The 224,596-nt window shown below is 70.6% G+C and carries 210 protein-coding genes, 1 tRNA gene and 3 pseudogenes (1 of these 214 running past the window's edge); 147 read left to right on the plus strand and 67 right to left on the minus strand.

Annotation, left to right across the window (positions count from 1 at the left end; translation table 11 throughout):
- A protein-coding gene (locus tag D3P35_RS04140; protein ID WP_232830374.1) for a mechanosensitive ion channel family protein crosses the window boundary here: on the minus strand, positions 1–264 show its beginning. The gene continues 2,184 nt to the left of window position 1, outside the view; 264 of the gene's 2,448 nt are visible here — the first part of the coding sequence; it begins with the start codon at positions 262–264; its stop codon lies beyond the left edge, outside the window.
- A 231-nt stretch (positions 265–495) separates the two neighbouring features.
- On the opposite strand from D3P35_RS04140, the gene D3P35_RS04145 reads away from it, so the two are divergent.
- Genes D3P35_RS04145 through D3P35_RS04165 form a run of 5 tightly spaced genes read left to right on the plus strand, consistent with a single transcriptional unit; the run spans position 496 to position 5,771 of the window.
- Positions 496–1,731, plus strand: coding sequence for a glycosyltransferase family protein (locus D3P35_RS04145; protein ID WP_198670455.1), 1,236 nt, complete (start codon positions 496–498; stop codon positions 1,729–1,731).
- An 8-nt stretch (positions 1,732–1,739) separates the two neighbouring features.
- Entirely contained in the window at positions 1,740–3,014 is a 1,275-nt protein-coding gene (locus D3P35_RS04150; RefSeq protein ID WP_118133207.1) for a glycosyltransferase, read from the plus strand.
- Entirely contained in the window at positions 3,011–4,078 is a 1,068-nt protein-coding gene (locus D3P35_RS04155) for a glycosyltransferase family 4 protein (protein ID WP_118133208.1), read from the plus strand. Before D3P35_RS04150 ends, D3P35_RS04155 begins: the two co-directional genes overlap by 4 nt.
- Positions 4,075–4,674: a histidine phosphatase family protein gene (locus D3P35_RS04160; RefSeq protein ID WP_118133209.1), complete on the plus strand. Its 600-nt coding sequence runs from the start codon at positions 4,075–4,077 to the stop codon at positions 4,672–4,674. The genes D3P35_RS04155 and D3P35_RS04160 overlap by 4 nt, the downstream gene beginning before the upstream one ends.
- Positions 4,671–5,771: a glycosyltransferase family protein gene (locus D3P35_RS04165; protein ID WP_118133210.1), complete on the plus strand. Its 1,101-nt coding sequence runs from the start codon at positions 4,671–4,673 to the stop codon at positions 5,769–5,771. Before D3P35_RS04160 ends, D3P35_RS04165 begins: the two co-directional genes overlap by 4 nt.
- Positions 5,772–6,168: 397 nt before the next feature.
- On the opposite strand, the gene aspS is transcribed toward D3P35_RS04165, so the two are convergent.
- The 3 genes from aspS to D3P35_RS04180 all read right to left on the minus strand — a co-directional run bounded on the left by aspS (position 6,169) and on the right by D3P35_RS04180 (position 9,630).
- Positions 6,169–7,947 carry an aspartate--tRNA ligase gene (aspS, locus tag D3P35_RS04170; protein WP_118133211.1) on the minus strand — a complete coding sequence of 593 codons (1,779 nt, stop codon included), beginning with the start codon at positions 7,945–7,947 and terminating at the stop codon, positions 6,169–6,171.
- Positions 7,948–8,069: 122 nt separating this feature from the next.
- The gene (locus D3P35_RS04175) at positions 8,070–8,852 is read right to left on the minus strand and encodes a class III extradiol ring-cleavage dioxygenase (RefSeq protein ID WP_118133212.1); all 783 of its coding nucleotides are present in this window, start codon (positions 8,850–8,852) and stop codon (positions 8,070–8,072) included.
- A gap of 118 nt (positions 8,853–8,970) precedes the next feature.
- Positions 8,971–9,630 carry a CPBP family intramembrane glutamic endopeptidase gene (locus D3P35_RS04180; RefSeq protein WP_118133213.1) on the minus strand — a complete coding sequence of 220 codons (660 nt, stop codon included), beginning with the start codon at positions 9,628–9,630 and terminating at the stop codon, positions 8,971–8,973.
- Positions 9,631–9,955: 325 nt separating this feature from the next.
- On the opposite strand from D3P35_RS04180, the gene D3P35_RS04185 reads away from it, so the two are divergent.
- The 3 genes from D3P35_RS04185 to D3P35_RS04195 all read left to right on the plus strand — a co-directional run bounded on the left by D3P35_RS04185 (position 9,956) and on the right by D3P35_RS04195 (position 12,855).
- On the plus strand, positions 9,956–11,317 hold the full coding sequence (locus D3P35_RS04185) for a triacylglycerol lipase (protein ID WP_118133214.1): 1,362 nt from the start codon (positions 9,956–9,958) through the stop codon (positions 11,315–11,317).
- Positions 11,318–11,412: 95 nt separating this feature from the next.
- A complete protein-coding gene (locus D3P35_RS04190) occupies positions 11,413–12,108 on the plus strand; it encodes a CoA transferase subunit A (RefSeq protein WP_118133215.1) in 696 nt (231 codons plus the stop codon).
- A 117-nt stretch (positions 12,109–12,225) separates the two neighbouring features.
- Entirely contained in the window at positions 12,226–12,855 is a 630-nt protein-coding gene (locus tag D3P35_RS04195) for a CoA transferase subunit B (RefSeq protein WP_118133216.1), read from the plus strand.
- 62 nt (positions 12,856–12,917) lie between these two features.
- Here the strand turns inward: D3P35_RS04195 and D3P35_RS04200 are convergent, their stop codons facing one another.
- The 6 genes from D3P35_RS04200 to D3P35_RS04225 form a co-directional block, all read right to left on the minus strand.
- Positions 12,918–13,724, minus strand: coding sequence for a cysteine hydrolase family protein (locus D3P35_RS04200; RefSeq protein WP_118133217.1), 807 nt, complete (start codon positions 13,722–13,724; stop codon positions 12,918–12,920).
- 236 nt (positions 13,725–13,960) lie between these two features.
- A complete protein-coding gene (locus tag D3P35_RS04205) occupies positions 13,961–15,076 on the minus strand; it encodes a DUF305 domain-containing protein (protein ID WP_198670456.1) in 1,116 nt (371 codons plus the stop codon).
- A 240-nt stretch (positions 15,077–15,316) separates the two neighbouring features.
- Positions 15,317–16,126, minus strand: a complete 810-nt coding sequence (locus D3P35_RS04210) for an ABC transporter ATP-binding protein (RefSeq protein ID WP_198670457.1) — start codon at positions 16,124–16,126, stop codon at positions 15,317–15,319.
- Positions 16,123–17,166 carry an iron ABC transporter permease gene (locus D3P35_RS04215; RefSeq protein WP_198670458.1) on the minus strand — a complete coding sequence of 348 codons (1,044 nt, stop codon included), beginning with the start codon at positions 17,164–17,166 and terminating at the stop codon, positions 16,123–16,125. The genes D3P35_RS04210 and D3P35_RS04215 overlap by 4 nt, the downstream gene beginning before the upstream one ends.
- Entirely contained in the window at positions 17,163–18,167 is a 1,005-nt protein-coding gene (locus tag D3P35_RS04220) for an iron ABC transporter permease (RefSeq protein ID WP_118133218.1), read from the minus strand. Before D3P35_RS04220 ends, D3P35_RS04215 begins: the two co-directional genes overlap by 4 nt.
- Positions 18,164–19,147, minus strand: coding sequence for an iron-siderophore ABC transporter substrate-binding protein (locus D3P35_RS04225; protein WP_198670468.1), 984 nt, complete (start codon positions 19,145–19,147; stop codon positions 18,164–18,166). The genes D3P35_RS04220 and D3P35_RS04225 overlap by 4 nt, the downstream gene beginning before the upstream one ends.
- A 350-nt stretch (positions 19,148–19,497) precedes the next feature.
- Here D3P35_RS04225 and D3P35_RS04230 point away from each other — a divergent pair, with 350 nt between their 5' ends.
- Complete coding sequence (locus D3P35_RS04230; protein WP_118133220.1) at positions 19,498–21,552, plus strand: TonB-dependent siderophore receptor; 2,055 nt, start codon at positions 19,498–19,500, stop codon at positions 21,550–21,552.
- A gap of 22 nt (positions 21,553–21,574) precedes the next feature.
- Here D3P35_RS04230 and D3P35_RS04235 read toward each other — a convergent pair whose 3' ends face one another.
- From D3P35_RS04235 to D3P35_RS04240, 3 genes and pseudogenes are all read right to left on the minus strand, one after another.
- Complete coding sequence (locus D3P35_RS04235) at positions 21,575–22,474, minus strand: AraC family transcriptional regulator (RefSeq protein WP_232830375.1); 900 nt, start codon at positions 22,472–22,474, stop codon at positions 21,575–21,577.
- A 246-nt stretch (positions 22,475–22,720) separates the two neighbouring features.
- Positions 22,721–22,816: pseudogene (locus D3P35_RS26965) on the minus strand (DUF6538 domain-containing protein); the annotation flags it as partial.
- Between the two features lie 99 nt (positions 22,817–22,915).
- Positions 22,916–22,991 (minus strand) — tRNA-Ala (locus D3P35_RS04240).
- 145 nt (positions 22,992–23,136) lie between these two features.
- On the opposite strand from D3P35_RS04240, the gene D3P35_RS04245 reads away from it, so the two are divergent.
- The 4 genes from D3P35_RS04245 (at position 23,137) to D3P35_RS04260 (ending at position 26,760) form a co-directional block, all read left to right on the plus strand.
- Positions 23,137–23,424: a YggT family protein gene (locus tag D3P35_RS04245; RefSeq protein WP_118133221.1), complete on the plus strand. Its 288-nt coding sequence runs from the start codon at positions 23,137–23,139 to the stop codon at positions 23,422–23,424.
- Positions 23,421–23,726, plus strand: a complete 306-nt coding sequence (locus D3P35_RS04250; RefSeq protein WP_118133222.1) for a DUF167 family protein — start codon at positions 23,421–23,423, stop codon at positions 23,724–23,726. The genes D3P35_RS04245 and D3P35_RS04250 overlap by 4 nt, the downstream gene beginning before the upstream one ends.
- Before the next feature lie 74 nt (positions 23,727–23,800).
- Positions 23,801–24,664 (plus strand): MBL fold metallo-hydrolase, encoded by an 864-nt coding sequence (locus tag D3P35_RS04255; RefSeq protein ID WP_118133223.1) that lies wholly within the window; start codon positions 23,801–23,803, stop codon positions 24,662–24,664.
- A gap of 323 nt (positions 24,665–24,987) precedes the next feature.
- The gene (locus D3P35_RS04260; RefSeq protein WP_118133224.1) at positions 24,988–26,760 is read left to right on the plus strand and encodes a SulP family inorganic anion transporter; all 1,773 of its coding nucleotides are present in this window, start codon (positions 24,988–24,990) and stop codon (positions 26,758–26,760) included.
- Between the two features lie 10 nt (positions 26,761–26,770).
- Here D3P35_RS04260 and D3P35_RS04265 read toward each other — a convergent pair whose 3' ends face one another.
- Entirely contained in the window at positions 26,771–27,292 is a 522-nt protein-coding gene (locus D3P35_RS04265; RefSeq protein ID WP_118133225.1) for an Rrf2 family transcriptional regulator, read from the minus strand.
- Positions 27,293–27,507: 215 nt separating this feature from the next.
- On the opposite strand from D3P35_RS04265, the gene D3P35_RS04270 reads away from it, so the two are divergent.
- The 13 genes from D3P35_RS04270 to argE all read left to right on the plus strand — a co-directional run bounded on the left by D3P35_RS04270 (position 27,508) and on the right by argE (position 40,976).
- Positions 27,508–28,890, plus strand: a complete 1,383-nt coding sequence (locus D3P35_RS04270) for a cytochrome ubiquinol oxidase subunit I (RefSeq protein WP_118133226.1) — start codon at positions 27,508–27,510, stop codon at positions 28,888–28,890.
- A gap of 12 nt (positions 28,891–28,902) precedes the next feature.
- Positions 28,903–29,907 (plus strand): cytochrome d ubiquinol oxidase subunit II, encoded by a 1,005-nt coding sequence (cydB, locus tag D3P35_RS04275; RefSeq protein ID WP_118133227.1) that lies wholly within the window; start codon positions 28,903–28,905, stop codon positions 29,905–29,907.
- Entirely contained in the window at positions 29,907–30,011 is a 105-nt protein-coding gene (locus D3P35_RS04280) for a DUF2474 domain-containing protein (RefSeq protein ID WP_118133228.1), read from the plus strand. Before cydB ends, D3P35_RS04280 begins: the two co-directional genes overlap by 1 nt.
- 98 nt (positions 30,012–30,109) lie before the next feature.
- On the plus strand, positions 30,110–31,153 hold the full coding sequence (speB, locus tag D3P35_RS04285) for an agmatinase (RefSeq protein WP_118133229.1): 1,044 nt from the start codon (positions 30,110–30,112) through the stop codon (positions 31,151–31,153).
- A 230-nt stretch (positions 31,154–31,383) separates the two neighbouring features.
- Positions 31,384–32,154, plus strand: a complete 771-nt coding sequence (locus D3P35_RS04290) for a carbon-nitrogen hydrolase family protein (RefSeq protein ID WP_118133230.1) — start codon at positions 31,384–31,386, stop codon at positions 32,152–32,154.
- 225 nt (positions 32,155–32,379) lie between these two features.
- Positions 32,380–33,918 carry a 4-hydroxyphenylacetate 3-hydroxylase family protein gene (locus tag D3P35_RS04295; protein WP_118133231.1) on the plus strand — a complete coding sequence of 513 codons (1,539 nt, stop codon included), beginning with the start codon at positions 32,380–32,382 and terminating at the stop codon, positions 33,916–33,918.
- 5 nt (positions 33,919–33,923) lie between these two features.
- On the plus strand, positions 33,924–35,084 hold the full coding sequence (locus D3P35_RS04300) for an aromatic ring-hydroxylating dioxygenase subunit alpha (protein WP_118133232.1): 1,161 nt from the start codon (positions 33,924–33,926) through the stop codon (positions 35,082–35,084).
- A gap of 156 nt (positions 35,085–35,240) precedes the next feature.
- Positions 35,241–36,398 carry a LysR substrate-binding domain-containing protein gene (locus tag D3P35_RS26050; protein WP_157982032.1) on the plus strand — a complete coding sequence of 386 codons (1,158 nt, stop codon included), beginning with the start codon at positions 35,241–35,243 and terminating at the stop codon, positions 36,396–36,398.
- A gap of 20 nt (positions 36,399–36,418) precedes the next feature.
- Complete coding sequence (locus D3P35_RS04310; RefSeq protein ID WP_118133233.1) at positions 36,419–36,832, plus strand: RidA family protein; 414 nt, start codon at positions 36,419–36,421, stop codon at positions 36,830–36,832.
- Between the two features lie 86 nt (positions 36,833–36,918).
- A complete protein-coding gene (locus D3P35_RS04315; protein WP_118133234.1) occupies positions 36,919–37,593 on the plus strand; it encodes a DUF1028 domain-containing protein in 675 nt (224 codons plus the stop codon).
- A gap of 66 nt (positions 37,594–37,659) precedes the next feature.
- Positions 37,660–38,586, plus strand: a complete 927-nt coding sequence (locus D3P35_RS04320) for a LysR family transcriptional regulator (protein ID WP_118133235.1) — start codon at positions 37,660–37,662, stop codon at positions 38,584–38,586.
- Between the two features lie 25 nt (positions 38,587–38,611).
- Positions 38,612–39,646 (plus strand): histone deacetylase family protein, encoded by a 1,035-nt coding sequence (locus D3P35_RS04325; protein WP_118133236.1) that lies wholly within the window; start codon positions 38,612–38,614, stop codon positions 39,644–39,646.
- Positions 39,647–39,800: 154 nt separating this feature from the next.
- Entirely contained in the window at positions 39,801–40,976 is a 1,176-nt protein-coding gene (argE, locus tag D3P35_RS04330; RefSeq protein WP_118133237.1) for an acetylornithine deacetylase, read from the plus strand.
- A gap of 1,082 nt (positions 40,977–42,058) precedes the next feature.
- Here the strand turns inward: argE and ureG are convergent.
- From ureG to D3P35_RS04375, 9 genes and pseudogenes are all read right to left on the minus strand, one after another.
- Positions 42,059–42,691: an urease accessory protein UreG gene (gene ureG, locus D3P35_RS04335; RefSeq protein ID WP_118133238.1), complete on the minus strand. Its 633-nt coding sequence runs from the start codon at positions 42,689–42,691 to the stop codon at positions 42,059–42,061.
- A gap of 157 nt (positions 42,692–42,848) precedes the next feature.
- The gene (locus D3P35_RS04340) at positions 42,849–43,520 is read right to left on the minus strand and encodes an urease accessory protein UreF (RefSeq protein ID WP_118133239.1); all 672 of its coding nucleotides are present in this window, start codon (positions 43,518–43,520) and stop codon (positions 42,849–42,851) included.
- Between the two features lie 163 nt (positions 43,521–43,683).
- A pseudogene (locus D3P35_RS26685) lies at positions 43,684–44,223 on the minus strand (urease accessory protein UreE); the annotation flags it as partial.
- A 35-nt stretch (positions 44,224–44,258) separates the two neighbouring features.
- Positions 44,259–44,867, minus strand: a complete 609-nt coding sequence (locus D3P35_RS04350) for a glutathione S-transferase family protein (protein ID WP_118133241.1) — start codon at positions 44,865–44,867, stop codon at positions 44,259–44,261.
- A 26-nt stretch (positions 44,868–44,893) separates the two neighbouring features.
- Positions 44,894–45,724 carry an urease accessory protein UreD gene (locus D3P35_RS04355; RefSeq protein WP_118133242.1) on the minus strand — a complete coding sequence of 277 codons (831 nt, stop codon included), beginning with the start codon at positions 45,722–45,724 and terminating at the stop codon, positions 44,894–44,896.
- A 13-nt stretch (positions 45,725–45,737) separates the two neighbouring features.
- Positions 45,738–46,766, minus strand: a complete 1,029-nt coding sequence (holA, locus tag D3P35_RS04360; protein WP_118133243.1) for a DNA polymerase III subunit delta — start codon at positions 46,764–46,766, stop codon at positions 45,738–45,740.
- Entirely contained in the window at positions 46,763–47,281 is a 519-nt protein-coding gene (gene lptE, locus D3P35_RS04365) for an LPS assembly lipoprotein LptE (protein ID WP_118133244.1), read from the minus strand. Before lptE ends, holA begins: the two co-directional genes overlap by 4 nt.
- The gene (gene leuS / locus D3P35_RS04370) at positions 47,268–49,835 is read right to left on the minus strand and encodes a leucine--tRNA ligase (protein ID WP_118133245.1); all 2,568 of its coding nucleotides are present in this window, start codon (positions 49,833–49,835) and stop codon (positions 47,268–47,270) included. Before leuS ends, lptE begins: the two co-directional genes overlap by 14 nt.
- Positions 49,836–49,916: 81 nt before the next feature.
- Positions 49,917–50,414 carry a DUF3576 domain-containing protein gene (locus tag D3P35_RS04375; RefSeq protein WP_118133246.1) on the minus strand — a complete coding sequence of 166 codons (498 nt, stop codon included), beginning with the start codon at positions 50,412–50,414 and terminating at the stop codon, positions 49,917–49,919.
- 298 nt (positions 50,415–50,712) lie between these two features.
- On the opposite strand from D3P35_RS04375, the gene D3P35_RS04380 reads away from it, so the two are divergent.
- From D3P35_RS04380 to D3P35_RS04390, 3 genes are all read left to right on the plus strand, one after another.
- Positions 50,713–51,723: a porin gene (locus D3P35_RS04380; RefSeq protein WP_118133247.1), complete on the plus strand. Its 1,011-nt coding sequence runs from the start codon at positions 50,713–50,715 to the stop codon at positions 51,721–51,723.
- A 245-nt stretch (positions 51,724–51,968) separates the two neighbouring features.
- Positions 51,969–52,928, plus strand: a complete 960-nt coding sequence (locus D3P35_RS04385; protein WP_118133248.1) for a porin — start codon at positions 51,969–51,971, stop codon at positions 52,926–52,928.
- 111 nt (positions 52,929–53,039) lie between these two features.
- Positions 53,040–53,690: a YggS family pyridoxal phosphate-dependent enzyme gene (locus tag D3P35_RS04390; RefSeq protein ID WP_118133249.1), complete on the plus strand. Its 651-nt coding sequence runs from the start codon at positions 53,040–53,042 to the stop codon at positions 53,688–53,690.
- On the opposite strand, the gene D3P35_RS04395 is transcribed toward D3P35_RS04390, so the two are convergent.
- Positions 53,680–54,165: a L,D-transpeptidase family protein gene (locus tag D3P35_RS04395; RefSeq protein ID WP_118133417.1), complete on the minus strand. Its 486-nt coding sequence runs from the start codon at positions 54,163–54,165 to the stop codon at positions 53,680–53,682. The genes D3P35_RS04390 and D3P35_RS04395 overlap by 11 nt on opposite strands.
- 8 nt (positions 54,166–54,173) lie before the next feature.
- Complete coding sequence (gene ribA, locus D3P35_RS04400) at positions 54,174–55,268, minus strand: GTP cyclohydrolase II (protein WP_118133250.1); 1,095 nt, start codon at positions 55,266–55,268, stop codon at positions 54,174–54,176.
- 201 nt (positions 55,269–55,469) lie between these two features.
- On the opposite strand from ribA, the gene D3P35_RS04405 reads away from it, so the two are divergent.
- The 6 genes from D3P35_RS04405 (at position 55,470) to dnaJ (ending at position 62,245) form a co-directional block, all read left to right on the plus strand.
- The gene (locus tag D3P35_RS04405) at positions 55,470–56,156 is read left to right on the plus strand and encodes a response regulator transcription factor (protein WP_118133251.1); all 687 of its coding nucleotides are present in this window, start codon (positions 55,470–55,472) and stop codon (positions 56,154–56,156) included.
- 305 nt (positions 56,157–56,461) lie between these two features.
- A complete protein-coding gene (locus tag D3P35_RS04410; protein ID WP_118133252.1) occupies positions 56,462–57,250 on the plus strand; it encodes an exodeoxyribonuclease III in 789 nt (262 codons plus the stop codon).
- A gap of 7 nt (positions 57,251–57,257) precedes the next feature.
- Positions 57,258–58,001 carry an enoyl-CoA hydratase/isomerase family protein gene (locus D3P35_RS04415; protein ID WP_157982033.1) on the plus strand — a complete coding sequence of 248 codons (744 nt, stop codon included), beginning with the start codon at positions 57,258–57,260 and terminating at the stop codon, positions 57,999–58,001.
- Between the two features lie 258 nt (positions 58,002–58,259).
- Positions 58,260–60,173, plus strand: a complete 1,914-nt coding sequence (dnaK, locus tag D3P35_RS04420) for a molecular chaperone DnaK (protein WP_118133254.1) — start codon at positions 58,260–58,262, stop codon at positions 60,171–60,173.
- A 55-nt stretch (positions 60,174–60,228) separates the two neighbouring features.
- Positions 60,229–61,113 carry an FkbM family methyltransferase gene (locus D3P35_RS04425; RefSeq protein ID WP_157982034.1) on the plus strand — a complete coding sequence of 295 codons (885 nt, stop codon included), beginning with the start codon at positions 60,229–60,231 and terminating at the stop codon, positions 61,111–61,113.
- Positions 61,100–62,245, plus strand: a complete 1,146-nt coding sequence (dnaJ, locus tag D3P35_RS04430) for a molecular chaperone DnaJ (RefSeq protein WP_118133256.1) — start codon at positions 61,100–61,102, stop codon at positions 62,243–62,245. Before D3P35_RS04425 ends, dnaJ begins: the two co-directional genes overlap by 14 nt.
- A gap of 64 nt (positions 62,246–62,309) precedes the next feature.
- Here dnaJ and D3P35_RS04435 read toward each other — a convergent pair whose 3' ends face one another.
- Positions 62,310–62,615 (minus strand): hypothetical protein, encoded by a 306-nt coding sequence (locus tag D3P35_RS04435; protein WP_118133257.1) that lies wholly within the window; start codon positions 62,613–62,615, stop codon positions 62,310–62,312.
- Positions 62,616–62,844: 229 nt separating this feature from the next.
- On the opposite strand from D3P35_RS04435, the gene rimP reads away from it, so the two are divergent.
- The 4 genes from rimP to infB are packed head-to-tail and all read left to right on the plus strand — an operon-like array spanning position 62,845 to position 68,505.
- The gene (gene rimP / locus D3P35_RS04440) at positions 62,845–63,432 is read left to right on the plus strand and encodes a ribosome maturation factor RimP (RefSeq protein ID WP_118133258.1); all 588 of its coding nucleotides are present in this window, start codon (positions 62,845–62,847) and stop codon (positions 63,430–63,432) included.
- A complete protein-coding gene (gene nusA / locus D3P35_RS04445; RefSeq protein ID WP_118133259.1) occupies positions 63,433–65,070 on the plus strand; it encodes a transcription termination factor NusA in 1,638 nt (545 codons plus the stop codon).
- Positions 65,071–65,087: 17 nt separating this feature from the next.
- Positions 65,088–65,747 (plus strand): RNA-binding protein, encoded by a 660-nt coding sequence (locus tag D3P35_RS04450; protein ID WP_118133260.1) that lies wholly within the window; start codon positions 65,088–65,090, stop codon positions 65,745–65,747.
- A 46-nt stretch (positions 65,748–65,793) separates the two neighbouring features.
- Positions 65,794–68,505: a translation initiation factor IF-2 gene (infB, locus tag D3P35_RS04455; RefSeq protein ID WP_118133418.1), complete on the plus strand. Its 2,712-nt coding sequence runs from the start codon at positions 65,794–65,796 to the stop codon at positions 68,503–68,505.
- Positions 68,506–69,005: 500 nt separating this feature from the next.
- Here infB and D3P35_RS04460 read toward each other — a convergent pair whose 3' ends face one another.
- Both D3P35_RS04460 and D3P35_RS04465 read right to left on the minus strand, forming a co-directional pair.
- The gene (locus D3P35_RS04460) at positions 69,006–70,775 is read right to left on the minus strand and encodes a peptidoglycan -binding protein (RefSeq protein ID WP_118133261.1); all 1,770 of its coding nucleotides are present in this window, start codon (positions 70,773–70,775) and stop codon (positions 69,006–69,008) included.
- Between the two features lie 3 nt (positions 70,776–70,778).
- The gene (locus D3P35_RS04465; protein ID WP_232830377.1) at positions 70,779–72,002 is read right to left on the minus strand and encodes a biopolymer transporter ExbB; all 1,224 of its coding nucleotides are present in this window, start codon (positions 72,000–72,002) and stop codon (positions 70,779–70,781) included.
- Between the two features lie 233 nt (positions 72,003–72,235).
- Here D3P35_RS04465 and D3P35_RS04470 point away from each other — a divergent pair, with 233 nt between their 5' ends.
- The 3 genes from D3P35_RS04470 (at position 72,236) to D3P35_RS04480 (ending at position 75,452) form a co-directional block, all read left to right on the plus strand.
- A complete protein-coding gene (locus D3P35_RS04470) occupies positions 72,236–73,339 on the plus strand; it encodes a LysM peptidoglycan-binding domain-containing protein (protein WP_198670459.1) in 1,104 nt (367 codons plus the stop codon).
- Positions 73,340–73,492: 153 nt separating this feature from the next.
- On the plus strand, positions 73,493–74,938 hold the full coding sequence (locus D3P35_RS04475) for an NAD-dependent succinate-semialdehyde dehydrogenase (RefSeq protein WP_118133263.1): 1,446 nt from the start codon (positions 73,493–73,495) through the stop codon (positions 74,936–74,938).
- Positions 74,939–75,050: 112 nt separating this feature from the next.
- Positions 75,051–75,452, plus strand: coding sequence for a PRC-barrel domain-containing protein (locus D3P35_RS04480; protein WP_232830378.1), 402 nt, complete (start codon positions 75,051–75,053; stop codon positions 75,450–75,452).
- 176 nt (positions 75,453–75,628) lie between these two features.
- On the opposite strand, the gene D3P35_RS04485 is transcribed toward D3P35_RS04480, so the two are convergent.
- Positions 75,629–76,642, minus strand: a complete 1,014-nt coding sequence (locus D3P35_RS04485; protein ID WP_118133264.1) for an MBL fold metallo-hydrolase — start codon at positions 76,640–76,642, stop codon at positions 75,629–75,631.
- A 199-nt stretch (positions 76,643–76,841) separates the two neighbouring features.
- Here D3P35_RS04485 and D3P35_RS04490 point away from each other — a divergent pair, with 199 nt between their 5' ends.
- The 3 genes from D3P35_RS04490 (at position 76,842) to D3P35_RS04500 (ending at position 79,941) form a co-directional block, all read left to right on the plus strand.
- The gene (locus D3P35_RS04490; RefSeq protein ID WP_118133265.1) at positions 76,842–77,999 is read left to right on the plus strand and encodes a PA0069 family radical SAM protein; all 1,158 of its coding nucleotides are present in this window, start codon (positions 76,842–76,844) and stop codon (positions 77,997–77,999) included.
- 44 nt (positions 78,000–78,043) lie between these two features.
- Positions 78,044–78,706: a ribonuclease HII gene (locus D3P35_RS04495; RefSeq protein ID WP_118133266.1), complete on the plus strand. Its 663-nt coding sequence runs from the start codon at positions 78,044–78,046 to the stop codon at positions 78,704–78,706.
- A 125-nt stretch (positions 78,707–78,831) separates the two neighbouring features.
- Positions 78,832–79,941 (plus strand): site-specific DNA-methyltransferase, encoded by a 1,110-nt coding sequence (locus D3P35_RS04500; protein WP_118133421.1) that lies wholly within the window; start codon positions 78,832–78,834, stop codon positions 79,939–79,941.
- 206 nt (positions 79,942–80,147) lie between these two features.
- On the opposite strand, the gene mutY is transcribed toward D3P35_RS04500, so the two are convergent.
- Positions 80,148–81,173: an A/G-specific adenine glycosylase gene (mutY, locus tag D3P35_RS04505; protein WP_118133267.1), complete on the minus strand. Its 1,026-nt coding sequence runs from the start codon at positions 81,171–81,173 to the stop codon at positions 80,148–80,150.
- A gap of 127 nt (positions 81,174–81,300) precedes the next feature.
- Between mutY and D3P35_RS04510 the strand changes: the two genes are divergently transcribed.
- The gene (locus D3P35_RS04510; RefSeq protein ID WP_118133268.1) at positions 81,301–81,897 is read left to right on the plus strand and encodes a DUF721 domain-containing protein; all 597 of its coding nucleotides are present in this window, start codon (positions 81,301–81,303) and stop codon (positions 81,895–81,897) included.
- Complete coding sequence (locus tag D3P35_RS04515) at positions 81,894–82,544, plus strand: DsbA family protein (protein WP_118133269.1); 651 nt, start codon at positions 81,894–81,896, stop codon at positions 82,542–82,544. Before D3P35_RS04510 ends, D3P35_RS04515 begins: the two co-directional genes overlap by 4 nt.
- 862 nt (positions 82,545–83,406) lie before the next feature.
- Here the strand turns inward: D3P35_RS04515 and D3P35_RS04520 are convergent.
- Together D3P35_RS04520 and speB (D3P35_RS04525) are read right to left on the minus strand one after the other, a co-directional pair.
- Positions 83,407–84,774, minus strand: a complete 1,368-nt coding sequence (locus D3P35_RS04520; protein ID WP_118133270.1) for a glutamine synthetase family protein — start codon at positions 84,772–84,774, stop codon at positions 83,407–83,409.
- The gene (gene speB, locus D3P35_RS04525) at positions 84,771–85,724 is read right to left on the minus strand and encodes an agmatinase (RefSeq protein ID WP_118133271.1); all 954 of its coding nucleotides are present in this window, start codon (positions 85,722–85,724) and stop codon (positions 84,771–84,773) included. Before speB (D3P35_RS04525) ends, D3P35_RS04520 begins: the two co-directional genes overlap by 4 nt.
- A 98-nt stretch (positions 85,725–85,822) precedes the next feature.
- Between speB (D3P35_RS04525) and D3P35_RS04530 the strand changes: the two genes are divergently transcribed.
- The 11 genes from D3P35_RS04530 (at position 85,823) to D3P35_RS04580 (ending at position 99,176) form a co-directional block, all read left to right on the plus strand.
- Entirely contained in the window at positions 85,823–86,476 is a 654-nt protein-coding gene (locus tag D3P35_RS04530; RefSeq protein ID WP_118133272.1) for a GntR family transcriptional regulator, read from the plus strand.
- Between the two features lie 569 nt (positions 86,477–87,045).
- A complete protein-coding gene (locus D3P35_RS04535; RefSeq protein WP_118133422.1) occupies positions 87,046–88,071 on the plus strand; it encodes an ABC transporter ATP-binding protein in 1,026 nt (341 codons plus the stop codon).
- Positions 88,064–89,056: an ABC transporter ATP-binding protein gene (locus D3P35_RS04540; protein WP_118133273.1), complete on the plus strand. Its 993-nt coding sequence runs from the start codon at positions 88,064–88,066 to the stop codon at positions 89,054–89,056. The genes D3P35_RS04535 and D3P35_RS04540 overlap by 8 nt, the downstream gene beginning before the upstream one ends.
- Positions 89,057–89,172: 116 nt before the next feature.
- Positions 89,173–90,876, plus strand: a complete 1,704-nt coding sequence (locus tag D3P35_RS04545) for a peptide ABC transporter substrate-binding protein (RefSeq protein WP_118133423.1) — start codon at positions 89,173–89,175, stop codon at positions 90,874–90,876.
- 75 nt (positions 90,877–90,951) lie between these two features.
- Positions 90,952–91,962, plus strand: coding sequence for an ABC transporter permease (locus D3P35_RS04550; protein ID WP_118133274.1), 1,011 nt, complete (start codon positions 90,952–90,954; stop codon positions 91,960–91,962).
- Positions 91,955–92,878 (plus strand): ABC transporter permease, encoded by a 924-nt coding sequence (locus D3P35_RS04555; RefSeq protein ID WP_118133275.1) that lies wholly within the window; start codon positions 91,955–91,957, stop codon positions 92,876–92,878. Before D3P35_RS04550 ends, D3P35_RS04555 begins: the two co-directional genes overlap by 8 nt.
- 55 nt (positions 92,879–92,933) lie before the next feature.
- Positions 92,934–94,208: an acetylornithine deacetylase/succinyl-diaminopimelate desuccinylase family protein gene (locus tag D3P35_RS04560; protein ID WP_118133276.1), complete on the plus strand. Its 1,275-nt coding sequence runs from the start codon at positions 92,934–92,936 to the stop codon at positions 94,206–94,208.
- A gap of 33 nt (positions 94,209–94,241) precedes the next feature.
- Positions 94,242–95,726, plus strand: a complete 1,485-nt coding sequence (locus D3P35_RS04565) for an ABC transporter substrate-binding protein (RefSeq protein WP_118133277.1) — start codon at positions 94,242–94,244, stop codon at positions 95,724–95,726.
- Positions 95,727–95,816: 90 nt separating this feature from the next.
- Positions 95,817–96,761 carry an ABC transporter permease gene (locus D3P35_RS04570; protein ID WP_118133278.1) on the plus strand — a complete coding sequence of 315 codons (945 nt, stop codon included), beginning with the start codon at positions 95,817–95,819 and terminating at the stop codon, positions 96,759–96,761.
- A gap of 34 nt (positions 96,762–96,795) precedes the next feature.
- On the plus strand, positions 96,796–97,614 hold the full coding sequence (locus D3P35_RS04575) for an ABC transporter permease (RefSeq protein WP_118133279.1): 819 nt from the start codon (positions 96,796–96,798) through the stop codon (positions 97,612–97,614).
- Positions 97,611–99,176 (plus strand): ABC transporter ATP-binding protein, encoded by a 1,566-nt coding sequence (locus D3P35_RS04580; protein WP_118133280.1) that lies wholly within the window; start codon positions 97,611–97,613, stop codon positions 99,174–99,176. Before D3P35_RS04575 ends, D3P35_RS04580 begins: the two co-directional genes overlap by 4 nt.
- 19 nt (positions 99,177–99,195) lie before the next feature.
- Here D3P35_RS04580 and D3P35_RS04585 read toward each other — a convergent pair whose 3' ends face one another.
- The 5 genes from D3P35_RS04585 to D3P35_RS04600 all read right to left on the minus strand — a co-directional run bounded on the left by D3P35_RS04585 (position 99,196) and on the right by D3P35_RS04600 (position 102,689).
- Complete coding sequence (locus tag D3P35_RS04585) at positions 99,196–99,630, minus strand: hypothetical protein (protein WP_118133281.1); 435 nt, start codon at positions 99,628–99,630, stop codon at positions 99,196–99,198.
- A 68-nt stretch (positions 99,631–99,698) separates the two neighbouring features.
- Complete coding sequence (locus D3P35_RS26885; RefSeq protein ID WP_370030102.1) at positions 99,699–100,061, minus strand: formate/nitrite transporter family protein; 363 nt, start codon at positions 100,059–100,061, stop codon at positions 99,699–99,701.
- Positions 99,992–100,540, minus strand: coding sequence for a formate/nitrite transporter family protein (locus tag D3P35_RS26890; protein ID WP_255418339.1), 549 nt, complete (start codon positions 100,538–100,540; stop codon positions 99,992–99,994). The genes D3P35_RS26885 and D3P35_RS26890 overlap by 70 nt, the downstream gene beginning before the upstream one ends.
- Positions 100,541–101,060: 520 nt before the next feature.
- Positions 101,061–101,903 carry a fumarylacetoacetate hydrolase family protein gene (locus D3P35_RS04595; RefSeq protein ID WP_118133282.1) on the minus strand — a complete coding sequence of 281 codons (843 nt, stop codon included), beginning with the start codon at positions 101,901–101,903 and terminating at the stop codon, positions 101,061–101,063.
- 45 nt (positions 101,904–101,948) lie between these two features.
- The gene (locus D3P35_RS04600; RefSeq protein WP_118133283.1) at positions 101,949–102,689 is read right to left on the minus strand and encodes an SDR family oxidoreductase; all 741 of its coding nucleotides are present in this window, start codon (positions 102,687–102,689) and stop codon (positions 101,949–101,951) included.
- A 106-nt stretch (positions 102,690–102,795) separates the two neighbouring features.
- Here D3P35_RS04600 and D3P35_RS04605 point away from each other — a divergent pair, with 106 nt between their 5' ends.
- The 8 genes from D3P35_RS04605 to D3P35_RS04640 all read left to right on the plus strand — a co-directional run bounded on the left by D3P35_RS04605 (position 102,796) and on the right by D3P35_RS04640 (position 111,032).
- A complete protein-coding gene (locus D3P35_RS04605; protein WP_157982035.1) occupies positions 102,796–103,704 on the plus strand; it encodes a diacylglycerol kinase family protein in 909 nt (302 codons plus the stop codon).
- 158 nt (positions 103,705–103,862) lie between these two features.
- Entirely contained in the window at positions 103,863–104,810 is a 948-nt protein-coding gene (speB, locus tag D3P35_RS04610) for an agmatinase (RefSeq protein ID WP_232830381.1), read from the plus strand.
- Between the two features lie 10 nt (positions 104,811–104,820).
- The gene (locus D3P35_RS04615; RefSeq protein ID WP_118133285.1) at positions 104,821–105,732 is read left to right on the plus strand and encodes a 3-keto-5-aminohexanoate cleavage protein; all 912 of its coding nucleotides are present in this window, start codon (positions 104,821–104,823) and stop codon (positions 105,730–105,732) included.
- The gene (locus tag D3P35_RS04620; protein ID WP_118133286.1) at positions 105,729–106,598 is read left to right on the plus strand and encodes a Stf0 family sulfotransferase; all 870 of its coding nucleotides are present in this window, start codon (positions 105,729–105,731) and stop codon (positions 106,596–106,598) included. The genes D3P35_RS04615 and D3P35_RS04620 overlap by 4 nt, the downstream gene beginning before the upstream one ends.
- Positions 106,589–106,924: a hypothetical protein gene (locus D3P35_RS04625; protein WP_118133287.1), complete on the plus strand. Its 336-nt coding sequence runs from the start codon at positions 106,589–106,591 to the stop codon at positions 106,922–106,924. The genes D3P35_RS04620 and D3P35_RS04625 overlap by 10 nt, the downstream gene beginning before the upstream one ends.
- 28 nt (positions 106,925–106,952) lie before the next feature.
- A complete protein-coding gene (locus tag D3P35_RS04630) occupies positions 106,953–108,422 on the plus strand; it encodes a carnitine 3-dehydrogenase (RefSeq protein WP_370030214.1) in 1,470 nt (489 codons plus the stop codon).
- 656 nt (positions 108,423–109,078) lie between these two features.
- Positions 109,079–110,116, plus strand: coding sequence for a dihydroorotase (gene pyrC / locus D3P35_RS04635; protein ID WP_118133289.1), 1,038 nt, complete (start codon positions 109,079–109,081; stop codon positions 110,114–110,116).
- A 103-nt stretch (positions 110,117–110,219) separates the two neighbouring features.
- Positions 110,220–111,032: a division plane positioning ATPase MipZ gene (locus D3P35_RS04640; RefSeq protein WP_118133290.1), complete on the plus strand. Its 813-nt coding sequence runs from the start codon at positions 110,220–110,222 to the stop codon at positions 111,030–111,032.
- 77 nt (positions 111,033–111,109) lie between these two features.
- On the opposite strand, the gene D3P35_RS04645 is transcribed toward D3P35_RS04640, so the two are convergent.
- On the minus strand, positions 111,110–112,468 hold the full coding sequence (locus D3P35_RS04645) for a serine hydrolase (RefSeq protein ID WP_118133291.1): 1,359 nt from the start codon (positions 112,466–112,468) through the stop codon (positions 111,110–111,112).
- Between the two features lie 376 nt (positions 112,469–112,844).
- Between D3P35_RS04645 and D3P35_RS04650 the strand changes: the two genes are divergently transcribed.
- From D3P35_RS04650 to ilvD, 4 genes are all read left to right on the plus strand, one after another.
- Positions 112,845–113,273 carry a phasin family protein gene (locus D3P35_RS04650; protein ID WP_157982036.1) on the plus strand — a complete coding sequence of 143 codons (429 nt, stop codon included), beginning with the start codon at positions 112,845–112,847 and terminating at the stop codon, positions 113,271–113,273.
- A gap of 178 nt (positions 113,274–113,451) precedes the next feature.
- Positions 113,452–113,775: an ATP-dependent Clp protease adapter ClpS gene (gene clpS, locus D3P35_RS04655; protein WP_118133425.1), complete on the plus strand. Its 324-nt coding sequence runs from the start codon at positions 113,452–113,454 to the stop codon at positions 113,773–113,775.
- Positions 113,776–114,009: 234 nt separating this feature from the next.
- A complete protein-coding gene (gene clpA, locus D3P35_RS04660) occupies positions 114,010–116,331 on the plus strand; it encodes an ATP-dependent Clp protease ATP-binding subunit ClpA (RefSeq protein ID WP_118133293.1) in 2,322 nt (773 codons plus the stop codon).
- Positions 116,332–116,586: 255 nt separating this feature from the next.
- The gene (ilvD, locus tag D3P35_RS04665; protein WP_118133294.1) at positions 116,587–118,419 is read left to right on the plus strand and encodes a dihydroxy-acid dehydratase; all 1,833 of its coding nucleotides are present in this window, start codon (positions 116,587–116,589) and stop codon (positions 118,417–118,419) included.
- Between the two features lie 41 nt (positions 118,420–118,460).
- Here the strand turns inward: ilvD and D3P35_RS04670 are convergent, their stop codons facing one another.
- Positions 118,461–119,366, minus strand: a complete 906-nt coding sequence (locus tag D3P35_RS04670; RefSeq protein ID WP_118133295.1) for a GntR family transcriptional regulator — start codon at positions 119,364–119,366, stop codon at positions 118,461–118,463.
- A gap of 119 nt (positions 119,367–119,485) precedes the next feature.
- Here D3P35_RS04670 and D3P35_RS04675 point away from each other — a divergent pair, with 119 nt between their 5' ends.
- From D3P35_RS04675 to lpxK, 9 genes are all read left to right on the plus strand, one after another.
- A complete protein-coding gene (locus D3P35_RS04675; protein WP_118133296.1) occupies positions 119,486–121,423 on the plus strand; it encodes a M10 family metallopeptidase in 1,938 nt (645 codons plus the stop codon).
- Between the two features lie 267 nt (positions 121,424–121,690).
- Positions 121,691–122,899 (plus strand): cyclopropane-fatty-acyl-phospholipid synthase family protein, encoded by a 1,209-nt coding sequence (locus D3P35_RS04680; protein WP_232830382.1) that lies wholly within the window; start codon positions 121,691–121,693, stop codon positions 122,897–122,899.
- Positions 122,900–122,949: 50 nt separating this feature from the next.
- On the plus strand, positions 122,950–123,360 hold the full coding sequence (locus D3P35_RS04685; RefSeq protein WP_118133298.1) for an MAPEG family protein: 411 nt from the start codon (positions 122,950–122,952) through the stop codon (positions 123,358–123,360).
- Between the two features lie 52 nt (positions 123,361–123,412).
- Positions 123,413–124,759: a TldD/PmbA family protein gene (locus D3P35_RS04690; protein WP_118133299.1), complete on the plus strand. Its 1,347-nt coding sequence runs from the start codon at positions 123,413–123,415 to the stop codon at positions 124,757–124,759.
- Positions 124,752–125,522 carry a 3'(2'),5'-bisphosphate nucleotidase CysQ gene (locus D3P35_RS04695; RefSeq protein WP_370030119.1) on the plus strand — a complete coding sequence of 257 codons (771 nt, stop codon included), beginning with the start codon at positions 124,752–124,754 and terminating at the stop codon, positions 125,520–125,522. Before D3P35_RS04690 ends, D3P35_RS04695 begins: the two co-directional genes overlap by 8 nt.
- Before the next feature lie 140 nt (positions 125,523–125,662).
- On the plus strand, positions 125,663–125,905 hold the full coding sequence (locus D3P35_RS04700) for a DUF4170 domain-containing protein (RefSeq protein ID WP_118133301.1): 243 nt from the start codon (positions 125,663–125,665) through the stop codon (positions 125,903–125,905).
- A gap of 3 nt (positions 125,906–125,908) precedes the next feature.
- On the plus strand, positions 125,909–126,649 hold the full coding sequence (locus D3P35_RS04705) for a lysophospholipid acyltransferase family protein (protein WP_118133302.1): 741 nt from the start codon (positions 125,909–125,911) through the stop codon (positions 126,647–126,649).
- A complete protein-coding gene (locus D3P35_RS04710) occupies positions 126,646–127,923 on the plus strand; it encodes a 3-deoxy-D-manno-octulosonic acid transferase (protein WP_118133303.1) in 1,278 nt (425 codons plus the stop codon). The genes D3P35_RS04705 and D3P35_RS04710 overlap by 4 nt, the downstream gene beginning before the upstream one ends.
- Positions 127,920–128,909 (plus strand): tetraacyldisaccharide 4'-kinase, encoded by a 990-nt coding sequence (gene lpxK / locus D3P35_RS04715; protein WP_118133304.1) that lies wholly within the window; start codon positions 127,920–127,922, stop codon positions 128,907–128,909. The genes D3P35_RS04710 and lpxK overlap by 4 nt, the downstream gene beginning before the upstream one ends.
- 257 nt (positions 128,910–129,166) lie before the next feature.
- Here the strand turns inward: lpxK and D3P35_RS04720 are convergent, their stop codons facing one another.
- Positions 129,167–131,149, minus strand: coding sequence for a protein meaA (locus D3P35_RS04720; protein ID WP_255418341.1), 1,983 nt, complete (start codon positions 131,147–131,149; stop codon positions 129,167–129,169).
- A 276-nt stretch (positions 131,150–131,425) separates the two neighbouring features.
- Here D3P35_RS04720 and ccrA point away from each other — a divergent pair, with 276 nt between their 5' ends.
- The 5 genes from ccrA (at position 131,426) to D3P35_RS04740 (ending at position 136,266) form a co-directional block, all read left to right on the plus strand.
- A complete protein-coding gene (gene ccrA, locus D3P35_RS04725; protein ID WP_118133426.1) occupies positions 131,426–132,715 on the plus strand; it encodes a crotonyl-CoA carboxylase/reductase in 1,290 nt (429 codons plus the stop codon).
- A 191-nt stretch (positions 132,716–132,906) separates the two neighbouring features.
- A complete protein-coding gene (locus D3P35_RS26055; protein ID WP_157982038.1) occupies positions 132,907–133,119 on the plus strand; it encodes a hypothetical protein in 213 nt (70 codons plus the stop codon).
- Positions 133,064–133,777 carry a LuxR family transcriptional regulator gene (locus D3P35_RS04730; protein WP_118133306.1) on the plus strand — a complete coding sequence of 238 codons (714 nt, stop codon included), beginning with the start codon at positions 133,064–133,066 and terminating at the stop codon, positions 133,775–133,777. Before D3P35_RS26055 ends, D3P35_RS04730 begins: the two co-directional genes overlap by 56 nt.
- A gap of 132 nt (positions 133,778–133,909) precedes the next feature.
- Positions 133,910–134,563, plus strand: coding sequence for an acyl-homoserine-lactone synthase (locus D3P35_RS04735; RefSeq protein ID WP_118133307.1), 654 nt, complete (start codon positions 133,910–133,912; stop codon positions 134,561–134,563).
- A gap of 182 nt (positions 134,564–134,745) precedes the next feature.
- The gene (locus tag D3P35_RS04740) at positions 134,746–136,266 is read left to right on the plus strand and encodes an ATP-dependent RecD-like DNA helicase (RefSeq protein ID WP_118133308.1); all 1,521 of its coding nucleotides are present in this window, start codon (positions 134,746–134,748) and stop codon (positions 136,264–136,266) included.
- On the opposite strand, the gene D3P35_RS04745 is transcribed toward D3P35_RS04740, so the two are convergent.
- Genes D3P35_RS04745 through D3P35_RS04755 form a run of 3 tightly spaced genes read right to left on the minus strand, consistent with a single transcriptional unit; the run spans position 136,241 to position 138,307 of the window.
- Positions 136,241–136,939 carry an alpha/beta fold hydrolase gene (locus D3P35_RS04745; protein WP_157982039.1) on the minus strand — a complete coding sequence of 233 codons (699 nt, stop codon included), beginning with the start codon at positions 136,937–136,939 and terminating at the stop codon, positions 136,241–136,243. The genes D3P35_RS04740 and D3P35_RS04745 overlap by 26 nt on opposite strands.
- A 25-nt stretch (positions 136,940–136,964) precedes the next feature.
- Positions 136,965–137,519 (minus strand): GNAT family N-acetyltransferase, encoded by a 555-nt coding sequence (locus tag D3P35_RS04750; RefSeq protein WP_232830383.1) that lies wholly within the window; start codon positions 137,517–137,519, stop codon positions 136,965–136,967.
- Positions 137,516–138,307, minus strand: a complete 792-nt coding sequence (locus D3P35_RS04755; RefSeq protein WP_118133310.1) for an FCD domain-containing protein — start codon at positions 138,305–138,307, stop codon at positions 137,516–137,518. Before D3P35_RS04755 ends, D3P35_RS04750 begins: the two co-directional genes overlap by 4 nt.
- A 166-nt stretch (positions 138,308–138,473) precedes the next feature.
- Between D3P35_RS04755 and D3P35_RS04760 the strand changes: the two genes are divergently transcribed.
- Positions 138,474–139,436 (plus strand): siroheme synthase, encoded by a 963-nt coding sequence (locus D3P35_RS04760; protein WP_157982040.1) that lies wholly within the window; start codon positions 138,474–138,476, stop codon positions 139,434–139,436.
- A 128-nt stretch (positions 139,437–139,564) separates the two neighbouring features.
- Positions 139,565–139,739: pseudogene (locus tag D3P35_RS26690) on the plus strand (microcin ABC transporter ATP-binding protein); the annotation flags it as partial.
- A gap of 258 nt (positions 139,740–139,997) precedes the next feature.
- Here the strand turns inward: D3P35_RS26690 and D3P35_RS04765 are convergent.
- The 10 genes from D3P35_RS04765 to mdh all read right to left on the minus strand — a co-directional run bounded on the left by D3P35_RS04765 (position 139,998) and on the right by mdh (position 152,937).
- On the minus strand, positions 139,998–140,639 hold the full coding sequence (locus D3P35_RS04765) for an OmpA family protein (protein ID WP_118133312.1): 642 nt from the start codon (positions 140,637–140,639) through the stop codon (positions 139,998–140,000).
- A gap of 191 nt (positions 140,640–140,830) precedes the next feature.
- Complete coding sequence (locus D3P35_RS04770) at positions 140,831–142,450, minus strand: acyl-CoA synthetase (RefSeq protein WP_198670463.1); 1,620 nt, start codon at positions 142,448–142,450, stop codon at positions 140,831–140,833.
- A gap of 55 nt (positions 142,451–142,505) precedes the next feature.
- Entirely contained in the window at positions 142,506–143,888 is a 1,383-nt protein-coding gene (lpdA, locus tag D3P35_RS04775; protein ID WP_118133313.1) for a dihydrolipoyl dehydrogenase, read from the minus strand.
- A gap of 66 nt (positions 143,889–143,954) precedes the next feature.
- Positions 143,955–144,350 carry an MAPEG family protein gene (locus tag D3P35_RS04780; RefSeq protein WP_232830384.1) on the minus strand — a complete coding sequence of 132 codons (396 nt, stop codon included), beginning with the start codon at positions 144,348–144,350 and terminating at the stop codon, positions 143,955–143,957.
- Between the two features lie 58 nt (positions 144,351–144,408).
- Positions 144,409–145,908 carry a 2-oxoglutarate dehydrogenase complex dihydrolipoyllysine-residue succinyltransferase gene (gene odhB / locus D3P35_RS04785; protein WP_118133314.1) on the minus strand — a complete coding sequence of 500 codons (1,500 nt, stop codon included), beginning with the start codon at positions 145,906–145,908 and terminating at the stop codon, positions 144,409–144,411.
- A 10-nt stretch (positions 145,909–145,918) separates the two neighbouring features.
- Positions 145,919–148,867, minus strand: coding sequence for a 2-oxoglutarate dehydrogenase E1 component (locus tag D3P35_RS04790; protein WP_118133315.1), 2,949 nt, complete (start codon positions 148,865–148,867; stop codon positions 145,919–145,921).
- A 145-nt stretch (positions 148,868–149,012) separates the two neighbouring features.
- Entirely contained in the window at positions 149,013–149,894 is an 882-nt protein-coding gene (gene sucD, locus D3P35_RS04795) for a succinate--CoA ligase subunit alpha (protein ID WP_118133316.1), read from the minus strand.
- An 85-nt stretch (positions 149,895–149,979) separates the two neighbouring features.
- Entirely contained in the window at positions 149,980–150,462 is a 483-nt protein-coding gene (locus D3P35_RS04800; RefSeq protein WP_118133317.1) for a hypothetical protein, read from the minus strand.
- Positions 150,463–150,466: 4 nt separating this feature from the next.
- Positions 150,467–151,660 (minus strand): ADP-forming succinate--CoA ligase subunit beta, encoded by a 1,194-nt coding sequence (gene sucC / locus D3P35_RS04805; RefSeq protein WP_118133318.1) that lies wholly within the window; start codon positions 151,658–151,660, stop codon positions 150,467–150,469.
- 314 nt (positions 151,661–151,974) lie between these two features.
- Positions 151,975–152,937, minus strand: coding sequence for a malate dehydrogenase (gene mdh / locus D3P35_RS04810; RefSeq protein ID WP_118133319.1), 963 nt, complete (start codon positions 152,935–152,937; stop codon positions 151,975–151,977).
- A gap of 142 nt (positions 152,938–153,079) precedes the next feature.
- Between mdh and D3P35_RS04815 the strand changes: the two genes are divergently transcribed.
- Positions 153,080–153,832, plus strand: coding sequence for a sulfite exporter TauE/SafE family protein (locus D3P35_RS04815; protein ID WP_118133320.1), 753 nt, complete (start codon positions 153,080–153,082; stop codon positions 153,830–153,832).
- A gap of 48 nt (positions 153,833–153,880) precedes the next feature.
- Here the strand turns inward: D3P35_RS04815 and D3P35_RS04820 are convergent, their stop codons facing one another.
- The gene (locus D3P35_RS04820; RefSeq protein ID WP_118133321.1) at positions 153,881–154,201 is read right to left on the minus strand and encodes a hypothetical protein; all 321 of its coding nucleotides are present in this window, start codon (positions 154,199–154,201) and stop codon (positions 153,881–153,883) included.
- Between the two features lie 337 nt (positions 154,202–154,538).
- Here D3P35_RS04820 and D3P35_RS04825 point away from each other — a divergent pair, with 337 nt between their 5' ends.
- The 11 genes from D3P35_RS04825 to D3P35_RS04875 all read left to right on the plus strand — a co-directional run bounded on the left by D3P35_RS04825 (position 154,539) and on the right by D3P35_RS04875 (position 163,433).
- On the plus strand, positions 154,539–155,420 hold the full coding sequence (locus tag D3P35_RS04825; RefSeq protein ID WP_118133322.1) for a CoA ester lyase: 882 nt from the start codon (positions 154,539–154,541) through the stop codon (positions 155,418–155,420).
- Positions 155,421–155,460: 40 nt separating this feature from the next.
- On the plus strand, positions 155,461–156,015 hold the full coding sequence (locus D3P35_RS04830; protein WP_118133323.1) for an NnrU family protein: 555 nt from the start codon (positions 155,461–155,463) through the stop codon (positions 156,013–156,015).
- 4 nt (positions 156,016–156,019) lie between these two features.
- Positions 156,020–156,223 (plus strand): DUF1737 domain-containing protein, encoded by a 204-nt coding sequence (locus tag D3P35_RS04835; RefSeq protein WP_118133324.1) that lies wholly within the window; start codon positions 156,020–156,022, stop codon positions 156,221–156,223.
- A 28-nt stretch (positions 156,224–156,251) separates the two neighbouring features.
- The gene (locus D3P35_RS04840) at positions 156,252–157,301 is read left to right on the plus strand and encodes a MaoC family dehydratase (RefSeq protein ID WP_118133325.1); all 1,050 of its coding nucleotides are present in this window, start codon (positions 156,252–156,254) and stop codon (positions 157,299–157,301) included.
- 326 nt (positions 157,302–157,627) lie between these two features.
- A complete protein-coding gene (gene sdhC / locus D3P35_RS04845) occupies positions 157,628–158,020 on the plus strand; it encodes a succinate dehydrogenase, cytochrome b556 subunit (protein WP_118133326.1) in 393 nt (130 codons plus the stop codon).
- Between the two features lie 13 nt (positions 158,021–158,033).
- Entirely contained in the window at positions 158,034–158,414 is a 381-nt protein-coding gene (sdhD, locus tag D3P35_RS04850) for a succinate dehydrogenase, hydrophobic membrane anchor protein (protein WP_118133327.1), read from the plus strand.
- A gap of 12 nt (positions 158,415–158,426) precedes the next feature.
- Positions 158,427–160,235, plus strand: a complete 1,809-nt coding sequence (gene sdhA, locus D3P35_RS04855) for a succinate dehydrogenase flavoprotein subunit (RefSeq protein WP_118133328.1) — start codon at positions 158,427–158,429, stop codon at positions 160,233–160,235.
- Positions 160,235–160,921, plus strand: a complete 687-nt coding sequence (locus D3P35_RS04860) for a suppressor of fused domain protein (RefSeq protein ID WP_118133329.1) — start codon at positions 160,235–160,237, stop codon at positions 160,919–160,921. Before sdhA ends, D3P35_RS04860 begins: the two co-directional genes overlap by 1 nt.
- A complete protein-coding gene (locus tag D3P35_RS04865; RefSeq protein ID WP_118133330.1) occupies positions 160,918–161,673 on the plus strand; it encodes a class I SAM-dependent methyltransferase in 756 nt (251 codons plus the stop codon). The genes D3P35_RS04860 and D3P35_RS04865 overlap by 4 nt, the downstream gene beginning before the upstream one ends.
- A gap of 12 nt (positions 161,674–161,685) precedes the next feature.
- The gene (locus tag D3P35_RS04870; RefSeq protein WP_118133331.1) at positions 161,686–162,465 is read left to right on the plus strand and encodes a succinate dehydrogenase iron-sulfur subunit; all 780 of its coding nucleotides are present in this window, start codon (positions 161,686–161,688) and stop codon (positions 162,463–162,465) included.
- Positions 162,466–162,473: 8 nt separating this feature from the next.
- A complete protein-coding gene (locus D3P35_RS04875; protein ID WP_118133332.1) occupies positions 162,474–163,433 on the plus strand; it encodes a hypothetical protein in 960 nt (319 codons plus the stop codon).
- A gap of 187 nt (positions 163,434–163,620) precedes the next feature.
- Here D3P35_RS04875 and zapE read toward each other — a convergent pair whose 3' ends face one another.
- On the minus strand, positions 163,621–164,727 hold the full coding sequence (gene zapE / locus D3P35_RS04880) for a cell division protein ZapE (RefSeq protein WP_118133333.1): 1,107 nt from the start codon (positions 164,725–164,727) through the stop codon (positions 163,621–163,623).
- Between the two features lie 156 nt (positions 164,728–164,883).
- Here zapE and D3P35_RS04885 point away from each other — a divergent pair, with 156 nt between their 5' ends.
- A complete protein-coding gene (locus D3P35_RS04885) occupies positions 164,884–166,128 on the plus strand; it encodes an MFS transporter (RefSeq protein WP_118133334.1) in 1,245 nt (414 codons plus the stop codon).
- Here the strand turns inward: D3P35_RS04885 and D3P35_RS04890 are convergent.
- Complete coding sequence (locus D3P35_RS04890; RefSeq protein WP_118133335.1) at positions 166,069–167,040, minus strand: rhodanese-related sulfurtransferase; 972 nt, start codon at positions 167,038–167,040, stop codon at positions 166,069–166,071. The genes D3P35_RS04885 and D3P35_RS04890 overlap by 60 nt on opposite strands.
- Positions 167,041–167,442: 402 nt before the next feature.
- On the opposite strand from D3P35_RS04890, the gene ffh reads away from it, so the two are divergent.
- The 7 genes from ffh (at position 167,443) to rplS (ending at position 172,286) form a co-directional block, all read left to right on the plus strand.
- Entirely contained in the window at positions 167,443–168,957 is a 1,515-nt protein-coding gene (gene ffh / locus D3P35_RS04895; protein WP_118133336.1) for a signal recognition particle protein, read from the plus strand.
- Positions 168,958–168,962: 5 nt separating this feature from the next.
- Positions 168,963–169,493: a GNAT family N-acetyltransferase gene (locus D3P35_RS04900; RefSeq protein ID WP_118133337.1), complete on the plus strand. Its 531-nt coding sequence runs from the start codon at positions 168,963–168,965 to the stop codon at positions 169,491–169,493.
- Positions 169,490–169,804: a chorismate mutase gene (locus D3P35_RS04905; protein ID WP_118133338.1), complete on the plus strand. Its 315-nt coding sequence runs from the start codon at positions 169,490–169,492 to the stop codon at positions 169,802–169,804. The genes D3P35_RS04900 and D3P35_RS04905 overlap by 4 nt, the downstream gene beginning before the upstream one ends.
- A 40-nt stretch (positions 169,805–169,844) precedes the next feature.
- Complete coding sequence (gene rpsP / locus D3P35_RS04910) at positions 169,845–170,219, plus strand: 30S ribosomal protein S16 (RefSeq protein ID WP_118133339.1); 375 nt, start codon at positions 169,845–169,847, stop codon at positions 170,217–170,219.
- Between the two features lie 197 nt (positions 170,220–170,416).
- On the plus strand, positions 170,417–170,974 hold the full coding sequence (rimM, locus tag D3P35_RS04915) for a ribosome maturation factor RimM (protein WP_232830385.1): 558 nt from the start codon (positions 170,417–170,419) through the stop codon (positions 170,972–170,974).
- Positions 170,971–171,888 carry a tRNA (guanosine(37)-N1)-methyltransferase TrmD gene (gene trmD / locus D3P35_RS04920; protein ID WP_118133341.1) on the plus strand — a complete coding sequence of 306 codons (918 nt, stop codon included), beginning with the start codon at positions 170,971–170,973 and terminating at the stop codon, positions 171,886–171,888. Before rimM ends, trmD begins: the two co-directional genes overlap by 4 nt.
- Positions 171,889–171,893: 5 nt before the next feature.
- Positions 171,894–172,286: a 50S ribosomal protein L19 gene (gene rplS, locus D3P35_RS04925; protein WP_118133342.1), complete on the plus strand. Its 393-nt coding sequence runs from the start codon at positions 171,894–171,896 to the stop codon at positions 172,284–172,286.
- A gap of 102 nt (positions 172,287–172,388) precedes the next feature.
- Here rplS and D3P35_RS04930 read toward each other — a convergent pair whose 3' ends face one another.
- Positions 172,389–173,951, minus strand: coding sequence for an arylsulfatase (locus D3P35_RS04930; protein WP_198670464.1), 1,563 nt, complete (start codon positions 173,949–173,951; stop codon positions 172,389–172,391).
- Between the two features lie 423 nt (positions 173,952–174,374).
- Here D3P35_RS04930 and D3P35_RS04935 point away from each other — a divergent pair, with 423 nt between their 5' ends.
- The 5 genes from D3P35_RS04935 to D3P35_RS04955 all read left to right on the plus strand — a co-directional run bounded on the left by D3P35_RS04935 (position 174,375) and on the right by D3P35_RS04955 (position 178,625).
- Positions 174,375–175,418, plus strand: coding sequence for a TRAP transporter substrate-binding protein (locus tag D3P35_RS04935; protein WP_118133344.1), 1,044 nt, complete (start codon positions 174,375–174,377; stop codon positions 175,416–175,418).
- Entirely contained in the window at positions 175,415–175,960 is a 546-nt protein-coding gene (locus D3P35_RS04940) for a TRAP transporter small permease (RefSeq protein ID WP_232830386.1), read from the plus strand. Before D3P35_RS04935 ends, D3P35_RS04940 begins: the two co-directional genes overlap by 4 nt.
- Positions 175,953–177,311 carry a TRAP transporter large permease gene (locus D3P35_RS04945; protein WP_118133345.1) on the plus strand — a complete coding sequence of 453 codons (1,359 nt, stop codon included), beginning with the start codon at positions 175,953–175,955 and terminating at the stop codon, positions 177,309–177,311. Before D3P35_RS04940 ends, D3P35_RS04945 begins: the two co-directional genes overlap by 8 nt.
- Positions 177,312–177,502: 191 nt before the next feature.
- Entirely contained in the window at positions 177,503–178,063 is a 561-nt protein-coding gene (locus D3P35_RS04950) for a DUF1523 family protein (RefSeq protein WP_118133346.1), read from the plus strand.
- 76 nt (positions 178,064–178,139) lie between these two features.
- Complete coding sequence (locus D3P35_RS04955) at positions 178,140–178,625, plus strand: GFA family protein (RefSeq protein WP_118133347.1); 486 nt, start codon at positions 178,140–178,142, stop codon at positions 178,623–178,625.
- Positions 178,626–178,696: 71 nt separating this feature from the next.
- On the opposite strand, the gene D3P35_RS04960 is transcribed toward D3P35_RS04955, so the two are convergent.
- From D3P35_RS04960 to cobU, 5 genes are all read right to left on the minus strand, one after another.
- Positions 178,697–180,304 carry a thiamine pyrophosphate-binding protein gene (locus D3P35_RS04960; protein ID WP_118133348.1) on the minus strand — a complete coding sequence of 536 codons (1,608 nt, stop codon included), beginning with the start codon at positions 180,302–180,304 and terminating at the stop codon, positions 178,697–178,699.
- Between the two features lie 80 nt (positions 180,305–180,384).
- Positions 180,385–180,756: an acyl-CoA thioesterase gene (locus D3P35_RS04965; protein ID WP_118133349.1), complete on the minus strand. Its 372-nt coding sequence runs from the start codon at positions 180,754–180,756 to the stop codon at positions 180,385–180,387.
- A gap of 255 nt (positions 180,757–181,011) precedes the next feature.
- Positions 181,012–181,890, minus strand: coding sequence for a glutathione S-transferase (locus D3P35_RS04970; RefSeq protein WP_118133350.1), 879 nt, complete (start codon positions 181,888–181,890; stop codon positions 181,012–181,014).
- Between the two features lie 382 nt (positions 181,891–182,272).
- A complete protein-coding gene (locus tag D3P35_RS04975) occupies positions 182,273–182,848 on the minus strand; it encodes a histidine phosphatase family protein (protein WP_370030157.1) in 576 nt (191 codons plus the stop codon).
- Entirely contained in the window at positions 182,848–183,381 is a 534-nt protein-coding gene (gene cobU / locus D3P35_RS04980) for a bifunctional adenosylcobinamide kinase/adenosylcobinamide-phosphate guanylyltransferase (RefSeq protein WP_198670465.1), read from the minus strand. The genes D3P35_RS04975 and cobU overlap by 1 nt, the downstream gene beginning before the upstream one ends.
- A gap of 114 nt (positions 183,382–183,495) precedes the next feature.
- Between cobU and D3P35_RS04985 the strand changes: the two genes are divergently transcribed.
- The 7 genes from D3P35_RS04985 (at position 183,496) to D3P35_RS05015 (ending at position 189,435) form a co-directional block, all read left to right on the plus strand.
- Positions 183,496–184,377 carry an RNA polymerase factor sigma-32 gene (locus D3P35_RS04985; RefSeq protein ID WP_118133352.1) on the plus strand — a complete coding sequence of 294 codons (882 nt, stop codon included), beginning with the start codon at positions 183,496–183,498 and terminating at the stop codon, positions 184,375–184,377.
- 189 nt (positions 184,378–184,566) lie between these two features.
- Positions 184,567–185,418 (plus strand): ChaN family lipoprotein, encoded by an 852-nt coding sequence (locus D3P35_RS04990; protein WP_118133353.1) that lies wholly within the window; start codon positions 184,567–184,569, stop codon positions 185,416–185,418.
- An 80-nt stretch (positions 185,419–185,498) separates the two neighbouring features.
- Entirely contained in the window at positions 185,499–186,695 is a 1,197-nt protein-coding gene (gene coaBC, locus D3P35_RS04995; protein WP_118133354.1) for a bifunctional phosphopantothenoylcysteine decarboxylase/phosphopantothenate--cysteine ligase CoaBC, read from the plus strand.
- Complete coding sequence (gene dut, locus D3P35_RS05000) at positions 186,692–187,141, plus strand: dUTP diphosphatase (RefSeq protein ID WP_118133355.1); 450 nt, start codon at positions 186,692–186,694, stop codon at positions 187,139–187,141. The genes coaBC and dut overlap by 4 nt, the downstream gene beginning before the upstream one ends.
- A gap of 14 nt (positions 187,142–187,155) precedes the next feature.
- Positions 187,156–187,605 (plus strand): Rrf2 family transcriptional regulator, encoded by a 450-nt coding sequence (locus D3P35_RS05005; RefSeq protein ID WP_118133356.1) that lies wholly within the window; start codon positions 187,156–187,158, stop codon positions 187,603–187,605.
- 17 nt (positions 187,606–187,622) lie between these two features.
- The gene (cysK, locus tag D3P35_RS05010; protein ID WP_118133357.1) at positions 187,623–188,570 is read left to right on the plus strand and encodes a cysteine synthase A; all 948 of its coding nucleotides are present in this window, start codon (positions 187,623–187,625) and stop codon (positions 188,568–188,570) included.
- 97 nt (positions 188,571–188,667) lie between these two features.
- Complete coding sequence (locus D3P35_RS05015) at positions 188,668–189,435, plus strand: molybdopterin-synthase adenylyltransferase MoeB (protein ID WP_118133358.1); 768 nt, start codon at positions 188,668–188,670, stop codon at positions 189,433–189,435.
- Positions 189,436–190,050: 615 nt separating this feature from the next.
- Here D3P35_RS05015 and D3P35_RS05020 read toward each other — a convergent pair.
- Positions 190,051–191,037, minus strand: coding sequence for a D-glycerate dehydrogenase (locus D3P35_RS05020; protein WP_118133359.1), 987 nt, complete (start codon positions 191,035–191,037; stop codon positions 190,051–190,053).
- Between the two features lie 142 nt (positions 191,038–191,179).
- Here D3P35_RS05020 and D3P35_RS05025 point away from each other — a divergent pair, with 142 nt between their 5' ends.
- The gene (locus D3P35_RS05025; protein WP_118133360.1) at positions 191,180–191,689 is read left to right on the plus strand and encodes an SH3 domain-containing protein; all 510 of its coding nucleotides are present in this window, start codon (positions 191,180–191,182) and stop codon (positions 191,687–191,689) included.
- A 117-nt stretch (positions 191,690–191,806) separates the two neighbouring features.
- On the opposite strand, the gene irr is transcribed toward D3P35_RS05025, so the two are convergent.
- Positions 191,807–192,277: a Fur family transcriptional regulator Irr gene (gene irr / locus D3P35_RS05030; protein WP_118133361.1), complete on the minus strand. Its 471-nt coding sequence runs from the start codon at positions 192,275–192,277 to the stop codon at positions 191,807–191,809.
- 136 nt (positions 192,278–192,413) lie between these two features.
- Between irr and fabA the strand changes: the two genes are divergently transcribed.
- The 8 genes from fabA (at position 192,414) to D3P35_RS05070 (ending at position 199,151) form a co-directional block, all read left to right on the plus strand.
- The gene (fabA, locus tag D3P35_RS05035) at positions 192,414–192,935 is read left to right on the plus strand and encodes a 3-hydroxyacyl-[acyl-carrier-protein] dehydratase FabA (RefSeq protein ID WP_118133362.1); all 522 of its coding nucleotides are present in this window, start codon (positions 192,414–192,416) and stop codon (positions 192,933–192,935) included.
- A gap of 32 nt (positions 192,936–192,967) precedes the next feature.
- Entirely contained in the window at positions 192,968–194,200 is a 1,233-nt protein-coding gene (fabB, locus tag D3P35_RS05040; protein WP_118133432.1) for a beta-ketoacyl-ACP synthase I, read from the plus strand.
- Positions 194,201–194,204: 4 nt separating this feature from the next.
- Positions 194,205–194,993 carry an enoyl-ACP reductase gene (locus D3P35_RS05045; protein WP_118133363.1) on the plus strand — a complete coding sequence of 263 codons (789 nt, stop codon included), beginning with the start codon at positions 194,205–194,207 and terminating at the stop codon, positions 194,991–194,993.
- A 2-nt stretch (positions 194,994–194,995) separates the two neighbouring features.
- Positions 194,996–195,721: a 3-keto-5-aminohexanoate cleavage protein gene (locus tag D3P35_RS05050; protein ID WP_118133364.1), complete on the plus strand. Its 726-nt coding sequence runs from the start codon at positions 194,996–194,998 to the stop codon at positions 195,719–195,721.
- Positions 195,718–196,521: a metalloprotease gene (locus tag D3P35_RS05055; protein WP_118133365.1), complete on the plus strand. Its 804-nt coding sequence runs from the start codon at positions 195,718–195,720 to the stop codon at positions 196,519–196,521. Before D3P35_RS05050 ends, D3P35_RS05055 begins: the two co-directional genes overlap by 4 nt.
- 88 nt (positions 196,522–196,609) lie before the next feature.
- Entirely contained in the window at positions 196,610–197,323 is a 714-nt protein-coding gene (locus tag D3P35_RS05060) for a haloacid dehalogenase type II (RefSeq protein WP_118133366.1), read from the plus strand.
- A complete protein-coding gene (locus tag D3P35_RS05065) occupies positions 197,320–198,177 on the plus strand; it encodes an alpha/beta fold hydrolase (protein WP_118133367.1) in 858 nt (285 codons plus the stop codon). Before D3P35_RS05060 ends, D3P35_RS05065 begins: the two co-directional genes overlap by 4 nt.
- The gene (locus D3P35_RS05070) at positions 198,174–199,151 is read left to right on the plus strand and encodes a threonine/serine dehydratase (protein ID WP_118133368.1); all 978 of its coding nucleotides are present in this window, start codon (positions 198,174–198,176) and stop codon (positions 199,149–199,151) included. The genes D3P35_RS05065 and D3P35_RS05070 overlap by 4 nt, the downstream gene beginning before the upstream one ends.
- A 285-nt stretch (positions 199,152–199,436) precedes the next feature.
- On the opposite strand, the gene D3P35_RS05075 is transcribed toward D3P35_RS05070, so the two are convergent.
- Positions 199,437–201,923, minus strand: coding sequence for an FAD-dependent oxidoreductase (locus D3P35_RS05075; RefSeq protein WP_118133369.1), 2,487 nt, complete (start codon positions 201,921–201,923; stop codon positions 199,437–199,439).
- 193 nt (positions 201,924–202,116) lie between these two features.
- Here D3P35_RS05075 and D3P35_RS05080 point away from each other — a divergent pair, with 193 nt between their 5' ends.
- Entirely contained in the window at positions 202,117–202,866 is a 750-nt protein-coding gene (locus tag D3P35_RS05080) for a carbonic anhydrase (protein WP_157982041.1), read from the plus strand.
- Between the two features lie 65 nt (positions 202,867–202,931).
- Entirely contained in the window at positions 202,932–204,956 is a 2,025-nt protein-coding gene (locus D3P35_RS05085) for a M3 family metallopeptidase (protein WP_118133371.1), read from the plus strand.
- Between the two features lie 22 nt (positions 204,957–204,978).
- On the opposite strand, the gene D3P35_RS05090 is transcribed toward D3P35_RS05085, so the two are convergent.
- Positions 204,979–205,815: a cation diffusion facilitator family transporter gene (locus tag D3P35_RS05090; protein ID WP_370030175.1), complete on the minus strand. Its 837-nt coding sequence runs from the start codon at positions 205,813–205,815 to the stop codon at positions 204,979–204,981.
- Between the two features lie 403 nt (positions 205,816–206,218).
- On the opposite strand from D3P35_RS05090, the gene D3P35_RS05095 reads away from it, so the two are divergent.
- The 3 genes from D3P35_RS05095 to D3P35_RS05105 all read left to right on the plus strand — a co-directional run bounded on the left by D3P35_RS05095 (position 206,219) and on the right by D3P35_RS05105 (position 208,669).
- Entirely contained in the window at positions 206,219–206,632 is a 414-nt protein-coding gene (locus D3P35_RS05095) for a MucR family transcriptional regulator (protein WP_118133373.1), read from the plus strand.
- 140 nt (positions 206,633–206,772) lie between these two features.
- Positions 206,773–208,092, plus strand: coding sequence for a tRNA (N6-isopentenyl adenosine(37)-C2)-methylthiotransferase MiaB (gene miaB / locus D3P35_RS05100; protein WP_232830388.1), 1,320 nt, complete (start codon positions 206,773–206,775; stop codon positions 208,090–208,092).
- 151 nt (positions 208,093–208,243) lie between these two features.
- Complete coding sequence (locus D3P35_RS05105; RefSeq protein WP_118133375.1) at positions 208,244–208,669, plus strand: PACE efflux transporter; 426 nt, start codon at positions 208,244–208,246, stop codon at positions 208,667–208,669.
- Between the two features lie 99 nt (positions 208,670–208,768).
- Here the strand turns inward: D3P35_RS05105 and D3P35_RS05110 are convergent, their stop codons facing one another.
- Positions 208,769–209,350 (minus strand): fasciclin domain-containing protein, encoded by a 582-nt coding sequence (locus tag D3P35_RS05110; RefSeq protein ID WP_370030180.1) that lies wholly within the window; start codon positions 209,348–209,350, stop codon positions 208,769–208,771.
- Between the two features lie 203 nt (positions 209,351–209,553).
- Here D3P35_RS05110 and D3P35_RS05115 point away from each other — a divergent pair, with 203 nt between their 5' ends.
- The 15 genes from D3P35_RS05115 to D3P35_RS05185 all read left to right on the plus strand — a co-directional run bounded on the left by D3P35_RS05115 (position 209,554) and on the right by D3P35_RS05185 (position 223,879).
- The gene (locus D3P35_RS05115) at positions 209,554–210,570 is read left to right on the plus strand and encodes a PhoH family protein (protein ID WP_118133376.1); all 1,017 of its coding nucleotides are present in this window, start codon (positions 209,554–209,556) and stop codon (positions 210,568–210,570) included.
- On the plus strand, positions 210,563–211,117 hold the full coding sequence (gene ybeY, locus D3P35_RS05120; RefSeq protein WP_118133377.1) for an rRNA maturation RNase YbeY: 555 nt from the start codon (positions 210,563–210,565) through the stop codon (positions 211,115–211,117). The genes D3P35_RS05115 and ybeY overlap by 8 nt, the downstream gene beginning before the upstream one ends.
- 140 nt (positions 211,118–211,257) lie before the next feature.
- Positions 211,258–212,049 carry a hemolysin family protein gene (locus tag D3P35_RS05125; RefSeq protein WP_232830389.1) on the plus strand — a complete coding sequence of 264 codons (792 nt, stop codon included), beginning with the start codon at positions 211,258–211,260 and terminating at the stop codon, positions 212,047–212,049.
- Between the two features lies 1 nt (position 212,050).
- Positions 212,051–213,604: an apolipoprotein N-acyltransferase gene (lnt, locus tag D3P35_RS05130; protein ID WP_232830390.1), complete on the plus strand. Its 1,554-nt coding sequence runs from the start codon at positions 212,051–212,053 to the stop codon at positions 213,602–213,604.
- Between the two features lie 149 nt (positions 213,605–213,753).
- Positions 213,754–214,185, plus strand: a complete 432-nt coding sequence (locus tag D3P35_RS05135) for a helix-turn-helix domain-containing protein (RefSeq protein ID WP_118133379.1) — start codon at positions 213,754–213,756, stop codon at positions 214,183–214,185.
- A 77-nt stretch (positions 214,186–214,262) separates the two neighbouring features.
- Positions 214,263–215,429: a methionine adenosyltransferase gene (gene metK, locus D3P35_RS05140; protein ID WP_118133380.1), complete on the plus strand. Its 1,167-nt coding sequence runs from the start codon at positions 214,263–214,265 to the stop codon at positions 215,427–215,429.
- 208 nt (positions 215,430–215,637) lie between these two features.
- Positions 215,638–216,357, plus strand: coding sequence for a tRNA (guanosine(46)-N7)-methyltransferase TrmB (gene trmB / locus D3P35_RS05145; RefSeq protein ID WP_118133381.1), 720 nt, complete (start codon positions 215,638–215,640; stop codon positions 216,355–216,357).
- Positions 216,358–216,499: 142 nt separating this feature from the next.
- A complete protein-coding gene (gene aroA / locus D3P35_RS05150) occupies positions 216,500–217,849 on the plus strand; it encodes a 3-phosphoshikimate 1-carboxyvinyltransferase (RefSeq protein ID WP_118133382.1) in 1,350 nt (449 codons plus the stop codon).
- On the plus strand, positions 217,846–218,472 hold the full coding sequence (gene cmk, locus D3P35_RS05155; protein ID WP_118133383.1) for a (d)CMP kinase: 627 nt from the start codon (positions 217,846–217,848) through the stop codon (positions 218,470–218,472). Before aroA ends, cmk begins: the two co-directional genes overlap by 4 nt.
- Before the next feature lie 163 nt (positions 218,473–218,635).
- A complete protein-coding gene (gene rpsA / locus D3P35_RS05160) occupies positions 218,636–220,324 on the plus strand; it encodes a 30S ribosomal protein S1 (RefSeq protein ID WP_118133384.1) in 1,689 nt (562 codons plus the stop codon).
- Between the two features lie 480 nt (positions 220,325–220,804).
- Complete coding sequence (gene ihfB / locus D3P35_RS05165; protein ID WP_118133385.1) at positions 220,805–221,086, plus strand: integration host factor subunit beta; 282 nt, start codon at positions 220,805–220,807, stop codon at positions 221,084–221,086.
- 47 nt (positions 221,087–221,133) lie between these two features.
- Positions 221,134–221,469, plus strand: a complete 336-nt coding sequence (locus D3P35_RS05170) for a lipopolysaccharide assembly LapA domain-containing protein (RefSeq protein ID WP_118133386.1) — start codon at positions 221,134–221,136, stop codon at positions 221,467–221,469.
- Between the two features lie 4 nt (positions 221,470–221,473).
- Entirely contained in the window at positions 221,474–222,115 is a 642-nt protein-coding gene (locus D3P35_RS05175) for a phosphoribosylanthranilate isomerase (RefSeq protein ID WP_118133387.1), read from the plus strand.
- A 469-nt stretch (positions 222,116–222,584) separates the two neighbouring features.
- A complete protein-coding gene (locus D3P35_RS05180; RefSeq protein WP_118133388.1) occupies positions 222,585–223,115 on the plus strand; it encodes a sigma-70 family RNA polymerase sigma factor in 531 nt (176 codons plus the stop codon).
- On the plus strand, positions 223,112–223,879 hold the full coding sequence (locus D3P35_RS05185) for an anti-sigma factor domain-containing protein (RefSeq protein ID WP_118133389.1): 768 nt from the start codon (positions 223,112–223,114) through the stop codon (positions 223,877–223,879). The genes D3P35_RS05180 and D3P35_RS05185 overlap by 4 nt, the downstream gene beginning before the upstream one ends.
- The last annotated feature ends 717 nt before the right edge of the window (positions 223,880–224,596 follow it).

Below are 224,596 nucleotides of genomic sequence, written 5' to 3' on the forward strand. Positions count from 1 at the left end.
GCCCGCATCGCTGCCGGAGATGCGCCCGTAGGCCTCCAGCTCGGGCGGCAGCGGGGCGCGCAGCACGGCGGCGCCATCGCCCGCGGGCGCCGGGGTGCTGCCCGGCGCGGCCCCTCCGCCGCTGCTGCCGCCGCCCAGCGCGCCATAGCCCCCGGCGCTGCCCGGGCCGCCGGCCTGCTGGGCCATCGCGGTCTGCGCCGGCAGCAGCACCGCCAGCCCCAGGACCAGCAGCAGGACGGACAACAGCATCTGCGGGAACTTCATGCGTTCCGAACCTTTCATTTCTCGCGCGCCACCCCAGCTATCGTGCCGCGCCCCGCCGGAGCAACGGGCCACCGGCCGCGCAGGATAGGCAATCCGCCGGGGCATGCATAGTGCGCACCCGGCTGTGCAGGCAGTGCAGAAAACCGTTGCCATGCCGGCGACGGGCCTGCATGACTCGGGTTCGAGGGGGGCGACGGAGCGCGCTTGCCGCAAAGGGGGACCGGGCCGACCATGGATGGATCGTCCGCACTGGCAGACGGCAGGGCGCCCGCCGCTCGGCGCGTCCTGCTCTACAGCCATGACACGTTCGGGCTCGGCCATCTGCGCCGGTCGCGCACCATTGCGCAGGCGCTGGTGGCGGACGACCCCGAGCTGTCGGCGCTCATCGTCACCGGCTCGCCCATCGCCGGGCGGTTCGACTTCGCCGACAGGGTGGACCACGTGCGCCTGCCCGGCGTGGTGAAGCTGGCCGACGGCGAGTATGCCTCGCACAACCTCGGCATCCCGCTGCAGGAGACCGTGCGGCTGCGCGCCGAGATCCTCTCGGCCACCGACCGCGCCTTCCGCCCCGACCTGCTCATCGTCGACAAGGAGGCCTGGGGCTTCCGCAACGAGCTGGGCCCGACGCTGGAGGCCGCCCGCGGCCGCGGCGCGCGCATCGTGCTCGGCATCCGCGACGTGCTCGACGAGCCCGAGGCCCTGCGCGCCGAATGGCAGCGCAAGGGCCACATGGAGGCGATCGAGCGCTTCTACGACGAAATCTGGGTCTACGGCCTGCCGCAGATATGCCGGCCGCTGGAGGGGCTCGGCCTGTCGCCGCGCTGGGAGGAGGAGGACCGGCTGGTCTACACCGGCTACCTGCGGCGCGAGCCGCCCGACTGGCCGCCCATCGGCACCCGCCCGCCGGACGACCCCTACATCCTCGTGACCACCGGCGGCGGCGGCGACGGCACCTTCCTCGTCGACTGGGTGCTGAAGGCCTACGAGGCCGACCCCGGGCTCGATATCCCCGCCGTGCTGGTCTACGGGCCGTTCATGGCGCCCGACAGCCGCAGCGAGTTCGACCGCCGCGCCGCGAAGCTCGGCAGCCGCATCCGCGTGCTCTCCTTCGACAGCCGGCTGGAGCGCTGGCTCTCCGAGGCGCGCGGCGTGGTGGCCATGGGCGGCTACAACACCTTCTGCGAGATCCTCACCCTCGACAAGCCGGCGGTGATCATGCCGCGGGTGAACCCGCGCCAGGAGCAGCTCATCCGCGCCTCGGCCGCCGAGCGGCTCGGCCTCGTGCGCATGCTCTACGGCCCGCGCGACGGCGAAGGGCCCGAGGTGATGGCCGCCGCCATCGCCGCGCTGCGCGACCAGCCGGCCCCGGCCAGCCGCGCCCTGCCCGGCATGCTCGACGGGCTGGAGATCATCAAGCGCCGCGTGCGCCTCTGCCAGGACCTGCCGGCGGAGGCCGATAGCCGTTGACCCCCCGCATGCCCGAACGCCTGCCGGAACCGCGGCTCGCCGTGGTGGTCAAGGGCTACCCCCGCCTGTCCGAGACCTTCGTGGCACAGGAGCTGCTCGCCCTGCAGCAGGCGGGCTTCGACTTCGAGATCTGGTCGCTGCGCGCCCCCTACGACGACCGCGAACACCCGATCCACGGCCGCATCACCGCACCGCGGCGCTACCTGCCCGAATACCTGCACGACGCTCCGGGCCGCGTGCTGCGCGCCCTCTGGCGCGCGCTGCGCATGCCCGGCTTCGGCGCCGCCCTGCGCGCCTGGGCGCGCGATCTCCGCCGCGATGCGAGCCGCAACCGTGTCCGCCGCTTCGGCCAGGCGCTGGTGCTGGCGGCCGAGCTGCCGGCCGACATCGGCTTTCTCTACGTGCATTTCCTGCACACGCCGGCCTCCGTCACCCGCTATGCCGCGCTGATGCGCGGGCAGGGCTGGGGGTTCTCGGCCCATGCGAAGGACATCTGGACCATCCCCGACTGGGAGAAGCGCGAGAAGCTCGCCGACGCGCGCTTCGGCGTCACCTGCACCGCCTCCGGCGCCGCCCACCTGCGCGGCCTCGCGCCGGAGCCCGGGCGGGTGAGCCTCGTCTACCACGGGCTCGACCTCTCGCGCTTCCCCGAGCCGCCCGCCCGCGGGCCGCGCGAGGGGCCGCTGAAGCTGCTCTCCGTCGGCCGGCTGGTGGCGAAGAAGGGCTACGACGACCTGCTGGAGGCCCTCGCCCTGCTGCCCCCGGAGCGGGAGTGGCACCTCACCCATATCGGCGGCGGCGAGCTGAAGGAGGCGCTGGCCGGGCGCGCCGCCTCGCTCGGGCTCACCTCCCGCATCACCTGGCTCGGCAAGCGCGACCAGGACGAGGTGGTGGCCGCCATGCGCGAAGCCGATCTCTTCGTGCTGCCCTCCAAGATCGCCGGCGACGGAGACCGCGACGGCCTGCCCAACGTGCTGATGGAAGCGGCGAGCCAGGGCCTGCCCATCCTCTCCACCGCCGTCTCCGCCATCCCCGAGTTCATCGGGGACGGGGTGCACGGCCGCCTCGTGCCGCCGGGCGACCCGCGCGCCCTCGCCGCGGCACTGGAGGAATGCGCCGCCCGTCCCGAGGCCCTGCAGGCCATGGCCGCGGCGGCCCGCGCCCGGCTGGTGGCCGAATTCCGCATGGAAGCCGGCATCGAGACCCTCGCCGCCCGGCTGCACGCGGCGATGGCCGGGCCCGGCGCCAGGGGCACAACGGAGGCCCCGGAGGCGGCAGCATGAAGCTCGTGGCCTTCTACGCGCCGATGAAGGCGCCCGACTCCCCCACGCCCTCCGGCGACCGCGAGATCGCCCGCCTCACCCTGCGGGCGCTTTCCGAGGCCGGGTTTCGCCCCGAACTCGTCTCGCGCCTGCGCAGCCGGGAGCCCTGCGGCAGCGCCGAGGCCCAGGCCCGGCTGGTGGCCGAGGCGGAGGCCGAGATCGAGCGGCTGAAGCGGGTGTGGGAGCACGCCCCCCCGGCGCTGTGGTTCACCTACCATTGCTACTGGAAAGCGCCGGACCTGATCGGCCCCGCCCTCGCCCGGCATTTCGGCATTCCCTACGTGATCTCCGAGGCGATCTACTCCGAGCGGCGCAACACCGGCCCTTGGGCGGATTTCGCCCGGCGCGCCCATGCGGCGCTGGAGGCGGCGGACGTGCTCTACTGGACCACGGCGCGCGACCTGCCCGGCCTGGCCGAGACCGCGCGCCCCGGCCAGCTGCGCGAGCTGCCGCCCTTCATCGACCCCGGGCCGGAGCCGGTGGCCCCGCCCCCGTCCCCCCCCGGCGCCGGCCCGCGCCTGCTCACCGTCGCGATGATGCGCAAGGGCGACAAGCTGCACTCCTACGCGCGCCTCGCCGAGACCCTGCGCCACCTGGCCTCGCCCTGGAGCCTCACCGTGGTGGGCGCCGGCCCGGCCGAGGCGGAAGTGCGTACCCTTTTCAACGGGATGGAGGGCATTACCTTCCACGGGCAGGAGGATGACCCGGCGCGGATGCGGCGGCTCTACGAGAGCCACGACGTCTTCGTCTGGCCGGGTGTGGGAGAAGGGTTCGGCATGGTGTTTCTCGAGGCGCAGGCGGCGGGTCTGCCGGCGATCTGCGACAACCATTCCGGCCCGGCCACCGTGGTGCCCCACCGCCCCCTGCCCGATCCCGCCGACCCCGGCGCGCTCGCCGCCGCCATCGCCGCCCTGCCGCATGATGCCGCGGCCCGGGCCGCCACGCGGGCCCATGTCCTCGCCCGCCACGGGCTGGACGCCGCCGCGCAGAGCCTGCGCCTCCAGCTCGGAGAGCTCATCACATGACCGCCACCACCCGCATCGCCCTGCTGCGCCATTTCCCCACCGAATGGAACGACGAGGGCCGCCTGCAGGGCCGAACCGACGTCCCCCTCTCCCCCGCCTCGCGCGCCGAGATCGCCACCCTGCGCCTGCCCGAGGGCTGGGACGAGGTGCCGGTGGTCTCCAGCCCGCTGTCGCGCGCGGTCGAGACCGCCCGCGCCATGGCAGGCGCGCGCGAGATCCGCACCGACGCGCGGCTGGTGGAGATGGATTTCGGCGGCTGGGAGGGCGCGGTGAGCGACGATCTCGTGGCCGACCCCGAGGTGGCCTTCGGCCCGGTGGAGACCTGGACCTGGCACCTGCGCCCGCCCGGCGGCGAGAGCCCGGCCGAGATGGCCGCCCGCCTGCAGCCCGCCATGGCCGAGATCGCGGTCGCGGGCCCCGCGCTCGTCGTCTGCCACCGCGGGGTGATCCGCTGCCTGCTCGCGCAGGCCAGCGGCTGGGCCTACGAGGGGCCGGAGCCGTTCCGCATCCGCCGCGCCGCGATCCACGAGATCGAGCTCGCGCCGGACGGACGGCCGGTGGCCCTGCATCCGCCGGTGAAGCTCGTGCCGCGATGAGTGCCGCGCGGGTTCTGATCGCGGTCAGCCATCTTACCGGCACGGGGCATTTCGTGCGCAGCCTCGCCATCGCCCGGGCCCTCGCCGCGCGCGGGGCGGAGCCGCTGCTGCTCTCCGGCGGCCGGCCGCTGCCGCATCTCGACAGCAGTGGCGTCAGGCTCGTCCAGCTTCCGCCGCTGATGGTGGAGGCGATGGACTACACCACCTTGCGCCACCCCGACGGCACCCCCGCGCGCGAGGCCGATCTTGCCGCGCGCCGCGCCGAGGCGCTGGCGGCGCTGGCCCGCTTCGCCCCGCACGTGCTGGTGACCGAGACCTGGCCCTTCGGCCGCGGCAGCCTGCGGGCGGAGTTCGCCGCCCTCGCCGCCGCCGCACCCGGCCGCCGGGCCGTTTCGCTGCGCGACATCCCCGAGCCCACCGACCGCCCGGAGAAGCGCGCCCGCGCCGAGGCCGATCTCGAAGGCTTCGACGCCATCCTCGTGCATGGCGACCCCGCGCTCGGCCGGATGACCGACCATTGGCCGCTCTCGCCCGCCGCGGCCGCCCTGGTGCGCGAGACCGGCTTCGTGGCCGAGCCCCTGCCCGAGCCGGCGCCGCCCTCCGGCGAGGTGCTGGTCTCCGTCGGCGGCGGGGCGACCGGCCGGCGCCTGCTCGCCCTCGCGGCGGAGGCGGCGCGCGATTCCGCCCGGCCCTGGCGGCTGATGGTGGGCGGCGCGGATGCCGCGGCGGAGGCGGCGCGCCTCTCCGCCCTGGGCCCCGCCGTCGCCGAGCCCGCCCGGGCCGATTACCGCGCGCTGCTGCAGGGCGCCGCCTGCTCGGTGTCCCTCGCCGGCTACAACACGGCGACCGACCTGCTGCAATGCGCCACGCCCGCGGTGCTCGTGCCGCTCACCGAGGGCGGCGAGCGCGAGCAGCGCCTGCGCGCCGCGGCGCTGGAGCCGCTGGGCATGGCGGTGCTGGAGCAGGATAGCCTCACCCCGGCCCAGCTCATCGCCGCCGTGGAAGCCGCCATCGCCCGCGGCCCCCGCGCCCCCGCGGCCATCGACCTCGACGGCGCCGGGCGCAGCGCCGAGCTGCTCATCGAGCTCGCCGGCTGAGCGGCAGCATCCTGCGGTGGCGTGGTCGCGAAACCGCGGGCCCGGAGCCTCCGCCCCGGGCGAGCAGTGATGCGCCCGCCATCCCCCTTCCGCCCGGGCGACCAGCCCGGGCCGCGCCCGACCCTCCCCCCGGGAGGGCGCGATGGCGATGTGGCGTGCCGCGCAGCCCGAGTCCGGGGCTTGCGGGATAAAGCGTCGACCACAGGCGGTGCAGCGCCCACCCAGGGTCGGGCGCGGCCCTTCGTGCCTGGCGGGGGCGTCGGGGCCGGGTGCCGATGCGGCACGGTCAGCAGCGACGGCCGGAGCCGGGGCTTGTCGGTCCCGGGCACCCGCGCACAAAAGCAAACCGCCCGCGACGAGGGTCGCGGGCGGCTGAACCTGCTTGCGGTGCCGGGCCTCAGTCGCGCGGGATCACCCGCAGGCCGAGCTCGCGGAGCTGCTCGTTGGTGGCCTCGGCGGGGGCCTGCATCATCAGGTCCTCGGCGCGCTGGTTCATCGGGAACATGATGACCTCGCGGATGTTCTCCGCGTCGGCCAGCAGCATCACGATACGGTCCACGCCGGGGGCGATGCCGCCATGCGGAGGCGCGCCGTATTTGAACGCCGAGAGCATGCCGCCGAAATGCGCGTCGACGTGCTCCTTCGAGTAGCCCACGATCTCGAAGGCCTTGTACATCACCTCCGGCTTGTGGTTCCGGATCGCGCCCGAGGAGAGCTCCACGCCGTTGCACACGATGTCGTACTGGAAGCCCAGCACATCGAGCGGGTCCTGGCTCTCCAGCGCCTCGAGCCCGCCCTGGGGCATCGAGAACGGGTTGTGCGAGAAGTCGAGTTTCCCGGTGTCGGGGTCCTTCTCGTACATCGGGAAGTCGACGATCCAGCAGAAGTCGAACCGGTCGGTGGCGGTGAGGCCGAGCTCGGTGCCGATCACGTTGCGCGCCTTGCCGGCCACGGCCTCGAAACTCGCGGGCTGGCCGCCGAGGAAGAAGGCCGCGTCGCCCACGCCGAGGCCGAGCTGCTGGCGGATCGCCTCGGTGCGCTCGGGGCCGATGTTCTTGGCGAGCGGGCCGGCGGCCTGCATCTCGCCGTTCTCCTCGCGCCAGAAGATGTAGCCCATGCCGGGCAGACCCTCTTTCTGGGCGAAGGCATTCATGCGGTCGCAGAACTTGCGGCTGCCGCCCCCGGGCGCCGGGATGGCACGGATCTGGGTGCCTTCCTGCTCGAGCAGCGAGGCGAAGATCTTGAAGCCGGAGCCGGCGAAATGCTCGGAGACGATCTGCATCCTGATCGGGTTGCGCAGGTCGGGCTTGTCGGAGCCGTACCAGAGCATGGAGTCGCGATAGGCGATGCGCGGGAACTCGGGCGTCACCGGCCGGCCGCCGCCGAACTCCTCGAACACGCCGCGCATCACCGGCTCGATGGCCTGGAACACGTCTTCCTGGGTGACGAAGCTCATCTCGATGTCGAGCTGGTAGAACTCGCCCGGGCTGCGGTCGGCGCGGGGGTCCTCGTCGCGGAAGCAGGGGGCGATCTGGAAGTAGCGGTCGAAGCCCGCGATCATGCACAGCTGCTTGAACTGCTGCGGCGCCTGCGGCAGGGCGTAGAACTTGCCCGGGTGCAGCCGCGACGGCACGAGGAAGTCGCGCGCGCCCTCGGGCGAGGAGGCGGTGAGGATCGGGGTCTGGAACTCGTTGAAGCCCTGGTCGGTCATGCGGCGGCGCAGGGAGGAGATCACCTTCGAGCGCAGCATGATCGAGGAATGCAGCTTGTCGCGGCGCAGGTCGAGGAAACGGTACTTGAGGCGCGTCTCCTCGGGGTATTCCTGGTCGCCGAACACCGGCAGCGGCAGCTCCTCGGCCGCGCCCAGCACCTCGATGTCACGCACGAAGACCTCGATCTCGCCGGTAGGGAGCTTGGGGTTCACCAGCTCATCGGCCCGCGCCTTCACCTCGCCGTCGATGCGGATCACCCACTCCGAGCGCACCTTCTCCACGCCGGCGAAGGCGGCGCTGTCGGGGTCGCAGAGCACCTGGGTGACACCGTAATGGTCGCGCAGGTCGATGAACAGGATGCCGCCATGATCGCGCACGCGGTGGACCCAGCCGGAGAGGCGGACGGTCTTGCCCACGTCGGCCTTGGTGAGCGCGGCGCAGGTATGTGTGCGGTAGGCGTGCATGAGGGGTCTCCCCGAGGTGAGCGAAAGGTCGCCGCCGATACACCCTTTAAGCCCGGTGAAGTCAAGGCCGGAGGGGGCCGCGGGGCCCCCGACACGGGGTCGCGCGGCCCCTGCGCTGCGCCTCAGCCGCCGAAACGGTAGGCGTCCATGTGCAGGGCGCCGAACTCGTGGCTCTCGTGGATGCGCTGGCCGGCATCGCCCTCGGCCGCGCCCAGCGCCACGTGGAGCGGCACGAAATGCTCCTCCGAGGGGTGGTTGCGCACGGCATGCGGGGCGCGCTCGCGGTAGTGCACGAGATCGTCGACCGCGTTGGCCCCGATCTTCTGCGCCACCCAGTCGGCGAAGCTGCGCGCCCAGTCCGGCGAGGGCCGGTCGAGCACCAGCCCGCCGCGGAACACCTCCTGCAGGTTGTGGGTGATGGAGCCGGAGGCGAGGATGAGGATGCCGCGGTCGCGCAGCGAGGCCAGCGCCCGGCCCAGCCGGTAATGCGCCTCGGCGCCGGCCCCGTGCAGCACGGAGAGCTGGAGCACCGGGCGCTTCGCCTCCGGGTCGATCAGGTGCATGGGGATCCAGGCGCCATGGTCGAGCCCGCGGTCGGCGAGGCCGGGCTGCCAGCCGGCCTCGGAGAGCACTTCGGCCACCTCCTGCGCCACCTCCGGCGCGCCGGGCGCGTCGTGGTGCATGCGGTAGAGCGCCTCGGGGAAGCCGCGGAAGTCATGGATGGTCTCGGGGCGCTCGGAGATCGAGACGGTGGGGCGATGCATCTCCCAGTGCGCGGAGACCACGAGCACGGCACGCGCCTCGGGCAGGCTGGCCCCGAGACCCTCAAGGAAATGCACTGCCGGCGTGTCCTGCAGCGCCAGGGTGGGGGAGCCGTGGGAGACGAACAGAACGGGCATGCGCATCGGAGCACCTCATCGAGCCAAACGGTGTGCCGAATATGCGCCGCGCCGCCCCGGAAACAAACAGCCTCACCGTGGAAGCACTGTTTCCGCGGCATGGTTCCGCGGCCGCGCCCTCCGCTCAGGTGGGCACGGCGCCGTGGTAGAAGAAGGTGCCCATGCCGGTGGTGAACATGATCTGCCCGCCCAGCGAATGCAGCACGAAGGCGAGCGGGAAGCTGCCCTTGCGCTCGTAGGCCCAGGCATAGATGCAGCCGCCGAGGAAGGTGAGCGCCACCGCCGGCACGTTCCAGTACATCAGGTGGGCGGCGGCGAAGATGGCGCCGTTCACCACGATGCCGGCCCCGCCATGCGGGATGAGATGCCCGTAGCGGCGGAAGTAGAGCGCGCGGAACAGAAGCTCCTGCGGCAGGGCGGAGAGGAAGGGGTAGAGCGCCATCACCATAAGCCAGCGGTCGGGCGCGTAGCGCGGGAAGGAGAACATCGAGGAGGGGCGCACCAGCCAGATCCACAGCAGGGCCACCGCCGTGGTGGCCACGGTGTAGAGCAGCACGAAGCGCCAGTGCCGCAGCAGCCCGCCGCGAAACAGCGCCCGCACCTCGAAGCCGGGGGTGAGGAACAGCAGGCAGATGCCGAGCACGGTGGTGCCGCCCAGCACGCTCCACATCGCCGAGGGCGGCAGGGCGAAGGCCAGCACCATCGGGGCGGCGACGAAGAGGCCGAGAAACTCGATCCAGCGCGGCCAGGGCATGCGCGGCGCGGTGCCGCTCACCCCGGTCATGCCCGCGTCCCCGGCACCGGGCCCGCAGTATTGCACGATCCGGACCCGAAGTTCCGCAAGCCCTTTGCACAAAACGCAAGAAAAACGACACGGCCGCCGCCCGAAGCGCCCCTGCCGCGCTTGTCCGGAAGGCAGGCTTCTCCTAACGTCATGTGGCCTCGGGGTGGAAAGGTGGTCGGTGTCTGCAGCGAAATCTCTCCCAGCAATCGGACTGGCGGCCTGTCTCGCACTTGCCGCCTGTGGCCCTGTCGGCAGATTGCCGGACCTTTCAAGGATTTATGGAAGTGCGGCGCGGATACAAGGGCCGGAGCGAAAACCGCTGCTCGTGATCCCCGGCACCATGGGCTCGCGGCTGGTCGATCTCGCCAGCGGTGCCTCGGTCTGGGGCGGGCCGGACGGGCTCTCGCCCGACCCGCGCGTGGCGCGCAACCTCGCCCTGCTCGCCCTGCCGATCGCGCCCGAGGGCGAGCCCTCGCGCCACCTGCGCGACGCCATCGTGCCCGACAGCGTGCTGCGCGCCGCCACCGCCCGGGTGCTCGGCGTGCCGGTGGAGATCGAGGTCTACGGCGGCATCGCCAACATGCTGCGCCTCGGCGGCTGGGTGGCGGACGACGACCCCGACATCGGCGAGGAGAAGATCAACAGCTATCCCTTCGCCTACGACTGGCGCCGCGACCTGCTCGACAGCGTGAACGCCTTCGACCGGTTCGTGCTCACCCACGAGGCGCCGGACGCGGCCCCCCACTCGATGGACCTGCTGGCGCATTCCATGGGCACGCTCATCGCGCGCTACTACCTGATGTACGGCACCCAGGACCTGCCGGAGGACGGCAGCCTGCCCGAGCTCACCTGGGCGGGCGCGGAGCATTTCTCCAAGGTGGTGTTCATCGCGCCGCCCAACGCGGGCTCGATGGCGGCCCTCGACAACCTGGTGAACGGCAAGACGCTGGGCCCCCTGCAGCCCTTCTACCCCGCCGCCCTGGTGGGCACGCATTTCTCCACCTACGCGCTGATGCCGCGCAACCGGCACAACCGGGTGACCTGGACGGGCAGCGGCGAGCGGGTGCCCGACATCTACGACCCCGCGCTCTGGGAGGAGATGGGCTGGGGCCTCGCCGGCCCGGACGCCGACGAGGTGCTGGCCGACCTGATGCCCGACGAGCCCGACCCCGCGGTGCGCCGGGCGCGCGGCCGCGCCTTCCTCGCCGAGGCGCTGATGCGGGCAAAGCAGTTCCACGCCGCCCTCGACCGCCCGGTGGAGGCGCTGCCGCCCGGGCTCGACATCCACATGGTGGTGGGCGGCGGCTACACCACCCCGGCGGGGGCGAGCGTGGACCGGGTGACCGGCGAGCTGGTGGTCGACCGCTTCGAGGAGGGCGACGGCATCGTGCTGCGCGCCTCCTCGCTGCTCGACGAGCGCCAGGGCAAGCCCTACACCTACGGGCTCGACACGCCGCTGAAGTTCTCCTCGGTGCTGTTCCTGCCCGAGGAGCACGTGGCGCTGACCCAGAGCGCGGTGCTGGGCGACAACCTGCTGTTCTGGCTGATCGAGGGGCAGCGCACCCGCGAGTCGCTGCGCCCGGGGCCACTGGCGCCGGGGCCGCGCATTCCGCTGCTCTCGGGCGGCGGCGGCGCGGCGGCAGCGGCCACCGAACCGAATGCCGGAGACGACGACACGGACCGGTGACCCCCCGAGCCTTGACAAGGCCGCCGGCGAAAAGCGACACCATCATGGACATTTATCGCGAGAGGGGCGGCGACGCTCCCGGCAGGAGGTAACGCATGAAGAAAGTCTATGACAGTGCCGCCGAGGCCCTGGTGGGGGCGCTGTTCGACGGCATGACCATCGCGGCGGGGGGCTTCGGCCTCTGCGGCATTCCGGAGCTGCTGATCGCCGCGATCCGCGACGCGGGCACGAAGGACCTCACGGTCGCCTCCAACAACGCCGGGGTGGATGATTTCGGCCTCGGCCTGCTGCTGCAGACCCGGCAGGTGAAGAAGATGATCTCGTCCTATGTGGGCGAGAACGCCGAGTTCATGCGCCAGTACCTCTCCGGCGAGCTGGAGCTGGAGTTCAACCCCCAGGGCACGCTGGCCGAGCGCATGCGCGCCGGCGGCGCCGGCATCCCCGGCTTCTACACCAAGACCGGCGTGGGCACCGTCATCGCCGAGGGCAAGGAGCACAAGGAGTTCGACGGCGAGACCTACATCCTCGAGCGCGGCATCGTGGCCGACCTCGCCATCGTGAAGGCCTGGAAGGCCGATGACACCGGCAACCTCGTGTTCCGCAAGACGGCGCGCAACTTCAACCCCAACGCGGCGACCTGCGGCAGGATCTGCATCGCCGAGGTGGAGGAGATCGTGCCGCGCGGCAGCCTCGACCCGGACAAGATCCACCTGCCCGGCATCTACGTGCACCGCCTGATCCAGGGCGCGCACGAGAAGCGCATCGAGCAGCGCACGGTTCGCGCCGCCTGAGGACATGATGACGGGGGGCTCCGGGCGCGCATCGACCCGCCGCCCTCCCCCACCCACCCACCGGAGCGCGTCGGCCCGACGCACGCCCGGAGCCGGATTTGCACGAGGAGATCTCCCATGCCCTGGGATCGCAACCAGATGGCCGCCCGCGCGGCGCAGGAACTCAAGGACGGAATGTACGTGAACCTCGGGATCGGCATCCCGACTCTCGTTTCCAACTTCATCCCCGAGGGCGTCGACGTGACGCTGCAGTCGGAGAACGGCATGCTCGGCATGGGCCCGTTCCCGACCGAGGACGAGATCGACCCCGATCTCATCAACGCCGGCAAGCAGACCATCACCGAGCTGGCCCGCACCGCCTATTTCGACTCCGCCACCTCCTTCGGGATGATCCGCGGCGGCAAGATCGCCATGGCGATCCTCGGCGCCATGGAAGTGGCCGAGAACGGCGACCTCGCCAACTGGATGATCCCCGGCAAGCTCGTGAAGGGCATGGGCGGGGCGATGGACCTCGTGGCCGGCGTGGGCCGGGTCATCGTGATCATGGACCACACCAACAAGGCCGGCGAATCGAAGCTGCTGAAGGCCTGCACCCTGCCGCTCACCGGCACCGGCGTGGTCGACCTGATCATCACCAACCTCGGCGTGTTCGAGGTGGTGGAGGGCGGCCTGAAGCTCATCGAGCTCGCCGACGGCGTGAGCGAGGATGACGTGCGCAAGGCCACCGAGGCGACGCTGGTCAACTGACCGCCCGCGCCCCCGAGATTGCAGGCCGCGCCCCCGGGCGCGGCCTGTCTCGTCTCCGGGGGTCAGCCGAGCCGGGTCACCGTCTCTTCCGTGGTCCAGAGCGCGTTGGCGATGAAGCGGAAGTTGATCAGCGCGGCGAGGTAGCCGTCGCCCTCCGGCAGCTTGGCGGCGGCGATGGCATCGCGCACCACGGCCACCTCGTAGCCCTGCTCGAGCAGGTGGCGCAGGTGGGACTCGACGCACAGGTTCGCCGCCATGCCGGCCAGGATCACCTGGTTGCGCCCCTGCTTGCCGAGCTGCAGCACCAGGTCGTTCTGCTGGGGCCCGTAGAGCTTGTGCGGCGAGCAGACGATGGTCTCGCCATCCTCGATGTACTCCACGAACTCCGGCATCCACTCGGCGCCCGAGCCCTCGAAGCCCTCGAGCGTGAGCGGGCCCTTGCGGTCGAACATCCCCAGCCGGTGCTGCAGGATCTCCAGCGGGCCCTGCACCTTCCAGCGGTGGTCATGCGGGTAGTAGTAATGCGGCGAGATCACCACCGGGATGCCGGCCGCCTTCGCCGCCCGGAACAGCCGCACCAGGTTGGGCACCGTGCCCTGCTCGGTGACGCTCTCGCCCACCACCGGCCAGGCCGGGCTCTTCGGGCTCATGAAATCCACCTGCGGGTCGATCACCACCAGCGCGGCGCGCGCCGGGTCGATGGTCATCTCCTGGTGGGTGAGGGCGGGCTCCGCCGGGTCGGCGTAGCTGTCCGCCTCCTGGGCGGCAGCGCCCTGCGCCCCGCCGAGCGCCAGCGCGCCGGCGGCCGTTGCCCCGGCCGCAGCGCGCAGGAAGGCACGGCGCTTTCCGTCTTCCACGCAATCGCACATGATGTCGTCTCCTCGTGACTGGAAATGGAACGGCCCGGGCGGGGAGATGGCTCGCGCCTGCGCTGGCTGCGCCCGGGCAGGGAGGAGACTGCGCCCTCAGGCGCCGGCGGGTAAGCTGGGCGCGAACCAGCCGGGCCGATACGAAGGTACAGGTGGGCTTCGCCCCGCAAGCAGGCCCTCCGATACCCTGCCCCCCGGCGTTGTGCGGAGGGGCGGGGCCGCGAAAGCGCGAGCGGTCAGTGGTCGTGGCCCTGGGGCGTGTGCGGGTGGTCGGGGTCCGGGCTGTGGGTGGTGATCTCGACGGGCACGGCAGGCCGGCCGCCTGCCCCGTAGAAGGCGGCGTGCAGCCCCCAGTAGAGCCCGGCGAACAGCACCAGCGCGCCGCAGAGCGCCGGCGGGATGGCCGGCAGCCGGTGGCGCAGCCCGGAGAACAGCCGCAGGTTCTGGCTGCTGTCGGCGGCCGTGGCCACGAGGATCGCCATGATCAGCCCGTGGCCGATGAGGTCGACCCGGCCGAAGGGAAACACCGCCGCGGTGAAGATCACCAGCAGCGCCACCGCCGAGAGGCGGCGGATCAGCGGGGTCCAGATCAGCCCGAAGCCCATGGCGAATTCCGCCACCCCGGCCATGGGGATGAAGGCGCGCTCCGGCAGGCCGAAGGTGAGGAAGGGCCGCTCCTCGACCAGCGGGGAGAACCAGTCGGGATAGGCGAATTTCTCCAGGCTCGACCACATCAGCGCCACCGCCAGCCCCCAGCGCAGCGCCTCGAAGCGGCAGGCGCGCAGCCGCTCGCTGCGCAGCGAGAACAGCAGCAGGTAGGCCGCCACCCCGAGCCCGAGGGCCAGGTAGTCGAACAGGTGGAAGAGGTCGTAGTCGCGCATCGCCAGCAGCCAGAGCGCTATGATGCCGGCCGCGGCGATCGGCATGGTCGGGCGGAAGAAGATGCAGGCGGCGATGAGCAGCTGCAGCCAGGACACCCAGGCCACCGGCGTCTTGAGGTCGGGGGTGAGATAGACGCCCCCCACCGCGAAGATGGCGACGAAGAAGGCCCCCACGGTCACCCGCACGTAGTCGTCGAGCCGGGCCCGGATCGGGGCGGTGAGCCGGTCGAGCAGCCCTGTCGCCCGATCGTGCCAGGGCCCGGCCTCGACCAGCCGCGTGGCGAGGAAGAACACCAGCACCAGGGCGATGCCGCACCAGAACCAGGGGTCGGACAGCACCTGCCCCGGCGGCTGCGGCTGCGCGTCGATGATGTAGGGGGCGAACCATTTCACATGCGCCGCCGCCCCGGTGGCGGTGGCGAGCAGCAGCGGAAGCGCCGGCAGGGCGCGGCAGGGGAAGGAGCGGAACATGGGTGGCACCTTTGCTTTGCGCGGCCCCGGCCGGGTGTTCGGCCCGGCCCGGGCTCACACCCAGTAAATGCCGGCCCGGCCCGCCGCGCCAGAGGGTCGCGGGTGAGCGGGCCTACACCCAAGGTCTTGGCCACCCTCACCGCGCGGCCAGTGCCCGGGCCCTCGCCGCGATGCGATGCGGGGGCGGTCTCGCAGCGGGGACGTGGGGCGCCCTGCCGCGATGCGCCCCGGGGCCGCGCCTCAGCTCTCCGGCGCGCCCGCGCGGTGGCGGCCGCGGGGGATCATCATCGGCCGGCCGCTCAGCGGGTCGGGGATCACCAGCGCCTCGAGGCCGAAGACCTCGCGCAGCACCTGCGGGGTCATCACCGCCTCCGCCGGGCCCTCGGCATGCACCCGCCCGCCCTGCATGGCCACCAGCCGGTCGGCATAGCGGGCGGCCAGGTTCAGGTCGTGCAGCACCATCACGATGGTGGTGCCGCGGCTGCGGTTGAGGTCGGTGAGCAGGTCCAGCACCTCCACCTGGTGGCTGATGTCGAGAAAGGTCGTGGGCTCGTCGAGCAGCAGCACCCCGGTTTCCTGCGCCAGGGCCATGGCGATCCAGGCGCGCTGGCGCTGGCCGCCGGAGAGCTCGGAGAGGTCGCGGCCGGCGAGATCGGTCATCGCCGTCGTGTCCAGCGCCCGGGCGACGGCGGCCTCGTCCGCGGCGCTCCAGCGGCCCAGCAGGCGCTGGTAGGGGTGGCGGCCGCGGCTCACCAGGTCGAGCACGGAGAGGCCCTCGGGCGCGATCGGGGTCTGCGGCAGCAGGCCGAGCCGGCGCGCCAGCGCCTTGGGCGGCAGGGTGTGAACCGCCCGGCCGTCGAGCAGGACCTCGCCGCGCTCGGGCGCGAGCAGCCGCGACATCGCCCGCAGCAGGGTCGACTTCCCGCAGGCATTCGCCCCCACGATGGCGGTGATGCGCCCGGGCAGCAGCGCGAGGTCGATGCCCTCCAGCACCCGGCGCCCGCCGTAGCCCGCCGCGAGATCGCGGATTTCCAGTGTCTGCGTGCTCACAATCCACCCCCTGCGCGGTTGGTCCGCACGATCAGCCAGACGAGATAGGGCGCGCCGAGCACGCCGGTGACGATGCCCACCGGGTAGCGCGCCGGCAGCAGGTGCTGGCCGGCGAAATCGCCGAACAGCATCAGGCAGGCGCCGATCAGCGCCGCCGGCACCAGCAGCGGGCCGTCGCGCCCGGTGAGCCGCGCCGCGATCGGGCCGGAGAGGAAGGCCACGAAGGCCACCGGCCCCACCATGGCCGTGGCGCCCGCCACCAGCCCGACCGCCGCGATCACCACGCCGGCCCGCGCCCGGCCTGGCCTGAGCCCCAGGCCGGCGGCCATGTCGTCGCCCATCCGCAGCGCCTCGAGGTCGCCGCTGCGCGCGAGCAGCGCGCTGCCGAACACCAGCAGGGCGGCAAGCAGCGGCAGGGCCTGGTCGAGCTGGGCGCCGTTCACGCTGCCGGTCATCCAGCGCATCGCCTCCTGGAGCGACCAGCTCGGCGCGCGCGAGAGGGTGAAGGCGGTGAAGCTCTGCGCCATGGCCGCGAGGCCGATGCCCACCAGGATCAGCCGCGCCCCGGTCACGCCGTCGCGCCAGGAGAGCCCCCAGATCGCCACCGCGATGCCCAGCGCCGCCAGCACGGCGATACCCGAGACCGTGGCGCCCGAAAGGCCGAGCACGACGATGGAAAACACCGCCGCCGCACTGGCCCCGGCGCTGATGCCGATGATGTCGGGGCTGGCCAGCGGGTTTCGCAGCAGCAGCTGGAAGGCCGCGCCGCCGAGGCCGAAGCACAGCCCCGCCAGCACCGAGACCACCGCCCGCGGCAGGCGCAGCTCGAGCACGGTGAAGCCTGCGCCCGGCACGTCCGCCCCGGCGAGCACGCGCAGCACCGTGAGCGGCGGGGTGAAGGACTGCCCCGCCATGAGCGTGAGCGCCACGCCGGCCAGCAGCAGCGCCCCGGCGAGCGCGAAGAAGCGCCGCCGGCGCGCCGCCTGCGCCCGGCGCAGCCCGCGCAGGGGCGGCGCGGCAGGGGTGGCCGTGGCGCTCACAGCGCCGCCACCCGCCGGCGCCGGACGATCCAGATGAACACCGGCGCGCCGAGGAAGGCGGTGACCACGGCCACGTCCAGCTCGTCCGGCCGGGCCAGCAGCCGGCCCAGCACGTCGGCGCCCATCAGCAGCGTGGCGCCGGCCAGGGCCGAGCCCGGCAGCACCCAGCGGTAATCGGTGCCCAGCAGGCCGCGGCAGGCATGCGGCACCACCAGCCCCACGAAGCCGATCGGCCCGCAGACCGCGGTGACCGCCCCGCAGAGCAGGATGGCGCCGGCGGCCGAGACCGCCCGGGCCAGCGCCACGCGCTCGCCCAGGCCCGCGGCGATGTCCTCGCCCATCGCGAGCAGATTGAGCCGCGCGCCCGAGGCGAGCACCACCAGCGCGCCCAGCCCCAGCGCCGGCAGCACCGGCAGGATCTGCGCATAGGTCGCGCCGCCGACCCCGCCCAGCAGCCAGCTCTGCACCAGCCCGCCGATGTCGCCGCGCGGCAGGATGACGGCCGTGGTGAAGGAGGCGAGCGTGGCGGTCACCGCCGCGCCGGCCAGCGCGAGCTTGAGCGGAGTGGCGCCGCCGGCCCCGAGGCTGGCCACCGCGTAGACCGCCACCGCCGTCACCCCGGCGCCGGCCACCGCCACCCACAGGTAGGCGGCGGGGCTCTCTATCCCGGCCCAGGCGATGCCGATCACCACGGCCAGCGCCGCGCCCGCGTTCACGCCCAGCAGCCCGGGGTCGGCCAGCGGATTGCGGGTGATGCCCTGCATCGCCGCCCCGGCCAGGCCCAGCGCCGCGCCGGCCAGCCCGGCGAGCAGCGTGCGCGGCAGGCGCGTGGCCACCGCGGCCTGCGCGATGGTGTCGACCCGCCCGGCCAGCGCGGCGGAGATGTCGGCCAGCGTGACGTCGCGCGCGCCGAGGCAGACCGAGAGCACCGCGGCCAGCCCGACGCAGGCCAGCATCGCCGCGAGCATGCGGCCGCGCGCCCCGCTGCCCGACGGTCTCATTGCCCGGCGCTCAGCGCGTCCGACAGGGCCTGCGCGTAATCGTCGAGCACCCAGGGCAGCGAGAGCGGCGTGGGGTTTGCCGCGGTGCCCAGCGGGTCGTTGCCCAGCAGCACCAGCCCGCCGTTGGCCACCACCGGCAGATGCGCGGTGAGCGGGTTTGCCGCCAGCCCCTCGCGCAGGGCTTCTCCGCCGTAGCTCACCAGGATGTCGACATCGGCCAGCGCGTCCACCCGCTCGGCGCTCACCGCGCCGGAGAAGGCGCCGGTCTTCGCCGTCTCGGCCACCAGGTCGGGCGAGGTGAGGCCGAGATCGTGGAAGAAGCGCACCCGGGCGTCGTTGTCGGTGTAGAAGGAGATCCGGCTCAGGTCGTTGGCCGCGAGATGGGTGACGAACATCGCCTTGCGGCCCTCCAGCTCGGGATGGGCGGCGCGGGTGTCGGCGATCTCGCCCTCCAGCCGGGCGATCAGCGCCTCGCCCTCCGCCGCCATGCCCATGCCGGCGGCGTCGAGGCGGATCATCTCGCGCCAGCCCGTGGTCCAGGGCGCGTCGGGGTAGGCGACCACCGGGGCGATGCGGCTCAGCAGCTCGTAGTCCTGCGCGCTGAGGCCGGAATAGGCGGCGAGGATCACGTCCGGCCTGGTGGCGGCCACGGCCTCGAAGTCGATGCCGTCGCCCTCGTCGAACAGCACCGGCGTCTCGGCGCCCAGCTCCTCGAGCCGCGCGGCCACCCAGGGCAGCACGCCGTCGCCGTCGTCATCGCCGAAATTGGCGCGCGCGAAGCCCACCGGCACCACGCCCAGCGCCAGCGGCACCTCGTGGTTGGCCCAGTTCACCGTGGCGATGCGCCGGGGCTTCCGCTCGATCACCGTGGTGCCGAAGGCGTGGCGGATCTCGACGGGATAGTCCTCGGCCTGCGCGCCGACGGCCCCGGGACCGAGCGCGGCGAAGAGGACAATCGCCTGCATGAGCAGCGACCGGATCGTGGTGGACATGGGATGCTCCGATGGTTGCGTTTTCCCTCTCCTTCCGGGATTGTCGCGCCCGGTCAACCCTGACAGGGCCTTCCGGGCGGCGGCGGCACAGTTTGACCATAATTCCGACAAAAACCGTCAGCTTGATCAAGACGGCCGGCGGGCACTGCGTCTAGGTCACGCAACCGTGATGGGGTCCGGGGATCATGCGCCCGGGCCCGCACCACAGCCATCCGAGCAGGCCTGACGACGGTCCCGGAGAGCCAGGTCCAGACCGAATCAGGAGCGCCATCGTGACATTTACCCTTTCCCTTTCCCCGCGCAGCGCGCTGCGGGCCGGCTGCGCTACGCTGGCCATCATGAGCGCCCTGCCCGCGCTCGCCCAGGAGGCCGAGGAGGTGGAGGAGCCGTTCCGCCTCTCGCCCATCATCGTGAACACCGGCGGCCAGGGCGACGACGACGCGAATTCCGTCGTCGCGCAGGAGCTCTGGGTGGGCGGCAAGGTGGCGACATCGATCCTCGACACCCCGGCCTCGGTCTCGGTCATCACCGAGAAGGAGATCGAGGAGCGCAATGCCGAGACCACCGAGGAGGTGCTGCAGTACACCCCCGGCGTGCTGACCGACTATTACGGCACCGACGACCGCAACGACTATTTCCTCATCCGCGGCTTCCAGGCGACGACCTACCGCGACGGGCTCACCCTCGGCTCGATGCGCGGCGTGCGCGAGGAGCCCTTCGCCTACGAGCGCGTCGAGGTGCTGCGCGGCGCGAACTCGACCCTCTTCGGCGTGGCCGACCCCGGCGGCTCGGTGAACTTCGTCACCAAGACCCCGCGTTTCGAGCGCTTCGGCGAGGCCTCGCTCGCCTACGGCTCCTTCAACCACAAGGAAGCCACGCTCGATTTCGGCGACGTGCTGGACGAGGAAGAGACCCTGGCCTGGCGCTTCACCGGCAAGCTGCAGGACAGCGACCTGGAATATGACACCTCGCGCGACAACGAGATCTTCGCCATGGGCGGCCTGACCTGGGAGCCGAACGACACCACCTCGTTCAGCCTGGTCTACGACTATCTCAACCGCGACGGCACGCCCAACAGCGGCGGCTACCCGCTCGACCGCGAGTATGACCGCTCCGACTTCTTCGGCGAGCCCGACTTCAACTACCACGACGTGCAGCGCCACACGGTCACCGCCCTCGCCTCGCACAATTTCGGCGGCGGGCTGACCCTGCAGAGCAACCTGCGCTACTCCACCCTCGAGGACGATTTCGGTTACGTCTATCTCTACGACTATGCCGGCCGCACCGGCGACACGCTCGACCGCTACTACTTCGGCACCGACAGCAGCGCCGAGGAAGTGATCGGCAACGTGCTGCTGCAGTACGACACCAGCTTCGGCGACATCGATTCCAGCACCGTGGGCGGGTTCGAGTACCGCTTCGCCACCACGAGCGCGAGCTCGATCTACGGCGCGGCCAGCCCGATCGACCTCTCCGACCCGGTCTACACCGGCGGCCCGAGCGATCCCTTCGTCTACCAGACCGAGGACAGCGACTACCAGACCGCCTCGGCCTTCGTGCAGCAGAACTTCTCGTTCTACGACCGGTTCATCGCCACCGTTGGCCTGCGGCAGGACTGGCTCGACCTGAGCAGCGACACCACCTCCTACGGCGTGCGCACCGACGAGAGCGACAGCTTCTCCGAAACCTCGATCCGCGCCGCGCTGACCTGGAAGATCACCCCCGAGATCTCGACCTATGTCTCCTATGTCGAGAGCGTGGCGCCGCCGCAGATCGGCGTGGAGCCGGAGCGCGGCAACCAGTACGAGCTGGGGGTGAAATATGCGCCCTCCGCGATCAACGCCATCTTCTCGGCCTCGATCTACGACCTCACCAAGAAGGACGTCACCATCGCCATGGTGCAGGACGACGGCACCATCGAGCGCGAGACCGTGGGCGAGAGCCGGGTGCGCGGCATCGACCTCGAGGCCAAGGCCGAGCTCACCGACCGCTGGAGCGTGATCGGCGGCTACTCCTACATGGACAGCGAGGTGGTCGAGGGCACGCTGCGCGACGGCAGCTCGATCAAGGGCAACGACTTCGCCTCCACGCCCGAGCACATCGCCTCGGCCTGGGTGACCTACACCCTGCCGGGCCAGGGCGAGCGCAACGACCTCACCTTCGGCCTCGGCGCGCGCTATGTCGGCAGCTACTACTTCGACGCGGCGAACACCTCGAAGTCGAAATCCGCCACGCTGTTCGATGCCGCCATCTCCTACAACGTGACGGATACGGTGCAGCTTGCATTGAACGTCTCGAACATCTTCGACGAGCAGCATGTCGTCGGCTCGGGAACGGCCAACTACTACAACCCCGGCCGCCAGATCGCGCTCACCCTGCGCAAGGCCTGGTGAGCAAACCCACGGGGGCGGCGCCCTAGCCGGCGCGCCGTTCCCGCGCCCAGGCTGCGGGCGTGGTGCCCTCGTGGCGGCGGAACACCCGTGTCAGGTGCGCCTGGTCGGCGAAACCGAACTGCATCGCGACATCGGCGATGGCGGCCTCCCCGGCCAGCAGCCGCTCCTTCACCATGGCGATGCGCCGTTCCTGCTGCCATTGCAGCGGCGACTTGCCGGTGGTCTTCTTGAAGGCCTGCGCGAACCATCCGGGCGACAGGCCCACCCGCTCGGCCAGCGCGGAATTGCTCAGCCGCAGGCCCGGGTTTTCCCGGAACATCTCCCACAGCCGCCGCATCTGCACGGGCGTGAGCCCGCCGGAGCGGGCCTCCTCGGCCACCGAGCCCTCGGCGATGTCGCACAGGCCCGTCACGAGGGTGAGCGCCAGCATCTCGGCGAAGGCGGGGTGGCGTGTCGGCGCGGTGATCTCGGCGCGCAGGGCCGTGCCGACCGCGGCGAGGCTGCCGATGTCCTGGACCTCGACGGCGCGGCCCAGCGCCTCGCGCGCGCGCTCCTCGCCCAGCACCGGGGCGAGCCGCGACAGCAGCCAGTTCCGGTTGAGGTGCAGGTCGAGATGCGAGAAGCGGTGCTCGGCGCGGAAGCGCGTCCACATCGGCTGGCCGGCAGGCACGTAGAGCGCGCGCAGCAGCGGTCGGCCCTCTCCGGTGAACTCCTGCCCGTCCATGCGGATATGGTCGGAGACATCGGAGAAGAACAGCATCACCCGGGGGTCGGGCGACAGGTAGTATCCGGTGGCGCCGGCCTCGCCGCGTGCCTCCCAGAAGACACCGCAGATGCCGTCGAGCGAGCGCCATTGCACCGGCGCGGTGCGCTGGATGCCCTCGGTGCGGCAGATCATCGAATGCAGGAAGCCCATGGCCATGCAACCAAGTTTGCGAACGGATCGGTGCGCGCATGCCTGGCCACCCGGCAGGGGGTGATGGCTGGGTAGCGATTTCCGCAGAGTTACGCCGGCGCCCGGACGGAGACAAGCCGCAACTGGCCTCGCGCCCCTGCCCGGCAGGCCCCGGCGGCGGCACCCGGCCCGTCTCCCGCCGCGGCCGAGGCCGCCGCTCGGACACCCTGCGCCGGGCCACGCGCGGATCGCGGATCCTGGGGAGCGGGTGATCCCGCGTTTGCCTAGGGCCGGACGGAGCGCTGCGGGCACGGCTGCGCGGAGGTAAAACGTCTGTCCGCGTCGGGCGAGTCCGGGGTGGGTCGGCATGTCGTCAGGTGCCGATCCTGTAGCACCTCACTGTAGCAACCGGACGGAATCCACCTTGTTTTCCAGCACGTTACTGATCGCAAACGGGAAAAGAAGGGATGGTGGAGCCGAGGGGGATCGAACCCCTGACCTTCGCATTGCGAACGCGACGCTCTCCCAGCTGAGCTACGGCCCCTTGGCGGGCAGAGGTATGGCGCGGGGCGGGCGGTGTCAAGCGGGATTTTCACCATGTTCACATGCCGCGGGCCCGCGAAACTTGCCCCGAACCCCGGCCCCCCTTATCTACGGAAGCGGACCCTCAGGCAGACAGGAAATGGTTAATGGGATCGCTTATCCAGATACTTTTCATGCTTCTCGACATCATCTGGTGGATCGTGATCATCCACGTGATCATGAGCTGGCTGCTGAACTTCGGCATCCTCAACTACAACCAGTCCTTCGTCCGGCAGATCTGGATGTCGCTGGAGCGGATCCTGGAGCCGCTGTACCGCCCCATCCGCAGGGCCCTGCCCGACCTCGGCGGGCTCGACCTCGCGCCGCTCGTGGTGCTGCTCGGCATTACCGCGATCCGCATCATCATCGCCCGCAACGCCGTGTACCTCATGTGACGCGGCCCTGGGTCATCCGCGACGACGGCCTGCTGCTCACCGTGCGGCTCACCCCGCGCGGCGGGCGTGACCGTATCGAGGGCCTCACGGAGCAGGGCGACACGCCCTGCCTGCGCGCCCGTGTCTCCACCCCGCCGGTGGACGGGGCGGCCAACGCCGCGCTGGAGAAGCTGCTGGCGAAAAGCCTCGGCCTCGCCACGCGCGATGTCACCCTCGTCTCCGGGCAGACCGGGCGCATCAAGCGCCTGCACCTCGCGGGCGACGCCGAAACCCTGTCCCGCCGGCTCGAGGCGCTGCTCTGACCGCCCCCCGGGGCTTTACATATTCAATTTACACTATACATATGGGGAAATCTCCGCGAGCGAGGAGCATCCCCATGAAGCCAGACGTCACGGCCTTCTTCGACGAGGCCACCAACACCGTTTCCTACGTGGTGCGCGACCCCGGCAGCCGCGCCTGCGCCATCATCGACAGCGTGCTCGATTTCGACGCCGCCTCCGGGCGCACCGACACCCGCTCCGCGCAGGCCATCGCCGACCACGTGAGCGCCGAGGGTCTGGAGGTGGCCTGGATGCTCGAGACGCATGTGCATGCCGACCATCTCTCCGCCGCGCCCTGGCTGCAGGAGCGGCTGGGCGGGAAGATCGGCATCGGCGAGCGCATCACCGTGGTGCAGGACACGTTCGGCAAGATCTTCAACGCCGGCACCGAGTTCGAGCGCGACGGCTCGCAGTTCGACCGGCTGTTCGCGGAGGGCGACACGTTTGCCATCGGCGGGCTCACCGGCCGGGTGCTGCACACGCCGGGCCACACGCCGGCCTGCCTCACCTACGTGATCGGCGATGCCGCCTTCGTGGGCGACACGCTGTTCATGCCCGATTACGGCACCGCGCGCTGCGACTTTCCCGGCGGCTCGGCCGAGACGCTCTGGGCCTCGATCCAGAAGGTGCTCGCCCTGCCCGACGACACCCGCCTCTTCCTGTGCCACGACTACAAGGCCCCCGGCCGCGACACCTACGCCTGGGAGACCACGGTGGCCGAGCAGAAGGCGGACAACGTGCACGTGGGCGCCGGCCACAGCCGCGAGGAGTTCATCGCCATGCGCACCGCGCGCGACGCGGATCTGGGCATGCCGAAGCTCATCCTGCCCTCGATCCAGGTGAACATGCGCGCCGGCCACTTCCCCCCGCCGGAGGAGGACGGCAATGTCTACCTCAAGCTGCCGGTGAACCGGTTCTGAGGGCCGCGCGCCCGGACGTGCCGCAAACGACGGTGCCCCCGCCCCCGGAGGCGGCACGGGGCCCCGCACTGCCGGGGCCGCGCGGGCCGCGACACCATCGGGCCGCGGGCTGACACGTCCACGCCCCGCCCCGGCCGCGGGCTGTCCCGGGGCCCGGAGCGGCGGGAGCCGCCCCGTCCGCGCGGAGCGTCTGTCGTGCAAGGCGCTGCGGCGATCCTCTGCGGTGGCGCCTCTCCGGGGGCGCCGCCAGATTTTTCCGGGGGCCCGGCTGCGGGCCCCTGCCCTCCCCGCGGCCCCGGGCCGCCCGTTGCCGAAGGCTTGCCATGCAGCGTTACCTGCCGTTTCTCGACTGGGGCCGGAGCTATGACCGCGAGACGCTCGGGGCCGATCTGGTGGCGGCGCTCATCGTCACGGTGATGCTGATCCCGCAGAGCTTCGCCTATGCGCTGCTCGCCGGGCTGCCGCCGGTGCTGGGGCTCTACGCCTCCATGGCGCCGCTGGTGCTCTACGCGCTGTTCGGCACCTCGCGCACGCTGGCGGTGGGGCCGGTGGCGATCTCCTCGCTGATGACGGCAGCGGCCTGCGGCGCGCTCTTCGCCCAGGGCACGCCGGAATATGCCGGGGCGGCGGTGGCGCTCGCGGCGCTTTCGGGAGTGATGCTGCTGGGCATGGGCGCGCTGCGGCTGGGGGTGCTGGCGAATTTCCTCTCCCACCCGGTGATCTCGGGCTTCATCACCGCCTCGGCGCTGCTGATCGCCGCCGGCCAGCTGCGCCACCTGCTGGGCGTGCAGGCCGGGGGCAGCACCGCGCCGGAACTGGTGCCCGCCCTCCTCGCCGCCCTGCCGGGCACCAGCCTCACCACGCTCGCGCTCGGCGCGCTCACCATCGCCTTCCTGCTCTGGGCGCGGCGGGGGCTGGCGCCGGCGCTGCGCCGGCTCGGGCTTGCCGAGCGCGGCGCCACGGCGCTGGCGCGCACCGGGCCGGTGATCGCGGTGGCGCTCACCACGCTGGCCACTTGGGCGCTCGGGCTCGACGTGGCGGTGGTGGGCGAAGTGCCGCGCGGCCTGCCCGCCCTCGCCCTGCCGCCGCTCGACCCCGCGCTGCTCACACAGATCGCCGTGCCGGCGCTGCTGATCTCGGTGGTGGGCTACGTGGAGACCGTCTCCATCGCCCAGACCCTCGCCGCCCGCCGGCGCGAGCGCATCGACCCCGACCAGGAGCTGATCGCGCTCGGCGCGGCCAACCTCGGCTCCGCCGTCTCCGGCGCCTTCCCGGTGAGCGGGGGCTTCGCCCGCTCGGTGGTGAACTTCGACGCCGGGGCCCGCACGCCGGCTGCCGGGCTCTTCACCGCGGCGGGCATGGCGGCGGCCACGCTGCTGCTCACCCCGCTCATCCGCCACCTGCCGCAGGCCACGCTGGCGGCCACCATCATCGTCGCGGTGCTGGGGCTCGTCGACCTGCGCGCCCTCACCCGGGTCTGGGCCTATTCGCGGGCCGATTTCGCCGCCCAGGCCGGCACCATCCTCGTCACCCTGCTCGCGGGGGTGGAGGCGGGGCTGATCACCGGCGTCGGCCTCTCGGTGGCGCTGCAGCTCTGGCGCAGCTCGCGGCCGCATGTGGCGGTGGTGGGCCAGGTGCCGGGCTGCGAGCATTTCCGCAACGTCGCCCGCCACGAGGTGGTGACCGCGCCGCACGTGCTCTCGTTGCGGGTGGACGAGAGCCTGTCCTTCCCCAACGCCCGCTTCCTCGAGGATTACGTCTACGACGCCGTGGCCGCCGACCCGCGCATCCGCCACGTGGTGCTGGTCTGCCCGGCGGTGAACGCGGTGGACGCCTCGGCGCTGGAGAGCCTGGAGGCGATCATCCACCGGCTGTCCGACGCGGGCGTGACCCTGCATCTCTCGGAGGTGAAGGGCCCGGTGATGGACGGGCTGCGCCGCGCCGGCCTGCCGGAGCACCTCACCGGCGAGGTGTTCCTCAGCCAGTACGACGCCTTCCGCACCCTCGCCCCCGAGGCCGCGGCCGAGGCGATGGCCCGGCCCCGGCTGGCGGAAGCCACCCAGGCCCGCCGCGGCACCGGCCGCGCCGCGGGCTGAGCCCCGGGCCTCAGGCGCCCTCGGGCTCGGGCTCCTGCTCCTGCTCCGGCGCGGCCACGCAGGGCCGGTGCCGCGGCTCCGGCGCCTCCGCGAGGGCGGCGCGCGGCGCGATGCGCTCCAGCAGGGCGCCGCGGTTTGCGGCGATATCGGCGAGGGTCACCCCGTCGAGCACGGCGAGGAAGGCCTCGAGCGCGGCGCGCAGCGCGCTCGAGAGCCGGCACACCCCGGCCAGCGGGCAGGTATTTGTCTGCAAGTTGAAGCATTCCACCAGCTCGAACGGCCCCTCGGTGAGGCGCAGCACGTCGCCGATGCGCAGGGTCTCCGGCGCGATCGCGAGGCGAAATCCCCCGCCGCGGCCGCGCACGGTCTCGAGGTAGCCGGCCTGGCCGAGCTCGTGCACGATCTTCGTCACATGCGCGCGGCTGATGCCATGGGCGCGGGCCACGTCATCGGCCCGCACCAGCCCGGGCGCCTTCAGCGCCGCGAACTGCAGCACCCGCAGCGCGAAATTGGAATAGGCCGTGAGCTTCATCCCCGGGCCGCCTCCTCCGGCCGGCTGCGCAGCACGACGGGCGCACGAGGCGCTGGTCACGTCCTGCAGCGAATGGAATGCTACAAGCCCCCGGCTGCGACACCGTGTATCTGCGTCACGTCGCGGCGCGGCAAAGGGCGCATGCAAAAGCTATACGGGAAATATTGCTTTAACCGCAAGACCCGATAGAGTCACGGTGAACAAAGGAGGTCCCCATGTTCGGGCTTGAGGCCATCGATCTCGCCAGGGCGCAATTCGCCTTTACCGTGTCCTTCCACATCATCTTCCCCGCCTTCTCCATCGGCCTCGCGAGCTATCTCGCGGTGCTGCAGGGCATGGCGCTCTGGACCGGGCAGGATGTCTACCAGCGGCTGTTCGACTACTGGAAGACGATCTTCGCCGTCGGCTTCGGCATGGGGGTCGTCTCGGGCATCGTGATGTCCTACCAGTTCGGCACCAACTGGTCGGTGTTCTCCGACAAGGCCGGCCCGGTGATCGGGCCGCTCATGGGCTACGAGGTGCTCTCGGCCTTCTTCCTCGAGGCGGGCTTCCTCGGCGTGATGCTCTTCGGGCGCAAGCGCGTGGGGGCCGGGCTGCACATGTTCGCCACCGCGATGGTGGCGGCGGGCACGCTGTTCTCGGCCTTCTGGATCCTGTCGGTGAACAGCTGGATGCATACGCCCCAGGGCTACGGCTTCAACGACGACGGCCAGTTCATCCCGCTCGACTGGTGGGCCGTGGTGTTCAACCCCTCCTTCCCCTACCGGCTGGTGCACATGGTGCTGGCGGCCTATCTCACCACCGCGCTGGTGGTGGCGGCGGTGGGCGGCTGGCACCTGCTGCGCAACCGGATGGACGAGGGCGCGCGCACCATGTTCTCCATGGCGATGTGGATGCTGCTGGTCACCGCGCCGCTGCAGATCCTCGCGGGCGACCAGCACGGGCTCAACACGCTCGAGCACCAGCCCGCCAAGGTGGCCGCGATGGAGGGCCACTACGAGAACGACGGCCCCATCCCGCTGCTGCTCTTCGGCATCCCGGACGACGAGGCGGAGGAAACCCGCTACGCGGTGGAGATCCCGCACCTGGGCTCGATCATCCTCACCCACAGCTGGGACGGCGAGATCCAGGGCCTGAAGGACTTCCCCAAGGAAGACCGCCCGCCGGCGCTGATCGTGTTCTGGAGCTTCCGCATCATGGTGGCGATGGGGCTCGCCATGCTGGGGCTGGCGCTGTGGTCGGCCTGGGCGCGCTGGCGCGGCCGGCTCTACCACGCGCCGATGCTGCACCGGGCGGCCACGCTGATGGGCCCGGCCGGCTTCATCGCCGTGCTCGCCGGCTGGGTCACCACCGAGGTGGGCCGGCAGCCGTTCACGGTCTACGGCCTGCTGCGCACGGCCGAGAGCCACTCGCCGCTGGAGGCCCCGGCCGTGGCCACCTCGCTCATCGCCTTCATCGTGGTGTATTTCTCGGTGTTCGGCACCGGGGTGTTCTACATGTTCCGCCTGTTCGCCAAGTCCCCCGACGCCGGGCTGGACATGGAGGAGATCGGCCCCACCCGGACCGCCAAGCGCGAACCCGTCGAAAACGCAGACTGAGGAGAGACCGAGATGCTGCTGGAACTTTCCTTCATCTGGGCCGGGCTCATCGCCTTCGCGGTGCTGGCCTATGTCATCCTCGACGGGTTCGACCTCGGGGTCGGCATCCTCTTTCCCTTCGTGAAGGGCGAGACGCACCGCGACCTGATGATGAACACCGTCGCCCCCGTGTGGGACGGCAACGAGACCTGGCTGGTGCTCGGCGGCGGCGGGCTGTTCGCCGTGTTCCCGCTCGCCTATGCCACGGTGATGCCGGCGCTCTACGCGCCGATCATCGCCATGCTGCTGGGGCTGATCTTCCGCGGCGTGGCCTTCGAGTTCCGCTGGCGCACGAAGCGCGGCAAGTTCCTGTGGGACTGGGCCTTCGCCGGCGGCTCGATGATCGCCACCGTCGCGCAGGGCGTCGCCCTCGGCGCGCTGGTGCAGGGCATCCACATCGAGAACCGCGCCTATGCCGGCGGCTGGTGGGACTGGTTCACCCCCTTCTCCCTCCTCACCGGCCTCGCGCTGCTGGTGGGCTACGCCCTGCTCGGCGCCACCTGGCTGGTGATGAAGACCGAGGGCCACGTGCATGACGAGGCCCGCCGCTTCGCCTGGGTCACCGCCGTGGGCACGCTGCTGCTCATCGGCGCGGTGAGCCTCTGGACCCCGTTCAAGAACGAGATCTACCTGCAGCGCTGGTTCGCCATGCCCACCGCGGTGTTCAGCCTCGTCGTGCCGCTGCTGGTGGCGCTTTGCGCCTGGAACCTGTTCACCGGGCTGAAGGCGGGGCATGACCGGCGGCCCTTCCTCTCGGCGCTGGCGATCTTCGTGCTGTGCTTCGTGGGCATCGGGGTGAGCTTCTACCCCTGGATGGTGCCGCCCTCGCTCACCATCGCCGATGCCGCGGCGCCGGACTCGAGCCTCGCCTTCCTGCTGGTGGGCTCGGTGGTGCTGATCCCGATCATCCTCGCCTACACCGCCTATGCCTACTGGGTGTTCCGCGGCAAGGTGCGCGAGGGCGAGGGCTACCACTGATGAGCCCGGGACTGCGCAAGGGGCTGTGGTTCCTGGGGCTCTGGGCCGGCGGCGTGCTGGCCCTGGGCCTGGTGGGCCTCGCCATCCGGGCGGTGCTGATGTGAGCGGCGCGGGGGAGTGCTTGCACTTCCCCCGCCCCTGGGGTTGACTGGCGCCCGAACCTGCACCCGCACCCCGCACCCGCACCGACCCCGAGAGAAAAATGACCTGGGACGCCGACAAACTCGCCGCCATCCGTGCCAAGTACGAAGACGCGGAGGTCGGCGCCATGCATGACCCCCGCTTTGCCCGCGTGGCGGAGAAGATCTTCTCCGGCGGCACCCGAACCACCCCCTGGTCCGGCATCCCCACCCTGCTCGACGCGCCGGCCCTCGCGCCCGGCGCCGAGGGGTTCGAGGCGCTGCAGGTGGCGCTGCTCGGCGTGCCGATGGACCTCGGCATCACCAACCGCAACGGCTGCCGTTTCGGCCCCCGCGCCCTGCGCGCGATCGAGCGCATCGGCCCCTACAACCACGTGCTCGACGTGGCCCCGGTGCAGGAGCTGCGCGTGGCCGACACCGGCGACGTGCCCTTCCGCTCGCGCTACCAGCTCGAGGAAAGCCACCAGGACATCGAGGCCCATGTCGCGAAGCTGGTGGCCGCCGGCACCCTGCCGCTCTCGGTGGGGGGCGATCATTCCATCACCGGCCCGATTCTGAAGGCGGTGGGCGCGCAGGCCCCGGTGGGCCTCATCCACATCGACGCGCATTGCGACACGTCCGGCCCCTTCGACGGCACGAAGTTCCACCACGGCGGCCCGTTCCGCAACGCGGTGCTCGACGGCGCGCTCGACCCGACGCGGACCATCCAGATCGGCATCCGCGGCTCGTCGGAATACCTGTGGGAATTCTCCTACGACACCGGCATGACCGTGATCCACGCCGAGGAGGTGACCGGCCTCGGCATCCCCGCCATCATCGAGCGCGCGAAAGAGATCGTGGGAAGCGGCCCCACCTATCTCTCCTTCGACATCGACAGCCTCGACCCCTCCTTCGCCCCGGGTACCGGCACGCCCGAGGTGGGCGGCCTCACCACCCGCGAGGTGCTGGAGCTGATCCGCGGCCTGAAGGGCCTCAACATCGTCGGCGGCGACGTGGTGGAGGTGGCCCCGCAATACGACAGCACCACCAACACCGCCCATGCCGGCGCGCAGGTGCTGTTCGAGATCCTCAGCCTGATGGCCTTCAGCCCCGCGCTGAAACCCTGAGCCATCCGCGCCGGGCGCGGCCCCGGGAAACGACCACGCCACCCTCCGGGCCGTCGCCGCGCCGGCGCAGCCCCGGAGACGGGGCAGAGCAGCGCCGGGCGCGACCACCCCTCCCCGCCACGCGGCGGGGGCCCCGCCGCAGCGGCGGCCGGCCCTCCCCGCGCGGCGCCACCGAAACCGCCGGCGCCCGGCCTCCCCGGGCCCCGGCCAGCACAGACGGAGGCTCCGCCATGCGCCTGTCCATCCGCCAGACCCTGCCCGCCTCGGGCGACGTGGAGGCCAATCTCGGCCTCATCTCCCGCGCCGCGAAAGCCGCCGCGCGCGAGGGCGCCGACCTGCTCCTGCTCCCCGAACTGGTCACCACCGGCTACGGCGCCGGCGCGGAGGCGCTCTCCCGCCTCGCCGAGCCGGCGGACGGCCCCACCGTCACCGCCCTCGCGCAGATCGCGGCGGAAACCGGCGTCGCCCTCATCGCAGGCTTCCCCGAGCGCGACGGCGAGACGATCTACAATTCCGCCGTCTTCACCAACGGCGCCGACACCCCCGCCCTCTACCGCAAGTCGCATCTCTACGGCGATTACGAGCGGGAGGTGTTCACCGCCGCCGAGCCCGCCACCTGCCTGGTGGAGCATGCCGGCATCACCCTGGGGCTGCTGATCTGCTACGACGTGGAATTCCCGGAAAACACCCGGCGGCTGGCACAGGCCGGGGCCGAGCTGATCTGCGTGCCCACCGCCCTGCCCGACCTGCCGGGCTCCTATTTCGTCGCCCGGCAGATGATCGCGGTGCGCGCCTTCGAGAACCAGGTCTTCATCGCCTATGCCGACCATGCCGGCGAGGAGGGCGACTTCCGCTACCCCGGCCTCTCGCGCGTCGCGGCCCCCGATGGCGGCACCCTGGCCCGCGCCGGCGCCCGCCCCGGCCAGATCTCCGCCGAAATCGACCCCACGGCCTACGCTGCCTCCCGGGCCGAGAACACCTACCTGCGCGACCTGCGCTAGCCCCCCACCCCGCGCTGCCCCGCTCCGGGCCCCGACCCGGAGCCTCCCGGCCGACACCCCGCGCACCCGGCCGAGGCCGGGAGGCCCCGGATCTGCGTCCGGGGCAGCGGCGCGCGCGTGAATTAGGTTCAGCCTAATCCAACCCAAGGAAACATCTGCTTTACCGAAGGCGCATCCGGGCGCAGCATCTCTCCCAGCCCGAGACCCTGCTGCAAGGACCCCGCCATGATCCGCACCGGAGCCGAATACCGCGACTCGATCCGCGGCACCCGCGACATCTACATCGACGGCGAGAAGGTCTCCGACGTCACCGCCCACCCGGCCTTCCGCCCCATCGTCGACATCCGCGCCCGCATCTACGACATGCAGCACGAGGCCGCCTTCCGCGAGGTGATGACCTGCGAGGAGAACGGCGAGCGCAACGCCATCGGCAACAAGCTGCCCCGCACGCAGCAGGACTGGTGGGACAAGCGCCGCGCAACCGACACGGTGCTGAACGAGGTCTCCGGCGTCGTCACCCGCGTGGGCGACGAGACCGTGGGCGAGATGTGGTCGCTCTACGACGGCCAGGACGTGCTGGCCGAGATCGACCCCGCCTTCGCCCGCAACATCGAGACCCATATCCACAAGGTGCTGCGCGAGGACCCGTTCCACGTCTCGGCCAACACCGACCCGAAGGGCGACCGCTCCAAGGCCCCGCAGGACCAGGACCCCGACATGCTCCTGCACGTGGTGAAGGAGACCGACGCCGGCATCGTGGTGCGCGGCGCGAAATACGAGACCGCTGCCGCCTACGCGAACCAGGCCTTCACCAAGCCCACCATCGCCAACTGGGGCAATGCCGCGCTGTCGGACTATGCCGTGGGCTTCATCTGCGACCTGAACTCGCCGGGGCTGAAGTTCATCTGCCGCTCCGGCTTCGCCCAGCGCAACCCGGACGACTACCCGCTCGCCACCCGGCACGACGAGGTCGACACGCTGGTGATCTTCGACAACGTCCTGATCCCGTGGGAGAACGTGCTCTTCTACCGCCACACGAAGGCGGCCACCTTCATCCGCGCCACGCTGCACCGCTACTCGGCCTTCGCCTTCGTGCAGCGCAACCTCAAGGTGGCGGACATGATGATCGGCGCGGCGCTGTTCAACGCCCGCCAGACCGGGCTCGACAAGCAGCAGGCGGTGCAGGAGAAGCTCGCCGAGCTCGCCTGCTACCGCGAGATGATCAGCGCGCACCTCACCGCCGCCATCACCCTCGCCGAGCCCTCGCCCTCGGGCCTGCTGATGCCCAACCAGTCGATGCTCTACACCGGGCGCTACCTCGCCTGCTCGCAGCTCCACCAGATGATGCACATCGCGCGCGAGCTCTGCGGCGGGCAGATCTGCGTGACGCCCAACGCCGCCGCCTTCGAGCACCCGGAGACGAAGGCCTTCCTCGAGAAATACTACTCGGTGAACGACGCCTGGGTGGCCGATGACCGGCGCCGCCTGCTGGCCTTCGCGCGCGACCTGCTGAACTCGGATTACGCCGGCCACCGGCTCACCTTCCAGCTCTTCGCCCAGTCGCCGCCGTTCAACCATCTCGCCGCGGTCTACCGCAACTTCGACTGGGACAGCCCGCTCGCCTTCGTGAAGGAGAGCGCCGGCCTCTCCGACCGGGTGACCGCCGGCACCCCCGCCGCCGCCGCCAGCCCGGCCGACAGCGCGGTGCGCAAGTATTTCTCCGACCGCGACGCGGGCGCCGCCGCGCGCCGGGCGGCGGAGTGAGCGCGATGAGCCTCGACCTCCCCGCGCCCGCCGCCCCCGACGACCCGTTCGAGGGCTTGCGCGCCGTCGCCGCCCTGCCGTTCGACCGCGCCCGCTCCATGCCGCCCGCGGTCTACACCTCGCCCGCGTTCCACGAAGCGGAACAGCGGGAGATCTTCGCGCGGGACTGGATCTGCGTCGGCCGCGCCGGGCGGCTGGCAAGGGCTGGGGACTACCTCACCGCCGAGATCGCCGGCCAGCCGATCATCGTGCTGCGCGACGGCGAGGGCGCCATCCGCGCGATGTCCAACGTCTGCCTGCACCGCATGTCTGTGCTGCTGGAGGGGGCGGGCAACACCCGCTCCATCGTCTGCCCCTACCACGCCTGGACCTACAATCTCGACGGCAGCCTGCGCGGCGCGCCGATCATGTCCGACAACCGCGACTTCTGCCGCGACCAGCGCCTGCCGCAGGTGCGGGCCGAGGAATGGCAGGGCTGGATCATGGTCACGCTCAACCCCGAGGCGCCGCCGGTGGCCGAGCGCCTCGCCCGGCTGGAGCCGATGATCGCGCCCTTCGGCCTTGCCGAGTACACCGAGCTCTTCCACGAGACGCACCGCTGGGACACCAACTGGAAGGTGCTCTGCGAGAACTTCATGGAGAGCTACCACCTGCCCGCCTGCCACGCCGGCACCATCGGCGGCGTGACCGAGATCGACGGGCATTTCTTCACCGAGGACGAGGAGGCCTTCAACCTCCACTACCTCACGAAGGACCCCTCCTTCGTGCTGGCGAACGCCCATCCCGCCAACACCCGCCTCACCGGCGAATGGCGCGGGCGCACGGCGATCGTGGCGGTCTACCCTTCGCTGCTCATCACCGCCACGCCGGGGTATTTCTGGTATCTCTCGCTGCTGCCGCACGGAGTGGGGCAGGTCGACATCACCTTCGGCGGCGGGCTCGCGCCCGATTTCATCGGCGCACCGGAGGCGCAGGAGAGCTTCGCGAAGCTCCACGCCCTGCTCACCGAGGTGAACAAGGAGGACCGGGGCTGCACCGAGCGCGTGTTCCGCGGGCTGAACGCGCCGCTGGCGAAGGCCGGGCACCTGAGCCGGCTCGAGCGCCCGCTCTACGATTTCGCGCAGTTTCTCGCCGCCCGGCTGGCGCCCGGGCCGGCGGCAGGCTGAGCGGGGGGGCCCCGGCCATCCGCGGGGGTTGCACAGCCCGGGCGGGGGGGACATGGTGTGGCCGCCCCGGGTGGCGCCCAGCGCCGCCGTTTCCTTCCGACCCGGACCGATGCCCCGCCCCGAGCCGGCCCGGCCGACGCCCATTCAGGTGAGACCATGACAGCAGCAGCCCTCCGCGAACAGTTCATCAACGGCATGAGCCGCGCCGCCTGCACCGTGAACGTGGTGACCACCGACGGGCCCGCGGGCCGCGCCGGTGTCACCGTCTCGGCCATGTCCTCGGTCTCGGCCGACACGCCCAAGCCCACGCTGCTGGTCTGCGTGAACAAGACCGCCTCCGCGGCCGACGCCATCCTGGAGAACGGCGTGTTCTGCGTGAACGTGCTGCGCGACGACCAGTCCTACATCTCCGACACCTTCGCCGGCCGCTTCCGCGACCGCCACCCCGACAAGTTCTCCTGCGCCGAATGGGCCGACATGGCCTCCGGCGCGCCGCGGGTGGTCGACCCGCTGGTGGCCTTCGACTGCAAGGTGATCTCGGCCGAGCTCGTCGGCACGCATCACGTGCTCTTCGGCGAGGTGGGGGACCTCTTCGTGGCCGACCGCGGCTCGCCCCTGCTCTACGCCCGCCGCGCCTATGGAGCCGCCGCGCGCATCGAGAGCATCGAGCGCACCGCGCTGGAGGCGAAGACGCAGCTCTCGGTCGCCTGTTTCCACTCCTTCGGCCCGCACGTGCTGCCGCAGCTCGTCGCCCGCTTCACCCGCGAGCCGGACCCGGTGCACGTGAACATCATCGAGGGCGACCAGCGCCGCATCCGCGAGGCGCTGATCTCCGGCGAGGCGGAGATCGCCCTCACCTATGCCGGCGAGATCGCCGACGACCTTGCCTGGTCGCCGCTGGCCGAGCTGCCGCCCTACGTGCTGCTGCCCGAGGGCCACGCCCTCACCGAGAAGCGCGCGATCGCGCCGGAAGACCTCGCCGACGAGCCGATGGTGCTGCTCGACACCCCGCCCAGCCGCGACTACTTCCCCCAGATCCTGCGCGCCGCGGGGGTGGAGCCGCGCATCGGCTGGCGCTCGGCCAGCCTCGAGACCGTGCGCGGGCTCGTGGGCCAGGGGCTGGGCTATGCCCTGCTCGCCACGCGGCCCGCCGCGCCGGTGTCCTACGACGGCAGCCGCCTCGCCATCCGGCCGCTGGCCTGCGACGCCCCGCCCTCCAGCATCGTCTTCGCCACCCGCCGCGGCGCCCGGCTCTCGCCCGCGGCGGAGGAATTCGCGATGATGGCGCGCGACGCATTCACCATCGACGTCTGAACCCCGAAGGACCCCCGATCTTGGCCCATACCCGCATCCGCCCCTTCAACACGAAGGACACCTACCCCGAGCAGCGGCTCGACAACGACCTCAGCCACGCGGTGATCGCCCGCGGCACCACGGTGTTCCTGCGCGGCCAGTGCCCGCAGGACCTCGACACCGGCGAGAACATCGCCTCGATGGACCCCGGCGAGCAGGCGCACAAGGTGATGGCCAACATCGGGCAGCTGCTCACCGAGTGCGGGGCGGAATGGGGCCATGTCACCAAGCTGGTGGTCTACCTCACCGACGTGCGCCACCGCGAGGCGGTGTACCGGGCGATGGGGGAGTACATCCGCAACGTCCACCCGGTGTGCACCGGGCTGGTGGTGGTGGCCCTCGCCCGGCCGGAATGGCTGGTGGAGATCGACGCCACCGCCGTCATCCCCGACTGACCCCCGCCCGCCCCGGCCCCGGCCGGGAGGTCCCGGGGCAGGCCCGGGACACCGGGGCGCGGGGCCCCTTCCACCGGAGCACCGCCATGACCTTTTCCATCACCGCCCGCTGCGCCGAGACCGGCATGTTCGGCACGGCCGTGAGCTCCTCCTCCCCCGCGGTGGCGGCGCGCTGCGCCTATGCCCGCGCCGGGGTGGGCGCGGTGGCGAGCCAGAACGTGACCGACCCGACGCTGGGCCCCCGCGCGCTCGACCTTCTCGCCGCCGGCGCCACGGCGGCCGAGGCAGTCGCCATCCTCGCGCGCAGCGCCGCCTTCCCGGAGTACCGCCAGCTGCTGGTGGTGGACGGGGCCGGCGGCTCGGCCATCCATTCGGGCCCGAACGCGCTGGGCACCTGGGCCGGGGCGCGGGGCGAGAACGTGGCCTGCGGCGGCAACCTGCTGGCCGACCCGGGCGTGCCCGCGGCGATGGTGGCGGGCTTTACTGACGCCACCGGCCACCTGGGCGACCGGCTGCTCGCCGCCATGCGCGCCGGGCTCGCCGCGGGCGGCGAGGCGGGGCCGGTGCATTCCGCCGGCCTGCTCCTCGTGCGCGATGTCTCCTGGCCCGTGGCCGACCTGAGGGTGGACTGGACGGAGGACTGCCCCGTGGCGGGCCTTGAAAGCCTCTGGCAGATCTACCGCCCGCAGCTCGACGCCTATGTCACCCGCGCGCTCGACCCCCGCGCCGCGCCCAGCTACGGCGTGCCCGGCGACGAATGAGCGACGTCGCGAAACCCCGGGACCAGGACGATTGCACCCACGCGGTGCGGCTGCCACCATCCCGGCATGGCGACGCGATTCACCCTCCGACAGCTCGAATACCTGGTGGCCGTGGGCGAGGCCGGCAGCATCGCGCGGGCCTCGGCCCGCATCCATGTCTCGCCGCCGTCGATCTCGGCCGCCATCGCGCAGCTCGAGGCGGAGTTCGGCCTGCAGCTCTTCATCCGCCGGCACAGCCACGGGCTGGCGCTCACCACCGGGGGGCGGCGCTTCTTCCTCGCCGCGCGCCAGCTTCTGGCGGAGGCGGAGGGGCTGCACGCGCTCGCCGGCGACATCTCCGAGCAGGTGCGCGGGCCACTGGGCCTGGGCTGCCTGCTCACCGTGGCCGAAACCGTGCTGCCGGACCTGCGCCGCGGCTTCGAGACCGCCTGGCCCGAGGTGCGCATCACCCAGCACATCGACAACCAGCAGCGGCTGATCGACCTGCTGCTGGGCGGCGAGATCGACGCGGCGCTGACCTACGACATGGACATCCCGCCGGAAATCGGCTTCGAGCCGGTGGCCACGCTGGCGCCCTACGCCGTCCTGCCGGCGGAGCATGCCCTGGCCGGGCAGCGGAGCGTCCGGCTGGAGGAGCTCGCCTCGGCAAAGCTGGTGCTGCTCGACCTGCCCTTCAGCCGCGACTACTTCCTCGGCCTGTTCTCGGCCCGGGGGCTGGCGCCGCGCATTGCCGAACGGGCCGGCGACATGGCGATGATGCGGGCGATGGTGGCGAACGGCTTCGGCTATTCGCTGGCCAACGTGCCGCCGCGCTCGGCCACCTCGCCGGATGGCAAGCCGCTTGCCCACCTGTCGCTGGAGGGCCGGCACCGGCCGCTGGCGCTCGGCCTCGCGCGGCCGGTGTCCCGGCGACAGAGCCGTGCGCTCACCACCTTTGCCGCGCATTGCCACGCCACCCTGCCGCACAGCCTCGCGGGCGTGGCCACGCCCTGACGCCACCCACTCACCGGGGAGCCCGATGAAGACCGTCCATACCGAGAAACACCGCCTGCGCGCCTCGAAGACCGAGCTCAACGGCGGCCAGCTGGTGCCGCCCTTCGAATGCCCGGAGCGGGTGGAGCACATCCTGGCCGAGCTCGCCGCCCGCCGGCACGGCGAGATCATCGCCCCCGATGCCTTCGGCCTCGCCCCCGTGCGCCGCATCCATGACGGCGCCTATCTCGACTTCCTCGCCACCTGCTGGGAGGAATGGCAGGCCGCGGGCTATGCCGGCGAGGCGATCGCCACCACCTGGCCCTCGCGGCGCATGCCGCTGTCGCGCCCGCCGCGCGAGATCGACGGGCGCATCGGCTACTACTGCCTCGCGGCGGAAACCTCGATCTCCGGCGGCACCTGGGAGGCGGCACAGGCCGCGGCCGACGTGGCCCTCACCGCCCAGGCGCTGGTGGCGGGCGGCGAACGCGCCGCCTTCGCCCTGTGCCGACCGCCCGGCCACCACGCCGCCCAGGACATGTTCGGCGGCTACTGCTTCCTCAACAACGCCGCCATCGCCGCCCAGGCCTTCCGCGACCAGGGCGCGGCGCGCGTGGCGGTGCTCGACGTCGACTTCCACCACGGCAACGGCACCCAGGCGATCTTCTACGACCGGCCGGACGTGCTGTTCCTCTCGCTCCACGGCGACCCGGACGAGGCCTTCCCCTATTTCCTCGGTGCCGCCGAGGAGACCGGCGCGGGCGCCGGCGAAGGCTTCAACGTGAACTACCCGCTTCCCCCCGGCACCCCCTACCCCGCCTGGGCCGAGGCGCTCGACCACGCGCTCGCCCGCATCCGCGCCTATGGCGCCGAGGCGGTGGTGGTCTCGCTCGGGCTCGACACGTTCAAGGCCGACCCGATCTCGTTCTTCAAACTCGAGAGCGCCGATTTCACCGATTACGGCCGCCGCATCGCCCGGCTCGGCCTGCCCACGCTCTTCGTGCTCGAGGGCGGCTATGCCGTGGCCGAGGTGGGCATCAACACCGTGAACGTGCTCACCGGCTTCGAGGAGGAGGCATGAGCCACCCCGCCACCCGCGACCTCCCCCCCGCGCCGGCGTCGCACGCCCCGGCGGCAGTGACGGCGGGGCCTCCCCCCACCTGAGCGGAGGCCCCTCCCTTCCCGAGCAGGGGCCGCCCGCAGAAGCGCCCCGCCTGACCCAGCAAGGACCCGACATGGCAGACCGCATGACCCCCCGTGAGATGCTCGAGCGTCTCGTCGCCTTCCCCACCGTCTCGCGCGACAGCAACCTCGACCTGGTGCACTGGGTGCGGGACTATCTCGCCGCCCATGGCGTGGAGGCGACACTGGTGCCGAGCCCCGACGGCAGGAAGGCCAATCTCTACGCCCTCATCGGCCCGGAGGTGGACGGCGGCGTCGTGCTCTCCGGCCACACCGACGTGGTGCCGGTGGACGGCCAGGACTGGACGACCGACCCCTGGGTGGTGACCGAGCGTGACGGGCTGCTCTACGGCCGCGGCACCGCCGACATGAAGGGGTTCATAGCCATCGCCCTCGCCCTCGTGCCCGAGATGCTGGAGGCCGGGCTGAAGAAGCCGGTGCAGCTCGCCCTCTCCTATGACGAGGAGGTGGGCCACCTGGGCGTGCCCTTCCTGATCACCGAGATGCAGACCGCCCTGCCCGCCCCCGCCGCCGTTCTGGTGGGCGAGCCGACGATGATGCAGGTGGTGAGCCAGCACAAGGGCGGGGTGGCGATCACCACCCATGTGCACGGCTACGAGGTGCATTCCTCGCGCGTGCACGAGGGGGTGTCGGCCATCACCTGGGCGGCGAAGCTGGTGAACTGGCATGCCGAGCAGATGGAGGCGAACAGGATCGAGGCCGAGCGGCTGGGGGCCGAGGGTGTCGGCGCCGACTTCGACCCGCCCTACACCACGCTGCACAACGGGCTCATCCAGGGCGGCACCGCCGGCAACATCACCGCGAAGGACTGCATCTTCTCCACCGACATCCGCGTGCTGCCGCTGGAGAGCGCGCAGGACTGGCTGCAGCGCTACCAGAGCCATTGCGCCGAGCTCACGCAGCAGATGCAGGCCATCCACCCCGATGCCTGGATCGAGGTGCAGGTGCGGGTGATCAACGAGGGCTGCCGCAGGGAGGAGGACGGCGCCGCCGAGGGCCTCGCCCGGGCGCTTACCGGCGACAATGCCGAGCACGCGGTCTCCTACGGCACCGAGGCGAGCAACTTCCAGCGCGAGGGGTTCTCGGTGTGCGTGATCGGGCCGGGCGACATCGCCCAGGCCCACAAGCCCGACGAGTTCCTCGCCATCGAGCAGCTCGACGCCGGCACCGCCTTCATGCGCCGCCTGATCGACCGCCTGTCGGCCTGAGCGCCCCCCGCCGGGCCGGGTGCTGCGGCCCGGTGCCGGGGCGCGCGCGGCGGGGCGAGCAATCCCGCCACCTCCCGGTCGGTCCCCCCTGCCGAGGGCGACGCACCGGGGCCGCGCGCGTGCGGAACCGGGGCGCGGGCCGGGCAATCCCCCCCCGGCCGGTGCCCCCGGCGAAGGCGGCGCACCGGGCGCGGTACCCTGCTCGGGCAGGCCCGTCTCCCGACAGCCAGCCTCCGCGATCGGCTGCTCCGCCGGAGCAGGCCCGCGGCGCAGCGCGTGCCGGTGCCATGGCAGGGCCACCCTGCGCGTATCGGGGCGTGGCCCCTCGGCGGGAGGGGCAGCTCGCCTCCGCGGCCTCCGCTTTGCGCGCGCTCGGCGGAGCAGCATCGCCCGGCCGAAGGGGAATTGCGTCTCGGGGTGGCGATGGGTCACGGGGGAAGCGGGATGCATCGGCTCGCCTGCACGGTGAGACGCCCCTGCGCCACCTCGGCCGGCATGGGCTCAACCGTGGCATGCACCTCGGGCTTGAGGATTTGCGTGCCCGTGAACACGCTGAGGAGTGACTGGTCGCCGCCATCGCCGGCCGGAGACCCGCGCGCAGCTCCGACGCGCCGCAGCGGGGCGCACCCTTCGGCCCGTCAGGCGGGACGCCATGATGGGCGCGCGAGTGCCCCGCCGGGGGCCACCGCACTGCCGGCCGGGCAGCCGGGAGCCCCGACACCACGCCCGGGCGGCGCCAGACGCGCATTCAGCGGTGCGGAAGGGCGCCGGGGACGCCCCGAGCCCGCAAGACCGCGGATCCGCCTCCGAAGCCCGTGAGGGAGCGCCAACCCCACCGCCGCGGGGCCGAATGCGCCTCACGCGGGGAAGCTCCGGGCACAGTGCCCCACTCGGGCCGGCGTACCGTATCACCCCCGGGGCGACATGTGACAGCCGGTCCCGATCCTCCCGCTGACGACAGGCGCCTGACACGCGGCCGGGCGCCGCGCCGGCGGAGGCCCCTCGGGGCCTTCGCCACGCCCGCCAAGCTGCGGGGGCCGCGAGGCCCCCTCGGCGCGGCGGGCGTTTCCCGGAGCGGGGGTTCAGGCCTCGGCGGTGGCGGGGGCGAGACCGCCCGCGGTCTCGATGAAGCGCACGATCTCGGCGACGCCCTTGCCGTCCTTCACGTTGCACATCAGGAAGGGGCGCTCGCCGCGCATCCTGCGCGCGTCGCGGTCCATCACCTCGAGCGAGGCGCCCACGTAGGGCGCGAGATCGGTCTTGTTGATCACCAGCAGGTCGGAGCGGGTGATGCCGGGGCCGCCCTTGCGGGGGATCTTGTCGCCGGCGCAGACGTCGATCACGTAGATGGTGATGTCGGCGAGCTCGGGGCTGAAGGTGGCGGAGAGATTGTCGCCGCCGCTCTCGATCAGCACGAGGTCGAGGTCGGGGAACTTCGCCTTCAGCTCGTCGATGGCCGCGAGGTTGATCGAGGCATCCTCGCGGATCGCGGTGTGCGGGCAGCCGCCGGTCTCCACCCCGGCGATGCGCTCCAGCGGCAGGGCCTGCGAGCGCATCAGGAACTCGGCGTCCTCGCGGGTGTAGATGTCGTTGGTCACCGCGGCGATGGAGTAGCGGCCGCGCATCGCCTTGCACAGCGCGTCCATCATCGCGGTCTTGCCGGAGCCGACAGGGCCGCCGATGCCGACGCGCAGGGGACCGTGGGGAGATGTCATGGGAACCTCGTGATGTCTGCGGGCGCGGGGCCCGGGCGGAAGGAACGGCGCCGGGGCGAAGCGCCTCGGGGGGCATCGAGCCCCCGCTCGGCGCTGGCCGCGGGCGCGGCCGGTCGCGCGGGATGGCGGGCGGGCCGCCGGGAGGCCGCGCGCCCGCTCACGAGCGGAACAGCCGGCTGTACTGGGTTTCGTGGCGCATGGCGGCGATATCGGCCAGCAGGGTGCAGCCGCCGATATCCTCGACGGGGGCGGCTTCGGCCTCGGCGGCGAGGGCCTCGCAGAGCGGCAGCAGGGCGGCGATGATACGCTGCCCGTCGGTCTGGCCCAGCGGCACGAGGCGCACGGCGGCGGAGACCAGGTTGGCCGCGAAGGCCTGCAGGTAGAAGCCCAGCACCATGCGCGCCGGCAGCGCCCGCGCCGCGGCGGCGCGCGCCACGGCGAGCGGATAGGGCAGCGGCTCCGTGCCCGCGTCCGGCCAGACCGCCCCGGTTACCCGCGCGAAGGCGGCGCCCTGCGACATGGTCTCGAGGTGGCGCTCCCGGGCCGGGGCCAGCGCCTCGGCCAGGGCGGCAAGCTCGGCGAGAGCCTCCCTCTCGCCTGCGGCAGCGGCCGCCATGCCGCGCGCCAGCAGAACGGCATCGGTGCGGCCGGCACCGCGGGAGAGGCAGTCGCGCACCCAGGCCTCGGTGGTGGCGCGGTCGGTCACGGCGCCGCTCTCCACCGCCCATTCCAGCCCGTGCGAATAGCTGTAGGCCCCCACCGGGTAGGCGGGGGAGAACCAGGTGGCGAGCAGCATCGCCGCATCCGGGCCGGCGGGCGCCTCAGCCATGGCTCGGCTCGTGGGGGTGGCGATGCGCGGGCGCTTCCGCCGCGCCGGACGCACCGTGGTCATGCCCGTGCCCATGGCTGTGCCCGTGCTCATGGTCGTGCCCGTGCTCATGGCTGTGCCCATGCTCATGGCTGTGCCCATGCCCATGGCTGTGGCTGTGGCTGGGGCTGTGATCAGTGCCCTGCGCGCCGGGGGCGCGGGAGTGCGCGTGGTCGTGGTCATGGTCGTGGCCCTGGGCGGGGCCATGGTAATGCCCCATCACCCGGCCGGTACCATAGGCGCCGCCCTCGGGGGTGAAGGGGCCGCGGACGTGCTCGAGCTCCGCGCCCAGGCGGCGGAGCATGTCCTCCATCACGTGGTCGGCGCGGATGCGCAGCGCCTCGGCGCCGATCTCGCAGGGGGTGTGGCGGTTGCCGATGTGCCAGGCGAGCCGGGCCAGCAGCCCGCCGGGCGCGCGCACGATCACCAGGTCCTCCTCGGCGGCCACCACCTCGACCAGCCGGCCGTCGGCCAGGCGCAGGGCGTCGCCGGCATCGAGCGACACCGTCTCGGCGAGATCGACCAGCAGCGCGCCGCCGCCGGCGGTGGCGAGCCTGCGCCGGCGCAGCAGCCGGTCGCCGTAGTCGAGCACCACGCGGTCGGCCGGCGCCTCCGCCCAGCTGCCGCGCCGTGCCACCTCGTGGGCCGTTCCGAAATCCGTCATCTGCTCTCCCCGGTGCCCCATGCTCAGCCCGGCGCTCAGGCCGCCGCGGCGGAGCGGGCCAGCACGCGTCCATAGGCCGGGCGCTCGGCGAGACGGGCGAAATACGCCCCCACCGGGCCGCCCGGAAGCTCGAACCTTGCAAGCTTCGCCCAGGCGGCGCAATGCCCGAAGAGGATGTCGGGCACGGTGAATTCGGCACCCGTCGCCCAGGGGCCCGCGCCGAGCCGGGCGGCCAGCGTCTCCATCGCGGTGGCGAACTCGTGCCGGCAGACCGGCTTGACCTCCGGCACCCGCAGCCCGGCGGGGTGGATGAAGCTGTTCTTCGCCGCGGTCCAGAGCGCGCCCTCCACCTCGTCGACGCAGAACTGGGTGAGCGCGTCCTGCCGGGCGCGGGCGAGGCTGCCCGGAGCGGCGGTGAGCGCGCCGTGGCTGTCGGCGAGGTGATGGAGGATGGCGACCGAGTCGAGCAGCACCTCGCCGTCGACCAGCAGCACCGGCACCTTGCCGGCGGGATTGTGCAGCCGCACCGCCTCGGACTGCGGCAGCGCCGGGTTCCAGCTGTAGTCCTGGCCCAGTTCCTCAAGCATCCAGGCCACGCGCATCGTGCGGCTCTGCGGGTTTCCGATCAGCGTGTATCTCGGCATCTGCGGCCCTCCCCCAGGCCCCGGCATCACAGGCGCCAGACCCGCGGCAGCGCGCGGCCCAGCAGCGGCTCCAGAGTGTCGATGATCCGCCGGCGCAGGGCAAGCCCGTCGGCCGCGACGAGGCGCATGGAGACGAAGCCGTCGCGCGCGCTGGCGGCACCGTCGGGGCCCAGCCGGGCGCGCAGCGCCTCCAGCCGGTCCTCGGCGCCCGGGGCAACCCAGAGCAGGCTGGCGAAGGCGAAGCCGCCGGCCAGCGTGGCGGGGCCGGCCAGCGCCTCGAGCGCGGCACCGTCGATGCGCAGGGCGTCGGCATAGACCAGCCGGCCGCCGCGCCGCACCCGCCAGTGGTCGCGCAGGCGGATCTCGCGCACCCGCTCGCCCATCGCGGCCCGGCCGAGGATGAAGGGCTCGACGGCGAGCAGCGTGGCGTCCCCGGCCATCTCCACGTCGAGGCTGCGGGTGAGCGCGGAGCGGTCGAAGGCGATGGTTTCCTGCGGCAGCCAGTCCACCCGCGCGCCGGGGCCGATGGTGAGCCGGGTGGCGAGCCGGCCCGGCGCCTCGTCGGGCCAGGACTTGTAGAGCCGCTCGGCGGCCTGGGTGGTGAGCACCAGCCGCGCGCCGGCCCCGGCCTCGCCGGAATAGGACAGCCGGTCGCCGCCGGTGATGCCGCCGGAGGTGTTGAGCAGCACCGCCTCCAGCGCCGTGTCGCGCGCGGTGGGCAGCAGGATCTTGGCCGAGCCCTGCTGGTAGAGCCCGGCGAGCCGCGAGCGCCCGTCCGCCGCCAGCCGCGCCGAGATGCGCGACACGCCCACGGTGCGCGGCTGGCGCGCCCGGGCCGGGGCGGGGGCGGCGCTCATGCGCAGCACCCTCTCATCGCGCGCCCCGCAGCATGGCGATGCGGATGAAGGCGCGCTCGACGAGGGCGAGCGGCGGGGCGGCGGAGGAGGAGCGCAGGGTGAGGTCGGTCTCGGTGAGCAGCGCGAGCACGCGCTCGATGCGGCCCGGGCCCCAGCCGCGCACCTGGCGCAGCAGCGCGTCGCGGCGCGGGCCGAACACCGGGGGGCGGGCGCGGGAAAGGGCGGCCTCGGGGCCGTCCGGGGCAGCCGCCACGGCGTGGAGCTGGCGGAAATGCCGGGTGGCGGCGATGCAGAGCGTGGTGGGGTTCACCCCCTGCCCCGCCAGCCGCGCCATCTGCCGGCCGATGGCCACCACCTCGCCCTCGGCCACGGCGCGGATCACCTCGTCGAGCCCGGCCTCGGTGGTGGCCGGGGCGCAGAGCGCCACCTCGGCGGCGGTGAGCGGGGTGGAATCGCCCAGCTTGTAGAGCGCGACATGGCCGAGCACCTGGTTGAAGGCGCCGAGATCGATCTCGCGCGAGAGGGTGAGCAGCGCCTCCAGCGCGTCGGGTGCCGCGGCCTCGAGCCCGGCGCGGGTGAGGGCGGCCTCCACCTCGGCGCGGCCCGGCGGGTCGGCGTAGAGCGGGCAGGCCACGGCCTCGGGGCGGGTCTCGAACAGCTTGCGCAGCTTCGAGCGCGCGGCGAGCACGCCGGCGGTGACGATGAGGAAGGCATCCTCGCCCGGGCGCGTGGCGGCGAGCGCCTCGGCGATGATGTCGGTGAGCCCGTCGGTGGCGTCTTCCAGCAGCACCACGCGCTGGCCGGGGAAGAAACCCTGGGCGCGCAGGGCGTCCTGCAGGCGGGCGGGGTCGGAGCGCAGGGAGGCGGCGTCGATCCGCTCGAGCCGCATCTCGGCCTCGCCCTCGGGCCCGAGCAGCGCGGCGACGGCCTCGGTGCGCTTCACGCCCACGGCGATCGCATCGGCACCGTAGACGAGGCAGCCTGCGCGAGAGACGTCCGGCCGGGCAAGGAATGCCGCGATCTCGCGTCCCTTCAGCTTCACGCCGGCAGCGCGTCCGCCTGCGCGGCGATGCGGGTGATGACCCGCTCCGCGAGATCCTCGGCGATGCGCCGCTCCGCGTCACGCGCGGCGATGCGGGTGGCATAGACCGAGCCGGTGGCGGAATAGGCGGAGTAGCTGTCCACCGTGCCGGTGAGCACCGGCTCGGCTGTGCCGGGCACGATGAGCGAGAAGGTGGCGATGCCGGTGAGGTTGTAGCGCGTGGTCGCGTTGTCCTCGGCGATGGCGAGGCCGATGGAGGTGACGCGCAGGCGCGTGTCGAGCCGGTAGCGCGCGGCGCCGGAGGGCTCGCCGAGGCGGCGGCGGAGCTGGTCGCGGTAGGCGTAGGTCATGCGGTCCGGCGTCTCGCCGCGGGTGACCTCGCCGATGGCGATGCGGCCCTGCAGCTCCCGCGCGGGCGAGCCTTCGCCGTACATCGGGCGGAAGCCGCAGCCGCCGAGGGCGAGCAGGCCGAGCAGCAGGCCGCGGCGGCCGAGGGGGCGCTCAGACCACGACATTGACGATCCGCCCGGGCACGACGATGAGCTTGCGCGGCGCGCCGCCGTCGAGGTAGCGCAGCACCGTCTCGTCGGCCATCACCATGGCCTCGATCGCGGCGCGGTCGGCGTCGGCGGGCACGGAGATGTCGCCGCGCTTCTTGCCGTTGATCTGGATCGGCAGGGTCACGGTGTCCTCCTTCAGGAGGCTCTCGTCGAGCTCCGGCCAGGGCTGGGCGACCAGCAGGCCCTCGCCGCCGAGATGAGCCCAGATCTCCTCGGCGAGATGCGGGGTCATCGGCGCCATCAGCCGGGCCATCACCTGCATCGCCTCGATGCGCGCGGCCCGCGGCGCGGAACTCTTCGCCACCGCGGAGGTGAACTCGTAGAGCTTGGCGACCGCCTTGTTGAAGGCGAAGCCCTCGATGCCGGCGGTGACCTCGGCGATGGCACGGTGGGTCGCCCTTGCCAGGGCGAGCGCCTCCTCGTCCCCTCCGGCGGAGGGGAGCTCGTCGGCGCCGGCCGCGTCCGCGGCCAGCCGCCAGACCCGCTGCAGGTGGCGCCAGGCGGCCTCGGCGCCGGAGGCGGTCCATTCCACGTCGCGCTCCGGCGGGCTGTCGGACATCACGAACCAGCGCGCGGTGTCGGCGCCGTACTGCTCGGTGATGTCCACCGGGTCGACCACGTTCTTCTTGGACTTCGACATCTTGATCGACGGCCCGACGGTGACCGGCGCCCCGCCCTCGCGCAGGCGGGCGGTGCCGTCGGCGGCGATCTCCACTTCCTCGGGCGTGTGCCAGACGGTACGGCCGGCCTCCGAGAGGGTGGAATAGGTCTCGTGGGTGACCATCCCTTGCGTGAACAGCGAATCGAACGGCTCGATGGCGCTCTGCGGCAGATGGCCGGTCTTCGCCATCGCCCGGGCGAAGAAGCGCGAGTAGAGCAGGTGCAGGATCGCGTGCTCGATGCCGCCGATGTACTGGTCGACGTTCATCCAGTAGGCGGCATCCTCGGCCACGGTGGGGGTGTCGGCGCGCGGGGCGGTGAAGCGGGCGAAGTACCACGAGCTGTCCACGAAGGTGTCCATCGTGTCGGTCTCGCGCTTGGCGGGCGCACCGCAGGCGGGACAGGGCACGTCGCGCCAGGTGGGGTGGCGGTCGAGCGGATTGCCCGGCTGGTCGAAGCTCGCATCCGCCGGCAGCTCGACCGGCAGGTTCTCCTTCTTCTCCGGCACCACGCCGCAGGACGGGCAGTGCACCACCGGGATCGGGCAGCCCCAGAAGCGCTGGCGGCTCACGCCCCAGTCGCGCAGGCGGAAGTTCACCTTCAGCTCGCCCTGGCCCTGGGCGGCCATTCGGCGCGCCACCTCGGCCTTGGCGGCCTCGATGGTCATGCCGTCGAGGAAGCCGGAGTTGATGATGCGGCCGGTGTCGGTGAAGGCGGTGTCGCCGATCACGAACTCGTCCACCAGCTGGTTTTCCGGGCAGACCACGGGCGTGACGGTGAGCCCGTACTTGCGGGCGAAGTCGAGGTCGCGCTGGTCATGCGCCGGGCAGCCGAAGATGGCGCCGGTGCCGTAATCCATCAGGATGAAGTTGGCGACATAGACCGGCAGTTCCTTCGACGCATCAAAGGGATGCACCACGCGGATGCCGGTGTCGAAGCCGCGCTTCTCGGCGGTTTCCAGCGCCTCCTCCGAGGTGCCGATGCGGCGGCACTCGGCGTTGAAGGCGGCGAGCTCCGGGTTGCCCGCCTCGAGCGCGCGCGACAGCGGATGATCGGGGGAGATGCCGGCGAAGCTGGCGCCGAAGATCGTGTCCGGCCGGGTGGTGTAGACCTCGAGCTCGCCGAAGCCCTCCGGCGCGCCCAGGGTGGCGAAGCGGAACTGCAGCCCCTCGGAGCGGCCGATCCAGTTCGCCTGCATCAGGCGCACCTTCTCCGGCCAGTCGGTGAGGGTGCCGATCGCCTCCAGCAGTTCCTCGGAGAAATCGGAGATGCGGAAGAACCACTGGGTGAGCTCGCGCCGCTCGACCAGCGCGCCGGAGCGCCAGCCGCGGCCGTTCTCCACCTGCTCGTTGGCGAGCACGGTCATGTCCACCGGGTCCCAGTTCACCACCGAGTTCTTCCGGTAGGCGAGGCCGGCCTCCATCATGTCGATGAACATCGCCTGCTGCTGGCCGTAATACTCCGGGTCGCAGGTGGCGAGCTCACGCGTCCAGTCGAGGCTGAAGCCGAGCGGCTTGAGCTGCTCCTTCATCGTGCCGATGTTCTGGTAGGTCCAGACCGCGGGGCTGACCTTCTTCTCCATCGCGGCATTCTCTGCCGGCAGGCCGAAGGCGTCCCAGCCCATGGGATGCAGCACGTTGAAGCCGCGGGCGCGCTTGTAGCGGGCCACCACGTCACCCATCGTGTAGTTGCGCACGTGGCCCATGTGGATGCGCCCGGACGGATAGGGGAACATCTCCAGCACGTAGTACTTCTCGCGCGCGGGGTCTCTCTCGGCGCGGAAGGAGCCGGCCGCCTCCCAGGCGGCCTGCCATTTCGGTTCGGTCTCACGGGCGTTGTAGCGGGACATGGCGGTCGGACCCCGGGGTCTTGTCTGGTAGGCGGCCCGCACGGCGGCGGGCCTGGCTGGAACGGCTGGCGCGGGCGGGCCTCAGCCCTCCTGCTGGGCCTCGGCGATGCGCAGCTGGCGCGCACGGGTGAGGATCGAATCCTCGATCTGCCGCGGCACGTCCTCCTGCACCGGGGCACTCTGCCAGACATTGCCGTCACGCACCTCGCGGAACACGGCCACGCGCAGCGTGTCGGCGGCCAGCCGCTCGTCGGAGATGAACACGGTCACCTTGAAGCGCTCGTTCGCCGCGGCCTGGGACGTGCCCCAGTCGGTCACGATCACGCCGGAGAACGGGTCGGTCGAGGCGAGCGGCAGGAAGGACAGCGTCTCGAGCGCGCCTTTCCAGATGTACTTGTTCACCTGGAGCGACTGGCCGGTGTTCTGCTGCACGGAACCGCCGCCGAAAATGTCGCCCACGGTCGAGCCGTCGGTACCCACGGCGCTGTCGTCACCCAGGGCCTGGGCCTCGGAACGGGTAAGAATTCGGCTGTTGCTGCCGGAGGATCCGGAATCGCCGCAGGCCGCGAGCAGGCTCATCGCCCCCACACATGCAAATGCAAACTTTCCCGGCACACTGGTCACTGCCACGTCGGATCTCCCACCTTTCGCCTATGGGGCCCCTCATAATCCGTCCCCGCACTGTGAACAAGCCATTTGCCCCTCGCGGCACCGCACGGATTCGGGAATGGTCACTGTGGCGCTCCGGTTACAGTCCCCCTGAAGATTCCGCTAACCCGTGAACTCGCTTGACCCAAAAGTGCATTTCCCGTGATTTTACGCCTGCTCCACCCGGATCGAACCGGATCGGGGACAACCTTAACCTACGAGGGACACGATGAAAAAAGTTCTCTTCGCTTCGACCGCGCTGGTGGCTGCCTCCCTGGGCTCCGCTTCGTTCGCGGCCGAGCCGATCACCGGCTCTGTTGGCGGCTACATGATGATGGGCCTGGTCTACATGGAAGATCAGGGCGACGAAATCGGCGTCCTCCGTGACGGCGAAATCCACCTCGGCTGGAAAGGCACCTCGGACAACGGCCTGACCTTCGACGGTCGCGTCGAGCTCGAAGCCCACACCCAGGCCGGCGACCAGATCGACGAAAACTGGGCCCGCGTTTCGGGCACCTTCGGTTCGGTCATGATCGGTTCCGACGACTCCTCGTCCAACGCGATGGAAAAGGGCGTGTTCTACGGCCCGGGTTCCCGCGTCGGCTACTGGGACTCGTTCTACTCGGTGACCTACACCTCGATGGGCGGCGACATCCCGGTCATCCGCTACACCACCCCGAACATCTCCGGCTTCACCGCGTCGGTCGACTGGGGCCCGAACTCCTCCGCTGACGGCGTGAACGACAGCAACCTCGTGTTCGGCGGCTACGGCGCCCCCGGCGACACCGACGGCCAGCGCTGGTCGGTTGGTGCGAAGTACGAAGGCGAGATCGACGGCGTGGGCTTCGGCGTCGGCGCCGGCTACCTCGACGGCGACTCCGACTTCTACGATGACGGCTTCTGGCACGTCGGTGGTGAGATCTCCTACGTCGGCTTCTCGCTCGGCGTGCACTACGACTCCGCCGGCTACCAGTACGTCGGCCCGGCCGGCTTCTACAACACCGTTGGCACCATCTCGGTCGGCGCTCAGTACGAGACCGGTCCCTGGACCTTCGGCGGCGGTTGGGCGACCAACACCGAAGGCCGTGACGTGAACAACTGGGGTGTGTGGGCGACCTACGCCATCGCTCCGGGCGTCACCGGTACCCTCGGCTACGAAGGCAACGACGCTGGCGAGTACAACACCGTGTACGCCGGCTCCGAGAACGTCGTGACCGGCTACCTCCGCGTCGCGTTCTGATCTCGACCATCTCACGATGGTTTGAAGGCGGGCCCCCGGGCCCGCCTTTTTCGTTTCCGGTGACAATTTCGTCCGGAAAGTAACATGTTGCTGCATGTTTTGCCGGTAGGCTCCCGCCCCATTGCCCTCACGATTTCCTGAGAGCGGGTCACAATAACTTGCGTTTACGCGACTATCTTGATATCGCATCCACTGCGTGTGGAGGCCCTTACCTCTCGCGCAAGTTATCCTATGGAGAGCAGACAATGGTAATCAGAAGCGTCGTGGCAGCGACCATTCTGGCCGGCGGCTCGGCAACGGCGGGCCTCGCGGCCGAGCCGATCACCGCGTCCGTCGGCGGATACATGAACTTCGGCCTGGCCTACCAGTCCGACAACGGCGACGAAGTCGGCGTCCTGCGGGACGGCGAGATCTGGTTCGGCTGGAAAGGCACCACCGACAACGGCCTGACCTTCGACGGCCGGGTCGAGCTCGAAGCCGCCACCGACGCGAACGACCAGATCGACGAGAACTGGGCCCGCGTCTCGGGCGCCTTCGGTGCGATCACCATCGGCTCGAACGACGACGCGTCGGACGCCTTCGAGTACGGCTACTTCGAGGCGCCGAGCACCAAGATCGGCTACTTCGATTCGGACGTGGGCGTGATCGGCTCGTCCAACGGCGGCGACTCGCCGTCGATCTTCTACACCACCCCGAACATCTCCGGCTTCCAGGCGATGGTCGGCTGGAGCCCGGATGCCGGCGCCGACGGCGTGGGCAACGCCTTCCACCAGGGCGACGGCAACCTCGTGTTCGGCGACGACACCTCCAAGTGGTCGGTCGGCGCGGGCTACACCGGTGAGTTCAGCGGCGTCGAGCTCGAGTTCGGCGGCGGCTACTTCACCATCGAGAACGGCCCCGACGCCTGGCAGGGCGGCGCGACCGTCTCCTACCAGGGCTTCGGCGTGGGCGTGACCTACGACCAGCGCGGCGCCAACGACGGCGAGGACGACGCCATCGCGGTCGGCGCGCAGTACGTGACCGGTCCCTGGACCTTCGCCGGCGGCTGGGCCACTGCCCTCTCCGGCGAGGACATGAACGACTACGGTGTCTGGGCCACCTACGCGGTCGCTCCGGGCGTCACCGGCACCCTCGGCTACGAGGGCAACGACAGCGACGAGCCCGGTGACAACACCGTGATGGGCTACATGCGCGTCTCGTTCTGATTTCGCGCAAGCGATCGGATGAAAGGGGGAGCGGGCCCGGCCTGCTCCCCTTTTTCTTTGCCCGCACGCGGGCTAGAACCGGGGGCAACGCATCCGCCGGAGGCCCTGCCCATGTCCCTTTCCGAAATCACCGCCCGTATCGACGCCGCCTGCGCGAAGGCCGGGCGCGGACCCGTCACCCTCGTCGCGGTCTCCAAGGTCCAGCCGGATGAGCGGGTGGAAGCGGTGCTGGAGCAGGGCCAGCGCGTGTTCGGCGAGAACCGGGTGCAGGAGGCGGCCGGCAAGTGGCCCGGCTTCCGCGCGCGGTTCGAGGGCATCGAGCTGCATCTCATCGGCCCGCTGCAGACCAACAAGCTGCGCCAGGCGCTCGACCTCTTCGACGTCATCCAGTCGGTCGACCGTCCGAAGCTCGCGCGGATGCTGGCCGACGAGGCCCAGGCCCGCGGCGCCTGCCCCGACCTGTTCATCCAGGTGAACACCGGCGAGGAGCCGCAGAAGGCCGGCGTGCTCCCCGCCGAGGCCGATGCCTTCATCGCGCAGGTGCGCGACGCGTACGGCCTGCCGCTGAAGGGGCTGATGGTGATCCCGCCGGTCGACGAGGAACCGGCCCTGCATTTCGCCCTGCTGGCGAAGATCGCGAAGCGCAACGGGCTCGAGGGGCTCTCCATGGGCATGAGCGGCGATTTCGAGAGCGCCATCGCCCTGGGCGCCACGCATGTGCGCGTGGGCTCGGCCCTGTTCGGCGAGCGTGTTACCGGATGATGACGCGGCTGCGCGGGCTCCAGCGCTGCAGGATCCAGCCGAGGTCGTCGCGCCGGAAGGCCACGCAGCCCGCCGTGGGCTTGCGCGGGCCGCGCCAGACATGCAGGAAGATGGCGCTGCCCGCCCCGGCCACGGCCACCGGCCAGTTGTAATCGAGCGCCCCGACGAGATCGTAGAGCCCGTCCGGCCGGCGCAGCGCCTCGTGCGAATGCGGGTGCGGGGCGCGGACGGCGGTGTTGTAGGCCGGATCGGCCGGATCGTCCGACCAGAGGTCGCGCGGGCCGATCGGCGTCGCGCCCGGGGCGAAGCCGCCGCGGTCCGGCCGGGCCATCACCTCGCCCAGGTGCCAGACGCCGCGCGGGGTGATGCCGTCGCCCTCGCAGCACTTCTGCCCGATGCCGCCGCGCCCCACCGAGCAGGGAAAGCTGCGGCCGAGGAAGCGGGCGCCCCAGGGGCCCACCACGAGGTCGGTCAGCCGCGGCGTCACAGCAGGTGGCCGCTCTTCGCCGCCTTCACCGCGAGATAGCCGCGGTTGTGCGCGTTCTCGCCCACGCGCAGCGGCACGCGTTCGGTCACCGCCACGCCGGCGCCCTCCATCATCGACACCTTGCGCGGGTTGTTGGTCATCAGCCGCACGGCGGAGAAGCCCATGCGCTTGAGGATCTCGGTGCCGATGCGGAAGTCGCGCTCGTCGTCCTCGAAGCCGATGCGGTGGTTGGCCTCCACCGTGTCGAAGCCCTGATCCTGCAGCGAGTAGGCGCGCATCTTGTTGGCAAGGCCGATGCCCCTGCCCTCCTGGTTGAGGTAGAGCAGCACGCCCGCGCCCTCGGCCCCGATCTGGGCGAGGGCGGCGCGCAGCTGCGGGCCGCAGTCGCATTTCAGCGAGCCCACGAGGTCGCCGGTGAAACAGGCGGAATGCAGACGCGAGAGCACCGGCTGGCGACGGTCCGGCGCGCCGATCTCCACCGCGTAATGCTCCTCGCCGCCGTTGCGCGGGCGAAACACGTGCACGCGGCCCGCCTCCGACACCTCGAGCGGCACGCGCGCGTCGGCCACCGGCTCGAGCGCCATCGCCTCGGGGCGGGCATTGGCCACGTCGGCGATGGAGAGCTGGCCCAGCCCGGCGGCAAGCGCGCGCGCCTCCAGCTCCGCACCGCCACCGAGGGTGACGGCGGCGGGCAGCAGGTGGGCCTGCTTGGCAAGCTGCACCGCCACGCGGGCCAGCGCCGCATCGCCGCCGCGCCGGGTGGCATAGGGGCCCTTCATCGGCATCTTCAGGTCGGAGGCGGGGTCGGCCGTGGCGCGCAGCCAGGCGGCGGCGGCATCGGCCGGCACGGCGATGCGGGCGATGTCGCCGTCATAGGCGCGGGCGCGCAGGGTCTCGGCACGCCGCGCGGTCACCACCACGTCGATCTCGCCGCCCAGGGCGCGCAGCTCGTCCAGCCGGTCGGCGGTGAGGGTTTCGGCGGCGAGCGCGAGCATCCGCGCCTCGCCCGCGCGCAGCAGCACCGGCACGCCGATGCGGAAATCGGCCTGGGCCCGGGCCACGCGCTCCTCGGCGCTGAGATGGAAGTTCATGGCAGATCCCGCTTCCCGCTGGCGTGAGACATGGTGACGTACACCTGGTACGCGCGAGCTATATAGGCAGATGACCGGCAAAGTGAAACAATTGCACATCGGGCAACACGCTTGCGTGAAATTCGTGAGCATGCCCTTGCTCCGGCGGCCACCAGACAAATCTCTTCACCAAACGAAACACTTGAGTGACTGGGGAAGACCATGAGCACGCTGCGCAAGATCCTGCTGGTAGACGACGAGGCCGACCTGCGCGAGGCCCTCGCTGACCAGCTCGTCCTCACCGATGATTTCGACGTCTTCGAGGCCGGCAACGGCGCCGAGGCGCTGGAGAAGGTGAAGGAGCAGACCTACGATCTCGTGGTGCTCGACGTGGGCCTGCCCGATCTCGACGGCCGCGAGCTGTGCCGGCTGATGCGCAAGAACGGGGTGAAATGCCCCATCCTGATGCTCACCGGCCATGCCTCGGATTCCGACACCATCCTCGGGCTCGACGCCGGCGCGAACGACTATGTGGCCAAGCCCTTCCGCTTTCCCGTGCTGCTCGCGCGCATCCGCGCGCAGCTGCGCCAGCACGAGCAGTCGGAGGACGCGGTCTTCGCCATCGGGCCCTATTCCTTCCGCCCCTCCACCAAGATGCTGATGGACGAGAAGGACCAGAAGATCCGCCTCACCGAGAAGGAAACCTCGATCCTGAAATACCTCTACCGCGCCGATGACCGCGTGGTGAGCCGCGATACCCTGCTGCACGAGGTCTGGGGCTACAACGCCGGCGTGACCACCCACACGCTGGAAACCCACATCTACCGCCTGCGCCAGAAGATCGAGCCCGACCCGGCGAATGCACGCATTCTGGTCACGGAATCGGGAGGCTACCGCCTGGTGCCCTGAGGCGCGGGGCCCGGCAGCCACGCATTCAGAATTCAATACCATCTGGCAGAAAACCCGGTGGCGGGCCTTCGGAATCCTTGACCGGCAGCCCGCCCCCGACGCACGATATGCATGCACCCGACGATCCCCAGGTTCGCGGTGCATCCCTTCGGCCCCACCCCCTCACCGGGCCGAAAACCCCTCGCAGGGTGGACGCCCGACGGCCCAGACCGTCGGGCGCTTTCCTTTCCGGCAACCGGCCATCTTCGACCTTGAGCCCCGGAACCCGGCAGGCCATTATCCGCGGCCAACAGCCGGAGACCCCCATGACCGTCACGATCTGCACCTGGAACATCAATTCCGTCCGCCTGCGCGAGCCCATCGTGCGCCGCCTGCTGGAAGAGGAAGCGCCCGACGTGCTGTGCCTGCAGGAGACGAAGTCCCCGGTGGAGAAGCTGCCGCTGGAGGGGTTTGCCGCGCTTGGCTACACCCATGTGATCGCGCGCGGCCAGAAGGGCTACAACGGCGTGGCCATCCTCTCGCGCCTGCCGATGGAGGACGCCGGCCAGCGCGACTTCTGCACCAAGGGCGATGCACGCCACGTGGCCGGCCGGCTGGCCGACGGCACCACGATCCACAACTACTACATCCCCGCCGGCGGCGACGAGCCCGATCCGCTGGTGAACCCGAAGTTCGAGCACAAGCTCGCCTTCCTCACCGAGATGCGCGCGTGGTTCACCGCCGAGCCGCCGCAGCGCTCCATCCTGGTGGGCGACCTCAACATCGCCCCGCGCGAGGATGATGTCTGGTCGCACAAGGCGCTGCTGAAGGTGGTCTCGCACACGCCGATCGAGGTGGAGCACCTCACCGCGGCGCAGGAGGCCGGCAACTGGGTGGATGTCACCCGCCAGCACATCCCCGAGGGGCAGCTCTATTCCTGGTGGTCCTACCGCGCGCGGGACTGGGACGCCGCCGACAAGGGCCGCCGGCTCGACCATGTCTGGGCCACGCCCGACATCGCGCCCGCCTCCTCCGGCAGCCGCATCCTGCGCGATTGCCGCGGCTGGACCCAGCCGTCCGACCATGCCCCGGTCTTCGCCACCTTCGAGCTCTGAACCCGCCATGATCGAGACCGCCGTCGAAGGCCCCGTCGCCCGCATCACCCTCGCCCGGCCCGAGCGTCACAACGCGCTCGACCGCGCGGCGATGGCGGCGCTGACGGAGGCGCTCGGCAATCTCGCCGCCCGGCCGGAGCTGCGCGTGCTGGTGCTCACCGGCACCGGGCGCAGCTTCTGCTCCGGCGCGGCGCTCGACGGGATCGCGGCGGACTGGACCGAAAACCCCCTCACCGCGCTCTGCGACACGCTCGAGGCCTTCCCCCGCCCCACCATCTGCGCCCTCAACGGCGGGGTATACGGCGGCGGGGTGGAGCTGGCGCTCGCCTGCGATTTCCGCATCGGGGTGGATGGCATGCGCATGTTCGTGCCGCCTGCGAAACTGGGCATCCACTACGAGCCCGCCGGCATCGCCCGCGCCCTGCGCGTGGTGGGCCAGCAGGCCACGCGGCGGATGTTCCTGCGCGCCGAGACCTTCTCCGACACCGCCCTGCGCGACATCGGCTTCCTCGACGAACTCGTGGTGCCCGAGGCGCTGGAGCCGCGGCTGGAGGCGCTGGCGGAGGAGCTGTCGGCGCTCGCCCCGCTCGCGGTCTCGGGCATGAAGCGCACCATCACCGAGCTCGGCGCAGGCCGGCTCGACACGGAGGCGGCGCGGGCCCGCATCGCGGCCTGTTTCGCCTCCTCCGACCACGCCGAGGGCCTTGCCGCGATGCGCGACAAGCGCCCTCCCCGTTTCACCGGCTCCTGAGCCCGAACAGCCTCGTGCGGCGGCGTGAGCAGGCTTGCGCCACCGCCCGGACCCCCCCTCGCGCCAAGGCGCGAAAATACAAGACACGAACCGCGACAGATTCCGCCCCGACTGCTTGCAGGCCGCGTTTTCGCCGCCTATATCGGCTCTGACTCCGATGCCCCTCACCGAAGCGTGAAGGGCCCTCAGGGATGGGGTGCGGGGGCCGCAACGGACCCGGGCTCCGGAATCGCCGCGTAAAGGAAAGGATGCAGATTCATGGGTAAAGTTATCGGTATCGACCTCGGGACGACCAACTCCTGCGTCGCCATCATGGACGGCGCGAAACCCCGGGTGATCGAGAATTCCGAGGGCGCGCGCACGACGCCCTCGATGGTCGGGTTCACCGATGACGAGCGCCTCGTTGGCCAGTCGGCCAAGCGCCAGGCCGTCACCAACCCGTCGAACACCCTCTTCGCCGTGAAGCGCCTCATCGGCCGTCGCATCGACGACCCGATGGTGACGAAGGACAAGGGCATGGTGCCCTACACCATCGTCGACGGCGGCAACGGCGACGCATGGGTGGAAGTGAAGGGCGACAAGTACAGCCCCAGCCAGATCTCCGCCTTCATCCTGCAGAAGATGAAGGAAACCGCCGAGAGCTACCTCGGCGAGGACGTGACCCAGGCGGTCATCACCGTTCCGGCCTACTTCAACGACGCTCAGCGCCAGGCCACCAAGGACGCCGGCAAGATCGCCGGTCTCGAGGTGCTGCGCATCATCAACGAGCCGACGGCCGCCGCGCTCGCCTACGGTCTCGACAAGGAAGGTGGCAAGACCATCGCGGTCTATGACCTCGGCGGCGGCACCTTCGACATCTCGATCCTCGAGATCGACGACGGCCTCTTCGAGGTGAAGTCGACCAACGGCGACACCTTCCTCGGTGGTGAAGACTTCGACATGCGCATCGTCGAGTACCTCGCCGCCGAGTTCAAGAAGGAGCACGGCGTCGACCTCACCAAGGACAAGCTCGCCCTGCAGCGCCTGAAGGAAGCTGCCGAGAAGGCCAAGATCGAGCTCTCCTCCTCGAGCCAGACCGAGATCAACCAGCCGTTCATCTCGATGGACCCCAAGACCTCGACCCCGCTTCACCTGGTGCTCAAGCTCACCCGCGCGAAGCTCGAGGGCCTGGTCGAGGACCTGATCCTGAAGTCGATGAAGCCCTGTGCGGCGGCGCTGAAGGATGCGGGCCTGACCAAGAACGAGATCGACGAGGTCGTGCTCGTCGGCGGCATGACCCGCATGCCCCGCGTGATCGAGGAAGTGACCAAGTTCTTCGGCAAGGAGCCCCACAAGGGCGTGAACCCCGATGAGGTCGTGGCCCTCGGCGCCGCCATCCAGGCCGGCGTGCTGCAGGGCGACGTGAAGGACGTGGTCCTGCTCGACGTGACCCCGCTGTCGCTGGGCATCGAGACGCTGGGCGGCGTGTTCACCCGGCTGATCGACCGCAACACCACGATCCCGACCAAGAAGAGCCAGATCTTCTCGACCGCCGACGACAACCAGTCGGCCGTGACGATCCGGGTGTTCCAGGGCGAGCGCGAGATGGCGGCGGACAACAAGCTGCTCGGCCAGTTCAACCTCGAGGACATCCCGCCGGCACCGCGCGGCATGCCGCAGATCGAGGTCGCCTTCGACATCGACGCGAACGGAATCGTCTCCGTGTCCGCCAAGGACAAGGGCACGAACAAGGAGCAGAAGATCACCATCCAGGCTTCGGGCGGTCTTTCCGACGACGACATCGAGAAGATGGTCAAGGAAGCCGAGGCGAACGCCGAGGGCGACAAGGTGCGCCGCGAGCTGGTGGAGGCGAAGAACCACGCCGAGAGCCTCGCGCATTCCACCGAGAAGTCGCTCAAGGAGCATGGTGACAAGGTCGACGCCGAGACCAAGGGCACGATCGAGACCGCCCTTGCCGCGCTGAAGGAAGCCGCCGCCGGGGAAGACCTCGAGGACATCAAGACCAAGACCCAGGCGCTGATGGAAGCCTCGATGAAGCTCGGCGAGGCGATCTACAAGGCGCAGTCCGAAGCCGGCGAGGCCCCCGAGGAGGGTCCGCAGGCCGAGGGCGGCAAGGATGACGTCGTCGACGCCGATTACGAAGACGTCGACAACGACAAGAAGCAGAACTGAGGCCATCTCGGGCGGCACCCGGGCAACCGGGTGCCGCCGTCGCAAGGGGCCTTTCATGGACCGTATCCCAGCCAGCGACCAGACGCCGTTCGGAGACCATGCCCTGCCCGGCGTGGTCGATTCGCTTAGGCGGATGGCCGATCACATGCCCGAGGGCCGTGTCGGCCTCTGGGGGGTGTCGCTGCTGCGCAAGCTCTGCCTTGCCGGGCGCGAGGCGCCGTTCGACGTCACCGTGTTCGGCAGCCAGAAGGTGCGCCTCCACCCGGCCGACAACCGCTGCGAGAAGCGCGCCTTCGCCGGCATCCACCTGTGGGACGCCGAGGAGCGCGCCTTCCTCGACCGTGCGGTGGCCGGGGCCGAGGGCGATTTCTGCTTCGTCGATGCCGGTGCGAACGTGGGACTCTACACCCTCTCGGTGCGCGCCGCCTGCCAGGCCCGGGGCATCGCCCTGAAGGCCGTGGCGGTGGAGCCCGACCCGGTGAACGCCGCGCGCCTCACCTTCAACCTCGCCGCCTCCGGTGCGGCGGAGGTGGTGCATGCGCCCGTGGCGCTCGGCGCCGAGGAGGGCAGCGTGCGCTTCGCCTCCGGCGGCCTCTCGAACCGCGGCGAGGCGCGCGTGGCCGAGACCGGCGATTTCGAGGTGCCGATGCGGCCGCTGCTGGACGTGGTGCGCGACGCGGGCCTGCCCCGGATCGACGCGATGAAGATGGATATCGAGGGGGTGGAGCTGCCGGTTCTCACCGCCTTCCTCAACACTGCCCCCGTGGCCCTCTGGCCCGGGCATGTGGTTCTCGAAACCGGCCGAGGGCCCGAGAGCGAGCCGGTGCGCCTGCTCGTCTCCCGCGGCTACGCTCCCGTGCTGCGCACCGGGATCAACACCATTCTCAGCCTGCAGGCCCGGCCTGCACGGCAGCAGGAGCCGACCGATGTCGAAACGTGATCTCTACGAAATCCTCGGGGTGGCGAAATCCGCCTCCGAAGCCGAGCTGAAGAAAGCCTACAAGAAGAAGGTCATGGAGCTTCACCCGGACCGTAACCGCGACAACCCCGACGCGGAGACGAAGTTCAAGGAGGTGAACGAGGCCTACGACATCCTCAAGGACAGCCAGAAGAAGGCGGCCTACGACCAGTTCGGCCACGCGGCCTTCGAGGGCGGCATGGGCGGCGGCGGGCGCGGGCCCGGCGGCGCCGATTTCTCCTCGGCCTTCTCGGACGTGTTCGACGACCTGTTCGGCGATTTCATGGGCGGCGGCCGTGGCGGCCGGCGCGGCGCCGGCCCGCGCGCCACCCGCGGCTCGGACCTGCGCTACAATCTCTCGATCTCGCTGGAAGAGGCGATGTCGGGCAAGCAGGCCAGCCTGCAGGTGCCCGGCTCCACCGCCTGCGACGCCTGCTCGGGCACCGGGGCCGCCGGCGGCACCGAGCCCAGCACCTGCCCCACCTGCTCGGGCATGGGCAAGGTGCGCGCGCAGCAGGGCTTCTTCACCATCGAGCGCACCTGCCCCACCTGTGCGGGCCAGGGCCAGATCATCAAGAACAAGTGCACCGAATGCGGCGGCTCCGGCCGGCAGGAGCGCGTGCGCTCGCTGAACGTGAACATCCCCGCGGGCGTGGAGACCGGCACCCGCATCCGCCTCGCCGGCGAGGGCGAGGCCGGCCTGCGCGGCGGCCCGGCGGGCGATCTCTACATCTTCATCCAGGTGGCCGAGCACCCGATCTTCGAGCGCGACGGCCAGAACCTGCACTGCCGGGTGCCGCTGTCGATGGTCACCGCCTCGCTGGGCGGCGAGATCGAAGTGCCCACGCTCGACGGCGGCCGCACCAAGGTGAAGGTGCCGGAGGGCGTGCAGTCCGGCAAGCTGCTGCGCCTGCGCGGCAAGGGCATGCCGGCGCTGCGCGGCGGCGCGGCGGGCGATCTCTACCTCGAACTGGCGGTGGAAACCCCGGTGAACCTCTCCACCCGGCAGAAGGAGCTCATCCGCGAGTTCGAGAAGGCCGGGCGCGACAACAACCCCGAGGCGACCGATTTCCTCTCGAAGGTCAAGCGCTTCTGGGACGGCATGACCAACTGAGCCCTTCCCGCGCCGCGCGGCGCGGCGGCTTCCCGCCTGCGGCGCGCGCGGGCGCGCGCGGGCCTCAGCGGCGCAGGCGCTTCACGTTGGCGGAGGTCTTGCGGCCCACGGGGGCGAGCGCGGCCTCGACGATGCGGGCCGGGCTGCCGCCGCCGAGCGCCGCCCCGGCCGCGGCGTTCACCGATTTCACGAAGGTCTCGTGCTTCTCCGTCACCATCCGGCTCATTTCCGTGCTGGTGATGGTGCCGCTCACCATCAGCATGTTGCGCCGCATGATCACCTCGCCGGCCGAAACGGCGATGGCGAGGTTGAGCTGCCCGATCTTGAGCGCGTCCTGGTAGAGGGAAAGACCGTCGAGGAGAGAGAACATCTGGGTGCTCCGGGTTATTGTGCACCGCACTATAGATGTGCGTGTGCAAATAATCCAGTAACAGGCCCCCGGGTTCCCTGCATGGCCGCTGCCCGGATTCGGCCTTGCATCCGCCGGGGCGGAGGCGTATAGACGTCTCCAACAGCGGCGGGAGGCCTCCGGGGCCTTCCACCACCGGGAAGACGAACGGGCCGCGAGCCCGTTTTTTTGTTTTCGGAGAAGGACGCCCGTGACGGATCTGGTTGCCAAAGCAGCATTCGACCGCAAGCTGGCCGAGCTCCTGCGCCCCACGGTGGAGGGCATGGGCTTCGGCCTCGTACGCCTGCGGCTGATGTCGGGAAAGAAGACCACCCTGCAGATCATGGCCGAGAGGCCGGATGGCAGCATGGAGGTGGAGGATTGCGCGAACCTCTCGCGCGCGCTCTCCGCCGTTCTCGACGTCGAGGACCCCATTCAGGGGGAATACAACCTGGAAGTCTCCTCCCCCGGCATCGACCGGCCCCTCACCCGCCTGGCGGATTTCGACCGCTGGCAGGGCTGGGAGGCGAAGCTGGAGACCTCCGAGCTCATCGAGGGCCGCAAGCGCTTCAAGGGCATTCTCGCCGGGATCGAGGGCACCGAGGTGCTGATCGAGATCGACGAGGGCACCATCGGGCTCGAGTTCGACTGGCTGTCGGACGCCCGGCTGGTGCTCACCGATGACCTGATCGCGGAATCCCTCAAGGGCCGCACCGGCTTCGACGAAGCCGAATTCGACGAGGTCGTGGAGACCGACGATGATGAACCCGATGAACCCGAACGGCGGGAGGATGCATAGATGAGCTCGACTGTCAGTGCCAACCGGCTTGAACTGCTCCAGATCGCCGACGCGGTCGCGCGCGAGAAGCTGATCGACCCGGAGCTGGTCATCGAGGCGATGGAAGACAGCCTCGGCAAGGCGGCGCGCTCGCGCTACGGCGCCGAGTACGACATCCGTGCGCATATCGACCGGCGCTCGGGTGAGCTCTCCATGTCCCGCGTGCGCGAGGTGGTCGAGGAAGTGGAGAATCACTTCACCGAGATGACCCTCGAGGAGGCCCGGGCGAAAAACCCCGAGGCCGAGATCGGCTCCATCATCGCCGACCCGCTGCCCACGCTCGACCTCGGCCGCATCGCCGCGCAGTCGGCCAAGCAGGTCATCGTGCAGAAGGTCCGCGAGGCCGAGCGCGAGCGCCAGTTCGAGGAATTCAAGGACCGCGTCGGCACCATTATCAACGGCGTGGTGAAGCGCGTGGAATACGGCAACGTCATCGTCGACGTGGGCCGGGGCGAGGCGATCATCCGCCGCGACCAGATGATCCCGCGCGAGGCCTACCGCAACGGCGACCGCATCCGCGCCTTCGTGAAGGACGTGCGCCACGAGACCCGTGGTCCGCAGATCTTCCTCTCGCGCACCGCGCCGGAGTTCATGGCCGCCCTGTTCAAGATGGAAGTGCCGGAGATCTACGACGGCGTCATCGAGATCAAGGCCGTCGCGCGTGACCCCGGTTCCCGCGCCAAGATCGGCGTGATCTCCTACGACCATTCGATCGACCCCGTGGGTGCCTGCGTGGGCATGCGCGGCAGCCGCGTGCAGGCCGTCGTGGCCGAGCTGCAGGGCGAGAAGATCGACATCATTCCCTGGACCGAAGACACCGCGACCTTCCTGGTGAACGCGCTGCAGCCCGCAGAGGTCTCCAAGGTGGTGATCGACGAGGACAGCGAGCGCATCGAGGTCGTCGTGCCCGATGACCAGCTCTCGCTCGCCATCGGCCGCCGCGGCCAGAACGTGCGCCTCGCCTCCCAGCTCACCGGCTGGGACATCGACATCATGACCGAGGCCGAGGAGAGCGAGCGCCGCCAGGCCGAGTTCGCCGAACGCTCCAAGATGTTCATGGATTCGATGAACGTCGACGAGATGGTGGCACAACTTCTCGTGTCCGAGGGGTTCACATCGCTCGAAGAAGTCGCATATGTCGAAATGGACGATCTGCTGTCCATCGACGGTTTCGACGAGGAGACCGCCGAGGAACTTCAGGCCCGCGCCCGCGAGAGCCTCGAGGAACTCAACAACCAGGCGATGGAAAAGGCCCGCGAGCTTGGCGTCGAGGAGAGCCTGTTCTCCTTCGAGGGGCTCACGCCGCAGATGCTGGTGGCGCTCGGCTCCGAGGGCATCAAGACCCTCGAGGACTTCGCCACCTGTGCCGACTGGGAGCTGGCCGGCGGGTATACCACGGTCGACGGCAAGCGCGTGAAGGATGACGGCATCCTCGAGGCGTTTGACATGTCGCTCGAAGAGGCGCAGACCCTCGTCATGTCCGCGCGCCTCGCGCTCGGCTGGGTGACCGAGGAAGACCTCGCGGCCCAGGCCGAGGCGGAAGAGGCCGAGGCCTCCGCCGAGGACGGCGACGACACGCAGGAGGCGGCCGGGGCCTGACCCGGCCGGAAGGCAGAATGACCCGGGGCGGTCGCACCAAGGATCGGGACGGCCCCGAAAGACGCTGCATCGCGACCGGCGCCTCAGGCGATACCGGCGCGATGATCCGTTTCGTGGTCGGGCCCGACGCCGAGATCGTTCCCGATCTGGCCGAGCGCCTGCCCGGCCGGGGCATATGGCTCACCGCCAGCCGCGAGGCGCTGGCGAAGGCCGTGAAGAAGAACCTGTTCTCCCGCGCAGCGCGGCAGCAGGTACGCGTACCGGAGGGGCTCCCAGAGGCGCTCGAAGCGCTCGTCGCCCGCCGGCTGATCGACCATCTGGCCCTCGCCCGCAAGGCAGGGCTGGCACTTGCCGGGCATGACAAGGTGAAGGCCCGGCTGAAATCGGGGCCCGTCGGCGCACTCATCGAGGCGTCGGACGGATCCGAGCAAGGAAGAGCCAGGCTGCGGCCCATGGCCGGCGATGCCCCGCGCATCGCCTGTCTGACCGGGTCCGAATTGGGTTTGGCATTTGGACGCGATCATGTGATACATGCGGCGCTCGACGCCGGCGGGGTCACGGATCGGATCCTGAGAGAAGCAGCCCGGCTTTCCGGGCTCCGAGACTGTGCAGCGCCATCCGGGCCGCTGCAACATGATGATGACGGGGCCAAGGACGGGCCCGAAGCGATAGGTTGACATGAGCATGAGTGACACCACTGGCGGCGACAACAAGGGCGGCAAAATGGGGCCTCGGGGCTCTGGCGACCGAGTGCGCCAGAGCTTCTCCCACGGCCGCTCGAAATCCGTCGTGGTCGAGAAGAAGCGCAAGTTCAATCTTGCGCCGAAACCGGGCGCGGCTCCTGCCGCTCCGGCGGAGGCCAGGCCAGCGGCGGCGAAACCCGCGGCGGCCCCGGCTGCACCTTCTTCCACGTCCGGCAGCGCCGCACCGGCCGCCCCGCAGGGCCAGGCCCGGCCAGCCTCCGGCGGCCAGGCGCAGCCTTCCGGCCGCGCGCCGTCCGGCGGCGGCGCCCGTCCTGCCGGTGGCAGCTCGGCCAAGCCGCGCGGCCGCGTGCAGGGCAAGGGGCAGATGCTCCGCACCCTTTCCGAGGAAGAATACGCCCGCCGGCTGAAGGCGCTCGAGGCCGCGAAGGCCAACGAGGCCGACCGGCGCAAGCGTGAAGCCGAGGAAGAGCAGCGCCGCATCGAGGAGATGGACAAGCTCCGCGAGGAGAAGGAGGCCCGCGAGCGCGAGGAGCGTGAGCGCGAGATCCGCCGCGAGCGCGAGGAAGCCGCCGCACGCGAGGCCGCCGAGGCCGAGGCGAAGCGCGTCGAGGAGGAGAAGGCCCGCACCGAGGCGAAAGCCGCCCGTGCCGCCGCCACCGCCAAGACCGCCGATCCCGCCGCCGTGCCGGGCCGCGCCCCGCGCGGCACCGAGGTTCCGGGCGACGACCGCGCGCCGCGCGGCGCCACCCCTGTCCCGGCCCGGCGCGAGCGCCCGGCAGGCGGCGACGACCGTCCCGGTGGCAAGGCCGCCAAGGGCGCCGACCGCCGCAACACCGGCAAGCTCACCATCAACCAGGCGCTTGCTGGGGGTGACGGTGCCGGTCGCCAGCGCTCGATGGCGCAGATGCGCCGCCGCCAGGAGCGCGAGAAGCGCAAGATGTTCGGCTCCAACGAGCCGCGCGAGAAGGTCGTGCGCGACGTGCAGCTGCCGGACGCCATCACCGTCCAGGAGCTCGCCAACCGCATGGCAGAGCGCACCGCGGACGTGGTGAAATGGCTGATGCAGAACGGCATCATGGCCACCCAGAACCAGACGATCGACCCGGACACCGCCGCGCTGATCATCGAGGAGTTCGGCCACAAGGTCGTGCGTGTCTCGGACTCGGACGTGGAAGACGCGATCGAGACCACCGAGGACTCGGCGGACAGCCTGAAGCCGCGCGCCCCGGTGGTGACCATCATGGGCCATGTCGACCACGGCAAGACCTCGCTGCTCGACGCGATCCGCAAGACCTCCGTGGTCTCGGGCGAGGCCGGCGGCATCACCCAGCACATCGGCGCCTACCAGATCACCATCGATTCCGGCGCGAAGATCACCTTCCTCGACACGCCGGGCCACGCCGCCTTCACTTCCATGCGGGCCCGTGGCGCGCAGGTGACGGACATTGTGGTGCTGGTGGTCGCGGCCGATGACAGCGTCATGCCGCAGACCATCGAGGCCATCGCCCATGCGAAGGCCGCCGGTGTGCCGATGATCGTGGCGATCAACAAGACCGACAAGCCCGATGCCGATCCGCAGCGGGTGCGCGTGGAGCTGCTGCAGCACGAGGTCGTGGTGGAAGCCATGTCCGGTGACGTGCTCGACGTCGAGGTCTCCGCCCACACGGGCAAGGGGCTCGACGTGCTGCTCGAGAACATCGCCCTGCAGGCCGAGATCCTCGATCTGCGCGCCAACCCGGACCGCCCGGCGGAAGGCGCGGTCATCGAGGCCAAGCTCGACACCGGCCGCGGCCCCGTGGCCACGGTCCTCGTCCAGCGCGGCACGCTGCGCCGCGGCGACGTCTTCGTCGTCGGCGAGCAGTGGGGCAAGGTACGCGCCCTGATGAACGACCAGGGCGAGCGGGTCGACGAAGCCGGGCCTTCGGTTCCGGTGGAGGTGCTCGGCCTGCACGGCACGCCCGAGGCCGGCGACACGCTCAACGTGGTCGAGAGCGAGGCCAAGGCCCGCGAGATCGCCGACTACCGCTCCCGCGTCGCCAAGGAGCGCCAGGCTGCCGCCGGTGCCCGCGGCTCGCTCGAGACCCTTCTCGCCCAGGCCAAGGCCGACTCCAATGTCGCCGAGCTGCCGATCGTGGTGAAGGGCGACGTGCAGGGTTCGGTCGAGGCGATCGTCCAGGCGATGGAGAAGGTCGGCAACGACGAGGTTCGCGTCCGGGTGCTGCACTCCGGCGTGGGTGCCATCACCGAGTCCGACGTGACCCTCGCCGAGGCGAGCAATGCGCCGATCATCGGCTTCAACGTCCGCGCCAACGCCCCGGCCCGCGAGTCCGCGAACCAGAAGGGCGTCGAGATCCGCTACTACTCGATCATCTACAACCTCGTGGATGACATCAAGGCAGCGGCCTCGGGCCTGCTCTCGCCGGAGGTGAAGGAAACCTTCATCGGCTACGCGGCGATCAAGCAGGTGTTCAAGGTGACGGGCGTCGGCAAGGTTGCCGGTTGCGAGGTCACCGAGGGCGTTGCCCGCCGCGACGCGGGCGTCCGCCTGCTGCGCGACAACGTGGTGATCCACGAGGGCAAGTTGAAGACGCTGAAGCGCTTCAAGGACGAGGTCCGCGAGGTCCGGGCCGGCCAGGAATGCGGCATGGCCTTCGAGAACTACGAGGACATCCGCGAAGGCGACGTCATCGAGATCTTCACCACCGAGGAGGTCGAGCGCACGCTCGACTGATCCGGGGCAGGATCGAGACAATTCGAAAAGGGCGCCGGCCACCGGCGCCCTTTTTCCTTATTCCGGGTCCCCGCGCCGCCGCCCCGCCTCGCGGTGACATCCGGGCACCCTGCCTCCCCGCGCGGAGGCAGCATGTTCGGCAGTCCGCCTATTGCCTGCAGGGCGCCGACCGCGAACCCGAGGCGGCCACCTCCCGACCTCGCAGCTTGCCGGAAGCCGGGAGCACGAGCCCCCCCGAGGGCGGAAAGGCGGGACAGACGGCGCGCGTGATCCGGGCTTCAGCGCCGCCGCGAACATGTGCCAACCAGGGTGCGAGCCCGTCACGCACCGCCCCGCGGGGAGGTGCGCCTGCCTCGGAGGGGGCTGAAGCCCCCGCCTCGGGAGGCGCGTCGGGCCCGTGCCGGGCCCTTCCGGCCACGTCACCGGCCGCGCCCGCCCCCGGCCGGAGCGTGGCGGGGCGGGCGGGTGGGCGACACGCTCCGGACGGGGGCGGGCGCGGCTCAGCGCTCGGTGAATTTCAGCTCGATGCGGCGGTTGCGGGCCCTCGCCTCCGGCGTGGTGCCGGTGTCGATCGGCTGGTACTCCCCGAAGCCGTTGGCCGAGAGCCGGTCGGCGGGGATGCCCTCGTCGTCGATCAGGAAGCGCACCACGGAGAGGGCCCGGGCCTGGCTGAGCTCCCAGTTGTCGGCGTAGCGGCCGCCGCGCAGCGGGGTGTCGTCGGTGTGGCCGTCGACGCGCAGGATCCAGTCGATACCGTCCGGGATCTGCTGCGAGACGTCGCGGATCACCTCCGCCACCCGGGCGATCTGGGTCTTGCCGGCCTCGGAGAGATCGGCCGAGCCGGGCGGGAACAGGATCTCGGAGGAGAACACGAACCGGTCGCCGACGATCTCCACCCCCGGCCGGTCCTCGAGGATCTCGCGGGTGCGGGCGAAGAACTCGGAGCGGGCGCGGCGCAGGTCCTTCGCTTCCGCCTCCAGCCGCTCGCGCTCGCGCGCCTCCAGCTCGGCGCGGCGGCGCTGCTCCTCGGCCACCTGGGCGAGGGCGGAGTTGAGCTGGGTGCCGAGGCTCTCGATCTGCACCTGCCGGTCGGAATCGCGCTCGGCGGCGGCGTCGAGCGTGGCCTGCAGGCTGGAGAGCTGGCGGCGCAGCTCCAGCGTCTGCTGGTTGAGCAGCGCGATGCGCTTCTGGTCCTCGCTCGCCGCGGCGCGCTGCCGGGCCAGCAATTCATTCGCCTTCGCCACCGCGGCGCGGCGCCGCTCCAGCTCGCTGCGGTCATCGGCGCGGGCGGTCTCGAGCTGGGTGCGCGCGGCATCGGCGGCGGCGAGCAGGGCCAGCGTCTCCTCCGCCTTCCTGCGCTGCTCCTCCAGCGCGAGGGTCATCGCGGTGAGCTCGGACTGCGAGTTCTCCAGCTTCTCGCGCAGCTCGCGCGCGGCGGCGGCCTCGGCGGCGGCGAGCTTCTCCTGGTCGGTGAGCTTCGCCTCCAGCCCGGAGACCTGCTCGGCGCTCTCCTCGCGGAACTGGTCGAGCAGCGCCTTTGCCTGGGCGGCCTCGGCCACGCGGGCCTGCTGCTCGGCGGTGAGCTGCTGGTCGAGCTCGGCGATGCGCGCCTCGCTCTGCTGCGCCTCCTCGCGCAGGCTCTCCACCAGCGCCTGCAGCGCCTCGCGCCGGGCGGCGGCGAGGCGGGCGGCCTCCTCCTGCGCGTCGATCTCCTCGCGCAGGTTGGCGAGGGCGAGCTGCAGCGCCTCCTTCTCGTCCACCTCGCGGGCGTTCTCGGCCTGCAGGGTGGTGATGGTGCCCTGCGCCTCGTCGAGCGCCGCCTGGCGCTGCGCCGTCTCGTCCCGCGCGGCGGCGAGGGCGGCGGTGAGGTCGCTCTTCTCGGAGAGCAGCCCCGCCACCTGCTCCTCGAAGCTCGCGATGCGGGCGGCCTGGTCGTCACGCTCGGCGGTGAGGCTGTCGATCATCAGCGCCTGCTGGCCGGCGAGCGTGCGGGTGGAGGCGAGGTCGGAGGAGAGCGTGTTCACCTGCCCCTGCAAATTCTCCGAGCGGGTGCGGGCGAGGCCGAGCGCCTGGGTGAGCTGGGCCACCTCGGAGCCGAGCTGGTCGAGCTTGCTCTCCTGCCCGGTGATGGTCTCGCGCAGGAAGAACTGCACGATCATGAACATCGAGAGCACGAACATCAGCACGAGCGTGAGCGCGGTCATCGCGTCCACGAAACCGGGCCAGATGTTGGCCTCCGGTCTTCGCCCCGATCTGCGCGAGAGGGCCATGGCTCAGCGCCCCGCCGTCCCGGAGACGGCCTCGGAGATCGCCGCGCCGATGCCGCGCGGCAGCTGGGCGAAGCCGGAGCGGATCTCGGACAGCGAGTCCTGCCGGCCGGCGGACATCTCCTCGAGGATGCGCAGCAGCTGCACGTCGATGTTGCGCAGGCGCATGCGGGTCTCGGCGTCGACGTGCTCGCCGTCCTCCAGCCGCTGGGCGGTCATCGCCAGCATGCGCTCCTGCGAGGCGGCGATGCGCTCCAGCGTGGCGGCGCGGGCCTCCTCGGCGGCGCGCTGCTCGGCCGAGGGGGTGGCCAGCGTCTCGCTCAGCCGGTCGAGCGAGGAGGCGAGGCGGGTGAGCCGGTCCTCGGTCTCGAAGCGGCGCTCCTCGCCGCGGGTGACCATCTCGCGCAGGCTCTCGATCTGCATCGCGGTCTGCTCGAGGATGCCGGCGAGAACGGTGCCGTCGAAGCCGCCATGCTCGCCGTCGCCGGTGGAGAGGCCGATGCGGGTGATGGAGGACAGCCACTCCTCCAGCTCGCGGTAGAAGCGGTTCTGCCCGTGGCCGGCGAAGAGCTCCAGCAGCCCCACCACCAGCGAGCCGGCGAGGCCGAGCAGCGAGCTGGAGAAGGCGGTGCCCATGCCGCCGAGCTGCTCCTCGAGCCCGCTCATCAGCCGGTCGAACACCGCCATGCCCTCCTCGCCCTCCTGCGGGGCGAGGTGGCGGATGGTGTCGACCACCGCCGGCACGGTGTTCGCGAGGCCCCAGAACGTGCCGAGCAGGCCGAGGAAGATCAGCAGGTTGATGATGTAGCGGGTGATGTCGCGCGCCTCGTCGAGCCGCGTGGCGACGGAATCGAGGATCGAGCCGGTGGAGGCGGAGGTGAGCATCGAGCGCGAGCCCTTGCCGCGCAGCAGCGCGGAGAGCGAGGCCAGCAGCCGCGGGGTCTTGGTGAACTCGTGCCCCGGCCGGTCGAGCGCGAAACCCTCGATCCAGCTCACGGCGGAGGTGAGCTGGAACACCTGGAAGAAGCACGACAGCACGCCGATCACGAAGACCGCGGCGATGAAGCCGTTCAGCACCGGGTTCGACATCAGCACCCCGGCCACCGAGCCGTAGATGAACCACACGCCCACGGCCACGAGCGCGAGGATCACCACCATCGCGAAGGTCTGGCGGATCGGCTGGGAGAAATGCGGGTCCGTGTCCCGATCCAGGATGATGCGTCGTGCCATTGGCTGCCCTGCTGCGCTCCGTCTGATGCGGATGGTACCGGTCTCGGACCTTAAAGGCCAAGCGTCCGAAAACCAACACACATATGCCGGCGAAGCACGGCGGGAGAGCGGGCGGGCGGGGCGCTCGCGCCCCGGTTGCGCCACCCCGGAGCGGCCGTGCCCGCGCGGCCTTGCACCCGGCGGCGTGCCCCGCAATAGTAGCGCGCATGTCACAGCATCCCCGGGGGGACCAAATGCCAAGATCCGCCGGAGCGGCCCGCCGCCCCGCCCTGCGTCGCGCCCCTCCGGCCCTGTCGTCGGGGTCGCTGTCCGGCCGTCTCGCGGCCCTCGCCCTCGCCGCGCTGGCGGCAGGTGCCGGCGGCGCCTCGGCGCAGGAGGCCTGCGGGCCCTACGTGGTCCAGCGCGGCGACACGCTGCGCTCCATCACCCAGCGGGTCTACGGCCATGACCGCTACCTCACCCTGTTCGAGGCGAACCGCGACGTGCTGCCCTCGCCCAACGCCCTCGAAGTGGGCCAGGTGCTGCGCCTGCCCTGCGAGGACGGCTCCATGCCCCCCGAGGCCGCGATGCAGGCCGCCCGCCAGACCCTCGACCCCCCGGGCATCCGCCCGCGCGGGCCGGCGGAGGAGGAGGTGCGCTTCCTCACCGCCGGCGGCATGCCGCCGCTGGTGGCCACCGGCCTGCCGGGCCGCGGCCTGCTGCCCGAGCTCGTCCGCCGGGTGATGAGCGCCGCCGCCCCCGGCCAGCAGTTCCGCATCGACGAGGTGCGCGACGGCGATGCCCAGCTCTCGCTGCTGCTGCCCATGGGCGCCTTCGACCTCGGCTTTCCCTGGGTGCAGCCCGAGTGCCCGGCCCGGCTCAGCGCCCCGCGCGAGGTGCAGCGCCTGTGCGAGGACTACGCCTTCTCCGAGCCGCTGATGACGCTGGACCTGGTGTTCTACGGCCCCGCCGACCTGCCGCGCGACCTCGAGGGCGTGCGGATCTGCCTGCCGCCCGACTACGTGGGCCCGGACCCGATCGCCACCGGCCTGCTGCCGCGCGGCGCCGACCTGGTGCGCGACGTCGCCCTCGCCGACTGCCTGCGCCCCGGCCCGGACGCCGCCACGGCCGTGTTCACCAACCGCGAGACCCTGGCCCAGCCGCCCGAGGGGCTGCGCGAGCTCTCCCGCCATTCGCGCAAGGCCGCCCTGGTGGCCGTGGCGCCGAAGGCGAACCCCGCCGCCATCGCCCGGCTGGAGGCCTTCTCCGAGGGCGTGCGGCAGGTGACCACCGAGGAGGACTGGCCCGGCATCGTGCGCGCCACGCTCTCGGACTGGAGGCGCGAACCCGCCCGCTGACCCCACCGCCGCGCAGTCCACCCGCCGCCCCGCGCGGCCGGAAGATTTGACCCCGCCCCGCGCCGCCCGACATTGAAGGGCGAGGGCGGGACGCACCCGACAGGCCGGCGCCGCATGAGGCCCCGGCCGCCCCCGAGGAAGGACACCGAACCCATGAAACTCAAAGACCCCAGCCTGCTGGCCGAGAAATCCTACGTGAACGGCGCCTGGGTGGACGGCGACAGCGGCAAGACCTTCGCCGTGACCAACCCCTCCACCGGCGAGGTGATCGCGAACATGGCCGACCTCGGCCAGGCCGAGACCGCCCGCGCCATCGACGCCGCCTACGAGGCGCAGAAGGCCTGGGCGGCGATGCTCGCCTCCGAGCGCTCCGCCCTGATGATGAAATGGTACGAGCTGATGGTGGAGAACGCCGACGATCTCGGCACCATCCTGTGCGCCGAGATGGGCAAGCCCTTCGCCGAGGCGCGCGGCGAGATCCTCTACGGCGCGAGCTTCATCCAGTGGTTCGCCGAGGAGGGCAAGCGTGTCTACGGCGACACGATCCCCGGTGCGAAGGCCGGCCAGCGCATCGTGGTGCTCAAGCAGCCGGTGGGCGTGGTGGCCTCGATCACTCCGTGGAACTTCCCCAACGCGATGATCGCGCGCAAGGTGGCCCCGGCGCTCGCCGTGGGCTGCACCATGGTGGCCAAGCCCGCCAAGCTCACGCCGCTCTCCGCCACCGCCATGGCGGTGCTGGCCGAGCGCGCGGGCATCCCCAAGGGCGTGTTCTCGGTGGTCTGCGGCGCGTCCTCCTCCGCCATCGGCAACGAGATGTGCGCCAACGAGAAGGTGCGCAAGCTCACCTTCACCGGCTCCACCGAGGTGGGCCGGGAGCTGCTGAAGAACTGCGCGCATGACATCAAGAAGACCTCGATGGAGCTCGGCGGCAACGCGCCCTTCATCGTGTTCGACGATGCCGATCTCGATGCGGCGGTCACCGGCGCCATGGGCTCGAAGTTCCGCAACGCCGGCCAGACCTGCGTCTGCGCCAACCGCATCTACGTGCAGGCCGGTGTCTACGACGCCTTCACCGAGAAACTGGTGGCGGCGGTGAAGAAGCTCAACATCGGCGACGGTTTCGCCGAGGGCGTCACCACCGGCCCGCTGATCGACGGCAACGCCGTGGAGAAGGTGAAGGAGCATGTGGGCGACGCGGTGTCCAAGGGCGCGAAAGTGGCCTTCGGCGCCGAGGAGATGGGCGGCAACTTCTACCGCCCCACCGTGCTCACCGGTGTCACGAAGGAGATGAAGGTGGCGCGCGAGGAAACCTTCGGCCCCGTCGCGCCGCTGTTCCGTTTCGAGACCGAGGAAGAGGTGATCGCGGCGGCGAACGACACCGAGTTCGGCCTCGCCTGCTACTTCTACAGCCGTGACGTGGGCCGGGTCTGGCGCGTGGCGGAGGCGCTGGAATACGGCATCGTGGGCATCAACGACGGCCTGCCGTCGACCGCCGTGGCGCCCTTTGGCGGGGTGAAGCAGTCCGGCCTCGGCCGCGAGGGCTCCAAGTACGGGCTCGAGGACTTCCTCGAGATCAAGTACCTCTCCATGGGCATCTGAGCCGAGCCTCCGGGGCGCGTGTGCGAGACGTGAACGCGCCCCGGGGAACGCGGAGCCTCCGGCGGCGTTGTCCGGCTGCAGGAGCTGTTTCCTGCCGAAAGGAGTGCTCAGCATGACAAGCATGACCGGCATGACGCAGGACGAACTCGACCGGAACGAGACCGTCACCCTCATTGCCTCCGACAAGGTCGAAGGCACCCCCGTCTACAATGCCGAGGGCGAGAAGCTCGGCTCGGTCGACAAGCTGATGATCGACAAGCGCGGCGGCCGTGTCTCCTACGCGGTGATGGCCTTCGGCGGCTTCCTCGGCCTGGGCGAGAGCTACCACCCGCTGCCCTGGGACGTGCTCACCTACGACACCGAACTCGAGGGCTATGTCGTCGCCCTCACGCGCGAGCAGCTCGAGGGCGCCCCTCGCTACGCGCGCGGCGACGAGCCGGTCTGGTCGGACCGGGCCTACAAGCAGAGCATCCACGACTATTACGGCTCGCCCCCGCGGGTGATGATGCTCTGACGCGATACAGCGCGATACAGCGCGGGGCGGGGCGGGGCGGGGCAGCCCCACCGCCCCGCCCGCTCGTGCCCCCTGCCCGGGGGCGCTTTGCGTTTCAGGCGCCCCCGGGCAAGGGGCGCCTTCCTGCGCGTCGGGCGCGTGGGTCTCGCGCGCCCTGCACGGGCGCGCGCCGGGCGTCAGACGTCGAACTGGTAGGAGGCGGGGACGAAGCGGAAGCCCTCGTCCCTCGCCTCGAGATAGCCGAGCGCGGGGAAGGGCATGTGGTATCCCGCGAAGGGAATGCGCTCTTCCGCGATCATGCCCAGCACCTTCCTGCGCGTGGCGGCAGCCGCGGCCTTGTCCATGTCGTAGGCCACCTCCCAGTCGGGGCGCTGCATCGACACCACGTAATGGTTCACCGTGTCGGCGGTGAGCATCAGGCGCGCACCCTCGCTCTCGAGGTGGAACACGAGGTGGCCCGGCGTGTGCCCGAAGGCCTCCATGGCCTCGATGCCGGGGGCCACGCTGTCGCCCGGGGCGATGAAGGTGGTCTTCTCGGCGAGGGGCACCACGTTCGCCGCCACCCCGGCGGCACCGCGCTCGGTGGGGCCGGTCTTCTGCGCGTCCGCGGTCCAGAAATCGTACTCCGCCTGGCCCATCACGTAGGAGGCATTGGCGAATGCCGGCGCACCGTCCTCCATCAGCCCGCCGATATGGTCGCCGTGCATGTGGGTGATGACCACGGTGTCGATGTCATCGGGGTTCACGCCGGCCGCGCTCAGCCGGTCGGTGAGCTTGCCCATGCCGTTGCCGCGCGCGCCCGCGCCCAGCCCGGTGTCGAACAGCACCAGCGAGGAGCCCGTGTTCACCAGCACGGGGGTGAAGCCGTTGGCGAAGCGGTCGGTGGGCAGGAAGTTCTCCTCCAGCAGGCTGGCCACCGTGCCGGCCTCCTGGTCGGCGCCGAAGGTGGGGTGCGGGCCCTCGCCGATGCGCAGCCCGTCGAGCAGTGTGGTGACCTCCATTCCCCCGAGGCTGAAGCGGTACCAGCCGGGGCGGGCGCCGCCCTGGGTCGGCACGGCGGCGGAGGCCGGGCGCAGCCCGGGCGCGAGCCCGGCGCCTGCGGCACCCGCCGCCGCGAGCGCGAGGGCGGCGCGGCGCGACACGGCCGGGGCGGCGAGGCGCGGGCGGTGCGGGGTGATCGTCTCGGTCATCTCTGGTCTCCCTCTCTCTGGCGACACCGGCAAGGCGCGCCGGCGCGGCCGAAGTGTGCCACAGCTCGGCCGCGGCGCGGCCAAATTCCTCGTGATGCGCGGCCGGCCGCATTCCCCCTGTAAGCGTTCGCTCAATGTTCTATAATGCGAACGAAAGAGAAACTCCCGGGGGATTCGCCGGAGATCCGGAGGCAGAGACATGGCCAGACACAGAGACATGGCCAGAGACGCGGACGACGACCTGTTCGAGACCGGTGTGCCGGAGGGATCAGAGGCCGCCGTACCGGCGGAGCGCCGGCGCGGGCGCGGCGCGCTCTCCAACGCCTCCGGCCGCTTCGAGGCCTACCGCCAGACCGTGTTCGACGATGGCTGGGGCGGCGACGAGGAGGCAACGCCCCCCCTGCGCACCACGGTGATGGAGGACACCACCCGCCGCATCATCACCCGCAACACCTCGCCCGACATACCCTTCGACCGCTCGATAAACCCCTACCGGGGCTGCGAGCACGGCTGCATCTACTGCTTCGCCCGGCCCAGCCACGCGATGCTCGGCTTCTCCCCCGGGCTCGATTTCGAGACGAAGCTGCTCGCCAAGCCCGACGCCGCGCGCCTGCTCGCCGAGGAGCTGCGCCGCCCGGGCTACGAGGTGGCGCCCATCGCCATCGGCACCAACACCGACCCCTACCAGCCCATCGAGAAGGAGCGCCGCATCATGCGCGGCGTGCTCGAGGTGCTGGCCGAGCACGAGCACCCGGTGACCATCGTCACCAAGGGCGGGCTGGTGGCGCGCGATGCCGACATCCTGGGCGAGATGGGCCGCAAGGGGCTCGCACGGGTGGCGCTGTCGATCACCACGCTCGACAGCTCGCTCGCCCGGCGGATGGAGCCGCGCGCCGCCACCCCCACCGTGCGCCTGCGCGCCATCACCGCGCTCACGAAGGCCGGCTGCCCCACGGGCGTGATGATGGCCCCGGTCATCCCCGGGCTCAACGACCACGAGATCGAGACCGTGCTCGCCGCCGCCGCAGGGGCTGGCGCCACCAGCGCCGGCTGGGTGGCGCTGCGCATGCCGCTGGAAGTGCACGAACTCTTCGCCGAATGGCTGCGGGAAAACTACCCGAACCGCGCCGCCAAGGTGCTGCGCATGGTGCGCGAGCTGCACGGCGGGCGCGACTATGACCCCGCCTGGGGCAAGCGCATGACCGGCGAGGGGGTTCACGCGAAGCTCATCGCGAGGCGGATGGACACCGCCCGCCGCCGCCTCGGCCTCAGCAACAACCGCTGGTCGCTGCGCGCCGACCTGTTCCGCCTGCCGCCGCGCCCGGGCGACCAGATGAGTTTCACCGACCTGCTCTGAGGCGTTTTCGGCCGAACGGCTTCGCATCGCCGGCGGTCCGGTGTATGGCTCGGGAAACACCCCCCGAGCCGTACGGAGCCTGCCACGTGACCACCCTTCCCGACCTCTCCCGCGAAGCCGCCATCGGCCCCGGCGTGATCGGCATCGACGAGGTGGGCCGCGGCCCCTGGGCCGGCCCGGTGGTGGCCGCCGCGGTGATGCTGGAGGGCTGGCTGCCCGAGGGCGTGAACGATTCCAAGCGCCTGTCCCTGCGCCGGCGCGAGGGGCTCTACGAGGCCATCATGGCCCAGGCCGTGGTGGGCATCGGCCAGGCCACGGTGGAGGAGATCGAGTTCCACAACATCTCCCGGGCCACCACCCTCGCCATGCTGCGCGCGGTCGAGGCCCTGCCCGGCCGCCCGGCCTTCGCGCTGGTGGACGGCAACCGCGTGCCCGCCGGCCTGCCCTGCCCGGCCGAGGCCATCGTGCGCGGCGACGCGCTTTGCGCCTCCATCGCCGCCGCCTCGATCATCGCCAAGGTCACGCGCGACCGGGCCATGGCCGCCCTCGCCCTGCAGCACCCCGGCTACGGCTGGGAGCGCAACGTCGGCTACGGTACGGCAGAGCATGCCGCCGCCCTACTAGAACTGGGGGTTACCGCTCACCATAGACGAACCTTCAAGCCCATCCACAAGATGTTGTACGAAGAGTCAGCGTTAACCCATTGAATCGAAAAAACAAATTGACGCCGGAATCCGTTTGACTCATTTTCGGGGCAACCCAGCCAGTTTCCGAGGGAACCCGCCCCATGCCCGCAGCCGCGCCCCGACCCCGCCTTTCCCGCACCAAGCCGATGCTGCGAGGGCCGAAAAACGCCGCCGCCTCATCCAGGCTGCCGCTGGACCAGATCCTCGCGGGGGATTGCGTGGAGCGCATGAACGCGCTGCCGGAAAACTCGGTCGACCTGATCTTCGCCGATCCGCCCTACAACCTGCAGCTGCGCGGCGAGCTGCACCGGCCGAACAACACCCGGGTCGACGCCTGCGACGACGCCTGGGATCAGTTCTCCTCCTTCGCGGCCTATGACCGCTTCACCCGGGGCTGGCTGGCCGCGGCGCGGCGCATCCTCAAGCCCGACGGCGCGATCTGGGTGATCGGCTCCTACCACAACGTGTTCCGGCTGGGTGCGGCGCTGCAGGACCTCGATTTCTGGATCCTCAACGACATCGTGTGGCGCAAGACCAACCCGATGCCGAATTTCCGCGGCAAGCGCTTCACCAACGCGCACGAGACGCTGATCTGGGCCGGCAAGACCGAGGCCGGCAAGTACACCTTCAACTACGAGGCGCTGAAGGAGCTCAACGAGGGCCTGCAGATGCGCTCGGACTGGGTGATGCCGATCTGCTCGGGCGGCGAGCGGCTGAAGAACCGGGCGGGCGAGAAGGCCCACCCCACCCAGAAGCCCGAGGCGCTGCTGCACCGGGTGATCGTGGGCACCACAAACCCCGGCGACGTGATCCTCGACCCGTTCTTCGGCACCGGCACCACCGGCGCCGCCGCCAAGCGCCTCGGCCGGCATTTCATCGGCATCGAGCGCGAGGAAGACTACATCGAGGTGGCGCGCGAGCGCCTCGCCCGCGTGGTGCCCTACGAGGCGGAGGCGCTGAAGGTCACCGGCTCCAAGCGCGCCGAGCCGCGCATCCCCTTCGGCTCGCTGGTCGAGCGCGGGCTGCTGCGCCCGGGCGAGGAGCTCTGGTCCTTCAACGGCCGGCACAAGGCCAAGGTGCGCGCCGACGGCACGCTGATCGCCCATGACGCCCGCGGCTCGATCCACCAGGTGGGGGCAGCGCTCGAGGGCGCGCCCTCGTGCAACGGCTGGACCTACTGGCACTTCCGCCGCGACGGCCAGCCCGTGCCCATCGACATGCTGCGCCAGCAGGTGCGCTCGGAGATGCGCGAGTAGGCACGCCCTCGCGCCTTCATCCGGGCGCGACACGGCCCGGACAGCTTCGCGACGGAACTGCCCCTCGCGGAAGGGCAGTCGGTTTCCTCGCCCCTGTCCGGTCCCCTCCCGCCGGGAGGCGGGCCCGATGGCACGATCTCTCCCCGGTGTCGGTCTCAAGGCCACGGACGGCCGCGCCCGCAGACCGGCCTTCGGAGCCGGGCGCCTTACGCCTCTTCCAGCGCCGAGAGCCCGGCGAGGTAGGCCTTGCGCATCACGGTGGGGAAGGCGTTCGCCGGCAGGTGGCGGAAGCCCGGGCCGCCGGCGGGCACATCGGCCACCATCACCGCGAGGCGCAGGTGGAAATGGGTGAAGGTGTGGCGCACCTCGCCGGCCGGGTGCCAGTCTGCCTCCAGAGGCGGCGCGGGCTCCGGCGCCTCGTTCCACGCACTGCAGGGCAGGCCCAGCGTGCCGCCCAGCAGGCCCTTCTCGGGGCGGGTCTCCACCAGCACGGCGCCGTCCGCCGCCCGGGCGAGATAGGCATAGCCCAGCCGCACCGGCTTCGCCGCCTTCGCGCGCTTGCGCGGCAGCTCGGCCGCGATGCCCTCGGCCCGCGCCCGGCAGGGTTCGCGCCAGGGGCAGATGCCGCAGGCCGGGCTGCGCGGCGTGCAGATGGTCGCGCCGAGGTCCATCACCGCCTGGGCATGGTCGCCGGGCCGCCCGGCCGGGGTGAGGAGGGCTGCATGGGCGCGCAGGGTTTCCTTCGCGTCCGGCAGCGGCTCCTCCACCGCGTGCAGCCGGGCCATCACCCGCTCCACGTTGCCGTCGAGCACTGTTGCCTGCCGGTCGAAGGCGATGGCGGCCACGGCGGCGGCGGTGTAGGGGCCGATGCCGGGCAGCGCCATCAGCCCCGCCTCGGTGTCGGGGAACCGCCCGCCCGCCTCGGCCACGGCACGGGCACAGCGCAGCAGGTTGCGCGCGCGGGCGTAGTAGCCCAGGCCCGCCCATTCGGTCATCACCTCCTCGTCGGGTGCGGCGGCGAGGTCGGTCACCGTCGGCCAGGCTTCCGTGAAGCGGGCGAAATACGGGATCACGGCGGCGACGGTGGTCTGCTGCAGCATGATCTCGGAGAGCCAGACGCGGTAGGGGTCGGGCACCACGCCCTCGCGGCGCTCATGCGGGGGCACGCGCCAGGGCAGGCGGCGGGCATGCACGTCGTACCAGGCGAGCAGCTCGGCGGAGAGGTCGTTCATGCGCTGGCTTTCAAGGCTGAGCTCTCAGGGCAGGATTTTCACGGTGAATTTACGCCGCTGCGAGCCGTTTTGGGGCTTTTGATCGGCCGGGGCGCCGATATGATGCGGGCAAATCAGGGCGAGGGTCATGGCCGGGCAGCATGGGACAAAGGGCGGGAATGGCAAGGGGCAATCCGCCCCCGATGCCGCACGCCCGCGCCGCGGCCGCGGCTTCACCCCGGCGGGCGGGTTTCTCGCCGCGCGGCTGCGCGAGGTCTCGGGCAAGCGCGGCATCGCCGAGACCCGGCTACTGACCGACTGGGAGGCCGTCGCCGGCCCGGAGATCGCGGCGCTGTGCCGGCCGGTGAAGGTGACCCATGCCCGCAAGGGCGGACTCGGCGCCACGCTCATCCTGCTCACCTCCTCGGGGCGGGCACCGGAGCTGGAGATGCTCAGGCCGGTGATCCGCGAGCGGGTGAACGCCTGCTACGGCTACCATGCCATCGCCGAGATCCGCCTCACCCAGACCGCGCCCACCGGCTTTGCCGAGCCGGGCGGGTCGTTCACGCATCGCCCGGCCGGCCAGGCCGCGCCCCGCCCGCTGCCCGAGCAGGTGGTGACCCGCGTGCAGTCAGAAGTGCGCGACGTTTCCGACGATGGCCTGCGTGCCGCGCTGGAACGGCTGGGCAGGAACGTAGCAGTCCGTCAGGCGAAGACGACGGAGAAGAAAGGACCAACCAGATGACCGACACCGCCCGCCGCCGGCTCCTCGCGCTTGCCGCGCTGGCGCCCCTTGCCGGGGCCCTGCCGGCCTTCGCACAGGCACAGAGCACGGGGGACGCGGCCCCGGCCGCCCCGGGCGAGGACAAGCGCCTGATGGAAATGACCATGGGCAGCGCCGACGCCCCGGTGGAGATGATCGAGTACGCCTCGCTCACCTGCCCGCATTGCGCGCATTTCCACGAGGAGGTGCTGCCGCAGCTCAAGGCCGACTACATCGACACCGGCAAGGTGCGCCTGGTGTTCCGCGAGGTCTATTTCGACCGGTTCGGCCTCTGGGCGACGATGGTGGCGCGTTGCGGCGGGCCGCTGCGCTACTTCGGCATCGTGGGCGAGATGTACCGCACCCAGCGCGAATGGACCCAGGGCGCCGATGACGCGGCCATCGCTGCCAACCTGCGCAAGATCGGCAAGGTCTCCGGCCTCACCGACGAGGAGATGAACGCCTGCCTCGGCGACCAGGACTTCGCCAACGCCCTGGTGGAGCGCTACCGCCAGCAGGCCTCCGACGACGGGATCGACGCGACGCCGACCTTCATCATCGACGGCGAGAAGGTGTCCAACCGCTCCTACGAGGAGTTCCGCAAGATCCTCGACGACAAGCTGGGCTGAGACGGCCCCGCCCGGCGGGAGGGAACGCCCCTCTCGCCGAGGGGGCCTCGCGGCCCCCTCGGCGAGGCGGGCGTGGCGAAGGGCCCTGCGGCCCTCCGCCCCCGGCGCGCCCGAGGCCATCACGGCAGGACCGGAGCGCAACCGGGGCCGGCGGGAGGAGAGCCAGGCTGCCGCTGTCGGGCGGGCCCGCTGTTTCGGAGAGATCATCCGCGGGACGGCTCGCGGCAGGCGTCACGCCTCATCTCTTGCAGCACGACGGCGTCTTCCGGCCCCGGGGGTGAACGCCTGTCCCCCGGCGACCGGGCGCGAGCACTCGATCCGCAGGTCCATGGCTCCTGAGCCGGGCCGAAGCGCGTTTGCACGACAGGCAACTGCACGCTGGGACACTGGAGGATGCGAGCCATCTCGCCCGGGCACAGGTCGCACCCGAAGCGCAGGGTTCACCTTCCGCGGCTCGACAGGCTTCATGGCGCAGGGAAGCGGACGTCTTCGGCGGCCAGAGGCGCGCGGCCCCGGGCGCGCCGCCGTGCCCGCAACGCATGCAATGGTCAGGGCAACAGCCCGTGTCCCGCTCGCCGGGAAACACCACGTCTCCGGCATCGAAAAGCCTCAACCACCTCCGGGGGGCGAAAACCCCGGTCCGGTCACAGCGCCCGTGCCGCGCCTTCCGGCTGCGGCAGCGCCGGCCGGCACCCGCCACCGCCCGGCCGGGCACAAGAGCCGGCACTGGCCCCCCATCCCGCACGCCCGCTCTCCGCCCGCGCCGGCGAAGGCCCGCGGGGCCTTCGTCACGCCCGCCGAGCTGCGGGGGCCTCGAGGCCCCCTCGGCGAGGCGGGCGTTCCCCGGCCGGGCCCCCGCGCCTCAGATCGCCCGCAGGTAGACGTCGTATTCCACGTCCGTCACGCGCAGGTTCAGCGAGGCCATCTCCTGCTCCTTCATCAGCGCGTAGACCCGGGCGAATTCCTTCCCCAGCGCATGGGCCATGAACCCGTCCTCCTGGAAGGACAGGATCGCCCGGCCCCAGCCCAGCGGCAGGTCGGGCCCGTCGTCGGGCCCGGCCTCGCGGCGCACCGGGTGGCCGGGGTCGATGTTCTCGTCCATGCCGTCGAGGATCGCCTGCAGGATGGCGGCCAGTGCGAGGTAGGGGTTCGCGTCCGCCCCCGCCAGCCGGTGCTCGATGCGTGCAGCGGCCCCCGTGGTGGCCGGCACGCGGATGGCGGAGGAGCGGTTGTCGAGCCCCCAGGCCGCGTAGGCCGGCGCATAGGTGCCGATGCCGAAGCGCCGATAGGAATTCAGGTGCGGCGCGAAGCACAGCATCGAGGAGGCCATGTAGCGCTTCATGCCGCCCAGCGCCCCCATCATCGCCGCGTTCGGCACGCCCTCGGATGTGCCGGCGAAGATGTTCTTCCCCTCCCGGTCCAGCACCGAGATGTGGAAATGGAAGCCCGAGCCGGCCTGATCGCCGTAGGGCTTGGCCATGAAGCTCGCCTCCATGCCGTGCCTGTGCGCCACGTTGCGGATCGCGAGCTTGAGCAGCACCGACTGGTCCGCCGCCCAGAGCGCGCCCTCCGAGTGCATGAGGTTGATCTCGAACTGCCCGGGCCCGAACTCGGCCAGCGCCACGTCGGCATTCACGTCGAGCGCCTTCGCCGCGGCGATCATCTCGTCGAGGATGTCCGAGAAGGGCGTCTGCACCGAGAGCCGGTACACCTGCGGGTCGTGCAGGCGCTCGCCGGTCACCGGGCAGATCGGCGGCTGCGCGCGGTCGGTCGCGTTGCGGTGCACGTCCATGAGGTAGAATTCCAGCTCCGGCGCGATCACCGGGGTGAGGCCGCGCTCCTCGTAGCGCGCCGCCACCCGCGCCAGCACCGCCCGGGGGTCGTAGACCGTGGGGCGACCGTCGGGCTCACGCATGGTCATCAGCGCCATGGCGCGCCTGCCCCCGGTCCAGAGGCAGGGGCCGAAAGCCGCCACGTGGCCGTAGCCGTCGGGGTCGCCGCGCTCGATGGCGATGCCGGCCTTGGCCACGTCCGCCGAGAGGATGTCGAGGTTGTAGAGCGACACCGGCATGCGCACCTTGCCGAAGAGCTTGTCCCACTGGTCGGCCGGCAGGTGCTTGCCGCGCGCGACACCGTTCATGTCCGGGAACACCATCTCGATGGTCTCGATCTGCGGGTTCGCGTCGAGGACGGCCTTCACCTCCTCCTTCGTCAGGGTCTCGAGCTTCATGCCGGGCACTCCGCGTAGAGGCAGAGCATCTGCAGCGCCACCGTCGCCCCGGCAAGCGCGGTGATCTCGCCCACGTCGTAGGCGGGCGAGACCTCCACCACGTCGGCGCCGCGGATGTCGAGGCCCGCGAGACCGCGCAGCAGGGTCATCGCCTGGTGGGTGGTGAGCCCGCCCACCACCGGCGTGCCGGTGCCCGGCGCGAAGGCGGGGTCGAGGCAGTCGATGTCGAAGGTGAGGTAGCAGGGGGCGTCACCCACCCGGTTGCGGATGGCGGCGACGGTCTCGGAGAGCGGGGTTTCGTGCACCTCGGCCGCGTCGCGGATCAGGATGCCCAGCGGGTCGTCGTTTGTGGTGCGGATGCCCACCTGGATGGAGCGCGCCGGGTCGATCAGCCCCTCGTGCACCGCGTGCCAGAACATGGTGCCGTGGTCGATGCGCTTCGGCCCGTCGCCGTCCGACCAGGTGTCGGTATGGGCGTCGAAATGGATCAGCGCCAGCGGCCCGTGCTTCGCCGCATGCGCCTTCAGCGCCGGGTAGGTGGTGAAATGGTCGCCGCCGATCAGCAGCGTCTTCACCCCCTGGCCCAGCACGCCGGCGATGGCGGCCTCGATGTCGTGCGGCACCTGCTCGGGGTGGCCGTGGTCGCACCAGATGTCGCCGTAATCCACCACCGAGAGCCGCTCGAACGGGTCGAACGCCGAGGGCCAGGCCCGCGCCCAGGCAAGGTTGGTGGAGGCGGCGCGCACCGCCCGCGGCCCGAAGCGGGTTCCGGGCCGGTTGGTCACGGCGGTGTCGAAGGGCACGCCCATCACCGCGACGTCCGCTCCCTCGAGCGAGGTCGCGTATTTGCGGCGGCAGAAGGAGAGCGCGCCGGCATACATGTATTCGTCATGGGTGGTTGCCCGGGTGTCGGGCGCGGTGAAGGCGTAGTCGCGGCGAAAATCTGACATGGTATCCCCGATGTTGCGCCCTCAATTGACGGGAGCGCGGATGGCGCGTCAAGGTGGCGCGGAATCGCCGCGCCCGCGCGGCCAGACGGAAGGACCCCATGGCAGAGCCACGCCCCCCCGTTCCCGAGCCCTCCGGCCCGGCCCACGAGCGCGTGTACCGCGTGCTGCGCAACCGCATCATGTGGGGGGAGATCCCGCCCGGCCAGGCCCTCACCCTGCGCGGCGTGGCCGAGGAACTGGGCGTGTCGATGACCCCCTCGCGCGAGGCGGTGCGGCGGCTGGCGGCGGAGGGGGCGCTGTCGCTCTCCTCCTCGGGGCGGATCTCGACGCCCGAGCTCTCCAACGACCGGCTGGAGGAGCTCGCCTCCATCCGCGCGCTGCTCGAGCCCGAGCTCGCCTCCCGCGCCCTGCCCCGCGCCCACATGGCGCTGATCGACCGGCTGGACATGATCAACCACACGATCGACGAGATGATCGTGAAGGGCAACGCCACCGGCTACGTGCGCACCAACCTCGAGTTTCACCGCACGCTCTACCTGCGCGCCCAGGCCCCGGCGATGCTCGCCCTCACCGAGAGCGTCTGGCTGCAGCTCGGCCCCACCATGTGCCGGCTCTACGCCCAGCGCCAGCGCTCCGATGCGGCCGCCGCCCACGTGAAGATCCTCGCCGCCCTGCGCGCCGGAGACGACCCCGGCCTGCGCCTCGCCGTGCGCGCCGACGTCACGCGCGGCCTGCGCATGCTCGCCACCTGAGACGCCGCCGCCCCGGGGCGCCCGGCCGGGCCGCCGCCACCGCGCGGGGCGGGCCGTTCCCCGGCCTGCCGCCCCTCCCGCGGCCGGGTCTGCCGGGGGCCGCGCGGCAGCGTGGCCGGCGCCGGGAGGGGGCTCGATGCCCCCTTCCGGCGCACGCCCCCGCCGGGGTGGAGCGAAGCGCTTCGTGCCGGCGCGCACGCCTCCCGAATACCGCCTTCTCCTCCCCGCGGACAGGAGGACCATGGCGTCGGCGCACCGGGCCTGCGCCCGGCGGGAGGCCGGGGCCGCATCCTGTCCCGCTGCTCAGCCCCGGGCGGGCGCCGCAACCGCCAAGGGCCGGATTTCCCTGCATTTCCCGGGCCCTGCGGCCAGCGCCGCCGCTCCCGCCCCCGGCCGGCGCCGTGCAGGTTCTGCCTCTCCTTGGGGCGACTTCTGCCTGCGCTGCCTAACTGGTATACAAATGGACCTATCCCCGGATTGGCTTCCAGATAAATGTTGCGGCGCAATTGTGAATCGGTGTCATACTCTCGCAAACTAACAAGGCACAGCAGGGGGTGCTCTTGAAGGACTTGCCAGCAGGCGCGACGACTATTCCAGTGCTGGAGGTAGAAAATCTCAGCACCGTATTCGCAACCCAGGATGGCGCGGTCCACGCTGTAAACGGGGTGAGCTTCGATCTGCGCCCCGGAGAGCTGCTGGGCGTGGTGGGCGAGAGCGGCTCCGGCAAGAGCGTGACGATGATGTCGCTGCTCAAGCTGTTGCCCATGCCGCCGGCGCGCATCGCCTCGGGCAGCGTGAAGCTCGGCGGGCGCGACATTCTCACCGTCTCGGATGCCGAGCTGCGCGAAGTGCGCGGCGGCAAGGTGGGCTTCGTCTTCCAGGACCCGATGACCTCGCTCAACCCGGTGTTCACCGTGGGCTACCAGCTCATGGAGCCGCTGCGCGAGCACATGGGGCTGTCGAAGGCCGAGGCGCGCCGCCGGGCGGCGGAGCTGCTGGGCCTCGTCGGCATCCCCTCGCCGGAGAAGCGGCTGGAGGACTACCCCCACCAGTTTTCCGGCGGCATGCGCCAGCGGGTGATGATCGCCATTGCGCTCGCCTGCGACCCGCAGGTGCTGATCGCCGACGAGCCCACCACCGCGCTCGACGTCACCATCCAGGCCCAGATCCTCGACCTGGTGAAGGAGCTGCGCGAACGGCTGGGCATGGCCATCGTCTGGGTCACGCATGATCTCGGCGTGGTGGCCGGCATCGCCGACCGGGTGATGGTGATGTACGGTGGCCAGGTGGTGGAACAGGCCGGCGTGCACGCGCTCTTCGAGGACCCGCGCCACCCCTACACCCGCGCCCTGCTCGAGACCCTCCCGGACATGGACGGCGGCCGGTCGGCGCGCCTGCGCTCCATCCCCGGCCAGCCGCCGGTGCTGCGCGACGTGCCCACCGCCTGCCCCTTCGCGCCGCGCTGCGCCCATGCCTTCGAGCAGTGCCACCGCGCCAACCCGCCGCTCGAGCCGGTGGGCGAGGGCCATCTCGTGTCCTGCTGGTGGGACTACGCGCGCACCGGAACGGGCCCGGAGGAGAACACCCATGCTTGACGCTGCCACCGAGAGCGCGCCGCTGGTCCGCATCCAGGGGCTCTCGAAGCATTTCCCCATCCATGCCGGGCTGATCCGCCGCCAGGTGGGGGTGATCTCGGCCGTAGACCGGCTCACCTTCGACATCCGCCGCGGCGAGACGCTGGGGCTGGTGGGCGAGAGCGGCTGCGGCAAGTCCACCGCCGGGCGCACCATCCTGCGGCTCTACGAGGCCACCGAGGGCGCGATCATCTTCGACGGCACCGACATCGCCGGCCTCTCCGGCGAGCAGCTGCGCCGCATGCGCCCGCGCATGCAGATGATCTTCCAGGACCCCCAGGCCTGCCTCAACCCGCGCATGACCGTGGGCCAGATCATCGCCGAGCCGCTGGACGAGCACGGCTCCCTGTCGCGCGCCGACAAGCGCGCCCGGGTGGAGGAGCTGCTCGACGCGGTGGGCATGAACAAGGGCTTCGCCAACCGCTACCCGCACGAGTTCTCCGGCGGCCAGCGCCAGCGCATCGGCATCGCCCGCGCCCTCGCGCTCGACCCCGATTTCATCGTCTGCGACGAGCCGATCGCCGCCCTCGACGTGTCGATCCAGGCGCAGGTGGTGAACCTTCTGGAAGACCTGCAGGAGCGGCTGGGCCTCACCTATCTCTTCATCAGCCACGACCTCTCGATGGTCCGCCACATCGCGGACCGGGTGGCGGTGATGTACCTGGGCAAGATGGCCGAGCTCGCCAGCCGCGACGCGCTCTACCACGAGCCGCTGCACCCCTACACCAGGGCCCTGCTCTCCGCCGTTCCGGTGGCGGACCCGAAGATCGAGGCCACGCGCAAGCGCGTGATCCTCCAGGGTGACGTGCCGAGCCCGGCGAACCCGCCGAAGGGCTGCCGCTTCTGCACCCGCTGCCCCATCGCCGTCGACAAGTGCCAGTGGGAAGTTCCCGAGTGGCGCGAGGCGCGGCCGGGCCATTTCGTCGCCTGCCACCTCGCCGAGTGAGGGCGCGCAGCGCGCGGAAACAGCCCCACCCCCGCCAGCGCGCGGGAGCGGGGCTTTCACCGGCCGGCACCCGGAACACCGGGGCCTGCCAGACTCAACAGGGAGACTACCAGATGATCAAATCCAGGAAGCTGATGCTGGCGACAGCCGCGGCTCTCGCGCTCAGCGCCACCGGCGCTGCGGCCGAGCGCGGCGCCGACGGCCAGCTGAACATCCTCTACTGGCAGGCGGTTTCGGTGCTGAACCCGTTCCTGTCCGGCGGCACGAAGGACGTGGAGGGCTCCAGCCTCGTGCTCGAGCCGCTCGCGCGCTACGACGAAACCGGCACCATGGTGCCCTGGCTGGTCGAAGACATCCCCACGGTGGAGAACGGCGGCGTCTCCGAGGACCTCACCACCATCACCTGGAAGATCAAGGACGGCATCAAGTGGTCCGACGGCACGCCCTTCACCGCCGAGGACGTGGCCTTCACCGCCGCCTACTGCATGGACGAGAGCGGCGGCTGCCAGCAGGCGGCGAACTTCTCCGACGTGGCCTCGGTGGAGGCGGTGGACCCGCTCACGGTGAAGGTGACCTTCGCGGTGCCCAAGCCCTTCCCCTACGGCCCCTTCGTGGGCGCGCAGTCGCCCGTGCTGCAGAAGGCGCAGTTCCAGGACTGCATGGGCGCCGCGGCCCCGACCTGCACCGAGGCGAACTTCCACCCCATCGGCACCGGCCCCTTCGTGGTGCAGGATTTCAAGGCCAATGACGTGGTGGTGTTCGCGGCCAACCCCGAGTTCCGCGACCCGGAGAAGCCCGCCTTCTCCACCGTGGTGTTCAAGGGCGGCGGGGATGCCGCCTCCGCCGCGCGCTCGGTGCTGGAAACCGGCGAGTTCGACTATGCCTGGAACCTGCAGGTGGAGCCGGAGATCCTGAGCCAGATGGAAGCCGCCGGCCGCGGCGAGCTGGTCTCGGCCTTCGGCACCTCCGTGGAGCGTTTCGAGGTCAACATGACCGACCCCGACCCCGCGCTGGGCGACAAGCGCTCCACCGTGGAGGGCGGTCCGCACCCGTTCCTCACCGATCCGGCGGTCACCAAGGCGCTCTCGCTCGCCATCGACCGCGAGATCCTGGTGGAAGCCGGCTACGGCGCCGCAGGCCAGGTGACCTGCAACCTCGTGCCGGCGCCGGAGGCCTATGCCTCAACCGCCAACGACTGGTGCAAGACCCAGGACATCGAGGCGGCCAACAAGCTGCTCGACGACGCGGGCTGGGTGGCCGGCTCCGACGGCATCCGCGAGAAGGACGGCGTGCGCCTCTCGATGCTCTACCAGACCTCGACCAACTCGGTCCGGCAGGGCACCCAGGCGCTCATCAAGCAGATGTGGTCGGAGATCGGGGTGGAAACCGAGCTGCGCAACGTCGACGCCTCGGTGTTCTTCGGCGGTGACCCGGCCTCGCCCGACACGTTCCAGAAGCTCTACGCCGACGTGGAGATGTTCACCAACAACTTCGACGGCACCGACCCGCAGAGCTACCTCGCGAGCTGGCGCTGCTCCGAGATCCCCAGCCCGAAGAACAACTGGCTGGGCGGCAACAACCCGCGCTACTGCTCGGAGGAATACGACGCCCTGTTCGAGGAGCTCTCCAAGACCGCGGGCATCGAGCAGCGCGCCGTCATCGCCAAGCAGCTCAACGACATGCTGGTCGAGGCGGGCGCGATCATCCCGCTCATCCACCGCGGCGGCGTCTCGGCGCATGCCAACAGCCTCGGCGGTGTCGTGATGAACGAATGGGACAGCGAGCTGTGGAACATCGCTGACTGGCACCGGGTCGAGTAACCCGCGCCGGAACCTCGCCGGCCGGGGGCGCGCTCCCGGCCGGATTCCCGTCCTGGCACCTGCCCGAGGTCTCCCATGCTGACTTTCACCATCCGCCGGCTGCTGTTGGCGATACCCACGCTGCTGGCGATCAGCTTCATCATCTTCGCCATCCTCGACTTGTCGCCGGGCGACCCGACGTCGCAGATCCCGCTCACGGTGCCGCCGGAAGTGCGCGAGCACATCCGCACCTCGCTCGGGCTCGACGAGCCGTTCATCGTGCGCTACCTGCTGTGGCTGAAGCAGTTCTTCATCAACGAGCCGCTCAACATCCTCGAGGAATGGACCGGCTACACCTTCGGTGACGGCGACCGGCTGCGCATCTCCTCCTGGGCCACCCGCTCGCCCGTGGTCGACCTCATCGTCGAGCGCCTGCCCCAGACCCTCTGGGTGGTGGGCATGTCCTACGTGGTGGGGGCGCTCATCGCCATCCCGATCGGGGTGATCTCGGCCTACAAGCAGTATTCCTGGTTCGACCAGGTCGGCACCTTCGTGTCGATGATCGGCTTCTCGGTGCCCACCTTCTTCACCGGGCTGCTGCTGATCGTGATCTTCGCGGTCAACCTGCAATGGCTGCCCTCGATCTACGACACCACGCTCAGGGTGACCGACTGGTCGAGCTTCGTGGCCCAGATCAAGCAGATGATCATGCCCACCATGGTGCTGGCGCTCTACAACGCCAGCCAGATCAGCCGCTTCATGCGCGCCTCCATGCTCGACAACCTCAACCAGGACTACGTGCGCACCGCCCGCGCCAAGGGCATGAAGGAAAAGACCGTGGTGCTGGTGCACGTGCTGCGCAACTCGCTCATCCCGGTGGTGACGGTGATCGCGCTCGGCGTGCCGCAGGTGTTCGGCGGCGCCATCATCACCGAGCAGATCTTCAAGGTGAACGGGCTGGGGCAGCTGCTGATCATCGGCATCCAGGGCGCCGACATCCCGCTGGTGCAGACCCTCACCTTCATCTTCGCGGTGCTGATCGTGCTGTTCAACCTCGTCGCGGACATCCTCTACGGCGTGCTCGACCCGAGGATCCGCTATGACTGACGCCGCCGCGAATTCCCCCGTCACCGCCATGCCGCCGAAACAGCGCTCCATGTGGGGCGACGTGTGGCGCAGCTACCGCCGCCACCCCGGCGCCATGGCCGGCACCGCGGTGTTCCTGCTCATCCTGCTGGCGGTGGTCTTCGGGCCCTACATCCACACGGTGGACCCGGGCAAGCTCGACATCCGGGCGAAGAACATCACCATGTCCCTCGACCACCCGATGGGCACCGACAACCTCGGGCGCGACATGCTGGCCCAGGTGCTGGCGGGCGGGCGCACCTCGCTCGCGGTGGGCATCACGGCGATGCTGCTCTCGATGCTGGTCGGCGCGGCGGTGGGCATCCTCGCCGGTTACTTCCGCCGCATCGACGGCGCGCTGATGCGGGTGACCGACCTGTTCCTCGCCCTGCCGCTGCTGCCGCTGCTGCTGGTCATCACCATGCTGTTCCGCGACACGCTGCGCGCCGCCATCGGGCCGGAATCGGGCATCTTCGTGCTCATCGTCTTCATCATCGGCATCACCAGCTGGATGAACACCGCCCGCATCGTGCGCGGCGAGGTGCTGACGCTGAAGGAGCGCGAGTTCGTGCTCGCCGCCCGCTCCATCGGCACGCGCAACCACCGCATCCTCACCCGCCACATCCTGCCCAACGTGCTCTCGCCCATCATGGTCTCGGCCACGCTGGGCATCGCGAACGCGATCATCACCGAGAGCGCGCTCTCCTTCCTCGGGCTCGGCTTCCCCTCCGACTTCCCGACATGGGGGCGCCTGCTGTTCGACGGCGCGAACTTCATGACCCTCACCCCCTCGCGGGTGATCTGGCCGGGGCTCGCGATCTCGCTTACGGTGCTGTCGGTGAACTTCATGGGCGACGGGCTGCGCGACGCGCTCGACCCCCGCATCCGCGGACGCTGACCAGACCCGGGCGGCCCCCTTCCCCCGGGGGCCGCCGACTGCCAAAGGACCGACTATGGAACGACTGCTGGCCGCCATCGACGCGCGGCGCGACGCGCTGATCTCCCTCACGCAGGACCTGATCCGCATCCCCACCGTGAACCCGCCGGGGGAAAACTACCGCGACATCTGCGACTATTTCGCCCGCCGCCTCGGGCCGCGCTTCGAGATCAGCCTGCTGCACGCCGAGGGCACGCCCGGCGACAGCCCGCGCTACCCGCGCTGGAACATCCTCGCCCGCCGCGAGGGTGCGCGCCCCGGGCAATGCGTGCACTTCAACTCCCATACCGACGTGGTGGAGGCCGGCCAGGGCTGGACGCATGACCCCTTCGGCGGCGCGCTGGTGGGCGGGCGCATCTACGGCCGCGGCACCTGCGACATGAAAGGCGGGCTCGCCGCCTCGATCATCGCGGCCGAGGCCTTCATCGACACCTTCCCCGACCATGACGGCGCCATCGAGATCTCCGGCACGGTCGACGAGGAATCGGGCGGCTACGGCGGCGTGGCCTGGATGGCCGAGCGGGGGTATTTCAGCCCCGGGCGCGTGCAGCACGTCATCATCCCCGAGCCGCTGCACAAGGACCGGGTGTGCCTGGGCCACCGCGGCGTGTGGTGGGCCGAGATCGAGACGAAGGGGCGCATCGCTCATGGCTCCATGCCCTTCCTCGGCACCTGCGCGCTGCGCCACATGGGCGCCGTGATGGGCGAGATCGAGCACCGGCTGATCCCCGCGCTCTCCAACAAGACCACCGCCATGCCGGTGGTGCCGGAGGCGGCGCGGCAGTCGACCATCAACATAAACTCGGTGCACGGCGGCCAGCCGGAGCCCGAGCCCGGCTCCACCGGCCTGCCCAGCCCCTGCGTGCCCGACAGCGCGCGGATGATCATCGACCGCCGCTTCATCATGGAAGAGAGCCTCGCCGAGGTGAAGGCCGAGATCACCGACCTGCTGGAGCGCGTGGCCCATTCCCGCGAGGATTTCCGCTATTCCGTGCGCGATCTCTTCGAGGTGCTGCCCAGCATGACCGAGCCGGATTCCCCGGTCTCCACCGCGCTCACCAAGGCGATCGGCACCGTTCTGGGCCGGGCGCCGGAATACGTCGCCTCCCCCGGCACCTACGACCAGAAGCACATCGACCGCATCGGGCGGCTGAAGAATTGTGTGGCATACGGGCCCGGTTTGCTGGAACTTGCGCACCAGCCGGACGAATACGTGGAGGTGGACGACATGCTGGACTCGGCCAAGGTGATGGCCCTCGCCCTCCACGACCTGCTGAACGGGCCTGCCTGACGGCCCGGGACCTGCCGAACGGGGAGACGACACATGACCGCCATCCGACCGACCGCCCTCGCGGCCGCCGCCGCACTCGGGCTCGCCGCCGCCACGGCTGCCGCCGCGCGCGATGACGTGACCATCGGCATGCAGCTCGAGCCGCCGGGGCTCGACCCCACGGCCGGCGCCGCGGGCGCCATCGACTCGGTGACCTATGCCAACGTGTTCCAGGGCCTCACCCGGTTCGACCAGAACGGCACGGTGATCCCCGATCTCGCGGAGCGCTGGAACATCTCCTCCGACGGGCTCACCTACACGTTCCACCTGGTGAAGGGTGTCACCTTCTCCGACGGCTCGACGATGGACGCGGAGGACGTGAAGTTCAGCCTCGACCGCGCCCGGGCCGAGGATTCGGTGAACGCGCAGAAGGGCCTCTTCGCCGGCATCGCCGAGGTGAAGGTGCTCGACCCGCTCACCGTGCAGGTGATCCTGTCCGAGCCCAACGGCGGCTTCCTGTTCAACCTCGCCTGGGGCGACGCGGTGATCGTGGCGCCCGAGACAGCCGCCACCAATGCCACCGCCCCCGTGGGCACCGGCCCCTACGTGGTCTCCGACTGGGTGAAGGGCGACCGCATCGTGCTCACCGCGCGCGATGACTACTGGGGCGACCCGGTGTCGATCCGCACCGCGACCATGCGCATCATCGCCGACCCCACGGCCGCCTTCTCCGCCATGATGGCCGGTGATCTCGACGTGTTCCCCGCCTTCCCGGCGCCGGAAAACCTCGCGATGTTCGAGGGCAACCCGGAGTTCCGGGTCACCGTGGGCACCACCGAGGGCGAGACCATCCTCGCGATGAACAACGGCGCAGCCCCGCTCGACGACATCCGCGTGCGCGAGGCCGTGGCCCATGCCATCGACCGCGAGACGGTGATCGACGGCGCGATGTACGGCTATGGCACCCCCATCGGCACGCATTTCGCCCCGCACAACCCGGCTTACGTCGACCTCACCGAGCTCTCGGCCTACGACCCGGAGAAGAGCCGCGCCCTGCTGGCCGAGGCCGGGCTCTCCGACGGCTTCACCACCACGCTGAAGCTGCCGCCCACCTCCTATGCCCGCCGCTCGGGCGAGATCATCGCCGCCGAGCTTGCCGAGGTGGGCATCACCGTGGAGATCTCCAACATCGAATGGGCGCAGTGGCTCGACGAGGTGTTCAAGCGCCGCGACTACGGCATGACCATCATCAGCCACGTCGAGCCGATGGACATCGGCATCTACGCGCGCGACGACTATTACTTCGACTACCACTCCCCGGCCATGCAGGAGCTGATGGCCGAGCTCACCCGCACCACCAACCCCGACACGCGCGGCGAGATCCTCGGCCGGGCCCAGCGCCGCATCGCCGAGGATTACGTGAACGCCTACCTGTTCCAGCTGCCGCTGCTCACCGTGTCGCGGGCCGGGCTGCAGGGCCTGTGGGAAAACGCCCCCACCCCGGCGATCGACCTCACGGGCCTCTCCTGGGCCGAATGAGCGGGAACGGGCCGCATCGGCGCGGCGGCGCGCGGGCGCCGCTGATCCCCGGCGCGCGGGGCGCAGGCCTTCGCGTGGCGGCGGGCTGAGATGGCCCGCTACCTCGCCCTGCGCCTCGCGATCCTCGCGGGGACACTCTTCGCCGCCTCGGTGGTGATCTTCCTCGCGCTCGAGGTGATCCCCGGCGACGCGGCGGCCTTCATGCTGGGGCTCAACGCCCAGCCCGACACCGTGGCCGCCCTGCGCGCCGAGCTCGGGCTCGACCAGCCGGCGCTCTGGCGCTACCTCGGCTGGATCGGCGGGGCGCTGCAGGGCGATTTCGGCCTGTCCTACACCTACAAGGTGCCCGTGGCCGAGCTGATCGGCGACCGGCTCTGGGTGTCGCTGCCGCTTACGCTCTACGCCCTCGCCCTCTCCACCGCCATCGCCCTGCCGGTGGGCATCCTCGCCGCTGCCCGGCGCGGCGGGCCGGCCGACATCACGGTGATGGGGGCGACACAGCTCGGCATCGCCGTGCCGAACTTCTGGTTCGCGATGATGCTGGTGGCGCTCTTCGCCATCTCGCTGCGCTGGTTTTCCGCCGGCGGCTTTCCCGGCTGGGCGGACCCTCTCGCGGCACTGAAGGCGCTCACCCTGCCGGCGGTGGCGCTCGCGCTGCCGCAGGCCTCGATCCTCGCACGGGTGATGCGCTCCGCCCTCATCGAGTGCCTCGGCGAGGATTACATCCGCACCGCCCGGGCCAAGGGCCTCACCCGCGGCCAGGCCCTGCGCCGCCACGCGCTGCGCAACGCGCTCATCCCGGTGCTCACCATCCTGGGCATGCAATTCTCCTTCCTCATCGCCGGGGCGATCATCATCGAGAACGTGTTCTTCCTGCCCGGGCTGGGCCGGCTGGTGTTCCAGGGCATCACCCAGCGCGACCTGATGGTGGTGAAGAACGTGGCCCTGCTGCTGGTCTTCGCCGTCACCCTCGTCACTTTCCTCGTCGACCTCGCCTATGCCGCGGCAGACCCGCGCCTGAGGACCCGCCGATGAGCGGCGCGCGTACATGCGCCCCCGGAGGCCCGGCATGAAGGCGCTGACCCTGCCGCTCGGCGCGCTGCTCGCCGGCGTCTTCGTGGTCGCGGCGCTGGTCTCGCTGGTCTGGACCCCGTGGGACGTGACCGCGCTCGCGGTGCGCGACAAGCTGCAGGGCCCGAGCCTCGCGCACTGGTTCGGCACCGACCAGCTGGGGCGCGATATCCTGTCGATGGTGATGGCGGGCGCGCGCATCTCCATCTCGGTCGCGGTGGTGGCGGTGGGGGTGGGCATGGTCTTCGGCGTGCCGCTGGGGCTGCTGGCGGCGGCGCGGCGCGGCACATGGGTGGACGAACTGGTGATGCGGTTCAACGACCTCGTCTTCGCCTTCCCCGCCCTGCTGGTGGCGATCCTGATCACCGCCGTGTTCGGGCCAGGGGCGCTGAATGCCATCCTCGCCATCGGCATCTTCAACATCCCCGTCTTCGCCCGGCTCACCCGCGGTGCGGCGCTGAGCCTGTGGCAGCGCGAGTTCCTGATGGCCGCGCGGGTGGCGGGCAAGGGGCCGCTGCGCATCTCGGCCGAGCACATCCTGCCCAACATCGCCGCGCTGCTGATCGTGCAGGGCACCATCCAGTTCTCGCTCGGCATCCTCGCCGAGGCCGGCCTCGCCTATGTCGGGCTGGGCGCCCAGCCGCCCACCCCCTCCTGGGGGCGGATGCTGGCCGATGCGCAGACGCTGATCGCGCTCGCCCCCCACGTGGCGCTGTTTCCCGGCCTTGCCATCGTGCTCACCGTGCTGGGGCTGAACCTGATGGGTGACGGGCTGCGCGACGCGCTCGACCCGAGGCTGAAGGAGCGGCGGCGATGAGCGGGCTTCTTCAGGTGAGCGGGCTCTCGGTGACCATCGGCGCCCTGCCGGTGCTGCGCGATGTCAGCTTCGACGTCGCCCCGGGCGAGATCCTCGGGCTGATCGGGGAGAGCGGCTCCGGCAAGTCGATGACCGCCCTCGCGCTGATGGACCTGCTGCCGCCGCGGGCAAGGCGCTCCGGCAGCCTGCGGCTGGAGGGCACGGAGCTCACCGCCCTCACCGAAGCCCGGATGTGCGGGCTGCGCGGCCGCGACATCGCCATGGTGTTCCAGGAGCCGATGACCGCGCTCAACCCGGTGCTCTGCATCGGCGACCAGGTGGCCGAGACCGTGCGCCTGCACACCGGCGCCAGCCGCGCCGAGGCGCGGGCCCGCGCGGCGGAGGTGCTGGAGCGTGTCGGCCTGCCTCCGGCGGAATTCCCCCTCTCGCGCTACCCGCACGAGCTCTCGGGCGGCCAGCGCCAGCGCGTGGTCATCGCCATGGCCATCGCCCTGCGCCCCAAGCTGCTGATCTGCGACGAGCCGACCACGGCGCTCGATGTCACCACCCAGGCCCGCATCGTGGCGCTGCTGCGCCGGCTGGTGGCCGAGGACGGCATGGGGATGATCTTCATCACCCATGACCTCGGTCTCGTGGCGGGACTGGCGGACCATGTCTGCATCATGCGCGGCGGCGAGATCGTGGAGCGCGGGCCCACCGCGCCGCTGTTCCGCGAGATGCGCCACCCCTATACCCGCGCGCTGGCCGAGGCCTCGGAGCACGTGCCGGCGCGCAAGCCGGCCGGGGCCGGCGCGCCGCTGCTCGAGATCCGCGATCTGGTGCGCCGCTATGCCGGCGCGCCCGGCCCGGCGGTGGACCGGGTGAGCTTCACCCTGCGGCGCGGCGAGAACCTCGGGCTGGTGGGCGAGAGCGGCTGCGGCAAGTCCACCCTCACCCGCGCGCTGCTGGGGCTGGAGGCGACACAGGGCGGCTCCATCCGCTTCGACGGCGCCGAGATCCCGGCCGGCGCCCCGGTGCCGCGCGCGGTGCGCCAGCGCATGCAGGTGGTCTTCCAGGATCCCTACGGCAGCTTCAACCCCCGCCACCGGGTGGAGCGGCTGGTGGCCGAGCCCTTCCACCTGCTCGACCGCCCGCCGAAGGGCCGCGCCCGGCGCGCGCGCGTGGCCGAGGCGCTGGAGAGCGTGGGGCTGAGCGCGGCGGATGCCTCGAAATACATCCACGAGTTTTCCGGCGGCCAGCGCCAGCGCATCGCCATCGCCCGCGCGCTGGTGATCCGGCCCGACCTGATCATCCTCGACGAGGCGGTCTCGGCGCTCGATGTCTCGATCCGCGCGCAGGTGCTCGACCTGCTGGCCGAGCTCTCCGGGCGTTTCGGGATGAGCTATCTCTTCATCTCGCACGACCTCGGGGTGGTCCGGGCCATCACCGACCGGGTGATGGTGATGCGCGCCGGCCGCATCGTCGAGGAAGGCGCCACCGAGGCGCTGTTCCGCGCCCCGGAACACCCCTACACGCGCGAGCTGCTCGCCGCGACGCCCAGCCTCGCCACCGCGCTCGCCTGACCCGCCCTGGCCCGGGGGGTCAGCCGAGGGGCGGCACCCAATCCTCGGTGGGCCGGTTCCAGAAGCGGTTGGGGTTGTCCTCGTCCTGTCCGCGGACATGCAGGGTCCGGGTCGCGGGGGTCACGAAGATCACCGGCTCCTCATAGGGATGGGCGTGGTAGAGCCCGTGCAGCACCGCCTTGAGCAGCCCCGGCCTGTCCGGCAGGAAGAAGGAGAGCTCGGTACACTCCACCGTCACCCCCTCCGCCGTGGCCGGGTTGCGCCCGCCGGGCAGCGAGCGGAAGCCCTGCACACCCGGCGCGGCGGCGAAATGCACCCGGTCATAATCGCCCCATTTCAGGTCGGTGTGGCGCAGCACCTCCGCCAGCAGCGCCTCTGCGCGCGAAACCGGCACCTGCACATGCACCCGGTGGCCGGCCTCGCTGGTGAATCGTCCGCTTGCTGTCAGATCCATCGGCCTGTCCCTTTCCGTTGTCCCGGGCGAACCTATCGCCCGGGGCGGCGGAAGGAAACATCCCGGGGTCACTCGGCCGGCATGGCCGGGGCGGTGGCGGGCGCGAGGGAACGGGCCTCGGCGGTGCGGCCGTGGGTGGCGTAGAGCATCAGCCCGGTGAAGGCGAGCCCGCCCACCAGGTTGCCCAGCACGGTGGGGATCTCGTTCCAGATCAGGTAGTCCATCACCGAGAAGTCACCGCCCATGATCAGGCCGGAGGGGAACAGGAACATGTTCACCACCGAATGCTCGAAGGCCATGGCGAAGAACAGCATGATCGGCATCCACATCGCGATCACCTTGCCGGAGACCGAGTTCGACATCATCGCGCCCACCACGCCGGTGGAGACCATCCAGTTGCACAGCACACCGCGGATGAAGATGGTGAGCATGCCGGCGGCGCCGAATTCCTTGTAGCCCACGGTGCGGGCCTCGCCGATGCCGGCGATCTTCTGGCCACGGCGTCGGGTTCCACCGAGAAGCCGTAGGTGAACACCACCGCCATCATCACCGCCACGGTGAGCGCGCCGGCGAAATTGCCCGCGAACACGATGCCCCAGTGGCGCAGGATGCGCGGCAGGGTGACGCCGGGGCGGCCGTCGATCAGCGCGAGCGGGGTGAGCATGAACACACCGGTGAGCAGGTCGTAGCCCATCAGGTAGAGCATGCAGAAGCCGACCGGGAACAGGATGGCGCCGACGATGGGCACCCCGGTCTGCACCGTGACGGTGACGGCGAAGACCGCGGCGAGGGCGAGGATCGCCCCGGCCATGTAGGCGCGGATCAGCGCGTCGCGCGGGGCCATCTGCAGCTTGGCTTCCCCGGCATCGACCATCTTTCCGACGAAATTCGCGGGCGTGACGTAGGACATGTGCGGCGTCTCCGTGTCTGGGGTGTGGGGTCATGAAAAAGGCGCCCGCCTCCGGGCCCGGGTTCAGGGGCCGTTCGGAAGGGGGACGCCGTTGTCCGTATCCTGAAAGGGGTGGCGCGGGTGCGCCGGCTGCGGTCTCGCGGGCCCGGCCGGTTGTTATCCCGGCGCTGGCGCAGACCCCGGTGGGTATACGTCGGCGCCGGGGGACCTCCCCGGTCGGACTTTCGGAAACCGATGGCGATCCGGAGCCCAAGCCCCCGACCTGCAGCCGCCGACAACGCTGTCGGCTTCGCACCCGCCGCGGCTCGGTGAACCGTTGCGGTAACGTCTTGTTAGCCGAGTCGTGCGCAGCGCGTCAAGCCTCCATGCCCCATTTTCACGCAGGATCGCCGCCGAAACAGTTTCGTGCATATTTTTTGAGCATCTGGCTCGCCCGCCCTGCCGCAAGGCGGGCGCAGCTGGCCATGAAAAAGGGCGCGCTCCGGCGGGAGCGCGCCCTTGTCTCGAGGCCGGAGCCGGCTCAGGCCGGGTCGGCGATCACGTCCTGGCGCTGCTCGCCGAGGCCCTCGATGCCGAGCTCGACCACGTCGCCCGCCTTGAGGAACTGCGGCGGCTTCATGCCCAGGCCCACGCCCGGAGGGGTGCCGGTGGAGATGATGTCACCCGGGTGCAGGGTGAAGAACTGGCTCAGGTAATGCACCAGGAAGGGCACCTTGTAGACCATGGTGGCCGAGGAGCCGTCCTGCATGGTCTTGCCGTTGACCTTGCACCACATCTTGAGGTTGTCGTAGTCGCCCGCCTCGTCCGGGGTGACCAGCCAGGGGCCGGTCTGGCCGAAGTTGTCGCAGGACTTGCCCTTGGTCCACTGGCCCTCGCGCTCGGCCTGGAAGGCGCGCTCGGAGACGTCGTTGATGGTGCAGAAACCGGCCACGTGGGACATGGCGTCGGCCTCGGAGATGTACTTGCCACCCTTGCCGATCACCACGCCTAGCTCGACCTCCCAGTCGGTCTTCTCGGAGCCGCGCGGCACGATGATCGGGTCGTTCGGCCCGCAGATCGCCGAGGTGGCCTTCATGAACAGCACCGGCTCGGAGGGCACGGTGGCGCCGGTCTCGGCGGCATGGTCGGAGTAGTTCAGCCCGATGCACATGAACTTGCCGGTGCCCGACACGCAGGGCCCGAGGCGCGGGTTGCCCTGCACGATGGGCAGGCTCTCCACGTCGATGTCCTTCAGCGCGGCGAGATTGGTCAGCACGGCGCCGGAGAGGTCGGCCACCTTGCCGGAGAGGTCACGGATGCGGCCTTCGGCGTCGAGAAGGCCGGGCTTCTCCTCGCCCTGCTCGCCATAGCGGAGGAATTTCATGGGGGGTCTCCCTTCAGATGTTCTGATCAGCCGGCGGCGGTGCGCTTACGTGCACCAGCCGCCGTCGATGACATGGACCTGGCCGGTGGTAAAGCCCGCCTCGTCGGAGGCGAGATAGGCGGCCAGCGCCGCGATCTCCTCCGGCTGCCCGAGCCGGCCCATCGGCTGGCGGGCGATGAAGGCGGCGCGCGCGGCGTCGTAATCGCCCTGGGCGCGCATGCGGTCGTCGAGCGACGGGCTCTCGACCGTGCCGGGGGCGATGGCGTTGCAGCGGATGCCGAGCTTCACGAAATCGGCGGCGACGGACTTGGTCATCCCCGCCACCGCGGCCTTGGTGGCCGAGTAGACGAAGCGGTTGGGCGGGCCGGTGACCGCGCCGGCCACCGAGGAGATGTTCACGATCGACCCCTTGCCCTTCGCCAGCATGCCCGGTAGCACCGCCTTCATCATGCGGTACTGCGAGCGCACGTTGAGCTCGAAGGAGAAGTCCCATGCCCGGTCGTCGCAGTCGAGGATGGTGCCCCCGTCAACGAAACCCGCACAGTTGAACAGCACGTCCACGGTGCCGATATCGGCCATCAGCGCGGCGATGGCGTCGGCGTCCATGACGTCGAGGCGGCGGGTGTCGATCCCGGGCGCCTCGGCGGCGAGGCTTGCGAGGGCCTCTTCGTTGATGTCGGTCGCAATGACCTTCGCGCCTTCCGCGTGGAAGCGCAGGGCGGTCGCCCTCCCTATCCCCGCCCCGGCGGCCGTGGTGAGGCAGATCTTGTCCTGAAGTCGTTTCATGGGCAGCATCCTAGCCGGGGTTTTTGCCTTTGCAATCCTCCATCTATCGAATTCCTCCGCCGGCATATTATGTATTCAGTGCCCTCTGCGAGCCCGGAGAAACCAGTTGAAAGTCATCGCCATTCTCAACCGCGACGGCGGGACGTTCCGCACGCTCGACATGCCTGCCTTCGCCGCCGCCATGCGCGAGGTCTTCGCCGAGTCCGGCCAGCAGCTCGACACCCGGATCGTCTCCGGGCCGGAGCTGATCGACGCGCTGGAGGAGGCCTCGGGCGACACGGGACACGACGTGATGCTGGCCGGCGGCGGCGACGGCACGGTCTCGGCCGCCGCGGCCATCGCCTTTCGCAACGGCAAGCCGCTGGGCGTGCTGCCGGCCGGCACGATGAACATGTTCGCACGGGTGCTGAAGGTCCCGCTCGAGCTCGACGAGGCGGTGGCCGCCCTCGCCCGCGGCCGGGTGGGCCCGGCCGACATCGGCACGGTGGACGACCGCACCTTCGTGCACCAGGTCTCGGTGGGCCTTCACCCGCGCTTCGTGCGGGTGCGCAACGAGCGGCCCTTCCAGTCGAAGTTCGGCAAGATCCGCGCCTCGGTGGGCGCGCTGGTCTATGCCATCACCGACCCGCCGCGCTTTCCCGTGCGCATCACCATCGACGGCGAGACAAGGGAGATGAACCTGCTCTCGGTCTCGATCTCCAACAACCGCTACGGCGAGAGCCCCCTGCCCTTCGCCGAGCGGGCGGACGGCGGGGTTCTGGGCGTCTACACGACGCGACCGCTGCGCCCGGGGCCGCTGATGCGCCTCACGCTCGACATGCTGTTCGGCACCTGGCGCTCGAACCGCGACCTGGAGGAGACGCTGACCGACCGGGTGACGCTGGAATTCCCCTCCCTGCCCGAGGGGGCGAACTTCGTGATCGACGGCGAGCTGGTGCCGATGTCGCCACGCGCCGAGTTCCGCATCCACCCCGGCGGGCTGCAGGTGCTCTACCCCGAGATGCCGGCCACCTGACGGGCCGGGCCCCCGCCCGGCCGGCGGGCAGGAACATCGGGAAAGGACCTCCCGGGCGGGCGCCCGAACCGGGGGGGTTGACCCGCCGCGGCCGCGGGCCGATGCTCCGCCCGCTGCCCGGCCCCCCTGTGCCGCCCGCCCCGCTGAGAGGAGATGTCTTGAGCAATTCCTACGAGACCGGCCGGCTCAACCTGCCGTTCACCGGCATCTGCACCTTCGGCAAGTATCCTTACGTGGAGGACTGGGCGGCCATCGACGCGGATGTGGCCATCCTCGGCGCGCCCTATGACGCCGGCACCCAGTGGCGCGCCGGCGCCCGGCAGGGGCCGCGCGGCATCCGCGAGGCCTCCACCCTGTTCTCCTTCGGGCACGGCGGCGCCTATGACCACGAGGACGACATCACCTATCTCGAGCAGGGAAAGGTGCGCATCGTCGACATCGGCGACGCCGACATCATCCACACCGACACGCTCGGCAGCCATGCCAACATCGCCGCCGGGGTGCGCGCCATCCTGGCCGCCGGCGCCCTGCCGGTGGTGCTGGGGGGCGACCACTCGGTGAACATCCCCTGCATCGAGGCCTTCGAGGGCGCCGAGCCCTTCCACATCGTGCAGCTCGACGCGCATCTCGACTTCGTCGACATCCGCCACGGCGTGACCCGGGGCCACGGCAACCCGATGCGCCGCGCGGCCGAGAAGCCCTGGGTGAGCGGCCTCACCCAGCTCGGCATCCGCAATGTCTCCTCCACCGCGCGGGAGGGCTACGAGGACGCCCGCGCCCGCGGCTCCGACATCCTCTCCGTGCGCCAGGTGCGCGCGCTCGGAGTGGCGGCGGTGCTGGAGCGCATTCCCGCGGGGCGGGTGTACCTGACCATCGACATCGACGGCTTCGACCCCTCCATCGCCCCGGGCACCGGCACGCCCAGCCACGGGGGCTTTACCTATTACGAGGGGCTCGAGCTGCTGGACGGCATCGCGCAGCGCTGCGATGTCGTCGGGATCGACCTCGTGGAGGTCGCGCCTGACCATGACCACGCCGGGCTGACGACTACGCTCGCCGCACAGCTCCTGATGAACACCATCGGGCGCGTGCTCCACCACCGCTGAAGGGAACTCCATGCCGCTCTCCATGAACCGCGAGGTCTTCATCACCTGTGCCGTCACCGGCTCCGGCGCCACGCAGGACCGCAGCCCCCACGTGCCGCGCAGCCCCGAGCAGATCGCCGAGAGCGCCATCGCCGCCGCCCGCGCCGGCGCCGCCATCGTGCACTGCCACGTGCGCGACCCCCAGACCGGCGCCCCCTCGCGCGATCCGGCGCTGTTTCGCAAGGTGACCGAGCTGATCCGCGCCTCCTCCACCGACGTGGTGCTGAACCTCACCGCCGGCATGGGCGGCGACATCGTCTTCGGCCCCACCGAGCGGCCGCTGCCGGTGAACGAGGCCGCCACCGACATGGCCGGCGCCTCCGAGCGCGTGCGCCACGTGGCCGAGTGCCTGCCGGAGATCTGCACGCTGGACTGCGGCACGATGAACTTCGCCGAGGCCGATTACGTGATGACCAACACGCCCGGCATGCTGCGCGCCATGGGCGCCATGATGACCGAGCTCGGCGTGAAGCCCGAGATCGAGGCCTTCGACACCGGCCACCTGTGGTTTGCCAAGCAGCTCGTCGAGGAGGGCGTGCTCACGAGCCCCGCCCTCGTGCAGCTGTGCATGGGCGTGCCCTGGGGCGCGCCGGACGACCTCAACACCTTCATGGCCATGGTCAACAACGTGCCGGCGGACTGGAACTGGTCGGCCTTCGCGCTGGGGCGCAACCAGATGCCCTATGTCGCCGCCTCGGTGCTGGCGGGCGGCAACGTGCGCGTGGGGCTGGAGGACAACCTGATGCTCGGCCGCGGCCAGCTCGCCACCAATGCCCAGCTCGTGGACCGGGCGAAGACCATCATCGAGAGCCTGGGCGCCAAGGTGATCGGGCCCGAGGCGGTGCGCGAGCGGCTGGGGCTGACCAAGCGGATGCCCGCGTGATTCCCGCCTGGCTGCGGCGGCGGAAAAACGGCCCGCCGGAGGCCGGCGCGCTCGGCCGGCTGGCGGACGCCCCGCCGCCGGGACCGCTGCCCGACGGCACGCGGGCGGTGATCATCCTCGCCTCGCAGCGCTGCGGCTCGACCCTGATCAGCGAGGACGTGGAGGCGACGGGCCGCATGGGCCTGCCCAAGGAGCACATGCTGCCGCTGATGCGCGCCGAGCCGGAGGCCGAGCTGCCGGAGCTCTTCCCCCGCGGCCTGCAGGAGGGTTGTTTCGGCATGAAGCTGATGACCGGGCAGCTCGCCGCCCTCGGCGCCTATCTCGACACGCCGGCCCGGGCCCGCGCCCTGCTGGACCAGGACGACCGCGCCCAGCTCGCGGTGGATTGCGTGAACGGGCTGCGGGTGCGCTTCGCCTCGGTCACCTGGCTGTCGATCTCGCGGCGCGACCGCTTCGCCCAGGCCTATTCGCGGCTGCGCGCCCGCGCCACCGGCATCTACCACCGGCGCGAGAGCGGGCCGCAGCGCCGCCGCCCGCCGCAGACCGTGGAGATCACCCCGCAGACCCTGCACGACGAGCTCACCCGCATCGCCGCCGACGACGCGCTCTTCGCCGAGCTCTGCGCGCGCACCGGCATCCGCCCGCTGCACACGGTCTACGAGGATTACCTCGCCGCGCCCGACCGGCATTTCGCCGCCATCGCCGCGCATGCCGGGCTGGAGCTCGCCCGCCCCGCCGCGCGGGAGCGGCGCACCGAGAAGATCGTCGCCTCGCCGGAGCTGGAGGCCGCCCGCGCGGCCTACGAGCAGCGCTACGGGGCGGGCAGCGCGGCACCCATGGCGGAGGAGAGCGGCCCGTGCCGGTGATCGCCCTCAGCCTGATGCTGTGCTTTGCCCTGCCGGTGCTGGCACGCACGAAGCGGGGGCTCGCCTTCCTCACCCTCGCCGCGCTGGTGCCGGCAGGGATCATGGCCTGGGAGGCCGCGACCACGCCCGACCCGCTCGCCGCCGCCACGAGCACCGGGCTCGCGCTCGTCTCCGCCATCATGGCGCTGGCGGGGGCGGGGGCGCGGCTGCTGAGCATGGCCGCCGCCCGGGCCGGCCGGCCGCGGCCGGGCTCACTCTGGATCGAGGCCGGGGTGTTCCTGGTCTGCGCCGGCGGGCTGGCAGCGCTCGCCGCAACCAAATTCTGAACAGGTTCCCGAGGAGGAAAGCATGACAATCCTGAGCGAGGTCGCGGTCATCGGTGCCGGTGTCATCGGCGCGGGCTGGGTGGCCCGGCTGGTGGAGAACGGCGTGAACGTGAGCCTGTTCGACCCGGACCCGGAGACGCCGCGCAAGCTGGGCGAGATCCTCGCCAACGCCGACCATGCCTACGGGCGGCTCACCCTCGCGCCGCGGCCGAAGAAGGGCCGCGTGCATTACGCGGCCTCGGTGGCCGAGGCCGTGGCCGGCAAGCCCTTCGTGGTGGAGGCGGTGCCCGAGCGCATGGACCTCAAGCGCCGCATCTATGCCGAGATCGAGGCGGCGAACGGCACGGCGACCATCGCCTCCTCCACCTCCGGCATCCTGCCCACCGACCTGCAGGCCGAGCTCGCCCACCCCGAGCGGCTGATCGTGGCGCACCCGTTCAACCCGGTCTACCTGCTGCCGCTGGTGGAGATCGTGGGCGGCGCGCGCACCGCGCCGCGGGTGATCGAGCAGGCCTGCGCCTTCTACGAGCGGCTGGGCATGAAACCGCTGCACATCAGGAAGGAGATCCCCGCCTTCATCGCCGACCGGCTGCTGGAGGCGGTGTGGCGCGAGGGGCTGTGGCTGATCAACGACGGCATCTGCACCACCGAGGAGCTCGACGACGCCATCCGCTACGGCTTCGGGCTGCGCTGGGCGCAGATGGGCCTGTTCGAGACCTACCGCATCGCCGGGGGCGAGGCGGGGATGAAGCATTTCATCGAGCAGTTCGGCCCCTGCCTCGCCTGGCCCTGGACCAAGCTCACCGACGTGCCCGAGCTAACGCCCGAGCTGGTGAACCGCATCGCGGACCAGTCCGACGCCCAGTCCGGCGCCCACACGGTGCGCGAACTGGAACGCATCCGCGACGACAACCTGGTGGCCATCCTGCAGGCGCTGAAGGCGCAGGACTGGGGCGCGGGGCGCATCCTTGCCGCGCATGAGAAGCGGCTCTTCGACCTCGGCGCCACGGGGGCGGAGACCGCGCCGGACACCAGCCGGCCGATCCGCACCTTCACCGGCCGGGTGGAGGCGGACTGGACCGACTACAACGGCCACATGAACGAGGCGCGCTACCTGCAGGTGTTCGCCGACGCGACCGATGCCTTCCTGCGGCTGATCGGGGTGGACGAGGCCTATGTCGAGGCGGGCGGCAGCTACTTCACCGTGGAGAGCCACCTGCGCCACCTCGACGAGGTGCGTGCCGGCGAGCCGGTGCGGGTGGAGACCCGGGTGCTGGAGGCAAAGGGCAAGAAGCTGCGGCTGTTCCACGAGTTCCGCCACGGCGACGGGCACCTGCTGGCCACCGGCGAGCACATGCTGCTGCACGTGAACCTCGGCACGCGCTCGGCTTCCGAGCCGGGCCGGCTGGTGGCGCAGAAGCTGGGCGAGATCGCCGGGCGCCACGCCGGACTGCCGGTGCCCGAGGGCGTGGGCCGCGCGGTGGGCCAGCCGCGCTGAACGCCCGGGAAGCGCTCCGCCCCGCCCCTGCCGCGGGGGCCCGGGCGGAGCCTTCCCCTCGGGGGGCATCGAGCCCCCGCTCGGGGAACGGCCCGCCTGCGCGGGCCGCACGCCCGGCCCGGCCGGGGCCGCAGGGCACCCGCGGGCGCGCCCTCCCCGACGCGCCGTCACACCCGTAACCCCGCCCGTTTCCCGGCAGGCGGCTGTCGCGCCACGAGCAGCCGAACATCAATCGCAGGATCGGAGATGCGGGATGCCTCAAGCGTAGGGCAGAATCGTCAGCGTCGGACAGGCGAAAGACGGGCGCCGGAAGGCCCGTGCCCGGGCTCCTGTTCAGGGCGGCTGCTGCCGGCTTGCGGGCATGGCAGGGCGCGGGGGGCCTGTTTGCGGCCGCGCCGGAAGGGGAGATGCCAGCCTCCCCGAGGGCCCGGCTCCGGCGCCGTCGGAATGGCTTGCCAGCGGTGCCCGCGCCTCGCCGTGCTTGCAGGTGCTGCACCGGGCTTGCGCGGACCGGATCCCGGGCGATCCGCCGGGGGCCGGCAGGGGAGACACAGGTCGCGCACGCCTCGCGTGCGGGGAGCGGTTTGCGCTACCCTCGTCGCGGGGGCTGCGCTAGGGATGGGGGAACGAGACCGACCGCAGGAAGACCCCGCCCGATGACCGACCTCACCCTCCGCCGCCCCGACGACTGGCACCTGCACCTGCGCGACGGCGAGATGCTGCGCGGCGTGCTGCCCGAGAGCCGCGACTTCGCCCGCGCCATCATCATGCCCAACCTGGTGCCGCCGGTGGTGACCGGCGACGATGCCGCCGCCTACCGCGAGCGCATCCTCGCAGCCCTGCCGGAGGGCCAGAGCTTCGAGCCGCTGATGACGCTCTACCTCACCGAGGCAACCTCGGCCGAGGACGTGGCGCGGGCCGCAGCCTCCGGCCTCGTGCGCGCGGTGAAGCTCTACCCCGCGGGCGCCACCACCAATTCGCACGCCGGCGTGCGCGACTTCGCCCGGGTGATGCCGGTGCTCGAGCGCATGGCCGCGATCGGCCTGCCGCTCTGCGTGCACGGCGAGGTGGTGGACCCGGCGGTGGACATCTTCGACCGCGAGGCGGTGTTCATCGAGCGCGTGCTCGCGCCCCTGCGCGCCGAGCTGCCGGAGCTGAAGGTGGTGATGGAGCATGTCACCACCTCCGACGGGGTGGACTACGTGAAGGGCTCGGGCGGGCAGATCGCCGCCACCATCACCACCCATCACCTGATCCTGAACCGCAACCACCTGCTGGTGGGCGGCATCCGACCGCACTACTACTGCCTGCCGGTGGTCAAGCGCGAGAGCCACCGGCTGGCGCTGCGCGCCGCCGCCACCTCGGGCGATGCGCGCTTCTTCCTCGGCACCGACAGCGCGCCGCACGTGGACCCGGCCAAGGAATGCGGCTGCGGCTGTGCCGGCGTGTTCTCGGCCACCAACACCCTGTCCTGCCTCGCGGAGGTCTTCGAGCAGGACGGCGCGCTGGACCGGCTGGAAGCCTTCGCCTCGCTCAACGGCCCGGCCTTCTACGGGCTGTCGCCGAACGAGGAGCGCATCACGCTGCGGCGCAGCGACAGCCCGGTGAGCTTCCCCGCGCGGATCGAGACCGGCGCCGGGCCGGTGACCGTGTTCGACCCCGGCTTCCCCCTGCACTGGCAGGTGGCGGACTGACGGCGCGGCGGCGGGGCCGCGGGGGGCACGGTTTCGTGAACAGGCCCCTTCAAAGCGTGCCCCCGATCCGCTATCCAACCGAATCAGCAACTCGGGGTAAGCCTTGGCGCATCTGATAGTTCTGGGAAATGAGAAGGGCGGGTCGGGGAAATCCACGACCTCGATGCACCTCTTCGTGGCGCTGGCGCGCTCCGGGCAGCGGGTGGGTGCCATCGACCTCGACCTGCGCCAGCGCAGCTTCTTCCGCTACCTGGAGAACCGCGCCGCCTACATGAAGCGCCGGGACATCAACCTGGTGATGCCCTACCAGATCCGGCTCGAGGCCTCCAAGCTCGACAGTGTCGCCGCCGCCAAGGCGGAGGAGGAGGAGCGCTTCGCCGAGGCGCTCAACGAGATGGACCGCACCTGCGATTTCGTCATCATCGACTGCCCGGGCGCCCATACCCGCTACTCGCAGATGGCCCATGCCGCGGCCGACACGCTCATCACCCCGATGAACGACAGCCTGGTGGACTTCGACCTGCTCGCCCGGGTGGACCCGGCGGACGGGAAGGTGCTGGGCCCGTCGATCTACTCGGAAATGGTGTGGAAGAGCCGCCAGCTGCGCGCCCGCGCCGGCCTCACCCCGGTGGACTGGGTGGTGCTGCGCAACCGCGTCTCGATGCTGGAGGCGAAGAACAAGCGCCGGGTGGGCAGCGCGATGGAGGACCTCTCGAAGCGCATCGGCTTTCGCATCGTGCCGGGCTTCTCCGAGCGCGTGGTGTTCCGCGAGCTGTTCCTCTCCGGCCTCACCCTGCTCGACCTGAAGGACACCGGCGGCGGCCAGGGCCTGTCGATGTCCAAGATCGCCGCCCGCCAGGAGGTGCGCGAGCTGATGCGCGCGCTCAACCTGCCCGGGGTGAGCCTGATCGCCTGACCCCGGCCCTGCCGGCTGTACAACGAAAAACGCCGCCCCCGAGGGGCGGCGTCTTCGTTTCAGCGTCAGGGACTGCCTCAGTCGGCGACGGGGCGGCACACCTGCTTCATCGCGCGCAGATGGGCACAGGCCTCCTCGGCCGAGAGCGGTGTCACGCCGGTGAGCCGGGCGCGGTAGAGGGTGAGCCCCTTCACCGTGGCCTGCTCGACCGAGCCCTTGGCGCCCTGCAGCGCCGGGGCGTTCTGGCCGGTGGCCTTCGCGATCACGTTCACCGCGTAGGAACGGTCCTTGAAGGCGCCGAGCTGCACGGTCCAGGCCTCGGCGGCGGAGGCGCGGGCGACCGGGGGATCGGCCCGCAGCACGGCGGCATCCGAGGTCGACATGGTGGCGATCACCTGCCGGCTGGCGCCCGGGCGCACCCGCGGGGCGGAGACGGTCCTGGGCGCATAGGCCGAGACGGCGATCATCGCCGGGTCGGGCGTGGCGGCGGCGGCCGTGGGGGCCACCGCGTCCTCGATCGCCTTCAGCGAGGCGGTGAGGATGCCGTCGGGCACGTCGCCGCGCGGCCGGGGCGCATCGGCCACCCGCACGCCGGGGTTCATGCCCTGCGCGGGCTTGACCACCGCGACCATGGCCGGTGCCTTGCGGAAACCGAGGTCGAGCAGCTCGGCCACCTTGGCATTGCGCGACCGCGAGCTGCGGCCGCCGAAGACCACCGCGATGATGCGCTCGTTGCCGCGCTCGGCGGAGGCGACGAGGTTGTAGCCCGCCGCGTTGGTGTAGCCGGTCTTGATGCCGTCGGCGCCGCGGTAGCTCGAGAGCAGCCGGCGGTTGGTGTTGTAGACGGTCTTCCCGTCCGTCACCGTCGATTTGCGGCTGAACAGGTTATAGTATTGCGGAAAATCGTAGAGAAGATGCCGCCCGAGGATCGCCATGTCGGCCGCGGAGGAGTAGTGATTCGTCTGCGTGAGGCCGTTGGCGTTGCGGAAATTGGTGTTCCGCATGCCGAAGGACGCCGCCTTCGCAGTCATCATCTTGGCGAATTCGGCCTCGGAGCCGCCCACCGCCTCGCCCAGCGCCGTCGCCGCGTCATTGGCCGATTTCACCGCCGCGGCCCGAATCAGGTCGCGGATGGTGATGCGCTCGCCGGTGCGCAGCCCGAGGTGGGAGGGCGGCTCGGAGGCGGCGTTGCGCGACACCTTCACCTTCTGATCGAGCGACAGCTGGCCTTTGCCGATGGCCTCGAACACAAGATATAGCGTCATCATCTTGGTGAGCGACGCGGGGTGGAGCCTCGTGTCGGCATTGTCGGAATAGAGCACCCGGCCGTCGCGCGCGTCGACGACGATGGCCGCGAACGGCGCCGCCAGGGTGGTTCCGGCCAGTGCAAGGAAGAGCGTCACGGCCACAAGACCGCGAGATAGGATACGTGACATCGGTGAACTCCGATGATTACTCGTTTCTGCCTCTCGGAGCGGATTTGACCGCTCTCGTTCATTTTTCATGTTTAAATCGAACGGTACCACATTGAACGTGCAATGCAATCCGGTTGCCCCCGTTCAAGGCCCCCGGAGGGCCCTCACCGGAGGTCACCCTGTCGTGATGATGTGTCCCGCGCGCGAACCGGCAAGGCGGGCGCAGGTGGTCCGCCATCCATGTTGCAGCGCAACATGAGCCGTTGACGCAGCGCAGCGAAAACCTTATCTTCACCCTACGCCACAACCAACGGCACGCGCATGCCGTCAGACTGAAACCGGAGAAGCGACAATGGCCACCGCCAAGCCTGACGTTATCAAGGATACCACTGACGCGATGAAGGAAGCCACCAGCAAGGTGGAAAGCTTCGCTGCCGACAGCCAGAAGGCCCTCACTGCGCAGATGGAGAAACTGGCGAAGGGGTACGAGACCGCGACCGCCTTCAACCAGGACACCGTCGACGCGATGATGAAGTCCTCCGAGATCGCCTCCAAGGCCATCGAGGGGCTGAATGCCGAGTTCATGAGCTATTCGAAGAAAACCTTCGAATCGGGCGTTGCCGCCGCGAAGGACTTCGCCTCTTCCAAGAGCGTTTCCGAACTGTTCGAGAAGCAGGCCGACTTTGCCAAGTCCTCGGTCGACGACTTCATGAAGCAGTCCGTGAAGATGAACGAGATGTACATGGCCGCCGCCAAATCGGCGATGGAGCCGGTCGGCGCGCGTTTCAGCGCCGCCACCGAGGTGTTCAAGGGCTTCACGGCCTGAGGGCGTCCGATCCTGCGAGTTGCACGCGAAAAGGGGGCACGCGCCCCCTTTTCACTTTCTGGCACAGCCATATATTCTCGGTTCGAGATTCGGAATGGTGAGGATCATGACCGGAAATTTGACCGACATCATGGTGCCCGACATCATGGCCCCCCATACAGTGTCGTCCGCGAAGGCGATGGCGGATGATCCGCCGCCCGGCCGCGGGACCGACACCGTCCTGGCGCCGCGCGCGAAGTCGAAGTCGCAGCGCCCGCCGCTCTACAAGGTGATGCTGCTCAACGACGACTACACGCCGATGGAATTCGTCGTGCATGTGCTCGAGCGCTTCTTCGGCATCACCAACCAGCATGCCGTCGACCTCATGCTCACGGTGCATCGGAAGGGAGTCGCCGTCGTCGGCGTGTTCTCCTTCGAGATCGCCGAGACCAAGGTCACCCAGGTGATGGACTACGCGCGGCGCAACCAGCACCCGCTCCAGTGCACCATGGAGAAGGAATAACTGCCCGCGAGGGCAGCAGGCCCGCCACATTCCTGTGCATACCGCACACGCCGCGCTGCCCCGGCCGGCGGGTTTTGTCATTTGCCCATCACATTTTTCGCGACTGCGAGGAATGAGCCTTGAACGGGGGCTGACAAAACCAAGATTTAATGATGCAATCCTATGGTGCCGGGACCGTTCGATGCTCACGGGGCATGATCGGGCAGCGCATAGCCTTCGGTAAGGGAGCATCTGATGCCGTCATTCTCGAAAACCCTCGAAGCCGCAATCCACAACGCGCTGGCACTCGCCAACAGCCGCCGGCATGAACTTGCTACTCTTGAACACCTCCTCCTCTCGCTGATCGACGATCCGGATGCCGCACGGGTGATGAAGGCCTGTGGCGTGGACCTCGACGAGCTGCGAAAGACACTCACCCGCTTCGTGGACGAGGAGCTCGATGCCCTCGTCTCCGAGCTCGACAAGTCGGAAGCGGCGCCCACCACGGGCTTCCAGCGCGTCATCCAGCGCGCCGCCATCCATGTGCAGAGCTCCGGTCGCACCGAGGTGACCGGCGCCAACGTGCTCGTCGCGATCTTCGCCGAACGCGAGAGCCATGCGGCCTATTTCCTGCAGGAGCAGGACATGACCCGCTACGATGCCGTCAACTACATTTCCCATGGCGTGGCCAAAAACCCCGGTTTCGGGGAACAGCGCCCTGTCCGCGGGACCGACGAGGAGGTAGAGGAAGTGGCAACACCCCCTGGTGAGGAAAAACGGGAGAAGGCGCTCGACAAGTACTGCGTGAACCTGAACGAGAAGTCGAAGAAGGGTGGCGTAGACCCCCTGATCGGCCGCGCGCTCGAAGTCGAGCGCTGCATTCAGGTGCTCTGCCGCCGGCGCAAGAACAACCCGCTGCTGGTGGGCGACCCCGGCGTGGGCAAGACCGCCATCGCGGAAGGCCTCGCACGCAAGATCGTCGAGGGCGACACCCCGGCCATCCTCGCCAACGCCACCATCTACTCGCTCGACATGGGCGCCCTGCTCGCCGGAACCCGCTATCGCGGCGATTTCGAGGAGCGGCTGAAAGCCGTGGTCAAGGAGCTGGAGGACCACCCGGACGCGGTGCTCTTCATCGACGAGATCCACACGGTGATCGGCGCCGGCGCCACTTCGGGCGGCGCGATGGACGCCTCCAACCTGCTCAAGCCCGCCCTGCAGAACGGCGGCCTGCGCTGCATGGGCTCGACCACCTACAAGGAGTACCGCCAGCACTTCGAGAAGGACCGCGCGCTCTCCCGCCGGTTCCAGAAGATCGACGTGAACGAGCCCTCGGTGGACGACGCGGTGAAGATCCTCAAGGGCCTCAAGCCCTATTTCGAGGAGCATCACGAGATCCGCTACACCTCCGACGCGATCAAGACCGCGGTGGACCTCTCGTCGCGCTACATCCATGACCGCAAGCTGCCCGACAAGGCGATCGACGTGATCGACGAGGCGGGGGCGGCCCAGCACCTGCTGCCCGAGAGCCGCCGGCGCAAGACCATCACCTCGAAGGAGATCGAGGACGTGGTGGCCAAGATCGCGCGTATCCCGGCCAAGACCGTCTCCAAGGACGATGCCGAGATCCTGCGTGACCTGGAGGGCTCGCTGAAGCGCGTGGTCTTCGGCCAGGACGCGGCCATCGAGGCGCTGTCCTCGGCGATCAAGCTCTCGCGGGCGGGCCTGCGCGAGCCGGAGAAGCCGATCGGCAACTACCTCTTCGCCGGCCCCACCGGCGTGGGCAAGACCGAGGTCGCCAAGCAGCTCGCGGACACGCTGGGTGTCGAGCTCATCCGCTTCGACATGTCCGAGTACATGGAGAAACACGCGGTGAGCCGGCTGATCGGCGCGCCTCCGGGCTATGTCGGCTTCGACCAGGGCGGGCTGCTCACCGATGGCGTCGACCAGCATCCGCATTGCGTGCTGCTGCTCGACGAGATCGAGAAGGCCCATCCGGACGTGTTCAACATCCTGCTGCAGGTGATGGACCACGGCAAGCTGACCGACCACAACGGCCGGCAGGTGGACTTCCGCAACGTGGTGCTGATCATGACCTCGAACGCGGGCGCCGCCGAGCAGGCCAAGACCGCCATCGGCTTCGGCCGTGACCGGCGCGAGGGCGAGGATACCGCCGCCATCGAGCGGACCTTCACGCCCGAGTTCCGCAACCGGCTCGACGCGGTGATTTCCTTCGGCCCGCTGCCGAAGACGGTCATCCTGCAGGTGGTGGAGAAGTTCGTCCTGCAGCTCGAGGCCCAGCTGCTCGACCGCTCCGTGGTCATCGAGCTCACCCGGCCCGCCGCCGAATGGCTGGCCGACAAGGGCTACGACGACCGCATGGGCGCCCGGCCGCTGGCCCGGGTGATCCAGGAGAACATCAAGAAGCCGCTGGCCGAGGAACTGCTGTTCGGCCGGCTCGCCAAGGGCGGCACGGTGAAGATCGCCGTGAAGGACGGGGCGCTGGACCTGCAGATTCTCGGCCCCGAGAACCGCAAGCTTGCCTCCGGCAAGCCGCCGCTCCTGACCGCGGACTGAGCCTCCCCCGCCACGGCGGACAGACAGGAAAGGCCGGCCCCCGGGGCCGGCCTTTCGCATTTGCAGCATGGGGCGCAAGAAAATTTCATCTCATGCCCCCTGATGTGCCCTGTTCTTTCCCCCCGCCCGCGTGCTACCACCCGGACCGGACAGAACAGGTGCAGTGCCCCCGCGGGCGCTGACGACGCCCGGGTCTCCCGGGCCGGACCCCAGATTTTGGCCCCGCAGCCCGGGGCCAGGCCAAGGAGAAGGAAGATGCCCCAGTACCGTTCACGCCGTTCGACCCACGGGCGGAACATGGCCGGTGCGCGTGGTCTCTGGCGCGCCACCGGCATGACCGACGAGGATTTCGGCAAGCCGATCATCGCGGTGGTCAACTCGTTCACCGAGTTCGTGCCCGGCCATGTGCACCTCAAGGATCTCGGCCAGCTCGTGGCCCGCGAGATCGAGAAGGCCGGCGGCGTGGCGAAGGAGTTCAACACCATCGCGGTGGATGACGGCATCGCCATGGGCCATGACGGCATGCTCTACTCGCTGCCCTCGCGCGAGATCATCGCCGACAGCGTGGAGTACATGGTCAACGCCCATTGCGCCGACGCGATGGTCTGCATCTCCAACTGCGACAAGATCACCCCCGGCATGCTGATGGCCGCGATGCGCCTCAACATCCCGGTGGTCTTCGTGTCCGGCGGGCCGATGGAGGCCGGCAAGGTCACCATCGACGAGCTGGAAATGAAGGTCGACCTGGTCGACGCCATGGTCGCCGCCGCCGACGACACGCGCTCGGACGCGGAAGTGGAGGCGATCGAGCGCTCCGCCTGCCCCACCTGCGGCTCCTGCTCGGGCATGTTCACCGCCAACTCGATGAACTGCCTGACCGAGGCGCTCGGCCTCGCGCTGCCCGGCAACGGCTCGGTGCTCGCCACCCACGCCGACCGCCAGCGCCTGTTCGAGGAGGCCGGCCGGCTGATCGTGGACATCACCCGCCGCCACTACGAGATCGACGAGGCCGGCCTGCTGCCGCGCGAGATCGCGAATTTCGCCGCCTTCGAGAACGCGATGACCCTCGACATCTCGATGGGCGGCTCGACCAACACCGTGCTCCACCTGCTCGCCGCCGCCCACGAGGGCGAGATCGACTTCACCATGGAGCACATCGACAAGCTGTCGCGCCACGTGCCGGTGCTGTGCAAGGTGGCGCCCTCGGTGGCCAACGTGCACATGGAGGACGTCCACCGCGCCGGCGGCATCATGGCGATCCTGGGCGAGCTGAACCGCGCCGGGCTGATCCACGACGATTGCGCCACCGTGCACGCCCCCAGCCTCGGCGAGGCGCTGGCGCGCTGGGACGTGACCGTGACCAACACGCCGGAGGTGCAGGACTTCTACCGCGCCGCCCCCGGCGGCGTGCGCACCAAGGTCGCCTTCTCGCAGTCCAACCGCTACAAGGAGCTCGACCTCGACCGCAAGTCCGGCACCATCCGCTCGCTCGAGAACGCCTACTCGAAGGACGGCGGCCTCGCGGTGCTCTCGGGCAATCTCGCCATCGACGGCTGCATCGTGAAGACCGCGGGCGTGGACGAGAGCATCCTGAAGTTCTCCGGCCCGGCCATCGTCTTCGAGAGCCAGGACAGCGCGGTGAGCGGCATCCTCACCGGCAAGGTGAAGGCGGGCGACGTGGTGGTGATCCGCTACGAGGGCCCGCAGGGCGGCCCGGGCATGCAGGAAATGCTCTACCCCACGAGCTACCTCAAGTCGAAGGGGCTGGGGAAGGCCTGTGCCCTGCTCACCGACGGGCGGTTCTCCGGCGGCACCTCGGGCCTGTCCATCGGCCATGTCTCGCCGGAAGCGGCGGAAGGCGGGCTGATCGGCCTGGTCGAGACCGGCGACACGATCGAGATCGACATCCCCGGCCGCAGCATCCGCCTCGCGGTGGGCGACGACGTGCTGGAGGCCCGGCGCGCCGCGATGGGCGCCCTGCCCTGGGGCCCGGAGGAGCAGCGCACCCGGCAGGTGAGCAAGGCGTTGCGCGCCTATGCCGCCTTCGCGAGCTCGGCCGCAAAGGGCGCCGTGCGCATCCTGCCCTGACGCCTTGCGCGGCCCCGCCCGGCGGGGCCGCCGCCCCCGGCTCAGAAGCCGGAGATCAGCCTCAGGAAGGGCCGCGCCCCGTGGCCCCGCGCGCCCCGCACCCGCTCGAGGTAGAGGCGAACCGATTCGCCCAGCCCGTAGAGGTGTTCGCGCATCTGTGCCTGCGCGCGGATCGACTCGCGCGCGACGAGCGCGTTCACGATGGCGCTGTGCTCGCGCACCGAGGCCTCGAACACCTCCTCCACCCCTTCCAGCCGCTGCACCACCGGCCCCACCCCGGCCGGCCCGGCCATGGGAATATTGGCGATCTGCCGCGACAGGGTGACGAGCGTGTCGTTGCCGCTTGCCTCGAGGATGGCCTCGTGGAAGGCGGTGTTGAGATCGAGAAAGGCCATCCGGCCCTCGGTAGGAATGCGCCCGCCGGTGAGCAGGCCGGCCATGGCCGCCACGTTCTCCGACAGGGCCCGGTGCACCTCGGCCGGCGGCTCCGTGCGCTCGGCGATCAGCCGGCAGGCCATGGCCTCCAGCTCGCCGCGCACCCGGATGGCGTCAATGATCTCGCCCAGCGAGAAGGCCCGCACCAGGAAGCCGCGCTGGGGCTTGTAGACCAGCAACCCCTCCTGCGCGAGCGCCGCCAGCGCCAGCCGCACCGGGGTGCGCGACACTTCCAGCCGGCTCGCGAGAGCGATTTCCTGCAGGTGGCTGCCGGGCTCGAAGGCTCCCTCCAGAAGCATCTGGCGCAATTGTTCCGTAATCTGTTCCGATTGCGTGGTCATTCCGGAGAGTGCATCCATCTGTGAAGAGGCCTTCCCTCTAGGTATGCCGCGGGCCGGCAAAGGCAATGGTCCCGCCCGACCGTCCCTCCGGGGCTCTTCACCCGCCCTTAATCCCGCCGCACCTAAGGTGTCCCCGGGAAGCATGGGTTTGTCATGGCGGGGGGCCGCCATGAGGAAGAAGGGGTGTGGGGATGGCAAATCCTTCGCAGGATATTTCGCATCTGTCCGGATATTTTTCGTGTCACTGCCCGGGCTGCGCGTCCGCGTCGGGCGGCGATGACGGCAGCGCCGTGGTGGGCTTCACCGCGGACAACGAGGGAGACGCCGGCGCGCCCGTGCGCGACGCCCAGCAGGGCACGGCGAGCTACCAGGTGGTGGGGGTGTCGGGCAACAACATCGACGGCCTGCTCTCCGGCATCAAGTGGACCGAGCCGGAGATCACCTTCTCCTTCCCCGACTCGGCGAAGGCCTATTCCGCCAGCTATTCCGGCAGCCCCCAGGCGCTCGACTTCGCGGCCTTCGGCACCGGCCAGGCCAACGTGGTGCGCGCCATCCTCGACCAGTACGCGGCGGTGAGCGGGCTGAGCTTCGTCGAGAGCACCGGCGCCGCCGCGGCCGGAGCCGACATGCGCTTCGCGCTGAGCGACGACCCCACCACCGCCTATGCCTACTACCCCTCGGCCGCCGAGGAAGGCGGGGATGTCTGGGTGCACAACGGCGTGCCGGACTGGGCGGACACCGATGTCTTCGCGGCACCCCGGCAGGGCAACTATGCCTACCACACCTTCATCCACGAGATCGGCCATGCCGTGGGCCTGAAGCACGGCCACAGCGGCGGCGCCGGGAATGCCACCACGATGCTCGCCACCTGGGACTCGATGGAATACTCGGTGATGACCTACCGCTCCTACCAGAACGACCCGCTGGTGGGCGGCTACTCGAACGAGACCTGGGGCTATGCCCAGTCGCTGATGATGTACGACATCGCGGCGCTTCAGACCATGTATGGCGCGAACTACGACACCAATGCCGGCAACACGACCTACACCTTCTCCGACACCACCGGCGAGATGATGGTAAACGGCCGCAGCGCCGGCACGCCGGGCGAAAATCGCGTGTTCCGCACCGTCTGGGACGGCGGCGGGCGCGACACCTACGACTTCTCCTCCTACCGCACCGATCTCGCGATCGACCTCACCCCCGGCCAGTACGCCGACCTTGACCGCGGCGGCACCGCCCAGCGCGCCTATCTCGGCGACGGGCACTATGCCCGCGGCCACGTGTTCAACGCGCTCGACTTCGGCGGAGACGGGCGGGCACTGATCGAGAATGCCATCGGCGGCCGCGGCGCGGACCGTATCGTGGGCAACAGCGCCGCCAACGTGCTCACCGGAATGGGCGGCAAGGATTCGCTCTTCGGCGCGGCGGGCAACGACCGGCTGATCGGCGCGGCGGACCGCGACTTCCTGCACGGCGGCACCGGCAACGACGAGCTGCACGGCGGCTCGGGCAACGACGACCTCGTCGGCTTCGACGGCGCCGACCGCATCTACGGCGGCGAGGGGCGCGACTATATCCTCGGCGGCAACGACAACGACCTCATCGTCGGCGGCACCGGGGACGACCGCATCTTCGGCGGCGAGGGCAAGGACCGCATCCGCGGCGATGACGGCAACGACTACATCGAGGGCGGCAACGAGCGCGACCTGCTGCTGGGCAGCGCGGGAGACGACAACCTCGTCGGCGGCTCGGGCGACGACCTGATCTTCGGCGGCACCGACGACGACGTGCTCGACGGCGGCAGCGGCCGCGACCTGCTCGCCGGCGACGAGGGCAACGACCGTCTCTCCGGTGGCGACGACTGGGACCGGCTCTACGGCGGCGAGGGCAACGACGTGCTCGTCGGCGGCGAGGGCCGTGACCGCCTGTTCGGCGACGACGGCAACGACCGGCTCATCGGCGGCTCGGACGGCGACGTGCTCTACGGCGGCGCCGGCGCCGACACCTTCGTGCTGGGCACCGGCGCGGCCGGCGACCTGGTGCGCGACTTCGACCCCACGGTCGACCACATCGACCTGCGCACCGACGGCGCCTCCTTCGCGGAGCTGGAGCTCATCGACCACCCCGAGGGCGTGGTGGTGCGCGGCCTGCACGGCTCGATGCGCCTCGTCGGCGTGACGGCGGACGAGCTCACCCCCGACCATTTCATCCTGCCCGAAGCCGGCTGACCCCCCGCCCGGAGCGGCCCGGACCTGACCGATGGTCTGTCACCGGGCCGCCACAGCCATGCTTGCGGTGCATGGCACCCATACGCAGACCCCCTTTATTCACCCCGGATGATCTGGTTAACCTTGTTCCGGGATATGAAACTCGCTGGGGGGCACATGAAATTCCTGCCACGTCTGCTGAGCCGCATCATCCATGCGGGCACTCTGACCCTGACCGTACCGGACGGCCGGGTCCATGAATTCCGGGGCACTGCCGCCGGACCACACGTGAAGATCCGGATCACCGACCCGTCGCTCGACTGGAAGATCTTCCTCAAGCCGGAGCTTGCCGGCGCCGAAGCCTACATGGACGGCAAGCTGATCGTGGAGGACGGCGACGCCTACTCCCTGCTCCAGCTGATCTTCCTCAACAAGGGCGACTTCGACAATTCCGCCGGGCAGCGCTTCTGGTACGCGCTCAGCGTCACCTTCCGGCGCTACCTGCAGTACAACCCGCTGGCGAAGGCCCGGCGCAACGCCGGCCACCACTACAACACCGGCAACGACTTCTACCGCATGTGGCTCGACGAGGACATGCAGTACTCCTGCGCCTACTTCCCCACCGGGCAGGAGACGCTGGAAGAGGCGCAGGTGCTCAAGAAGCGCCACATCGCGGCGAAGATGGGCCTCGCGCCCGGACAGAAGGTGCTCGACATCGGCTGCGGATGGGGCGGAATGGCGCTCTACCTGGCTGCCGTGGCCGATGTGGAGGTAACCGGAGTCACCCTCGCCGAGGAACAGCTCAAGGTCGCCCGGGCCCGCGCGAAGGCGGCCGGGCTGGAAGACCGGGTGAAGTTCGAGCTGCGCGACTACCGCGAGGTCACCGAGACCTATGACCGCGTGGTGTCGGTGGGCATGCTCGAGCATGTCGGCATCAACCACCTCGGCGAGTATTTCCGCAAGGTGAACGACGTGCTCAAGCCCGATGGCGTGGCGCTGATCCACTCCATCTCCAGCCGCACCCCGCCCTCGACCACGGGGCCGTTCCTGCGCAAGTACATCTTCCCCGGCGGCTACGCGCCCTCGGTGTCCGAATCGATGACCTGCGTCGAGCATTCCGGCCTCTGGCTGCTCGATTCGGAGATCTGGCGGGTGCATTACGCCCCGACGCTGATGCACTGGCGCCAGCGTTTCATGGCCCGGCGCGACGAGGCGGTGGCGATGTACGACGAGCGCTTCGCGCGGATGTGGGAATTCTACCTCGCCGCCTGCGAATGCGCCTTCCGCTACGGCGACAGCCACGTCTTCCAGTTCCAGCTCGGGCGAGACCGCGCCGCGATGCCCCTGCACCGCGACTATGTCGCCGGCGCCGCGGCCAAGCTCGCTGCCCGCGAGGCGGAGGCGATCCCGCGGATCAATGCCGCCACCCGCACCGTGTTCGGCGAGGCGGCGGACATGCCCACTCCCGCGGCGATGGCGGTCTACGAGAACAGCTGACACGCACCCGGGCCGGTGACGGCCCGGGTCCCCGCGAGGAGAGAGACGCAATGACCCTGATGCCCCCGCTCGCGGCCGTGATGCTCACGGCCGGGCTCTGCGGCCTGATCGCGCTGTGGCTGATGGCTCATGTCGGCCGGATGCGCGACACGCTCTCCATCCCCATGGGCGATGGCGGCCACCCGCGGATGATCCGCGCCATGCGGGGCCAGGCGAATTTCATCGAGTTCGTGCCCCTCACCCTGGTGTTCATGGTGCTGCTGGCGCTCTCCGGCTGGGGGACGCTGGTGCTCTATGCCATCGGGGCCGCGCTGGTGGTGGGGCGGTTCCTGCACGCGCTGCATTTCACCGCCGCAGATGCGCCGCGCTGGCAGCGCAGCGGCGGGGCGGCGCTGAGCGGGCTCGCGGTGCTGGCCTGCACGGTGCTGCTGCTGGTCACCTGGGCGGGGATGGTGTTCTGAGCCGGCGCCGCGGGGCCTTGACCCTCCCCGCGTTTCCATGCCTCCTGCGGGCATGACAGCAGCGCTCGAACCTCTCTGCGCCCAGCTGCTCGACGCCGCCCGCAAGGCCGGGGCCGAAGCCGCCGACGCAATCGCCCTTTCCGGAGAAACCCTCTCCGTCGATCTTCACAAATCCGCGCTCGACCATGCCGAGCGTGCCGAGGGCATCGACATCGGCCTGCGCGTGCTCATCGGGCAGCGCCAGGCCTGCGTCTCCTCCTCCGACGTGCGGCCCGACACCATCGCCGCCCTCGCCGAGCGCGCCGTGGCCATGGCCCGCGAGGCGCCGGAAGACCCCTGGATCGGCCTCGCCACCCCCGACCAGCTGGTGACCGACTGGGACGCGGGCGCGCTCGAGCTCGACGACCATGCCCCCGCCCCCGGGCCCGAGTGGCTCGAGGAGCAGGGCCGGGTGCTGGAAGCAGCAGCTCTCGCCGTGCCCGGTGTCGCCCAGGTGCAGGGCGCCGGCGCCGGCTGGGGCCGCACCCATGTGCATCTCGCTGCAACCAACGGATTTTCGGGCGGCTACTCGCGCAGTTCCACCTCGCTGCACTGCACCGCCATCGCCGGCGAAGGCCTGGGGATGGAGCGGGACTATGCCGCCGAATCGCGCATCTTTGCCGCCGACATGCCCCGGGCCGAGGGCATCGGCCGGCTGGCGGGCGAGCGCGCGGTGGCCAACCTCGGCGCCAAGAAGCCGCCCACCGGCGCTTACCCGGTGCTGTTCGACGAGCGCATCTCCGGCAGCCTCATCGCCCATCTCACCGCCGCGGTGAACGGTGCGGCGGTGGCCCGCGGCTCGAGCTGGCTGGCCGACGCGGTGGGCACCGCCGTGCTTCCCGCCGGCATGGACCTGGTGGAGGACCCGCTGCGGCGCCGCACCTCCGGCTCGCGCCCCTTCGACGCCGAGGGCCTCGCCTCCCGCGCCCGCCACGTGGTGCGCGACGGCGTGCTCACCGGCTGGACGCTCGACCTCGCCACCGGCCGGCAGCTCGGGTTTCCCAGCACCGCCAGTGCCGCGCGCGGCGTGGGCAGCGCGCCGGGGCCCAGCACCGGAAACCTGGTGCTCACCCCCGGGCACCGCAGCCGCGACGAGCTGATCGCCGAGATGGGCACCGGCCTCATCGTCACCTCGATGATTGGCGCCTCGATCAACCCCACCACCGGCGACTACTCGCGCGGGGCCTCCGGCTTCTGGGTGGAAAACGGCGAGATCGTGCGCCCGGTGAACGAATGCACCGTGGCCGGCAACCTGCGCCGCATGCTCACCACGCTGGTGGCCGCGAACGACGGGCGGCCGCACCTCTCGCGGGTGATCCCGAGCCTGCTCGTCGAGGGGCTCACCATTGCAGGTGGATGACGACCTCGCGCTCATAACCGAGGCCGCGCTGGCGGCCGGCGAGATCGCGGCGCGGCACTTCCGCTCCGACCTCGAGACCTGGGACAAGGGCGGCGGCCAGGGCCCGGTCTCCGAGGCGGATCTCGAGATCGACGCCTTCCTAAACCAGTGGCTCCTCGCGCGCCGGCCGGACTACGGCTGGCTGAGCGAGGAGACCGAGGACGACGAGGCCCGCCTCGCCCGCCCCCGGGTGTTCATCGTCGACCCGATCGACGGCACCCGCGCCTTCATCGCCGGCCAGCCCACCTTCTCGCATTCCATCGCCATCGTCGAGGCGGGGCAGGTGATCGCCGGCGTGGTGCACCTGCCGATGAAGAACCGCACCTTCGCCGCCCGCATCGGCGGCGGCGCCACGCTCAACGGCGCGCCCATCGCCCCCTCCCCGCGCACCGAGGTGGAGGGCGCCCGGGTGCTGTGCAATTCCGCCGCCCTGGTGCCCGCGCACTGGCGCGACGGAGCGGTGCCGGCGGTGGAGCGGCACTTCCGCTCCTCGCTCGCCTACCGGCTCTGCCTCGTGGCGCAGGGCCGCTTCGACGCCATGCTCACCCTGCGCGATGCCTGGGAATGGGACGTGGCGGCGGGCGACCTGATCGCCCGCGAGGCCGGCGCGCGGGTCGAGACCGCCGGCGGCGCGGCCCCGCGCTACAACAATCCCCGGCCGCTGCTGCCGGGCATGGTGGCCGCCGGCCCAGGGCTGATGCCCGGGTTGATGGCCCGCCTTTGAAGCGAATTTTCGCGCTTCCGCCGGCCGCTCCCCCCTGGCGGATCTCGCACCGTTCACCCTTGCGTGGCACCATTCCGCCCGCATTTGACCTCCGCGCTCGCGGCGGTATTGTGCAGCGCAAATGTCAGAAAGGACGTCCCATGGTTCAGCGCCTGCATCTCGTCTTCGGGGGCGAGCTCGTCGACCCCCAGTCCACCCAGTTCGCCAATGTCGACGAAATCGACGTCGTCGGCATCTTTCCCAACTACGCCACCGCCTACAACGCCTGGAAGGCGAAGGCCCAGGCCACGGTGGACAGCGCCCAGACGCGCTATTTCATCGCCCACCTGCACCGGCTGCGTGACGAGGAAGTCTCCTCGAGCCCGACCGCGAAACTGGGCTGACCGATGCTCGCCGAAGCGCTGCGCGTGGTGAGGGGCTCCGCCCTCACCCGCAAGCTGGTTGCGGCGCTGGCGGCAGGGTACATCTCCCTGTGCCGCCGCACCTGCCGCTGGGAGATCCTCGGCAGCGAGACGCGCGACCTACTGCGCTCCGGCCGCGGCCGCTTCGTGCTGGCGATCTGGCACGGGCGGCTGCTCATGGTGCCCACCGAGATGAGCGGCGACACGAGGGTGCGCGCCATCGTCTCGCGCAACAACGACGGCGAGCTGATCACGAAGGTCGTCGGCCGCTTCGGCATCCGCACCATCCGCGGCTCCACCCGTGACCGGCGCAAGCCCGATCTCGACAAGGGCGGTCGCGAGGCGTTCCGGGCCGGGCTCCAGGCGCTGAGGGAGGAGGAGGACGTGATCGTCGCCCTCACACCCGACGGGCCGCGCGGCCCGCTCATGCGCTGCCAGCACGGGGTGGCCACGCTCTCGGTGATGTCCGGCGCCTCGGTGGTGCCCTGGACCTTCTCGGTGCGCCACGGCCGTTTCCTCGGCAGCTGGGACCGTTTCCTGCTGGTGCGCCCCTTCAGCCGCGGCGTGGTGGCCTACGGCACCCCGCTCTCCCCGCCCGCCGAGCGCACGGCCGAGGCGATCGAGACCTACCGGCTGGAGATCGAGGCGGCGATCACCGCCCTCACCCGCGCGGCGGACGCCCGGGTGGGCCGCGCCACGCCCGAGCCGGGGCCCTGGCCGAAATGACCCCGCCGCTGCTCTCGCTCTACCTCTTCCTTTCCGCGCGCGCGGGGCCGCTGGCCCGGCTCCTGCTGAAGCGCCGCGCCCGCCGCGGCAAGGAAGATCCGGCCCGGATGGGCGAGCGGCTGGGCATCGCCTCCGCGCCGCGGCCCGAGGGGCGGCTCCTGTGGTTCCATGCCGCGAGCGTGGGCGAATCCCTCTCCATCCTCGAGCTGGTCATCCGCATCCGCGCCGCCCGGCCCGACCTGCAGTTCCTCGTCACCACCGGCACGGTGACCTCGGCGGCGCTGATGGCCCGGCGCCTGCCGCCCGGCGCGGTGCACCAGTATGCCCCGGTGGACATCGTGCCCGGGCTGCGCGCCTTCCTCGCCCATTGGCGCCCCGATCTCGCGATCTGGATCGAGAGCGAGATCTGGCCCGCCGCCATCATCGAGACCAACCGTGCGCGGGTGCCGCTGCTGCTGGTCAACGCCCGGATGTCGGAGCGCTCCGCCCGGGGCTGGCGCCGCGCGCCGCGGATGATCGGCCGGCTGCTCGGCCTGTTCTCGGCCATCTACGCCCAGGACAAGGCCTCGGCGCGCAACCTCACCGCCCTCGGCGCCCGCGAGGTGAAGGTGACCGGCACGCTGAAGGAAGGCTCCGCCCCCCTGCCGCATGACGACGCGGAGCGCCAGCGCATGGCCGCGCTCTTCGACGGCCGGCCGCTCTGGGTGGCCGCCTCCACCCACGAGGGCGAGGAGGAGATCGTCGCCGAGGCGCATCGCGCCGTGCGCCGGCAGAACCCGCGCGCCATCCTCATCCTCGTGCCCCGCCACCCGCAGCGCGGGGCGGAGATCGCCGCGGCGCTGCGCGGCGCCGGCTGGCAGGTGGCGGTGCGCAGCGCCGGCGAGGCGCCGGACCATGACACGCAGATCTACCTCGCCGACACGCTGGGCGAGCTCGGCCTGTGGTACCGGCTCTCCTCGGTCTCCTTCGTCGGCGGCTCGCTGGTGGCGGTGGGCGGGCACAACCCGTTCGAGCCCGCGGCCCTCGGCTCGGCGATCATCCACGGACCGCACGTGGAGAATTTCGACGACGGTTTCGCCCGGCTGCGCGCCGTGGAGGCCGCCATCGCGGTGGAGGACGCGGCCTCGCTGGCAGATGCCGTGTGCCGCGCGCTCGCCCCGGCGGAAGCGGCGCGCATGGCCTCGGCCGCCTGGGACCTGTTCAGCGCCGGCGCCGCGGTGACCGACCGCGTGGTGGCCGAGCTGCGCCCCTACCTGCCGGCGCCGCTGCCATGAGGACGCCGGGCTTCTGGTCCGGGCCGCGCGGGCTGCTGGCCACGCTGCTGGCCCCGCTCGGCGCGCTCTATGCCGCGGCCACCGCCCGGCGCCTGCGCCGCCCCGGGCTGCGCCTGCCGGTGCCGGTGATCTGCGTGGGCAACATCAATGCCGGCGGCACCGGCAAGACCCCCACGGTGATCGCCCTCGCCGAGCGGCTCACCGCCGCCGGGCACCGGCCGCACGTGGTCTCTCGGGGGCATGGCGGGCGGCTCACCGGGCCGGTGCAGGTGGAATTCACCCTGCATTCCGCGGCCGAGGTGGGCGACGAGCCGCTGCTGATCGCCGCCTTCGCCCCCACCTGGGTGGCACGCGACCGCGCGGCCGGCGCCCGCGCCGCCGTCTCCGCCGGGGCCGACGTGATCCTGCTCGACGACGGGTTCCAGAACCCCGCGCTGGAGAAGGACCTCTCGATCGTGGTGGTGGACGCTGTGGCGGGCTTCGGCAACGGGCTGTGCATCCCCGCGGGGCCGCTGCGCGAGCCGGTGGCCACCGGCCTCGCCCGCGCCGACCTCGTGCTCGCCATCGGCGGGGCCCGGGCCTGCGACACGCTGGTCTCCGCCTGGCCCGAGCTCGACGGCACGCCCATGGTGACCGGCCGCATCCAGCCGCGCCCCACCGGCATGCCCTGGCAGGGCCAGCGCGTGGTGGCCTTCGCCGGCATCGGCCACCCGGAGAAGTTCTTCGCCACCCTGCGGGGCCTCGGGGTGGAGCTGGTCGCCACCCACGGCTTCCCCGACCACGCCCCCTACACCGCCGCCGCCCTCACCCGGCTGGAGCGCGAGGCGCGCGAGGCCGGCGCCATGCTGGTGACCACCGACAAGGACGCCGTGCGCCTGCCCGAGAGCTTCCGCGGCAAGGCGATGCCCCTGCCGGTGATGCTGGTGTTCCGCAGCCCGGAACAGATTGACGATGCGCTCAACAATCTGTTTCCGAATGGACAGTGATGGCCTTCTTCCTGCCACATTCCTGCCCGTTTCATGCCACAGTTTGAGCAAGGATGGCGCGAGGGGATGGGGACCCATTCATTCGGGTGCGGGAGAGTTGAGGGGCTCTTCCCCCGGAAAGCCTCCATCGTCGGTTCCAGCCCTGTCGCTGAGACGGCAGGACAGCCGGCACGGCCGCGAGGCGATGTGAATTTTCCGCATCGGTTCGCGGCCGCCCGCCGGCGCGGGCCGCCTCGCGAACCGGCAGGCAGCGGCGCTCAGGCCGCCGCGGTGGCCTCGGCCAGCACCAGCTCCACGATGTCCTTCATGATGCGGTTGAGCTCGAAATCCTTCGGAGTGTAGATGCGCGCCACGCCGCAGGCGCGCAGCTCGGCCGCGTCCGCCTCCGGGATGATGCCGCCCGCCACCACCGGCACGTCGTCGAGCCCGGCGCGGCGCATGCGCTCCATCACGTCGCGGATCAGCGGCAGGTGCGAGCCGGAGAGGATCGACAGCCCCACCACATGGGCCCCCTCCTCCAGCGCCGCGTTCACGATCTGCGCGGGCGTGAGGCGGATGCCCTCGTAGACCACTTCCATGCCGCAATCGCGGGCGCGCACCGCGATCTGCTCGGCGCCGTTGGAATGGCCGTCGAGCCCGGGCTTGCCCACCACGAACTTGATGCGCCGGCCCAGCCGGGCCGAGGCCTCCTCCACCATCCCGCGCAGCTCGGCCAGGCTCTCCGAGCCCGTCGCCGCCGCCTTGCCTACGCCGGTGGGGGCGCGGTATTCGCCGAAGACCTCGCGCATCGCCGCACCCCATTCCCCAGTGGTCACCCCCGCCTTCGCGGCGGCGACGGAGGGCGGCATGATGTTCTCGCCCGCCCGCGCGGCGGCCTTCAGCGCCTCCAGCGCCGCGGCCACGGCGCCCGCGTCGCGCCCCGCGCGCCAGGCCTCCAGTGCTGCCACCTGCCCGGCCTCCAGCGCGGGGTCGACCACGAGGATGCCGCCCTCGCCGGCGGTGAGCGGCGAGGGCTCGGTGCCCTCGAAGCGGTTCACCCCCACCACCGTGGTCTCGCCGCTCTCGATCCGGGCGAGGCGGGCGGAATTCGCCTCCACCAGGGCGGCCTTCATGTAGTCGATCGCCTGCACCGCGCCGCCCATTTCGTCGATCTTCGCGAGCTCGGCGCGCGCGCCTTCCTTCAGCGCCTCCACCTTCGCGTCGACCGCCGGGTTGCCGTCGAACAGGTCGCCGAACTCCAGCAGGTCGGTCTCGTAGGCGAGGATCTGCTGCATGCGCAGCGACCATTGCTGGTCCCACGGCCGCGGCAGACCCAGCGCCTCGTTCCAGGCGGGAAGCTGCACCGCCCGGGCGCGGGCCTTCTTCGACAGGGTCACCGCCAGCATCTCGAGCAGGATGCGGTAGACGTTGTTCTCCGGCTGCTGCTCGGTGAGGCCGAGCGAGTTCACCTGCACGCCGTAGCGAAAGCGGCGGGCCTTCTCGTCCTCCACGCCGTAGCGGGTGGCGCAGATCTCGTCCCACAGGTCGGTGAAGGCGCGCATCTTGCACATCTCGGTCACGAAGCGGATGCCGGCGTTCACGAAGAAGGAGATGCGCTGCACCACCTTCGGGAAATCCTCCTCCGGCACCTGGCCGCGCACCTCGTCGAGCACGGCGCAGGCGGTGGCGAGCGCGAAGGCCAGCTCCTGCTCCGGCGTCGCTCCCGCCTCCTGCAGGTGGTAGGAGCAGACGTTCATCGGGTTCCACTTCGGCACCTCGGTGTAGCAGTAGCGCGCGATGTCGCCGATCAGCCGCAGCGAGGGCTCGGGCGGGAAGACATAGGTGCCGCGCGAGAGGTATTCCTTGATGATGTCGTTCTGCACCGTGCCCTGGAGGGCGGCCAGGTCGGCGCCCTGCTCCTCGGCCACGGCGATGTAGAGCGCCAGCAGCCAGGCCGCGGTGGCGTTGATGGTCATCGAGGTGTTCATCTGCTCGAGCGGGATATCGGCGAAGAGGGCGCGCATGTCGCCGATATGGCTCACCGGCACGCCCACCTTGCCCACCTCGCCGCGCGCGAGCACATGATCGCTGTCATAGCCGGTCTGGGTGGGCAGGTCGAAGGCCACGGAGAGGCCGGTCTGCCCCTTGGCGAGGTTGGCGCGGTAGAGCGCGTTCGAGGCCGCGGCCGTGGAATGGCCGGCATAGGTGCGGAACAGCCAGGGTCTGTCAGTCGCCATCGCTCTCTCCTCCTCCCCCCTCACGAACAGCCTGTGCGTCTGGCCGATTCGGGTCCATGCTGCTCTGGCTGGCTATAGGATATTCCGCAGCGCAGCGCAAATGGTGAAGCAACAATCTGTCTTCACAGATTTATCTTTGGAACTTTCCTTGCGCAACGATCTTTCACTCGATGCGCAGATTCCGCCTTGCGTGCTCGCGCTTGAAATGTAATGACCCGATTGCACTATAATAAGACTGATTGTTGCGCAGCCATTGCCCGGCTGCCCCCAGAACGGCAGGAGGAAAGACGCATGCCCCCGATGGAAGACGCCATGCCCCGGCCCACGGGTACCGCACCGCAAAAGGATCTCTACCGCGTGGGAGAGATCCCGCCGCTCGGCCATGTGCCCGCGCAGATGCACGCCTGGGCCATCCGCCGCGAGCGCCACGGCGAGCCCGACACCGCCATGCAGCTCGAGGTGGTCGACACGCCGAAGCCCGACGCGAACGAGGTGCTGGTGTTCGTGATGGCCGCCGGGGTGAACTACAACGGCGTCTGGGCCGCGCTCGGCATTCCCATCAGCCCGTTCGACGGCCACAAGGCGCCCTATCACATCGCCGGCTCCGATGCCTCGGGCATCGTCTGGGCCGTGGGCGAGAAGGTCACCCGCTGGAAGGTGGGCGACGAGGTGGTCATCCACTGCAACCAGGACGACGGCGACGACGAGGAGTGCAACGGCGGCGACCCGATGTTCTCCCCCTCGCAGCGCATCTGGGGCTACGAGACGCCCGACGGCTCCTTCGCCCAGTTCACCTGCGTGCAGTCGCGCCAGCTCATGCGCCGGCCGGCCCACCTCACCTGGGAGGAGAGTGCGTGCTACACGCTCACGCTCGCCACCGCCTATCGCATGCTCTTCGGGCACAAGCCGCACGTGCTGCAGCCGGGTGACAACGTGCTGGTCTGGGGCGCCTCGGGGGGCCTCGGCTCCTACGCGGTGCAGCTCATCGCCACGGCGGGCGCCAACGCCATCGGCGTGATCTCGGAGGAGGACAAGCGCGACTTCGTGCTCTCCCTCGGCGCCAAGGGGGTGCTGAACCGCAAGGACTTCAAGTGCTGGGGCCAGCTCCCCACCGTGAACACGGAGGAGTACAAGACCTGGTTCGGCGAGGTGCGCAAGTTCGGCAAGGCGATCTGGGACATCACCGGCAAGGGCGTGAACGTGGACATGGTGTTCGAGCACCCGGGCGAATCCACCTTCCCGGTCTCCACCTTCGTGGTGAAACGCGGCGGCATGGTGGTGATCTGCGCCGGCACCACCGGCTTCAACCTCACCATGGACGCGCGCTACATCTGGATGCACCAGAAGCGCATCCAGGGCAGCCATTTCGCCAACCTCAAGCAGGCCTCCGCCGCCAACAACCTGATGTGCGAGCGCCGGCTCGACCCCTGCATGTCCGAGGTTTTCCCCTGGGACCAGATCCCCGACGCGCACATGAAGATGCGCCGCAACGAGCACAAGCCGGGCAACATGGCCGTGCTGGTCTCGGCCCCCGCGCCGGGCCTGCGCACCTTCGAGGACGCGGTGGAGATGAGCCTCGCCTCGGCCTGAGCGGCGCCGCGAATCACCTCTCCCCGGCCCGGCGCCCCGCCCGGCCGGGGCAGGCGCCACCACGGATCAGCCGCTTGGCGCCACCTGCCCTCGCAGTTTCGGGGGAGTTGAAGACAGCGAGTTCTTCGGCGAAAAGATCCGTGATACTTTTAAATTAATTGCCCATTAACTTTTCTTAAAGAGACTCACCCATGACACAGCACTGGATGATCGACGTACTTCTTGATCTGAGCCAATGCGCCCGCGAACACCAGTACGCGGCGCTCGGCGAGGTTCTGGACGACGCCATTCTGGTCGCCGCTGCCGAGTTCCGGCAGCGCGGGGCCGTGTCCGACACGGGTGAGGGGGATGACGCGCAAGCTGGAGACCGTGCTGGAGACGCTGAAGGGCACTCACTGCGCTGAGAGCCTGCAGAGCCTCGTGGAAGATCTCCGCGGCATCTACGATGTCGAGCATGTCGTCTACCACGCGCTGAACATCGCCGGCTCGCCCTATGCCGCGCTCACCTACACCAACGAATGGGTGGACCGCTACATCGAGGAAGACCTCGGCCGCATCGACCCGGTGATCCAGACCGCGATGCGCCGCTTCCACCCGCTGGACTGGAAACGGCTCGACTGGACCCCTCCCGGCGCCCGGACCATGCTGGGCGAGGCCATCGCCAACGGATTGGGAAACCAGGGGTATACCCTGCCGATACGCGGGCCTCGCGGCCAGTTCGCGCTGTTCACCGTGAACGCCTCCGCGGCCGACCGGAGCTGGGACAGCTTCACCGCCGAGACCGCGCAGGACCTGATGCTGATCTCGCATTTCATCCACCAGAAGGTGCTCGAGATCGAGAACGTCGAGGAAAAGGCCCCGGGGCGCGAGCTTTCCCCGCGCGAGCGCGACACGCTGCATTTCCTCGCCCTCGGCTATGGCCGCGCCCAGATCGCCGACCGGCTGGGCATTTCCGAGCACACGCTGCGGGTCTATGTCGACAGCGCGCGCTTCAAGCTCGGCGCGCTGAACGCCACCCATGCGGTGGCAGTCGCCGTCTCCTCCGGCATCATCTTCCCCTGAAGCCCGCCCCGGCGTTGCGCGCAGGCCCCGCCCGGCGCGCGTTGCGCGGGCTGCGGCTGAGCGCGCGGTCGCGCGGGATTAACCATGAAGCGCCAAGCCTTCCGCAGTCGCAACCTGCCGAGGGCCGCCCCGATGATCCGCTACGTCTGTGCTGATGAACTCGCCCGCTTCCCCCGCCTCGCCGCCACCATGTTCCGCGACCGCGCCATCCAGTTCAGCCACCGGCTGCGCTGGGAGGTCTCGGTCGACGACATCGGCGCCGAGCGAGACCAGTACGACGCGCTGAACCCGATCTACGCCATCTGGCAGCGCCCGGACGGCAGCCACGGCGGCTCCATGCGCATCCTGCCCACCACCGGGCGCACCATGGTCAACGAGCATTTCCGCCACCTCAACGGCGGGGTGGAGATCAGCACCCCGCTGGTGTGGGAATGCACCCGCTTCTGCCTCGCCCCCTCCGCCATGCGAAACCCGCGTGAGGCCGCATTGATCCCCGCCGCGCTGATGCTGGCGGGCTGCGAGCTGGGGCTGCGCTTCGGCCTCACCCACGCGGTGGGGGTGTTTGACGCCCGGATGATCCGCATCTACCGCAGCCTCGGCTGGTCGCCGGAGATCCTCGGGCGCGAGGGCACGGGCCGCTCGGCCGTGGCCGTGGGCCTCTGGCCGGTGGACGACGCGAGCCGCCGCGCCATTGCCGCCCGCTCCGGCCTGCCGGCGCGCATCGCCGCGGAATGGTTCGAGCTCTCCTTCCCCGAAACGAACATGGCCGCCATCGCCGCGGAATGATGCCCCCGGGGCTGGCCGAACCGGCCCGCCCCGGGGGCAGGGCGAACGGGTCAGGCTGACAGGGCCTGACCCTGCATTCTCGCCCTAACCGATTGAAACAGCGCAAAATACTTTTTCAGATTGTGATTCAATCCGAAACGGTTTTGCTCTAAAACTGCCCGGGCGCAACCCCCGGAGCCCCGATGCAGTTTTCCCCCGACCAGGCGGCCGCCTACGACGCCATCGCCGAGCGCCTCGCCGCAGCGGGGGTCGACCTCGCCAATGGCTCCACCACCCCGGCGCGCGAGGATGCGGCGCGCGGCGTGCTCGCGGTGCTCGGCAAGGCGGGCTCGGGCAAGACGCTGCTGCTCGCCGAGCTGGTGAAGGAGCTGCTCGCCGCCGGCGTGCAGGCCGTCTCGGCGGACTGGGAGGGCAAGCGCAAGCAGGACCGGCGCACCTTCGCCGTGCTCGCCCCCACCAACAAGGCCGCCTCGGTGCTGCGCAACCGCGGCGTGCCGGCCACCACCATTCACCGCATCCTCTACACCCCGGTCTACGACCCCGAGTACGAGCGCATCGCCGAGTGGCTGGCCGGCGAGGGCGAGCGCCCGGTGATCGAGGGGCTGACCGACGAGGCGCTCGACCGCGCGCATGCCTTCTACCAGCTCAACCCCTCCATCCCCGGGGCGCTGGCCACCGCCGGCCTGCGCGGCTCCGACTTCATCACCGGCTGGAAGCGCCGGGAAGACCCGCTCGACATCGGCCTGATCGACGAGAGCTCGATGCTCGACGACCGGCAGATGGAGGACCTGGGCGAGATCTTCTCCACCCTGCTGCTGTTCGGCGACCCGGCGCAGCTCGCGCCCGTCGGCCAGTCCGGCTCCATGGCCTTCGACACCCTGCCCGAGGGCCGGCGCCTCATCCTGTCGCGCGTGCACCGGCAGGCGGCGGACAACCCGATCCTCGACCTCGCCCATGCGCTGGCCGATGAGAACCTGCGCTTCGACCAGTTCGAGCGCATGATCGAGGACGCGGCGAAGCGCGACGACCGGGTGCGGGTGAGCCCGCGGGTGGATGCCACGCTGATGTCGCGCTCGCCGGTGCTGGTGTGGCGCAACGCGACGCGCATCCGCCTCATCAACGCCTTCCGCGGCGCCTACCAGGCCCCGGAGGACGCGCTGCTGCCCGGCGAGCCGCTGATCTGCGACGGCATCGAGCTGCCGCTCAAGCACCGCAAGAAGCGCATCGACCTCGAGGCCCGCGGCCTGATCAAGGGCGCGCAAGTGATCTACCTCGGCGCCGGGCGCAAGCCGGGCTTCTCGCGCCTGCACGTGGTGGGCGCGGAAGACCCGAGGGTGAACGCCGCCTGCATCGTGCAGATCGAGAAGCCGGGGGAGGAGGAGCCCTTCATCCCCTTCGCCGCGCGCATGGGCGCCACCTTCCTGCACGGTGCGGCGGTGACCATCCACAAGGCGCAGGGCTCGCAGTGGCGCGAGGTGCAGGTGTTCGCCCCCGATCTCTATGCCGCCGCGCAGTCCGGCCGTGCGGAGGCCGGCATCCCGCTGTGGAAGCGCCTCGCCTATGTCGCCATCACCCGCGCCGAGGAGCGGCTGCACTGGGTGACGCGCTACATGCTGGCCCGCCCGGCCGAGCCGCTCGGGATCGAGGACCTCCCCGCCCCCACGCCGCAGTTCGACCTCACGGTGCAGGAGCAGGAGGCCTGAGCAGCGCGGCGAGATGCGCCGTCACCGCCTCCGGCCGCTCGAGCGAGGCGATGTGCCCGCAACCGGGCAGGCTCTCGAAGACGGCGCCGGGCAGCGCCGCCAGCCCCGCGTGCAGCCGCGGCGGGCACACCCGGTCCTCCGCCCCCACCAGCACGCGCAGCGGCACCGGCGGCAGGCCGGCGAGCCGCGGCAGCATGTCGGCCCGCCCGTCGAGCGCACGGGACTGGGCGTGGTAGGCCGCCTCGGGCACCGCCGCCATCCGCGCCGCCATCTCGCCGCCCAGACGGGCCGCAGCACCCGCATCATGGCCGAAGAACTTCGCCACGAAGGGGGTGACGAAGGCGCCCAGCCCCTCACGCCTAACCCGCTCGCGCTGGCCTGCGCGCCACTCCCGCTCCACCGACCGGGCGGCGAAGGGGTCGGTGTCCATCACGCAGACACCGGCGAGGCGCTGCGGCGCGCGGGCCAGCACCTCCAGCGCCACCATGCCGCCGAGCGACAGGCCGGCGAGCGCGAAGCGCTCCGGCGCCTCGGCGAGCAGCCGCTCGGCCATGCCGGCGATGCTGTCGTCGCGCGTGATGTCGGCAATGGCGATGTCGCCGCCCAGTGCCGCCATCTGCGGCGCGTAGAGCCAGGCACCGCAGAGATGGCCGGGCACGAGGATCAGCCGCATGCCGCCTCCGGCCCCCCCGCGGGGCTCATCCGAACTGCTCCGCCCGGATGCGGTAGAGCATGTGCCGGCGCAGGGGCCCGGAGGCCACGGCGGGGTGGTCGAAATCCTCGCCCGCATCGCGCCGCATGCCCAGCCGCTGCATCACCCGCTCCGAGGCGCGGTTCGGCAGGGCGGTGAAGGCCACGATCTCCGCCAGCCCGCGCACCCGGAAGCCCCAGCCCAGCATGGCCCGCGCCGCCTCCGTGGCATAGCCCTGCCCCCAGGCGAAGCGGGCAAAGCGCCAGCCCACCTCCACGAAGGGCCCGAGCGGCGCGAAATCGCCCCGCGCCAGCCCCGCCATGCCGAGAAAGGCGCCGTCCTCGCGGCGGATCACCGGCATGAAGCACATGCCGTCGCGCTCCATGCGCACATGCTGGCGGGCGATGGCGGCGTCGCTCTGGTCACGGGTGAGGGGCGCGGGGAAGTGGCGCATCACCTCCGGATCGGTGTTCAGCGCGGCGAAAGGCGCGTGGTCCTCCGCCTGCCACATGCGCAGCACCAGCCGCTCGGTGCCGAGGTGGAAGCGCCCGACCGTGCTCACGCCCCGCCCCGCCGCCCCGGGCCGCGCGCCCGCTCCAGCGACAGGCGCATCTGCGCGATCTCCTCGCGCGAGCGCGAACGCTCCAGCGCGTGCATCGCCTGCTCGATATAGCCCAGATGCGCCTCCACCGCGGCGCGGGCGGCGGCGGGCTCGCGCGCGAGGATGGCGGTGAGGATGGCGCGGTGCTGGCCCAGAAGCTCGTCACGCGTGGCGCGCACCGAGAACAGAACCTGCCGGTTGTAGAACACGCCGCGGCGCAGCAGGTCGAACATCGAGCGCATCATGTGCAGCATCACCACGTTATGCGCGGCCTCCACGATGGACATGTGGAAGTCGGCGTCGAGCCCGGCTTCCTCATCCGGGTTGCGCTTGTCATGCGCGGCCTCCATGCGGGCGAAAATGGCCGAGATCACCGCATGGTCGGCCTCCGAACCGTGGCGGGCGGCACGGTCGGCGGCCAGCCCCTCGAGGTCGCGGCGGAAGGAGAGATAGTCGAACAGCGCCGCGTCATGGGTGGCGAAGAGCTCGATCAGCGGCGGCGCGAAGGCCGAGCCCAGCACCTCGGCCACGAACACGCCGGAGCCCGGGCGGGTGACCACGAGCCCCCGCTCCTCCAGCTCGGCCAGCGCGAGGCGCAGCGAGGGGCGCGAGACCGCGAGCTGCTCGGAGAGCTCGCGCTCCGCCGGAAGCCGGGCGCCGGGGCGCAGGATGCCGCGCAGGATCAGCTCCTCGATCTGGCGGCGCACCGCCTCGGACACCTTCTCCGGCACGATCTTGCGAAACGGCATGCCGTTCTCCTTCTTCCGCCCGGAAAATGGACGAGCCGCCGCCCCGCGGCAAGGCCGCAATAGTAGCAATGGCCGGGCCGCTGCGGGCGCCCGGGAAAATCCTTCAGCCGGCGGTTTCGGCCGCCCGGCATTTCGCACTACATTCAGCGCGAACCGGAGGTCCCCCATGCGCTATTTCCCGATGTTCTTCGACCTGCGCGGCCGCGGCGTGCTGCTGGCCGGCGGCGGCGAGCAGATTGCCCAGAAGGCACGGCTGCTCACCCGCACCGAAGCGCGGCTCGAGATCATGGCCGCGGAGATCGACGAGGAACTCGCGGGCCACGTCGCCTCCGGCCGCGCCAGCCACGTGGCGAAGGTCTACGACGAGGCGGCGATCGACCGCGCGGCGCTGCTCTTCGCCGCCTCAGGCTGCTGCGGGATAGACGCGATGATCGCCGCGCGCGGTCGCGCGCGCGGCGTGGTGGTGAACGTGATCGACCGCCCGGCGCTCTGCGACGTGATCACCCCCGCGCTGGTCGACCGCGACCCGCTGGTGGTGGCGATCGGCACCGAGGGCGCCGCCCCGGTGATGGCGCGCGAGGTGAAGACCCGGCTCGAGACCATGCTGGAGCCCGAGATCGGCGGGCTGGTGGCCCTCGCCGGCCGCCTGCGCGAGACCGTGGCCGAGACCGTGCCGCCGGTGGGCCGCCGGGCCTTCTGGGAATGGGTGTTCGAGGGCCCGCCGCGACGGCTCTGGCAGGAGGGCGCCGAGGCGGAGGCCGAGGCCGCCATCCGCGCCCGCGCGGCCGAGGGCGGGGCGGGCGGCTCTGCGGCGCTGGTCTCGGTGATCGCCCTGCCCGGGGAGGTCGACCTGCTGCCGCTGCGCGCCGTGCAGCGCCTGCAGTCCGCCGGCATCGTGCTGCACCCGCCGGGGCGCGGCGCGGAGGTGCTGGAGCTCGCCCGCCGCGACGCCGAGCGCGCCACCCTCGCCACCGGCGGCACGGAACGGGTGGCGGACCAGCTCCGCGCCGCCTGCGCCGAACACGCCCGCGTGGTGGTGCTGCTCACCGCCGGCGACACCGACACCCCCGCCCTGCGCGCCGCGCTGGAGGCCGAGGGCATCGCCTGCGAGCCCATCGGCGCGGGCTGAGGCCCCGGGCGCATGCTTCCGGGCGCGGCGGGCCCGCGCGGCCTCAGCCGGGTGCCCGCCTCGGCGCGGTGAGAACGGCGGCCGGCAGGGGCAGGAATTCCGGGCCCGGGCGGCGCAGTGCCCCGCCTCCGCGGCGCCTGGTGCTCGACAAGCCCGCCTCGGCGCTCGAAATGACGGTGCAGGTGCAGATCGTGGAGCTGCCGCGCGAATTTCAGGCGCGCCGCGGCCTCGCCTATCTTCGTCAGCCACGATTTGCGCGTGGTGCGCGCGCTGAGCCCAAAGGTGATGGTGATACGCCACGGCCTGCGCCGAGGGCCCCTTGCGGGCGCCTGAGCGAAGGAAAGCGGAGAGCGTGGCCGTGGGGGAGCCCCCGGCGGCCGGCCGGGCGGTGTCACCCGGTGCCTGGCGGCGTGGGCGGGGGACCGGGCCTGCCGGGGTCCGCCTCGGCGAGGCTGCGAGCGCCCCGCGCAGGGGGGCCGCTCCGGCTTTCGCCGCCGCGCGCCCAGGCGCGACGGATCGGTGGGAAATGCCCCGGGCGGGGGTGCCGCCCGGGGCGCGGGCTCACTTCGTGGCCGGGATGATGTAGACCTCGACGCGGCGGTTGCGCGCGCGGCCCGAAGGCGTGTCGTTGCTCGCGATCGGGTCGGTCTCGCCCATGCCGGCACTCTCGATGCGGGCGGCGTTCACGTTGCGGCGCACGAGGGCACTGGCCACGGCCTGGGCGCGGCGCTCGGACAGGCGCTGGTTGTAGTCGTCGGCGCCGGTGCTGTCGGTGTGGCCGATCACGTCGATGTAGCTCGACGGGTACTCGTTGAGGCTCTGGGCCAGCTCGTTGATGGCCCGGCGGCTCTCCGGCTTCAGCGCGACGCTGTCGGTGTCGAAGGTGATGCCGTCCGGCAGGCTCACGAGCAGCCGGTCGTTCTCGCGCGTGACGGTGGCGCCGGTGTCGGCCATGCTCTCGCGCAGGTCCTGCTCCTGCCTGTCGAGATAGGTGCCGACACCCGCGCCGACGAGCAGGCCGATACCCGCACCCACCAGCGCGTTGCGCCGGTCGTCGCCGCCGACCAGAAGGCCGCCCAGCGCACCGGCGGCCGAGCCGATGGCGGCGCCGCCGAGCACGTTGCGGCTGGCGCTGCCGTCTTCGGTGCAGCCGGTTGCGACCAGCATGGCCGCCACACATGTCCCCGCGAGAAGATGTTTCATTACGCTTTCCTCTTTGTCTTCTTCCGACTTTCGGACCCAGGGGTTATACGGCGCGGCCGCTCCCCTCCGTCGCTGCATGCATCTAGCCCGAACCGGGCAAAGGCAAACGACAAGTTCGTCATCGCCCCGTTCCGGACCGGGCGCACGGCGGGTGACGGTGCGTAAACCGCGCCACGCCCGCCCCGGCCCCTTCAGCCCCGCGCGCGCAGCGCGACGCGGCGGATCTTGCCCGAAACCGTCTTCGGCAGTTCCGTGACGAAGTCGATCTCGCGGGGGTACTTGTAGGGCGCGGTCTGGCGCTTGCAGAAGTCCTGCAACTCGGCCACCAGCGCCGCGTCGGGCTCATGCCCCGCCGCCAGCACCACGAAGGCGCGCACGATCTGGCCGCGCGTGGGGTCCGGCGCGGCGACAACGGCGCTCTCGGCCACGGCGGGGTGCTCGAGCAGCGCGCTCTCCACCTCGAAGGGGCTGATGCGGTAGCCGGCCGAGAGGATCAGGTCGTCGGCCCGGCCGATGAACCAGAAATATCCGTCCGCGTCGCGCCGGGCGGTGTCGCCGGTGTAGTACCAGCCGTTGCGGAAGGCGCGGCGGTCGCGGCCCTCGGGGGTGATGTAGCCGTCGAAGAGGCCCGGCGGCCAGGGGTCGGTGACACGCACGCCGATGTGGCCGATCTCGCCGGGGGGCAGCCGGGCGCCGTCATCACCGATCACGTCGATGTCGAAGCCGGGCAGCGGCCTGCCCATCGCGCCGGGGCGGATCTCCATGCCGGCGCAATTGCCGATCAGGCAGATCGCCTCGGTCTGGCCGTAGCCGTCGGCGATGAGATGGCCGGTGGCGCGCTGCCACACCCGGATCGCCTCGGGGTTCAGCGGCTCGCCGGAGCCGAGCGAGCGGCGGATCGAGCTCAGGTCGTAGCCCCCGAGATCATGCTGGGCCAGCATGCGGTAAACCGTTGGCGGGGCGCAGAAACTCGTGACGCGGAAGCGCTCGATCACGGCCAGGTGGGCGGCGGCGTCGAAGCGTTCGGGGGCATCGTAGAGCAGCACGCGCGCGCCCAGCATCAGCGGCGGGTAGAGCTTGCCCCAGGCGGCCTTGGCCCAGCCGGTGTCGGTGAGGGTCCAGTGCAGGTCGTCCTCGCGCAGGTCCATCCAGAACAGGCCGGTGGCGGCATGGGCGAGGGCATAGGAATGATCGCGCGGCACCAGCTTCGGCGCCGAGGTGGTGCCGGAGGTGAAATAGACCATCATCAGGTCGGTGGCGCGGGTGCGCACGGCGGGCGGCGTGTCCGGCGCTGCGGCGAGCAGGTCGTCGAGCGTGCGCCAGCCGTCGCGCGCGGGGCCGGCGGTGATCAGGTGGCGCAGGGAGGGGCATTCGGCGGCGATGGTCTCCACCTTGCCGCAATGCTTTCCGGTGACCACCACCGCCTCGGCGCCGGTGGCCTGCACCCTCCAGGCGATGTCGCGCGCGGTGAGCAGCGTGGTGCCGGGCACGGTCACCACCCCGGCCTTGTTCGCGCCCAGCATCACGGTGAACCAGCCCGGCACCCGCTCCATCACCACCATCACATGGGCACCGGGCGCGAGGCCGAGCTGCGCCAGCGCATGGGCGAAACGGTTGGTGAGGGAGGAGAGCTCGCCGAAGCTGATGTCGCGCACCGTCTCCATGTCCTCGGACACGGCGGTGATGGCGATCCTGCCGGGCGGATGAGCGTCCACCACGTCGCGGCCGAAATTGAAGAATTCCGGCATGTCGGGCGTGTAGGCCTCGACGGCCCGGGCATAGTCGCGGGGGATGTGGCCGAAACCGGGCAACGCGGCAGAACTCCGGAAAGGGGCGGCCGGAGAGGCCCGGCCGCCCGATTTCCTATCAGGAATGGATGGCGCCGTCACCACAGGCAAGCGCCGCCTCGCGCACCGCCTCGGAGAAGGTGGGATGCGCGTGGCAGGTGCGCGCCACGTCCTCGGCCGAGGCGCCGAACTCCATCGCAACGCAGATCTCGTGGATGAGCTCGCCCGCCGCGGGGCCGATGATATGGGCGCCCAGCAGCCGGTCGGTCTCGGCATCGGCGAGCAGCTTCACGAAACCGTCGGTCACCAGGTTGGCCTTGGCGCGGCCGTTGGCCATGAACTGGAACTTGCCGACCTTGTACTTGCGGCCCTGCTCCTTGAGCTGCTCCTCGGTGAGGCCCACGGAGGCCACCTCGGGCGCGGTGTAGATCACGCCGGGGATGACGTCGTAGTTCACGTGGCCCTTCTGGCCGGCGATGCTCTCGGCCACGGCGATGCCCTCGTCCTCGGCCTTGTGGGCGAGCATCGGGCCGGTGGTCACGTCGCCGATCACCCAGATGCCGTCGACATTGGTCTTGCCGTGGCTGCCCTTCACCTGGCCGCGCTCGGTCATCTCCACGCCGACACCGTCGAGCCCGAGGCCTTCGGTGAACGGGCGGCGGCCGGTGGCGAGCAGCACCACGTCGGTGTCGATGCTGGCCTCGCTGTCATCCTTGCGCAGCTTGTAGGTGACTTTCAGGCTGTCGCCTTTCTCCACGCCCTGCACCGCGGCGCCCATCACGAACTTGATGCCCTGCTTTTCCAGCAGCTTGCGGAACTGGCGCTGCACCTCGGCGTCCATGCCCGGGGTGATGGCGTCGAGGAACTCGACCACGGTCACGTCGGTGCCGAGGCGCTTGTAGACCGAGCCGAGCTCCAGCCCGATCACGCCGGCGCCGATCACCACCATGCTCTTCGGGATCTCCTTGAGCTCCAGCGCGCCGGTGGAGGAGACCACGCGCTCCTCGTCGACCTCGACCCCCTTGAGCGGCGAGACCTCGGAGCCGGTGGCGATGACGATGTTCTTCGCCGTGTGCTTCTCCTCGCCCACGGTGACCTCGCCCTTCGCGGTGATCTTGCCCCAGCCCTTGAGCCAGTCGATCTTGTTCTTCTTGAACAGGAACTCGACGCCCTTCACGTTGCTCTCGATCACCGCGCTCTTGTGGCCCAGCATCTTCTCCCAGTCGACGGTGACGCCGCCGGTGGAGATGCCCATGGTCTCGAAATTGTGCGCGGTCTCGTGCACCATCTCGGAGGCGTGCAGCAGCGCCTTGGAGGGGATGCAGCCCACGTTGAGGCAGGTGCCGCCGAGGGTCTCGCGGCCCTCGACACAGGCGGTCTTGAGCCCCAGCTGGGCGCAGCGGATCGCGCAGACATAGCCCCCCGGGCCGCCTCCGATGATGATCACGTCATAGCTGGCCATGGAAGTCTCCTCGAAGTTCAGCTTTGGCGGCGGGCAGGGCCCGGCCGGATTGTGTCGCGCGCCGCCTCACACGAGAGCGGCAATGAGCATCAGCACCGCGGCAGCGAAGCCGATGGCAAAGCACAGGCTGCGCCAGGGGCTCAGCCCGAAGGCGTAGCAAGGCACATAGACCACCCGGGCGGCAAGCCATACCCAGGCACATGTGGCGGTGAAGGCGGAGCCCGCGTCCGAGAGCGTGACCGAAACCGCCGCCGCCCCGTAGAGCACCAGCGCCTCGGTCATGTTGCCCAGCGCGCGGTGCAGGCGGCCGGCGATGCCGGTGAGCTGCAGCGGCTCGTCGCGCGGGCCCATTGTGGCGCGGGGGCCGAGCTGGAGGTTCGCCGGCACCGCCATCAGCCCGAACTGGACCGCGAGCAGCAGCCCGCCGAGCGCCAGGACGGTGATTTCGGTGCCAGCACTCAACGCCCGGCCTCCCCTTCTCGAGGGGCGGCGGCACGCGGCCGCCGCCCGGTCGGGCGGATCAGAGATCCATCAGCAGGCGGCGCGGGTCCTCGAGGGCTTCCTTCACCCGCACGAGGAAGGTCACGGCGCCCTTGCCGTCGACGATGCGGTGATCGTAGCTCAGCGCCAGATACATCATCGGGCGGATCTCGATCTTGCCGCCGATCACCATCGGCCGCTCCTGGATCTTGTGCATGCCGAGGATGCCCGACTGCGGGGGGTTCAGGATCGGCGAGGACATCAGCGAGCCATAGACGCCGCCGTTCGAGATGGTGAAGGTGCCGCCCTGCATCTCGGCCATCGACAGCTTGCCGTCGCGGCCGCGCTTGCCCAGCTCGGCGATCTTCTTCTCGATCTCGGCGAAGGACATCTGGTCGGCGTCACGCACCACCGGAACCACCAGGCCAGCCGGCGTGCCGACGGCCACACCGATGTGGTAGTAGTTCTTGTAGACCACGTCCTGGCCGTCGATCTCGGCGTTCACGTCCGGAACCTCGGCCAGCGCGTGGCAGCAGGCCTTCACGAAGAACGACATGAAGCCGAGCTTGGTGCCGTGCTTCTTCTCGAACAGGTCCTTGTACTCGTTGCGCAGCGCCATGATGCCGCTCATGTCCACCTCGTTGTAGGTGGTCAGCATCGCGGCGGTGTTCTGCGCGTCCTTCAGGCGGCGGGCGATGGTCTGGCGCAGGCGCGTCATGCGCACCCGCTCCTCGCGGCTCGCGTCGGAGGCAGCCACCGGCGCGCGCGGCGCCTGGGCGGGGGCCGGCGCGGCGGAGGGGGCCGAGACCGCCTTCATCACGTCTTCCTTCATCACCCGGCCGTCACGGCCCGAGCCCTGCACCTGGTCGGAGCTGAGCCCCTTCTCGGCCATGAGCTTCTTGGCGGAAGGCGCATCCTCCACGTCCTTCGCGCCGGAGGCGGCGGGCGCCGGGGCCTCGGCCGCCGGCTTCGCCGCGGGCGCGGCGCCGGAGGCGGAGAGCACGGCGAGCTTGCCGCCGGCCTGCACCGTGGCGCCTTCCTCGACCAGGATCTCGGAGAGCACGCCGGCCGACGGGCTCGGCACCTCGACCGACACCTTGTCGGTCTCCAGCTCGCAGAGCATCTCGTCCTGCGCCACGGTGTCGCCGGGCTTCTTGAACCAGCTCGCCACGGTCGCCTCGGTGACGCTCTCGCCCAGCGAGGGCACCATCACGTCGATGGCGTCGCCACCGGCGGGCGCCTCGGCGGCGGCCTCCGGCTCGGCCTTCTCGGCGGGTTTCGCCGGGGCGGCAGCAGCCTCGCCCCCCTCGGAGACGGTGGCCAGCAGCGCGTCGACACCGACGGTCTCGCCCTCGGCCGCGACGATCTCGCCCAGGGTGCCGGCCACGGGGCTCGGCACCTCGACGGTCACCTTGTCGGTCTCCAGCTCGCAGAGCATCTCGTCGACCGCGACGGCATCACCGGGTTTCTTGAACCAGGTGGCAACCGTCGCCTCCGTCACGCTCTCGCCAAGGGTCGGGACCCGTACTTCAGTGCTCATCACATACCTCTCAGAGCGTCAGCGCTTCGGTCACGAGCGCTTCCTGTTCCTGTTTGTGTTTGGTCGCAAGGCCGGTGGCCGGCGAGGCCGAAGCCCGGCGCCCGACATAGCGCGGGCGCGCATGCGTGGCGCCGATGCGGCTCAGCACCCATTCGATGTTCGGCTCGACGAAGGTCCAGGCACCCTGGTTCTTCGGCTCTTCCTGGCACCAGATCACCTCGGCCTCCTTGAAGCGCGCGAGCTCCTTGGTGAGCGAGAGCGCCGGGAACGGGTAGAACTGCTCCAGCCGCAGCAGGTAGATGTTGTCGGCGCCCGCGGCGTCGCGCGCCTCGAGCAGGTCGTAGTAGACCTTGCCCGAGCAGATCACCACGCGCTTGATCTCGTCGTCGGGCACCAGCTGCAGCTCGGAATGGCCCTTCTCCGCATCGTCCCAGAGGACGCGGTGGAAGGAGGAGCCGGTCGCGAGATCGGCCAGCGGCGAGACGCAGAGCTTGTGGCGCAGCAGCGACTTGGGCGTGACCAGCACCAGCGGCTTGCGGAAGCTGCGGTGCAGCTGCCGGCGCAGGATGTGGAAGTAGTTCGCCGGGGTCGAGCAGTTGGCCACGATCCAGTTGTCCTCGGCGGAGAGCTGCAGGAAGCGCTCCAGCCGGGCGGAGGAATGCTCCGGCCCCTGGCCCTCGTAGCCGTGCGGCAGCAGCATCACCAGGCCGGACATGCGCAGCCATTTCGACTCGCCCGAGGAGATGAACTGGTCGATCATGATCTGGGCGCCGTTGGCGAAATCGCCGAACTGGGCCTCCCAGAGCGTGAGCGCGTTCGGCTCGGCCAGCGTGTAGCCATACTCGTAGCCCAGCACCGCGTACTCGGAGAGCATCGAGTCGACGACCTCGTACTGCGCCTGGCCCTCCTTGAGATGGTTGAGCGGCAGGTAGCGCTCCTCCGTCTCCTGGTCGATGATGCCGGAGTGCCGCTGGCTGAAGGTGCCGCGGGTGGCGTCCTGGCCGGAGAGGCGCACCGGGTAGCCCTCGGTGAGCAGGGTGCCGAAGGCCAGCGCCTCGGCGGTCGCCCAGTCGATGGAGGTGCCTTCCTCGAGCATGGTGCGCTTGCCCTCGAGCAGCCGCTCCACCGTGCGGTGGGGCTGGAACTTCTCGGGCAGGGTGCACAGCCGGGTGCCGACCTCGCGCAGCGTGTCCTCGGCCACGGCCGTCTCGCCGCGCTGGTATTCGCCACCTTCGCGCGAGAGGCCCGACCAGCGGCCGTCCAGCCAGTCCGCCTTGTTGGGGCGATACTCCTTGCCGGCCTCGAACTCCTCGTTCAGCTTGGCCTGGAACGAGGCCTTCATGTCCTCGATCTCGCCCTCGGGCATCAGCCCGTCGGCCACCAGCCGGTCGGTGTAGAGCTGCAGCGTGGTCTTGTGCCGCTTGATGCTCTTGTACATCAGCGGCTGGGTGAACATCGGCTCGTCACCCTCGTTGTGGCCGAAGCGACGGTAGCAGAACATGTCGATGACCACGTCCTTGCCGAACTTCTGGCGGAACTCGGTGGCCACCTTCGCGGCATGCACCACCGCCTCGGGGTCATCGCCGTTCACGTGGAAGATCGGGGCCTCCACCATGAGCGCGATGTCCGTGGGGTACGGGGAGGAGCGCGAGTTGTGCGGGGCGGTGGTGAAGCCGATCTGGTTGTTCACCACGATGTGGATGGTGCCGCCGGTGCGGTGGCCCTTCAGGCCGGAGAGGCCGAAACACTCCGCCACCACGCCCTGGCCGGCGAAGGCCGCGTCGCCGTGCAGCAGGATGGGGAGCACCGCGCGGCGCTCGGCATCGTTGAGCTGCTGCTGCTTGGCGCGCACCTTGCCCAGCACCACCGGGTTCACCGCCTCGAGATGCGAGGGGTTGGCGGTGAGCGAGAGATGCACGGAATTGCCGTCGAACTCGCGGTCCGAGGAGGCGCCGAGGTGGTATTTCACGTCGCCCGAGCCGTCCACGTCATCGGGCTTGAACGACCCGCCCTGGAACTCGTTGAAGATGGCGCGGTAGGGTTTCATCAGCACGTTGGCGAGCACGTTGAGGCGGCCGCGGTGGGGCATGCCGACCACGACTTCCTTCACCCCCAGCGCGCCGCCGCGCTTGATGATCTGCTCCATCGCGGGGATCAGCGCCTCGCCGCCGTCGAGGCCGAAGCGCTTGGTGCCCATGTATTTCACATGGAGGAACTTCTCGTAGCCCTCGGCCTCGACCAGCTTGTTGAGGATGGCGCGGCGCCCCTCGCGGGTGAAGGCGATCTCCTTGCCGTAGCCCTCGATGCGCTCCTTCAGCCAGGAGGCCTCCTCGGGGTTGGAGATGTGCATGTACTGCAGCGCGAAGGTGCCGCAATAGGTGCGCTTCACCAGCGCGGTGATCTCGCGCAGCGAGGCGGTCTGCAGGCCGAGCACGTTGTCGAGGAAGATCGGCCGGTCCATGTCGGCCTCGGTGAAGCCGTAGGTCTTGGGGTCGAGCTCGGGATGCGCTTCCTCGGGGGTGAGCCGCAGCGGGTCGAGATCGGCCGCGAGATGGCCGCGGATGCGGTAGGCGCGGATCAGCATCAGGGCGCGCATCGAATCGATGGTCGCCTTGCGCACGTCCGTGTCGGAGAGCGAGACGCCCTTGGCCTCGGCCTTCGCCTTGATCTTCTCGCCGACCTTCGCCTCGGTCTCCGGGCCCCAGTCACCGTCCAGCGCCGAGACGAGCTCGCCGTTGGCCACCGGCGGCCAGTCGGCGCGCAGCCAGCTCGGGCCGGTCGCCTCTGCCGTCACGTCGGCGGGCGCGTCACCGAGGGCGCGGAAGAATTCCTGCCAGCTCTCGTCCACCGAGGAGGGGTCCGCGGTGTATTTCGCGTAGAGCTGCTCGATGAAATCGGCGTTCTGCCCCTGCAGGAACGAGGAGGAGTGGAAGAGCGTGTTCGGCGACTGCTCTGTCATGGCGGTCCGGGCCGGCCTCTGGCCCGCTCCCTGTGCTGCCCCGAGGCGGGGCGTTTGCGGTTTGCCCCGCGCTCGGGGCGTTGATCTTCGCCCCCGGTGGGGCGTCGGAGGTGGTGGCGCACCTTGGCGCGCCACCCGTTACCATTTAGCCAATGGCCTTCAGAACCGCCTCGCCGAGGCCCGCCGGGCTGTCGGCAACCACGATCCCGGCCGACTTCATGGCCTCGATCTTGTCTTCCGCACCGCCCTTGCCGCCGGCGATGATCGCCCCGGCATGGCCCATGCGGCGGCCCTTCGGCGCGGTGCGCCCGGCGATGAACCCGGCGACCGGCTTCTTGCGGCCCCGCTTCGCCTCGTCGGCGAGGAACTGCGCGGCCTCTTCCTCGGCGGAGCCGCCGATCTCGCCGATCATGATGATGGACTGGGTCTCATCATCGGCAAGCAGCCATTCCAGCGCATCGATGTGCTCGGTGCCCTTGATCGGGTCGCCACCGATGCCGATGCAGGTCGACTGGCCCAGGCCGGCGGCGGTGGTCTGCGCCACGGCCTCATACGTAAGCGTGCCGGAGCGCGAAACCACACCCACGCTCCCGCGCTTGTGAATATGCCCCGGCATGATGCCGATCTTGCACGCATCCGGCGTGATCACGCCCGGGCAGTTCGGGCCGATGAGGATGGAGGACGAGCCCTGCAGGGCGCGCTTCACCCGCATCATGTCCAGCACCGGGATGCCCTCGGTGATGCACACGATCAGCTCCAGGCCGGCGTCGATGGCCTCGAGGATCGAGTCGGCCGCGAACGGGGGCGGCACGTAGATCGCGGTCGCGTTGGCGCCGGTCACGTGGCGCGCCTCGGCCACGGTGTCGAACACCGGCAGGTTCAGGTGGGTCTGGCCACCCTTGCCCGGGGTCACGCCGCCGACCATCTTGGTGCCGTAGGCGATCGCCTGCTCGGAGTGGAACGTGCCCTGCGAGCCGGTGAAGCCCTGGCAGATCACCTTGGTGTTTTCGTTTACGAGTACGGCCATGAGGGCCTCCCTTCGTAGTGGCGCCACCGCGCCGTGCATGTACTGTCGCGCGGGGGTCTCCCGCGCTGGATCCTGTCAGCCGCCGTCAGTCGGCGGTAAATCCGATCGAGCTGCCCTGCCCGCCGCAGGCCTCTTCGCGCCCCGAGGAGCCGAAGGTGACCGCGATGCTGGCCTCGCCGGTCTCGACCACCGGGCCCGCGCATTCCCCCTCACCGGGGGTGCTCTCGAACCCGGCCGCGGAGACCGCCTGGCCGGCAAGCGCCTTCGCCTCGTCGAGCGACACGGCCTTGGCCTCGAAGCGGCAGCTGCCGCCCTCGGGGCTCACCATGCCGCCCACGCCGCCCTGCGCGAACTCATGCGTGGGCTGGCCCTCGTAGGTCAGCTCGGCATGTTTCCAGCCGGCGGCCTCGAACGCGTCCACCGCGCCCTGCAGGTCGTCGGCATTGGCAAGGCAGGTCTCGAAGGCCGCGCCGAGGCTGGGCCCCGGCTCGGTCGTGCTCAGATCCGCCGCGCCGGCCGCCGAGGCGCCGGTGAGCAGGAAGGTTGCGATGAGGGCGAGGCTGCGCATCGGATCAGCCCTTGACCGCCTTGACGATCTTCTGCGCGGCGTCGGCGAGGTTGTCGGCAGCGATCACGGCCAGGCCGCTCTCGTTGATGATCTTCTTGCCCAGCTCCACGTTCGTGCCCTCGAGGCGCACGACCAGCGGAACCTGCAGCCCGACTTCCTTCACCGCGGCGATCACGCCCTCGGCGATGACGTCGCAGCGCATGATGCCGCCGAAGATGTTCACGAGGATGCCCTTCACCTGGCTGTCGGAGGTGATGATCTTGAACGCCTCGGTCACCTTCTCCTTCGTGGCGCCGCCGCCGACGTCGAGGAAGTTGGCCGGCTCCGCGCCGTAGAGCTTGATGATGTCCATCGTCGCCATCGCGAGGCCGGCGCCGTTGACCATGCAGCCGATCTCGCCATCGAGCGCGATGTAGTTCAGGTCGAACTTGGAGGCGGCGAGTTCCTTGGGGTCTTCCTCGGTCTCGTCGCGCAGGCTCATGATGTCCTGGTGGCGGTACATCGCGTTGCCGTCGAAGCCCATCTTGCAGTCGAGGCACTTCACGTTGCCGTCGGTGGTCAGGATGAGCGGGTTGATCTCGAGCATCTCGAGATCCTTCTCGATGAACAGCTTGTAGAGATCGGAGACCAGCTTCACGCACTGCTTGAACGCGGCGCCCTTGAGGCCGAGCTCGAAGGCCACCTTGCGGCCGTGGAAGCCGGAGAGGCCGGAGGCCGGGTCGACCGAGAAGGTCAGGATCTTCTCGGGCGTGGACGCCGCCACTTCCTCGATGTCCATGCCGCCCTCGGTGGAGACCACGAAGGACACGCGCGAGGTCTGCCGGTCGACGAGCAGCGAGAGGTAGAACTCCTTCTCGATGTCCGAGCCGTCCTCGATGTAGACGCGGTTGACCTGCTTGCCGGCATCGCCGGTCTGGATGGTCACGAGGGTGCGGCCCAGCATCTTCTGGGCTTCCTCGGCGGCTTCCTCGACCGACTTGCAGATGCGCACGCCGCCCTTGGGGCCCGCCTCGGCTTCCTTGAAGGAACCCTTGCCGCGGCCGCCCGCGTGGATCTGCGCCTTCACGACCCAGATGGGGCCGTCAAGCTCGCCGGCCGCACTCTTGGCCTCCTCGGCCCGCAGGACGATACGCCCGTCCGACACGGGGGCCCCGTAGGCCTTCAGAAGCTGCTTTGCCTGGTATTCGTGGATGTTCATCGCACTCGCTCCGATTCATCTGCATCTGCGGGCCCGCCGGGGGCCACCGCGATTAAGGGGGAGCCTTAGCAAGATTCATTGCTTTGACAACCGCCCAACCGCTATCTCCCGCCGGTTGCGGAAAAGAAAACGGCTTTTGTGATCACATGATTTTTTCTTGTGATCACATCGATGGGGCACGGCGCCGAATCGGGCTCCGCGGCCTTGGTGGCGCGACTCATCGCCCCGTCGGGCCGGCCCGGTCGGCCTGCCCGGAAAACAGAAAGGGCCCGGCGATGCGCCGGGCCCTTTCGCTTACCATCCTCGTTCCGGCCTCACGCCAGCGTCGAGTCGATGCCCTTGCAGGCCTCCACGAGGCCCTGGACGGCGCTGACCGACTTGTCGAACATCGCCTGCTCGTCCTTGTTGAGCTTGATGTCGACGATGCGCTCGATGCCGCCGGCACCGATCACGGTCGGCACGCCGACATACATGCCCTTCAGGCCGTAGGGGCCGTCCACGTAAGCCGCGCAGGGCAGCAGGCGCTTCTGGTCCTTCAGGTAGGCCTCGGCCATCTGCACGGCGGAGGCGGCGGGGGCGTAGAAGGCCGAGCCGGTCTTCAGCAGGCCGACGATCTCGGCGCCGCCGTCACGGGTGCGCTGCACGATGGCGTCGAGCTTTTCCTGGGTGGTCCAGCCCATGGTCACCAGATCGGGCAGCGGGATGCCGCCGACGGTGGAGTAGCGGGTGAGCGGCACCATCGTGTCGCCGTGGCCGCCGAGCACGAAGGCCGACACGTCCTTCACGGACACGTCGAATTCCTCGGCCAGGAAGTAGCGGAAGCGGGCGCTGTCGAGCACGCCGGCCATGCCGACAACTTTCTCCTTCGGCAGGCCGGAGAACTCGCGCAGAGCCCAGACCATCGCGTCCAGCGGGTTGGTGATGCAGATGACGAAGGCGTTCGGGGCATATTCCTTGATGCCCTCGCCGACGGCCTTCATCACCTTGAGGTTGATGCCCAGCAGGTCATCGCGGCTCATGCCCGGCTTGCGCGGCACGCCGGCGGTGACGATGCACACGTCCGCGCCCTCGATGGCCGAATAGTCGTTCGCACCGCTCAGCGCGGCGTCGAACCCGTCAACCGGGCTCGATTCCGCGAGATCGAGCGCCTTGCCCTGCGGCACGCCCTCGGCGATGTCGAAAAGGACTACGTCACCGAGTTCCTTGAGGCCCACGAGGTGGGCGAGCGTGCCGCCGATCTGTCCGGCGCCGATCAGTGCGATCTTGGCTCTCGCCATGGCTGAGTTCTCCCAGGTGTTTGGTCAAAACGGGTGCGGAGTAGCCCGAAATCGGGATTTTCGCAAGTGCAACACACGTTCACCATTGATCCGGGGTCGCCCGGAGGCCATGAGTCGGGCCGTGCAACCCCCGGGGATGACTATGCAGTTCGACTGGCTTTTCTTCGCGATGACCATCCCGGCGGTGATCTTCGCAGGTGTCTCGAAAGGCGGGTTCGGCGCCGGCGCCGGCTTCGCCGCAACCCCCTTCCTGGCCTTGATTCTCCCGCCGCACGTGGCCGTGGGGCTGATGCTTCCGCTGCTCATGGTGATGGACGTGACCTCGCTGCGCGTCTACTGGCGCAAGTGGGACTGGCGCAACGCCCGGGCCATCATGGCGGGCGCGGTGCCGGGTGTGCTCCTCGGCATGCTGCTGTTCAACTGGGCGAACCCGGACGTGATCCGGCTGGTGATCGGCCTCACCGCGGTGGGGTTCGTGGCCTTCCAGCTCGCCCGGGCACGGGGGCTGATCAGCTCCGCGCCGCGGCCGTTCCGCCTCGCCTCCGCCGGGTTCTGGGGCATGGCGAGCGGTTTCACCAGCTTCGTGAGCCACGCGGGCGGGCCGCCTGCCGCCATCCACCTGCTGGGCCAGCAGCTCGACAAGCGCACATACCAGGCCACCACGGTGCTGATCTTCTGGTGGATCAACCTCATCAAGCTGCCGCCCTTCCTCGCGCTCGACATCATCACCAGCCGCTCGCTTCTCGCCGACCTCATCCTCGCGCCGGTGGCCATCCTCGCCACCCTGCTGGGGGCCTGGGCGCACAACCACGTGCCGGAGAAGCCCTATTTCGCCGCCGTCTACGTGTGCCTCGTGATCACGGGGGGAAAACTGATCTTCGACGGGCTCACCTGAGCCCGCCGACCGTCACTCCCGGGGAGCGCACCCGCCGAAAGTCGCGGCTCAGGTGGGCCTGCCGGTTTCGACCGCGAGCTCGGCCTGTCCGTCCCAGGCCTCGCCGGCGGCCACGAGGCAGGCCATTCCGTTGGGCATGGTGACCAGGATGGTCCAGGTGCCGCTCTCCGGGCTCGCGAAGATCTCGATCACGCCCTGGTCGCGCTGCAGGCCCATGCTCTGCCGGGTTTCGCCGTACTTCTCCGCCAAGCGCTGGATGATGGCGGTGCGGTTTCCGCAGGCCCGCTCGCCGGCCGATGCCGCCGGGCCGAGCGCGACCTGGGCCGCGAGGAGGACGCCGAGGGCGCCGAGAACATGTCCGATGCGCATTTTGCTTCACCTTTCCGGCAGCCGTGCAGGGCCGGGCCGCGGCTTTGCCGCGCGCCAGCAGGCGTGCCACTGAACTCCACAGATCCGGTCCGTCCGGCGCGACCTGCCCCGCTTGCCGGGGTCGATGCCTCCCCGCAGCCGGGCGGGAACGTGAGTCCAGTTGGCGGCAAACAAAAGAACATCGGGTAAACGCCGGGGCAGCGCGCGCTGCACCGCACCCCGACGCAACGCGAAACATTGTTCCACCCCGAGGTTCCGCGAGGAAATTATCGGTCGACACGATTCCTTCGCCTGTGCAATATGCGGCGCTGCACCACGCAGAACCGAGGGACAAGCCATGACCGCCGACCAGACCCGCCCGCGTCGTTCCGTGCTCTACATGCCGGGCTCCAGGGCCCGGGCGCTGGAGAAGGCCCGCAGCCTCGCCGCCGATTCCCTGATCCTCGACCTCGAGGACGCGGTGACGCCGGAGGAGAAGCCCGCCGCGCGCGACCTGGTCTGCGCCGCGGTGCGAGAGGGCGGCTACGGCGGCCGCGAGCTGGTGATCCGCATCAACGGGCTCGACACCGAGTGGGGCGCGGCCGATCTCGAGGCCGCCTGCGCCGCCGGGCCCGACGCCATCCTGCTGCCCAAGGTCTCCCGCCCGGAGGACATCACCGGGCTCGAGGCGAAGATGGCCGCCGCGCCCGCGCACACCCGCATCTGGGCGATGATGGAGACGCCGCTGGGCATGCTCAACGCCGCCGCCATCGCCGCCGCCTCGCCCCGGCTGGCCTGTTTCGTGATGGGCACCAACGACCTGGTGAAGGACCTGCAGGCCCGCCACACGCCCGACCGCCTGCCGGTGATGACCTCGCTCGGCCTCTGCCTGCTGGCGGCGCGGGCGCATGGGCTCGCGATCATCGACGGGGTCTACAACGCCTTCCGCGACGAGGAGGGCCTGCGCGCCTCCTGCCTGCAGGGGCTGGAGATGGGCTTCGACGGCAAGACGCTGATCCACCCCGCCCAGCTGCCCATTGCCAACGAGGTCTTCGCCCCCACGGCGGAGGACCTCGCCCAGGCCGAGGCCTATGTGAGCGCCTTCGAGGCCGCGATGGCCGAGGGCGCGGGGGTGGCCGTGGTCGACGGGCGCATCGTGGAGAACCTGCACGTGGAGAACGCCCGCCGCCTGCTCGCCCAGGCTGCGGCCATCCGGGAGCTTGAAGCGGGCGCGGCCTGAGGCCTAGGGTGCGGCAGGGAAACACGAAGGACGTACCCAGATGACACTGCTGATCATCGGCCTCATCCTGTGGTGGGGCGCGCATCTCCTCAAACGGCTGGCACCGGGGCTCAGGGCCTCGATGGGGGACAAGACGGGCAAGGGCGTGGTCGCGGTGGCGCTGCTCCTTTCGCTGGTGCTGATGGTGCTGGGCTATCGTGGCGCGGATTTCGTGAACGTCTGGTTTCCGCCGATGTGGGCCTGGCATCTCAACAACCTGCTGATGCTCATCGCCATCGCGCTGCTCGGCATGGGACATTCGAAGGGCCGGGCGCGGAGCTGGTTCCGCCACCCGATGCTGATGGCCGTGGCCACCTGGGGCGTGGCCCACCTTCTGGTCAACGGCGATCTGGCCTCCGTCGTGCTCTTCGGCGGGCTCGCGGCCTGGGCGGTGGCGGAGATGCTGGTCATCAACGCCACCTCGCCTGCCTGGGTGCGGCCCGAGCCGGGCCCCGCCAAGGGCGACATGCGCCTCGCCCTCATCACCATCATCGCCTTCGTGCTGATCGTCGCCGTCCACTGGGGCGTGTTCGGCGTGAAGCCCTTTCCGGGATAACATCATGATCGCCTACCGTTTTCTCACCGAGGACGACACCTCCGCCTTCTGCCACAAGGTCACGGAGGCGCTCTCGAAGGGCTGGGTGCTGCACGGCGCGCCGAGCTATGCCTATGACGCCGGCCGCGGCGTGATGCGCTGCGGGCAGGCTGTCACCAAGGAGGTCGACGGGGAGTACTCCCCGGAGGTGAAACTCGGCCGGCTCTGATCCGGCCGGCAGGGGGAGGACCACGGGTTTGGCGACACGAGACAAGACCAGCGCCGGGCATTTCTTCGAGGATTACCGGGTGGGCCAGCACCTCGCCCATGCCGTGCCGCGCACGGTGGGGGCGGGGGAGCGCGCGCTCTACACCGCGCTCTACCCCGGCCGCTTCGCGCTCTACTCGTCGGACGAGTTCGCCCGGGCCTGCGGCCTGCCCGCCAGCCCGCTGGAGGATCTCGCCGCCTTCCACGTGGTGTTCGGCAAGTCGGTGCCCGATGTCTCGCTGAACGCGGTGGCGAACCTCGGCTATGCCGAGGGCCGCTTCCTCGCCCCGGTCTGGCCGGGCGACACGCTCACCACCGCCTCCGAGGTGATCGGGCTGAAGCAGAATTCCAACGGCCGCTCCGGCGTGGTCTGGGTGCGCTCCACCGGCACAAACCAGCACGGCGCGCCGGTGATGAGCTACGTGCGCTGGGTGATGGTGCGAAAGCGTGACCCGGAGGCGCCGGCCCCCGAGACCGTGGTGCCCGAGCTTGCAGGCGCGGTGGCGGCGGAGGATCTCGTGCTGCCCCCGGGGCTCGACTTCACCGGCTACGATTTCGCCCTCGCCGGCGCGCCGCATGCCTGGGAGGATTACGAGATCGGCGAGCGCATCGACCATGTCGACGGCGTGACGGTGGAGGAAGCCGAGCACATGATGGCCACGCGCCTGTGGCAGAACACCGCCAGGGTGCATTTCGACGCCACCTTCCGCGAGGACGGCCGCCGGCTGATCTATGGCGGTCACGTGATATCCCTCGCCCGCGCGCTGAGCTACAACGGGCTCGGCAATGCCCAGATCATCGCCGCGATCAACGCCGGCAGCCACGCGAACCCCTGCTTTGCCGGCACCACGGTGCGGGCCTGGTCGGAGGTGCTCGACAAGGCCGAAACCCCGGCGCCCGGCGTGGGCGCGCTGCGGCTGCGGCTGGTCGCCACCAGCGGCGAGAGCGCCGGATTTCCCCTGCGCGGGGCCGACGGGCGCTACCTGCCGGAGGTGCTGCTCGACCTCGATATCTGGGCGCTGATGCCGCGGCGCGGTTGAGTCGGGGTTTGTGATCACAATCCCGGCGCGCAATTTCTTGCTGTGATCACGCTTGATATTTGCGTGATCACAAATCGGACACAAAAAGCGAAAATCCCGGGGATCGGCGATTTTCCCTTTGTAAGCGCCCCGCCGAATGGCCTAGCTTGCGGCGCATCATCCGGGCTTCGGGTCGTTCCGGCCCGCGGTCACACCGGGCCGGCCGCCGGCCCGCCCTCCTCGCGGGGCGGTGCCGGAACAGGCCGTTAAGGTTTCGGTGCAAGGAACAGGAACAAGACCCGCGCGCTGAAAGCAGCGTGCCCAAGCGGACAAGCCAGGGGAAGCACATGGCCGATGTCAACCGGGGGAACCGCCCCCTCTCGCCCTTCATGATCGGGCAGGTCTATCGCCCGCAGATCACGTCCGTCCTCTCCATCATCCACCGCATCACCGGCGTCGCCATGGCGGCATCCGGCGCGCTGATCGTCTGGTGGTTCATCGCCGCCGCGACGGGAGAGGATTACTTCGAGTTCGCCGACGGGCTGCTCACCTCCTGGATCGGCACGCTGGTCATGCTCGCCTCGCTCTGGGCGCTCTGGTATCACTTCTGCAACGGCCTGCGCCACCTGTGGTGGGACCTCGGCCGCGGCTTCGAGCTCGACCAGGTGACCCGCTCGGGCATGGTGACCCTGGTCGCCTCGGCGGTGCTCACCGTCTTCACCGTCATCGTGGTCATGTAAGGGAGCCCGCGCCATGCAGTTTCGTACCGACCGGCAGCGTGCCACCGGCCTCGGCGCCGCCAAGGAAGGCGTCGGCCACTGGTGGAACCAGCGTGTCACCGCCGTCGCCCTCGCGGTGCTCGTGCTCCTGTTCATCTGGCCGCTGGGCTCCGCCCTGGGCGAGGATTACGACGAGGTTCTGGAAACCTATCGCAATCCGTTCAACGCCATCGTCGCCATCCTCATGTTCGCCACCGCCTTCTACCACCTGAAGCTCGGCCTCCAGGTGGTGATCGAGGACTATGTGCACGGCAAGGCCATGCGCACCGCCCTGCTGCTGGCCAACACCCTGCTCTGCGCCTTCTTCGGCATCGCCGGCGTCTTCGCCGTCGTGAAGATCGCCCTCGGCGCCTGATCGGAGAACACCATGTCTTCCTACGAGTATATCGACCACACCTATGACGTCGTCGTCGTCGGTGCCGGCGGCGCCGGCCTGCGCGCGACCCTCGGCATGGCCGAACAGGGGCTGAAGACCGCCTGCATCACCAAGGTGTTCCCCACCCGCTCCCACACCGTGGCCGCCCAGGGCGGCATTGCCGCCTCGCTGGGCAACATGGGCCCGGACAGCTGGCAGTGGCACATGTACGACACCGTGAAGGGCTCCGACTGGCTGGGCGACACCGACGCGATGGAATACCTCGCGCGTGAGGCGCCGGCCGCGGTCTACGAGCTCGAGCATTACGGCGTGCCCTTCTCGCGCCGCGAGGACGGCAAGATCTACCAGCGCCCCTTTGGCGGCCACACCACCGAGTTCGGCGAGGGCCCCCCGGTGCAGCGCACCTGTGCCGCCGCCGACCGCACCGGCCACGCCATCCTGCACACGCTCTACGGCCAGTCGCTCAAGAACAACGCGATGTTCTACATCGAGTATTTCGCGATCGACCTGATCATGACCGAGGATGGCCGCTGCCAGGGCGTCGTGGCCTGGAAGCTCGATGACGGCACCATCCACCGCTTCAACGCGAAGATGGTGGTGCTCGCCACCGGCGGCTACGGCCGCGCCTTCTTCTCCGCCACCTCCGCCCACACCTGCACCGGTGACGGCGGCGGCATGGTCGCCCGCCAGGGCCTGCCCCTGCAGGACATGGAGTTCGTGCAGTTCCACCCCACCGGCATCTACGGCTCCGGCTGCCTGATCACCGAGGGTGCGCGCGGCGAGGGCGGCTACCTCACCAACTCCGAGGGCGAGCGCTTCATGGAGCGCTACGCCCCCACCTACAAGGATCTCGCCAGCCGTGACGTGGTCTCGCGCTGCATGACCATCGAGATCCGCGAGGGGCGCGGCGTGGGCCCGAACAAGGACCACATCTTCCTGCACCTCGACCACCTGCCGCCCGAGGCGCTGGCCGAGCGCCTGCCCGGCATCACCGAGAGCGCGCGCATCTTCGCCGGTGTCGACCTCACGAAGGAGCCGATCCCGGTGCTGCCCACCGTGCACTACAACATGGGCGGCATCCCCACCAACTACTGGGGCGAGGTGCTCGTGCCGACGGCCGAGAACCCCGACGCCATCCTGCCCGGCCTGATGGCCGTGGGCGAGGCCGGCTGCGCCTCGGTGCACGGGGCAAACCGCCTCGGCTCCAACTCGCTGATCGACCTCGTGGTCTTCGGCCGCGCCGCCGCCATCAAGGCCGGCGAGGTGGTGGATGCGAAAACCCGCAACGAGCCGCTCAACATGGCCTCGGTCGACAAGGCCATGGCCCGGTTCGACGGTCTGCGCAACGCGAACGGCTCCATCTCCACCGCCGACCTGCGGCTGAAGATGCAGAAGACCATGCAGGAGGACGCCGCGGTGTTCCGCTCCTCCGAGAGCCTCAAGTCCGGCTGCGTGCGCATGGGCGAGATCGCCAACGAGTTCGCCGACGTGAAGGTGACCGACCGGTCGCTGATCTGGAACTCGGACCTGATGGAGACCCTCGAGCTCGCCAACCTGCTGCCCAACGCGCTCGCCACCGTGGTCGGCGCCGAGGCCCGCAAGGAAAGCCGGGGCGCCCATGCCCACGAGGACTTCCCGAACCGCGACGACACCGAGTGGCGCAAGCACACCCTGGCCGTGATCGGCGAGGACAACAGCGTGACGCTGGACTATCGCCCCGTGCATCTCGACCCGCTGACGGTGGAGAGCGAGGGCGGCATCGAGCTCAAGAAGATCGCGCCCAAGGCCCGCGTGTACTGATGACTGCCCTTCGGCCCAGCCTGACCGGACCCGCTGCCGCGCTCTGCGCGGCGGCGGTGCTCGCGTCCTGCTCTCTCGAGACGCCTCAGGCGCGGGTCGACACGCGTGACATCGTCCTGGCCGCGGCTCAGGGCCGCTTCGGCCCGGTCACCTCGAACTTCACCCAGCTCGTGCCCTCGGACCCCGAGATCGAGGTGCTGATCTTCGCGCCCGCCCCCGGCCGGCCGGACTGGACCTTCGTGACCAGCGGCATGAGCAGCCTGCCCATGGCCGACGGCAGCCGCGCCGAGCTGGTGATTTCCGTGCCGGCCGGGCGCTATTCCGGCCCGGGCGCCGGGGCCGCCGCTCCGGACGAGCTGGAGCCCGTCGGCCTGCTCTGGCGCCTCGCGGACCTGCCGCGCGAGACCGGCGAGAGCCTGGCCCCCCCCATGGCGCTGGAGCCGGACCCCGGCCAGCCCCTGATGGACACCCTCTCCATGAGCGCCGTCATCCTGCGCCCGCTCGAGGGCCCGGCCCCGGGTGCGGAAGCGGATGCCGGCCCGATCGCCTTCTACCGGGTGATCCCGATCCACGACAGCGAGCTGGCCCTGGCCGAGCGTGCAGGCGGCTACACCCTGCTGCGCCGGCTCGACGAGGCCGGCGTGCCGCCCGTCGTGCAGCCGGGCCGCCCCGCGGTGACGCAATGACCGACCAGGCAGACCTCCCCGACCTCGCCCCGCAGCGCTCCGACCACGAGCGCGAGCGCAAGCTCAAGCTCCGCGCCTTCCGCGGCCTGCGCTGTTACATCGACATGGTCGATGGCGGCCGCGGCTACCATTGCCCGGTCTGCGGCTACGAGGGCCGCTTCTCGCCCGTGCGCCAGAAGCCCGACCTCTGGTGCCCGGCCTGCGACAGCCGCCCCCGCCACCGGCTGCTGAAACTGTGGATGAACCGCGAGCTGCAGCTGCCCGCCAGCGCCCGCGTGCTGCATTTCGCCGCCGAGCCCTGGATCGGCGACTGGTTCGCCCCGCGCGTGGCCGAATACGTCACCGCCGACATCAACGACAAGTTCGACCTGCAGCTCGACATGACCGCGATCGACCTGCCCGACGCCCGCTACGACGTGATCATCGCCAACCACGTGCTCGAGCACCTGGACGACCGCAAGGCACTGGCCGAGCTGTACCGCGTGCTGGCGCCCGGCGGCATGGTCATCCTCTCCGTGCCGCTCGTCGATGGCTGGGACGAGACATACGAAGACCCTTCGATCACCGATCCCGAGGACCGGCTGATCCATTTCACCGACCGCACCCACCTGCGCCTCTACGGCCGGGACTTCCCGGACAGGGTGGCCGCAGCGGGGTTCACGGTGCGCGCCTTCACGGCGCATGAACCGGATGTGAGCAGACACGCCCTCCAGAGGGGCGAGAAAATCTTTGTCGGGCGCAAGCCCGCGTGAAGGAGACGGACCATGGCTGAATTCTCGCTGCCGAAAAATTCGCGGGTGCTCGTGGGCAAGACATGGCCGAAGCCGGCCGATGCCAAGAACGTGCGCGCCTTCAAGATCTACCGCTGGAACCCGGACACCGGCGAGAACCCGCGGATCGACACCTACTACCTCGACATGGACGCCTGCGGGCCGATGGTTCTCGACGCGCTGATCAAGATCAAGAACGAGATCGATCCGACGCTGACCTTCCGCCGCTCCTGCCGCGAGGGCATCTGCGGCTCCTGCGCGATGAACATCGACGGCATCAACACGCTGGCCTGCATCTACGGGCTCGACGAAGTGAAGGGCGACGTGAAGATCTACCCGCTGCCGCACATGCCGGTGGTCAAGGACCTCATCCCCGACCTCACGCATTTCTACGCCCAGCACGCCTCGATCATGCCCTGGCTCGAGACCAAGACCAACCGCCCGGCCCAGGAATGGCGCCAGTCCATCGAGGATCGCAAGAAGCTCGACGGCCTGTACGAGTGCGTGATGTGCGCCTCCTGCTCCACCTCCTGCCCGAGCTACTGGTGGAACGGCGACCGCTACCTCGGCCCCGCCGCGCTGCTGCACGCCTACCGCTGGATCATCGACAGCCGTGACGAGGCCACCGGCGAGCGCCTGGACGATCTCGAGGATCCGTTCAAGCTCTACCGCTGCCACACGATCATGAACTGCGCGAAGACCTGCCCCAAGGGCCTCAACCCGGCCAAGGCGATCGCGGAGATCAAGAAGCTCATGGTCGAGCGGCGCGCCTGAGGCAGGGAATGGCGGAGCAGCCTCTCGTCTTCGTCCACGTCCCCAAGACGGCCGGAACCAGCCTGCGTGACGGTCTGGCGGAAGCGCTTCCGCCGGACGCCATGCTGTGCGACTACGGCCCCGAGAGCGCCCTCACCCACCCCGGGCTGCGCGCCAAGCCCGGCGGCGAGGCGCTGCGCGCGCTGGTGGAGGAGCTGCAGCCCCGGGTGATCTCCGGCCATTTCACCCTGGTGCGCTATGCCTGCGCGGTGCCGGTGACGCGGATGTTCACCATGCTGCGCCACCCGGAGGAGCACGCGGTCTCGCAATATCTCCACCGCCAGCGCATGGGCAGTTTCAAGGGCAGTTTCGAGGAGTTCCTTGAGCTGGAGGAATATGCCAACACCCAGGCCCGGCTGTTCGGCGACTTTCCCATCGACCTCCTCGGCTTCATCGGCCTCGCCGAGCGCTTCGAGGAATCCTGCCGGCTCTTCGAGCATCGCTACGGCATCGCGCCGCGCCGGCTGCGCCGCAACGAGGCGAAGCTTAAGCCCAGCGCCCGCCCGCAGCTCGACGCCCGCACCCGCGGCCTCATCGCCCGCACCCGCAAGCTCGACCTGCAGCTCTACAAGCGCTCGACCTGGATCTTCGAGGCCCGGCTCGCCGCCATGGCCGCCGGCAAGCCCGACGTGGTGGCCCGCATGCGCGTGCACTCCGGCACCGAGGTCGACGGCTTCGCCCTCAACCACGAGAGCGACGAGCCCGCCCAGGTGCGCGTCGTGATGGGCAAGCGCTTCCGCTCGCCGCTCTTCGCCGCCGAGAGGCCGCTGGAGCGCTGGCCGGCCTTCACCCTGCCGCGCGAGGGCCGCATCGGCTTTTCCTGCACCCTGCCCGAGCCCCCCGCCCCCGGCGAGGTGGTGCGCCTCGAATACGCCGACGGGCGCCCCATCGGCCGCTACCAGGCCCCCGCCGCCGCCCCCGCGGGCTGAGCGCTCGGGCCGCCGGCCCGGCGAGCGTCCCACGGATGCCGGGCCACGCCGCGTCCGGCGCAATCACGCTTCGGGCCGGCCCCTCGCGGGCGCAGCTGCGGGGAGACGGGCCGGGGTCCGGCGCCGGCGGGCCAACGCCCGTCGCGGTGCGGCCCCCGGTTTCTGGGAAACGGCGTCCGGCGCCCCCTCAGTCCGCCGCCTCGATCCATTCCTCGGACTGCATCTCGGCGAGGCGCGAGGCGGTGCGCTCGAACTCGAAGGCGCCCTCGCCCTCGTTGTAGAGCGCCTCGGGCTCGGCCGCGGCGGAGGCCACGATGCGGCGGCGGCCCTCGTAGAGCGCGTCGATCAGCGTGACGAAGCGCTTCGCCTCGTTGTTGTTGGCCCGCGACAGGGCAGGGATGTCGTCGATCATCAGCGTGCGCACCTTCGCGGTGATGGCGAGGTAATCCGCCGGGCCCAGCGGCTTTGCGCAGAGGTCGCGGAAGCTTGCGCGCGCTGTGCCGTTACGAAAGCGCGGCAGCACCACGTCGCGGCCCGACACCTCGATGTGCAGCGGCTCGCCCGCGCCGCCGGCCAGCATCTCCCATTGCGCGTCCATCTCGGCGGTGGCCTCCTCCCCCAGCGGCGTGTGCCACACGGTCATGCCCGCGAGGCGCGACTGGCGGTAGTCGTTCTCGCTCTCAAGGTGGTGCACCTCCAGCTTGTCCTTGATCAGCGCGATGAAGGGCACGAAGAGCTGGCGGTTGAGCCCGTTCTTGTAGAGGTCGTCCGGGTGGCGGTTGGAGGTGATCACGATCACCACGCCGCGCTCGAACAGCTTCTCGAACAGCCGCCCCACGATCATCGCGTCGGTGATGTCGGTGATCTGCAGCTCGTCGAAGCACAAGAGCGTGGCGCCGTCGGCCACCTTCTCGGCCACGTGGCCCACCGGGTCGCGCTCGCCGCGGGCGCGGGAGGCGTTGATGCCGGCGTGGATCTCCTGCATGAAGGCGTGGAAATGCACCCGGCGCTTGCGCTCCACCGGCGCGCTCTCGAAGAACAGGTCCATCAGCATGGACTTGCCCCGCCCCACGCCGCCGTAGAGGTAGAGCCCCGGCACGTTGGTTTCCTTCAGCTTGTCCCGCCCCCAGCCGAACAGGCCGATGCCCACCTTGCGCGGCTTCACCGGGTCGTAGCCGGCCAGCCGGTCATGCAGGATCTGCAGCTTCTCGGCCGCATGCCGCTGGGCGGCATCGCTGCGGATCTTTCCCTGCGCCACGAGGGCTCGGTAGCGGGTCTGGGGGCCTTCGGTCATGCGAAACTCCGTCTGCGGGCACAACCTCTTACCAACCTTCCGGGGGGAGAGAAAGCGGCCCACCATCAGGGATGCTGATGAGAGCCGTCACAGGATCTGCTTTGACCCGCCCGCGCGCCGGCGGCACAGTGCTTCACCCTGCCCCGGAGACCGTCCATGACCCCCAGCCGCGCCTCGCTCTTTACCCCCGTGCTCATCGGCGGCACGCTCATCGTGCTGGTGACCTTCGGCATCCGCGCCAGCTTCGGCGTGTTCCAGATCCCGATCGCCACCGAGTTCGGCTGGCCGCGGGCGGATTTCTCCCTCGCCATCGCCATCCAGAACCTCGCCTGGGGCATCGGCAGCCCGATCTTCGGCGCCATGGCCGAGCGGGTGGGAGACCGCAAGGCGATCCTGCTGGGTGCTGCGGTCTACATCCTCGGGCTGCTGGCCTCGACCATGGCCTCCAGCCCGCTCGCCCACCAGGGGCTGGAATTTCTCGTCGGCATGGGCATCGCCGGCACCGGGCTGGGGGTGATCCTCGCCGTGGTGGGCCGCGCGGCCTCCGACGAGCACCGCTCCATGTCGCTCGCCATCGTCACCGCGGCAGGCTCGGCCGGGCAGATCTTCGGCCCGCCCTCCGCCCAGGCGCTGCTGGGGCTGATGGACTGGCGCGGGGTGTTCGTGGTCTTCGCCCTCGGGGTGGCTGCGGTGATGCTGGCGCTGCCGATGATGAAGCTGCCCGAGCGGGCCGACCGCGCGGAACTGGCCGAGAGCATGGGCACCATCCTGCGCCGCTCCTTCCGTGACCCGTCCTACACGCTGATCTTCCTCGGCTTCTTCTCCTGCGGGTTCCAGCTCGCCTTCATCACCGCGCATTTCCCCGCCTTCGTGACCGAGATGTGCGGCCCCGTGGCCGCCGGCGGGCTGCTCGACGGCATCGGCGTCTCGTCCACCTCGGCGCTGGGGGCCTTCTCCATCGCCGTGATCGGGGCGTTCAACGTGGTGGGCACGCTGCTGGCCGGCTGGCTGGGGCGCTTCTACCCGCGCAAGTACCTGCTGGCGATCATCTACACCCTGCGCACGCTGGTGGCGGTGGCCTTCATCCTGCTGCCGATGACGCCCTTCACCGTGCTCGCCTTCTCCGCCGGCATGGGGCTGCTGTGGCTCGCCACGGTGCCGCTCACCTCCGGGCTGGTCGCGCATCTCTACGGGCTGCGCTACATGGCGACGCTCTACGGGGTGATCTTCCTCTCCCACCAGATCGGCGGGTTCCTCGGCGTCTGGCTGGGCGGCACGCTCTATGACCGCTACGGCAGCTACGATGTCGTGTGGTGGGTGGGCATCGGCGTGGGCGCCTTCTCAGCCATCGTCCACCTGCCGGTGCGCGAGAAGCCCCTCCTCGCCCCCGCCGCTGCCTGAGGCCTCACCGGCGCCCAGGTGCCGGTCGCCGCGCGCGGCGGCCAGGCGCACCTGGCGCTGGCGCTCGGCGAAGCGGGCGCGGTCGGCCTTCGAGTATTCGCCGATGCACTGCGGGCAGGACACCCCGTCCACGTAATGCTCCGAGGCGCGGTCGGCGGCCGAGAGCGGCCGGCGGCAGGCGTGGCACAGCGTGTGGCTGCCCTCCGCCAGCCCGTGGCCGACCGAGACGCGCCCGTCGAACACGAAGCATTCGCCCTGCCAGCGGCTGTCGGCCTCCGGCACGGTTTCGAGGTATTTCAGGATGCCGCCCTTGAGGTGGAACACCTCCGGCACCCCCTGGCCCAGCAGCCAGCTCGACGCCTTCTCGCAGCGGATGCCGCCGGTGCAGAACATCGCCACCCGGCGGTTGCCGATCCGCTCGCGGTTCGCCTCCCACCAGGCGGGAAAGTCGCGGAAGCTCTTCGTGCCGGGGTCGAGCGCGCCCTCGAAGCTGCCGATGGCCACCTCGTAGCCGTTGCGGGTGTCGATGGTCACCACATCCTCGGCGGCGATGAGGGCGTTCCACTCCTCCGGCGCGACATAGGTGCCCACGCGCTCCGTGGGGTCGGCCTCGGCGCCGAGGGTGACGATCTCGCGTTTCAGCCGCACCTTCATGCGCCCGAAGGGCCGCTCGGCGGCGTGGCTCTCCTTCACCTCGATGCCCGCGCAGCCCGGCAGGGCGCGGATATGGGCGAGCATCGTGTCGATGCCCTCGCGCGTGCCTGCGATGGTGCCGTTGATGCCCTCGCGCGCCAGCAGCAGCGTGCCGCAGGTGCCGGTGTGCGCGGCGCAGGCCTCCAGCCCGGGGCGCAGGGCCTCGGGCCGCTCGAAGCGGGTGAACTGGTAGAGGGCGGCGACGACATATCCGGTCATGGCGCTCCCCTAGCGCGGGCGGGCCGGAAAATCCATGCCCCACTGCGCCCGCGGGGCCCTGTGCTTGACCTCGGGGGCGGTTTCGGCTACCTGCTGCTCAATTCCGGGAGTCGTATGCGCTTCCGGTCCCGGGCGCGGCCCGGGATCGCCGTCGGTCAGCGCGTCGCGCCCACCGGCGCGCTATTGCTTTGTGCGCCAGCACAAAGCGGAAAGACTGCGCCCACCGGCGCGCTATTGCGCCAGAGGCGCATACTTAAAGGCTCGCCAAAGGCGCGGGCAACGCTGCCGGCCAAGGGCGCCACCCAACGCGCCCCCCGGCGCACCGAGATCTTCGCGGCCCTGCCGCGCCCGACACACCGCCCCGCGAGGGGCACGCGGAACCCAAACGGCAAGGAGCCGCCCATGTTCGAGAATCTGTCGAGCCGGCTTTCCGGCGTCCTCGACAAGCTCACCAAGCAGGGTGCGCTGAGCGAGGCCGACGTCTCCACCGCCCTGCGCGAGGTCCGCGTGGCGCTGCTCGAGGCCGATGTCTCGCTGCCCGTGGCGCGCAGCTTCGTGAAGGCGGTGCAGGAGAAGGCCACCGGCCAGGCGGTGACCAAGTCGGTCACGCCGGGCCAGCAGGTGGTCAAGATCGTCCATGACGAGCTCGTGCACGTGCTTGCCGGCGACAACCCCGAGCCGGGCCGCCTGCGCATCGACAGCCCGCCGGCGCCGATCATGATGGTCGGCCTCCAGGGCTCGGGCAAGACCACCACCACGGCAAAGCTCGCCAAGCGCCTCACCGAGCGCGAGGGCAAGCGGGTGCTGATGGCCTCGCTCGACACCTCGCGCCCCGCCGCGATGGAGCAGCTCGCCGTGCTCGGCCGCCAGGTCGGGGTCGACACCCTGCCCATCGTCGCCGGTCAGGACCCCGTGGCGATCGCGAAGCGCGCCAAGAGCCAGGCCGCCCTCGGCGGCTACGACGTCTACCTGCTCGACACCGCCGGCCGCCTGCACGTGAACGACGCGCTGATGGCCGAGGTCGAGGCGGTGCGCGACATCGCGAAACCGCACGAGACCATCCTCGTGGTCGACGGCCTCACCGGCCAGGACGCGGTGAACGTGGCCGAGCAGTTCGACGGCCGCATCGGCATCTCCGGCGTGGTGCTCACCCGGATGGACGGCGACGGCCGCGGCGGCGCGGCGCTCTCGATGCGCGCGGTCACCGGCAAGCCGATCAAGTTCGTCGGCCTCGGCGAGAAGATGGACGCGCTGGAGGAATTCCACCCCGAGCGCGTCGCCGGCCGCATCCTCGGCATGGGCGACATCGTCTCCCTCGTCGAGAAGGCCCGCGAGACCATCGAGGCCGAAGAGGCCGAGCGCATGATGAAGCGGTTCCAGAAGGGCCGTTTCGACATGAACGACCTTCAGGGCCAGCTCAACCAGATGCTCAAGCTCGGCGGCATGCAGGGCATCATGGGCATGATGCCGGGCATGGGCAAGCTCTCCAAGCAGATGGAGGATTCGGGCTTCGACGACCGGATCATCAAGCGCCAGATCGCCATCATCAACTCGATGACCAAGAAGGAGCGCAAGCTGCCCGACCTGATGCAGGCCAGCCGCAAGAAGCGCGTGGCCGCCGGCGCGGGCGTCGAGGTCTCCGAGGTCAACAAGCTGCTGAAGATGCACCGCCAGATGGCGGACATGATGAAGAAGATGGGCAAGATGGGGAAGAAGGGCATGATGCGCGGCGCCCTCTCCCAGATGTTCGGCAAGGGCGGGCTCGACCCCGCGGCGCTGGCCGGCCCGCAGGGCGGCCAGGCCCCCGGCGCCGGTGCCGGCGCGCCCGGCGGCCTGCCCCCGGGCTTCCCCGGCATGGGCGGCGGCGGCGGGCTGCAGCTGCCCCCCGGCCTCTCGGGCTTCGGCAAGAAGAAATGAGCGAGATGACCGCCCTCCCCTCCATCCCGGTGCTCGAGACCGAACGCCTGCGCCTGCGTGCGCCGCGGCTGTCGGATTTCGAGGCCTTCGCGGCCTTCGGTGTCTCCGAGCGCGCGCAGGGCGTGGGCGGTCCGATCTCTGAATTCGAGAGCTTCTCCAAGCTCGGTTCGATCATCGGCCACTGGGCACTGCGCGGCTTCGGCCGCTGGATGGTGGCCGACCGCGAGACCGACGCGCCCCTCGGCGTCGTCGGCCCCTATTTCCCCCATGGCTGGCCCGAGCCCGAGCTGGCCTGGACCGTCTTCGCCGAAGCCGAGGGCAAGGGCATCGCCCATGAGGCCGTGCTCGCCGCCCGCGCCTTCGCCTATGACACCCTGGGCTGGACCACCGCCGTGAGCATGATCGTGGCTCAGAACACCCGCTCGCAGGCCCTGGCCCGCCGGCTCGGCGCCACGCCCGACGGCACGTTCCGCCACCCCGAGTTCGGCGATTTCACCATCTGGCGGCACCCCGGCCCGCAGGAGGCCTCCCGATGACCGATACCATGACCGGACAGACCAATGCCGAGCGCGCGGCCGCCCTCCTGGCCCGCCACCGCGCCAGCATCGACAATCTCGATGCCATCCTCATCCACACCCTTGCCGAGCGTTTCAAGGAAACGCAGGCGGTGGGGCAACTGAAGGCGGAATATGACCTGCCGCCCTCGGACAAGACCCGCGAGGAGGCGCAGATCGCGCGTCTGCGCGCCAAGGCGGTGGAAGCCGGGCTCGACCCGGTCTTCGCCGAGAAGTTCCTCAATTTCGTGATCGCGGAGGTCATCCGCCACCACGAGCAGTTCCAGAAATAGGGGCAGGCCGCCCCTCCCCCCTCTACCAAGGAGAACAGACATGGCCATGAAGATCCGGCTCGCCCGCGGCGGCTCCAAGAAGCGCCCGCATTACTCGATCGTTGCCGCCGACAGCCGCATGCCGCGCGACGGCCGCTTCCTCGAGAAGCTCGGCACCTACAACCCGCTCCTGCCCAAGGACAGCGAGGACCGCGTGAAGCTCAACATGGAGCGCGCGCAGTACTGGATCTCCCAGGGCGCCCAGCCGACCGACCGCGTGAGCCGCTTCCTCGAGGCTGCCGGCGCCGTCGCGAAGAAGGAGCGCGCCAACCTGAAGAAGGGCGAGCCCCACAAGGCCGCCCAGCAGCGCGCCAAGGAGAAGGCCGAGAAGGCCGCCGCCGCCGCTGCCCCGGCCGAAGACGCCGCCGCCGAGTGATCGGCCCGCGCGCAAGAGCGCGCGAGTTTTCGACCCGCGCGCAACAGCGCGCGCGTATTCGGCCCGCGCGGGGGAGGCGGTGGGGGGCAATGCGCCCCGGCCGGCCTGCCCGCGCCACGCTGCCCCGGCCCCCGCGCCGGGGCCTCGCCGCCCGCCTCCCCGCGGGCGGTCCGCACCCTTGAGGGGAGAACGGTCTCATGCCGGGACCTGATCGCGACAGCATGATCTGCGTCGGCGCCATCGCCGGCGCCTTCGGCGTGCGCGGCGAGGTGCGGGTGAAGAGCTTCTGCTCCGAGCCCGAGGACATCGCCGCCTACGCCCCGCTCTCCACCGAGGACGGCGCCCACAGCTGGACGCTGAAGATCTCCCGCGCGGTGAAGGGCGGGCTCGCCTGCTGGCTCGGCGGGGTGAAAACCCGCGAGCAGGCCGAGGCCCTGCGCGGCGTGCGCCTCTTCGCCCCGCGCGACCGCCTTCCGGCCCTGCCGGACGACGAATTCTACCACGCCGACCTGATCGGCCTCGACGTGCTCGACACCGGCGGCGCCCGCCTCGGCCGGCTGCACGCCATCCACGACCATGGCGCCGGCGACATCCTCGAGATCACCGGCCCCGGCATGCGCACGCCGCTGCTCATCCCCTTCACCCGCGAGGCCGTGCCCACGGTCGACCTCACCGCCCGCCGGGTGATCGTCGACCCGCCGGTCGAAGTGCTCGGCGAGGGCCGCGGCGGCGACGACGACGAGGCCGAAGAGTGACCCCCCCGGCCGGAGACGATGCCGACACCGGCCCCGGTGACGACGCGCCGGCGCGCAGCCACGGAAGGCTCGCCATCCGCCCCTCCGTCGCCCCGCGCGAACTGATTACCCCCGCGCCGGAGGTGCAGGGCGTGTGGCGGGCGAAGGTGCTCACCCTCTACCCCGGCATGTTCCCCGGCGTGCTCGGCCAGTCGCTCACCGGCAAGGCGCTCGACCACGGGCTCTGGGCGCTCGAGCCGATCGACATCCGCATGTTCGCGCGGGATCGCCACCGCACGGTGGACGACACGCCGGCCGGCGGCGGCCCCGGCATGGTGATGCGGCCCGACGTGGTCTCCCGCGCCATCGACTTCGCCCAGCCGAAGGTGGAGCGCGCGCGCTGGCCGCTCGTCTACCTCTCGCCGCGCGGAAAGCGCTTCGACCAGGCCATGGCCCGGCGCTTCGCGGCCGCCGACGGCATCACCCTGCTCTGCGGCCGGTTCGAGGGCGTGGACGAGCGCGTGCTCGAGGCGCGGGGGGTGGAAGAGGTGTCGCTGGGCGATTTCGTGCTCACCGGCGGCGAACTTGCCGCTCAGGTCTTGATAGATGCCACGGTTCGGCTTATACCCCGCGTCCTCGGGAATGCCGAGTCGGTGGTGGAGGAATCCTTCTCCTCCGGGCTCCTGGAACACCCGCACTACACGAGGCCGCAGGACTGGGAAGGCCGCGCGATACCGGAGGTTCTCCTCTCCGGACATCACGCGAAGATCGCCGAATGGCGGAAGGCCCAGTCCGAACGCCTGACAAAGGAAAGACGTCCCGACCTCTGGCGGGCCCATCTGGCGGAAGCCGGCTCTGGGAGCCCGACAGGAGAGGCAGAGCTCTCGGACGCGGCAACCAACTCCGCTGAATACAGCGGGCATCAGAAAGGATGAGGGTCATGAACCTTCTTCAGCAGCTCGAGAAAGAGCAGATCGCCGCGCTCGGGAAAGAGATCCCCGATTTCTCCGCCGGCGACACCATCCGTGTCGGCTACAAGGTCGTCGAGGGCACCCGCTCCCGCGTGCAGAACTACGAGGGCGTCTGCATCGCGCGCAAGGGCGGCTCGGGCATCGGCGCGGCCTTCACGGTCCGCAAGATCTCCTTCGGCGAAGGTGTCGAGCGCGTTTTCCCGCTCCACTCGCCCAACATCGATTCCATCACCGTGGTGCGCCGCGGCCGCGTCCGTCGCGCCAAGCTGTACTACCTGCGTTCGCGCCGCGGCAAGTCGGCCCGTATCGTCGAGAAGACCAACTACAAGCCGCTCTCCGAGACCGGCGCCGCCGCCGAATAAGGCTGCCGCGCGCGGTAAGGACTATCGAGCCAGTCCGGAAAGGGCGGCCCCGCGGGGCCGCCCTTTCTCATTTGCACGCACATCGGCCGGACGGGCGCGGTGTCAGTTGCTGCCGCCCATGCCGGTGCTGAGCTGCTTTTCCACCGCGCTGAGGTTGAACGAGCCCGGGCTCTGGCTCGGCGGGTAGTCCTGCATGGTCATCAGGAACTGCATCGCCAGCCGCTGGATCGGCACCAGCACGAAGGCGCGCTCCAGCAGCCAGTCGTAGTAGACGTTGGCGCTGTGCTGGGCCTTCTCGAACGGGTCGCGCCGCAGGTTGAAGATCAGCGGCACGCGCAGCTCGGTGAAGGGTTCCATCCACACGCCGAAGGCCTCGCCGCGGTTCTCCAGGAACACCGCCTTCCAGGCATCGTAGCGCGCCGCCACGATCTGGCCATCGTCGTTCACGTACCAGAACTCGTGCCGGGGCGATTCCTCCGTCTCGCCGCTCAGGTAGGCCGACATGTCGTAGCCGTCGATGTAGTTGCGATAGGTGCGCCCGATGATCTCGGTGCCCTCGGCGAGCTGCTGCTTGATGTCCGGGTTGCCCCCGATGGCGGCGAAAGTGGGCAGCCAGTCCTCGTGGCTCACGATGCCGTTGAGCGTCTTGCCCTCCGGGAAATGCCCGGGCCAGCGCACGAAGGCCGGCACCCGGTAGGCGCCTTCCCAGTTCGAGTTCTTCTCCGAGCGGAAGGGGGTGTTGCCGGCATCGGGCCAGGTGTTGAAATGCGGGCCGTTGTCGGTGGAGTAGAACACGATGGTGTTGTCGGCGATGCCCAGCTCGTCGAGCTTGTCGAGCAGCTGGCCCACCATCATGTCATGCTCGACCATGCCGTCCTGATACTCGTCGCCGCTCGGGCCGGACAGGCCGATGTGCTCCTCCTTCACATGGGTGCGGAAGTGCATGCGGGTGGAGTTCCACCACACGAACCAGGGCGTGCCCTCGTTGTTCTTGCGCTCGATGAAATCGATGGCCGCGGCGAGGGTCTCCTCGTCCACCGTCTCCATGCGCTTCTTCGTGAGCGGGCCGGTGTCCTCGATCTCGCCATCGGCGGAGGAGCGCACCACGCCGCGCGGGCCGAACGTGTCGCGGAAGGTCGAGCCGTCGGCCAGCACCATGTCGCCGGGATAGTCGCGGTTCTCCGGCTCCTCCTCGGCGTTGAGATGGTAGAGATTGCCGAAGAACTCGTCGAACCCGTGGTTGGTGGGCAGATGCTCGTCGCGGTCGCCCTGGTGGTTCTTGCCGAACTGGCCGGTGTCGTAGCCGAGCGACTTCATCACCCCGGCAACGGTGACATCGGTGGTCTGCCAGCCCTGCTCGGCGCCGGGCAGGCCCACCTTGGTCATGCCGGTGCGCACCGGCACGTTGCCGCCGAGGAAGGCCGCGCGGCCGGCGGTGCAACTCTGCTGGCCGTAGTAATCGGTAAAGGACAGGCCCTCCTTGGCGAGCCTGTCGATGTTGGGCGTCTCGTAGCCCATCATGCCGCGGTTGTTGAAGCTGATGTTCCAGGTGCCGATGTCGTCGCCCCAGATCACCAGGATGTTCGGCTTGTCCGCCGGCTGGTCCTGCGCCTGCACCGCGCCCGAAACTGCCGCCCCGGCAAGTGCCAGGGCAAGGGCGAGCATTCGTCTCCCGTCCGTCAAGAACATGATCGACTCCCCTGTTTATGATGTATGCATCAACCCTGCATTGATCGCTAATTTTCTGCAATTACTTTGAGTAGATTCATGGAGGTTTCATAATTTGTCAGGAGAGGCGGTGCGGCCGGCATCCCGTTGCATGCCGCTTGCCGGAGCGCCCGGCCGTCTCCCGGCATCCGGCTCAGGCATCCGGCTCAGGCAGGCGGCGGAGGCGGGATGGGCAGCGATGGCGTTTTCGACACGGCGGCGACCCTGGCCGCGCCCCCCGCGCCTTTCACACAGCCTTGATTGTTGTAAACGACAACATTGACAGCCCCCCGCCTTCCCTGCGACAAAAATCCAGCGGCGAAAAAAACTTGGACGGGCCAGCACGCCGTGAAACGGCCCGTTCGCACAGGGAGAGAACAGATGATCACGCGACGCGGTTTCGGCGCCATGGCGGCCGGCCTCGCGCTGACGGCGGGCAGTTTCACGCCCGCCCTGGCGCAGGACACCTACACCTTCAAGCTCCACCACATGCTGTCCGAGAAGGCCCCGGCACATCAGAAGATGCTGCTGCCCTGGGCACAGCAGGTGGAGGAGAATTCCGGCGGCCGGGTGAAGATCGAGCTCTACCCCTCGATGTCACTGGGCGGAAAGCCGCCTGAGCTGATCCAGCAGGTGCGTGACGGCGTGGTCGACATCATCTGGACCGTGAACGGCTACACCCCGGGCCTGTTCCCGCGCACCGAGGTGTTCGAGCTGCCCACCGTCTACCTCAACGACCCTCGCGCCACCACGCTCGCGATGTACGACATGTTCGACGCGCTGAAGGAGGAGTACAAGGGCGTCGAGGTGATGTGGCTGCATGTCCATGCCGGCCAGGGCATCCAGATGGTCGACAAGGAGGTCCGCACCCCGGCCGATTTCAACGGGCTGAAGATGCGCATCCCCTCGCGCACCGGCGCCTGGGTGATCGAGGCGCTCGGCGCCGCCCCGCTCGCCACCCCGGTGCCCGAGCTGCCCCAGGCCCTCTCCAAGAAGGTGGTCGACGGCGCGCTCATCCCCTGGGAGATCATCCCCGCCCTGAAGCTGCAGGACCAGATCGGCTACTTCATCGAGGGCGCCAACCGCGAGCGCCTCGGCACCACCACCTTCCAGGTGTCGATGAACGCCGACCGCTGGGCCGGCCTGCCCGAGGACATCCAGAAGGCCTTCCGCGACGCCTCGGGCCGTGACTGGTGGGCCAGCGTGGGCGAGTACTGGCGCGAGAACGACGATTTCGGCATCGGGATCGCCGAGAAGGCCGGCCGCACCCATGTGATGCTCACCGAGGACGAGACCGAGGCGATGCTCGCCGTGCTCGACCCAGTGGTCGACAAGTGGATCGCCGAGGTGGAGGGCGCCGGGCTCGACGGCCAGGCGCTGGTCGAGCAGGCCCGCGAACTCATCGCCAAGAACGCGACGGAGTGAGCGCGCGGCCGGAGGCCGGTCAGCGGCAGGCGGGGCTGGAGCGCCTCGCCCGCCGCGTCATCACCGGCTGGGCGCTTCTCGGCGGCGTGTTGCTGCTGGCCGTCGTCCTTCTCAACACCGTCTCGGTTCTCGGGGCGGCCCTGATCACCCTGCCCTTTCCCGGCGATTTCGAGCTGACCGAGATGGGGGTCTGCGTTGCGGTCTTCACCTTCCTGCCCTGGTGCCAGATGAACGACGAGAACGTGACGGCGGATATCTTCACCTCCGGCCTCTCGCGCGCCTGGGTGGCGAAGCTGGTCTTCGTCTCGGCCGTGGTTGCCTTCCTGTTCACCGCGCTGATGGGCTGGCGCATGTCCGTGGGCATGCTCGACCAGCGCGACTACGGCTACACCACCACCATCCTGCAGATACCCCACTGGTATGCCTTCGTGCCGATCCTGGTCTCGCTCGCGCTGCTGGCCGTGGCCGCGGTGCTGACCATGATCGACGCCACGCGCGGCTCCACCGGCTATCATTCCGATTCGGAGCACCCGCATGGCTGACGCCCTGATGATCGGTTTCGGCGGGCTCGGGCTGCTCGTCATCCTCATCGCCCTGCGCATGCCGATCGCCTATTCGATGATCCTCGTCGGCGGCATCGGCGTGACCATCCTCAACGGGCCGGCCATCTTCATGAGCCAGCTCAAGACCCTCGCCTACGGCCAGTTCTCCATCTACGACCTCTCGGTGGTGCCGATGTTCGTGCTGATGGGCAACATCGCCACCAAGGCCGGCCTCTCGCGCGACCTGTTCCGCGCCGCCAACGCCTGGCTGGGCTGGCTGCCCGGCGGCACCGCCATCTCGGCCATCGCGGCCTGCGCGGGCTTCGGCTCGGTCTGCGGCTCCTCGCTCGCCACCGCGTCGACCATGGGCCAGGTGGCCCTGCCCGAGCTGTTCCGCTACCGCTACTCCGGCGCGCTCGCCACCGGCACGCTGGCGGCCGGCGGCGTGCTGGGCATCCTGATCCCGCCCTCGGTGGTGCTGGTGATCTACGCGGTGATCGTGGAGGCGAACATCGTCACCATGTTCATGGCGGCGCTCATCCCCGGGCTGATCGCGGTCATCCTCTTCATCCTCACCATCCTGGTCTATGTCACGCTCAACCCCGCCGCGGGCCCGAAGCGCGAGGCGATCGACCGCGCGGAGTTCATCTCCGCCTCCGTCGCCGTGCTGCCGGTGCTCTGCGTCTTCGCGCTGGTGATCGGCGGCATCTACTTCGGCTTCTTCAACCCCACGCCCGCCGCCGCCATCGGCGTGTTCCTGGTGTGGATGTACGGCATGGTGCACGGCGGCATCCGCTGGCCGCAGCTGCGCGAGGCCCTGCTGCAGACCGCCGGCTCCACCGGCATGATCTACCTCATCCTGCTCGGCGCGGAGATGCTGAAGATCTTCATGTCCCGCGGTGGCGTGCCCCAGGCGGTGGCGGAGTGGATGGCCAATTCCGGCCTCGCGCCGCTCACCGTGCTGGTGATCCTGCTCGCCGCCCTCATCCTGCTGGGCTGCCTGATGGACAGCCTGTCGATGATCCTGCTCGCCATCCCGTTCTTCTGGCCGGTGCTGGTGGAGATCAACGGCGGCGATTACGTCGATGCCGCCACCGCCGGCTTCGGCATGAGCACGGAAGACCTGAAGGTCTGGTTCGGCATCCTCGCGCTCATCGTGGTGGAACTGGGGCTGATCACGCCGCCGGTGGGCATGAACGTCTTCGTCATCTCCGCCATGGCCAAGACCGTGCCGATGCGCGAGACCTTCATCGGCGTGATGCCCTTCTTCCTCGCCGAGCTCGTCCGGGTGGTGATCCTCGTCGCCTTCCCGGCGCTCACGCTCTGGCTGCCCACCATCCTGCGCAGCTAGGCCGGGCGGCCGCGGGGCTCCGCCAGATCTCCCGCGCCGCTCCTCCGCCCCCCGGCCTGCCTCGCGCCCCGGGGGGCGGATATCTGTCGCGGGGCGGCCCGCGCTCCTATATGGCATGAGAGACCGACCTGCCGGGCCCGCCCGGCCGACGCCGCCCGCCCTGCCCCGGCGGCCGAGACGAGGAGTTGCCCATGCTGCGCCGCCTGAAATGGATCCTGATCGCCGTCGCCGTGGTGGTGGTCGGAGCCTGGTTCCACTACTACCTGCCCTCGCACGAGGTGGTGCGCATCGTGGGCACCGACACCAAGCGGGTCGACAGCTCCGGCCTGTTCGACAGCACCCGCACCACAGGCCAGGGCCCGCAGACCCGCGACGTGCGCTTCATCAACACCGTGGGCGAGAACGGCAAGGAATACGTCTTCCGCAACGAGGACACCGGCTGGTCCTTCCCGTTCTACTTCAAGTTCGATTCCGGCACCCTGCAGGCCCGCGCCCAGTCGCAGGTCACCGGGCGGGAGACGCCGCAATGGGTGGTGGTCACCTCCTACGGCTGGCGGCTGGAGATGTTCACCATGTTCCCCAACGTGATCGACATCGAGCCCTCCGAGACCGCCGACCCCACCATCATCCCCTGGTTCAACATCATCTTCTTCGTGGTGCTGGGGCTGCTGGCCTTCTGGGTCTACCGGCTGGTGCGCCGCTTCAAGCGCCGCCGCATCGACCCGCTGTTCGACGGCGACCCGGACACCTGAGCCCATGGCACCTTCCCTGCGCCGGGCCCTTCTGGCAGGCTCTTGCGGCACGTCATCCCCCGCCGGAGGCTCCGCCATGCCCGTCTCGCCCGATGCCGTTCCGCTGGAGGGCGGCTGCGCCTGCGGCGCGCTGCGCTACCGGCTCACCCGGGTGCCGATGTTCACCCATTGCTGCCATTGCCGGCAGTGCCAGCGCCTCACCGGCAGCGCCTTCGTGCTCAACACCATCATCGAGGCCGATCACATCGAGCTGCTCTCCGGCGAGGTGACCATCACCGCCGGCCCCTCCGAGGAGGGCCGTCCGCACGACATCCACCGCTGCGCCGCCTGCCTCACCCCGGTGTGGAGCGACTACGGCCGCCGCCCGAACTACCGCTTCGTGCGGGTCGGCACGCTCGACACCCCCGGCGCCGTGGCGCCGGACGCGCATATCTTCGCCCGCTCGCGCCTGCCCTGGGTGCAGCTGCCCGATCCCGCCATCGTGCACGAGATCTTCTACGAGCTGGAAGCCACCTGGCCGCCCGAGATGCTGGCCCGCCGCCGCGCCGCCCTGGGCGGCTGAGCGCCCCGCCCTCCGGGGCCGGCGGCCCGGCAGCGCCGACCGGGTGGCGGCAGGCGCCTCGCGGCCGCGCCTCAGATGCGGCCGTCGTAGGCCCGGCGGGGGATCCGCACGGCGATCACCGAGGGGCCGTCGCGCCCGAAGGCCTCGGCCAGCGCCCCGGTGAGGGCCCCGGCGTCGGACACGGTGCAGCCCGGCGTGCCCATCGCGGCGGCCACGGCGGCGTAGTCGGTGGTGCCGAAGTCCACGCCCGCGTTCGGCCGCCCGTCGGCGCGCTGCTTCATCTCGATGAGCGCGAGCGAGCCGTCGACCATCACCACCACCGGGATCGGCAGCGCGAGGTCGCGCAGGGTGGCAAGCTCGCCCAGGATCATGTCGAGCGCGCCGTCCCCGGTAACCACCAGCGCGGGGATGTCGGGGCGCGACAGCGCATGGCCCATGGCGAGCGGCAGGGCACAGCCCATGGTGCAGAAGCCGGTGGACTGCAGCAGCCGGCGCGGCGCGGCGCAGCCGAGGATCTGGCTCAGCAGGATGCGGTGGGCGCCGGTGTCCACCGCCGTCACGCATCCCTCCGGCCGGGCGGCGGCGATGGCATGGAAGGCGGCGGACGGGCCCCAGCCCTCGCCCGGGGCGAAGGCCTCGGCGAGGGCGGCGCGCGCCAGCTCCGGCTCGCCCAGCGGCCAGAGCGGCTTCGGTGCGGCCCCGAGCGTGAGGCTCGCAAGCCCCGCCGCGGGGTCGCACACCCAGGCGGCGTCGGCGCCGTGCATGTACTGCGTGTCCGGGCTGGCGGAGAAGGCGATGCAGCGGCCCGGCTGCCATGGCCGGTGCCAGCCGGCGCGCATCTCGATCGCGTCATAGCCGCAGGCGATCACGAGGTCGGCCTGCGCGAGCAGCGGCAGCACGATGGCGTCCGAGCGCGGCGACAGGCCGTGGCCGCCCAGCGCGCGGGGGTCGGCCTCGTCGATTAGCCCCTTGGCCTTGTAGGTGGTGAGCACCGGGATGCCGAAGCGCGCCGCGGTCTCGCGCAGCACCTCCGCGCCGCCGGGGCTGGCCAGCAGGCCGGAGCCGGCGACGATGACGGGCCGCTCGGCGGCGGCAAAGGCGGCGCGGGCCGCCTCCAGCACCGGGCCCTCTGCGGGCGCGGCCGGGGCATAGGGCGCGCGGCGGAAGCCGCGGTCGGGCGCATGCGCGGCGGTCGCCACCGGCACCGGCAGGTCGATGTGCACCGGGCCGGGCGCGGGGTCGGTCGCGAGCGCGATCGCCTTGTCGGCGAGCAGGTCGCAGGCGCCCTCGCGGGCCTCGAAACTGCCCTTCACCAGCGGGCGCAGCACCGCCTGCTGGTCGAGCACCTGGTGGGAGAAGCCCAGCGCCTCCGCCTCCGGGATGCGGCCGGTGAGCACGATGAGCGGCACCCGGTCCTGCTGGGCATTGGCGGTGACGTTCACGCAATTGGCCATGCCCGGCCCCACGGTGGCCACGAGCACGGCGGGCGCGCCGGTGGCGGCCCAGGCGCCCTCGGCCATGAAGCCGGCGGCATTCTCGTGGCGGGCGAGCACGAAGCGGATGCCGGCGCGCTCCAGCGCCTCCACGAGGGCGACGACCTCGCCGCCGGGCAGACCGAAGGCATGGCGCACGCCCGCCTCGGCGAGGCGGGCGGCGATGATGTCGGCAGAGGTGGTCATGCGCGGGCTCCCCGGGGGTGGTTTCGGCTGCCCCCAGTCGGGCCGGGGGCAGGCCCGGGGTCAAGCGCCGCGTTGCCGGCTCACGGAAGCTTGCGCTTGGCGCCGGTCTCGTCGGTGGCGACGAAGGTGAAATCGGCCTGGGTCATGCGCATGCTCTCGCCGGAGGGCTGGCGGGTGACCCAGACCTCGACATGGATGCGCATCGAGGTGGTGCCCTCGTGCTCGAGGTCGGAGTAGATCGACACGATGTCGCCCACGTGCACCGGCTTGTGGAAGGTCATCGCCTCCACCGCGATGGTGGCGACGCGGCCGCGCGCCCGGGTGCGGGCCACGACGGAGGCGCCGAGGTCCATCTGCGCCATCAGCCAGCCGCCGAAGATATCGCCGTTCGCGTTGGTGTCGGCGGGCATGGCGATGGTCTGGAGGGCGAGCACGCCGCGGGGCTGGGTCATCTGGGGGGTCTCCGGGACTGACGTTGGCAGGGCGCACACGTTGGCGTCCGCGCCGGGCGGGCGCAAGCCAAACCCGCCGGGAACCGGGCCGCGGCGGGGCGAATGCCCAAGCCGCGGGCGGGCGGCAGCGCCCCTGCCCGGGCCTTGCGCAGGGCGGGGAGCCTTCGCCTCGGGGGGCATCGAGCCCCCGCTCGGCAAACGGGGCGCCTGCGCCCCGGGCGCGGGGCCCGGCGCGCGTCTCCCGGCAGGACCGGCTCAGCGACCGAGCAGGCGCATCACCTCGGGCCAGGCTTCGGGGTCGGCCACGGTCTTGTCGCGGCAGAAGGGGTTGCAGAAGCCGATGACATGGCCATCGATCCGCGCCAGAGCATCCGCCGCCACGGGCTTGCCGGAAAAGGGGCAGGCGGCGTTCTCGGGCGTGCCCTCGGCCAGCGCCTCGGCGGCAAGCGGCGCGGGGCCGGGCCAGGGGCGCTCGGGCAGCCCGGTGGCATAGGCCTCCTGCACGTGGTTCTCCGCCCGGCCCATGGCGCGCCAGCGGCGGAAGGCGCCGTCGGCGAGGTGGCTCGCCACATAGGCGGCGGCCTCGGGCCCCACCGGCAGGCCATAGGTGGCGATGCGGGTGGCCACGGGGGCGTAGAACGCATCCGCCACGCTGTAGGCGCCGAAGAGCCACGGACCCTCCGTGCGGCCCGGTGCCGCCATCGCCAGCGCCCAGAGCCGCTCCAGCCGGGCGATGTCCGCGAGCACCGCCTCGGAAGGCACGAAGCCCGCGAAGCTGGTGGAGAGGTTCATCGGGCAGGCGCCGCGCAGGGCGGTGAAGCCGGAGTGCATCTCGGCCACCAGCGCGCGGGCCAGCGCGCGGGCGCCCCGGTCGGCCGGCCAGTGCCCGGCCCCGGGGAAGGCCTCGGCCAGCGTCTCGGCCATGGCGAGACTGTCCCAGACCACGCCCTCCGGCCCGGACATCGCCGGCACCTGCCGGGCCGGGGCGAAGCCTTCCAGCATCCGCCCGAAGCCCTCGGTGTAGAGCCGCGCGCTCACCACCCTCACCGGCAGGCCGAAGCGCGCGAAGAGCAGCCAGCCGCGCAGCGACCAGCTCGAATACGTCCTGTCGCCGATGGCGAGCGTGTAATCCATGAGGCACCTCCTGCGCGCATCCTGCCCGAGCCGGGCGCGCCCGGGAAATCAGCTTTCCTGCGCAGGTCCATCACGGCGCGTGATCGGGGGCGGGGCAATCAGGCGGCTTCGCGGCGCTCCGGCCCCGGGCCGGTATCCGCCGCCAGGACGCCCGCCGCGCGCGGGGCAGACCCCGGCCGCAGCTCACCGGCGGTCCGGCGGGCACGACCGGGGCCGGGGGCATGAGACGCCCCGGGCGCGGTACGGACGACGTCCGACGCGGCGCGGTCGCCACCCCGCGGGCCTGGCAAGACGGTCCGTCCCTGCCCTCCGCCGTTGCGGAGCCTGTCCAGCCGCGGCGCCGGCCACCCTGCACCGCCCTGCTCCCGCGAACGCGGGAGCCTCACGGCCGGGCGTTCACCCGCTCCACCGCCCAGGCGCTGCCCAGCCGGTCGATGCGGGTGAGCGACAGCGGGTCGATGCGGAAGGCAAAGGCCTGCTCGGGGCCGAGGCCCAGCGCCAGGGCCAGCGCGGCGCGGATCGGGCCGGCATGCGAAACCAGCACGAGGTCGGCGCCCGGGGCGGCCGCCTCCAGCGCCGCGATGGCGGCGGAGACCCGCGCCATCAGCGCGTCCCAGCTTTCGCCTCCGGGGGCGGGGGTGGGGCCGGGGCGGGTCCAGAAGGCGCGGGCGGCCTCGGGCTCGGCGCGCTCGATCTCGTCGAAGGCGCGGTTCTCCCAACGGCCGAAGTCGAGCTCGCGCAGGGCGGACGTGTCGGGCAGGCGCAGGGGAAAGGCGCCCAGGCGCTCCGCCGTCTGCCGCGCGCGGGTGAGATCGGAGCTCACCAGCACCGCGCCCTGCGGCAGGGCGGCGCGCAGCCGCACGAGCGCGGCCTCGTCGGGGAAACTTGCGGGCAGGTCGGTATGGCCCACGGCCCGTGCCGCCCCGGTGGGCCCGTGGCGCAGCCACCAGAAGCGCATCAACCGCCGCCCTTGAGCACCAGCGGCAGCCCGGCGGCCACGAAGACCGCCCGGTCGGCCAGGGCCGCCACCTGCTGGTTCAGCCGGCCCTGCGCGTCGCGAAAGGCCCGGCCCAGCGCGGTCTCGGGCACCAGCCCCATGCCGAGCTCGTTGGACACCAGAACCACCGGCCCCGGCATCGCCGCGAGCACCTCCAGCAGCGCCGCGCTCTCGGCCGCCACGTCGCCGCCGTCGAGCATCACGTTCGACAGCCAGAGCGTGAGGCAATCGACCAGCACCGCCCGGCCCGGTTCCACCTCCGCGAGAGTCGCGGCAAGAGCGCGCGGCGCCTCGATGGTCTGCCACTCCGGGCCCCGCTCCTCCCGGTGCAGGGCGATGCGCGCGGCCATCTCGCCGTCAAACGCCTGCGCGGTGGCGATATACACCCTTGGCAGGCCGGTTTCGCGCACCATCTGCTCTGCAAAGCGGGATTTCCCCGACCGCGCGCCGCCCAGAACCAGGGCCCGCCGAAAGTTTCCATTTGCGAAACACACAGTTTCTCACACCTTCCGCGCGAACTTTTCACCCTGCTTGTGCGTAGCAACCCTGAAGCACAGAGGAAAGCCCGGCGCCGCGCAGCCCGGGCTTGATGGAGCGGAGGTATCCTCATGGCCCTAGATCACGCCTTTGGCGAGCGCACCCCGGCCCCGGTGACACGGCGGGCCATGCGGGCGGAAATGCTCGATGCCGAAACCGAGCTCGAGCTGGCGCGACGCTGGCGTGACGACCAGGACGAGGCGGCCCTCCACCGGCTGGTGAACGCCTATGTCCGCCTCGCGATCTCCATGGCCGCGAAGTATCGCCGCTACGGCGGCTCGATGAACGACCTCACCCAGGAAGCCATCGTCGGCCTGATGAAGGCGGCGGCGAAGTTCGACCCCGACCGGGGCGTGCGCTTCTCCACCTACGCCGTGTGGTGGATCAAGGCCTCCATCCAGGATTACGTGATGCGCAACTGGTCGCTGGTGCGCACCGGTTCCACCTCCTCCCAGAAGGCGCTGTTCTTCAACCTCCGCCGCATCCGCGCCAAGCTGGAGCGCGAGGGCGCGCAGGACGGCGAGGCGATGCGCGAGCAGATCGCCACCACCATCGGCGTGCCGCTGCGCGACGTGGAGATGATGGAGGCCCGGCTCTCCGGCTCCGATTTCTCGCTCAACGCGCTGCAGGCCGGCGAAGAGGGCCGCGAGTGGGTCGAAACCCTCGAGGACGAGGGCCCGCAGGCCTCCGAGATCGTCGGCCGCCGCGCCGACAATGCCCGCATGCGCGGCTGGCTCTCCGAGGCGTTCAAGACCCTCACCGAGCGCGAGCGCCTCATCATCGCGGCGCGCAAGCTCGCGGACGAGCCGCGCACCCTCGACAGTCTCGGCGTCGAGCTGGGCCTCTCGAAGGAGCGCGTGCGCCAGCTCGAGGCCCAGGCCCTGCGCAAGCTGCGCAAGTGCCTCGAGGCCCGCACCGGCAACGCGGCGCAGCAGTTCGTCGTCGCGGCCTGAGGGCGCCCCCGAAATTCCGGCCCTCCCCCGGGCCGCACCGATGTTCCCCCGGGGCTGTCTCCCCCACCCTGCAGCCCCGCCCCCCGGAAAGGCGCCCTCCCCCAAGGGCGCCTTTCCTCTTTGGCATAACCCGCTATGCTCCCGTGCGCCGCCGCGGCGGCTCCTGCCGAAGCTGAAGACGGTGCCTCGATGACCCTGCCTGCCGCCCTGCCCCGCCCGCGCCTTGCCGCCGCCCTCGGGCTGGCGCTGCTCGCCGCCTGCACCCCGGTGCGCCACGCGGCCGATGTCACCTTCGTGGGCGAGGTGCATGACAACCCGGCCCATCACCGCATGCAGGCCGGTGTCTCGGCCGCGCTCGACCCCAAGGCCATCGTCTTCGAGATGATCCCCCGCGACGCCGAGGAAGACCTCTACGCCCTGCGCGAGGAGGGCGCCTCCCGCGCCGAGCTCGCCGAGGCGCTCGACTGGCCGAATTCCGGCTGGCCCACGTTCGACTATTACGCCCCGATCATCGAAGCCGCCCCCGACGCGCAGATCTACGGCGCCGAGGTCACCCGCGAGACCCTGCGCGCCGTGCTGGCCAACCCCGGCTCCGAGGGGCTGATCCTGGGCGAAAGTCCCGCCTCCTGGGGCCTCGACACCCCCCTGCCGCCCGAGGAACAGGCCCTGCGCGAGGAGGAGCTCCAGCACGCGCATTGCGACGCGCTGCCGCCCGAGGCCCTGGCCCCCATGCTGCGCGCCCAGCGCCTGCGCGACGCGGCACTGGCGGCCGCCACCGAGCGCGCGCTCGACGAGGCCGGCACCCCGGTGCTGGTGATCGCCGGCAACGGCCACGTGCGGCTCGACACCGGCGCGCCGGCCTTCCTGCGCGCCCGGCGCCCCTGGCTCACCATCGATGCCATCGGCCAGACCGAGCGCGAGGGCATGCCCGACGGGTTCGATTCCACCGAGAGCCTCTCGGAAGACACCCCCTTCACCCGGCTCTTCGTGTCCCGCGCGGTCGAGCGCCCGGACCCCTGCGCCGCGTTTCGCGAGGGCTGAACCCTTGAACGGCCCCGGCGGAGTTATTACAGTCTCGCGGCGGTAAAAATCGGCTTTCCCGCATCCGGGTGGAGAATATGATGCTTTCCGGCAAACGTGTCCTGCTCGTCATCGGCGGCGGCATCGCGGCGTACAAATCGATCGAGCTCATCCGCCTGCTGAAGAAGGCCGGCGCCTCGGTCACCTGCGTGCTCACCGGCGCGGCGGAGCATTTCGTCACCCCGCTCACCGTCTCGGCCATCGCCGGCACGAAGGTCTACCGCGATATCTTCGACCTCACCGACGAGGCGGAGATGGGCCATATCCAGCTCTCCCGCGCGGCCGATCTCGTGGTCGTCGCCCCCGCCACGGCCGACCTGATGGCGAAGATGGCCGGCGGCCATGCCGACGACCTCGCCACCACCCTGCTGATGGCGACAGACAAGCGCGTGCTCATCGCGCCCGCCATGAACGTGCGGATGTGGAATCACCCCGCCACGCAGCGCAACCTCGCCACGCTCGCGGCCGACGGCATCCTCACCGTGGGCCCGGACGACGGCGACATGGCCTGCGGCGAATACGGCCCCGGCCGCATGGCCGAGCCCGCCGCCATCCGCGACGCGGTCATCGCCGCCCTCACCGCCGGGCCGCTGGCCGGCCGGCACGTGCTGGTCACCTCCGGCCCCACGCATGAGCCGATCGACCCGGTGCGCTACATCGCCAACCGCTCCTCCGGCGCGCAGGGCACGGCGCTGGCCCGCGCCCTCGCCGCCCTCGGCGCCACCGTCACCTTCATCACCGGCCCCGCCACCACGAAGCGCCCCGAGGGCGTGCGCGTGGTGGAGGTGGAGACCGCGCGCCAGATGCTCGACGCCGTCACCGCCGCCCTGCCGGCGGATGCGGCGGTCTTCGCCGCCGCGGTGGCGGACTGGCGCATGGCCTCCGAGCGGCCCTCCAAGATGAAGAAGACCGCCGACGGCGCCCTGCCGGTGCTGGAATTCGCCGAGAACCCCGACATCCTCGCCACCGTGAGCAAGCTCACGGACGGGCGCCCGCGCCTCGTGGTGGGCTTTGCCGCCGAGACCGACGATGTCGCGGCCCACGCCACGGCCAAGCGCGCCCGCAAGGGCTGCGACTGGATCCTGGCCAATGACGTGCGGCCCGAGACCGGCATCATGGGCGGCTCCGAGAACGCCGTCACCCTCATCACCGCCGAGGGCGCCGAGACCTGGCCGCGCATGGCCAAGGACATGGTGGCCCGACGCCTCGCCCAGCGCATCGCCGAGGAGCTTGCATGACCGTCCCCGTATCCGTCCGGATCACCCGCATCGGGGAGCATGACCTGCCCCTGCCCGCCTACGAGACCGCGGGCGCGGCGGGCATGGACCTGCGCGCCTGCCTCGCCGCGCCGATGAGCCTTGCGCCCGGCGCCCGCGCGGTGGTGCCCACCGGCTTCCGCCTCGCCATCCCGCAGGGCTATGAGCTGCAGGTGCGGCCGCGCTCGGGCCTCGCGCTCAAGCACGGCATCTCCATGCCCAATTCCCCCGGCACGATCGACAGCGACTATCGCGGCGAGCTCGGCGTGCTGATGATCAACCACGGAACCGAGCCCTTCCCCGTCGCCCACGGCGACCGCATCGCCCAGGCGGTGCTGGCACCCGTGTCGCGCTGCGCCTGGGTCGAGGTCGACAGCCTCGACGACACCGCCCGCGGCGCCGGCGGCTTCGGCTCCACCGGACAGTGAGGACAGCTCCCGCCATGCTCCGCCTCTCCCGCAAGACCGCCCTCGCCCTCGAGGCCGTGCTCGACGTCGCCTTCAACGCGCGCCCGAACCCGGTGCAGTCGCGCGACATCACCGAGCGCCAGGGCATCCCGGCCCGCTACCTCGAGCAGGTGCTGCAGCAGCTGGTGCGCGAGGGCATCCTGAAGGGGGTGCGCGGGCCGAAGGGCGGGTATACGCTGGCCCGCGAACGCCGCCGGGTGAGCCTGGGCGAGATCGTCCGCGTCGTCAGCCGGATGGAGGCCGAGGACGACGACACCACCTCCTCCGCCGAGCTGGGCGAGAAGGTGATCGGCCCGATCTGGCGCGAGGCGCAGGAAACCCTGCTGGAGAAGCTCGACGCGGTGACCATGGAGGACCTGTGCCTGGAGGCGCAGCGCCAGGGCATCCGCCGGGCCGGCGACACCACGACCGATTTCACGATCTGAACGATCAGGAGGACATCATGATCACCTCGCAGCCGCGCGGCCGGATCTACGACAGCATCACCGAGACCATCGGCGGCACGCCGCTGGTGCGCCTCAAGCGCATCGGGGCCGAGACCGGCGCCGATATCCTGGTGAAGCTGGAATTCTTCAACCCGATCAGCTCCGTGAAGGACCGTATCGGCGTCTCGATGATCGCGGCGCTGGAGCGCGACGGCCACCTGAAGCCGGGCGGCACCATCATCGAGCCCACCTCGGGCAACACCGGGATCGCGCTCGCCTTCGTGGCGGCGGCGCGCGGCTACCGCCTCATCCTGTGCATGCCCGAGAGCATGTCGGTGGAGCGGCGCAAGATGCTCGCCCTGCTCGGCGCCGAGCTCGAGCTCACCGAGGCGGCCAAGGGCATGAAGGGCGCCATCGCCCGGGCCGAGGAGCTCGCCGCCGAGATCCCCGGCGCGATCATCCCCCAGCAGTTCGAGAACCCGGCCAACCCCGCGATCCACGAGGCAACCACCGCCGAGGAGATCTGGGCCGACACCGAGGGCCGGGTCGACGCCTTCATCTCCGGCGTCGGCACCGGCGGCACCATCACCGGCGTGGGCCGCGTGCTGAAGGCGCGCAACCCGGGCGTGAAGGTGATCGCGGTGGAGCCCGAGGACAGCCCGGTGCTCTCCGGCGGCCAGCCCGGGCCCCACAAGATCCAGGGCATCGGCGCGGGCTTCGTGCCCGGCATCCTCGACCGCGCGCTGATCGACGAGGTGCTCACCATCGGCAACGAGACCGCCTTCGAGACCGCCCGCAAGCTCGCCGCGCAGGAGGGCATCCCGGTGGGCATCTCCTCCGGCGCCGCGGTGGCCGCGGCCCTCGAGGTGGCCTCGCGCCCCGAGATGAAGGGCAAGCGCATCGTGGTCATCCTGCCCAGCTTCGCCGAGCGCTACCTCTCCACGGCGCTGTTCGACGGGCTGTGAGCCTGAGGGGCCGGTCCGGTGCATCCTGCCCGGGAGCCCGCGGCTCCCGGCAAGGTGCCCGTCCGGGCCGGCCGCCCCCTGCCCTGCGGAGACCGCGATGAGCTTTTCGCCCGAGGAACTTGAGCGCTACGCCCGCCACATCGTGCTGCGCGAGGTGGGGGGGCCGGGCCAGGCCCGGCTGAAGGCGGCGCGGGTGCTGGTGCTGGGCGCGGGCGGGCTGGGCTCGCCGGCGCTGCTCTACCTCGCGGCCGCCGGCGTCGGGCACATCACGCTGGTCGACGACGACACGGTCTCGCTCTCCAACCTCCAGCGCCAGGTGCTGCACGACACCGCCCATGTCGGCGCGCGCAAGATCGACAGCGCGGCGGCGCGGCTGGCGGAGGTGAACCCGCATGTCGGCTTCACCGGCCACGCCCTGCGCCTCACGCCCGAAAACGCCGCCGGCCTCATCCGCGGCCATGACCTCGTGCTCGACGGCTCCGACAGTTTCGCCACCCGCTACGCGGTGAACGCCGCCTGCGTGGCCGAGGCGGTGCCGCTCGTCGCCGCGGCGATGACGCAATGGGAGGGGCAGATCTCGCTCTTCGCGCCGCACCTGGGCGCGCCCTGCTACCGCTGCACCTTCCCCGAGGCCCCGGCCCCCGGCCTCGCCCCCTCCTGCGCCGAGGCCGGCATCATGGGCGCGCTCGCGGGCACCATGGGCGCGATGATGGCCGGCGAGGCGATCAAGCACCTCACCGGCGCGGGCGAGACCCTGCTCGGCCGCCTGCTGCTGTGGGACTCGCTCTTCGCCGAGGCGCGCGTGCTCACCATCCGCCCCGACCCCGCCTGCCCCGAGTGCCACGGCCACGGGGCGGCCGGCTGAAGCCGGAAGCGCACCGGGCCCGGCGACGAGGTACCCCGGGCCAGAGGCGACGCCTGCCTCCCGCCGAACGCCTTCGGAAAGGGGGGGCCGTCTCCCTGACCCGGAGCCCGGCTCCCTCGACGGCAGGCGCACAGGCACCAGCCCCTCGCGCCCGACCGACCGGCTCCCGGAGCGACACGGAAGCATCCGGATCAGGCGCGGCCGTCCTCCCTCGTGGCATCAGGCCCGGGCCGTCGAAATCGCACGCGCCCCGTCCCGCGGAGGGAGCGCCCCGCGGCGCGGGTCCATCGGCGCCCGGCCGGCTCCGTGTCGATGCCGGACAGCGCAGGGCGAGGCAGCGCCGGCCCGATGGCCCACCCTGTTCAGGCGCCGGCATGGCCGCAGGGGTCTCGCGGTGCTCCAGGGAAGCCCTCACGGGCGTTGGCCTCCGCCTCGGGGGCATCGAGCCCCCTTCGGCGAAGCGCCGGACTGCGTCCGGCCGGCACGTCGCCCGGCAGGGGCGGTGCGGAGAGGGGGACGTGCAGGGCGGAGGCCCGCAGGGGCCTTCGCCACGGCCGCCGAGCTGCGGGGGCGAAAGCCCCCTCGGCGAGGCGGGCGTTCCCCCCTCGCGGCGGGTCAGAGCATGGAGGGGAGCACCTGGTCGGGCGGGCGGTGGCCGTCGACGAAGGTCTTGATGTTGATGATCACCTTCTCGCCCATCTCCACCCGGCCCTCGATGGTGGCCGAGCCCATGTGCGGCAGCAGCATCACGTTGGGCAGGCCGAGCAGGCGCGGGTTCACCGCCGGCTCGCGCTCGAACACGTCGAGCCCGGCGCCGGCCAGCTCGCCCGCGCGCAGCATCCGGGTGAGGGCGTTCTCGTCGATCACCTCGCCGCGCGAGGTGTTCACCACCACCGCCGTGGGCTTCATCAGCTTCAGCCGCCGCGCGTTGAGCAGGTGGAAGGTGCCCGGCGTGTGCGGGCAGTTCACCGACAGGATGTCGATGCGCGCCAGCATCTGGTCGAGGCTCTCCCACCAGGTGGCGCCGAGGGCGTCCTCGGTCTCGGGGCGCACCCGGCGGCGGTTGTGGTAGTGGATCTCGAGGCCGAAGCCCTTCGCCCGGCGCGCCACCGCGGTGCCGATCCGCCCCATGCCGAGGATGCCGAGCTTCTTGCCCCCCACCCGGTTGCCCATCAGCGCCATGGGCGACCAGCCCGGCCAGTCGCCCTCCTGCATCTGGGCCATGCCCTCCTTCACCCGCCGCGGCACAGCGAGGATGAGCGCCATGGTCATGTCTGCGGTGTCCTCGGTGAGCACGCCGGGGGTGTTGGTGACCAGGATGTTGCGCGCCAGCGCGGTCGCCACGTCCACGTGGTCGAAGCCCGAGCCGTAGGAGGCGATCAGCCGCAGGTCCGGCCCGGCCTGGGCCAGCAGGCCCTTGTCGATCCGGTCGGTCACCGTTGGCACCAGGATGTCGGCCCGCCCCAGCGCGTCGGCCATGCGCTCGCGGGAGAACGGCTCGTCCGTCTCGTTGATCTCCACGTCGAACAGCTCGCGCATGCGCGCCTCGACCGGCTCCGGCAGGCGGCGGGTGACAATGACCTTCGGGCTGTGCGCGGGCATAGGGGCTTCCTCGGGCAATCTCGTCCGTGGGCCGGACATGTCTCTGGTTCAAAACGGGGATGCACCCCGCATGCATTAGTGCTAGTCTGCCCGCAGCGGCAGATAAACCCGAAAAATGCCGCAGCGGAACGGGCAGGCACAGATGATCTCCAGCATGCGCATCCTTGCAGCGGTGCTCCTCATCTGCGTGGCAGGCGCCACGCCGGCCGATACCGTGCCCACGACCATCGGCCCCGTCACCCACATGCCGCTGCCCCGCTTCGTGAGCCTCAAGACCGAGGCGAACGCCCGCCGCGGCCCCGGGCTCGACCACCGGGTGGACTGGATCTTCAAGCGCCGGCACATGCCGCTGCAGGTGGTCGCGGAATTCGACAACTGGCGCAAGGTGGTGGACGCCGACGGCACCGGCGGCTGGGTGCACTACACCCTGCTGCGCGGTGCGCGCACGGTGGTGGTCCGCGCGCCGGAGACGATGATGCACGAGCTTGCCTCCGACAACAGCCTGCCGGTGGCCGTGGCCCGCCAGGGCGTGATCGGCGACCTCGAGGCCTGCAAGGCGCTCTGGTGCCAGATCGAGGCCGACGGCTACGAGGGCTGGGTGCGCAAGGCCGATATCTGGGGTGTCGAGGATACCGAGATCAGCCCGGACTGAGCCCCCGGGGCCCCGAACGCGGCCCCGTACGCGTCAATGCGGCGCAGCCGGCCCGCCGCCGCAACCGCACCGCAAGGGGGCGGCGGAGCATCGAAACCGGGGAGGGGGGAGCGGCGCTCAGCCCTTGGTGCGGCGCAGGCGGATGACCACGTCGACCTTGGCGATCTCCGTGCCCTCCGGCGCATCGGGCAGCGAGGCGAAGCGCACCGCCTCGGCGGGCGCGTCGGTCAGGCTGTCCCGGTCTTCCCAGAAGTAATGCGGGTGATCGTCGACACGCGTGTCGAAGTAGGACCGCGCCCCGTGCACCATGATCTCGGTGAGCAGGCCCGCGTCCGTGAAGGCCTTGAGGGTGTTGTACACCGTGGCGAGCGACACCGGCTCGGGGCTGCATTGCGCGGCCTCGTGCAGGCTTTCGGCCGTGACATGGCGATGATTCCCGTCGCCCACCAGAAGGCTCGCAAGCATCTTGCGCTGGCGCGTCGGCCGCAGGCGGCCACGCGCGAGCCACGCGTCGACGCGCGCCTTCGCTTCACGCCCTGCTGCGCTGCTCCCGGATTTCACGGCTTGGTCTTGTCCCTTGCTAGTCATCGGGTATGCACTCTAACCCGTTCGCGTGGCGGAAATCGAGTCCCTTTTGGGCGCACCCATCGCGCTTGCACCTGTTGCGGGCACGGTGATAGGGAAACGTGAGCAACAAATGCCGCCCTGCGACGAAGGAGAAGGTATGTCACGGCCGAGCAGCTATGACTATGAAGAGCTGATGCGCTGCGCGCGCGGAGAGCTCTTCGGTCCGGGGAACGCGCAGCTCCCCGCGCCCCCCATGCTCATGATGGACCGCGTCACCAGCATCACCGAGGCAGGCGGACCCTTCGAGAAGGGCCAGGTCGTGGGCGAGCTCGAGGTCAAGCCCGACCTGTGGTTCTTCAAGTGCCACTTCCTCGGCGACCCGGTGATGCCCGGCTGCCTCGGGCTCGACGCCCTGTGGCAGATGACCGGCTTCTTCCTCGGCTGGCTGGGCATGCCCGGCCGCGGCCGCGCCCTCGGCGTGGGCGAGGTGAAGTTCTCCGGCATGGTGACGCCGGACGTGAAGCTCATCCGCTACACGGTGAACATGAAGCGCATCATCGACCGCAAACTCAAGCTCGGCATCGCCGACGGGTTGATGGAAGCAGACGGCCAGACCATCTACACCACGACCGACATGCGTGTCGGTCTGTTCAAGGATGGTGAGGCAAGCCCGGCCTGAAGAAGAGCCCGGCACGAAGGAAGGATATGCTCATGCGTCGGGTCGTCGTAACCGGTCTCGGCATCGTGTCGTCGATCGGCACCACGAAGGATGACGTCGTCACCTCGCTGCGCGAGGGGAAGTCCGGCATCAGCTTCGCCCCCGAATACGCCGAGCGCGGGTTCCGCAGCCAGGTCCACGGCAAGCCGGACATCGACGTGTCCGAACATGTCGAGAAGCGCCAGCTGCGCTTCATGGGCGATGGCGCGGCCTACAGCTACATCGCGATGAAACAGGCCATCGCCGACGCCGGCCTGGAGGACAGCGACATCTCGAACGAGCGCACCGGGCTCATCGTCGGCTCCGGCGGCCCGTCCACGCGCAACCTGTTCGAGGCGCACCAGATCGTGCTCAAGAACAACAGCCCCAAGCGCATGGGGCCGTTCATGGTCACGCGCGGCATGTCCTCCACCGTGTCGGCCTGCCTCGCCACGCCGTTCCGCATCAAGGGCATCAACTACTCGATCACCTCGGCCTGCTCCACCTCGGCGCATTGCATCGGCAACGCGGCGGAGCAGATCCAGTGGGGCAAGCAGGACGTGATGTTCGCCGGCGGCGGCGAGGAGCTGGACTGGACCCTGTCCTGCCTGTTCGACGCCATGGGCGCCATGAGCTCCAAGTACAACGACACGCCCGAGAAGGCCTCCCGCGCCTTCGACGCCGGGCGTGACGGCTTCGTCATCTCCGGCGGCGGCGGCATCGTGGTGCTCGAGGAATACGAGCACGCGAAGGCCCGCGGCGCCAAGATCTACGCCGAGCTCACCGGCTATGCCGCCACCTCCGACGGGCACGACATGGTCGCCCCCTCGGGCGAGGGCGGCGAGCGCTGCATGCGCATGGCCCTCTCCACCCTGCCGCAGGACCGCGAGGTGGGCTACATCAACGCCCACGGCACCTCCACCCCGGTGGGCGACGTGACCGAGGTGGAAGGCGTGCGCCGGGTCTTCGAAGGCCGCCGCCAGCCGCCGATCAGCTCCACCAAGTCGCTGACCGGGCATTCCCAGGGTGCCACCGGCGCCCAGGAGGTCATCTACTCCCTGCTGATGCTGGAGAATGACTTCATCGCCGCCTCCGCCAACGTCGACACCCTCGACCCGGCGCTGAAGCCGGAGGAAATCGCCACCGCACGGGTCGATGACGCGGGTCTCGACACCGTGATGAGCAACAGCTTCGGCTTCGGGGGCACCAATGCCAGCCTCCTGTTCAGCCGACTCAGGGATAAATGAACTCATGTCCGACCTGATGAAGGGCAAGCGCGGGCTTGTCATGGGTGTCGCGAACGACCACTCCATCGCCTGGGGAGTCGCGCGCACCCTGCATGCCCATGGCGCGGAACTGGCCTTCACCTACCAGGGCGAGTCCTTCGGCCGGCGCGTGCAGCCGCTGGCCGAAAGCGTGAATGCCACCCATCTCCTGCCCGCCGACGTGCAGGATTCCGCCTCGCTGGAGAGCGTGTTCGAGCGCCTGGCGGCGGACTGGGGGCAGATGGATTTCCTCATCCACGCCATCGCCTATTCGGACAAGACCGAGCTCACCGGGCGGTTCCTCAACACCACCCGCACCAACTTCCTGAACTCGCTCGACATCTCCTGCTACAGCCTGGTCGACATCACCCGCCGCGCGGCACCGCTGATGCGCCCGGGCGGCAGCGTGATCACCCTCACCTATCTCGGCGCCCAGCGCGTGATGCCCAACTACAACGTGATGGGCGTGGCCAAGGCGGCGCTGGAATGCTCGGTGCGCTACCTCGCCAATGACCTCGGGCCCGACGGCGTGCGGGTGAACGCGATCAGCCCCGGCCCGATGCGCACCCTCGCGGGCTCGGTCATCGGCGGCGCGCGCAAGGTCTACCGCGAGGTGGAGCAGAACGCGCCGCTGCGCGCCAATGCCACCCTCGAAGCCGTGGGCGGCGCCGCCCTCTACCTCGCCTCCGACCTCGGGGCCTGCACCACCGGCGAGATCGTCTTCGTCGATGGCGGCTACCACGCGATCGGCATGGCCCAGCCCGAAAACCTCTGACCATGCTCCAGGCCTGCCTCAACGGCGCCCGGGAGGCGCGCACGCACGCGGCGCTCCCCCGCAGCCCCGGAGAGCTGGCCGAGGATGCCGCCGCGGTGCGTGCCGCCGGGGCCGACGAGCTGCACATCCACGTGCGTGACGCGGAGGGCGCCGAGAGCCTCGCCCCCGCCGATGTCTCCGCCGCGCTGCGCGCCGTGCGCGCCGCGGTGCCCGGCATGCCCGTGGGGGTGAGCACCGGCGCCTGGATCCGCCCCGGCGGGGCCGCCCGGCTCGAGCATGTCCGCGCCTGGGAGCTGCTGCCGGACTACGCCTCGGTGAACCTCTCCGAGCAGGACGCCCCGGACACGATGGAGGCCCTCGCCTCGCGCGGGGTGGGCATCGAGGCCGGGCTCTCCACCCTCGCCGACACCCGCCGCTTCCTCGCCCTGCCCGGCCACCGCGCCTGCCTGCGCGTGCTGATCGAGATCGACCTGCAGGAGGCCGAGGAGGCCGAGGCCGAGGCCCTCGCCATCCTCGAGCGCCTCGCCGCCGCCGACCTGGGCCGCCCGCTGCTGCTGCACGGCACCGATTCCTGCACCTGGGCCATGGTCGGGCTCGCCGCCGCCCGCGGCCTCGATACCCGCATCGGCCTCGAGGACGTGCTGGTGATGCCCGACGGCCGCCCCGCCGCCGACAATGCCGCCCTGGTCAGCGCCGCGCGCGCCCTGCTCGGCGGAACCGGGGGGTGACGGGCGGGCAGGCGGCGGTCTATGCCCTCGCGGCGCTGGTGCTCTGGCTCACCGCCCGGGTGCTGCGCGGCGGCTGGCGGCTGCCCGCCGGGCAGGTGACGCCCAACATCACCCCCTCCTCGGCCATCGTCGGCACGCTGGCCATCGCCGCGGCGATGTATTTCTTCGGGCCGGTCGTGGGGCTGCTGCTCATCCTCTCCATCGTGGTGCACGAGTTCGGCCATGTCGCGGCCTTCCGTGTCGCCGGCCACACCGATGCGCGGCTGCGCCTCATCCCCATGCTGGGCGGTGTCGCGATCTCCGACCGCCTGCCCTCCTCGCAGGCCAAGGACGCCTACATCTCCCTCATGGGCCCGGGCATCTGCCTCGCGCTCGTGGCGCTCTGCCTCGCCGCCGAGCAGGTGCTCGACACGGCCTGGCCGCAGATGGCGCATTACGTCTATCTCTTCGGCATGCTCACCGCGGCGCTGAACGCGTTCAACCTGCTGCCGATCTGGCCGCTCGACGGCGGGCACGTGCTGCGCCGGGTGCTCTACACGCTGTCGCCGAAGCTCGCCCATAACGCCACGCTGGCGCTCAGCGGCGTCGCGGCGCTGCTGCTGGCGCTCAGCGGGCACATCTTCCTGATCTTCTTCCTCATCATCGGGCTGCAATCGGCCATGCAGATGCCGAAGGTGGAGGCGCTGCAGCGGCCGATGACCGGGCGCGAGGCCGCCTTCGCCGCCGGCGCCTGGATCGCGATGCTCGCGTCCTTCGGCCTCGCGGGTTCGCCCATCCTGCTCTACTACCTCGCCGCCTGAGCGCCGGGGGGTTGCGACGGGCTGCCGCACATGCGGCTTGCGTTGCGGCGCGCATCCGAGAAAACTGCGCGCCGGAGGACCCTGCCCAATGCCCGAGACATCGCCCGCCCCCCGCCGCATCACCACCTGCGTGTTCGACGCCTACGGCACCCTGTTCGACGTCACCGCCGCCGCGCGCGCCTGCGCGGCCGAGCCGGGGCGCGAGGCGCTCGCCGCCGTCGCCCCGCGCCTGGCGGAGACCTGGCGCCTCAAGCAGCTTCAGTACTCCTGGCTGCGCGCGGTCACCGGCGCCCATGCCGATTTCTGGCAGGTCACCGGCGAGGCCCTCGCCTACGCGATGGAGGAGGCGGGCCTGGGCGAAGACCCCGCCCTCGCCGCCCGGCTGATGGACCTCTACCGCGAACTGGACGCCTACACCGAGGTGCCCGCCATGCTCGCGGCCCTGAAATCCGCCGGCCTCGCCACCGCCATCCTGTCGAACGGCGCGCCGGAGATGCTCGCCTCCGCCGTCGCCTCCGCCGGCATCGGCCAGCACCTCGACGCGGTGCTCTCGGTCGAGGACGTGGGCGTGTTCAAGCCCGCCCGGGCGGTCTACGACCTCGTTGGCCGCCGCTTCGGCACCGCCCCGGCCGAGGTGCTCTTCGTCTCCTCCAACGGCTGGGACGCGGCGGCGGCCTCCGGCTACGGCTTCACCACGCTCTGGGTAAACCGCGCCGGCCTGCCGCAGGACCGCCTGCCCTGGGCGCCGCGCTTCACCGCGCCCGACCTCACCACCGTGCCCGACATCGCGGCCCGCGCATGAGCCGCTTCACCAGTTCCGACGGCCTCGCCCTCGCCTTCCGCGACGAGGGCACCGGCCCCGCCCTGCTCTGCCTCCCCGGCCTCACCCGCAACGGCACTGATTTCGACCCGGTGCGCACCGCCTTCGGCCACGCCTGGCGCATCATCAGCCTCGACAGCCGCGGCCGCGGCGCCTCCGACCATGACCCGCAGTTCCTCAACTACGACGTGCGGGTGGAGACGCGCGACGCGATCGAGCTCATCGACCATCTCGCCCTGCCGCAGGTGGCGGTGCTGGGCACCTCGCGCGGCGGGCTCATCGCCATGTCCATGGCCGCCATCGTGCCCGACCGGCTGAGCGGCGTGGCGCTGGTCGACGTGGGCCCCGAGCTCGCGCCCGAGGGCCTCGCCGCCATCATGCCCCATGTGGGCCGCGCCCCCGACCTCCCCTCCCTCGACGCCGCCGCTGCCCGGCTGGCGCAGGTGAACGCCGACCGCTTCCCCGGCGTCTCCCCCGCGCAATGGCGCACCTGGGCCGCCGGCGTGTTCCGCGAGACACCCGCCGGCCTCGCCCTCACCTACGACCCCCGCCTGCGCGACGCCCTGCTCGCCCAGGCCGAGGCCATGGCCGAAACCGGCCCGCCCGACCTCTGGCCGCTCTTCGATCTGCTGAAGGGCCTGCCCCTCGCCCTGCTGCGCGGCGCGAACTCCGACCTGCTCACGGCCGAAGCGGCCGACCGCATGCAGGCCCGCTTCCCCGACATGATCCGCGCCGATATCCCGGACCGCGGCCATGTCCCCTTTCTCGACGAACCCGCGAGCCGCGCCGCCCTCGGCGCCTTCCTGGCCCGCGTCACAGACAGGACAGACCCATGACCAGCATCGCGATGATCGAAGCCGCCGCCGCGCGCCTGGCGCCGGTGGTGCGCCGCACGCCGCTCCTCACCTCCGACTGGCTCGACGAGATCGCCGGCCGCCGGGTGTTCGTGAAGGCCGAATGCCTGCAGCACACCGGTTCGTTCAAGTTCCGCGGCGCCTGGTCCTGCATCTCGGCGCTCGAGCCCGAGGTGCGCGCCCGCGGCGTGCTCGCCTTCTCCTCGGGCAACCACGCGCAAGGCGTGGCCCGGGCGGCGCGGCTCTTCGGCGTGCCGGCCGTGATCATCATGCCGCGCGACGCGCCGAAGCTGAAGATCGACAACACCCGCGCCCTTGGCGCCGAGGTGGTGCTCTACGACCGCGCCACCGAGAGCCGCGAGGAGATCGGCGCCGCCCTCTCCGCCGAACGCAACCTCACCCTCGTGCGCCCCTACGACGACGCGCAGGTGATCGCCGGTCAGGGCACCACCGGGCTCGAGATCGCCGAGCAGGCCGCCGAGGCCGGCGTGGCGGCCGCCGACGTGCTGGTGTGCTGCGGTGGCGGCGGGCTCACCTCGGGCATCGCCGTGGCGCTGGCCGACCGGGCGCCGGGCCTGCGCGTGCGCCCCTGCGAGCCGGAGGGCTTCGATGACATGACCCGATCGCTCGCCGCGGGGAATCGCCTGGCGAATCCCTCGCTCACCGGTTCGGTCTGCGACGCGATCCTCACGCCGATTCCCGGCGAGATCACCTTTCCCCTCCTCTCCCGCCATTGCGGACCGGGAATCGCGGTGAGCGACGATCAGGCCCTTGCGGCAGTGGCGCTGGCGTGGTCGCGGCTGAAGCTGGTTCTGGAACCGGGGGGTGCCGTGGCACTCGCCGCTGCGTTGTTTCACGGGGAGAAATTACAGGGAGAAGCTGTAATCGCCGTGGCTTCGGGCGGAAATGTCGACGCGGCCGTGTTTCAGCGGGCTCTCGCACACGCACCAAACTGAACCAATCCAGTTTCGTACCATTGCCCGCGCAAGCTGACTCCCCGTTCAACCTCAGGTGTTTCACGCTGTTTTCACGCTGGGTTAAGTACTCTTTACCCATCCGATCAAATCTTTTCAGGCAGATATAGTCGGACCGGGAAAAGACGCTGGAGGGACCTTCGGGTCTGAGACACCTTCACGGAGCCCTGGCTCCGGTTCTCGAACCGGTCTTGCATTTTCAGAGGCTTGCACCATTTCGGTGCAAGCCTCTTGTTTTTTCAGGAAATTCCGGCGGCCCGCAGGGCCTCAGACATCCTTGCGGATGGTGAGGTTCTGCGGGTCGTAGGGGCTGTCCTCGGCCACCACGGCATCCCACAGCTCGCGGTTCATCCGCACCTGCAGCTTCGTGCCCGGCGTGGCGAGATCGGGGCGCACGTAGCCCATGCCCACCTGCTTGCCGAAGGCCACCGACCAGCCGCCCGAGGTCAGCCGCCCGATCACCTCTTCCCCGGAATAGAGCGCCTCCTTGCCCCAGGGGTCGGTGTCGGCCGGCCCGTCGATGAGCAGGGTCACGCATTTCGCGCGGATGCCGAGCTTCTCCATCGCCGCCTTGCCGCGGAACTCCTTGGAAAGGTCGACGAACCGGTCCAGCCCCGCCTCCAGCGGGCTCGCGTCGCGGCCGAGGTCGGAGCCGAAGGCGCGGTAGCTTTTCTCCTGGCGCAGCCAGTTCTGCGCCCGGGCGCCGAACAGGGTCAGCCCCACCTTGTCGCCCTGCGCCTTCAGCAGGTCATAGAGGTGGTTCTGCATCTCGATCGGGTGGTGGATCTCCCAGCCCAGCTCGCCGGTGTAGGCCACGCGGATCGCCATGCAGGGCACCATGCCGAGGTCGAGCCGGCGCATCGACAGCCAGGGGAAGCGCTTGTTGGAAAGCGCGGTCTGCGGCTCCGCATCCACCACGAGGGGCTCGAGCAACTCGCGTGAGCGCGGGCCGGCCACGGCGAACACGCCCCATTGCGTGCTCACGTCCTGCACCTCGATCCAGCCGAACGCAGCGCGCTTCTTCGCCGCCTCCTTCACGAGGTAATCCCCGTCATAGGCCTGCGCCGCGCCGGCGGAGACGATGTAATACTCGTCCGCCCCCAGCCGCACGATGGTGAACTCCGAGCGCACGGTGCCGGCATCGGTGAGCGCGTAGGTGAGGTTGATGCGCCCCTCCTTCGGCAGCTTGTTGCAGGTCAGCCAGTCGAGGAAGGCGGTGGCGCCGGGCCCCTTCACCATGTGCTTGGTAAAGGCGGTGGCGTCATAGAGCCCCACGCCCTCGCGCACGGCCCGGGCCTCCTTCACCGCGTGCTCCCACCAGCCGCCGCGGCGGAAGGAGCGGGAGGCGTGGTCGTCGAAGCCCAGCGGCGCGTAGTAGTTCGGCCGCTCCCAGCCGTTCACCTGGCCGAACTGCGCGCCCTCGGCCTTCAGCCGCTCGTAGCAGGGCGCGGTGCGCAGCGGGCGGGCCGCCTCGCGCTCCTCGTCGGGGTGGTGCAGCACGAAGACATGCTCGTAGCACTCCTCGTTCTTCTTCGTGGCATACTCGCGGTTCACCCATTTGCCGTAGCGGCGCGGGTCGAGCGACCACATGTCGATCTCCGCCTCGCCCTCGGTCATCAGCTGGGCGAGGTAATGGCCGGTGCCGCCCGCCGCGGTGATGCCGAAGGAGAAGCCCTCGGCGAACCAGAAGTTCTCCACTCCCGGGGCGGGGCCCACCAGCGGGTTCCCGTCCGGCGTGTAGCAGATCGGGCCGTTGAAATCGTCCTTCAGCCCCACCGTCTCCGAGGAGGGGATGCGGTGGATCATGCTCATGTACTCTTCCTCGATGCGCTCGAGGTCGAGGGGGAAGAGATCGGCGCGGAAACTGTCGGGCACGCCGAACTTGAAGCAGGCGGGCGCATTGCGCTCGTAGGGGCCGAGGATCCAGCCGCCGCGCTCCTCGCGCACATACCACTTGGCGTCCGCGTCGCGCAGCACCGGGTGCTCGCCGTGGGTCTTGCGGTATTCCACCAGCGCCGGGTCCGGCTCGGTCACGATGTACTGGTGCTCCACCGGCACCGCCGGCAGGTAGCAGCCGATCATCGCCGCGGTGCGCTGTGCGTGGTTGCCCGTGGCGGTCACCACGTGCTCGCAGGTGATCTCGAACAGCTCCTCCGAGGGCACGAGGTAGCCGCCCTTCTCCACCATCTTGCGGCCCTTGACCACCCACTCGCCCCCGCGGCGCTCGAAGCCGTCCACCTGCACCCGGCGGTAGATCTCCACGCCGCGCTGGCGCGCGCCCTTGGCCATGGCCTGGGTCACGTCGGCGGGGTTGATGTAGCCGTCGGTGGGGTGGAAGAGCGCGCCCTTCAGGTCCTCCGTGCGCAGCAGCGGCCAGCGCTCCTTCATCTGCGCGGGCGTGAGGAACTCGTGCGGGATGCCCACCGCCTCGGCGTTGGAGGAATAGAGCATGTACTCGTCCATGCGGGCCTGGCTCTGCGCCATGCGCAGGTTGCCCACCACGGAGAAGCCGGCATTGAGCCCGGTCTCGGCCTCCAGCGTCTTGTAGAACTTCACCGAGTAGTCGTGGATATGGCTGGTCGCATAGCTCATGTTGAACAGCGGCAGCAGGCCTGCGGCGTGCCAGGTGGAGCCGGAGGTCAGCTCGTCGCGCTCGAGCAGAACCGTCTCCCAGCCGGCCTTCGCTAGGTGATAGGCGATGGACGCGCCGACCGCGCCACCTCCCACGACAACGGCTCTCGCATGGGTCTTCATCAGGCTGTCTCCGAAATGACAGGGGGTCTGGCCCGGACCATGCCCGAACCCGCTCCCGCGCAACACGATGGCGACGACGCAACACCGCGCAAAACCGACCAGCGCCGGGCCGCCGGCCCTCCGCCGCCGGGAAGAAAACCTTAACCCCGCAGCGCCAGAGTGCCGCAATGCCATCTCTTTCGGAGGACCCGAAATGCCGTCGCCAATCTTCCTGGTCCGGAGCCTCGCCCTGGGGCTGGCCTTTCTGCTCTCCCCGCTGTCCCACGCGGCAGGCCAGGTCCACTGGGACTATTCGGGCCAGGGCGGCCCGTCCCACTGGGGCGATCTGAGCGCGGACTGGGAAGACTGCCGTGCCGGGCATCAGCAGAGCCCGATCGACATCGGCCGCGCCACCGCGGCGCTGCTGCTGAAGGTGGAGCTGCACTGGCAGGCGACCGAGTGGACGGTGATCAACAACGGCCACACCATCCAGGTGAACGGCGCCTCGGCCGGCTACGCGATGATCGACGGCGCGCGCTACGAGCTCCTGCAGTTCCACTTCCACGCCCCCTCCGAGCACACGGTGGGCGGGGCGCATTTCCCGATGGAGGTGCATTTCGTCCATGCCGACGCGGAGGGCCGCCTCGCCGTCATCGGGGTGATGCTGCAGGCCGGCGGCAACAACAGCCTGTTCCGCACCCTGATGTTCCTCGCCCCGAAGGAGGAGGGCGCCCAGAGCCCGGCCGGCCAGATCGAGCCGCTCGAACTGGTCAGCGACGTCTCGCGCGTCATCCGCTACCAGGGCTCGCTCACCACGCCGCCCTGCTCGGAAACCGTGCTCTGGACGGTGCTCAAGCAGCCCGTCTTCGTCAACCAGCGCGACATAGACGCCTTCACCGCCCTGTTCCCGATGAACGCCCGCCCGGTGCAGCCGCTGTTCCGCCGCTTCGTGCTGGAAAACTGACCGCCCCTTGGAGCGCGGCCGGGCGGGGGTTATATCTCGGAGCGACCCAGGAAACGGAGCTCCCGATGACCGCAAATCCCCTGCTCGGCCCCTTCACCGGCCCCTTCGGCCTGCCGCCCTTCGCCGAGATCGAGGATGCGCATTTCGCACCCGCCTACGACGCCGCGCTGGCCGAAACCCGCGCCGCGATCAACGCGATCGCCGACAATCCGGAGCCGCCCAGCTTCGCCAACACCATCGAGGCGATGGAGCGCTCGGACACCACGCTCGACCGGGTGGGCGGCGTGTTCTGGAACCTCGTCGGGGCCGACACGAACGACACCCGCCAGGCCCTGCAGCGCGAGCTGTCGCCGAAGCTCTCGGCCTTCTACTCCGAGACGATGATGAACGCCGCCCTCTTCGCCCGCATCGAGGCGCTGATGGCCGACACCTCCGGCCTCACGCCCGAGCAGGCGCGGGTGCTCGAGCTCTACCACACCATGTTCGTGCGCTCCGGCGCCCGGCTGGAGGGCGAGGCCCGCGCCCGCCTCACCGAGATCATGCAGCGCCTCGCCGTGCTCGGCACGCAATTCTCGCAAAACGTTCTGGCGGAAGAGAAATCCTGGGAGCTCCCCCTCGCCGCGGCCGATCTCGAGGGCCTGCCGGACTTCCTGGTCGACGCCGCCGCCGAGACCGCGCGCGAGCGTGGGCGCGAGGGCCATGTCATCACCCTGTCGCGCTCGCTCATCGTGCCCTTCCTGCAGTTCTCCCCGCGCCGCGACCTGCGCGAGACCGCCTTCCGCGCCTGGACCGCGCGGGGCGAGAACGCCAACGAGAACGACACCCGCGCCATCGTCGCCGAGATGCTGGCCCTGCGCGAGGAGCGCGCGAAGCTGCTCGGCTTCCCCAGCTTCTCCGCCTTCAAGCTCGACAGGCAGATGGCCGGCACGCCCGAGCGCGTGCGCGAGCTCCTGATGGCGGTCTGGGAGCCGGCGCGCGCCCGTGCCCTCGCCGATGCCGCCCGGCTCGAGGGGCTGATGCACGCCGATGGCGTGAACGCCCCCCTCGCCGCCTGGGACTGGCGCTACTACGCCGAGAAGCTGCGCCACGCCGAGCATGATCTCGACGAGACCGAGCTCAAGCCCTACCTGCAGCTCGACAACATCATCGCCGCCGCCTTCGACACCGCGCACCGCCTGTTCGGCATCGAGGTGCGCCCGCTCGACGTGCCGCTCTACCACCCCGATTGCCGGGCCTGGGAGGTGACGAAGGCCGGCCGCCACATGGGCGTGTTCATCGGCGATTACTTCGCCCGCGGCTCGAAGCGCTCCGGCGCCTGGTGCTCCTCCTTCCGCAACCAGAGCCGGATGGACGGCGAGGTGCGCCCCATCGTGGTCAACGTGTGCAACTTCGCCAAGGCGCCGGCCGGCCAGCCCAGCCTGCTCACCTTCGACGATGCCCGCACCCTGTTCCACGAGTTCGGCCATGCCCTGCACGCGCTGATGTCGGATGTCACCTACGCCTTCATCTCCGGCACCTCCGTGGCGCGCGACTTCGTGGAGCTGCCCTCCCAGCTCTACGAGCACTGGCTCTCCACCCCCGAAGTGCTGTCGAAATACGCCCTGCACGCGAAGACCGGCCAGCCGATGCCGAAAGCCCTGCTCGAGCGGCTGATCGCGGCGGAGAACTTCGACCAGGGCTTCGCCACGGTGGAATACGTCGCCTCCGCCCTCGTCGACCTCGACTTCCACTCCGGCCCCGCCCCGGCAGACCCGATGGCCGCCCAGGCCGAGACCCTCGCGCGCATCGGCATGCCGGAGGCGATCACCATGCGCCACGCCACGCCGCATTTCACCCATGTCTTCTCGGGCGACGGCTATTCCTCGGGCTATTACAGCTACATGTGGTCGGAGGTGATGGACGCCGACGCCTTCGAGGCCTTCCGCGAGACCGGCGACGTGTTCGACGGCGAGACGGCGGAAAAGCTCCTGCGCCACATCTACTCCGCCGGCGGCTCGGCCGAGGCGGCCGATCTCTACACCGCCTTCCGCGGCCGCCTGCCGGACGTGAGCGCCCTGCTCAAGGGCCGCGGCCTCGACACCGCCGCCTGAAGCGCGCCTGCCGGCCCCGGGCTCAGCCGTGCCCGCGGCCGGCGACGTCCTTGTGGATGATCACTTCTGCGTTAGGCACCGCGCGGACGATCGAGCGCCGCAGCGCCGCGCCGATGTCATGCGCCTGGGCGAGAGACTGCCGGCCGTCGAGCTCGATATGCACCTGGATGAACACCTTGGTTCCGGCCATCCGGGTCTTGAGGTCGTGATGGCCGTGCACGCCGGGCCAGTTCTCCACGATGCCGCGCACCCGGGTCACCAGCTCGGGGTCGGCGCCGCGGTCCATCAGCGCGTCCCAGGCGGATTTGCCGATGCGCAGCGCCCCCAGCAGCAGCATGGCCGCCGCGCCCAGCGCCACCACGGAATCGACCCGCCCCAGCCCGAAATGCTGCGAGGCGAACAGCGCCACCAGCGCGCCGATATTGGGCACGAGATCGCCCACGTAATGCAGCGAATCCGCCGAAACCACCTTGGAACCGGTGCGGGCGGCCACCCGGCGCTGGTACCAGACCAGCACAAGCGTCAGCACCACCGAGACCAGCATCACCGCGATGCCGGCGGCCTCGCTGCGCAGCGGCTCGGAGGGGCCGCGCAGCCGCTCCACCGCGCTCCAGCCGATGAACAGGCCCGAGCCGCCCACCATCAGCGCCTGCGCCAGCGCCATCAGGTCCTCCGCCGAGGTATGGCCGAAGGCATGGTCGCGGTCGGGCGGGCGCGCGGCATAGCGGATGGCCAGCAGCCCGGTGGAGGACACCAGCAGGTCGAGCGCGGAATCGGTGAGGCTGGCGGCGATCGACAGCGAGCCGGTGGCCGTGAGCGCGAGGAACTTCAGAATCACCAGCACACCAGCCACAGTCACGGAGGCGATGCCTGCGCCAAGATTCTGCCGGTGTTCTGACGCATTCATGACTTGACACTCCCAACAGAGCGGATATTCACCCTGAGAAGTCTTTGATGCGCCCGGGCACAAAGTGCCTGGTACTCGGTGTTCATGTGATGCCCCTCGCTACAGAGACGCCTCTAAATACATATCACAAGTTTGTTTGCAACCTGTGATATAGTCGAGCCAGACCAATATTATAATTGGCACCAGCAAGTTGTGTTTCGGGTGACGAATTTCGAAAATTTATCACCTTCACACCTTGTTATTCCTTGGGGGTGAAAATAAAATGTGAATAGGCCTGTGGGAAGCACACGCCTATTTCCATCTAGCGTAGAAGCGGCGCGTCGCGCCATTGACCGTTTACCAAGAAAGGACTCTCATGTCCGCTGAACAGCAAGTCGAGAAGGGGGAGCTGCTCGCCCTGACGACCGAGATCGTCTCCTCGCATGTGGCGAACAACAGCGTCGCGCAGGGTGACCTGCCGGATCTCATCCAGACCGTCTTCACCAAGCTCTCCGCCCTCGCCACCGTGAGCGAGGCGCCTGTTGAAGAGCTGGTGCCCGCCGTTCCGATCAAGAAATCCGTCACCGAGGACTACATCATCTGCCTCGAGGACGGGAAGAAGCTCAAGATGCTCAAGCGTCACCTGGCCACCGCCTACAACCTGACGCCGGAAGAATACCGCGCCAAGTGGGGCCTGAAGCCGGATTACCCGATGGTCGCCCCCTCCTATGCCGCCAAGCGCCAGGCGCTGGCCAAGGAAATCGGCCTGGGCCGCAAGCCGAAGAAATGATCCCCGCCAGGCCCGGCGTTGCGAGCCCGGGCCGGACAGGATAGACACCGGCGTGCCCTTCCCCTCTCCGGGGAAAGGTGCGCTGGTTTCGTTTTATGAGCCGGCCCCCGCGGGCCGGATCGTTTCAGGGAGGGTTCGGCGTGTCCGCTCCGAAGAAACTTTTCGTGAAGACCTACGGCTGTCAGATGAACGTCTACGACAGCGAGCGCATGGCCGCGGCCATGGGCGCGGAAGGCTACGAGAGCACGGACCGGGCGGAGGACGCCGACATGATCCTGCTCAACACCTGCCACATCCGCGAGAAGGCCGCCGAGAAGGTGTATTCCGAGCTCGGCCGCCTGCGCCCGCTCAAGACCGCCCGCCCCGACCTCAGGATCGGCGTCGCCGGCTGTGTCGCCCAGGCCGAGGGCGAGGAGATCATGCGCCGCCAGCCGCTGGTCGACCTCGTGGTCGGCCCGCAGGCCTATCACCGCCTGCCCGCGATGGCACGCAGGGTCGAGGCCGGCGAGAAGGCGCTCGACACCGATTTCCCCGAGGAAGACAAGTTCGAGCACCTGCCGCGCGGCCCGAAGGCCCGGCGCGCGCCCGCCGCCTTCCTCACCGTGCAGGAGGGCTGCGACAAGTTCTGCGCCTTCTGCGTGGTGCCCTACACCCGCGGCGCCGAGGTCTCGCGCCCGGCCGGGCGCATCCTCGCCGAGGCGCGTGACCTGGTGGAGCGCGGCGTGCGCGAGATCACCCTCCTCGGCCAGAACGTGAACGCCTATCACGGCGCGGCGGAGGGCGGCACCTGGTCGCTCGCCCGGCTGATCCGCGCGCTGGCGGAGATCGACGGGCTCGACCGCATCCGCTTCACCACCTCCCACCCCAACGACATGGACGACGACCTGATCGCCGCGCATGGCGAGGTGGAAAAGCTCATGCCCTACCTGCACCTGCCCGTGCAGGCCGGCTCCGACCGGGTGCTGAAGGCGATGAACCGCAAGCACACCGCCGAGGGCTACCTGCGCCTGATCGAGCGCATCCGCGCCGCCCGCCCCGACATCGCCATGTCGGGCGATTTCATCGTCGGCTTCCCCGGCGAAACCGAGGCGGATTTCCAGGACACGCTCGCGCTCTGCCGCGAGGTGCGCTACGCTCAGGCCTATTCCTTCCGCTACTCGGCCCGCCCGGGCACGCCCGCCGCCGGCCGCGCGCTGGTGCCCGATGCCGAGGCGGCAGACCGGCTCACCCGCCTGCAGGCCCTGCTCTCCGAGCACCAGGCCGAGTTCCAGGCCTCGATGGTGGGCCGCCGCCTGCCGGTGCTGCTGGAGAAGCCGGGGCGCGAGCCGGGCCAGCTCGTCGGCCGCTCGCCCTACCTGCAGTCGGTGTTCCTCGACGCGCCCGAGGCCCTGCGCGGCGAGATGGTGACCGCCGAGATCCTGCACGCCGGCCCGAACTCGCTCGCCGGCCGGCTGGTCTGAGCACCTCTTGAGAAACCCCCGCCGCGGCCCCATATCCGCGGCATACGCGAGGACGACCTCCCCCGCCGCCGGCGGGCACCCCCTCCGGGACGGCCCGGCTCACATGCCCGGCCGCGGAGGCGCGCCGGGCCCTGACCCCGGGAGAAGCCCCATGCGCAGCACGTCCGAGCGCATCCGCCATGCCGTCACCTTCGAGATCATCGGGCTCGCGCTCGTAACGCCGCTGGGCACGCTCGCCTTCGGCCTGCCGCTGCACGAGATCGGCCTCGTGGCGCTGGTGAGCGCCAGCATCGCCACCTTCTGGAACTACGTCTTCAACCTCGGCTTCGACCATGCGCAGCGCCGGCTCACCGGCGGGTTGCGGCGGCCGTTCTGGCTGCGTGCCGGGCACGCGGTGCTGTTCGAGATCGGGCTGCTCGCGGTGCTGATGCCCTACATCGCCTGGCAGCTCGGCGTCAGCCTGTGGCAGGCGCTGGTGATGGACCTCGGCTTCGCGGCCTTCTACCTGGTCTACGCCTTCGCCTTCAACTGGGCCTGGGACACGCTCTTCCCCCTCGCCGGTCCGCGCCGCGGCTGAAGGGGGTTCCGCAGCCGCCCGGGGGGTGGCGGCTGCGGAAATGCGGGGTCCGCCCTGCCCGGAGCGGACCCCATCTGATACCGGAACCAGGGGGGTCTGTTATTCCGGCAGCAGAACGGTGTCGACGACGTGGATCACGCCGTTCGACTGGAACACGTCAGGCGTGGTCACGATGGCCATGTTGCCCTGCTCGTCGAAGACATGGACCGTGTTGTCCGGCGCGATCTTCGCGGTCAGCGGGTCGCCCGCCACGGTGGTGAGCGTGGCCGTGCCGCCCTGGGCCATGATCGCGGCCTTCAGCTCGGCCTCCGACACCCGCCCCGGCACCACGTGATAGGTGAGGATCTTCGTGAGCATCGGCTTGTTCGCCGGCTCCAGCAGCGTGTCGACAGTGCCGGTCGGCAGCTTCTCGAAGGCGGCATTTGTGGGGGCGAACACCGTGAAGGGCCCGGGCCCGTTCAGCGTGTCCACCAGCCCGGCGGCCTTCACCGCGGCCACCAGCGTGGTGTGATCGGCCGAATTGACGGCATTTTCCACGATGGTCTTCGACGGGTACATCGGCGCGCCGCCGACCATCACGGTCTGCTCGTCCATGCCCTTCGACATCATCATGTCGTCGGAGCAGCCGGCGACGAGCACGAGCCCTCCCAGCAGCGCTGCGGCGGTGAATTTACGGGTCATGAGCCTCTCCCTTGGTCGTTGTTCTGAAGCCATTACGCAGCGAGGGGGCCGATCGGATGCACCCGGGGCAAAAGAAATTTCACCGCTCCTGCCGCCGCGGCCCGGCGCCCCCGGAGGGGGCGGCCCGCGTGATTTTCCTTGCGCCCCGGCCGGGGCTTTGACACCATCGGAGACATTGAAACACGGATCCCGACGGAGACCCTTTGGCGACACACGCCCTGACCCCCCCGACGGCGGACGAGCAGCACCAGACGCTCGTCGAGTTTCCTGACAACCGCCTGCTCATCGACCTGTGCGGAGAGTTCGATCGAAACCTCGCGCGCATCGAACAGCTGCTGGGCATCTCGATCGTGCGGCGCGGCAACGTGCTGTTGCTGCTCGGCGAGGAGGCCGAGCGAAAGCGCGGCGACCAGCTGCTGCGCGCCCTCTACGCGCGGCTCGAGCAGGGCCGCCCGGTGGAGCCGGGCGACATCGACGCGGCCATGCGCATGCCGCGCGACGAGCCGCGCGCCCGCCCCGACGGGCAGATGGAGATGTTCGCCGGCGGCGCCGTCGAGATCCGCACCCGCAAGAAGGTGGTCGAGCCGCGCACGCCCGCGCAGAAGGACTACGTGCGCCAGCTCTTCGCCAACGAGCTGGTGTTCGGCCTCGGCCCCGCGGGCACCGGCAAGACCTACCTCGCCGTGGCCGCCGCCGTGTCGATGTATCTCGAGGGCGGGATCGACCGCATCATCCTCTCCCGCCCGGCCGTGGAGGCCGGCGAGCGCCTCGGCTTCCTGCCCGGCGACATGAAGGAGAAGGTCGACCCCTACATGCAGCCGCTCTACGACGCGCTGAACGATTTCCTGCCCTCCAAGCAGGTGCAGAAGATGCTCGAGGAAAAGACCATCGAGATCGCGCCGCTGGCCTTCATGCGCGGCCGCACCCTGTCCAACGCCGCCGTGGTGCTGGACGAGGCGCAGAACGCCACCGAGATGCAGATGAAGATGTTCCTCACCCGCCTCGGCGAGGGCTCGCGCATGGCGATCACCGGCGACACCAGCCAGATCGACCTGCCGCGCGGGGTGAAATCCGGGCTCATCGAGGCCGAGCGCGTGCTCACCGGGGTGGAGGGCGTGGCCTTCACCCGCTTCCGCTCCGTCGACGTGGTGCGCCACCCGCTGGTGGCCCGCATCATCGACGCCTACGAGCGTGACAATGATCGGGCGAGGGATGGCTGACCTTGTCGAACTGGTTGTCGAGGATGACCGCTGGGTGACCTTCACCCCGCCGCTGGCGGGGATCGCCGAGCGCGCGGCCCGCGCCGCGCTCGACGCCGTCGGCCTCGCCCCCGAGGGCTACGGCATCAGCCTGCTGGCCTGCGGCGATGCGCGCATCACCGAGCTCAACGCCGAGTTCCGCGGCCGCGACAAGCCCACCAACGTGCTGTCCTGGCCGGCCTACGAGCTCGCGCCCGAGAGCGCCGGCGAGGTGCCCTGGCTGCCGCCCGAGCCCCTGCCGGGCGAGCCGGATTCCCTCGGCGACATAGCGCTTTCCTACGAGACCGCCCTGCGCGAGGCGATGGAGCAGGAAAAACGTGCGGAAGATCACATCCTGCACCTGATCCTGCATGCCACGCTCCATCTTCTGGGCTATGATCACGAGACCGAGGCAGATGCCGCGCTGATGGAGGGGATCGAGAGCGAGACCCTTGTCAGCATGGGGCTGCCCGACCCATATACGCTTCCCGACGCCGAAGAGGCGTTTCTTACCAGGCAGGAGCCATGACCGGAAACGACGCCGGAGCGCCTTCGCAGACGCCTTCGCTTGCTGAAGAAGGCGGCGAGAGACCGCAGAACGGACACGCCCCGTCCGAAGACGGTCACAGTCCCTCCCTCCTCGCGCGCATCTTCGGGCGCCGCGAGGAGATGGAGGACGAGGACGAGGACACCCCCGCCGGAGAGGCTGACACCTCCGGCTCCCGCGACATGATCGTGAACCTGCGCGAAATGCGCGACAAGCGGGTGCACGACATCGCCATTCCGCGCGCGGACATCATCGCCGTGCCCGACGACATCGCCCCGGAGGACCTCATCGAGGTGTTCCGCGAGACCGCGATGACCCGCCTTCCGGTCTACCACGAGATGCTGGACGACCCGCTGGGCTTCCTCCACCTCAAGGATCTCGCGCTGCGCTGCGGCTTCGGCGCCGGCAAGCCCGAGTTCGCCATCCGCGACCTGCTGCGCCCGATGCTCTACATCCCGGCCTCCATGCCGCTCTTCGTGCTGCTGCAGAAGATGCAGCGCGAGCGCTGCCACATGGCCCTGGTGATCGACGAATACGGCGGCGTGGACGGGCTCATCACCTTCGAGGACCTGGTCGAGCAGATCGTCGGCGAGATCGAGGACGAGCATGACGTGGAGGACCCCGTGCCCTGGCGGCTCGAGAGCCCCGGGGTCTACATCGCCCTCGGCCGCGCCGAGCTCTCCGAGTTCGAGGAGGCCATCGGCCTGGCCCTGCTCGACGAGGAAACCGGCGAGGACATCGACACGCTGGGCGGCCTCGTCTTCATGCTCTGCGGCCGGGTGCCCGAGCGCGGCGAGGTGATCACCCATCCCGCCGGCCACGAGTTCGAGGTCATCGACGCCGACGCCCGCCACATCAAGCGGCTGCGCGTGCGGCTGCGCAGCGACACGGCAGTGCCGAGGGCCGCGGAATAGCGTGACCACCCTGTCAGAGACCGCCCCGCGCCCCGCCGCCTGGCCGGCCGGGCTCGGCCGCTGGCCGCGGCTCGGCCTCGCCTTCGCCTGCGGCGTGGCGCTCACCCTCGCGCAGCCGCCGCTCTCGCTCTGGCCGCTGTGCTTCCTCGCCGTCCCGCTGCTGCTGATGCTCACCGGCTCGGTCACCCGGCCCGTGCAGGCAGGCTGGACGGCCTGGGCCGCGGGCACCGGCTTCTTCGCCACCGGCCTCTACTGGATCGCCGAGGCCTTCCTCGTCGACATCGCCCGGCACGGCTGGATGGCGCCCTTCGCCATCCTCGGCCTCGCCGGCGGGCTGGCGCTGTTCTGGGCCCTGCCGTTCTGGGTCGCGGCGCGGCTGCGCCTCGCCGGGCCCTGGCGCCTGCTCGCCATCGCCGCCCTCTGGACCCTCTCCGAATACGCCCGCTCCCACGTGCTCACCGGCTTTCCCTGGGCCCTGCCCGGCTATGCCTGGGTCGAGACCCCGCTGGCGCAGACGGCCTCGCTCTTCGGCCCGCACATGCTGGGCTTCCTCGGCCTCGCGGTGAGCGGCGCACCCCTCATCGCCCTGCGCGGCCGCGGGGCCACGCGCATCGCGGTTCCGCTCGCCGCCCTCGCCCTCCTCGCCGCCGGCTGGGCCTGGGGCAGCGCCCGGCTCGCCGCGCCGGCACCCCAGCGCGAAACCCCCTTCGTGGTGCGCATGGTCCAGCCCAACGCCCCGCAGAACGAGAAATGGCGCGGCGACCTGATCCCGGTGTTCTTCGAGCGCCTGCGCACGCTCAGCAATGCCCCCGGCCCGGTCACTCCCGGCGTGGTGATCTGGCCCGAGACCGCGGTGCCCTGGCTGCTGGCCGAAGACCCCCGCGCCCGGCTCGCCATCGCGAGCTCGGCACAGGGCGCGCCGGTGATCGTGGGCGCGCGCAAGGTCGACGAGGGCCCGCGCGGCCGGCGGATCTGGAGCAATTCGCTCTTCGCGCTCGATGCCTCCGGCGCCATCCTCGGCAGCTACGACAAGCACCACCTCGTGCCCTTCGGCGAATACGTACCGCTCAACGGGCTGCTGGCCGGGCTCGGCCTCGAGGGCTTCGTCGGCGGCAGCTTCAGCCCCGGGCCGGGCCCGGTGGTGATGTCGCTGCCCGGCGTGCCGGATTTCCTGCCGCTGATCTGCTACGAGGCGATCTTCCCGCACGAGATGCAGGCCGACCGCCGCCCCGAATGGATCGTCCAGATCACCAATGACGCCTGGTTCGGATCGAGCGCCGGCCCCTACCAGCACTTCGCCCAGGCGCGGATGCGTGCAATCGAGCAGGGCCTGCCCTTCGCCCGGGCCGCGAACACCGGAATCTCGGCGATGATCGACCCGATGGGAAGAATCGTTGCCAAACGCCCCCTCCTGGAACAGGGTTATGTCGATACCGAACTGCCGGCCCCACTCGGGCCAACGCTGTACGCGCGTGCCGGGGACCTGCCATGGGTGGCACTGGTTGTATTTCTCGGCTTGACTGGCATCGTATTATGTCGGAAATTTGAACAATAGTTATTTGCATGCACGTTGACGGCTACCGGGGGGCTGCATAGTTTTCTCCGGGTTTTGGTAAGGTTCTGTTACCAATTTTTTATATTATCTGAAATTTGCTGACCCGTGGAGCCGCGCCCCGGGCAGTCAGGAGCGAAGGTGCGTTCATTATGCTATCATCAGCCAATCTCATTGATATTCACGTGGGCAGCCGGCTGCGGTTTCGCCGCCTCATGGTGGGGATGAGCCAGGAGCGTCTCGGGGCCGAGCTGGGGGTCACGTTCCAGCAGATCCAGAAATACGAAAAGGGAACCAACAGGATCGGCGCCAGCCGCCTGTACGAGATTTCCCGCGTCCTCATGGTCCATGTCGGGTATTTCTTCGAAGGGCTCGAGGGCGACGAGAACCAGTCCGGTGACGGGGTTCCGGCCACGGCGGTGACCGATTTCGTGTCCACCTCCGAGGGCATGGCGCTCAACACCGCCTTCTCCTCGATCAAGGACAGGGCCACGCGCAAGCGCATCGTCGAGCTGGTGAAGACCCTCGCGGTCGACATCCGCGACGATTCCGGCGGGCTTCCCCGCACGGCAAACGGCGATTGACCCCACCCGCATCAACCCACTAGTACTTGAGCCCGCGCCATGCGGGGCGTCTCTGACATCTCGAGGAGGGTCGTTTTTTGGCTCGTTCTGACTATCTCTTTACCTCCGAATCGGTATCAGAAGGTCATCCGGACAAGGTGTGTGACCGGATCTCCGATGCCGTGCTCGACGCGTTCATGACCGCCGATCCCTACTCCCGCGTCGCCTGCGAGACCTTCGCGACCACAGACCGCGTCACCATCGGTGGCGAGGTCCGCGGCCCCGGCGAGGTGATCGCCCGCGTCGAGGAGATCGCCCGCGAGTGCGTGCGCGACATCGGCTACGAGCAGGACGGTTTCCACTGGGCCAACATGAAGGTGGACAGCTACCTCCACGCCCAGTCCGCCGACATCGCCCAGGGCGTCGACAGCGCCGGCAACAAGGATGAAGGCGCCGGCGACCAGGGCATCATGTTCGGCTTCGCCGTCGACGAGACGCCCGAGCTGATGCCCGCGCCCATCCACTATTCCCACGCCATCCTCCGCCGCCTGGCCGAGGTGCGCAAGGACGGCACCGAGCCCAAGCTCGGCCCCGACGCGAAATCGCAGCTCACCCTGCGCTACCGCGACGGCAAGCCGGTGGAGGTCACCTCCATCGTGCTCTCGACCCAGCACATCGACCCGTCGCTCACCTCGGCCGACGTGCAGGACATCGTCACCCCCTACATCCGCGAAGTGCTGCCCGAGGGCTGGCTCACCAACGCCACCGAGTGGCACGTGAACCCCACCGGCAAGTTCGTGATCGGCGGGCCGGACGGTGACGCGGGCCTCACCGGGCGCAAGATCATCGTCGACACCTACGGCGGGGCCGCGCCCCACGGCGGCGGCGCCTTCTCCGGCAAGGACCCCACCAAGGTCGACCGCTCGGCCGCCTATGCCGCGCGCTACCTGGCGAAGAACATCGTCGCCGCGGGGCTCGCCACCAAATGCGTGCTGCAGCTCTCCTACGCCATCGGCGTCTCGAAGCCGCTGTCGATCTACGTCGACACCTTCGGCACCGGCACCGCGGACGAGGCCGCCATCGAGAAGGCCGTCGCCAAGGCGATGAACCTCACGCCCCGCGGCATCCGCGAGCACCTGCAGCTCAACCGGCCGATCTTCGAGCGCACCGCGGCCTACGGCCATTTCGGCCGCGCCCCGGAGGCGGACGGCGGCTTCTCCTGGGAGAAGACCGACCTCGTCGACGCGCTGCACGCGGCCCTCTGACGGACAGGGCCGGCGCCCGGGCCCCCCCGGGCGCTTGCCTTCGCGCCGGGGGCCTGCCCCCGGCCACCTGCCCCGCACGACCCGAAAAGGGCGCCCGGACCCTCCCGGGCGCCCTTTTCGCGCCCGCCGCGGCCCCGCGGGGGCTGGACAGGCCCGCCCCGGGCGGCTAGGTGCGCCCCGAGAGCCGCAGCAGCCAGGAGACAGAGCCGTGACCGAACCCACCCGTGAAGACGGCGCCCCCTGGCGCAATTTCTACGGACGGCGCCACGGCAAGACCCTGCGCTCCGGCCAGAAGCAGCACATGCAGACCACCCTGCAGGAGATCGCCCCCCGCGGCGTGACCTGGGCGGAAAACCCCGCCCGGGCCGCGATCGACCCCGGCGCGCTCTTCGCTGACGGCCGGCCGCTGTGGCTGGAGATCGGCTTCGGCGGCGGCGAGCACATGCTCGCCCAGGCCGCGGCCAACCGCGACGTGGGCATCATCGGCTGCGAGCCCTACGTGAACGGCGTGGCGATGTTCCTCTCGCAGATGGCGCGCGAGGAGATCGACAACATCCGCGTGCACGCGGGTGACGCGCGCGACCTGCTCGACGTGCTGCCCGAAGCCTCGATCGACCGCGCCTTCCTGCTCTACCCCGACCCCTGGCCGAAGAAGCGCCACCACCGCCGCCGCTTCGTGAACCCCGAGTTCGTCGACCCGCTGGCCCGGGCGCTGAAACCCGGCGCGATCTTCCGCGTCGCCACCGACATCCCCGACTACGTGCGCCACACGCTCGAGCACATGTGCGCCCGCCCCGATTTCGAGTGGCTGGCCGAGCGCCCGGCCGACTGGCGCGAGCCCTGGGCCGACTGGCACCGCACCCGCTACGAGGCCAAGGCCATCCGCGAGGAGCGCACCCCGCATTACCTCACCTTCCGCCGGCTGTGAGCGCAGTCCGGCGGACGGCCTGACGGCCGGTTCCTCCCGAGCTCCGGCTGGCGCCTGCGCGCGCTGGCGCGGGCACGCGGGCGGTGGACCGGCGCCGGGCCCTCGGCTATAGATCCCACGATCACGAAGGATGGAAACGCGCATGTCCGGCCACGGCACCCCACTTCCCATGACGGCCCGGAAATCCCCGCCCCTGAAGGGGGTTGCGGAGGTTCCCGGCGACAAGTCGGTCTCGCACCGCGCGCTCATCCTCGGCGCGCTCGCGGTGGGGGAAACCCGGGTGACCGGCCTGCTCGAGGGCGAGGACGTGCTCGACACCGCGAAGGCGATGCGCGCCCTCGGCGCCGATGTCGCGCGCCAGGGCCCGGGCGAGTGGAGCGTGCACGGCGTGGGCACCGGCGGCTTCGCCGAGCCCGACAACGTGATCGACTGCGGCAATTCCGGCACCGGCGTGCGGCTGATCATGGGGGCGATGGCCACCAGCCCGATCACCGCCACCTTCACCGGCGACGCGAGCCTGCGCAAGCGCCCCATGGGCCGGGTGACCGACCCGCTGGCCCTCTTCGGCGCCGAGGCGCGCGGCCGCAAGGGCGGCCGCCTGCCCCTCACCCTCACCGGTGCGGCCGACCCCGTGCCGGTCACCTACGAGGTGCCGGTGCCCTCGGCGCAGGTGAAATCCGCCGTGCTGCTCGCCGGGCTCAACGCGCCGGGCCAGACCGTGGTGATCGAGCGCGAGGCGACGCGCGACCATACCGAGCGCATGCTGCGCGGCTTCGGCGCCGAGCTCAGCGTGGAGGAGGACGGGCCGCGCCGCGTCATCACCCTCACCGGCCAGCCGGAGCTGGTCGCCCAGACCCTCGCCGTGCCGCGCGACCCCTCCTCCGCCGCCTTCCCGGTCTGTGCTGCGCTGATCGTGCCGGGCTCGGAGGTGCTGGTGCCGGGCATCGGGCTCAACGCCACCCGGGCCGGGCTGTTCACCACCCTGCTGGAGATGGGCGCCGACATCACCTTCGAGAACCGCCGCGAGGAGGGCGGCGAGCCGGTGGCGGACCTGCGCGTGCGCCACTCCCCCCTCACCGGCGTCGAGGTGCCGCCCGAGCGCGCCGCCTCGATGATCGACGAGTTCCCGGTGCTCTCCGCCCTCGCGGCCTTCGCCGAGGGGCCCACGGTGATGCGCGGCGTGAAGGAGCTGCGGGTGAAGGAAAGCGACCGGATCGACGCCATGGCCCGCGGTCTCGAGGCCTGCGGCATCACCGTGGAGGAGGAGGAGGACATGCTCACCGTCCACGGCCGCGGCCCCGACGGCGTGCCCGGCGGCGCCACGGTGGCGAGCCACCTCGACCACCGCATCGCCATGTCCTTCCTCTGCCTCGGCCTCGGCGCGCAGAGCCCGGTGCGGGTGGACGACGCGAGCCCCATCGCCACCTCCTTCCCCGCCTTCGAGGCGCTGATCGGCGGGCTCGGCGGGGCACTCTCACGGAGCAATTCATGAGCTTCACTGTCGCGATCGACGGGCCGGCGGCCGCCGGCAAGGGCACGATTTCCCGCGCCGTGGCCGAGCATTTCGGCTTCGCCCATCTCGACACCGGGCTGCTCTACCGCGCCGTGGGCATCCGCGCGCTGGAGATCGGCCGGGGCATCATCGACCCCGCGATGGCCGAGAAGGTGGCGCGCGAGCTCACCGAGGCGCATATCGCCCGGCATGACCTGCGCTCGGCCCGCGCCGGGCAGACCGCCTCCAAGGTGGCCGCCCTGCCCGCGGTGCGCGCCGCCCTGCTCGACTTCCAGCGCCGCTTCGCCCGCCGCGAGGGCGGCGCGGTGCTCGACGGCCGCGACATCGGCACGGTGATCTGCCCGGAGGCCGAGGTGAAGCTCTTCGTCACCGCCTCCGACGCGGTGCGCGCGCAGCGCCGCTACGAGGAGTTGCAGGCCGCCGGCGCCGACACCACATTGGAGGCGGTGGCCTCCGAGCTGCGCCAACGCGACCTGCGCGACTCCGCCCGCGACGTGGCCCCGATGCTGCGCGCCGAGGATGCGGTCTTGCTAGACACCTCGGAATTGTCTATAGACGCGGCCGTCACACAGGCAGTGGCGGAGATAACGAAGAAGCTGTAACGGCTGCGGGCAGACGGGCTCCGGAGATCACCGGGCCCCGGAATACCTGCTGCCGTTCTACGTGTTTCAGACCCTGTTTCCGGCACTTCCCGGCAACGACATCGCGAAAGACCGCCGGACCCAACCGGCTGGCCCGAAAACCACATGATCGGAGATTTACTGGATGAGCGCTAACGCCTCCATGGAAGACTTCGAGGCCCTCCTCAACGAGAGCTTCGAACTGGCGACCCCTCAGGAAGGGTCCGTCGTCAAGGGCCGCGTCCTGGCTATCGAAGCCGGGCAGGCCATCATCGACATCGGCTACAAGATGGAAGGCCGTGTCGACCTCAAGGAATTCTCGAAGCCCGGCCACGAATCCGAAATCAACATCGGTGACGAGGTCGAGGTGTATCTCGACCGGGTCGAGAACGCCCGTGGCGAAGCCGTCATCAGCCGTGACAAGGCCCGCCGCGAGGAAGCCTGGGACCGTCTGGAGAAGGCCTACGAGGGCGAGGAGCGCGTCGAGGGCGCCATCTTCGGCCGCGTGAAGGGTGGCTTCACCGTCGATCTCGGCGGCGCCGTGGCCTTCCTGCCCGGCTCGCAGGTCGATGTCCGCCCCGTGCGCGACCCCGGCCCGCTGATGGGCATGCCCCAGCCGTTCCAGATCCTGAAGATGGACCGCCGCCGCGGCAACATCGTCGTGTCCCGCCGCGCCGTGCTCGAAGAGAGCCGCGCCGAGCAGCGCGCCGAGATCGTCGGCCGCCTCACCGAGGGTGACGTGGTCGAGGGCGTGGTGAAGAACATCACCGATTACGGTGCGTTCGTGGACCTCGGCGGTGTCGACGGCCTGCTGCACGTCACCGACATGGCCTGGCGCCGCGTCAACCACCCCTCCGAGATCCTCTCGATCGGCGAGACCGTGAAGGTCCAGGTCGTGAAGATCAACAAGGAGACCCAGCGCATCTCCCTCGGCATGAAGCAGCTTCAGGCCGATCCGTGGGACAATGTCGCGGTCAAGTTCCCGATCGGCTCCAAGTGGACCGGCCGGGTCACCAACATCACCGACTACGGCGCGTTCGTCGAGCTGGAAGCCGGTGTGGAGGGCCTCGTCCACGTCTCCGAGATGTCCTGGACCAAGAAGAACGTCCACCCGGGCAAGATCGTCTCCACCTCCCAGGAGGTCGAGGTCATGGTGCTCGACGTGGACAGCGCCAAGCGCCGCGTCAGCCTCGGCCTGAAGCAGTGCCAGGGCAACCCCTGGGACAACTTCGCCGAAGCCTACCCGAACGGCACCGAGGTCGAGGGCGAGATCAAGAACATCACCGAGTTCGGTCTGTTCATCGGTCTGGACGGCGACATCGACGGCATGGTCCACCTGTCGGATCTCGACTGGAACCGGTCCGGCGAGGAAGCGATGAAGGACTACCACAAGGGCGATGTCGTCCGCGCGGTGGTGCTTGACGTGGACGTCGAGAAGGAGCGCATCTCGCTGGGCATCAAGCAGCTCGGCGGCGACCCGTTCGCCGACGCGACTGCCGGCGTGAAGCGTGGCGCGATCGTCACCGTCGAGGTCACCAAGATCGAGGACGGCGGCATCGAGGTCGAGTATGACGGCATGAAGGCCTTCATCCGCCGCTCCGACCTCGCCCGCGACCGTGCCGACCAGCGCCCCGAGCGCTTCGCCGTCGGCGACAAGGTGGACGCCCGCGTGACCAACATCGACAAGGGCACCCGTCGTCTGGGCCTGTCGATCAAGGCGCGCGAGATCGCCGAGGAGAAGGAAGCCGTCGAGCAGTACGGTTCCTCCGACTCCGGCGCCTCGCTCGGCGACATCCTCGGCGCCGCGCTCAAGCAGCGCACCGGCGACGAGTGATCGCCCGCCGGCCCCGCCAGGGGCCGGCAAGCGATACCGCCGGCCGCAAGGCCGGCACCGCATCACGCCGGCCCCCGGGCTGGCACGAGACCACCGCCGGCCCCCTCGTGGGGCCGGCGTCGTTTCACGGCCGGTCACAAGCCCGTCACCGAAGGCCCCCGGCCCGGGGCGCCAGCGGCCGGGCGGACGGCCCGCGAGTACTTCGCGAGGGGATTCCGTACCGGCGGCATTTCGGAAAAGGCGGCGCATTGCGCCGCCCTTTTCATGCCCGCGCATGACATGCCGGACACCGATTCGTGACGCCGCGCAGCCCCCGGGGTGCAACACAGGGATGCAATTGGACCTTCGCTGCACCGCAAAGCCTTGAATTACCCCGGTTTCTGGGGTTTGTGGCAATTGACGGAAGTGAAGCTACGTGCCATCGTCGGCCTTCAGAAAAAAGACTGAAGGCGTCTAGCCGCCCCGGAGGAAAGTCGTCGCATGATCAAATCCGAACTGATCCAGATCATCGCGGAGGAAAATCCGCATCTCTACCAGTCGGACGTGGAGCGCATAGTCGGGACCATCTTCGAAGAGATCACCAGCGCCCTCGTCCGCGGCGAACGCGTCGAACTGCGCGGCTTCGGCGCGTTTTCCGTGAAGCATCGTGATGCCAGAATAGGGCGGAACCCGCGCACGGGCGAATCGGTTGAGGTCGAGGAAAAGCGCGTGCCATTCTTCAAGACCGGCAAGCTCCTGCGCGAAAGACTGAACGACGCCTGAGCGCCCCGCCCGCGGGCGCCCCGGCGGAAGAATGAGGAAGACCCCCTATGCGGTATGTCCGCTATGCCCTGCTCGCGATCATCCTGATCGTCGTTGTCCTGCTGGCCGTCGCGAACCGGGAGATGGTGACCCTGCGCCTGATGCCCGAGCAGCTCGCGGGGATCTACCAGCTCAGCTACGGACTGCCGCTCTTCGCCGTCATCCTCGCCACGCTGCTGCTGGGCGTCTTCCTCGGCTACGTGCTCGAATGGGGCCGCGAGATGCGCCAGCGCCGCGAGGCCTCCGAGCGCAAGCGCATCATCGCGAAGCTCGAGCGCGAGAACGCCGAGCTGCGCCGCCGCCACGCCGCGCCGAAGGACGAGGTCCTGGCGATCCTGGAATGAGCCGATGCACGTGAAGATCTGCGGGCTGCGCAGCACCGGGGCCATCGAGGCCGCGGTGCAGGCCGGCGCCTCCCATCTCGGCTTCGTCTTCTACCCGAAATCCCCGCGCCACCTGACTGACGCGGAGGCCGCCGCCCTGCTCGCTGCCGTGCCGGCCGGCGTGATGCGCGTGGCCCTCACCGTGAACGCCGATGACGCGGCCCTGGACCGCATCGCGGCACTCGGCGTGGACATGCTGCAACTGCACGGGTCCGAGAGCCCGGAGCGCGTGGCCGAGGTGCGCCGCCGCTTCGGCCTGCCGGTGATGAAGGCCGTCGGCATCGCCGGGCCGGAAGACCTCGACAGCCTCGCCGCCCAGGGCCGCGTGGCCGACCTGCTGCTGGTCGACGCCAAGCCCCCCGCCGGCGGCGCCCTGCCCGGCGGCAACGGCCTCGCCTTCGACTGGCGGCTGATCGCCGGCCGGCGCTGGCCGGTGCCCTGGATGCTGGCCGGCGGCCTCACGCCCGAGACCGTGGGCGAGGCGATCCGCCTCACCGGGGCGCGGATGGTCGATGTCTCCTCCGGCGTGGAAAGCGCGCCGGGCGTGAAGGACCCCGCCCGCATCGCCGCCTTCGTGGCCGCCGCGCGGCAGGCCTGGGGCCTCTGAGCCCCGCGCGACCTGCCCCCCGGCAAAAATCGACCGGACCCCTCGCGGGGCCCGGTCGCCCGCCCCGGAACACGGGGCGGATACACAAGCGAAAACACACCATTACACATGTTACGCAACGCGACACACGACGCAGGACATTCCGGCCCTGCATGCGCGTCGTCGCCCCGCAGCATACTGCAACCAGGGGTTACGCAGCCGCCACGAAACAACAACTCGCAATTGGTGTACACGCTCAAAAACGCCGCGGATGCATCGCGGGGCGAAAAACTTTCGCGGCTGTAGCCGCGTTGCCGCATCCGAAGCGGGGGGGCGGCGTGTCCTGCTTCACATGCACGCTCTTCGCACCCCCTGCCGGCCGCCGACGGCCTTGCCAGCCCCTGCCCCGCGATTGTATCGGTTGGGGAGTACACCTGTGCCGGCGCGGAACCTCACCCCGCCTCGGGGCACGGGCACCGGGGGAACCTACATGCTCGACCATGCCGAGGCGCTGAAGCGCTGCGCCGCCGGGGACCAGTCTGCGCTGCAGGCGCTGTTCACCGAGGAGGCCGGCCGGATGACCGGCATCGCGATGCGCGTGCTGCGCCGCCGCGACCTCGCCGAGGAGGCCGTTCAGGACGCCTTCGTGCAGATCTGGCGCAAGGCCGACACCTACATGCCCGAGCGCGGCTCGGCCCGCGGCTGGATCTACACCATCGTGCGCAACCGCGCGCTCAACATCCTGCGCGATTCCGGCCGCGAGCTGCCCACCCTGCCCGAGGACATCGACACGATGCGCGAGACCGACCCGGTCTCGGCCAGCTGGGACGGGCTCGACGAGGCCAGCCGGCTGCGCGGCTGCCTCTCCGGCCTCGACGAGGTGAAGCGGCGTTGCATCCTGATGGCCTACGTGCTGGGCTATTCGCATGGCGAGATCGCCGGGAGGCTCGACGCCCCGCTGGGCACGGTGAAGGCCTGGGTGCGCCGCGGCCTCGCCGCCCTGAGGGAGTGCCTGGGATGAGCGTGACCCCCGAAGACCTCGAGCGCGCCGACGCCTTCGCCCTCGGGCTGCTGCCCGACAGCGAGGCCGCGGCCCTCGCCGCCCGCGCGGACCGCGAGCCGGACCTGGCCGGGGCCATCGCCCGCGCCGAGGACCGTTTCGCCGAGCTCTCCGCCACCGCGCCCCGGCTGGACGTGTCCGACGACCTCTGGCCGCGCATCACCGCCGCCATCGCCGCAGCCCCGGCAGAAGCCCCGGCCGAGGCGCCCGCCGCCTCCGGCCCCCGTCCCGAAACCGGCCCCGAAGCCCGCCCCTCCGATACCCGCACTTCGTCCCGCCCGGGCCCGCGCCGCAGCCCGCGCGGCTGGCGGCGCACCGCTTTCGCGGGCATTGCCGCGAGCCTGGTGCTCGCCGCGCTGCTGGGCTGGCAGCTGGTGAAGAACACGCCGCCGGCCATGGTGGCGGTGCTGCTCGACCCCGCCGGCCAGCCGGTGGTGATGGTCGAGGCCTTCGACGACGACCGGGTGCAGGTGACCATGCTCGCCGACATCGACCTGCCGCCCGGCCGGGCGATGGAGCTCTGGACCAAGCCCGACCCCGACGGCCCGCCGGTGTCGCTCGGCCTGCTCACCCGCGCCTCGGCCACCACGCTCGTGGGCCCGCCGCTGCCCGACCCGCAGGCCGACCAGCTCTACGAGATCACCCTCGAGGAGGAGACCGGCTCGCCCACCGGCGGCCCCACCGGCGAGATCGTGGGCATCGGCACTGCGGCGCCCCCGCGCTGAAGCGCCCGCGGCGCGGGCCGCCCCCGCGCCCGCGCCTCACCGCGCGCTTCCGCCTCCCCCACCCGGAGCGCGGCCCGCGCCGGCCAGTTCCCGCCGCTGCCCCGGCCCCCGCGCCGGGGCCTCGCTGCCGCTGCCACACCCCGCGGAGCGTCCGCCCCGGCCAGGTCTGGCCACTGCCCGCCGCGCTTCCCCCGTCGACACGGCCCGCCGCCCGCGCCCTCGCTGCCCCGGCCCCGAGCCGGGGCCTCGCCGCTGTCGCCCGGCGAGGAACCGGACACCCCGCGCTGATAATCGGGCCGGAGCGTGGGCCTCCCGCCCCTCCGCTGTCCCCCGCGCCCCGCGGGCCCGGGAGCCTGCTCCGCGTTGGGCCGGGCCGGGCCGCCGGTGGCGGCCCGGCGGCAGCGCTTCGAAGGCGGCGGGGCGCGGGATGTGACCGCTTCCGCCCCACCTGTCCCGGCCGGGCATCTGGCGCCGGCACCGGACATGCTCCACCAGCCTCCCCGGCGCCCTCCGGGCCGCCCCGATGAGTCCGCGTCGCTGGCCGCCTCCCGGGCGACCGCTCCCCTGGTGCAACCCGTCCGGCGCCGGCCCCGTGCTGCCCGGCCCCGGCCCGGACAGTCGGTCCATCCGGCACCCGCCGCCGCTCCATCCGCCCTGCCGGCGGCCCCGGCCCTATCCCGCCGGTCCGGCCTGATCCCGTCGCGCCGACCTCTGCCT

This window comes from Oceanicella sp. SM1341, from assembly GCF_003448965.1.
Classification (GTDB): domain Bacteria; phylum Pseudomonadota; class Alphaproteobacteria; order Rhodobacterales; family Rhodobacteraceae; genus Paroceanicella.

Coding starts and splice junctions, on each gene's coding strand:
- ybeY (WP_118133377.1), top strand. CDS start 210,563: ATGGCTGACCTTGTCGAACTGGTTGTCGAGGATGACCGCTGGGTGACC.
- D3P35_RS04585 (WP_118133281.1), bottom strand. CDS start 99,630: ATGGATCTGACAGCAAGCGGACGATTCACCAGCGAGGCCGGCCACCGG.
- D3P35_RS04885 (WP_118133334.1), top strand. CDS start 164,884: ATGACCCCCAGCCGCGCCTCGCTCTTTACCCCCGTGCTCATCGGCGGC.
- D3P35_RS05185 (WP_118133389.1), top strand. CDS start 223,112: ATGAGCGTGACCCCCGAAGACCTCGAGCGCGCCGACGCCTTCGCCCTC.
- leuS (WP_118133245.1), bottom strand. CDS start 49,835: ATGTCCCGCTACAACGCCCGTGAGACCGAACCGAAATGGCAGGCCGCC.
- D3P35_RS04405 (WP_118133251.1), top strand. CDS start 55,470: ATGAGCACGCTGCGCAAGATCCTGCTGGTAGACGACGAGGCCGACCTG.
- D3P35_RS04955 (WP_118133347.1), top strand. CDS start 178,140: ATGCCCGTCTCGCCCGATGCCGTTCCGCTGGAGGGCGGCTGCGCCTGC.
- D3P35_RS04735 (WP_118133307.1), top strand. CDS start 133,910: ATGATCCGCTACGTCTGTGCTGATGAACTCGCCCGCTTCCCCCGCCTC.
- D3P35_RS04800 (WP_118133317.1), bottom strand. CDS start 150,462: ATGCGCAGCCTCGCCCTCATCGCAACCTTCCTGCTCACCGGCGCCTCG.
- D3P35_RS04205 (WP_198670456.1), bottom strand. CDS start 15,076: ATGTTCCGCTCCTTCCCCTGCCGCGCCCTGCCGGCGCTTCCGCTGCTG.
- D3P35_RS05105 (WP_118133375.1), top strand. CDS start 208,244: ATGCGCAGCACGTCCGAGCGCATCCGCCATGCCGTCACCTTCGAGATC.
- speB (WP_118133229.1), top strand. CDS start 30,110: ATGACCTGGGACGCCGACAAACTCGCCGCCATCCGTGCCAAGTACGAA.
- D3P35_RS04760 (WP_157982040.1), top strand. CDS start 138,474: ATGCGCTATTTCCCGATGTTCTTCGACCTGCGCGGCCGCGGCGTGCTG.
- D3P35_RS26885 (WP_370030102.1), bottom strand. CDS start 100,061: ATGCTCACCATCTTCATCCGCGGTGTGCTGTGCAACTGGATGGTCTCC.
- D3P35_RS04265 (WP_118133225.1), bottom strand. CDS start 27,292: ATGAAGCTCACGGCCTATTCCAATTTCGCGCTGCGGGTGCTGCAGTTC.
- D3P35_RS04580 (WP_118133280.1), top strand. CDS start 97,611: ATGAGCGGGCTTCTTCAGGTGAGCGGGCTCTCGGTGACCATCGGCGCC.
- D3P35_RS04195 (WP_118133216.1), top strand. CDS start 12,226: ATGCCCTGGGATCGCAACCAGATGGCCGCCCGCGCGGCGCAGGAACTC.
- D3P35_RS05015 (WP_118133358.1), top strand. CDS start 188,668: ATGAGCTTTTCGCCCGAGGAACTTGAGCGCTACGCCCGCCACATCGTG.
- D3P35_RS05095 (WP_118133373.1), top strand. CDS start 206,219: ATGTCCGCTGAACAGCAAGTCGAGAAGGGGGAGCTGCTCGCCCTGACG.
- D3P35_RS04820 (WP_118133321.1), bottom strand. CDS start 154,201: ATGCGCATCGGACATGTTCTCGGCGCCCTCGGCGTCCTCCTCGCGGCC.
- D3P35_RS04745 (WP_157982039.1), bottom strand. CDS start 136,939: ATGCGGCTGATCCTCGTGCCCGGCCATCTCTGCGGTGCCTGGCTCTAC.
- clpA (WP_118133293.1), top strand. CDS start 114,010: ATGCCGTCATTCTCGAAAACCCTCGAAGCCGCAATCCACAACGCGCTG.
- D3P35_RS04900 (WP_118133337.1), top strand. CDS start 168,963: ATGACCGCCCTCCCCTCCATCCCGGTGCTCGAGACCGAACGCCTGCGC.
- D3P35_RS04905 (WP_118133338.1), top strand. CDS start 169,490: ATGACCGATACCATGACCGGACAGACCAATGCCGAGCGCGCGGCCGCC.
- D3P35_RS04390 (WP_118133249.1), top strand. CDS start 53,040: ATGTCCCTTTCCGAAATCACCGCCCGTATCGACGCCGCCTGCGCGAAG.
- dut (WP_118133355.1), top strand. CDS start 186,692: ATGACCGTCCCCGTATCCGTCCGGATCACCCGCATCGGGGAGCATGAC.
- D3P35_RS26055 (WP_157982038.1), top strand. CDS start 132,907: ATGACACAGCACTGGATGATCGACGTACTTCTTGATCTGAGCCAATGC.
- D3P35_RS04935 (WP_118133344.1), top strand. CDS start 174,375: ATGATCACGCGACGCGGTTTCGGCGCCATGGCGGCCGGCCTCGCGCTG.
- zapE (WP_118133333.1), bottom strand. CDS start 164,727: ATGACCGAAGGCCCCCAGACCCGCTACCGAGCCCTCGTGGCGCAGGGA.
- D3P35_RS04295 (WP_118133231.1), top strand. CDS start 32,380: ATGATCCGCACCGGAGCCGAATACCGCGACTCGATCCGCGGCACCCGC.
- D3P35_RS04530 (WP_118133272.1), top strand. CDS start 85,823: ATGGCAGAGCCACGCCCCCCCGTTCCCGAGCCCTCCGGCCCGGCCCAC.
- D3P35_RS05065 (WP_118133367.1), top strand. CDS start 197,320: ATGAGCCGCTTCACCAGTTCCGACGGCCTCGCCCTCGCCTTCCGCGAC.
- D3P35_RS26050 (WP_157982032.1), top strand. CDS start 35,241: ATGACAGCAGCAGCCCTCCGCGAACAGTTCATCAACGGCATGAGCCGC.
- D3P35_RS04450 (WP_118133260.1), top strand. CDS start 65,088: ATGACCCGGGGCGGTCGCACCAAGGATCGGGACGGCCCCGAAAGACGC.
- D3P35_RS04230 (WP_118133220.1), top strand. CDS start 19,498: ATGAGCGCCCTGCCCGCGCTCGCCCAGGAGGCCGAGGAGGTGGAGGAG.
- D3P35_RS04460 (WP_118133261.1), bottom strand. CDS start 70,775: ATGGCCCTCTCGCGCAGATCGGGGCGAAGACCGGAGGCCAACATCTGG.
- D3P35_RS04190 (WP_118133215.1), top strand. CDS start 11,413: ATGAAGAAAGTCTATGACAGTGCCGCCGAGGCCCTGGTGGGGGCGCTG.
- D3P35_RS05080 (WP_157982041.1), top strand. CDS start 202,117: ATGCCGTCGCCAATCTTCCTGGTCCGGAGCCTCGCCCTGGGGCTGGCC.
- D3P35_RS04975 (WP_370030157.1), bottom strand. CDS start 182,848: ATGCGCTTCTGGTGGCTGCGCCACGGGCCCACCGGGGCGGCACGGGCC.
- D3P35_RS04495 (WP_118133266.1), top strand. CDS start 78,044: ATGGCTCGGGAAACACCCCCCGAGCCGTACGGAGCCTGCCACGTGACC.
- D3P35_RS04235 (WP_232830375.1), bottom strand. CDS start 22,474: ATGGCCATGGGCTTCCTGCATTCGATGATCTGCCGCACCGAGGGCATC.
- D3P35_RS04315 (WP_118133234.1), top strand. CDS start 36,919: ATGACCTTTTCCATCACCGCCCGCTGCGCCGAGACCGGCATGTTCGGC.
- D3P35_RS04945 (WP_118133345.1), top strand. CDS start 175,953: ATGGCTGACGCCCTGATGATCGGTTTCGGCGGGCTCGGGCTGCTCGTC.
- argE (WP_118133237.1), top strand. CDS start 39,801: ATGGCAGACCGCATGACCCCCCGTGAGATGCTCGAGCGTCTCGTCGCC.
- rimM (WP_232830385.1), top strand. CDS start 170,417: ATGCCGGGACCTGATCGCGACAGCATGATCTGCGTCGGCGCCATCGCC.
- lpdA (WP_118133313.1), bottom strand. CDS start 143,888: ATGGCCAGCTATGACGTGATCATCATCGGAGGCGGCCCGGGGGGCTAT.
- nusA (WP_118133259.1), top strand. CDS start 63,433: ATGAGCTCGACTGTCAGTGCCAACCGGCTTGAACTGCTCCAGATCGCC.
- D3P35_RS04890 (WP_118133335.1), bottom strand. CDS start 167,040: ATGACCGGATATGTCGTCGCCGCCCTCTACCAGTTCACCCGCTTCGAG.
- D3P35_RS04415 (WP_157982033.1), top strand. CDS start 57,258: ATGATCGAGACCGCCGTCGAAGGCCCCGTCGCCCGCATCACCCTCGCC.
- D3P35_RS04220 (WP_118133218.1), bottom strand. CDS start 18,167: ATGAGACCGTCGGGCAGCGGGGCGCGCGGCCGCATGCTCGCGGCGATG.
- D3P35_RS04200 (WP_118133217.1), bottom strand. CDS start 13,724: ATGTGCGATTGCGTGGAAGACGGAAAGCGCCGTGCCTTCCTGCGCGCT.
- D3P35_RS04570 (WP_118133278.1), top strand. CDS start 95,817: ATGGCCCGCTACCTCGCCCTGCGCCTCGCGATCCTCGCGGGGACACTC.
- D3P35_RS04485 (WP_118133264.1), bottom strand. CDS start 76,642: ATGACCGAGACGATCACCCCGCACCGCCCGCGCCTCGCCGCCCCGGCC.
- D3P35_RS04300 (WP_118133232.1), top strand. CDS start 33,924: ATGAGCCTCGACCTCCCCGCGCCCGCCGCCCCCGACGACCCGTTCGAG.
- D3P35_RS04870 (WP_118133331.1), top strand. CDS start 161,686: ATGGCTGAATTCTCGCTGCCGAAAAATTCGCGGGTGCTCGTGGGCAAG.
- coaBC (WP_118133354.1), top strand. CDS start 185,499: ATGCTTTCCGGCAAACGTGTCCTGCTCGTCATCGGCGGCGGCATCGCG.
- D3P35_RS05070 (WP_118133368.1), top strand. CDS start 198,174: ATGACCAGCATCGCGATGATCGAAGCCGCCGCCGCGCGCCTGGCGCCG.
- D3P35_RS05060 (WP_118133366.1), top strand. CDS start 196,610: ATGCCCGAGACATCGCCCGCCCCCCGCCGCATCACCACCTGCGTGTTC.
- D3P35_RS04835 (WP_118133324.1), top strand. CDS start 156,020: ATGATCGCCTACCGTTTTCTCACCGAGGACGACACCTCCGCCTTCTGC.
- D3P35_RS04930 (WP_198670464.1), bottom strand. CDS start 173,951: ATGCTCGCCCTTGCCCTGGCACTTGCCGGGGCGGCAGTTTCGGGCGCG.
- D3P35_RS04970 (WP_118133350.1), bottom strand. CDS start 181,890: ATGGATTACACGCTCGCCATCGGCGACAGGACGTATTCGAGCTGGTCG.
- D3P35_RS04600 (WP_118133283.1), bottom strand. CDS start 102,689: ATGAAACGACTTCAGGACAAGATCTGCCTCACCACGGCCGCCGGGGCG.
- D3P35_RS04565 (WP_118133277.1), top strand. CDS start 94,242: ATGACCGCCATCCGACCGACCGCCCTCGCGGCCGCCGCCGCACTCGGG.
- fabB (WP_118133432.1), top strand. CDS start 192,968: ATGCGTCGGGTCGTCGTAACCGGTCTCGGCATCGTGTCGTCGATCGGC.
- D3P35_RS04150 (WP_118133207.1), top strand. CDS start 1,740: ATGCCCGAACGCCTGCCGGAACCGCGGCTCGCCGTGGTGGTCAAGGGC.
- D3P35_RS04700 (WP_118133301.1), top strand. CDS start 125,663: ATGGTTCAGCGCCTGCATCTCGTCTTCGGGGGCGAGCTCGTCGACCCC.
- odhB (WP_118133314.1), bottom strand. CDS start 145,908: ATGAGCACTGAAGTACGGGTCCCGACCCTTGGCGAGAGCGTGACGGAG.
- D3P35_RS04965 (WP_118133349.1), bottom strand. CDS start 180,756: ATGACCCAGCCCCGCGGCGTGCTCGCCCTCCAGACCATCGCCATGCCC.
- ffh (WP_118133336.1), top strand. CDS start 167,443: ATGTTCGAGAATCTGTCGAGCCGGCTTTCCGGCGTCCTCGACAAGCTC.
- aroA (WP_118133382.1), top strand. CDS start 216,500: ATGTCCGGCCACGGCACCCCACTTCCCATGACGGCCCGGAAATCCCCG.
- rplS (WP_118133342.1), top strand. CDS start 171,894: ATGAACCTTCTTCAGCAGCTCGAGAAAGAGCAGATCGCCGCGCTCGGG.
- D3P35_RS05020 (WP_118133359.1), bottom strand. CDS start 191,037: ATGCCCGCGCACAGCCCGAAGGTCATTGTCACCCGCCGCCTGCCGGAG.
- D3P35_RS04550 (WP_118133274.1), top strand. CDS start 90,952: ATGCTGACTTTCACCATCCGCCGGCTGCTGTTGGCGATACCCACGCTG.
- D3P35_RS04160 (WP_118133209.1), top strand. CDS start 4,075: ATGACCGCCACCACCCGCATCGCCCTGCTGCGCCATTTCCCCACCGAA.
- D3P35_RS04510 (WP_118133268.1), top strand. CDS start 81,301: ATGGCCGGGCAGCATGGGACAAAGGGCGGGAATGGCAAGGGGCAATCC.
- dnaJ (WP_118133256.1), top strand. CDS start 61,100: ATGTCGAAACGTGATCTCTACGAAATCCTCGGGGTGGCGAAATCCGCC.
- D3P35_RS04985 (WP_118133352.1), top strand. CDS start 183,496: ATGGCCCTAGATCACGCCTTTGGCGAGCGCACCCCGGCCCCGGTGACA.
- pyrC (WP_118133289.1), top strand. CDS start 109,079: ATGACCGACCTCACCCTCCGCCGCCCCGACGACTGGCACCTGCACCTG.
- D3P35_RS05180 (WP_118133388.1), top strand. CDS start 222,585: ATGCTCGACCATGCCGAGGCGCTGAAGCGCTGCGCCGCCGGGGACCAG.
- D3P35_RS04705 (WP_118133302.1), top strand. CDS start 125,909: ATGCTCGCCGAAGCGCTGCGCGTGGTGAGGGGCTCCGCCCTCACCCGC.
- D3P35_RS05170 (WP_118133386.1), top strand. CDS start 221,134: ATGCGGTATGTCCGCTATGCCCTGCTCGCGATCATCCTGATCGTCGTT.
- aspS (WP_118133211.1), bottom strand. CDS start 7,947: ATGCACGCCTACCGCACACATACCTGCGCCGCGCTCACCAAGGCCGAC.
- D3P35_RS04280 (WP_118133228.1), top strand. CDS start 29,907: ATGAGCCCGGGACTGCGCAAGGGGCTGTGGTTCCTGGGGCTCTGGGCC.
- D3P35_RS04755 (WP_118133310.1), bottom strand. CDS start 138,307: ATGCCGTTTCGCAAGATCGTGCCGGAGAAGGTGTCCGAGGCGGTGCGC.
- D3P35_RS04670 (WP_118133295.1), bottom strand. CDS start 119,366: ATGGCGGCCCCCCGCCATGACAAACCCATGCTTCCCGGGGACACCTTA.
- D3P35_RS04645 (WP_118133291.1), bottom strand. CDS start 112,468: ATGTCACGTATCCTATCTCGCGGTCTTGTGGCCGTGACGCTCTTCCTT.
- D3P35_RS04255 (WP_118133223.1), top strand. CDS start 23,801: ATGAAGCCAGACGTCACGGCCTTCTTCGACGAGGCCACCAACACCGTT.
- D3P35_RS05085 (WP_118133371.1), top strand. CDS start 202,932: ATGACCGCAAATCCCCTGCTCGGCCCCTTCACCGGCCCCTTCGGCCTG.
- D3P35_RS05050 (WP_118133364.1), top strand. CDS start 194,996: ATGCTCCAGGCCTGCCTCAACGGCGCCCGGGAGGCGCGCACGCACGCG.
- ribA (WP_118133250.1), bottom strand. CDS start 55,268: ATGAACTTCCATCTCAGCGCCGAGGAGCGCGTGGCCCGGGCCCAGGCC.
- lpxK (WP_118133304.1), top strand. CDS start 127,920: ATGAGGACGCCGGGCTTCTGGTCCGGGCCGCGCGGGCTGCTGGCCACG.
- D3P35_RS04350 (WP_118133241.1), bottom strand. CDS start 44,867: ATGCCGAGATACACGCTGATCGGAAACCCGCAGAGCCGCACGATGCGC.
- D3P35_RS04175 (WP_118133212.1), bottom strand. CDS start 8,852: ATGCGCATGCCCGTTCTGTTCGTCTCCCACGGCTCCCCCACCCTGGCG.
- D3P35_RS04180 (WP_118133213.1), bottom strand. CDS start 9,630: ATGACCGGGGTGAGCGGCACCGCGCCGCGCATGCCCTGGCCGCGCTGG.
- irr (WP_118133361.1), bottom strand. CDS start 192,277: ATGACTAGCAAGGGACAAGACCAAGCCGTGAAATCCGGGAGCAGCGCA.
- ilvD (WP_118133294.1), top strand. CDS start 116,587: ATGCCCCAGTACCGTTCACGCCGTTCGACCCACGGGCGGAACATGGCC.
- D3P35_RS04145 (WP_198670455.1), top strand. CDS start 496: ATGGATGGATCGTCCGCACTGGCAGACGGCAGGGCGCCCGCCGCTCGG.
- sdhA (WP_118133328.1), top strand. CDS start 158,427: ATGTCTTCCTACGAGTATATCGACCACACCTATGACGTCGTCGTCGTC.
- D3P35_RS04740 (WP_118133308.1), top strand. CDS start 134,746: ATGCAGTTTTCCCCCGACCAGGCGGCCGCCTACGACGCCATCGCCGAG.
- fabA (WP_118133362.1), top strand. CDS start 192,414: ATGTCACGGCCGAGCAGCTATGACTATGAAGAGCTGATGCGCTGCGCG.
- cydB (WP_118133227.1), top strand. CDS start 28,903: ATGCTGCTGGAACTTTCCTTCATCTGGGCCGGGCTCATCGCCTTCGCG.
- D3P35_RS04990 (WP_118133353.1), top strand. CDS start 184,567: ATGACCCTGCCTGCCGCCCTGCCCCGCCCGCGCCTTGCCGCCGCCCTC.
- D3P35_RS04245 (WP_118133221.1), top strand. CDS start 23,137: ATGGGATCGCTTATCCAGATACTTTTCATGCTTCTCGACATCATCTGG.
- speB (WP_118133271.1), bottom strand. CDS start 85,724: ATGTCAGATTTTCGCCGCGACTACGCCTTCACCGCGCCCGACACCCGG.
- D3P35_RS05075 (WP_118133369.1), bottom strand. CDS start 201,923: ATGAAGACCCATGCGAGAGCCGTTGTCGTGGGAGGTGGCGCGGTCGGC.
- D3P35_RS04435 (WP_118133257.1), bottom strand. CDS start 62,615: ATGTTCTCTCTCCTCGACGGTCTTTCCCTCTACCAGGACGCGCTCAAG.
- D3P35_RS04490 (WP_118133265.1), top strand. CDS start 76,842: ATGGCCAGACACAGAGACATGGCCAGAGACGCGGACGACGACCTGTTC.
- D3P35_RS04355 (WP_118133242.1), bottom strand. CDS start 45,724: ATGAGCGCCGCCCCCGCCCCGGCCCGGGCGCGCCAGCCGCGCACCGTG.
- D3P35_RS04465 (WP_232830377.1), bottom strand. CDS start 72,002: ATGGCACGACGCATCATCCTGGATCGGGACACGGACCCGCATTTCTCC.
- D3P35_RS04575 (WP_118133279.1), top strand. CDS start 96,796: ATGAAGGCGCTGACCCTGCCGCTCGGCGCGCTGCTCGCCGGCGTCTTC.
- D3P35_RS05175 (WP_118133387.1), top strand. CDS start 221,474: ATGCACGTGAAGATCTGCGGGCTGCGCAGCACCGGGGCCATCGAGGCC.
- clpS (WP_118133425.1), top strand. CDS start 113,452: ATGGCGGATGATCCGCCGCCCGGCCGCGGGACCGACACCGTCCTGGCG.
- mdh (WP_118133319.1), bottom strand. CDS start 152,937: ATGGCGAGAGCCAAGATCGCACTGATCGGCGCCGGACAGATCGGCGGC.
- D3P35_RS04865 (WP_118133330.1), top strand. CDS start 160,918: ATGACCGACCAGGCAGACCTCCCCGACCTCGCCCCGCAGCGCTCCGAC.
- D3P35_RS04270 (WP_118133226.1), top strand. CDS start 27,508: ATGTTCGGGCTTGAGGCCATCGATCTCGCCAGGGCGCAATTCGCCTTT.
- D3P35_RS04875 (WP_118133332.1), top strand. CDS start 162,474: ATGGCGGAGCAGCCTCTCGTCTTCGTCCACGTCCCCAAGACGGCCGGA.
- D3P35_RS04690 (WP_118133299.1), top strand. CDS start 123,413: ATGACAGCAGCGCTCGAACCTCTCTGCGCCCAGCTGCTCGACGCCGCC.
- sdhD (WP_118133327.1), top strand. CDS start 158,034: ATGCAGTTTCGTACCGACCGGCAGCGTGCCACCGGCCTCGGCGCCGCC.
- D3P35_RS04560 (WP_118133276.1), top strand. CDS start 92,934: ATGGAACGACTGCTGGCCGCCATCGACGCGCGGCGCGACGCGCTGATC.
- mutY (WP_118133267.1), bottom strand. CDS start 81,173: ATGAACGACCTCTCCGCCGAGCTGCTCGCCTGGTACGACGTGCATGCC.
- D3P35_RS04155 (WP_118133208.1), top strand. CDS start 3,011: ATGAAGCTCGTGGCCTTCTACGCGCCGATGAAGGCGCCCGACTCCCCC.
- D3P35_RS04340 (WP_118133239.1), bottom strand. CDS start 43,520: ATGGCTGAGGCGCCCGCCGGCCCGGATGCGGCGATGCTGCTCGCCACC.
- D3P35_RS04260 (WP_118133224.1), top strand. CDS start 24,988: ATGCAGCGTTACCTGCCGTTTCTCGACTGGGGCCGGAGCTATGACCGC.
- D3P35_RS04960 (WP_118133348.1), bottom strand. CDS start 180,304: ATGACCACCTCTGCCGACATCATCGCCGCCCGCCTCGCCGAGGCGGGC.
- D3P35_RS05045 (WP_118133363.1), top strand. CDS start 194,205: ATGTCCGACCTGATGAAGGGCAAGCGCGGGCTTGTCATGGGTGTCGCG.
- D3P35_RS05135 (WP_118133379.1), top strand. CDS start 213,754: ATGCTATCATCAGCCAATCTCATTGATATTCACGTGGGCAGCCGGCTG.
- ccrA (WP_118133426.1), top strand. CDS start 131,426: ATGGAAGACGCCATGCCCCGGCCCACGGGTACCGCACCGCAAAAGGAT.
- cmk (WP_118133383.1), top strand. CDS start 217,846: ATGAGCTTCACTGTCGCGATCGACGGGCCGGCGGCCGCCGGCAAGGGC.
- D3P35_RS04730 (WP_118133306.1), top strand. CDS start 133,064: ATGACGCGCAAGCTGGAGACCGTGCTGGAGACGCTGAAGGGCACTCAC.
- rpsP (WP_118133339.1), top strand. CDS start 169,845: ATGGCCATGAAGATCCGGCTCGCCCGCGGCGGCTCCAAGAAGCGCCCG.
- D3P35_RS04595 (WP_118133282.1), bottom strand. CDS start 101,903: ATGAAATTCCTCCGCTATGGCGAGCAGGGCGAGGAGAAGCCCGGCCTT.
- dnaK (WP_118133254.1), top strand. CDS start 58,260: ATGGGTAAAGTTATCGGTATCGACCTCGGGACGACCAACTCCTGCGTC.
- rpsA (WP_118133384.1), top strand. CDS start 218,636: ATGAGCGCTAACGCCTCCATGGAAGACTTCGAGGCCCTCCTCAACGAG.
- D3P35_RS04410 (WP_118133252.1), top strand. CDS start 56,462: ATGACCGTCACGATCTGCACCTGGAACATCAATTCCGTCCGCCTGCGC.
- D3P35_RS04165 (WP_118133210.1), top strand. CDS start 4,671: ATGAGTGCCGCGCGGGTTCTGATCGCGGTCAGCCATCTTACCGGCACG.
- ihfB (WP_118133385.1), top strand. CDS start 220,805: ATGATCAAATCCGAACTGATCCAGATCATCGCGGAGGAAAATCCGCAT.
- D3P35_RS04825 (WP_118133322.1), top strand. CDS start 154,539: ATGACCGCCGACCAGACCCGCCCGCGTCGTTCCGTGCTCTACATGCCG.
- lptE (WP_118133244.1), bottom strand. CDS start 47,281: ATGTCGTGGTCTGAGCGCCCCCTCGGCCGCCGCGGCCTGCTGCTCGGC.
- D3P35_RS04860 (WP_118133329.1), top strand. CDS start 160,235: ATGACTGCCCTTCGGCCCAGCCTGACCGGACCCGCTGCCGCGCTCTGC.
- D3P35_RS04790 (WP_118133315.1), bottom strand. CDS start 148,867: ATGACAGAGCAGTCGCCGAACACGCTCTTCCACTCCTCCTCGTTCCTG.
- D3P35_RS04475 (WP_118133263.1), top strand. CDS start 73,493: ATGAAACTCAAAGACCCCAGCCTGCTGGCCGAGAAATCCTACGTGAAC.
- D3P35_RS04500 (WP_118133421.1), top strand. CDS start 78,832: ATGCTGCGAGGGCCGAAAAACGCCGCCGCCTCATCCAGGCTGCCGCTG.
- D3P35_RS04470 (WP_198670459.1), top strand. CDS start 72,236: ATGCCAAGATCCGCCGGAGCGGCCCGCCGCCCCGCCCTGCGTCGCGCC.
- ureG (WP_118133238.1), bottom strand. CDS start 42,691: ATGACATCTCCCCACGGTCCCCTGCGCGTCGGCATCGGCGGCCCTGTC.
- D3P35_RS26890 (WP_255418339.1), bottom strand. CDS start 100,540: ATGTCCTACGTCACGCCCGCGAATTTCGTCGGAAAGATGGTCGATGCC.
- sucD (WP_118133316.1), bottom strand. CDS start 149,894: ATGGCCGTACTCGTAAACGAAAACACCAAGGTGATCTGCCAGGGCTTC.
- D3P35_RS04540 (WP_118133273.1), top strand. CDS start 88,064: ATGCTTGACGCTGCCACCGAGAGCGCGCCGCTGGTCCGCATCCAGGGG.
- D3P35_RS04555 (WP_118133275.1), top strand. CDS start 91,955: ATGACTGACGCCGCCGCGAATTCCCCCGTCACCGCCATGCCGCCGAAA.
- D3P35_RS05125 (WP_232830389.1), top strand. CDS start 211,258: ATGGAGGACGAGGACGAGGACACCCCCGCCGGAGAGGCTGACACCTCC.
- D3P35_RS04320 (WP_118133235.1), top strand. CDS start 37,660: ATGGCGACGCGATTCACCCTCCGACAGCTCGAATACCTGGTGGCCGTG.
- D3P35_RS04950 (WP_118133346.1), top strand. CDS start 177,503: ATGCTGCGCCGCCTGAAATGGATCCTGATCGCCGTCGCCGTGGTGGTG.
- sdhC (WP_118133326.1), top strand. CDS start 157,628: ATGGCCGATGTCAACCGGGGGAACCGCCCCCTCTCGCCCTTCATGATC.
- D3P35_RS05025 (WP_118133360.1), top strand. CDS start 191,180: ATGATCTCCAGCATGCGCATCCTTGCAGCGGTGCTCCTCATCTGCGTG.
- D3P35_RS05110 (WP_370030180.1), bottom strand. CDS start 209,350: ATGACCCGTAAATTCACCGCCGCAGCGCTGCTGGGAGGGCTCGTGCTC.
- D3P35_RS04425 (WP_157982034.1), top strand. CDS start 60,229: ATGGACCGTATCCCAGCCAGCGACCAGACGCCGTTCGGAGACCATGCC.
- D3P35_RS04480 (WP_232830378.1), top strand. CDS start 75,051: ATGACAAGCATGACCGGCATGACGCAGGACGAACTCGACCGGAACGAG.
- D3P35_RS04325 (WP_118133236.1), top strand. CDS start 38,612: ATGAAGACCGTCCATACCGAGAAACACCGCCTGCGCGCCTCGAAGACC.
- D3P35_RS04615 (WP_118133285.1), top strand. CDS start 104,821: ATGCCGCTCTCCATGAACCGCGAGGTCTTCATCACCTGTGCCGTCACC.
- cysK (WP_118133357.1), top strand. CDS start 187,623: ATGATCACCTCGCAGCCGCGCGGCCGGATCTACGACAGCATCACCGAG.
- D3P35_RS04685 (WP_118133298.1), top strand. CDS start 122,950: ATGACCCTGATGCCCCCGCTCGCGGCCGTGATGCTCACGGCCGGGCTC.
- D3P35_RS05005 (WP_118133356.1), top strand. CDS start 187,156: ATGCTCCGCCTCTCCCGCAAGACCGCCCTCGCCCTCGAGGCCGTGCTC.
- D3P35_RS04375 (WP_118133246.1), bottom strand. CDS start 50,414: ATGAGCCTGCTCGCGGCCTGCGGCGATTCCGGATCCTCCGGCAGCAAC.
- D3P35_RS04815 (WP_118133320.1), top strand. CDS start 153,080: ATGCAGTTCGACTGGCTTTTCTTCGCGATGACCATCCCGGCGGTGATC.
- sucC (WP_118133318.1), bottom strand. CDS start 151,660: ATGAACATCCACGAATACCAGGCAAAGCAGCTTCTGAAGGCCTACGGG.
- D3P35_RS04830 (WP_118133323.1), top strand. CDS start 155,461: ATGACACTGCTGATCATCGGCCTCATCCTGTGGTGGGGCGCGCATCTC.
- infB (WP_118133418.1), top strand. CDS start 65,794: ATGGGGCCTCGGGGCTCTGGCGACCGAGTGCGCCAGAGCTTCTCCCAC.
- D3P35_RS04765 (WP_118133312.1), bottom strand. CDS start 140,639: ATGAAACATCTTCTCGCGGGGACATGTGTGGCGGCCATGCTGGTCGCA.
- D3P35_RS04710 (WP_118133303.1), top strand. CDS start 126,646: ATGACCCCGCCGCTGCTCTCGCTCTACCTCTTCCTTTCCGCGCGCGCG.
- D3P35_RS04385 (WP_118133248.1), top strand. CDS start 51,969: ATGGTAATCAGAAGCGTCGTGGCAGCGACCATTCTGGCCGGCGGCTCG.
- D3P35_RS04520 (WP_118133270.1), bottom strand. CDS start 84,774: ATGAAGCTCGAGACCCTGACGAAGGAGGAGGTGAAGGCCGTCCTCGAC.
- D3P35_RS04290 (WP_118133230.1), top strand. CDS start 31,384: ATGCGCCTGTCCATCCGCCAGACCCTGCCCGCCTCGGGCGACGTGGAG.
- D3P35_RS04515 (WP_118133269.1), top strand. CDS start 81,894: ATGACCGACACCGCCCGCCGCCGGCTCCTCGCGCTTGCCGCGCTGGCG.
- D3P35_RS04380 (WP_118133247.1), top strand. CDS start 50,713: ATGAAAAAAGTTCTCTTCGCTTCGACCGCGCTGGTGGCTGCCTCCCTG.
- D3P35_RS04650 (WP_157982036.1), top strand. CDS start 112,845: ATGAAGGAAGCCACCAGCAAGGTGGAAAGCTTCGCTGCCGACAGCCAG.